Annotated in this window: 195 protein-coding genes, 3 tRNA genes, 2 pseudogenes and 1 other annotated feature (2 of these 201 cut by a window edge); of the genes and pseudogenes, 122 read left to right on the top strand and 78 right to left on the bottom strand. The window is 64.9% G+C overall.

The features are described from left to right. The 11 genes from bamA to ACNI3R_RS06425 all read right to left on the bottom strand — a co-directional run. Positions 1-835: the 5' portion of an outer membrane protein assembly factor BamA gene (gene bamA / locus ACNI3R_RS06475; protein ID WP_426180949.1), read on the bottom strand. 1877 nt of this gene lie to the left of the window's left edge; the window shows 835 of its 2712 coding nt (coding positions 1-835); it begins with the start codon at positions 833-835; its stop codon lies beyond the left edge, outside the window. A 70-nt stretch (positions 836-905) separates the two neighbouring features. Continuing rightward, complete coding sequence (gene rseP, locus ACNI3R_RS06470; RefSeq protein ID WP_426180947.1) at positions 906-2039, bottom strand: RIP metalloprotease RseP; 1134 nt, start codon at positions 2037-2039, stop codon at positions 906-908. Continuing rightward, a complete protein-coding gene (dxr, locus tag ACNI3R_RS06465; RefSeq protein WP_426180945.1) occupies positions 2036-3193 on the bottom strand; it encodes a 1-deoxy-D-xylulose-5-phosphate reductoisomerase in 1158 nt (385 codons plus the stop codon). The genes rseP and dxr overlap by 4 nt, the downstream gene beginning before the upstream one ends. A 2-nt stretch (positions 3194-3195) precedes the next feature. Continuing rightward, positions 3196-3996, bottom strand: a complete 801-nt coding sequence (locus ACNI3R_RS06460) for a phosphatidate cytidylyltransferase (protein WP_426180943.1) — start codon at positions 3994-3996, stop codon at positions 3196-3198. Between the two features lie 12 nt (positions 3997-4008). Next, positions 4009-4749 carry an isoprenyl transferase gene (locus ACNI3R_RS06455; RefSeq protein WP_426181475.1) on the bottom strand — a complete coding sequence of 247 codons (741 nt, stop codon included), beginning with the start codon at positions 4747-4749 and terminating at the stop codon, positions 4009-4011. Positions 4750-4754: 5 nt separating this feature from the next. Beyond that, entirely contained in the window at positions 4755-5312 is a 558-nt protein-coding gene (frr, locus tag ACNI3R_RS06450) for a ribosome recycling factor (RefSeq protein ID WP_426180942.1), read from the bottom strand. A gap of 12 nt (positions 5313-5324) precedes the next feature. Next, positions 5325-6038, bottom strand: a complete 714-nt coding sequence (gene pyrH, locus ACNI3R_RS06445) for a UMP kinase (protein WP_426180940.1) — start codon at positions 6036-6038, stop codon at positions 5325-5327. Positions 6039-6191: 153 nt separating this feature from the next. Next, positions 6192-7115 carry a translation elongation factor Ts gene (gene tsf / locus ACNI3R_RS06440; RefSeq protein WP_426180938.1) on the bottom strand — a complete coding sequence of 308 codons (924 nt, stop codon included), beginning with the start codon at positions 7113-7115 and terminating at the stop codon, positions 6192-6194. Between the two features lie 115 nt (positions 7116-7230). Further along, the gene (gene rpsB / locus ACNI3R_RS06435) at positions 7231-7983 is read right to left on the bottom strand and encodes a 30S ribosomal protein S2 (RefSeq protein ID WP_296624172.1); all 753 of its coding nucleotides are present in this window, start codon (positions 7981-7983) and stop codon (positions 7231-7233) included. 405 nt (positions 7984-8388) lie between these two features. Beyond that, complete coding sequence (locus ACNI3R_RS06430) at positions 8389-9186, bottom strand: CDP-alcohol phosphatidyltransferase family protein (protein ID WP_426180935.1); 798 nt, start codon at positions 9184-9186, stop codon at positions 8389-8391. 34 nt (positions 9187-9220) lie between these two features. Further along, a complete protein-coding gene (locus ACNI3R_RS06425; RefSeq protein WP_426181472.1) occupies positions 9221-9955 on the bottom strand; it encodes a phosphatidylserine decarboxylase in 735 nt (244 codons plus the stop codon). A gap of 166 nt (positions 9956-10121) precedes the next feature. Between ACNI3R_RS06425 and ACNI3R_RS06420 the strand changes: the two genes are divergently transcribed. From ACNI3R_RS06420 to ACNI3R_RS06390, 7 genes are all read left to right on the top strand, one after another. Continuing rightward, entirely contained in the window at positions 10122-11342 is a 1221-nt protein-coding gene (locus ACNI3R_RS06420; RefSeq protein WP_426180933.1) for an NADP-dependent isocitrate dehydrogenase, read from the top strand. Between the two features lie 274 nt (positions 11343-11616). Further along, complete coding sequence (locus ACNI3R_RS06415) at positions 11617-13398, top strand: cation:proton antiporter domain-containing protein (protein WP_426180931.1); 1782 nt, start codon at positions 11617-11619, stop codon at positions 13396-13398. A 55-nt stretch (positions 13399-13453) separates the two neighbouring features. Beyond that, positions 13454-15121 carry an MFS transporter gene (locus tag ACNI3R_RS06410; RefSeq protein WP_426180929.1) on the top strand — a complete coding sequence of 556 codons (1668 nt, stop codon included), beginning with the start codon at positions 13454-13456 and terminating at the stop codon, positions 15119-15121. Beyond that, on the top strand, positions 15114-16214 hold the full coding sequence (locus ACNI3R_RS06405; protein ID WP_426180927.1) for an HlyD family secretion protein: 1101 nt from the start codon (positions 15114-15116) through the stop codon (positions 16212-16214). Before ACNI3R_RS06410 ends, ACNI3R_RS06405 begins: the two co-directional genes overlap by 8 nt. Next, a complete protein-coding gene (locus ACNI3R_RS06400) occupies positions 16211-17596 on the top strand; it encodes an efflux transporter outer membrane subunit (protein ID WP_426180925.1) in 1386 nt (461 codons plus the stop codon). The genes ACNI3R_RS06405 and ACNI3R_RS06400 overlap by 4 nt, the downstream gene beginning before the upstream one ends. Before the next feature lie 57 nt (positions 17597-17653). Next, positions 17654-20440, top strand: coding sequence for a DNA polymerase I (gene polA, locus ACNI3R_RS06395; RefSeq protein WP_426180923.1), 2787 nt, complete (start codon positions 17654-17656; stop codon positions 20438-20440). Next, the gene (locus ACNI3R_RS06390; protein ID WP_426180922.1) at positions 20437-21945 is read left to right on the top strand and encodes a lipopolysaccharide biosynthesis protein; all 1509 of its coding nucleotides are present in this window, start codon (positions 20437-20439) and stop codon (positions 21943-21945) included. The genes polA and ACNI3R_RS06390 overlap by 4 nt, the downstream gene beginning before the upstream one ends. Positions 21946-21963: 18 nt before the next feature. Here ACNI3R_RS06390 and ACNI3R_RS06385 read toward each other — a convergent pair whose 3' ends face one another. From ACNI3R_RS06385 to eno, 4 genes are all read right to left on the bottom strand, one after another. Next, positions 21964-23616, bottom strand: coding sequence for an MFS transporter (locus ACNI3R_RS06385; RefSeq protein WP_426180920.1), 1653 nt, complete (start codon positions 23614-23616; stop codon positions 21964-21966). Positions 23617-23715: 99 nt separating this feature from the next. Further along, entirely contained in the window at positions 23716-25317 is a 1602-nt protein-coding gene (gene purH, locus ACNI3R_RS06380) for a bifunctional phosphoribosylaminoimidazolecarboxamide formyltransferase/IMP cyclohydrolase (RefSeq protein ID WP_426180918.1), read from the bottom strand. Positions 25318-25397: 80 nt separating this feature from the next. Next, on the bottom strand, positions 25398-26636 hold the full coding sequence (locus ACNI3R_RS06375; RefSeq protein WP_426180917.1) for a sensor histidine kinase: 1239 nt from the start codon (positions 26634-26636) through the stop codon (positions 25398-25400). 104 nt (positions 26637-26740) lie between these two features. Further along, positions 26741-28024, bottom strand: coding sequence for a phosphopyruvate hydratase (eno, locus tag ACNI3R_RS06370; protein WP_426180915.1), 1284 nt, complete (start codon positions 28022-28024; stop codon positions 26741-26743). Between the two features lie 154 nt (positions 28025-28178). Between eno and ACNI3R_RS06365 the strand changes: the two genes are divergently transcribed. The 5 genes from ACNI3R_RS06365 to ACNI3R_RS06345 all read left to right on the top strand — a co-directional run bounded on the left by ACNI3R_RS06365 (position 28179) and on the right by ACNI3R_RS06345 (position 31026). Beyond that, positions 28179-28829, top strand: coding sequence for a hypothetical protein (locus ACNI3R_RS06365; RefSeq protein ID WP_426180913.1), 651 nt, complete (start codon positions 28179-28181; stop codon positions 28827-28829). Positions 28830-28835: 6 nt separating this feature from the next. Then, positions 28836-29558, top strand: coding sequence for a phage holin family protein (locus tag ACNI3R_RS06360; RefSeq protein WP_426180911.1), 723 nt, complete (start codon positions 28836-28838; stop codon positions 29556-29558). Positions 29559-29563: 5 nt separating this feature from the next. Next, positions 29564-29995, top strand: coding sequence for a hypothetical protein (locus tag ACNI3R_RS06355; RefSeq protein ID WP_426180909.1), 432 nt, complete (start codon positions 29564-29566; stop codon positions 29993-29995). Positions 29996-30113: 118 nt separating this feature from the next. Further along, a complete protein-coding gene (locus ACNI3R_RS06350) occupies positions 30114-30710 on the top strand; it encodes an MlaC/ttg2D family ABC transporter substrate-binding protein (protein WP_426180907.1) in 597 nt (198 codons plus the stop codon). A gap of 100 nt (positions 30711-30810) precedes the next feature. Next, a complete protein-coding gene (locus ACNI3R_RS06345) occupies positions 30811-31026 on the top strand; it encodes a DUF4170 domain-containing protein (RefSeq protein ID WP_426180905.1) in 216 nt (71 codons plus the stop codon). A 60-nt stretch (positions 31027-31086) separates the two neighbouring features. Here the strand turns inward: ACNI3R_RS06345 and ACNI3R_RS06340 are convergent, their stop codons facing one another. The 4 genes from ACNI3R_RS06340 to carA all read right to left on the bottom strand — a co-directional run bounded on the left by ACNI3R_RS06340 (position 31087) and on the right by carA (position 36799). Next, positions 31087-31716 carry a rhomboid family intramembrane serine protease gene (locus tag ACNI3R_RS06340; RefSeq protein WP_426180903.1) on the bottom strand — a complete coding sequence of 210 codons (630 nt, stop codon included), beginning with the start codon at positions 31714-31716 and terminating at the stop codon, positions 31087-31089. Between the two features lie 13 nt (positions 31717-31729). Next, on the bottom strand, positions 31730-32206 hold the full coding sequence (greA, locus tag ACNI3R_RS06335; RefSeq protein WP_426180901.1) for a transcription elongation factor GreA: 477 nt from the start codon (positions 32204-32206) through the stop codon (positions 31730-31732). Positions 32207-32288: 82 nt separating this feature from the next. Next, a complete protein-coding gene (carB, locus tag ACNI3R_RS06330) occupies positions 32289-35621 on the bottom strand; it encodes a carbamoyl-phosphate synthase large subunit (protein ID WP_426180899.1) in 3333 nt (1110 codons plus the stop codon). Then, entirely contained in the window at positions 35621-36799 is a 1179-nt protein-coding gene (carA, locus tag ACNI3R_RS06325) for a glutamine-hydrolyzing carbamoyl-phosphate synthase small subunit (protein WP_426180897.1), read from the bottom strand. Before carA ends, carB begins: the two co-directional genes overlap by 1 nt. 137 nt (positions 36800-36936) lie before the next feature. On the opposite strand from carA, the gene ACNI3R_RS06320 reads away from it, so the two are divergent. The 12 genes from ACNI3R_RS06320 (at position 36937) to ACNI3R_RS06265 (ending at position 48732) form a co-directional block, all read left to right on the top strand. Then, positions 36937-37392 (top strand): GatB/YqeY domain-containing protein, encoded by a 456-nt coding sequence (locus tag ACNI3R_RS06320; protein WP_426180895.1) that lies wholly within the window; start codon positions 36937-36939, stop codon positions 37390-37392. Positions 37393-37448: 56 nt separating this feature from the next. Next, the gene (gene dnaG / locus ACNI3R_RS06315; RefSeq protein ID WP_426180893.1) at positions 37449-39308 is read left to right on the top strand and encodes a DNA primase; all 1860 of its coding nucleotides are present in this window, start codon (positions 37449-37451) and stop codon (positions 39306-39308) included. A gap of 50 nt (positions 39309-39358) precedes the next feature. Continuing rightward, complete coding sequence (gene rpoD, locus ACNI3R_RS06310; protein WP_426180891.1) at positions 39359-41383, top strand: RNA polymerase sigma factor RpoD; 2025 nt, start codon at positions 39359-39361, stop codon at positions 41381-41383. 269 nt (positions 41384-41652) lie between these two features. Continuing rightward, positions 41653-43881: a TonB-dependent receptor gene (locus ACNI3R_RS06305; protein ID WP_426180889.1), complete on the top strand. Its 2229-nt coding sequence runs from the start codon at positions 41653-41655 to the stop codon at positions 43879-43881. A gap of 138 nt (positions 43882-44019) precedes the next feature. Beyond that, a complete protein-coding gene (locus ACNI3R_RS06300) occupies positions 44020-44682 on the top strand; it encodes a PepSY-associated TM helix domain-containing protein (protein ID WP_426180887.1) in 663 nt (220 codons plus the stop codon). A gap of 9 nt (positions 44683-44691) precedes the next feature. Continuing rightward, a complete protein-coding gene (locus tag ACNI3R_RS06295; protein ID WP_426180885.1) occupies positions 44692-45174 on the top strand; it encodes a DUF2271 domain-containing protein in 483 nt (160 codons plus the stop codon). 11 nt (positions 45175-45185) lie between these two features. Continuing rightward, complete coding sequence (locus tag ACNI3R_RS06290; protein ID WP_426180883.1) at positions 45186-46061, top strand: DUF4198 domain-containing protein; 876 nt, start codon at positions 45186-45188, stop codon at positions 46059-46061. 92 nt (positions 46062-46153) lie between these two features. Next, positions 46154-47008, top strand: a complete 855-nt coding sequence (locus ACNI3R_RS06285; RefSeq protein ID WP_426180881.1) for an FAD:protein FMN transferase — start codon at positions 46154-46156, stop codon at positions 47006-47008. Between the two features lie 71 nt (positions 47009-47079). Beyond that, a complete protein-coding gene (gene purS / locus ACNI3R_RS06280) occupies positions 47080-47310 on the top strand; it encodes a phosphoribosylformylglycinamidine synthase subunit PurS (protein ID WP_296624764.1) in 231 nt (76 codons plus the stop codon). A gap of 17 nt (positions 47311-47327) precedes the next feature. After that, entirely contained in the window at positions 47328-47993 is a 666-nt protein-coding gene (gene purQ, locus ACNI3R_RS06275) for a phosphoribosylformylglycinamidine synthase subunit PurQ (RefSeq protein ID WP_426180879.1), read from the top strand. After that, positions 47990-48403, top strand: coding sequence for a GFA family protein (locus ACNI3R_RS06270; protein WP_426180877.1), 414 nt, complete (start codon positions 47990-47992; stop codon positions 48401-48403). The genes purQ and ACNI3R_RS06270 overlap by 4 nt, the downstream gene beginning before the upstream one ends. After that, a complete protein-coding gene (locus ACNI3R_RS06265) occupies positions 48400-48732 on the top strand; it encodes a YnfA family protein (RefSeq protein WP_426180875.1) in 333 nt (110 codons plus the stop codon). The genes ACNI3R_RS06270 and ACNI3R_RS06265 overlap by 4 nt, the downstream gene beginning before the upstream one ends. Here the strand turns inward: ACNI3R_RS06265 and ACNI3R_RS06260 are convergent, their stop codons facing one another. Beyond that, complete coding sequence (locus tag ACNI3R_RS06260; RefSeq protein ID WP_426180873.1) at positions 48733-49494, bottom strand: queuosine precursor transporter; 762 nt, start codon at positions 49492-49494, stop codon at positions 48733-48735. A 58-nt stretch (positions 49495-49552) separates the two neighbouring features. Between ACNI3R_RS06260 and ACNI3R_RS06255 the strand changes: the two genes are divergently transcribed. The 3 genes from ACNI3R_RS06255 (at position 49553) to ACNI3R_RS06245 (ending at position 52739) form a co-directional block, all read left to right on the top strand. After that, a tRNA-Arg gene (locus tag ACNI3R_RS06255) sits at positions 49553-49629 on the top strand. A gap of 273 nt (positions 49630-49902) precedes the next feature. After that, the gene (locus tag ACNI3R_RS06250) at positions 49903-51291 is read left to right on the top strand and encodes a DUF3526 domain-containing protein (RefSeq protein ID WP_426180871.1); all 1389 of its coding nucleotides are present in this window, start codon (positions 49903-49905) and stop codon (positions 51289-51291) included. Beyond that, complete coding sequence (locus ACNI3R_RS06245; RefSeq protein ID WP_426180870.1) at positions 51288-52739, top strand: DUF3526 domain-containing protein; 1452 nt, start codon at positions 51288-51290, stop codon at positions 52737-52739. Before ACNI3R_RS06250 ends, ACNI3R_RS06245 begins: the two co-directional genes overlap by 4 nt. Positions 52740-52743: 4 nt before the next feature. Here the strand turns inward: ACNI3R_RS06245 and ACNI3R_RS06240 are convergent, their stop codons facing one another. Next, positions 52744-53460, bottom strand: a complete 717-nt coding sequence (locus tag ACNI3R_RS06240; protein ID WP_426180868.1) for an ABC transporter ATP-binding protein — start codon at positions 53458-53460, stop codon at positions 52744-52746. Then, positions 53457-55571 (bottom strand): TonB-dependent siderophore receptor, encoded by a 2115-nt coding sequence (locus ACNI3R_RS06235; protein WP_426180866.1) that lies wholly within the window; start codon positions 55569-55571, stop codon positions 53457-53459. The genes ACNI3R_RS06240 and ACNI3R_RS06235 overlap by 4 nt, the downstream gene beginning before the upstream one ends. 70 nt (positions 55572-55641) lie before the next feature. Between ACNI3R_RS06235 and ACNI3R_RS06230 the strand changes: the two genes are divergently transcribed. Continuing rightward, complete coding sequence (locus tag ACNI3R_RS06230) at positions 55642-57612, top strand: TonB-dependent receptor (RefSeq protein ID WP_426180865.1); 1971 nt, start codon at positions 55642-55644, stop codon at positions 57610-57612. Positions 57613-57717: 105 nt separating this feature from the next. Here the strand turns inward: ACNI3R_RS06230 and ACNI3R_RS06225 are convergent, their stop codons facing one another. Then, positions 57718-58695, bottom strand: coding sequence for an NAD(P)/FAD-dependent oxidoreductase (locus tag ACNI3R_RS06225; protein ID WP_426180863.1), 978 nt, complete (start codon positions 58693-58695; stop codon positions 57718-57720). Then, the gene (gene folE / locus ACNI3R_RS06220) at positions 58695-59306 is read right to left on the bottom strand and encodes a GTP cyclohydrolase I FolE (protein ID WP_426180861.1); all 612 of its coding nucleotides are present in this window, start codon (positions 59304-59306) and stop codon (positions 58695-58697) included. The genes ACNI3R_RS06225 and folE overlap by 1 nt, the downstream gene beginning before the upstream one ends. Before the next feature lie 142 nt (positions 59307-59448). Between folE and ACNI3R_RS06215 the strand changes: the two genes are divergently transcribed. The 4 genes from ACNI3R_RS06215 to cofC all read left to right on the top strand — a co-directional run bounded on the left by ACNI3R_RS06215 (position 59449) and on the right by cofC (position 62378). Next, a complete protein-coding gene (locus tag ACNI3R_RS06215) occupies positions 59449-60036 on the top strand; it encodes a PAS domain-containing protein (RefSeq protein ID WP_426180860.1) in 588 nt (195 codons plus the stop codon). A gap of 67 nt (positions 60037-60103) precedes the next feature. After that, entirely contained in the window at positions 60104-60871 is a 768-nt protein-coding gene (gene cofE / locus ACNI3R_RS06210; protein ID WP_426180858.1) for a coenzyme F420-0:L-glutamate ligase, read from the top strand. Beyond that, positions 60868-61794: a 2-phospho-L-lactate transferase gene (gene cofD, locus ACNI3R_RS06205; RefSeq protein ID WP_426180856.1), complete on the top strand. Its 927-nt coding sequence runs from the start codon at positions 60868-60870 to the stop codon at positions 61792-61794. Before cofE ends, cofD begins: the two co-directional genes overlap by 4 nt. Then, a complete protein-coding gene (cofC, locus tag ACNI3R_RS06200) occupies positions 61791-62378 on the top strand; it encodes a 2-phospho-L-lactate guanylyltransferase (protein WP_426180855.1) in 588 nt (195 codons plus the stop codon). Before cofD ends, cofC begins: the two co-directional genes overlap by 4 nt. Here the strand turns inward: cofC and ACNI3R_RS06195 are convergent, their stop codons facing one another. Beyond that, a complete protein-coding gene (locus tag ACNI3R_RS06195) occupies positions 62379-63848 on the bottom strand; it encodes a leucyl aminopeptidase (RefSeq protein ID WP_426180853.1) in 1470 nt (489 codons plus the stop codon). Positions 63849-64072: 224 nt separating this feature from the next. Between ACNI3R_RS06195 and ACNI3R_RS06190 the strand changes: the two genes are divergently transcribed. The 4 genes from ACNI3R_RS06190 (at position 64073) to rsmA (ending at position 69527) form a co-directional block, all read left to right on the top strand. Further along, positions 64073-66271 (top strand): LPS-assembly protein LptD, encoded by a 2199-nt coding sequence (locus ACNI3R_RS06190; RefSeq protein ID WP_426181469.1) that lies wholly within the window; start codon positions 64073-64075, stop codon positions 66269-66271. A 61-nt stretch (positions 66272-66332) separates the two neighbouring features. Beyond that, on the top strand, positions 66333-67691 hold the full coding sequence (locus ACNI3R_RS06185; RefSeq protein ID WP_426180851.1) for a peptidylprolyl isomerase: 1359 nt from the start codon (positions 66333-66335) through the stop codon (positions 67689-67691). Between the two features lie 4 nt (positions 67692-67695). Then, positions 67696-68691, top strand: a complete 996-nt coding sequence (gene pdxA, locus ACNI3R_RS06180; RefSeq protein WP_426180849.1) for a 4-hydroxythreonine-4-phosphate dehydrogenase PdxA — start codon at positions 67696-67698, stop codon at positions 68689-68691. Then, positions 68688-69527, top strand: coding sequence for a 16S rRNA (adenine(1518)-N(6)/adenine(1519)-N(6))-dimethyltransferase RsmA (rsmA, locus tag ACNI3R_RS06175; RefSeq protein WP_426180847.1), 840 nt, complete (start codon positions 68688-68690; stop codon positions 69525-69527). The genes pdxA and rsmA overlap by 4 nt, the downstream gene beginning before the upstream one ends. Before the next feature lie 24 nt (positions 69528-69551). Here rsmA and ACNI3R_RS06170 read toward each other — a convergent pair whose 3' ends face one another. From ACNI3R_RS06170 to ACNI3R_RS06145, 6 genes are all read right to left on the bottom strand, one after another. Beyond that, positions 69552-70088, bottom strand: coding sequence for a hypothetical protein (locus tag ACNI3R_RS06170; protein ID WP_426180845.1), 537 nt, complete (start codon positions 70086-70088; stop codon positions 69552-69554). A gap of 32 nt (positions 70089-70120) precedes the next feature. Then, positions 70121-71290: an RsmB/NOP family class I SAM-dependent RNA methyltransferase gene (locus ACNI3R_RS06165; protein WP_426180843.1), complete on the bottom strand. Its 1170-nt coding sequence runs from the start codon at positions 71288-71290 to the stop codon at positions 70121-70123. A 6-nt stretch (positions 71291-71296) separates the two neighbouring features. Continuing rightward, positions 71297-72754 carry an IMP dehydrogenase gene (gene guaB / locus ACNI3R_RS06160; protein ID WP_426180841.1) on the bottom strand — a complete coding sequence of 486 codons (1458 nt, stop codon included), beginning with the start codon at positions 72752-72754 and terminating at the stop codon, positions 71297-71299. A gap of 129 nt (positions 72755-72883) precedes the next feature. Further along, positions 72884-74023 (bottom strand): GGDEF domain-containing protein, encoded by a 1140-nt coding sequence (locus ACNI3R_RS06155; protein WP_426180839.1) that lies wholly within the window; start codon positions 74021-74023, stop codon positions 72884-72886. A gap of 52 nt (positions 74024-74075) precedes the next feature. After that, the gene (locus tag ACNI3R_RS06150) at positions 74076-74528 is read right to left on the bottom strand and encodes a hypothetical protein (protein WP_426180837.1); all 453 of its coding nucleotides are present in this window, start codon (positions 74526-74528) and stop codon (positions 74076-74078) included. 67 nt (positions 74529-74595) lie between these two features. Then, on the bottom strand, positions 74596-76194 hold the full coding sequence (locus ACNI3R_RS06145) for a phosphoenolpyruvate carboxykinase (RefSeq protein WP_426180835.1): 1599 nt from the start codon (positions 76192-76194) through the stop codon (positions 74596-74598). Positions 76195-76449: 255 nt separating this feature from the next. On the opposite strand from ACNI3R_RS06145, the gene ACNI3R_RS06140 reads away from it, so the two are divergent. From ACNI3R_RS06140 to ACNI3R_RS06105, 8 genes are all read left to right on the top strand, one after another. Next, positions 76450-77157: a response regulator transcription factor gene (locus tag ACNI3R_RS06140; RefSeq protein WP_426180833.1), complete on the top strand. Its 708-nt coding sequence runs from the start codon at positions 76450-76452 to the stop codon at positions 77155-77157. Beyond that, positions 77144-78733 carry a sensor histidine kinase gene (locus tag ACNI3R_RS06135; RefSeq protein WP_426180831.1) on the top strand — a complete coding sequence of 530 codons (1590 nt, stop codon included), beginning with the start codon at positions 77144-77146 and terminating at the stop codon, positions 78731-78733. The genes ACNI3R_RS06140 and ACNI3R_RS06135 overlap by 14 nt, the downstream gene beginning before the upstream one ends. Continuing rightward, entirely contained in the window at positions 78733-79173 is a 441-nt protein-coding gene (locus ACNI3R_RS06130) for an HPr kinase/phosphorylase (RefSeq protein WP_426180829.1), read from the top strand. The genes ACNI3R_RS06135 and ACNI3R_RS06130 overlap by 1 nt, the downstream gene beginning before the upstream one ends. Beyond that, entirely contained in the window at positions 79170-80096 is a 927-nt protein-coding gene (rapZ, locus tag ACNI3R_RS06125) for an RNase adapter RapZ (RefSeq protein WP_426180827.1), read from the top strand. The genes ACNI3R_RS06130 and rapZ overlap by 4 nt, the downstream gene beginning before the upstream one ends. 19 nt (positions 80097-80115) lie before the next feature. Continuing rightward, positions 80116-80523, top strand: coding sequence for a PTS sugar transporter subunit IIA (locus ACNI3R_RS06120; protein WP_426180825.1), 408 nt, complete (start codon positions 80116-80118; stop codon positions 80521-80523). After that, entirely contained in the window at positions 80520-80792 is a 273-nt protein-coding gene (locus ACNI3R_RS06115) for an HPr family phosphocarrier protein (RefSeq protein WP_426180823.1), read from the top strand. The genes ACNI3R_RS06120 and ACNI3R_RS06115 overlap by 4 nt, the downstream gene beginning before the upstream one ends. Positions 80793-80880: 88 nt before the next feature. Then, entirely contained in the window at positions 80881-81684 is an 804-nt protein-coding gene (locus ACNI3R_RS06110; RefSeq protein WP_426181466.1) for a TrmH family RNA methyltransferase, read from the top strand. A 5-nt stretch (positions 81685-81689) separates the two neighbouring features. Next, the gene (locus ACNI3R_RS06105; RefSeq protein ID WP_426180822.1) at positions 81690-82178 is read left to right on the top strand and encodes a GreA/GreB family elongation factor; all 489 of its coding nucleotides are present in this window, start codon (positions 81690-81692) and stop codon (positions 82176-82178) included. 57 nt (positions 82179-82235) lie between these two features. Here ACNI3R_RS06105 and lon read toward each other — a convergent pair whose 3' ends face one another. Next, the gene (gene lon / locus ACNI3R_RS06100; RefSeq protein WP_426180820.1) at positions 82236-84638 is read right to left on the bottom strand and encodes an endopeptidase La; all 2403 of its coding nucleotides are present in this window, start codon (positions 84636-84638) and stop codon (positions 82236-82238) included. A gap of 134 nt (positions 84639-84772) precedes the next feature. Between lon and opgC the strand changes: the two genes are divergently transcribed. Beyond that, entirely contained in the window at positions 84773-85921 is a 1149-nt protein-coding gene (opgC, locus tag ACNI3R_RS06095; RefSeq protein ID WP_426180818.1) for an OpgC domain-containing protein, read from the top strand. Positions 85922-86001: 80 nt separating this feature from the next. Then, positions 86002-87378 carry a class II 3-deoxy-7-phosphoheptulonate synthase gene (locus ACNI3R_RS06090; RefSeq protein WP_426180816.1) on the top strand — a complete coding sequence of 459 codons (1377 nt, stop codon included), beginning with the start codon at positions 86002-86004 and terminating at the stop codon, positions 87376-87378. Between the two features lie 64 nt (positions 87379-87442). On the opposite strand, the gene ACNI3R_RS06085 is transcribed toward ACNI3R_RS06090, so the two are convergent. Beyond that, positions 87443-87628 (bottom strand): hypothetical protein, encoded by a 186-nt coding sequence (locus ACNI3R_RS06085; protein ID WP_426180814.1) that lies wholly within the window; start codon positions 87626-87628, stop codon positions 87443-87445. 136 nt (positions 87629-87764) lie between these two features. Between ACNI3R_RS06085 and ACNI3R_RS06080 the strand changes: the two genes are divergently transcribed. Together ACNI3R_RS06080 and ACNI3R_RS06075 are read left to right on the top strand one after the other, a co-directional pair. Further along, a tRNA-Glu gene (locus tag ACNI3R_RS06080) sits at positions 87765-87840 on the top strand. 663 nt (positions 87841-88503) lie between these two features. After that, a complete protein-coding gene (locus tag ACNI3R_RS06075; RefSeq protein WP_426180813.1) occupies positions 88504-89667 on the top strand; it encodes an acyl-CoA dehydrogenase family protein in 1164 nt (387 codons plus the stop codon). On the opposite strand, the gene ACNI3R_RS06070 is transcribed toward ACNI3R_RS06075, so the two are convergent. After that, positions 89661-90674, bottom strand: coding sequence for an NADPH:quinone oxidoreductase family protein (locus tag ACNI3R_RS06070; RefSeq protein ID WP_426180811.1), 1014 nt, complete (start codon positions 90672-90674; stop codon positions 89661-89663). The two genes, ACNI3R_RS06075 and ACNI3R_RS06070, sit on opposite strands and share 7 nt — an antisense overlap. A gap of 143 nt (positions 90675-90817) precedes the next feature. Between ACNI3R_RS06070 and ACNI3R_RS06065 the strand changes: the two genes are divergently transcribed. The 4 genes from ACNI3R_RS06065 to ACNI3R_RS06050 are packed head-to-tail and all read left to right on the top strand — an operon-like array spanning position 90818 to position 95833. Further along, the gene (locus ACNI3R_RS06065; RefSeq protein WP_426180809.1) at positions 90818-93610 is read left to right on the top strand and encodes a polyketide synthase; all 2793 of its coding nucleotides are present in this window, start codon (positions 90818-90820) and stop codon (positions 93608-93610) included. Continuing rightward, entirely contained in the window at positions 93607-94113 is a 507-nt protein-coding gene (locus ACNI3R_RS06060) for a YiiD C-terminal domain-containing protein (RefSeq protein ID WP_426180807.1), read from the top strand. The genes ACNI3R_RS06065 and ACNI3R_RS06060 overlap by 4 nt, the downstream gene beginning before the upstream one ends. Continuing rightward, positions 94113-95060, top strand: a complete 948-nt coding sequence (locus ACNI3R_RS06055) for an aldo/keto reductase (RefSeq protein ID WP_426180805.1) — start codon at positions 94113-94115, stop codon at positions 95058-95060. Before ACNI3R_RS06060 ends, ACNI3R_RS06055 begins: the two co-directional genes overlap by 1 nt. Continuing rightward, the gene (locus ACNI3R_RS06050) at positions 95057-95833 is read left to right on the top strand and encodes an enoyl-CoA hydratase/isomerase family protein (RefSeq protein ID WP_426180803.1); all 777 of its coding nucleotides are present in this window, start codon (positions 95057-95059) and stop codon (positions 95831-95833) included. The genes ACNI3R_RS06055 and ACNI3R_RS06050 overlap by 4 nt, the downstream gene beginning before the upstream one ends. A gap of 24 nt (positions 95834-95857) precedes the next feature. Here ACNI3R_RS06050 and ACNI3R_RS06045 read toward each other — a convergent pair whose 3' ends face one another. The 12 genes from ACNI3R_RS06045 to ACNI3R_RS05990 form a co-directional block, all read right to left on the bottom strand. After that, positions 95858-97936, bottom strand: coding sequence for a lantibiotic dehydratase (locus ACNI3R_RS06045; protein ID WP_426180801.1), 2079 nt, complete (start codon positions 97934-97936; stop codon positions 95858-95860). Continuing rightward, positions 97933-99303, bottom strand: a complete 1371-nt coding sequence (locus ACNI3R_RS06040; RefSeq protein WP_426180799.1) for a hypothetical protein — start codon at positions 99301-99303, stop codon at positions 97933-97935. Before ACNI3R_RS06040 ends, ACNI3R_RS06045 begins: the two co-directional genes overlap by 4 nt. A gap of 5 nt (positions 99304-99308) precedes the next feature. Beyond that, positions 99309-99665 (bottom strand): hypothetical protein, encoded by a 357-nt coding sequence (locus ACNI3R_RS06035; RefSeq protein WP_426180797.1) that lies wholly within the window; start codon positions 99663-99665, stop codon positions 99309-99311. Positions 99666-99676: 11 nt separating this feature from the next. Further along, positions 99677-100579: a 2-oxoglutarate and iron-dependent oxygenase domain-containing protein gene (locus tag ACNI3R_RS06030; protein ID WP_426180795.1), complete on the bottom strand. Its 903-nt coding sequence runs from the start codon at positions 100577-100579 to the stop codon at positions 99677-99679. Continuing rightward, a complete protein-coding gene (locus tag ACNI3R_RS06025) occupies positions 100576-101499 on the bottom strand; it encodes an alpha/beta hydrolase (protein ID WP_426180793.1) in 924 nt (307 codons plus the stop codon). Before ACNI3R_RS06025 ends, ACNI3R_RS06030 begins: the two co-directional genes overlap by 4 nt. Next, positions 101496-102830 carry a hypothetical protein gene (locus ACNI3R_RS06020; protein ID WP_426180789.1) on the bottom strand — a complete coding sequence of 445 codons (1335 nt, stop codon included), beginning with the start codon at positions 102828-102830 and terminating at the stop codon, positions 101496-101498. Before ACNI3R_RS06020 ends, ACNI3R_RS06025 begins: the two co-directional genes overlap by 4 nt. Before the next feature lie 2 nt (positions 102831-102832). Continuing rightward, positions 102833-103726: a hypothetical protein gene (locus ACNI3R_RS06015; RefSeq protein ID WP_426180787.1), complete on the bottom strand. Its 894-nt coding sequence runs from the start codon at positions 103724-103726 to the stop codon at positions 102833-102835. Between the two features lie 11 nt (positions 103727-103737). Beyond that, positions 103738-104772 (bottom strand): zinc-binding dehydrogenase, encoded by a 1035-nt coding sequence (locus ACNI3R_RS06010; RefSeq protein ID WP_426180785.1) that lies wholly within the window; start codon positions 104770-104772, stop codon positions 103738-103740. Next, entirely contained in the window at positions 104765-106000 is a 1236-nt protein-coding gene (locus ACNI3R_RS06005; protein WP_426180783.1) for an 8-amino-7-oxononanoate synthase family protein, read from the bottom strand. The genes ACNI3R_RS06010 and ACNI3R_RS06005 overlap by 8 nt, the downstream gene beginning before the upstream one ends. Before the next feature lie 70 nt (positions 106001-106070). Continuing rightward, positions 106071-106877 (bottom strand): avidin/streptavidin family protein, encoded by an 807-nt coding sequence (locus tag ACNI3R_RS06000; RefSeq protein ID WP_426180782.1) that lies wholly within the window; start codon positions 106875-106877, stop codon positions 106071-106073. 37 nt (positions 106878-106914) lie between these two features. Beyond that, positions 106915-108048 (bottom strand): pepsin-like aspartic protease, encoded by a 1134-nt coding sequence (locus tag ACNI3R_RS05995; protein ID WP_426180781.1) that lies wholly within the window; start codon positions 108046-108048, stop codon positions 106915-106917. 146 nt (positions 108049-108194) lie between these two features. After that, the gene (locus ACNI3R_RS05990; protein WP_426180779.1) at positions 108195-108983 is read right to left on the bottom strand and encodes an avidin/streptavidin family protein; all 789 of its coding nucleotides are present in this window, start codon (positions 108981-108983) and stop codon (positions 108195-108197) included. 334 nt (positions 108984-109317) lie between these two features. Here ACNI3R_RS05990 and ACNI3R_RS05985 point away from each other — a divergent pair, with 334 nt between their 5' ends. From ACNI3R_RS05985 to ACNI3R_RS05950, 8 genes are all read left to right on the top strand, one after another. Beyond that, entirely contained in the window at positions 109318-111996 is a 2679-nt protein-coding gene (locus tag ACNI3R_RS05985; RefSeq protein ID WP_426180777.1) for a helix-turn-helix transcriptional regulator, read from the top strand. A gap of 135 nt (positions 111997-112131) precedes the next feature. Then, positions 112132-114390, top strand: coding sequence for a TonB-dependent receptor (locus ACNI3R_RS05980; RefSeq protein ID WP_426180776.1), 2259 nt, complete (start codon positions 112132-112134; stop codon positions 114388-114390). Between the two features lie 189 nt (positions 114391-114579). Beyond that, positions 114580-116631, top strand: coding sequence for a hydantoinase/oxoprolinase family protein (locus ACNI3R_RS05975; protein WP_426180774.1), 2052 nt, complete (start codon positions 114580-114582; stop codon positions 116629-116631). A 17-nt stretch (positions 116632-116648) separates the two neighbouring features. Further along, the gene (locus tag ACNI3R_RS05970; RefSeq protein WP_426180772.1) at positions 116649-118337 is read left to right on the top strand and encodes a hydantoinase B/oxoprolinase family protein; all 1689 of its coding nucleotides are present in this window, start codon (positions 116649-116651) and stop codon (positions 118335-118337) included. Then, positions 118334-119527, top strand: coding sequence for a M24 family metallopeptidase (locus tag ACNI3R_RS05965; RefSeq protein WP_426180770.1), 1194 nt, complete (start codon positions 118334-118336; stop codon positions 119525-119527). The genes ACNI3R_RS05970 and ACNI3R_RS05965 overlap by 4 nt, the downstream gene beginning before the upstream one ends. 10 nt (positions 119528-119537) lie before the next feature. Then, positions 119538-120848 (top strand): purine-cytosine permease family protein, encoded by a 1311-nt coding sequence (locus ACNI3R_RS05960; protein WP_426180768.1) that lies wholly within the window; start codon positions 119538-119540, stop codon positions 120846-120848. A 49-nt stretch (positions 120849-120897) separates the two neighbouring features. Next, positions 120898-122274 carry a hypothetical protein gene (locus ACNI3R_RS05955; protein WP_426180767.1) on the top strand — a complete coding sequence of 459 codons (1377 nt, stop codon included), beginning with the start codon at positions 120898-120900 and terminating at the stop codon, positions 122272-122274. After that, positions 122271-123626, top strand: coding sequence for a Dyp-type peroxidase (locus ACNI3R_RS05950; protein WP_426180765.1), 1356 nt, complete (start codon positions 122271-122273; stop codon positions 123624-123626). Before ACNI3R_RS05955 ends, ACNI3R_RS05950 begins: the two co-directional genes overlap by 4 nt. A 290-nt stretch (positions 123627-123916) precedes the next feature. Here the strand turns inward: ACNI3R_RS05950 and ACNI3R_RS05945 are convergent, their stop codons facing one another. Together ACNI3R_RS05945 and ACNI3R_RS05940 are read right to left on the bottom strand one after the other, a co-directional pair. Further along, the gene (locus ACNI3R_RS05945) at positions 123917-124531 is read right to left on the bottom strand and encodes a response regulator transcription factor (RefSeq protein ID WP_426180763.1); all 615 of its coding nucleotides are present in this window, start codon (positions 124529-124531) and stop codon (positions 123917-123919) included. Further along, entirely contained in the window at positions 124524-126110 is a 1587-nt protein-coding gene (locus ACNI3R_RS05940; protein ID WP_426181463.1) for a PAS domain-containing sensor histidine kinase, read from the bottom strand. The genes ACNI3R_RS05945 and ACNI3R_RS05940 overlap by 8 nt, the downstream gene beginning before the upstream one ends. 505 nt (positions 126111-126615) lie before the next feature. On the opposite strand from ACNI3R_RS05940, the gene ACNI3R_RS05935 reads away from it, so the two are divergent. Further along, positions 126616-127881, top strand: a complete 1266-nt coding sequence (locus tag ACNI3R_RS05935; RefSeq protein WP_426180761.1) for an MgtC/SapB family protein — start codon at positions 126616-126618, stop codon at positions 127879-127881. On the opposite strand, the gene ACNI3R_RS05930 is transcribed toward ACNI3R_RS05935, so the two are convergent. Continuing rightward, the gene (locus ACNI3R_RS05930) at positions 127813-129447 is read right to left on the bottom strand and encodes an MBL fold metallo-hydrolase (RefSeq protein WP_426180759.1); all 1635 of its coding nucleotides are present in this window, start codon (positions 129445-129447) and stop codon (positions 127813-127815) included. The two genes, ACNI3R_RS05935 and ACNI3R_RS05930, sit on opposite strands and share 69 nt — an antisense overlap. Before the next feature lie 57 nt (positions 129448-129504). Next, entirely contained in the window at positions 129505-130311 is an 807-nt protein-coding gene (locus ACNI3R_RS05925) for a universal stress protein (RefSeq protein ID WP_426180757.1), read from the bottom strand. 256 nt (positions 130312-130567) lie between these two features. Between ACNI3R_RS05925 and gltB the strand changes: the two genes are divergently transcribed. Continuing rightward, the gene (gene gltB / locus ACNI3R_RS05920) at positions 130568-135220 is read left to right on the top strand and encodes a glutamate synthase large subunit (RefSeq protein WP_426180756.1); all 4653 of its coding nucleotides are present in this window, start codon (positions 130568-130570) and stop codon (positions 135218-135220) included. A gap of 13 nt (positions 135221-135233) precedes the next feature. Beyond that, positions 135234-136670 (top strand): glutamate synthase subunit beta, encoded by a 1437-nt coding sequence (locus tag ACNI3R_RS05915; RefSeq protein ID WP_426180754.1) that lies wholly within the window; start codon positions 135234-135236, stop codon positions 136668-136670. A gap of 101 nt (positions 136671-136771) precedes the next feature. Here the strand turns inward: ACNI3R_RS05915 and typA are convergent, their stop codons facing one another. Next, positions 136772-138592, bottom strand: a complete 1821-nt coding sequence (gene typA / locus ACNI3R_RS05910) for a translational GTPase TypA (protein ID WP_426180752.1) — start codon at positions 138590-138592, stop codon at positions 136772-136774. Positions 138593-138951: 359 nt separating this feature from the next. On the opposite strand from typA, the gene ACNI3R_RS05905 reads away from it, so the two are divergent. Continuing rightward, a complete protein-coding gene (locus ACNI3R_RS05905) occupies positions 138952-140139 on the top strand; it encodes a toxic anion resistance protein (RefSeq protein WP_426180751.1) in 1188 nt (395 codons plus the stop codon). Positions 140140-140150: 11 nt separating this feature from the next. Beyond that, positions 140151-140864 carry a hypothetical protein gene (locus ACNI3R_RS05900; RefSeq protein ID WP_426180750.1) on the top strand — a complete coding sequence of 238 codons (714 nt, stop codon included), beginning with the start codon at positions 140151-140153 and terminating at the stop codon, positions 140862-140864. On the opposite strand, the gene ACNI3R_RS05895 is transcribed toward ACNI3R_RS05900, so the two are convergent. Further along, the gene (locus tag ACNI3R_RS05895) at positions 140852-141721 is read right to left on the bottom strand and encodes an ABC transporter substrate-binding protein (protein WP_426180748.1); all 870 of its coding nucleotides are present in this window, start codon (positions 141719-141721) and stop codon (positions 140852-140854) included. The two genes, ACNI3R_RS05900 and ACNI3R_RS05895, sit on opposite strands and share 13 nt — an antisense overlap. Before the next feature lie 44 nt (positions 141722-141765). Between ACNI3R_RS05895 and ACNI3R_RS05890 the strand changes: the two genes are divergently transcribed. Beyond that, on the top strand, positions 141766-142770 hold the full coding sequence (locus tag ACNI3R_RS05890) for a FecCD family ABC transporter permease (protein WP_426180746.1): 1005 nt from the start codon (positions 141766-141768) through the stop codon (positions 142768-142770). A gap of 13 nt (positions 142771-142783) precedes the next feature. Here the strand turns inward: ACNI3R_RS05890 and ACNI3R_RS05885 are convergent, their stop codons facing one another. Together ACNI3R_RS05885 and ACNI3R_RS05880 are read right to left on the bottom strand one after the other, a co-directional pair. Beyond that, complete coding sequence (locus ACNI3R_RS05885) at positions 142784-143722, bottom strand: glycosyltransferase family 2 protein (RefSeq protein WP_426180744.1); 939 nt, start codon at positions 143720-143722, stop codon at positions 142784-142786. A gap of 32 nt (positions 143723-143754) precedes the next feature. Continuing rightward, positions 143755-145239, bottom strand: a complete 1485-nt coding sequence (locus ACNI3R_RS05880) for a hypothetical protein (protein ID WP_426180742.1) — start codon at positions 145237-145239, stop codon at positions 143755-143757. Positions 145240-145324: 85 nt separating this feature from the next. Between ACNI3R_RS05880 and ACNI3R_RS05875 the strand changes: the two genes are divergently transcribed. Both ACNI3R_RS05875 and mazG read left to right on the top strand, forming a co-directional pair. After that, entirely contained in the window at positions 145325-146215 is an 891-nt protein-coding gene (locus ACNI3R_RS05875) for a LysR family transcriptional regulator (RefSeq protein WP_426181460.1), read from the top strand. Between the two features lie 5 nt (positions 146216-146220). Then, complete coding sequence (mazG, locus tag ACNI3R_RS05870) at positions 146221-146961, top strand: nucleoside triphosphate pyrophosphohydrolase (RefSeq protein ID WP_426180740.1); 741 nt, start codon at positions 146221-146223, stop codon at positions 146959-146961. Positions 146962-146967: 6 nt separating this feature from the next. Here the strand turns inward: mazG and hflX are convergent, their stop codons facing one another. The 7 genes from hflX to dusB form a co-directional block, all read right to left on the bottom strand. Beyond that, positions 146968-148284, bottom strand: coding sequence for a GTPase HflX (gene hflX, locus ACNI3R_RS05865; RefSeq protein ID WP_426180738.1), 1317 nt, complete (start codon positions 148282-148284; stop codon positions 146968-146970). After that, the gene (hfq, locus tag ACNI3R_RS05860; RefSeq protein ID WP_426180737.1) at positions 148281-148763 is read right to left on the bottom strand and encodes an RNA chaperone Hfq; all 483 of its coding nucleotides are present in this window, start codon (positions 148761-148763) and stop codon (positions 148281-148283) included. Before hfq ends, hflX begins: the two co-directional genes overlap by 4 nt. 175 nt (positions 148764-148938) lie before the next feature. Beyond that, positions 148939-150327, bottom strand: a complete 1389-nt coding sequence (gene ntrX, locus ACNI3R_RS05855) for a nitrogen assimilation response regulator NtrX (protein ID WP_426180735.1) — start codon at positions 150325-150327, stop codon at positions 148939-148941. Between the two features lie 3 nt (positions 150328-150330). After that, positions 150331-152589 (bottom strand): sensor histidine kinase, encoded by a 2259-nt coding sequence (locus tag ACNI3R_RS05850; RefSeq protein WP_426180733.1) that lies wholly within the window; start codon positions 152587-152589, stop codon positions 150331-150333. Positions 152590-152674: 85 nt separating this feature from the next. After that, positions 152675-154135, bottom strand: a complete 1461-nt coding sequence (ntrC, locus tag ACNI3R_RS05845; RefSeq protein WP_426180732.1) for a nitrogen regulation protein NR(I) — start codon at positions 154133-154135, stop codon at positions 152675-152677. Further along, positions 154132-155253 (bottom strand): two-component system sensor histidine kinase NtrB, encoded by a 1122-nt coding sequence (locus ACNI3R_RS05840; protein ID WP_426180729.1) that lies wholly within the window; start codon positions 155251-155253, stop codon positions 154132-154134. Before ACNI3R_RS05840 ends, ntrC begins: the two co-directional genes overlap by 4 nt. After that, on the bottom strand, positions 155229-156230 hold the full coding sequence (gene dusB, locus ACNI3R_RS05835; protein WP_426180728.1) for a tRNA dihydrouridine synthase DusB: 1002 nt from the start codon (positions 156228-156230) through the stop codon (positions 155229-155231). The genes ACNI3R_RS05840 and dusB overlap by 25 nt, the downstream gene beginning before the upstream one ends. A gap of 125 nt (positions 156231-156355) precedes the next feature. Here dusB and ACNI3R_RS05830 point away from each other — a divergent pair, with 125 nt between their 5' ends. Continuing rightward, entirely contained in the window at positions 156356-157507 is a 1152-nt protein-coding gene (locus tag ACNI3R_RS05830) for a bifunctional 2-C-methyl-D-erythritol 4-phosphate cytidylyltransferase/2-C-methyl-D-erythritol 2,4-cyclodiphosphate synthase (protein ID WP_426180727.1), read from the top strand. Positions 157508-157520: 13 nt separating this feature from the next. Further along, on the top strand, positions 157521-158057 hold the full coding sequence (locus tag ACNI3R_RS05825) for a CinA family protein (RefSeq protein WP_426180726.1): 537 nt from the start codon (positions 157521-157523) through the stop codon (positions 158055-158057). Here ACNI3R_RS05825 and ACNI3R_RS05820 read toward each other — a convergent pair. Both ACNI3R_RS05820 and lipA read right to left on the bottom strand, forming a co-directional pair. Next, positions 157994-158479 (bottom strand): type II toxin-antitoxin system RatA family toxin, encoded by a 486-nt coding sequence (locus ACNI3R_RS05820; protein WP_426180725.1) that lies wholly within the window; start codon positions 158477-158479, stop codon positions 157994-157996. The genes ACNI3R_RS05825 and ACNI3R_RS05820 overlap by 64 nt on opposite strands. Before the next feature lies 1 nt (position 158480). Beyond that, entirely contained in the window at positions 158481-159428 is a 948-nt protein-coding gene (lipA, locus tag ACNI3R_RS05815) for a lipoyl synthase (RefSeq protein ID WP_426180723.1), read from the bottom strand. Between the two features lie 66 nt (positions 159429-159494). Between lipA and ACNI3R_RS05810 the strand changes: the two genes are divergently transcribed. Beyond that, positions 159495-160127 (top strand): carbonic anhydrase, encoded by a 633-nt coding sequence (locus tag ACNI3R_RS05810; RefSeq protein WP_426180721.1) that lies wholly within the window; start codon positions 159495-159497, stop codon positions 160125-160127. 72 nt (positions 160128-160199) lie between these two features. Further along, entirely contained in the window at positions 160200-160607 is a 408-nt protein-coding gene (locus ACNI3R_RS05805; RefSeq protein ID WP_426180719.1) for a hypothetical protein, read from the top strand. Between the two features lie 57 nt (positions 160608-160664). Here the strand turns inward: ACNI3R_RS05805 and ettA are convergent, their stop codons facing one another. Next, positions 160665-162344, bottom strand: coding sequence for an energy-dependent translational throttle protein EttA (gene ettA, locus ACNI3R_RS05800; protein WP_426180717.1), 1680 nt, complete (start codon positions 162342-162344; stop codon positions 160665-160667). Between the two features lie 105 nt (positions 162345-162449). Between ettA and ACNI3R_RS05795 the strand changes: the two genes are divergently transcribed. The 3 genes from ACNI3R_RS05795 to ACNI3R_RS05785 all read left to right on the top strand — a co-directional run bounded on the left by ACNI3R_RS05795 (position 162450) and on the right by ACNI3R_RS05785 (position 165139). Further along, positions 162450-163835, top strand: coding sequence for a M28 family peptidase (locus ACNI3R_RS05795; protein WP_426180716.1), 1386 nt, complete (start codon positions 162450-162452; stop codon positions 163833-163835). Positions 163836-163944: 109 nt separating this feature from the next. Continuing rightward, complete coding sequence (locus ACNI3R_RS05790; protein WP_426180714.1) at positions 163945-164391, top strand: hypothetical protein; 447 nt, start codon at positions 163945-163947, stop codon at positions 164389-164391. 1 nt (position 164392) lies between these two features. Then, positions 164393-165139, top strand: coding sequence for a TorF family putative porin (locus ACNI3R_RS05785; RefSeq protein WP_426180713.1), 747 nt, complete (start codon positions 164393-164395; stop codon positions 165137-165139). 10 nt (positions 165140-165149) lie between these two features. Here ACNI3R_RS05785 and ACNI3R_RS05780 read toward each other — a convergent pair whose 3' ends face one another. Beyond that, positions 165150-166466 (bottom strand): DNA recombination protein RmuC, encoded by a 1317-nt coding sequence (locus tag ACNI3R_RS05780; protein WP_426180712.1) that lies wholly within the window; start codon positions 166464-166466, stop codon positions 165150-165152. Between the two features lie 127 nt (positions 166467-166593). Between ACNI3R_RS05780 and ACNI3R_RS05775 the strand changes: the two genes are divergently transcribed. The 9 genes from ACNI3R_RS05775 (at position 166594) to ACNI3R_RS05735 (ending at position 183909) form a co-directional block, all read left to right on the top strand. After that, the gene (locus ACNI3R_RS05775) at positions 166594-168639 is read left to right on the top strand and encodes a CHASE2 domain-containing protein (RefSeq protein WP_426180710.1); all 2046 of its coding nucleotides are present in this window, start codon (positions 166594-166596) and stop codon (positions 168637-168639) included. A gap of 31 nt (positions 168640-168670) precedes the next feature. Next, a complete protein-coding gene (locus tag ACNI3R_RS05770) occupies positions 168671-169369 on the top strand; it encodes a hypothetical protein (RefSeq protein ID WP_426180708.1) in 699 nt (232 codons plus the stop codon). 146 nt (positions 169370-169515) lie between these two features. Next, a complete protein-coding gene (gene cysS / locus ACNI3R_RS05765) occupies positions 169516-171048 on the top strand; it encodes a cysteine--tRNA ligase (RefSeq protein ID WP_426180707.1) in 1533 nt (510 codons plus the stop codon). 124 nt (positions 171049-171172) lie between these two features. Continuing rightward, on the top strand, positions 171173-172825 hold the full coding sequence (locus ACNI3R_RS05760; protein ID WP_426180705.1) for an acetolactate synthase large subunit: 1653 nt from the start codon (positions 171173-171175) through the stop codon (positions 172823-172825). A 69-nt stretch (positions 172826-172894) separates the two neighbouring features. Then, positions 172895-174331, top strand: coding sequence for an aldehyde dehydrogenase family protein (locus ACNI3R_RS05755; protein ID WP_426180704.1), 1437 nt, complete (start codon positions 172895-172897; stop codon positions 174329-174331). 116 nt (positions 174332-174447) lie between these two features. Further along, positions 174448-175854, top strand: coding sequence for a multiheme c-type cytochrome (locus tag ACNI3R_RS05750; RefSeq protein ID WP_426180702.1), 1407 nt, complete (start codon positions 174448-174450; stop codon positions 175852-175854). Then, positions 175851-177866, top strand: coding sequence for a heme-binding protein (locus ACNI3R_RS05745; protein ID WP_426180700.1), 2016 nt, complete (start codon positions 175851-175853; stop codon positions 177864-177866). Before ACNI3R_RS05750 ends, ACNI3R_RS05745 begins: the two co-directional genes overlap by 4 nt. Before the next feature lie 74 nt (positions 177867-177940). Then, positions 177941-179797, top strand: coding sequence for a hypothetical protein (locus ACNI3R_RS05740; protein WP_426180698.1), 1857 nt, complete (start codon positions 177941-177943; stop codon positions 179795-179797). Between the two features lie 35 nt (positions 179798-179832). Beyond that, entirely contained in the window at positions 179833-183909 is a 4077-nt protein-coding gene (locus ACNI3R_RS05735; protein ID WP_426181457.1) for a multiheme c-type cytochrome, read from the top strand. A 33-nt stretch (positions 183910-183942) separates the two neighbouring features. Here the strand turns inward: ACNI3R_RS05735 and ACNI3R_RS05730 are convergent, their stop codons facing one another. The 4 genes from ACNI3R_RS05730 to fsa form a co-directional block, all read right to left on the bottom strand. After that, positions 183943-184866, bottom strand: coding sequence for a tyrosine recombinase XerC (locus ACNI3R_RS05730; protein ID WP_426180696.1), 924 nt, complete (start codon positions 184864-184866; stop codon positions 183943-183945). 28 nt (positions 184867-184894) lie between these two features. Then, on the bottom strand, positions 184895-185455 hold the full coding sequence (locus ACNI3R_RS05725) for a DUF484 family protein (RefSeq protein ID WP_426180694.1): 561 nt from the start codon (positions 185453-185455) through the stop codon (positions 184895-184897). Positions 185456-185543: 88 nt separating this feature from the next. Further along, the gene (locus ACNI3R_RS05720; protein ID WP_426180692.1) at positions 185544-185840 is read right to left on the bottom strand and encodes a hypothetical protein; all 297 of its coding nucleotides are present in this window, start codon (positions 185838-185840) and stop codon (positions 185544-185546) included. A 38-nt stretch (positions 185841-185878) separates the two neighbouring features. Then, positions 185879-186532, bottom strand: coding sequence for a fructose-6-phosphate aldolase (gene fsa / locus ACNI3R_RS05715; protein ID WP_426180690.1), 654 nt, complete (start codon positions 186530-186532; stop codon positions 185879-185881). 129 nt (positions 186533-186661) lie between these two features. On the opposite strand from fsa, the gene ACNI3R_RS05710 reads away from it, so the two are divergent. The 8 genes from ACNI3R_RS05710 to ACNI3R_RS05675 all read left to right on the top strand — a co-directional run bounded on the left by ACNI3R_RS05710 (position 186662) and on the right by ACNI3R_RS05675 (position 194427). After that, positions 186662-188830, top strand: a complete 2169-nt coding sequence (locus ACNI3R_RS05710) for a primosomal protein N' (RefSeq protein ID WP_426180689.1) — start codon at positions 186662-186664, stop codon at positions 188828-188830. A 55-nt stretch (positions 188831-188885) separates the two neighbouring features. Next, a complete protein-coding gene (gene fliP / locus ACNI3R_RS05705; RefSeq protein ID WP_426180687.1) occupies positions 188886-189677 on the top strand; it encodes a flagellar type III secretion system pore protein FliP in 792 nt (263 codons plus the stop codon). A gap of 30 nt (positions 189678-189707) precedes the next feature. Continuing rightward, positions 189708-189989 (top strand): flagellar biosynthesis protein FliQ, encoded by a 282-nt coding sequence (gene fliQ / locus ACNI3R_RS05700; protein WP_426180685.1) that lies wholly within the window; start codon positions 189708-189710, stop codon positions 189987-189989. Then, positions 189986-190768, top strand: a complete 783-nt coding sequence (gene fliR / locus ACNI3R_RS05695; protein WP_426180684.1) for a flagellar biosynthetic protein FliR — start codon at positions 189986-189988, stop codon at positions 190766-190768. The genes fliQ and fliR overlap by 4 nt, the downstream gene beginning before the upstream one ends. Before the next feature lie 3 nt (positions 190769-190771). Continuing rightward, positions 190772-191911, top strand: a complete 1140-nt coding sequence (gene flhB, locus ACNI3R_RS05690) for a flagellar type III secretion system protein FlhB (RefSeq protein WP_426180683.1) — start codon at positions 190772-190774, stop codon at positions 191909-191911. A gap of 119 nt (positions 191912-192030) precedes the next feature. Continuing rightward, positions 192031-193662: a flagellar filament capping protein FliD gene (gene fliD / locus ACNI3R_RS05685; protein WP_426180682.1), complete on the top strand. Its 1632-nt coding sequence runs from the start codon at positions 192031-192033 to the stop codon at positions 193660-193662. Positions 193663-193700: 38 nt separating this feature from the next. Beyond that, entirely contained in the window at positions 193701-194093 is a 393-nt protein-coding gene (locus ACNI3R_RS05680) for a flagellar export chaperone FliS (protein ID WP_426180681.1), read from the top strand. A gap of 55 nt (positions 194094-194148) precedes the next feature. Beyond that, positions 194149-194427, top strand: a complete 279-nt coding sequence (locus ACNI3R_RS05675) for a hypothetical protein (RefSeq protein ID WP_426180679.1) — start codon at positions 194149-194151, stop codon at positions 194425-194427. An 8-nt stretch (positions 194428-194435) separates the two neighbouring features. Here the strand turns inward: ACNI3R_RS05675 and ACNI3R_RS05670 are convergent, their stop codons facing one another. Continuing rightward, positions 194436-194615: a DUF4169 family protein gene (locus tag ACNI3R_RS05670; RefSeq protein ID WP_426180677.1), complete on the bottom strand. Its 180-nt coding sequence runs from the start codon at positions 194613-194615 to the stop codon at positions 194436-194438. Positions 194616-194736: 121 nt separating this feature from the next. Here ACNI3R_RS05670 and rnc point away from each other — a divergent pair, with 121 nt between their 5' ends. Continuing rightward, positions 194737-195405: a ribonuclease III gene (gene rnc, locus ACNI3R_RS05665; RefSeq protein WP_426180675.1), complete on the top strand. Its 669-nt coding sequence runs from the start codon at positions 194737-194739 to the stop codon at positions 195403-195405. Next, positions 195402-196295, top strand: coding sequence for a GTPase Era (gene era, locus ACNI3R_RS05660; RefSeq protein ID WP_426180674.1), 894 nt, complete (start codon positions 195402-195404; stop codon positions 196293-196295). Before rnc ends, era begins: the two co-directional genes overlap by 4 nt. Here the strand turns inward: era and ACNI3R_RS05655 are convergent. The 5 genes from ACNI3R_RS05655 to ACNI3R_RS05635 form a co-directional block, all read right to left on the bottom strand. Further along, a complete protein-coding gene (locus tag ACNI3R_RS05655) occupies positions 196262-196723 on the bottom strand; it encodes a hypothetical protein (RefSeq protein ID WP_426180673.1) in 462 nt (153 codons plus the stop codon). The two genes, era and ACNI3R_RS05655, sit on opposite strands and share 34 nt — an antisense overlap. 33 nt (positions 196724-196756) lie before the next feature. Beyond that, the gene (locus tag ACNI3R_RS05650) at positions 196757-197173 is read right to left on the bottom strand and encodes a hypothetical protein (protein ID WP_426180671.1); all 417 of its coding nucleotides are present in this window, start codon (positions 197171-197173) and stop codon (positions 196757-196759) included. A 79-nt stretch (positions 197174-197252) separates the two neighbouring features. After that, complete coding sequence (locus ACNI3R_RS05645) at positions 197253-197957, bottom strand: NAD-dependent deacylase (protein ID WP_426180670.1); 705 nt, start codon at positions 197955-197957, stop codon at positions 197253-197255. A gap of 114 nt (positions 197958-198071) precedes the next feature. Then, on the bottom strand, positions 198072-198638 hold the full coding sequence (locus ACNI3R_RS05640; protein WP_426180669.1) for a DUF922 domain-containing protein: 567 nt from the start codon (positions 198636-198638) through the stop codon (positions 198072-198074). Continuing rightward, positions 198635-198967: a cupin domain-containing protein gene (locus ACNI3R_RS05635; protein ID WP_426180667.1), complete on the bottom strand. Its 333-nt coding sequence runs from the start codon at positions 198965-198967 to the stop codon at positions 198635-198637. Before ACNI3R_RS05635 ends, ACNI3R_RS05640 begins: the two co-directional genes overlap by 4 nt. A gap of 149 nt (positions 198968-199116) precedes the next feature. Between ACNI3R_RS05635 and dapB the strand changes: the two genes are divergently transcribed. The 18 genes and pseudogenes from dapB (at position 199117) to ACNI3R_RS05545 (ending at position 217216) form a co-directional block, all read left to right on the top strand. Beyond that, positions 199117-199875, top strand: a complete 759-nt coding sequence (gene dapB, locus ACNI3R_RS05630) for a 4-hydroxy-tetrahydrodipicolinate reductase (protein ID WP_426180665.1) — start codon at positions 199117-199119, stop codon at positions 199873-199875. Beyond that, positions 199872-200525, top strand: a complete 654-nt coding sequence (gene nth / locus ACNI3R_RS05625; RefSeq protein ID WP_426180663.1) for an endonuclease III — start codon at positions 199872-199874, stop codon at positions 200523-200525. The genes dapB and nth overlap by 4 nt, the downstream gene beginning before the upstream one ends. A 96-nt stretch (positions 200526-200621) precedes the next feature. Beyond that, positions 200622-201017, top strand: a complete 396-nt coding sequence (locus ACNI3R_RS05620) for a hypothetical protein (protein ID WP_426180661.1) — start codon at positions 200622-200624, stop codon at positions 201015-201017. Positions 201018-201087: 70 nt separating this feature from the next. Beyond that, a tRNA-Arg gene (locus ACNI3R_RS05615) sits at positions 201088-201164 on the top strand. A gap of 382 nt (positions 201165-201546) precedes the next feature. Beyond that, positions 201547-201951, top strand: coding sequence for a hypothetical protein (locus ACNI3R_RS05610; protein ID WP_426180659.1), 405 nt, complete (start codon positions 201547-201549; stop codon positions 201949-201951). A 101-nt stretch (positions 201952-202052) separates the two neighbouring features. After that, the gene (locus ACNI3R_RS05605; RefSeq protein WP_426180658.1) at positions 202053-204134 is read left to right on the top strand and encodes a TonB-dependent siderophore receptor; all 2082 of its coding nucleotides are present in this window, start codon (positions 202053-202055) and stop codon (positions 204132-204134) included. Continuing rightward, positions 204134-204952, top strand: coding sequence for a DJ-1/PfpI family protein (locus tag ACNI3R_RS05600; RefSeq protein WP_426180657.1), 819 nt, complete (start codon positions 204134-204136; stop codon positions 204950-204952). Before ACNI3R_RS05605 ends, ACNI3R_RS05600 begins: the two co-directional genes overlap by 1 nt. After that, positions 204949-205113: a hypothetical protein gene (locus tag ACNI3R_RS05595; protein WP_426180655.1), complete on the top strand. Its 165-nt coding sequence runs from the start codon at positions 204949-204951 to the stop codon at positions 205111-205113. The genes ACNI3R_RS05600 and ACNI3R_RS05595 overlap by 4 nt, the downstream gene beginning before the upstream one ends. 83 nt (positions 205114-205196) lie before the next feature. Beyond that, positions 205197-205634 (top strand): DUF2244 domain-containing protein, encoded by a 438-nt coding sequence (locus ACNI3R_RS05590; protein WP_426180654.1) that lies wholly within the window; start codon positions 205197-205199, stop codon positions 205632-205634. Positions 205635-205681: 47 nt separating this feature from the next. Continuing rightward, complete coding sequence (locus ACNI3R_RS05585) at positions 205682-206392, top strand: superoxide dismutase (RefSeq protein ID WP_426180652.1); 711 nt, start codon at positions 205682-205684, stop codon at positions 206390-206392. Between the two features lie 45 nt (positions 206393-206437). After that, positions 206438-208483 carry a TonB-dependent receptor gene (locus ACNI3R_RS05580; RefSeq protein WP_426180650.1) on the top strand — a complete coding sequence of 682 codons (2046 nt, stop codon included), beginning with the start codon at positions 206438-206440 and terminating at the stop codon, positions 208481-208483. A 2-nt stretch (positions 208484-208485) separates the two neighbouring features. Continuing rightward, positions 208486-209745 carry a PepSY-associated TM helix domain-containing protein gene (locus tag ACNI3R_RS05575; protein WP_426180648.1) on the top strand — a complete coding sequence of 420 codons (1260 nt, stop codon included), beginning with the start codon at positions 208486-208488 and terminating at the stop codon, positions 209743-209745. Beyond that, the gene (locus ACNI3R_RS05570) at positions 209742-211796 is read left to right on the top strand and encodes a TonB-dependent receptor (protein WP_426180646.1); all 2055 of its coding nucleotides are present in this window, start codon (positions 209742-209744) and stop codon (positions 211794-211796) included. Before ACNI3R_RS05575 ends, ACNI3R_RS05570 begins: the two co-directional genes overlap by 4 nt. Before the next feature lie 55 nt (positions 211797-211851). Further along, positions 211852-212706 (top strand): MbnP family copper-binding protein, encoded by an 855-nt coding sequence (locus tag ACNI3R_RS05565; protein WP_426180644.1) that lies wholly within the window; start codon positions 211852-211854, stop codon positions 212704-212706. Between the two features lie 2 nt (positions 212707-212708). Then, positions 212709-213899 carry an MbnH family di-heme enzyme gene (locus ACNI3R_RS05560; protein WP_426180643.1) on the top strand — a complete coding sequence of 397 codons (1191 nt, stop codon included), beginning with the start codon at positions 212709-212711 and terminating at the stop codon, positions 213897-213899. Beyond that, positions 213896-214252, top strand: coding sequence for a copper resistance CopC family protein (locus ACNI3R_RS05555; protein ID WP_426180641.1), 357 nt, complete (start codon positions 213896-213898; stop codon positions 214250-214252). Before ACNI3R_RS05560 ends, ACNI3R_RS05555 begins: the two co-directional genes overlap by 4 nt. 1 nt (position 214253) lies before the next feature. Beyond that, positions 214254-215504: a copper chaperone PCu(A)C gene (locus ACNI3R_RS05550; RefSeq protein ID WP_426180639.1), complete on the top strand. Its 1251-nt coding sequence runs from the start codon at positions 214254-214256 to the stop codon at positions 215502-215504. A gap of 483 nt (positions 215505-215987) precedes the next feature. Then, positions 215988-217216: pseudogene (locus tag ACNI3R_RS05545) on the top strand (IS3 family transposase). Further along, positions 216269-216383 (top strand) — a sequence feature (AL1L pseudoknot). (Overlaps the previous pseudogene by 115 nt.) Before the next feature lie 224 nt (positions 217217-217440). On the opposite strand, the gene ACNI3R_RS05540 reads toward ACNI3R_RS05545, so the two are convergent. Further along, positions 217441-217935: a hypothetical protein gene (locus ACNI3R_RS05540; RefSeq protein ID WP_426180637.1), complete on the bottom strand. Its 495-nt coding sequence runs from the start codon at positions 217933-217935 to the stop codon at positions 217441-217443. A gap of 70 nt (positions 217936-218005) precedes the next feature. Here ACNI3R_RS05540 and ACNI3R_RS05535 point away from each other — a divergent pair, with 70 nt between their 5' ends. From ACNI3R_RS05535 to ACNI3R_RS05495, 9 genes and pseudogenes are all read left to right on the top strand, one after another. Continuing rightward, positions 218006-218398, top strand: coding sequence for a hypothetical protein (locus ACNI3R_RS05535; RefSeq protein ID WP_426180636.1), 393 nt, complete (start codon positions 218006-218008; stop codon positions 218396-218398). A 388-nt stretch (positions 218399-218786) separates the two neighbouring features. Next, positions 218787-218993 (top strand): annotated as a pseudogene (locus tag ACNI3R_RS05530) (type II toxin-antitoxin system HigB family toxin); the annotation flags it as partial. A 12-nt stretch (positions 218994-219005) separates the two neighbouring features. Beyond that, positions 219006-219395 carry a helix-turn-helix domain-containing protein gene (locus tag ACNI3R_RS05525; RefSeq protein WP_426180634.1) on the top strand — a complete coding sequence of 130 codons (390 nt, stop codon included), beginning with the start codon at positions 219006-219008 and terminating at the stop codon, positions 219393-219395. Between the two features lie 383 nt (positions 219396-219778). After that, positions 219779-221212 carry an oligosaccharide flippase family protein gene (locus tag ACNI3R_RS05520; protein ID WP_426180632.1) on the top strand — a complete coding sequence of 478 codons (1434 nt, stop codon included), beginning with the start codon at positions 219779-219781 and terminating at the stop codon, positions 221210-221212. Continuing rightward, positions 221209-222390 (top strand): glycosyltransferase family 4 protein, encoded by a 1182-nt coding sequence (locus ACNI3R_RS05515; protein WP_426180631.1) that lies wholly within the window; start codon positions 221209-221211, stop codon positions 222388-222390. The genes ACNI3R_RS05520 and ACNI3R_RS05515 overlap by 4 nt, the downstream gene beginning before the upstream one ends. Beyond that, positions 222387-223952: a hypothetical protein gene (locus tag ACNI3R_RS05510; protein WP_426180629.1), complete on the top strand. Its 1566-nt coding sequence runs from the start codon at positions 222387-222389 to the stop codon at positions 223950-223952. Before ACNI3R_RS05515 ends, ACNI3R_RS05510 begins: the two co-directional genes overlap by 4 nt. A 17-nt stretch (positions 223953-223969) precedes the next feature. Beyond that, positions 223970-225121, top strand: coding sequence for a glycosyltransferase (locus tag ACNI3R_RS05505; protein WP_426180628.1), 1152 nt, complete (start codon positions 223970-223972; stop codon positions 225119-225121). Between the two features lie 191 nt (positions 225122-225312). Next, positions 225313-226809: a phospholipase D-like domain-containing protein gene (locus tag ACNI3R_RS05500; RefSeq protein ID WP_426180626.1), complete on the top strand. Its 1497-nt coding sequence runs from the start codon at positions 225313-225315 to the stop codon at positions 226807-226809. 53 nt (positions 226810-226862) lie between these two features. Next, complete coding sequence (locus ACNI3R_RS05495; RefSeq protein WP_426180624.1) at positions 226863-228272, top strand: M20/M25/M40 family metallo-hydrolase; 1410 nt, start codon at positions 226863-226865, stop codon at positions 228270-228272. Positions 228273-228336: 64 nt separating this feature from the next. On the opposite strand, the gene ACNI3R_RS05490 is transcribed toward ACNI3R_RS05495, so the two are convergent. Together ACNI3R_RS05490 and ACNI3R_RS05485 are read right to left on the bottom strand one after the other, a co-directional pair. Further along, complete coding sequence (locus ACNI3R_RS05490) at positions 228337-229710, bottom strand: DEAD/DEAH box helicase (RefSeq protein ID WP_426180623.1); 1374 nt, start codon at positions 229708-229710, stop codon at positions 228337-228339. 98 nt (positions 229711-229808) lie between these two features. After that, positions 229809-230261 carry a hypothetical protein gene (locus ACNI3R_RS05485; RefSeq protein ID WP_426180622.1) on the bottom strand — a complete coding sequence of 151 codons (453 nt, stop codon included), beginning with the start codon at positions 230259-230261 and terminating at the stop codon, positions 229809-229811. Positions 230262-230414: 153 nt separating this feature from the next. Here ACNI3R_RS05485 and ACNI3R_RS05480 point away from each other — a divergent pair, with 153 nt between their 5' ends. Further along, a protein-coding gene (locus tag ACNI3R_RS05480; RefSeq protein WP_426180621.1) for an FAD-binding oxidoreductase crosses the window boundary here: on the top strand, positions 230415-230686 show its beginning. 1186 nt of this gene lie beyond the right edge of the window; only the first 272 of its 1458 coding nucleotides appear in the window; it begins with the start codon at positions 230415-230417; its stop codon lies off the right edge, out of view.

Genomic DNA, 230686 nt, shown 5'->3' with positions numbered 1-230686 from the left:
AGTCCTTCTTGTCCGGGGTCAGTTCGGCCACGGCCGACACCACGCGGAAGTCCGCATAGCCCTGCGTCAGATAATATTGGCGCAGCTTCTGCTGGTCATAGGACATGCGGTCGGGATCATAGCTGGTGCCCGACGAGAAAATCTTGGTGATGCCCGTCTGCTTGGTCGCCATCTCGCCGCGCAGGCGGCCATCGGAGAATTTCTCGTTCCCGATGATGTTGATCTTGCGGACCTTGGACTTGTCGCCCTCGCTGATCTCGAAGATGATGTCGACGCGGTTCTGGTCGAGCTGGACCATCTTCGGCTCGACCGTCGCAGCGAAACGGCCCTGGCGGCGGTAGAGTTCGATGATGCGCGCAACGTCTGCACGGACCTTCGACCGGGTGAAGATCTGACGCGGCGCCAGCTTGATCTCGGGGTTGATCTTGTCCGACTTCAGCCGCTTATTGCCTTCCAGCACGATGCGGTTGACGACCGGGTTCTCGCGGACCTGCAGGGTGATGTTGCCCTGTCCGTCGTCGCGGACCTGCACGTCGGCGAAGAGCTCGGTCTCGTAGAGGTCTTTCAGCGCCTGATCTTCGGACTCGCGCGTGTAGCTCTCGCCGGGGACCAGCTTGACGTAGGAGCGGACCGTATCCGGCTCCAGTCGCTCCGAGCCTACGACATTGACGGTCTTGATCGTGCCGATGGTTACCGGCGCACTCGGCGCGGGCGCCATCTGCGGCGGGGCCGCCTCCTGCGCGAACAATGGTTGCGAAACGCCACCCAGCATCGTGCCGACGAGCAGCGCCGAACAAAAGCGAGCCCTGCCGAAATTCTTCCTCGTCGCCGTCACGCGTTCCCCGCTTCCATAGAATCCACGCCCCCCCAAGCAAGGAAGGTGCGCATGCACTGCCCGATCACGGTCAGCCGATCAACCCGGCAAGCCTCTCCAGAGCGCCCAGAGAAAGAATATCGTTGAGCGTAACGAAGATCATGAAGGACAGCAGTACGGCCAAGCCGGATCGAAACGCCCATTCCATAGCCCTTTCAGGGACCGGCCGGCGCGCTATTCCCTCGAACAGGTAGAAGACCAGATGGCCGCCGTCGAGCATCGGGATTGGCAACAGGTTGATGAATCCCAGATTAATCGAGATGAGCGCCATCAGCATGACGAAGTTGAGCAGCCCCAGCGATGCCTGCTGTCCCGACACCTGCGCGATCTTGATCGGACCGCCCAATTCCTTGACCGAACGACGCCCCGTGACGATCTGACCGAGCGTGTCGATCATCGTCCGGACGATGCCGAAAGTCTGCCGCGTCGCCTCGGCCGGCAGTTCGAGCAGCGGAACCTGCTCGATCACCTGCTGGCCCGACATGACGCCGATCGTCCCCTTGCGGAATTCGTTGCCGAACCGATCACGCTCGACATTGGCGGCGGTCTTCACGCTGACCAAAAGCGGCTTCCCGCCACGGTCGACCGAAAGCGAAAGCTCTTCATCCGGGCGGAAGCGGATCATCTCCGCCATTTCGTCGAAGGTGTCGACCGGACGCCCGGCGACGGCGGTGATGCGGTCGCCCGGCTGCAACCCGGCGGCAGCGGCGGGAGATTTCTCGATGATGGCCGACAGCGTCGCGGGCGTGCGCGGCACGCCATAGGCCGCGAAAAAGGCCATGAAGATGGCGATCGCGACGAGGAAGTTCGTCGCCGGCCCCGCGAAGACGATCAGGAAGCGTTGCCAGACCGCCTTGGCCTGGAAGGTCCTGGCGCGCTCCTCCGGCGGCAAGGCGAGCCATTCGGGCGTCGGCTGGCTCGCAGGGTTCATGTCCCCGGCGAACTTCACATAGCCGCCCATGGGGATCCAGCCCAGTTTCCAGCGGGTACCGCGCGAGTCGGTATAGCCGGCAATCTCGCGACCGAAACCTATCGAGAAGGCGTCGGCCTTAACCCCGCACCAGCGTCCGACCAGATAATGGCCCAGTTCATGAACGAAGATCAGCGGCCCGATGACGAGCAGAAAGGCGAATATCGTGAAGAGGATACCGGGATGTTCTGTCACGCGCCGATAGTCTCCATCGCATCCCGAGCCACAGCCCGTGCCTCCGCATCGATAGCGAAGACATCTTCCAGGCGGGACGGTGCGGCGGGATCGTAGCGATCCAGAGCTTTGCGCACGATTAACGCAATGTCGAGAAAGCCGATCCGGCCTTCGAGAAAAGCCCCGACCGCCACCTCATTGGCCGCGTTGAGGATCACGGCGCGCCCTGCCCCTTCGGCCAATATGTCTTTGGCCAGCGCAAAGGCCGGGAAGCGTTCCGGATCGGGCGCATGAAAATCGAGCCGGCCGACAGCGGCGAGGTCGAGACGCTGGCAGGGCGTCGCCATGCGCTGCGGCCAGGCCAGACAATGGGCGATCGGCGTCCGCATGTCGGGCGAACCGAGATGCGCCAGGACCGAGCCATCGACATAATCGACCAGCGCATGGACCACCGACTGCGGATGGACGATGGCGTCGAACTGGCCGGCCTCCAGCGGAAACAGGTGGAAAGCCTCGATCAGTTCGAGGCCCTTGTTCATCAGCGTCGCGCTGTCGACCGAGATCTTTGCGCCCATCGACCAGTTCGGATGCTTGACCGCCTGCGCCGGGGTGACCGTGCGCATCGCCTCCAGCGTCCAGTCCCGGAACGGCCCGCCGCTCGCGGTCAACGTCACCTTGCGGATGCTGCCGGGGGCGCCATGATCGAAACATTGGAAGACGGCATTATGCTCGGAATCGACGGGCAGCAGCGTCGCGCCGTGGCGTTTCGCGGCGTCGGTCATCAGCGCACCCGCCGACACCAGCGACTCCTTGTTCGCCAGAGCCACGGTCCGTCCCCCGCGCAGCGCCGCCATCGTCGACAGGAGCCCGGCGGTGCCGACGATCGCCGCCATGGTCCAGTCCGCGCCGCGTGACGCAGCGTCGACGACGGCCTCCTCGCCTGCGGCGACCTCGATCCCACTCCCCGACAAGGCGTCTTTCAGCGATCCATAGAGTGCGGGATCGCCGATGACGGCCAGTTCGGCCCCGGTACGCCGCGCTGCATCGGCGAGGCCGGCCACGTCGCGCTGCGCGGTCAACGCGACGACGCGGAACGCCGCGCGATCACGCTCGATCAGGTCGAGCGTCGACGTGCCGATCGATCCGGTCGCGCCAAGGATGGATACGCTCTTCACGGTCACAAAATCCCCCCCGCAACGCCCGCCGCGACCAGGAGCGCGACTGGAACGACGCCGTCGAGCCGGTCCAGGACACCACCATGACCGGGAAGCAGCGTTCCGCTATCTTTAACCCCGGAGCGGCGCTTGAGCCAGCTTTCGAAAAAGTCGCCGCCCTGCGCTGCCACCGCCAGCGGCGCACCGGCGATCAGGAAGGCCGTTCCAAGCCCATATGCGGATGCGACGGCGGCTCCACAGACCAGCGCGCCGACCATGCCGCCCGCCAGACCGGCCCAGGTCTTGCTGGGGCTGATCGATGGGGCAATCTTCGGTCCGCCAATGGCCCTGCCGGCGAAATAAGCGCCGATATCGGTCGCCCAGACGACGACCAGCGTCCACAGTGCCAAAGCGAAGCCCTGCCCCGGCTGCTCGCGCAGATAGATAAGCGCAACCGCCGGGAACACCGTATAGAGCACGCCCGCGCCGAGCCGGGCCCGGAAACTGACGACCGCAACCAGGATGGCGGCGAGACCGGTCAGATCGACGGTCTGCGCAATCAGACGATTGGCGATCGTTGCCAGCTTGATCGGATCGGCAAAGGACAGGGCCGACAGCATCAGCGCGGCGACGGCAAGCGCCCCCAATATAAGCTGCCAGCGCGACGCCTGTGCCATCGTTGCCCATTCGACCATCATGAGCACCGCCAGCAGCGATGCCAGCGCCCAGAAAGCGACGCCACCGAACCACAAGGCCGCGAGGGCCACCGCCATCATTACGACACCAGAGACGATCCGGAGTCGGAGTTCGCGTGTCAGAGCCATCAGAATAGCGGCTCAGCGCCCGCCGAAGCGCCGCTCGCGGGTGCCGAAATCGGCGATCGCGGCCGCCAGGGCGTTGCCGTCGAAATCGGGCCACAGCGTGTCGACGAACAGCAGTTCGGCATAGGCAGCCTGCCACAGCAGGAAGTTGGACAAGCGTCGCTCGCCGGACGTCCTGATGAGCAGATCGAGCGGAGGCAAGTCGCACGTGTCGAGCCGGGCCTCGATCATCGCCTGATCGATAGCGTCGGGATCCAACGTCCCCGCCTGGACCTGCGCGGCGATACCCCGCACGGCGCGGAGCATCTCGTCCTGCGCGCCATAATTCAGCGCCAGCACGAAATCGAGGCGGCGGTTGTTCTTGGTCAGTTCGACCCCGTCCCGCACCAGCCCGATCAGATCGCCTTCGAGCGCGCCGATATCGCCTATGGTGCGCAGGCGGATGCCGTTGCGATGGAGTTCGGCCACTTCCTTGCGGAGATAGTGGCGCAGCAGGCCCATGAGGTCGGTGACCTCCTCGGCCGAGCGGCGCCAGTTCTCCGAAGAAAAGGCATAGAGGGTAAGCGCGCGAAGCCCCATGTCCGCCGCCGCCTTGACCGTGACGCGCACGGCTTCGGCGCCGGCGCGGTGGCCGGCCACTCGCGGGAGGAAGCGTCGCTTTGCCCAGCGTCCATTGCCGTCCATGATGATCGCAACATGGCGTGGCATGCCGCTGCCCCCCGCAGCTTCGGCACTGGTCGCAGGACTGGCGGACAAGCCGCTCACTTCCCGAGGATTTCCTTTTCCTTTGCAGCTGCCGCAGCATCCACCTCGGCGATCGTCGCGTCGGTCATTTTCTGCACTTCGGTCTCACGACGCTTGCGATCGTCCTCGCTGATCTCGCCCTTCTTCTCGTCGAGCTTGAGGCTGTCCATACCGTCGCGACGGACGTTGCGAACGGCGACACGCGCCTTCTCGGCATATTGGCTCGCGAGCTTGGCGAGCTCCTTGCGGCGCTCTTCGGTCAGGTCCGGGATCGGAATGCGCAGCGTCTGGCCGTCCATGATCGGGTTGAGGCCGAGGCCCGCAGAGCGGATCGCCTTGTCGACCGGGCCGACATTGGAACGGTCCCACACCTGCACCGACAACATGCGCGGCTCGGGCGCGGTGACGGTCGCTGCCTGGTTCAGCGGCATCTGCGCGCCATAGATCTCGACCGTGACCGGATCGAGCAGGTTGATCGAGGCGCGGCCCGTGCGCAGGCCCGTCAGATCGCTCTTCAGCGATTCGACGGCGCCGTGCATACGGCGTTCGAGATCGGCCTTGTTATAGGCGGGCATGGCTTAGTCTCCCTAGTTCTGAACGACCGTGGCCGTACCCGTTCCCCCGAGCACGCGGGCCAGATTGCCCTGCTCGCGGATGTTGAATACCACGATCGGAATATCGTTGTCGCGGCACAGCGCCACCGCGCTGGCATCCATGACCTTGAGGTCGTCGGCCAGCACCCGGTTGAAGGTCACCGTTTCGTAGCGGGTTGCCGTCGGGTCCTTCTTGGGGTCGGCATTGTAGACACCGTCCACCGATGTTCCCTTGAGCAGGGCATCGCATCCCATCTCCGCCGCACGCAGCGCAGCGGCACTGTCGGTGGTGAAATAGGGGTTGCCGGTGCCGGCCGCAAAAATGACGATACGTCCCTTTTCCAGGTGGCGTTCGGCGCGGCGGCGGATGAAAGGTTCGCAGACGGTCGACATCGGAATGGCGGACTGGACCCGCGTGTCGACGCCGATCTGTTCCAGCGCATTCTGCACCGCCAGCGCGTTCATGACCGTCGCGAGCATGCCCATATAGTCGGCGCTCGTGCGGTCGAAGCCCTTGGCGGCGGCAGCCAGGCCGCGGAAGATGTTGCCGCCACCGACCACCAGGCAGAGTTCATACTGCGTGGCGACATCGGCAATCTCGCGGGCGACGCGGGCGACGGTTTCGGGATCGATGCCGAACTGGCCCTGCCCCATCAGAACCTCACCCGATAGCTTCAGCAGGATACGTTTGAAGCGCGGTTGGTCCATAGGTTCTCGTTACTCATTATCTTAAAGCTGTTGCCGCACCTTAGGGGCAGCATCACCCGCTGCCAAGCGCCACGGCGGCGGCGCGCTATGGCGGGCATGAAAAAGGCCCGCTCCTCCGGTCGAAACCGAAAGAGCGGGCCTTTTCATGACGGATCAGCCGTTGGCGGCAGCCGCGACTTCCGCCGCGAAGTCGCTGACTTCCTTCTCGATACCTTCACCGAGCTGGAAGCGGACATAGTCCTTCAGCACGATCGAACCGCCGGCCGCCTTGGCGGCATTGGCGACGACCTGTGCGATCGGGGTCTTGTTGTCCATGACGAAGATCTGGCTGAGCAGCGCGTTTTCCTTGCGGAACTTCGCGACGGCGCCCTGGACCATCTTCTCGATGATCTCGGCCGGCTTGCCCGATTCGGCGGCCTTTTCGGCCGCGATCGCGCGCTCGCGCTCGATCACGGTCGGGTCGAGCCCGTCTTCGGTCAGCGCCTGCGGGAAAGCGGCCGCGATGTGCATCGCGATCTGCTTGCCGACAGCTTCGATCTCGGCGACGGGGGCATCGCCTTCAAGCGCGACGAGCACGCCGATCTTGCCGAGGCCGGGGGCCGCAGCATTATGGACGTAAGGAACGATCGCGCCCTGCGACACTTCGACGATCTTTGCGCGACGCAGCGTCTGGTTCTCGCCGATCGTCGCGATGTTCGCGGTCAGCTTCTCCGAGACGGTGCCGCCGCCCGGATAGGCGGCCGCGGCGAGCGCGGCGACGTCGTCACCGGCCTCGAGGGCCAGCTTGGTCACGGTGCGGACGAAGTCCTGAAACTGCTCGTTCTTGGCGACGAAGTCGGTCTCGGAATTGACCTCGACAGCCGCGCCCTTGGTGCCTTCGACGGCCACGCCGACGAGACCCTCGGCCGCAGTGCGGCTCGACTTCTTGGCGGCAGTGGCGAGACCCTTGGTGCGCAGCCAGTCGACGGCGGCTTCCATGTCGCCATTCGTCTCGGTGAGCGCCTTCTTGCAGTCCATCATGCCGGCGCCGGTCTTCTCGCGAAGCTCCTTGACGGCCGAAGCGGTGATATCCGCCATATGCTTTCCTTTCGTCAGAAACACGTCGCCCCGGACGAGCCGGGGTCTCAAGCCGGACCCGTGCCGAGGCACGGGCCGGGAGATCCCGGACTAGGCCGGGACGACGATAGATTTGTTACGCGATGGCTTCTTCGATCGGAGCCTCGACCGAAGCGCCGAGATCCTCGCCACGCGCCTGACGGCCGCCCTGCTGGCCACGCGTCGCGGCTTCGGCGACGGCTTCGCAGTAGAGACGGATCGCGCGGGCCGCGTCGTCGTTCGCCGGAACCGGGAAGGCGATACCGTCCGGGCTCACGTTCGAATCGAGGATGGCGACGACGGGGATGCCGAGGGTGTTGGCTTCCTTGATCGCCAGCTCTTCCTTGTTGGCGTCGATCACGAACATCACGTCCGGAATGCCGCCCATGTCGCGGATGCCGCCGAGCGAGAGCTCGAACTTGTCGCGCTCACGGGTGAGCTGCAGGACTTCCTTCTTGGTCAGACCGTGGGTGTCGCCCGACAGCTGCTCTTCGAGCGCCTTGAAGCGCTTGATCGAGTTGGAAATCGTCTTCCAGTTGGTGAGCATGCCGCCCAGCCAGCGATGGTTGACATAATGCTGGCCCGAACGGCGCGCGGCTTCAGCGATCGGCTCCTGCGCCTGGCGCTTGGTGCCGACGAACAGAACCTTGCCGCCGTGCTGGACGCTCTGGCTGATGAAGTCGAGCGCGCGTGCGAACAGGGGCACGGTCTGCGACAGATCGATGATGTGGATGCCGTTGCGATCGCCGAACAGATACGGCTTCATCTTCGGATTCCAGCGGTGAGTCTGGTGACCGAAATGCGCGCCGGCGTCGAGCAACGCCTGCATGGAGACGGTGGGAGCCGCCATAGGATTTTCTCCTTACCCGGTTTGAACCTCTGTGGGGCGGTCACCGGGAAACCCGGCACCGGTATGTGTGCCCCACATGCGGAATGCGCGGCGACTTAATCCACCGTCGCCCGAAAGGCAAGCCTTCAACAGCGCTTGACAGATGGAACATTATAAGAACATAACATGTTCATCGAGAGAATATGGCACCGCGAGCCGACAAGAGCGTTACCCGGCTCGCCTGCAACGGAGTAGATTCGATGCTTCAGCTGCTGTTCTTCACCTTTTTCGCGTCGATGATCCTGCTGTCGATCGCCGTCGTGATCGAGACGGCCAGACAGGAAATGCCCTATATCCGACGCGCCTTGCGTCTATCGGAGTGCACTCGGCCGGAGCAGCAGATGCCAGCCCACCGCCGGGTACGGGTCACGCGTCAGGTTCAGTTCCGGACGACGCCTGTTCAGCAACCGCTTCGGGTCGCCGCTTGACCCGACTATAGCCTGCGACGCTGAAGGGGACGGTCGCGAGATAGCCGAGCATGATCAGGCTGAGCGTATGCCAGGGCGCGGTAAACAGGGCTGCTCCCAGCATGGCGATCGCGAGCAAGGCGGGCAGACGCCAGGCGCGCGAAATCAGAAGCGACGACCAGCTGTAGGTCGCTACATCCGAGATCATGAGGAAGCCGACCAGGGCCGCCCATGCGCAAATGAAATAGGGATCGCGAAACCAGACGACGTCGCTCCACAGCCACATCGCAACGGGAACGAGCATGATGCCGGCTCCGAGCGGCGCGGGCACGCCGGTCAAAAAGCCGGCCGCTTTGCGCGGATGCTCGGCCTTGTCGATCGATGCGTTGAAACGCGCGAGGCGGAGGGCTGCACAGACCGCATAGCCGAGGGCGAACACCCAGCCAAATCGAGGAATTGCGTTCAGCGACCAGAGAAACATGATGATCGCCGGGGACACCCCGAAGGCGATCACGTCGGACAGCGAGTCCAGTTCCGCTCCGAAACGGCTCTCACCCTTCAGGAGCCGGGCAATGCGTCCGTCGAGCCCGTCGAGGATCCCGGCGACGAGAATGGCGATCAGCGCCTTTTCCCATTCGCCCGCAATCGCGAACCGGACGCCGGTGAGGCCGGAGCACAGTGCCAGCGCCGTCACCGCATTGGGCGCAACGGCGCGCGCAGGAATCCCGCGCCGGATGTTTTCGCGTCTGCCGAGCATCGCCATTCTCAGTTCCCCCAGACGCCCTGCCCGCTCACTGAGCGGCGCCGATCGTCCGATCGCTTTCGCCGAGCCGCGCGATCACGGTCTCTCCGGCGATAGTGCGCTGCCCCAAGGCCACGCGATGCCCCGTTCCGGCCGGAAGATAGACATCGACGCGGCTGCCGAAGCGGATCAGGCCAATTCTCTGCCCCAGCCCCACGGTTTCGCCGACCTTGGTCAACGGCACGATGCGACGCGCAACCAGCCCGGCGATCTGGGTGAAACCGATCCGGGTACCGTCCGGCCCCTCGACCAGGAAATGCTGGCGTTCATTTTCCTCGCTCGCCTTGTCGAGATCGGCATTGAGGAAGCTGCCCGCGATATAGACGATTCGCTTGATCGTCCCGGCGATCGGCGTGCGGTTGATGTGCACGTCGAACACCGACATGAAGATCGAGACGCGCGTCATCGGCGCATCGCCGAGTCCATCCTCTCCGGCCAGCTCACGCGGCGGCGGGACGGTGGTGATCATCGTCACCAGCCCGTCGGCCGGTGCAATCACCAGACCTTCGCCCACCGGCGTTCTGCGGACGGGGTCACGAAAGAAGGCGGCAACCCAGACGGTTATTCCGGCCATCGGCCAGGCGAGGGTTTCCCACGCCATGAGCGCGAAGATCAGGCAGATAACCGCCGAGATGAGGACGAACTTGCGTCCCTCGGGGTGGATGCTGGGCCAGCGCCACTTGACGGAGGTGGTGCCGATTTCGGGTTTTTCGAGCGAGGTCATCGCGACCTTGTAGGGACAGCGATACCGGCTGACAATCATTGCCGCTGGCGATCATCCGCGGAAATCTTTGTCGCCAATGCCGAGAAAAGGCCGCGCGAGCGGTTGATCCTGCCGATTTCTCGGCATAGGGACACGCGGCAATATCCTTCCCCGGAGATGAAGAAGCATGGCGAAGATCAAGGTGAAAACCCCGGTCGTCGAACTCGACGGCGACGAGATGACGCGGATTATCTGGCAGTGGATTCGCGAACGCCTGATCCTCCCCTATCTCGACATCGACCTCAAATATTTCGATCTCTCGGTCGAGAAGCGTGACGAGACCAACGACCAGATCACGATCGACAGCGCCAAGGCGATCCAGCAATATGGCGTCGGCGTTAAGTGCGCCACGATCACGCCGGACGAGGCCCGCGTCGAAGAGTTCAAGCTCAAGAAAATGTGGAAGTCGCCCAACGGCACGATCCGCAACATTCTCGGCGGCGTCGTCTTCCGCGAGCCGATCGTGATCAAGAACGTGCCCCGGCTCGTTCCCGGCTGGACCGACCCGATCGTCGTCGGCCGCCACGCCTTCGGCGACCAGTATCGTGCAACCGATTTTCTTGTCCCTGGCCCCGGCAAGCTCCGCATGGTCTGGGAAGGCGAGAATGGCGAGACCATCGAACATGAGGTCTTCAACTATCCGTCGGCCGGCGTTGCGATGGGTATGTACAATCTGGACGACTCGATCCGCGATTTCGCCCGCGCGAGCATGAACTATGCGCTCGACCGCAAGTGGCCGCTCTATCTGTCGACCAAGAACACCATCCTGAAGGCCTATGACGGCCGCTTCAAGGATCTGTTCCAGGACGTGTTCGACGCGGAATTCGCCGCCGCCTTCAAGGAAGCGGGCATCGTCTACGAGCACCGCCTGATCGACGACATGGTCGCCTCGGCGCTCAAGTGGAGCGGCAAGTTCGTCTGGGCCTGCAAGAATTATGACGGCGACGTCCAGTCGGACACCGTTGCGCAGGGCTTCGGCTCGCTCGGCCTGATGACCTCGGTGCTGATGTCGCCCGACGGCAAGACGATCGAGGCCGAAGCGGCGCACGGCACCGTCACCCGCCACTATCGCATGCACCAGCAGGGCAAGCAGACCTCGACCAACCCGATCGCCTCGATCTTCGCCTGGACGCAGGGCCTGCAGTTCCGCGGCAAGTTCGACGAGACGCCGGACGTCGTCAAGTTCGCCGAGACACTCGAGCGGGTCTGCATCGAAACCGTCGAGAAGGGCGGCATGACCAAGGATCTCGCTATCCTGATCGGCCCGGACCAGCCCTGGATGACCACGGAGCAGTTCTTCGAACAGATCCGCGTCAATCTGGAAGCGGAGATGGCCAACTGGGCCTGATCCCTGCCTGACGTTACAAGATGATCGGGGCGTCGTTCCATCGGGACGGCGCCCCTTTTCTGTCAGCGCTTCACTCTCCGGCGCCTCATTGCCATCGCCATCTCGCATTCCGCGACGAAGGCTTGGTGGGCACCGAGCTTCGCATGATGCACCCGCGCGCCTGGCCTTTTGCTCCTGTTGCGACGTCTCAACTGGTTGGGATCAACAGTCGGGATGCAAAAGCATTTTATGCCCTAGGGTGGTCAATCCGGGGGTGATCCGTAATGATCGGGGCATGGCGCTACCGATCCATTCCGAAGCCTTCAGTGATTCGCTGGTCATCCTCGGAACCGCCGGGATCGTCATCCCCTTGTTCGCCCGTTTCCGGATCACGCCGGTCATCGGTTTCATCCTGGTCGGCATGCTGGCCGGTCCGCATGGCTTGGGAACGCTGACCGACCGCTTCCCCTGGCTCTACCATGTGACGATCACCAACCCCCGGTCGATCGAGCCCTTTGCCGAGTTCGGGATCGTCCTGCTGCTCTTCTCGATCGGCCTGGAGCTCAGCTTCCGCAGACTGTGGGGCTTACGTCGGACCGTCTTCGGCCTGGGCACGTCCAAACTGGTCCTCGCTGCAGTGATTCTGGGATTCTCGCTTTGGATCGCCGGGCAGAGCGCCGCCGGGTCGCTGGGGCTTGGCCTGGCGCTTGCCTTGTCGTCCACGGCACTCGTCCTGCCCATGGTGGGAACGACCGGCGCGATCGGCCAGCGCGCGTTCGGGATTCTCCTGCTCGAGGATCTCGCACTGGTTCCGATCGTATTCGCCCTCGGCGTCATGGCGCCCTATGGCGACGCAGACGGATGGAACGGGCTGATCAGGACGGTGATGCTCGGCATTGCCGTGGTCGCCGCGATGCTGATCGGCGGGCGGCTCCTGCTGCCGCGGCTGTTCGCTCAGGCCGCGCGCGCCAAGAATCCGGAGCTGTTCCTGTCCGCCAGCCTGCTGGTCGTCATCCTGTCGAGCATCGCGACCACCGCCGTCGGCCTGTCGCCGATCGTCGGCGCGCTGATCGCCGGCCTGCTGATCGCGGAAACCGACTATCATGCCGAAGTCGAACTGGTCACCGCACCATTCAAGGGTCTGGCGCTAGGCGTGTTCCTGATCACCGTCGGCATGTCGCTCGACCCCGTAATGATCCTCGAAAACTGGGACAAGCTCGCCGTCGCAGTGATTGCGGTGGTGCTTGTCAAGGCTTTGATCACCGCGGGCCTGCTTCGCTTCTGGGGCGCCAAGCGGGCGGTGGCGGCGGAGACGGGGCTGCTGATGTCCTCGCCCTCCGAAACCACGCTGATCGTGCTGGCGACCGCCGCACAGGCCCGGCTGATCGCAGCCGACACCGCCGCCTTCTGGCAGATGGTGACGGCGATCGGCCTGACGATCACGCCCATTCTCGCACGCGTCGGCCACGACCTGGCCCGCCGGGTCGACGAGCGCGACCAGGATGTAGAGGTCCCGTCGGAGGAACATTCCGGCCGCGCCATCATCGCGGGCTTCGGTCGCGTCGGGCGGCTTGTCGCCCAGATGCTCAGCACCCATTCAAAGCCCTATTTGGCGATCGACGCCGACATCGACACCGTCCATCACGCGCGCAAGCGCGGCTATTCGGTCATGTTCGGCGATATCGCCCGCCCCGGCATGGTCGAGCATCTGGACCTGTCCAACGCCACGGCGCTGATCCTGACGATGGACGATCCCGTCCAGGTCGTCCGGCTCACGCGGCAGGTTCGGCGGCTGCACCCCGATCTGACGATCGTCGCCCGCGCCCGCGATCCGAACCACGCGGCCGAACTCTACCGCGCGGGCGCCACCGATGCGGTCCCCGAGACTCTCGAATCCTCGCTCCAACTGTCCGAGGCCGTGCTGGTCGACCTCGGCATCGCGATGGGCCCGGTCATCGCTTCGATCCACGAGAAGCGTGCCGAACTGCGGGCGAAGATCATGGAGATGGGGCAACTCAGCCACGAACCGCGGATTTCGACCAGGCGACTGCGCGACGTGAAGACCGACGAGATCTGAAACGGAACCGAAACCAGTTTCGCCGGTTCTGAAGGCGCTCAAACTGGAACATCGGATGGCGGACACACCAGCCTATATCTTCAAGCCGCACGAACGTCCGACCTTGCCGGGCTCGCCCGCCAATCCGGATCACCCGACCGCGCGCCGGCGGCTCTATTTCCTGATCGGTTGCCTCGTCGGCATCACGGGCGGCCTGGGCAATGCCCTCGTCACCGTCAATCTCAATTTCGCGCAGGGCACGCTGGGGCTGAACAGCGACGAGGCTGCCTGGCTGACCGCCGCCTATTTCATGACCAACGTCACCGGCAATCTGCTGCTCGTCAAATATCGCCAGCAATTCGGCATCCAGCCCTTCATCCGCTACATGCTCGCGGCCTATGCGCTGACCACCTTCGCGCATCTGTTCGTCCACGACTTCTGGACCTCGGTCGCGGTGCGTGCGGCGAGCGGGATCGCGGCCAGCGGCCTGTCGACGCTTACCGTCCTCTATCTGAGCCAGGCGATGCCCGCGCCGAAGCGGCTCGCCGGGATCATGCTGGGAATAAGCATTCCCCAGCTGGCGACGCCTTTGGCCCGTATGCTCTCGCCCGGTCTGCTCACGGCCGGCGACTGGCATATGCTCTACTGGTTCGAGCTTGGGCTTGCGCTGGCAACCCTTGCCGCCGTGCTGGCGCTTCCCCTGCCCCCCAGCGAACGGGTCAAGGCGTTCGAGAAGCTCGACTTCCTGACCTTCTTTCTGCTCGCGCCGGGTCTGTGGCTGCTGATCGCGGTGCTCAGCCAGGGGCGGGTCCAGTGGTGGCTGGAACGGCCCTGGATCGGAGGCGCACTGGCCGCCAGCATGGCCCTGATCGCGGCCGCGCTGATCGTCGAGCATCGCCGCGCCAATCCGCTGATCAACACACGCTGGCTTGGGACGCGGGAAATCATGCGCCTGATGGCCGTTGCCGCCTCGGTACGCATATTGCTGTCCGAACAGGCCTTCGGGTCGGTAGGGCTGCTCAACGCCCTCGGCATGATCAACGACCAGATGGTGACCCTCAACCTGATCATCGTCATAGCCTCGATCGCCGGAATGGTCACCGCCGTGCTGACGATCCGGCCCGACAATATCTCGCGACCGATCACCATCGCGGTCATCCTAATCATGGTCGGTGCGCTGATGGACAGCGACGCGACCAACCTCACGCGCCCGTCGAGCTTCTACCTCAGCCAGGCGCTGATCGGCTTCGCTTCGCTGCTGTTCATGGCGCAGGCGATGGTGATCGGCATCGCGCGCACGTTGCTGGCGGGGACCCGCAACTTCATCAGCTTCATCGTGTTGTTCAGCATCAGCCAGAGCATGGGCGGGCTGGTCGGATCCGCGCTTCTCGGCACCTTCCAGGTTGTCCGCGAAAAATATCATTCGCACGAGCTGGTCCAGGCGCTGGTGGCGAGCGATCCGCAGGTCGTCGCCCGCATCAAGGCGGGCGGCGCTGCCGTATCGGGCGTCGTCGTGGATCCGGCTCTGCGCTCGGCCGAGGGCGCCGCCTTGCTCGCCCGGGCGGTCAGCCGCGAAGCCAATATCCTCGCCTTCAACGACGTCTTCCTCCTCGTCGGCATATTGGCCGCCGGAGCAGTCGTCTGGAGCTATCTGATCCGCCTCGGGATCAAGCGCCGTGGGGAACCTTCCCCTCTCATCGAACTGCAACGCCGCGCTGCGGCCGGGAACGCCCCCAATGAATGACCAGACATCCCCAGCCCCTGCCGCGACGGGCGCGACGCCATCGGGCTGGCTTCCCCCGGAGCGCGGGCGCCCGGTCATCCTCGCTATCGCGGCCATCGCCATCGTCGCCGTGCTCGCCATTCTCTATGCATGGCAATTGCCGCCTTTCGCGGGCCGCTTCGAACGGACGGACAACGCCTATGTGCGCGGCCAGGTGACGATCATCAGCCCGCAGGTCAGCGGCTACGTCACCAGCGTCGCAGTTCAGGACTTCGCGCAGGTCAAGGCTGGCCAGATCCTCGTCACGATCGACGACCGGATCTACCGCGCCAAGGTCGCGCAGGCCGAGGCGAACCTCGCCGCGCAGCTGGCGTCGCTCGCCAATTCCGCCCAGACAGAGCGGGCGAAGGAAGCTGCCACACAGAGCCAGGACGCCGGCATCGCCAATGCCCAGGCGCAGCTGGCGCGTGCGCAGGCCGACATGCACCGCGCCGACGCGCTGGTGGCGGACGGTTCAATTTCGGAGCGGGAGCGGGATCAGGCGCGTGCGGTCCTCCGCGCAGCGGAGGCGAATGTCCGCCAGGCACAGGCCGCCCGCGCCATCGGCACGCAGGACGTGCGCACGGTGCAGGTGGGCCGCTCGGGCCTGCGTGCAGCCGTCGAGGGCGCCGAGGCGCAGTTGCGGCTCGCCCGGATCGACCTGGAGAACACCGTCATTCGTGCGCCCGTCGACGGGCAACTGTCCGAAATCGGCGTTCGCAATGGCGCCTTCGTGACGGCGGGCACGCAATTGCTGTTCCTCGTCCCGCGCGACGTGTGGGTCGTGGCGAACTACAAGGAAACGCAGACCCGCCGCATGCGGGTCGGTCAGCCAGCGACGTTCAAGGTCGATGCCCTGGGCGGCGCGGAATTGCGCGGTCGGGTCGAGAATCTGGCACCCGCCGCCGGATCGGAATTCGCCGTCCTCAAGCCCGACAATGCGACCGGCAATTTCGTCAAGGTGGCGCAGCGCATCGCCGTGCGCATCAGGGTCGATCCCGGCCAGGCGCTCGCGGTCCGGCTGCGGCCGGGCATGTCTGTGGAGGCCAAGGTCGATACGCGGGGCGTACAATGAAGCGTCTTGCCGCTCTCCTGTTGCCGGCCCTGCTCACTGCCTGTGCTGGCCGTGATGCCCAGCCCGTAGCGATCGCGCCGCTCGCTCTGCCGTCCGACTGGCGCACCGCAAGCGAAGCGGGTGCGCCCGGCGATCCTGCCTGGTGGGGGCGCTTCGGCGACCCGGAACTGAGCCGGCTGGTCGAGGCGGCGCGTGCTGCCAATCCCGACATCGGCATCGCCGCCGGCAGGGTGCGCGAGGCGCGCGCCGCGCTGCGCGGCATCAATGCCACATTGCTGCCGACGATCGATGCGTCCGTGACCGGCGGACGATCGCGCAGCGTCAGCGCCTTCGGCACACCCGAAGTGCAGAATGCGGCGCAGCCGCAGGTCCAGATCGGCTATGAACTCGATCTCTTCGGGCGCCTCGCGGATCAGCGCGGGGCGGCGCGCGATAACTATCTCGCGAGCGCTGCCGCGAGGGACGCGGTACGGCTGACGGTCGCCGCGACGACGGCATCCACTTATGTGACCTTGCTGGGGCTCGACGCCCGCCTGAAGATCGCCGAACGCACGCTGGCGGCCCGCGCGGAATCGCTGCACATCGCGCGCTCGCGGGTCGGCAATGGCTATTCGCCGCGCCTCGAACTGCAGCAGGCGCAGGCCGAATATGATGCCACCGCCGCGATCATCCCGCAGGTCAAGCTCGCCATCACGCGCGCCGAAAACGCCCTCAGCCTGCTGACCGGACGTCTTCCGCAGGCCATCAGCCGCGGTGCTGGGCTCGAAGCCCTTGCGGAACCGACGATCGGCGCGGGTCTTCCCTCCGAACTGCTGCGAAGGCGCCCCGACATCGCGCAGGCCGAATATCAGCTGGCCGCGAGCGACCGCTCGCTGTCGGCAGCGCGCAAGCAGTTCCTCCCCCAGGTCCGGCTGGCCGCCAGCGGCGGGGCGGCGATTTCCAGCCTGTTGTCCGATCCGATCGCCATCTGGAGCATCGGCGGCAGCATCCTTGCGCCGATCTTTCAGGGCGGACGGCTGGCGGCGCAGAGCGAGGCCGCCGCCGCTCGACGCGATCAGGCCGCCTTCGGCTATCGCAAGACGGTGCTGACGGCCTTTCGCGAGGTCGAGGATGCCTTGGCGGCGGTCCAGCGTCTCGATGAACAGCAGGCGCTGGCGACCGGCCAGCGCGATGCGCTCGCCGGCGGCGTGAAGCTCGCCACGAACCGCTATCGCGAGGGCTATTCGCCCTATCTCGAACAGCTCGACGCCCAACGGCAGTTGCTCGCCGCCGAACTCAACCTGACCCAGGTCCACGCCGATGCGATTGCGGCGCGCATCCAGCTCTATCAGGCTCTGGGCGGCGGGTGGACCGGATCGCCCGAAGCGCTCGGCGAACGCTAACCCCGGGAAGCGGATCGCGGTTTCGCGGCAGCCAAAGCCCTGCTATCCCCCCGCTCCATGTCATCCAACCATCTCTATCTGGTCGACGGCTCGGGCTATATCTTCCGCGCCTATCATCGCCTGCCCCCGCTGACCAACCGCCACGGGGTGCCCGCCGGCGCGGTCTATGGCTTCACCACCATGTTGTGGAAGCTGATCAACGAGTTGCACCACGCCGATGGCCCGACTCATCTCGCGGTCATTCTCGACGCCTCGTCGAAGACATTCCGCAACGAGATGTATGACCGGTACAAGGCCCACAGGCCGCCGCCGCCCGAGGATCTGGTTCCGCAATTTCCGCTGATCCGCGACGCCGTCCGCGCCTTCTCGGTTCCCTGCATCGAGGAACTCGGCCTCGAAGCCGACGACATCATCGCCTGCTATGCCGAAGCAGCCCTTGCCCAGGGCTGGCAGGTGACGATCGTTTCGTCCGACAAGGACCTGATGCAATTGATCCGGCCGGGCCTCGACCTGCTCGACACGATGAACAACCGGCGCCTGGGCCGCGAGCATGTACTCGAGAAATTCGGCGTCGAACCCGAAGCGCTTGGTGACGTGCTCGCCCTGATGGGCGACAGCGTCGACAATGTGCCTGGCGTCCCGGGCATCGGCCCGAAGACGGCGAGTCAACTGATCCAGCAGTTCGGTAGTTTGGAAGCGGTGCTCGCCGCGACCGACCAGATCACCAAGCCCAAGCTGAAACAATCGCTGATCGACCATGCCGACAATGCGCGATTGTCACGCGAGCTTGTCCGGCTGAAATACGACGCGCCGCTACCCGAGCCGCTCGACGGTCTGGCGCTCAAGGGCCTTCCGCCCGAGCCTCTGCGCGCCTTCCTCGAGGACATGGGCTTCAAGTCGCTGCTCGCCAAGGTGCAGGGCGATGGCCCCGCGACGCTGCCCAGCGGCGGCCCGACCATGCTGGCGCTTGCACCCGGCGCACAGGAAAAGCCCGCTCAGACCGTCGAGCAGGTGCCTTTCAATCACAAGGATTATGAGACGGTCGTCACGGTGGAGGCGCTCGATCGCTGGATCGCCGAGGCGCATGCCGCAGGGCGCGTCGCGGTCGATACCGAAACCGATTCGATCGATCCGGTCCGGGCGCTGCTCGTCGGCGTCAGCCTCGCCACCGCGGCGGGCCGCGCCTGCTATATCCCGCTCGCCCATGTCGGCGATGGCCTGCTGTCCGAACGGCCGGTGCAGATCCCGATGGATGTCGCCATCGAACGCCTGCGGCCGCTGCTGGCGGCGCCGGACGTGCTGAAGATCGGCCAGAACATCAAATATGACATGGTGGTCCTCGCCCGCCACGGAATCGAGGTCGCGCCTTATGACGACACGATGCTGCTATCCTATGATCTGGACGCCGGTCTGGGCGGTCACGGCATGGACGAACTCGCCCGTCGCCATTTAGATCATGGCTGCATCGAGTTCAAAAGCGTCTGCGGCACCGGCAAGAGCCAGATGAGCTTCGACAAGGTGACGCTCGACCGCGCGACCGAATATGCGGCCGAGGATGCCGACGTGACCTTGCGCCTCTGGCAACGGCTCAAGCCGAGGCTCGCCCCGGAAAGCGCGACGCGGGTCTATGAGCTCGTCGACCGGCCACTCGTTCCCGTGCTGACCGGCATGGAGCGCGCGGGCATCCGCGTCGATCGCGAGGAACTGGCCCGGTTGTCGGCGGAGTTTGCCGGGCAGAGCGCCGCGCTGGAAATGCAGATACACGCCGAGGCCGGCGGCCCCTTCACGGTCGGTAGCCCGAAACAGCTTGGCGAAGTCCTGTTCGATCGTCTGGGCTTCAAGGGCGGGCGCAAGGGCAAGACCGGAGTCTATTCGACCGACGCGTCCGAACTGGAACGGCTGGCAGGCGAAGGCGCGAAGATCGCACGGCTCGTCCTCGAATGGCGTCAGCTGACCAAGCTCAAGTCGACCTATACCGACGCGCTGCAGGAGCAGATCAATCCCGAGACCGGGCGGGTGCACACCTGTTTCTCGATGGCTGTGGCGCAGACCGGACGGCTGTCGTCGACCGACCCCAATCTCCAGAATATCCCGATCCGGACCGAAATCGGCCGCCGCATTCGCGATGCTTTCGTCGCCGAACCCGGCAAGGTCATCCTGTCGGCCGACTATTCGCAGATCGAATTGCGCCTCGCCGCGCATATGGCGGACGTGCCGGCCTTGAAGGACGCCTTCGCGCGCGGCGACGACATCCACTCGCTGACCGCGCAGGAGGTGTTCGGCGAGGTCAACCGCGACACCCGCGCGCGCGCCAAGACGATCAATTTCTCGATCCTCTACGGCATCTCTTCCTGGGGGCTGGCCGGTCGCCTCGAAGTGTCGCGCGACGAGGCGCAGGGGATGATCGACCGCTATTTCGCGCGCTTCCCCGGCATCAACCACTATATCGCCTCGACCCTGTCGCAGGTCCGCGAGCAGGGCTTCGTCAGCACGCTGTTCGGTCGCAAGACCCATCTCCCGGGTATCCGCAGCGCCAAGCAGGGCGAACGCCAGTCGGCAGAACGCCAGGCGATCAACGCACCGATCCAGGGCACCTCCGCCGACATCATCAAGCGGGCGATGGTCCGGATGAACCCGGCGCTGGCCGCTGCAGGGCTGTCCGACGTCCGCATGCTGCTGCAGGTGCATGACGAACTGGTGTTCGAATTGTCCCCTGACCAGGTCGAGCCGGCGAGCGCGGTCATCCGCGAGGTCATGGCCAAGGCGGCCGAACCGCTGGTCGAGCTTTCGGTTCCCCTCGGCGTCGAGATCGGCACGGGAACCAGCTGGGGCGCCGCACATTGAGCCTGCCCCCCGAGTCCGCCGCAGCGGGACCTGACGCCCTCAAGGAAGGCGAAGACATCAAGGCGCTCGCCAAGGGCGGCCGGACCAATTTCTTCGGCTTCCTGCTGCGTCTCGCGGCGCGCCTGCCCTTCCTGTTCATCGCCGGGCGCTGGTATGGGGCCGAGGCGCTGGGCCGCTTCGCCTATGCGATCATCATCGTCGAGTTCGTCGCGACCCTCGCGACGCTGGGCCTGAAGCGCGGGCTGGCGGCCCAGCTCTCCGCCACCGAGCGGCCGCATGTCCATGTCGTCTGGGACGCGCTTCTGCTGGCAGCCATCGCTTCCGCCGTCGCCGCGACGGTGCTGGGTACCCTGCCCCAGCTGATGTTCCCGAACAGCGACATCAACGGCCTCGAATGGCTGCTGCCGCTGACCATCTTCGCGCTGGCCTGGTCTGACATCTCGCTGGCGGCGCTCGCCTACCGGCTCGATATCGCCGCGACGGTCCGCGCGCGGTCGGTCATCGAACCCTGGACGATCAGCATCGCCGCCTTTGGCCTCGCCTTCTACTCGCTGCGCGACGGGCTGATCATCGCCTATGTCGTGTCGATGGTGGCAGCGCTCGTCGCCTCGATCTGGCCGCTGCTCAAGAGCTTCGGCTGGCCCCATGGCTGGCGCCCCCGCCCAAGCTCGCTCTTCCTTCTGGCGAAGCGCAACGTGCCACTGGCAGCAGCCGACGCGATCGAATGGGGATCGCGCCGTCTCGACATCGCCATCCTGGGCCTGTTCTTCTCCCCCGCCATCGTCGGCATCTATTATGTCGCGCAGCAAGTTGCCTCGCTGCCACAGAAGCTGAAGACCAGCTTCGACCCGATCCTGGGACCGGTGATCACGCGCAATCTCGAAGCCGGCAACCGAGAAGCGGTCGCGAAGCAGGTCGCCCAGGTCGGCTTCTGGATCATCGCTGCGCAGGCCGCCGTCGGTCTCGCGCTGGGCATTCCCGGCGAGGGCGTGATGGGCCTCGTCGGCCCGCATTTCGTCGCGGGGACGATCGCCCTCGCCTTCCTGCTGCTCGCCGAGGTCGTCGCCGCGACTGCCGCCGTGTCCGAGGCCGCGTTGATCTATGTGGCCCGCCACCTGAATCTGTGGATATCGATGGGCATGATCCTCATGCAGATCTTGCTCAGCTTCGCGCTGGTGCTGCTGCTGCGGGACGAACTGGGCCTGCCGGTCATCTGGCAGTCGGCGGCCCCCGCGATTGCACTCGCGCTCGCGCTCGGAATCGCCTCGATCGCCAAGGCCAAGCTGCTGGCAAGGCTGCTCGATGCACCCGTGTCCGGCTGGCGCTGGCCACTGGTCTGGGCCTCGCTGGTCGCAGGTGCGGTCGGCTATCTCTTCACGCGGCTGCCCGAATGGGCCGAGCTGGCCTTTGGCATCCCCGCGATCCTGCTGGCCTTCGGGCTGATCATCTGGCGGTTCGGCTTCACCAGCGAAGACCGCATGCTGTTCCGTTTCCGCGAGGCCTGACAGACCTGCGCGGCGCGATCAGTTCGGCTGGGGAATGGCGACCCGCAGGCCGTGGTCCGGCACGTCGTCGCTCCAGCGCACCGATCCAAACGGCCGCTCGATACGCCGTCTCACCTGGGGCGTCTCGCCGATATGGAAGAACAGCGCGCGCTCCCAGGCGGCCATGTCGGCGGCGGTCAGCCGCTCGCGCTGGCGCAGATAATCGTTCCAGGTCGGCGTGTGATAGCGTTCGATCCACAGTTCCGGATCACCGATGTCGCGCGCCAGCGACCAGGCATAGCCGCCGGTACGATGCCGGATCGGCTCCATCGCCAGCATGGCATTGTGGAAGTCGCGAGCATTGTCGACAGCGACCCGATATTCGATCGTCAGACTGATCGGTCCGCTTCGACCGGTGATGTCGAGCGCCACGTCCGGATCGCCCAGCTGCAGGCCATGTTCGCCCTGCACTTCCACTTCCGGCATCCGCAGGATCAGCCCCAGCGGAATGACGCAGAACAAGCCGATGCCCGACGCGGCCATGGCGACCGCAGTTCCATGATTTTCCGCGACATGGCCCCAACCGATGCTGCCGAAGGCGACACCGGCGCAGGCCGCCGTCGTGAAACCGGCCAGCGCACGACCGGTGACCCAGCGCGGCGAGGACAGCTGGATGCCGATCGTTCCCAGCGCCATGACGATCATCCAGGACGCACCGACAATGACGAGGAGCGCACAGGTCAATATGGCCGATGCGCTCAGCGCGATGCCGACCATCGAGGACCCGATGACCGCCATCGCGACCGCCATCATTCCCTCATTGCTCACCTTCTCGCGGATCGGGCCGATCAAGGTGGCGCCGAGGATCGCGCCCATGCCGTAGAAGCCGAGCAATATGCCGAACAGCGCAGCCCCGCCGCCAAGCAGATCGCGTGCGAGCAGCGGCATCAGCGCCATGGGGGCCGAACCGACCATGCCCGAGACGAGGATCCGCAGCCAGATCGTGCGGATCGGCGGCGAATGGACGATGAACCTGATCCCAGAGATGATCGCGCGGCCGAGCGCTTCGGGTGGTAGCCGGTGCTTCTCCTGCTTGCGACGCCAGAAATACATCGTCGCCAGCATCGGCAGATAGGCGATGGCGTTGAGCAGAAATGCGGAAGCGACGCCAGCCACCGCGACGAGCAGCCCGCCCACGGCCGGGCCGAAGCTGCGTGCGACATTGTAGCTGATCGAATTGAGCGCGATCGCCTGGGGCAAAATCTCCCGGGGCACCTGCTCGCCGACCGACGCCTGCCAGGCGGGTGTGAACAGCGCCATGCCAGTGCCGACCATCGTGCAGAACAGCAGCAGCAAGGCTGGCGTCAGCATGTCGAACAGGGTCACGAGGGTGAGGCCCGAAGCGCCGCCGAGCATGATGCCGAGCGCGATCAGGGCGATCTTGCGCCGGTCATAGCTGTCGGCGATCGCGCCGGCCGGGAGCGACAAAAGGACGACCGGTGCGAAGGTGGCGGTCTGGACCAGCGCGACCATATCGGCGCGCCCGGTGAGCCTGGTCATCGCCCAGGCCGCGCCGACATTCTGGATGAGCTGGCCGAAATTGGACAGGACGCTGGACGTCCAGACGCGGCGAAACAGGACGTGGCGGAGCGGCTCGAAGCTTCCCTTACGCTGCCCTGCCGAGCCCGACATCCTGCTTCACCCTCCCCTTGTCGCGGTGCCCCTTAAAGGCATGGGGCAGCGTGGGGTCAACCGCTTCGCACGCTGCCACCGATGCCAAGGGCAGAGCCGTCAATGACGGAAATGCCGCATTCCGGTGAAGACCATGGCCAGCCCCGCCTCGTCGGCCGCCGCAATCACCTCGGCATCGCGGATCGACCCGCCGGGCTGGATGACAGCCGTCGCACCAGCCTCCACCGCGGCCAGCAACCCGTCGGCGAAGGGGAAGAAGGCGTCCGAGGCGACCGCCGAGCCGATCGTGCGCGGCGTCGACCAGCCCGCCTTCTCGGCGGCGTCCTTCGCCTTCCACGCCGCGATGCGCGCGGACTCGAGGCGGTTCATCTGGCCCGCGCCGACGCCTGCCGTCGACCCGCCCTTGGCATAGACGATCGCGTTCGATTTGACGTGCTTGGCGACCGTCCAGGCGAACAGGCAATCTTCCAGCTCCTGCGCCGTCGGCTCCCGCTTCGTGACGACCTTGAGTTGATCGCGCGTGATCCGGCCATTGTCGCGCGACTGGAGCAGCATGCCGCCGGCGATGCTCTTGACGGTCATGCCGCCACGCGCCGGATCGGGAAGCTCGCCAGTCAGCAACAGGCGGAGATTCTTCTTCTTTGCGAAGACCGCCTTGGCATCGTCGTCCGCATCGGGCGCGGCGACGACTTCGGTGAAGATGCCGCTGATCGCCTCCGCGGTCTTGCCATCCAGCGGACGGTTGACCGCGATGATCCCGCCGAACGCCGAAACGCTGTCGCAGGCGAGCGCGGCCTCATAGGCCTCGATCAGCGTATCCGCGCTGGCGACGCCGCAAGGGTTGGCGTGCTTGACGATCACCACCGTCGGCGGTCCGTCGCGGAACTCGCTGACCAGCTCCAGCGCCGCATCGGCGTCGTTGTAATTGTTATAGCTGAGCTCCTTGCCCTGCACCTGGGTCGCCTGGGCGATCCCCCGAGCCCCGCTGCCGAACGGCAGATAAAGGGCGGCCTGCTGGTGGGGATTCTCGCCATAGCGCAGCGTCTCGGCCAGGCGGACCGGGATCGACAGCGTCGCCGGCAGCGTCTCGCCCTGATCGACCTCGGCAAACCAGGAGGAGATCATGCCGTCATAGGCCGCGGTCGCCGCGAAAGCCTTGGCGGCGAAACGCTTGCGCATCGCGAAGCTCGTGGTGCCGCCCGTCGCGATGATCTCGGCATAATCGGCCGGATCGGTCGCGATCGTGACATAGGCGTGGTTCTTTGCGGCCGAGCGGACCATCGACGGGCCACCGATATCGATATTCTCGATGATTTCGTCACGCTCCGCGCCCTTGGCGACGGTCTGGGCGAAGGGATAGAGATTGACGACGACGAGGTCGATGCCGCCGATGCCGTGGTCGGTCATGGCCCGGGCGTGCTCGGGATCGTCGCGAACGCTCAGAAGGCCGCCATGGACCATCGGATGCAGCGTCTTGACGCGGCCGTCCATCATCTCCGGGAAACCGGTGATGTCGGAAACGTCCTTCACGTCGAGGCCAGCCTCGCGCAGCGCCCTGGCGGTCCCACCAGTCGAAACCAGCTCGACGCCCCAGGACGCCAGCGCCTGTCCCAGCTCCACCAGACCGCTCTTGTCGGACACCGAAAGCAGCGCGCGGCTGATCTTCACCTGGTCGGGGGCCGGCGTCGTGGGAGTCTTCATGAGGAGTCTGTCCTGCTGCGGTGATCGGGAATCGCGGCTCCGTTAAGCGATCCCCCGGACAAATGCCACCCCGGCGGCGCTTAGTCCTCCGCTGGGGCGGTTCCCGCGGACGCTACGAGGGGGAGCTGTATCTCGAAGCAAGCTCCCTTGGTTTGCGCTTCATCGAGCCGTAGCGTCCCGCCCAGTTGCGTCACGATGGTCCGAGCGATCGCGAGTCCCAGCCCAGTTCCGGGCTGCCGGCTGAGCCCGCGCGTATGGGCGGACTGCGCGAAGCGATCGAACAGGCGGGTGCGAAACTCCTCCGGAATGCCCGGACCGTTGTCGCTGACCCGTATTACGAGCGTGCGGCTATCGGCGCGCAGTGACACGCGCACAACCTCCCCGGCCGGTGAAAATTTCGCCGCGTTAGACACCAGATTGGTGATCGCCTGAAACAGTCGGTCGGGGTCGGTACGCGTGCGGACGGTGTCGGATGGAACATCCAGGCCCAGTTTCACCTCTGCCTGCGATGCATAGGGCAGATTTTGCGCAACGACATCGCGCAACAGCAGGCCGATGTCGGCATCGACGAAATAATATTCGAACTGCCCCGAATCCATGCGATCAAGATCGAGCAGATCGTCGACCAGACGACGCAGCCGTCCCGTATTGCGGGCCGCCACGTCGATCAGCGATGCCGCCGTGTCAGGCAACTCACCGGCCGTACCATTGGCGAGCAGCCCCAGCGCGCCCGAGATCGAGGTCAGCGGTGTCCGCAATTCGTGGCTGACGGTGGAAACGAACTGCTGCTTCAGGCGGACGATGTCCTGCAATTCCTTCCGCGCGCGGTTCGCATCATCCTCCGCGATCCGGCTGAAGCCCACGGCAATCGGACCGACAAGGAGATGTGCTACCAGCATATCCTCCTCTGAAAAGGCAGAAACCGTCGGCGCATGATATTTCAGCGTTCCGACAAAGCGCCCATGATGCGGGATCGGCACGACGATCATCGAGCGCAGGCCGACGCGGCGGCAGGCCTCGCGATTGACCCGCATATCGCGCTCCGAATCCTCGCAACGCTGGGGTTGGCCGCTGAGCAGGCTGAGCCCAGACAGGCTGGTATCGAGGCCTAATCGCAGCCCGACCAGGTCCGCGGAGGCACCGCTCGCTGCGGCGTAGACCAGCTGGTCGCCATCGAGCAGTTCGATCACCGCCCCATCGGCGGCCGGCATGACCGACAATTCGCGGACGATGGCATCGAGCACGGCGGAGAGCCCCCCGCCCTCGCGCGCGATCGCCTCCTGTATCGCGATCAGACCCTGAAAGCGTCCGATGTCCATAAAGCCACGCCCCGCCCATTCATTCTGTCGGAATGGTAGGGCGAGGCTAGACCGGAAAGAAGTCTCAACAACTACGTGATCGCCCGTAGTGGGCGATCGGGAAATCAGCCGAGCGACTTGATCGCCGAGCGGCCGGCATAGACCGCGACCGGGCCCAGCTCTTCCTCGATGCGGATCAGCTGGTTGTACTTCGCCAACCGGTCCGAGCGCGCGAGGCTGCCGGTCTTGATCTGGCCACAGTTGGTGGCGACCGCGAGATCGGCGATGGTCGAATCCTCGGTCTCGCCTGAGCGGTGCGACATGACGGCCGTGTAACCGGCACGCTGGGCGAGGCTCACCGCCTCGAGTGTTTCGGACAGGGTACCGATCTGGTTGACCTTCACCAGCAGCGAGTTGGCGAGGCCGTCCTTGATGCCCTGCGCAAGGCGCTTCGGATTGGTCACGAACAGATCGTCGCCGACCAGCTGGCAACGATTGCCGATCTTGTCGGTCAGGATCTTCCATCCGGCGAAATCGTCTTCGCCCATGCCGTCCTCGATCGACACGATCGGATAACGGGCGACAAGATCGGCGAGATAGTCGGCCATTTCCTCTGGGGAACGCTTCACGCCCTCGCCATGAAAATCATAGACGCCGTCCTTGAAGAACTCGGTCGCGGCGCAGTCGAGCGCGAGCACGACGTCCTCGCCCGGCTTGTAACCGGCCTTTTCGATCGACTGCATGATGAAGTCGAGCGCATCAGGAGCGGAGGCCAGGTTCGGCGCGAAGCCGCCCTCATCGCCAACAGCCGTGGCCAGGCCCTTGTCGTGCAGCGCTTTCTTGAGCGTATGGAAGATCTCCGATCCGCAGCGCACGGCGTCGAGCAGACTGTCCGCGCCGACCGGCATGATCATGAATTCCTGGAAGTCGATTGGGTTGTCGGCATGTGCGCCGCCGTTGATGATGTTCATCATCGGAACCGGCAGAACCTGTGCCGAAACACCGCCGACATAGCGGTAGAGCGGCAGCGAGCGCGCGTCCGCCGCCGCACGGGCCACCGCGAGGCTCGCGCCCAGGATCGCGTTGGCACCAAGGCGGCCCTTATTGGCAGTGCCATCCAGTTCGATCATCCGCGCGTCGATCTCGCTCTGGTCCTCGGCTTCCATCCCCAGGATCGCATCGGCAATCTCGCCGTTGACCGCTTCGACCGCAGTCTCGACGCCCTTGCCCAACCAGCGCGATTTGTCGCCATCGCGCTTCTCGACCGCTTCATATGCCCCCGTCGAGGCACCGGAAGGCACGGCTGCACGACCGAAGCTGCCATCTTCGAGAGTGATGTCGACTTCGACCGTGGGATTGCCCCGGCTGTCGATGATCTGGCGGGCGTGGACGTCGACGATGGCGGTCATGCTGGCGCGTACCTCTGCTGATGGACGTTAGGATGCCCGCGCTCTATCCGCGCCGCCCACGTTAGGCAAATATGAAGTCGTTTCGGGACTGGTAAAGGAACGCAATCCGTCCCATCTGGTTCTTAGGCCATATGTTTTGATGGAGGCGATCGACATGGCGACCGACGAAACCGGAAACGGCACTGCGTTCGAAAGCGCCCGCAAGGCGTTTGCGGACACCGCCGCGAGCTTCTCCGAACAGGCGGGCTCGAAGGTCAAGGATTATACGCTTCAGGGCAAGGACCGCGCCGTGGAAGCACTGGACAATGTCGCAAGCCTCGTTGGCGACGCGGCCGAGCAGGTCAGCGAACGGCTGGGCGAGCAATATGGCGGCTATATCCGCCAGGCCGCCGATGCCGTCGAAGGCCTGGCGTCCAATCTGCGCGAGAAGGATGCCGACGAACTGATCGACGATGCCCGCAACATGGTGCGGTCTTCGCCTGCGATCGCCATCGCAGCGGCAGCCGCCGTGGGTTTCGTGCTGGCGCGCGTCGTGAAGTCGGGCCTGACGCCCAAGGCCGGCAATGACGGCGCATCGGGAGAGAGCCCGGCTTCCGCTGCAGGGCCGGTTTCCGACGCTCCGGCCAAGCCTGCGCGCAAGGCGACGGCCCGCAAGGCTTCGCCCCCGAAGCCCAAGGCAGCGACTGCAGTTCCCAAGGCGGAAGCCGCTCCATCGGCAGGCGCGGCTCCGGCTGCACCCAGCGAAGAGGCAACCTCGCAGACGAACGTCACCGGTACGTCCGACGACACTCCGCCGGCACCCTGATCCCTGGTGGAGGACAACCGACAGGACAAGGAGCCGATCGGCGCCGTGCTCGCGCGCGTCGTCGAAGACGGTCGCGCGGTGGTCAAGGCCGAGATCGCTCTCGCACGAACCGATTTCTACCGCCGGCTGGGGCGTGCACGAACCGGGGCGGCGCTGCTGCTCGTCGGAGCCATCATGGGCCAGGCGGCGGCGGTCACCTTTCTGGTCACTTTGTCCTTCGTCCTGACCCCCTGGGTCGGACGGCTGGGCGGTGCAGCGATCTCGGTCGCGCTGGGCGTGGGCGTGGCACTGCTTGCGATCCGTGCGGGCGTGCGAAAGCTCGTGCTGGTTGCAGAAGACCCCGAGGATGAAGACCTCGCCGAAGCAGCCAGGCTCACCAGCCCGATCGACGAACTGTTCGAAAAGGTGCGTCAGAAGGCCCATGCCGCCCGCAATCAGCTCGTCGACACGGTCGGTGAGGCGCAGGCCCGGTTGCATCCGCAGGCGCTGATTGCCGACATCGCCGACATCGTCGTCGATCATGCGCAGCGGGCGACAAACAGCGCGATCGAAACGGTAAGGCGCCGGCCGGTGCGGTCGGCGGCCGCGGCCATCGCGCTGACCTTCGTCCTGCTGCGGCTGCCGCTTCATCGACTGCTTCTTCGTCTGGCTGGTGCAACCGCACGCGCCTCGGCGAGTTTCCAATCATCCGACAGTTCAGCTTCCGGTGAGAGCCGGTCCAAGGAGTAGAAGCCATGACGAACAGCAAGAAAGCCCCTGCGTCGCCTTCCGCCAAACGGGACCGCGCAGCAGAAGCCCGCGCTTTTGCCGAAGAGCGGCTGCGCAAGACGGCCGATGTCGCGCGCGAGGCCGGGCACAAGGCCGCCGAAAAGGTTGAGGCCTTTCCCGTTGCCGCCCTGGTCGGCGGCCTGGCGGTCGGCGCGGTGCTCGGAGCGGTGCTGCCGCGCACCCGGCAGGAGGAGCAGTTGCTCGGTACGATCGGCGAGACGATCGCCGACCGCGCCAAGGAGGCGGTGACCGCTGCACGCGATGCCGGTCAGGCAAAGCTTGGCGAGCTCGGCATCAATTCCGATGCTGCCGGCAAGCAGGTCGGCCGGTTGATCGGATCGATCGCAGAGGTCGCCGAGAGCGCAGGATCAGCCGCGATCGAGAAAGTGCGCAGCTGACGGTGCTTGCCACAGTTCCGCATAACCTTGCGGAGCCGTCACAGTTCAAACCGCGTTCAGGCTCGACCCGCTATCTCCGGGTCAGGACAGGCGCTATGATGCCCATGGAGTTCCAATAATGAAGACGTTTCTTTTGCCCGCCGCTGTCGCCCTGGCAGGCGTACTCAGCGTCGCGGCTCCGATCGCACCCGCGACGGCGGCCGTCGTCGCCAATCAGGATGCAGCCACTTTCATTTCCTCGCTCGGCACCGAGGCTTTCGCGGTTCTGAAGACCGGCAATAAGACGGCGGTGCGCTCCAAATTCCGCGAGCTTCTGTCGCAGCACTTCGCGATCGACGCGATCGGCGAGCGCCTGATCCGCCGTTGGAACAATCAAATCACGCCCGAGCAGAAGGCTGCTTACAAGGCGGCGATACCGACCTTCATCATCGGCACCTATTCGGACAATCTCTACGATTATGCCAATGCGTCGATGAAGGTGATCCGCACCGCTCCCGCCGGCAGCGGCTTCAATGTCGTGACCCAGGTCCAGAAGCCCGGCGCCGCACCGATCAGCGCAGTCTGGTCGGTCGCCAAGGTCGGACCGACATTCAAGGTCACCAATCTGACGGTCGCCAACATCAACCTGGCCGTGACCCAGGGCCAGGATTTCGATGCGATCATCCAGCGCAAGGGCATCGACGGGCTGATTGCGATGATGAAGTCGCGTAGCTAATATCAATGCAACGCGCGAGGATCATGCTTCAAAACATCGCCATTATTCGACAGGAGCAGGAGCCGGGCTTCGTCTTTTGGACGATCAACGGAGATAGGAAATGAGCAAGATCCATCTGGTGTTCGGCGGCCGGGTCAAGGACCCCCAGAAGCTCGATTTCGAGGATCTCGGCAAGATCGACGTGGTCGGCTTTTTCGAGGACTATAAGTCCGCGGAAAAGGCCTGGCGCAGCGCTGCGCAGCGGACGGTCGATGATGCCGAGATGAAATATGTGGTGGTGCATCTGCACAAGCTGCTCGAGCCCGATCTGCCCTGATGCCACATCGGCAGGCATTCGGAAAAGGGGTGGGTTCGCGAGAGCCTGCCCCTTTTTCGTTCAGCCAACCTGTCCTCTGCGATAGATCATGAACAACGGAGCGGTTGCGAGACCGGCGACGAACCCACCGACATGCGCACCCACTGCGATCGCCATGCCCATGCCGGAGAAAGCCAAGCCCATCAGGAACTGCACACCGACCCAGGCAAGGGCAAGCCAGACTATATTGACCAGAAGCGCCGCGCGCGGATGGCCGAGCAGCAGCCTGGGCTTCCCGAACAGGAGCGCATAAGCGCCGAACACAGCCGAGATCGCGCCGCTCGCCCCGATCATCGGGCTGAGGCTTGCCGGATCGATCAGATATTGCCCGAAGGCGGCGGCGTAAGCGCCGGTGAGATAGAGGAGCAGGAAGCCGGGCATGCCGAGCACGGCCTCGACCATGCGGCCGCAGAAGAGCAGCATGAGCATGTTGAAGGCCAGATGCAACCATCCACCATGAAGCAGCGTCGCCGTCAGCGGCGTGATCCACGCCGGCAGCGCTTCGGGGATCTGAACACCGAGAAAACGCGCCGGGACGAACCCCGCCATCAAATCGAGCGCTTCACCATTCCCCGCCAGCAGGGAAAGCAGGAAAACCGCACAGGTCAGCAGCGCTATGGCATTGGTCGCCCGCGCCGCCGGAACCGTCACGACCGGCGCCCGATCAGATGAACTCGATTTTCGAGACGAGATAGAAGCGGTCACCCGACGGGACGGTCACTTCGACTTCGTCGTCGACCCTCTTGCCGATCAGGGCGCGGCCGAGCGGCGAGTTGTAGGAGATCTTGCCCGTCTTGGCATCCGCCTCGGTCTGTCCGACGATCTGATAGCGCACGGGCTTCTCGTCGTCGTCGAGCAGGGTCACGGTAGCACCGAACACGATCTTGTCGCCCGACAGCGTCGTCGGATCGATCACCTGCGCACGGCTGAGACGGTCCTCGATGTCGGCAATCGATGCCTCGATCTGGCCCTGGCGCTCCTTGGCGGCGTGATATTCGGCGTTTTCGGAGAGGTCTCCATGCGCGCGCGCCTCCTCGATCGCATCGATGATGAGCGGCCGCTCGGCTTTGAGGCGCATGAGCTCTTGCTCGAGCATCTTCTGCCCCTCTGCCAGCATCGGCAACTTATCAACGCCCGCCATCGTACTCAAAATCCTTCATCAAAATATCGCCGCCGGACGACCCCGGTCGGGCCGCCCGCACTGAACTCCACCGCTGCAGGGATCAGGCGTGCGAAGCGGAATAATAGGATTGAAGTGATCGCACTTCAAGCTTGCGCTCCCGCAATGCGCCAATTGCCTCTGCCGCCGCGACGCTGGCCGCCGCCGTGGTGAAGTAGGGCACGCGCCCGTAGAGCGCCGAAGTCCTGATCGCCTTCGAGTCCAGCAGCGACTGCCAGCCCTCGGTGGTGTTGAAGATCAGGTCGACGTCGCGATCGACGATCCGGTCGACGATGTTCGGCCGTCCCTCGCGCATCTTGAGGACGGTCTCGATCGAAAGGCCCTCGTCGCTGAGGAACTTGGCAGTTCCCCCCGTGGCGAGGATGGTGAAGCCCATCTCGATCAGCTTCCGCACCGCCGGCAGGATATGCTTCTTGTCGCTGTCCTTGACCGATACGAAAGCCGTTCCGGCGAGCGGCAATTTGGTGCCAGCGCCAAGCTGAGCCTTGGCAAAAGCTGTCCCGAAATCGCTATCGATTCCCATGACTTCGCCAGTCGACTTCATTTCCGGACTGAGCACCGGATCGACACCGGGGAAGCGGGCGAAGGGGAAGACGGCTTCCTTCACGGCAATATGGCCGACATCGAGATTGATCGTCGGCAGCGTAGCGAGCTTTTCGCCCGCCATGACGCGCGCGGCGATCTTGGCGATGGGCTGGCCGATCGCCTTGGCGACGAACGGCACCGTGCGGCTGGCGCGCGGGTTGACCTCGATCAGATAGACCGCACCGTCCTTGACTGCGAACTGGACGTTCATCAGTCCACGCACGTGCAGCGCCCGTGCGAGCGCATCGGTCTGGCGGCGGATTTCGTCGATGATGTCCTGCGCCAGATTATAGGGCGGCAGGGTGCAGGCGCTGTCGCCCGAATGGACCCCGGCTTCCTCAATATGCTGAAGCACGCCCGCAACGACGACATCGTCCCCGTCGCAGATCGCGTCGACGTCGACCTCGACCGCATCGCGCAGATATTGATCGATCAAAACCGGTGAATCACCAGACACTTGTACCGCAGTCGTGATATACTGTTCGAGCTGCGCGGGATCCTCGACGATCTCCATCGCGCGCCCGCCGAGCACATAGGACGGACGCATCAGGACCGGGTAGCCAACCCGCTCGGCGACCACGAGGGCCTCCTCGCGGCTGCGCGCGATGCCGTTGCGCGGCTGCCGCAGGCCGAGATCGGAGACCAGCGCCGCGAAACGCTCGCGATCCTCGGCAAGGTCGATCGCATCGGGGCTGGTGCCGAGGATCGGGATGCCCGCATCCTCCAGTTCCTGCGCCAGCTTGAGCGGGGTCTGCCCGCCGAACTGGACGATTACGCCCTTGAGCGTGCCACGCGACTGCTCGACATGGAGGATTTCGAGCACGTCCTCGGCCGTCAGCGGCTCGAAATAGAGGCGGTCCGACGTGTCATAGTCGGTCGAGACCGTCTCGGGATTGCAGTTGACCATGATCGTCTCATAGCCCGCCTCTTCCAGCGCGAAGCAGGCGTGGCAGCAGCAATAGTCGAACTCGATCCCCTGCCCGATCCGGTTCGGACCGCCGCCCAGAATCACGATCTTCTCACGATCGGTCGGCTGGCTCTCGCACTCGGGCTCGCCGAAGCTCGGCGCCTCATAAGTCGAGTACATATAGGGCGTCTTGGCTTCGAATTCGGCCGCGCAGGTGTCGATCCGCTTGTAGACCGGACGCACGCCCAGCTTGTGGCGATGCGCGCGCACTTCCTTCTCGGTGATGCCGCCGGTCAGTGCCTTTGCGACATCATGGACGATGCCCGATCCACGCGCCTGCTCGCGCGCCATGCCCGCCAGATTGGCCGACTGCAGCGCCAGCCAGGCGAGCCGCTTGTCGGAGAAGCCCATCGACTTGAGGCGGCGCATGCCGGCCGCGTCCTGCGGCAGGCCGTTGCGGCACACTTCCTGTTCGGCGGCGACGATCTCGGCCAGACGCTCGATGAACCAGGGTTCGAACTTGGCGATGCGGTGGATCTCGTCGACGGTAAAACCTTCACGCAGCGCCTGGGCAGCAACCAGAAGGCGGTCCGGAGTCGGCCGCGCCAGTTCCTCGGCAATCACCGACTTGGGCGCGCCCTTGAGCTGATCGACGATGTTGAAGCCCGACAGACCGGTTTCGAGGCCGCGCAAGGCCTTCTGCATCGACTCATGGATATTGCGGCCGATCGCCATCGTCTCGCCGACCGATTTCATCGCGGTCGAGAGCAGCGGCTCGGCGCCCTTGAACTTCTCGAAGGCGAAGCGCGGGATCTTGGTGACGACATAGTCGATCGTCGGTTCGAACGAAGCCGGGGTCGCCCCGGTGATGTCGTTCATGATCTCGTCGAGCGTGTAGCCGACCGCCAGCTTGGCGGCGACTTTGGCGATCGGGAAACCCGTCGCCTTCGACGCGAGCGCCGAGGAGCGCGACACGCGGGGGTTCATCTCGATCACGACGAGGCGACCGTCGGCGGGGTTGACCGCGAACTGGACGTTGGAACCGCCCGTCTCGACACCGATCTCACGCAGCACCGCCAGCGAGGCGTTGCGCATGATCTGATATTCCTTGTCGGTGAGCGTCAGCGCCGGAGCGACCGTGATCGAGTCGCCGGTATGGACCCCCATCGGATCGACATTCTCGATCGAGCAGACGATGATGGCGTTGTCGTTGCGATCCCGCACGACCTCCATCTCATACTCCTTCCAGCCCAGGACCGATTCCTCGATCAGGACTTCGGTGGTCGGCGAGGCGTCGAGGCCGCCGGTGACGATCTTGACGAATTCGTCCTTGTTATAGGCGATGCCGCCGCCGGTGCCGCCCATGGTGAAGCTCGGGCGGATGATCGTCGGCAGGCCGACATAATCGAGAATGCGGAGCGCCTCCTCGAGCGTATGCGCGACGTCCGAGCGCGGGCTCTCGAGCCCGATCTTGTCCATCGCCTGGCGGAACTTCATGCGGTCCTCGGCCTTGTCGATGGCCTCGGCGTCTGCCCCGATCATCTGGCAGCCATATTTTTCGAGCGTGCCGTCATTGAACAGCGCGAGAGCCGTGTTGAGCGCGGTCTGTCCGCCCATCGTCGGCAGGACCGCGTCGGGCCGCTCCTTCTCGATGATCTTGGCGACGATCTCGGGCGTGATGGGCTCGACATAGGTCGCATCCGCCATGTCCGGATCGGTCATGATCGTGGCCGGATTGGAGTTGACCAATATGATGCGATAGCCTTCCTCGCGGAGCGCCTTGCATGCCTGGGTGCCCGAATAGTCGAACTCGCAGGCCTGGCCGATGACGATCGGCCCGGCGCCGATGATCAGGATCGATTTGATGTCGGTACGCTTGGGCATCAGGCGCTCTTCTTCAACTGACCGACGAACTGCTGGAACAGATAATGGCTGTCCTGCGGGCCGGGGCTTGCTTCGGGATGGTACTGGACGCTGAACGCCGGCTTGTCGGTCAGGCGAAGACCGGCAAGGCTGCCGTCGAACAGAGAGACATGGGTCGGCTCGACATTGACCGGGAGGCTTTCGGTGTCGACCGCGAAGCCATGGTTCATCGAGGTGATCTCGACGCGGCCGTCGTCGTTGCGCTTGACCGGATGATTGGCGCCGCGATGCCCCTGATGCATCTTGTAGGTGCGCGCGCCCACGGCGAGGCCAAGCATCTGATGCCCCAGGCAGATACCGAACAGCGGCTTGCCGGTTTCGAGCAGCTGACGGATCACGGGCACCGCATATTCGCCGGTGGCGGCGGGATCGCCGGGACCGTTGGAAAGGAACACCCCGTCCGGCTCGTGCGACATCACCTCTTCGAAACTGGCGGTCGCCGGAACCACTGTCACCCGCGCGCCGGCCGCGACCAGGTTGCGCAGGATGTTGCGCTTCAGGCCGAAGTCGATCGCGACGACGTGCGGCGCGTCGGCGGCGGCCGCATCGACCGCATAGCCCTCCCTGATCGCCCACAGGCCGTCATTCCACGTGTAGGTCTGGGTGGTCGCGACCTGCTTCGCGAGGTCCATGCCTTCCAGCCCCGGCCAGGCGCGTGCCTTGGCGATCAGCGCATCGATGTCGAAGCGACCCTCGGCATTGTGGGCAATCACACCATTGGGGGCGCCCTGGATGCGGATCAGCCGGGTCAGGGCGCGGGTATCGACGCCGGAGATGCCGATCCGCCCGTTCTGGCGCAGCCAGCTGTCGAGGTGCTGCGTGGCTCGGAAATTGGCCTGCCCGGTGACATCCTCCCGAACGATCATGCCCAGGGCGTGGGGGTTGGTCGCTTCGACATCCTCGGCATTGGTGCCGACATTGCCGATATGCGGGAAGGTGAAGGTGATGATCTGCCCGGCATAGGAGGGATCGGTCATCACCTCCTGATAGCCGGTCATCGCGGTGTTGAAGCAGACTTCACCGACGGCATCGCCCTCGGCGCCGAAGCCCCTGCCCCATATGACGGTGCCATCGCCCAATACTAGGACGCCCGTGGCTCCCTCGGGGGGTATCGGACGCGCGTGATCGGGCTGGGCCACTAGGGCTCTCCTTTGGGCTTGGGTCGGCGGGCAAACGGCGGCGTAACTAGGGGCCCCACACCACAGGGTCAATTCTATTAAAATAACTTTCTCTGTGCTAGGCGACCTCCTTTCCGGAACCAGCTTTGGTGCACCCCATGATTCGAGACGATATCAAGGCGGCTCTCGTCGTCGCCATGAAGGCGCGCGACACGACCACGACGGCGGCAATCCGCCTGATCCAGTCGACCATCAAGAACCGCGACATCGAGCTGCGGACCGCTGCCACCCTTCCCGATGACGATCTGCTGATCACCGAAGTGCTGCAGAAGATGATCAAGCAGCGCCGCGAATCCATCGAGATGTACGAGAAGGGCAACCGTCCGGAACTCGCCGCCGCCGAAGCGGCCGAGGTCGAGGTGATCGAGCGCTTCCTGCCGCGCCAGATGAGCGAGGACGAGGCCCGCGCCGCGATCGACGCGCTAGCGGCCGAACTCGACGCATCCTCGGTCAAGGACATGGGCCGCGTGATGGCCGCGCTGAAGGAGCGCTTCGCCGGCCAGATGGACATGGGCAAGGCAAGCGGCCTCGTGAAGGCCCGGTTGGCGGGGTGATAGCGCCGGCAGAGGGCGCTCGCCGCCCTGCCCTGTCGAAGCCGGTCTGACCGACCATGTCGCTTTCGCCGCAATTTCTCGACGAACTGCGCGGTCGGGTCACGCTGTCGACGCTGATCGGGCGCTCGGTAAAGCTCGTCAAGGCGGGGCGCGAGTATAAGGCCTGCTGCCCATTTCATGACGAGAAGAGCCCGAGCTTCTACGTCAACGACGACAAGGGCTTCTACCACTGTTTCGGCTGCGGCGCGCATGGCGACGCGATCCGATTCCTGACCGAGGCCAAGGGCCTCAGCTTCATCGATGCGGTCAAGGAACTCGCCGGGAGTGCGGGCATGGAGGTGCCCGCGCCCGATCCGCGCGCCGCCCAGCGCAACGAGCGGCAGGCGGGTCTCCACGACGTCATGCAGGCCGCCGCCAACTGGTTCGAGGAGCAGTTGGGCGGCATCGACGGGACCGCCGCACGCACCTATCTTGAGCGCCGCGGGATCAGTGCATCGCTCGCCAAGGCGTTTGGCATGGGCTTCGCGCCCGACACTCGCGGACGCCTGAGGGCCGCTCTCAAGAGCTTCGGCGACGAGCAACTTATCGAATGCGGCATGCTGATCTCGGTCGAGGGCAAGGAGCCCTATGACCGCTTTCGCGGCCGGCTTATGATTCCGATCCGCGACGCGCGCGGCCGGGTCATCGCCTTTGGCGGGCGCATATTGGACCAGGGCGAGCCCAAATATCTGAACTCTCCGGACACCCCCCTGTTCGACAAGGGCCGGACGCTGTTCAATATCGACCGGGCCGGCGGCGCGGCGCGCAAGGCCGGGCGCGTGATCGCCGTCGAGGGCTATATGGATGTCATCGCCCTGGCCAAGGCCGGGATCGACGAAGCGGTCGCGCCGCTCGGGACCGCGCTGACCGAAATGCAGCTCGAACGGCTGTGGCGGATGGCCGAAACACCGATTCTCTGTTTCGACGGAGACAAGGCCGGACAGAAGGCCGCCGTACGTGCGGCGCACCGCGCGCTGCCGATGGTCGTGCCGGGGCGCACTCTGCGCTTCGCGCTGCTGCCCGGCGGACAGGACCCCGACGACCTCGTCAAGGCGGGCGGCGCGCGCGCGGTCGAACAGCTGCTCGGCGAGACGATCAGCCTCGACGAACTGGTCTGGCGCGCCGAACTCGATGCCCAACCGCTCGACACCCCCGAGGCGAAGGCCGGCCTGAGGAAGCGCCTCGGCGATCTGGCGGCCACGATCCAGGACCGCGATGTCCGCGAGCAATATCAGGCCGAGTTTCGCCGCCGCTTCGACGAACGCTTCGCGCCCGCCCGGCGCCAGTTCGGTCGCCCCTTCCAGCCCCGGCAGCAGCGCCGGTCGGGACAGCCCTGGAAACCGGAAGTCCTGCCGCCATCGGATGCCGCCCGAGCCATCGCTCGCGCCGGCCTCAATCGCGGCGTGATCCGGGCCGCGATGGCCGGTCTGCTGCGATATCCGGAGGTGATGGCGGAAAAGATCGAGACGGTAGCCGCCTTGCCCCTCGACGATCCCAAGCTCGACGCTCTGCGCGCAGCGGCCTTCGATGCCAGCTTTTCGGAGGGCGTTCTTGAAAAGGATCGACTCGAAACCATATTGGTCGAAGCGGGTCTTGGGGCGGTGATCGAGGAGCTCAAGGCTACGAACACTCTTGCCTTTTCCTTTTTACGCGGCAATGCCGAGTATAATCGTGCCGTGCAAAACCTGTCGGCCATGATCGACGCCCTTGCGGCCATCCCGATGCTGGATACCGCGCTGCGCGAGGCGACCGACAGGTTTAGCATAGAGACGAGCGAGGCGCAGTGGTCGGAGCAGCAGAGGCTGCGCGAGGCACTCGCCGAAGCCCGACGCGTTCTAACCGATCTCGCCCAAGGCGAGGACGGCGAGGACGCTTAACCTATTTATGGCCGGGTATCCGGTCTGTATCGAACGAGGGCTGGTCTTAGATGGCGAAGACGAACGGGAGCGATGGTGGCGATCGGATCGACGGCGACGCCCCGCTCATCGACCTCAACGAGGGCTCGATCAAGAAGCTGATCGCGCGCGCCAAGCGCAAGGGCTACATCACCTATGAGCAGCTCAACGAGGCGCTGCCGCAGGATCAGATGACCTCCGACCAGCTCGAGGACGTGATGTCGGCCCTCAACGAGATGGGCGTCAACATCGTCGAGAATGAGGATGCCGGCGAAGACGAGCAGCCGGAAGAGGATAATATCGACGAGGCTGCCGCGTCCGAGGAAGGCGATACCGGCCCGGCCCTCACCTCGACCGCCAAGAAGGAAACGGTCGACCGTACCGATGACCCGGTGCGCATGTATCTGCGCGAAATGGGGGCAGTCGAGCTGCTGAGCCGCGAGGGTGAAATCGCCATCGCGAAGCGGATCGAGGCCGGCCGCGACACGATGATCCTCGGCCTGTGCGAAAGCCCGATCACCTTCAACGCGATCATCGACTGGTCGAACGCGCTCAACGAAGGCACGATGCAGCTGCGCGAGATCCTCGATCTCGACGCCATGCTGTCGAAGGGCCCGACCGCCGAGCAGGTCGAGAACGAAGAAGCCGACGGTGAGATTTCCGCCGAGACGACCGGACCGACCTTCAAGGAAGAGGACGAGCCCGAGGAAGAGCAGGCGAGCGACGAAGACGAGGAGTCGATGACCGAGCGTCGCACTCCTCGGCCGGCGGAAGAAGAGGACGAGGACAACACCCTCAGCCTCGCGCAGATGGAAGAGCAGCTCAAGCCAATGGCGCTCGAGCGGTTCGCGGCCATCACCGATCTCTACAAGACCTTCTCGCAGGTGCAGGAAGCCCGCGTCGCCGCGCTCAGCGTCGGCGACGATTTCCCGGCGGCGGAGGAAGAGCGCTACCAGTCGCTGCGCGAGCAGCTGACCGCCGAGGTCGAGAGCGTCCAGTTCCACGGCGCCAAGATCGAATATCTGGTCGACCAGCTTTACTCATTCAACCGTCGCCTGACGACGCTGGGCGGGCAGATGCTGCGCCTGGCCGAGCGCCACAAGGTGCCCCGCCGCGACTTCCTCGAATCCTACATCAACCATGAGCTCGAGGATGGCTGGCTCGAGCGCGTCGCCAGGATCGACAAGAAGTGGGCGGCCTTCGCGGGCCAGGAAGCCGGTGCGGTAGAGCGTATCCGCAATGAGATTTCCGAGATCGCGCAGTCGACCGGCATGGCGCTGAGCGAGTTCCGCCGCATCGTCAACATGGTCCAGAAGGGCGAGCGCGAGGCGCGCATCGCCAAGAAGGAAATGGTCGAGGCGAACCTGCGGCTCGTGATCTCGATCGCCAAGAAATATACCAACCGCGGCCTGCAGTTTCTGGATCTCATCCAGGAGGGCAATATCGGCCTGATGAAGGCCGTCGATAAGTTCGAATATCGCCGTGGCTACAAATTCTCGACCTATGCGACCTGGTGGATCCGGCAGGCGATCACCCGCTCGATCGCCGATCAGGCGCGGACCATCCGCATCCCGGTCCATATGATCGAAACGATCAACAAGCTGGTCCGCACGAGCCGTCAGATCCTCCACGAGATCGGCCGCGAGCCGACCCCGGAGGAGCTGGCCGAGCGTCTGTCGATGCCGCTCGAGAAGGTCCGCAAGGTGATGAAGATCGCCAAGGAGCCGATCAGCCTCGAAACCCCGATCGGCGACGAGGAAGACAGCCATCTCGGCGACTTCATCGAGGACAAGAATGCGATCATCCCGGTGGACGCCGCGATCCAGGCGAACCTCAAGGAAACGGTGACCCGCGTTCTCGCCAGCCTGACCCCGCGCGAAGAACGCGTGCTGCGCATGCGCTTCGGCATCGGCATGAACACCGATCACACGCTCGAAGAGGTCGGCCAGCAATTCTCGGTCACCCGCGAACGTATCCGCCAGATCGAGGCGAAGGCGCTGCGCAAGCTCAAGCATCCGAGCCGCAGCCGCAAGATGCGCAGCTTCCTCGACCAGTAAGCGAAGCCGCCAGCAACCAAACCGGACAGCCCCGGCTCCGACAGGAGACCGGGGCTTTTCTTTGCCATGGCCCACCTGACGAGCCTGGTAGCGCCTTCCCCCTGTGCTTTCGCGGCAACGCCCCGCCCAATAATCGCGTCGCTGACGCCGATGTCAGCGCCATCCGTTGACGGCGGCCACCCGGCTGATAGCGCTGCCTCAAACATAAAGTCCGCAGAGAGGGCGTGGGCCAGCAAAAGGGGTTTGCCACCATGTCTACCGATCGTTCGATGTCCATTCGGCTCGCACTGCTCGCCAGCGCGATGCTTCTCCCCTCGCTCTCCTCGCAGGCCTCTGCACAAGCGGCCGCCGATGAAGGCGCGGACAGCGCCGAGATCGTCGTCACGGCCACCCGCCGCGCAGAGAATATCAAGGACGTGCCCGTCGCGGTGACCGCGATCGGCGGCGAAAAGCTCGCGGTGATCAACTCCAGCGGCCTCGACATCCGCTTCCTGTCGGCCCGCACGCCGAGCCTGCAGATCGAAAGTTCGTTCGGACGCACCTTCCCGCGCTTCTACATCCGCGGTCTCGGCAACACCGATTTCGACCCCAACGCCGCCCAGCCGGTCTCGGTGGTCTATGACGACGTCGCGCTCGAAAACCCGATGCTCAAGAGCTTCCCGGTGTTCGACCTGGCCAGCGTCGAAGTGTTGCGCGGCCCGCAGGGCACATTGTTCGGCCGCAACACCCCGGCCGGCGTGGTCAAGCTCAATTCGGCCAAGCCGAGCGACACGTTCGGCGGTTACGGCAGCATCAGCTGGGGCACGTACAACACCGTCAATGCCGAGGCCGCGATCACCGGCCCCATCGGCGAAGGCCTCAACTTCCGCGCTTCGGGGCTGCTGCAGCGCCGCGACGACTGGGTCACCAACACCGCCTCCCCGACCCTCGCCGACCGTAAGCTCGAAGGCTATCGCGACCTCGCCGGCCGTTTCCAGCTGGGCTATGAATCGGGCGGGTTCAGCGCCCTCTTCAACGTCCATGGGCGCGATCTGGACGGCACGCCGCGCGTCTTCCGCGCCGGCCTTTTCCAGCAGGGCAGCAATCGCTTCTCGGCAGGCTTCAAGAAGGACCGGGTTTCGCTGGACGGCCTGACCAGCCAGGATCTCAAGCAATTCGGCGCCAATGCCCGGTTGGAATGGGCGATCGACGGCGTCGGCACGCTGTTCTCGACCACCGCCTATGAGAAGGCCAATGTCGAGAGCACCGGCGATATCGATGGCGCCGCGACCTATGGCTTCCCGGCGCTCGGCCTGGGCGTGGCGCTGTTCCCGGTGAACACCGGGGGGCGCACCAAGCCCAAGGAATTCAGCCAGGAACTGCGCTTCGCCAGCGAGGATCTGGGCGGTTTCCGCTATCAGGTCGGCGCTTATTATTTCGACCAGAATCTCGACTATAGCGAATATGCCTATGACGGCACCGGCACGCGCGTCAGCAATATCCTGCACGACAACAAGAACCGGAATATCGGCCTGTTCGCCTCGGGCGAATATAAGGCGAGCGACGCCCTCACCCTGCGCGCCGGCATCCGCTACTCGCACGACAAGAAGCGCGACACGATCGCGCTCGATCCAGCGCTCGCGGCGTCCAGCGTCGCGTCGCAGTTGATCGCGGTTTCCCTGCCGCTGACCAACCGGGTAAAGGCGAGCAATGTCAGTTGGGACGCCAGCGCGACCTATGCGATCACCCCCGACATCAACGCCTATGCCCGTTTCGCCACGGGCTATCTCGGCCCGGCTATCCAGGATCGCGTAACCTTCTTCAGCACGCCCTCGATCGCGCGCAAGCAGACGACGATCTCGGGCGAAGCCGGTTTCAAGGGCGCGCTGGCCGGCGGGCTCTTCACCTTCGACATCGACGGCTATTGGTACCGTACCAAGGACCTGCAGCTGACGGCGGTCGGTGGTGCGGTCAATTCGGCGCGGTTGCTGAACGCCGACAAGGCGGTCGGCTACGGCCTGGAGACGACGCTGGAATTGCGGCCGAGCAGCCAGTTTGTGCTGACTGCCGGCGGCAGCTGGAACTTCACCGAGATTCGCGACAAGTCCATCGCCGTCGCGCCCTGCGGATCGCTGTGCACCGTCACCGATCCGCTCAACGCCGGGGGGCTTGCCATCATCGACGGCAATGATCTGCCACAAGCGCCGCGCTACGTCGCCAACGTGACCGCACGCTATTCGATCCCGGTCAGCGGTGGCGAAATCTATGCCTATACCGACTGGGCCTATCGCAGCCGGGTTAACTACTTCCTCTACGAAGCGCTCGAATTCCGAGGGCGGTCGCTGCTCGAGGGCGGCCTGCGCGTGGGGTACAAGGCGGATGCGCAGTGGGAAGTCGCGGCCTTCGCGCGAAACATCACCAACCAGATCCGCAGCGTCAGCGCGATCGACTTCAACAATCTGACCGGCATGATCAACGAACCGCGCATCATTGGCGTCGAGTTGCGCAAGAGCTTCTGAATCTCATGGCGCCGCCGCCGAACTGGTCGCGGCGCCATATTTCAGAATTGAAATTAATGCGACTGGTTCGCATTAGCTATTGCACTGCCGAATCGATCGGGCTAGCCGGATTCGGTGAACAGTCCAGTCGACATTCCCATGAACGCTCCCAAAGCGCGTCCTGAACCGAAGCCACGCCCGGCATCCAAGCCTTGGTATCGCTCGCGTGGCTGGTGGCTGAAGCAGTTCCACAACTGGCACTGGATGAGTGCGGCGGTGTCGCTGATCGGCATGCTGTTGTTCGCAGCGACCGGTTTCACCTTGAACCACGCCGCCACGATCAGCGCTTCGCCGACCACCAGCACGCTCTCGGGCCAGTTGCCCGCGCCCCTGCTGTCGAGCCTCGCCCGACCGGCGCGCGCCGACGCTCCCCTCCCCGCCCGCGTCGCATCCTTCATCGACGATCGGCTGAATCTCGACCCGAGCGGGAAACCCGCCGAATGGTCGGACGGCGAGGTCTATGTCGCTCTTCCCCGTCCGGGCGGCGACGCCTGGGTCAGCATCGACACGACGACCGGCGCGATCAGCGGAGAGCTGACCGACCGCGGCTGGATCAGCTGGGCGAACGACCTGCACAAGGGCCGCAACGCCGGCGGCGTGTGGAGCTGGTTCATCGACATCTTCGCCATCGCCTGCGTCCTGTTCACGCTGACCGGCCTGATGCTCCTCTACATGCACGCCAAGCCGCGCCGTTCGACCTGGCCCCTCGTCGGCCTGGGCCTGATCGCGCCGCTCCTGATCATCCTGTTCTTCGTTCATTGAGGATACGCCATGCGCGCCACGCCCCTGCTTCTGCTCGGCTCCACCATCGCAGCCCCGGCCTTTGCCGCCGGAACGGTCACCGTCTCGGTGCCGCAGCTCAAGGTCGCCGAATATCACAGGCCCTATGTCGCCATCTGGCTCGAACCGGTCGGTGGCGGCCCCATCCGCACTTTGTCGCTCTGGTATCAGGTCAAGAAGAACAGCGGCGAGCCCGGCACCAAATGGCTGTCGGACCTGCGCGCCTGGTGGCGCAAGGGCGGCAAAAGCATGACCATGCCCGCCGACGGCGTCAGCGGCGCCACCCGCGCACCCGGCAATTACACGGTCGCGATACCCGATGACGTCCGCCCCGGCAGCTACACGCTCAACGTCGAGGCAGCCCGCGAAACGGGCGGGCGCGAACTGGTGACGCTGCCGATCACCCTGCCCGCCAAGCCCGCCCGCGCATCCGGCAAGACCGAGCTCGGCGCCGTCACCCTCGCCGCCCGCTGAAAGGACCGACCATGCGTAACACGACCCGCTTCCTGACCGCAGCCCTTCTGGTCGCGCTGCCGTCACTCGCTTCGGCGCACCGGCAATGGATGGTCCCGAACGCGACCGTCTTTTCGGGGACGAACAATTGGGTAACGGTAGATGCTGCTGCATCGAACGACCTGTTCTTCGCCGATCATCAGCCCATGCGCCTTGAGGGCGTCAAGGCCTGGGCGCCCGATGGCTCCGAGGCAAAGATCGAGAACGCGGCGACGGGCCGCTATCGCTCGGTGTTCGACGTCAAGCTCGATAAGCCGGGCACGTGGAAGATCGGCACCTATACCAACAGCGTGACCGGCAGCTTCAAGATCGATGGCGAGGAAGTCCGCGTCGGAGGACGGCCTCGGGGTCCCGGTGCCGGTGGCCCAGGAATGCCCGCAGCACCGGGCGCAGCACCGCAACGGCCTCCGGTCCAGTCGGTCGATGACATCCCGGCCAATGCGACGGACGTCAAGCTGACGCAGATGATCGCCCGCAACGAGATCTACGTTACCGCCAATCAGCCGAGCGACGCCATCTTCAAGCCCAGCGGGGCTGGCATCGAGTTTCAGCCGATCACCCATCCCGACGAACTGGTCGTCGGCGAGCCGGCGAGCTTCCGCTTCCTGATCGACGGAAAGCCGGCCGCCGGCCTCAAGCTCAGCGTGGTTCCGGGCGGCAAGCGTTATCGCAACGACGATGGCGCGCGCGAGATCGTCACCGGCGCAGACGGGGTCGCGAAGGTCGACTGGCCCGAGCCGGGCATGTACTGGATCAACGCAACGGCGACCGACGACAAGCCCACCGCCCCCCGCGCGACGAGCCGCCGCTTGTCCTACACCACCACCGTCGAGGTGCTGCTGCCCTGAGCCTGCGCATCGCCCTGCCCGCCCGGATCGACAGCGACGCCCTGCGAAACGTCGATCCGGGGCAGCCCGTCGTCCTGTTGTCGGGTGAGACGATGGGAACGATGTGGTCGGTCCGATACGCCGCGCCGGTCGGACTCGCGCCGACAGAGGTCGGCGCAGCGGTCAAGGAGACGCTCGACCGGATCATCGTCGAGATGAGTCAATGGCGTGACGACTCCCTGATCAGCGCGTTCAATCGTGCCCCCCAGGGCACCGAGCTTCGGCTGCCTGCCGACTTTCGCACCGTGCTGGACGTGGCCCTCGACGTCGCCCGGCGCAGCGATGGGGCGTTCGATCCCACCATGGGCCGGCTGGTCGACCTCGCCGGCTTCGGACCCGCGGAACCCGCAGACGAGCCGACGAGCGTTACCGACGCCCTCCGCTGCGCTGGTTGGAAACGCCTGCCCTATGCCGGCGGACGGATCGTGCAACCGGGCGGACTGGCGCTCGACTTTTCTGGCGTCGCCAAGGGCCATGCGGTCGATGCCGTCGCCGACCGGCTGGCGCAGGAGGGTGTGACGCATATGCTGGTCGAGATCGGCGGCGAACTGGTCGGCTGCGGAGTCCGCCCGGACGGACAGCCCTGGTGGGTCGATCTCGAAGCGCCCCCCGGCCTGCCGGTGCCGCCGCTGCGGATCGCGCTGCACGGCATGGCGGTAGCAACGTCGGGCAATTATCGCCGGGGCAACCACATGCTCGATCCCGCGACCGGATCGCCGATCGTCAACGGCGTGCGCTCGGTTTCGGTCCTGCACGACAAAGCCGCCTATGCCGATGCCTGGGCCACCGCGCTGACCGTGCTGGGTCCCGACGCCGGCCTGCGCCTGGCCGAGCGCGAGGCGCTGGCCGCGCGGATCGTCGCAGACACGGAGTTGCTGAGCCCTGCACTGCGCGAAATGCTCGAATAACGTCCGGGGCCCCTTGCCCCTCGCCCTCATCGGGGCCATAGGGCCGGAAAATCTCCAACCAAGAGGCCGCGATGAAGACCCGCGTCTATGTCACCCTTAAGGGTGGCGTTCTCGATCCCCAGGGCAAGGCGATCCACAATGCGCTCGGCTCGCTCGGCTTTTCCGGCGTCAACGACGTGCGCGCGGGCAAGCTGATCGAACTCGACCATGACGAGGGCGTCAGCGATGCCGATCTCGAGGCGATGTGCCGCAAGCTGCTCGCCAATACGGTGATCGAGAATTTCCGCATCGAGCGGGCCTGAGCGCGGGAGCCGACATCATGAAAAGCGCGGTCATCGTCTTCCCCGGGTCCAATTGCGATCGTGACCTCGCCGTCGCCATTCGCGACGTGACCGGCCGCGCGCCGGAAATGCTCTGGCATCGCGAGACCGAGTTGCCCGACGGCATCGGCCTGATCGCGGTCCCCGGCGGCTTTTCCTATGGCGACTATCTGCGATCGGGCGCGATGGCGGCCCGTTCGCCGATCATGCGCGCGATCGTCGAGGCGGCCGGACGCGGGGTGCCGGTGATCGGCATCTGCAACGGCTTCCAGATCCTGACCGAAGCCGGCCTGCTGCCGGGTGCGCTGATGCGCAACCAGGGACTCGACTTCGTCTGTCGCGACGTGGCGCTGACCGTCGAGAACAGCCAGTCCGCCTTCACCGCGCGCTATGCGCAGGGTGAAACGGTCCGCTTCCCGGTCGCGCATCATGATGGCAATTTCAACGCCGACGCCGAGACGCTCGATCGCCTCGAGGGCGAAGGCCGCGTCGCCTTCCGCTATGCCGAGCCGGTCAACGGCTCGGCGCGCAACATCGCGGGGATACTCAACGATGGCGGCAACGTGCTGGGCATGATGCCGCATCCGGAACGCGTGATCGAAGCCGCGCACGGCAATGACGATGGCCGCCGCCTGTTCGAGGGGCTGCTGGAGACGGTTGCGTGACGCATGGAGCGGGCTGCCTCTGCGGAGCGGTCCGGTTCACGATCGCAGCCGATCCGCTCGGCGCGCGCACCTGCTGGTGCCGCCTGTGCCAGTATCTCGGCGCCGGCACCGCCACCGCCAATGTCGTCTTCCCCCGCGACAAGGTCAGCTGGACCGGCGAAATCCGCTATCATGAGACAGTCGCGGACAGCGGCAATCATATGCGGCGGGGTTTCTGCCCGGAATGCGGGACACCGCTTACCAGCGAGGCTCTCGAACGCCCGCACCTTATCTTCCTGCGGATCGGCGCGCTCGACGACCCCGATCTGATCGGTCCCGAGATGACGCTGTGGACCTCGCAGGCCCCCGACTGGGCCTGCATCTCCGACAGCCTCCCCCGCTTCGACGAACAAGCGCCACCGGTCGCATGACGGCCGCTACGCTGCCCGCCTATCTGGCGGCTGCGATCTGCGAAATCGCCGGCTGCTTCGGCTTCTGGGCGTGGCTCCGCCTCGGCAAGCCCGTCCATTGGGCGCTGGGCGGCACGGCACTCCTCGTCCTGTTCGCGCTGTTCCTCACCCGCATCGAAAGCGAAACCGCCGGGCGGGCCTTCGCCGCTTATGGTGGCGTCTATATCTGCGCCTCGCTCGGCTGGATGTGGGCGGTCGAGGGGGCCCGGCCCGACCGGTGGGATATGCTCGGCGCTCTGCTCTGTATCGCCGGGGCGGCGGTCATCCTGCTGGGGCCGCGAACCGCCTGATCAGACCTGCGTCCGGAACGGCGTGAAATCGGTATGCGCGTCGAACAGGTCGACGCCCTCGCGCGTCTTGAGGAAGTTGACGACGACATAGGTCAGCGGGGTCAGCAGCACCTCCCAGCTGACCTTCAGCACCCATTGCGTCACCAGCACCTTCAGCACCAGCGACGGGGTCCAGCCCATCGCACCCCAGAAGGCGAGCGGATAGAAGATCAGGCTGTCGACGCCCTGCCCCGCGATGGTCGAGCCGATCGTCCGCATCCACAGATGCTTGCCCCCGGTCGCGAGCTTCATCTTGGCGAGGACATAGCTGTTGACGAACTCCCCCGCCCAGAAGGCGGTTATCGACGCGAAGACGATCCGGGGCACCTGCCCGAAGACCTGCTCATAAGCCGCCTGCCCGGTCCAGTCGGCGGCCGGCGGAAGTGCCACCACAACCCAGCTCATGAAGGCCATGAACAGCAGCGCCACCGTGCCCGCCCAGATGCAGCGACGTGCGCGGGCATAGCCATAGACCTCGGTCAGCACGTCACCCAGGACATAGCCGATCGGAAAGAAGAGAATGCCTGCGCCGAACGGCCAGGCACCGAGCCCCGGCAGATCGACCGTCGCCACCTTGCCCGCGCCGAGTACGTTGGACAGCAGAAGGATGGTGACGAACGCCGCCATCACGAAATCGAAATAGCGGAAGTGCCGCCCCTTATAGGCTTCGGCATCCTGGACGGCGGGCTGGACGGCGGGCGCGGCGGCGAGGCTTTCGTTCATGACCCCACACTAACCACGTTCCATCTGCGCGCAATCCACGCTATCGGCATCGCTGCGCGCGCCCGTAGCTCAGTTGGATAGAGCACGAGCCTTCTAAGCTTGGGGTCACAGGTTCGAATCCTGTCGGGCGCGCCAGATGCCGCCATTTTATGCCGCTAGATGCCCTAGAGCCGCACTCACTTCGACGATCGAAGAGGCGGCAAATATCTGGCTGCAGATGCGACGGCGGACTGCGGAGCATCCTTTGGCTCCCAAGCGGCGACGCTACGCACTTTGATCATCATCGACAAATCCGCGCTATGGCGACCGTTGCCGGCGTTTGGGCGGAGCGATTCAAATTGCATAGCGCCGATATCGGGTTAATTATGTAACGATGTATCATTTCTCGGCGGACTTATGTGGGCTTCTTTGCGACTGGAAACACGGCTGATCTCTCGTGACCGTGGCGCGATCGTCACGACCCTGACCCTCGCCGTCCTTCTGGTGACAGCCTTTCTAGCCGGACTTCGCGCGGACCAGTCGGAGACTTCCGCGCTCAAGTCCGCAGCGCAGCAGGTGCAAGCCGAATGGAACGCCCAGCCACCCGTCAATCCGCACATGGCCGCGCATTACGGCATTCTCGTCTATCGTCCCCGCGCGCCGCTCCAGGCGATTGACGCAGGGGCGCTACCCTATCAGGGCTCTGTGACCTTCCTCGAAGCCCACAAGCGCAACGCGCCTATGCTTTCACCGGCATCGGTACGCAACGCCGACAGTCGCTATGGCGGCACGCGCTTTTCGCCGCTGCTCCAGATCGCGGGCGGGTTCCTGGTGCTGGTGCTCGGGTTCCTGATCGGCTCCCGCGAGGCTCGCCACGGCATGACGCCGCTGCTGCGCGGGGCCGGTGTACGTGGCACCGCATTTGTTGGGGCCAAGGCACTGGCGACGCTGGGTCTTGTGGTGCTGGCAGCGGCACCGTCAATCGTCTTTGCCGCGCTGACCATCGGTGGCGGTGATCCAGGCGCGCGGTTCGCAGCGCTTGCCAGCGCGTCACTCATCCACCTGATGATCTTGGCCAGCGCCGGCGTTGCCGCAGGATTATGGTTGGGTGCCGCCCGCTTCGGGCTGGCGGCGATCACCTTTGTCTGGGCGATGAGCGTGATGATCCTCCCCCGCATCGCCGACACCGTTGCCGAACGCGTCGCGCCGCTCACCGAGCGGGCGCTGACCGCGCAGATCCAGGCAGACTTCGCGCTAGGCCCCGACGGCCATGGCGAAAATGATGCCAATGCTCTGTTCGAGAAACGCGTCCTCGTCCAATATGGCGTGACCCGGAAGGAGGACTTGCCGGTCAATCTGGACGCGCTGCTGATGCAGGCAGACGAGGATTATCGCGGATCGGTCTACGACCGCCGGCTGGCCGAGGCGGACGCGGTGCGCCAGCGGCAGGACGCGATCCGCAGCTTGGCATGGGCGTTCGGCCCTACACCCGCCATGCTCGATCTGTCGGAGCGGATCGCGGGCGCCGATGCCAGCACGCAGCGCCGGTTCGATGTGACCGCGGAGGCATTCCGGCGCGATCTGATCGGTCGGCTCAATCGCCACATGGCGGAGAATTCAAGGACAGGCGATTGGGAGTGGACGCCCGCAGACCGCTATTTTGCAAGCTTCACTGCTTTCAACCCCACCACGCCACGTCTGCGTAACGATCTGCCCGGACTGATGCCAGCTGCTGCAACACTGAGCCTATGGGCTGCAGTGGCCGGACTGGCGCTGCTGTTCGCGGCGCGTCGTTTCGACCGGAGCGCGCAGTCATGATCGGAGCGCTGGTTAGGCTCGACGCGCGGTTGATGTGTCGATCGACGGCGGCATGCATATTGACGCTGCTGTTGGCGGTGACCGCTGGCCTGGCACTGGCAAGCGGTCTGGAATGGCGTGACCGCTATGTCAGTGCAGCCGATGCCGCGCGTGAACAGGTAGCAAAGGACGCAACCCTATTGCGCGACGTCTATACCGGCATCGAACGGGGCACCGTCATACCCACGGACGACAGCACTTATGACGGCGTCGGCAAATATGTTCCCGATCCCCGCGATCCCTATGTCGCGGGCTATTATCATACGTTGCTGGCCGAGTTGGAAGCCGGGCCGCTTCTGGGGCTGGCCACGGGAAGCTCCGAACTGCGCGCGACCCACCACAAGCTGAAGACAGTGCCGCTCTACGCCTTGTTGAGGATCGGGGAGCCGGCCGAGCGCGTCAATCCGGGCGCACTTGCCGCCGGCCGGTTCGATCTGTTGGCCTTCATCATGTTCCTTTGTCCGCTGGCGCTCGCCGTGCTGCTGTTCGATGCGACAGCGCGCGAGCGCGAGGGCGGGATAAGCCCTTTACTCGCAGGGCTCGGTGCGAGCCAGCGCGAGTTGCTGCTGGCACGCGCGGTCACACGCGGCGGCCTCGTGATCGGTATCGCCGTGATCGGGTCGCTGATCGGCATTGCGCTGGCTGGCGCATTTGGCAGCGCCGCCGGCTTCTGGTGGATCTTGGGCACGATTGCCTATCTCCTGTTCTGGACAGCATTGTTGCTGCTGGTCGCGTCGACGGGACTGAGCGTTGTGGGCTCGGCTGCAGTGGCGGTCGCACTCTGGGTCGCGCTGCTGCTGGTGTTGCCCGGCCTGACCGAACGGGCACTGCGTCCCGATGGCCTGCTGGAACCCCGGGCACTCGCCGATGCCGATGTGCGCCGCGTTCTGCGGGTAGAAGGCGGCCCCGATGCGATCGCGGCGACGATAGCCCGGGTTGCGCGCGAATATTGGGGTGTCGACTTTGCGACAGCGCCCATATGCGCCAAGCGCGATGGCGTGATCGATGAATATGTCCGCCGCCGACTGGCCGACGAACGCTATGCTGCCGCGATGCGGCAAGGCGCAGCGCGCGAAGCGTTGTTCGACCAGCGGCTCGACCGCTGGGGCTGGCTCGCTCCGGGGCTCGCCTTTCGCCGGGCGATGGAACAGGTCGCGGGCAGCGACCCCGCCCGGCAGCGGACGTTCGAACTGGCGGTGATCGACTATCACGCGGCCCGGCGCAATCAGGTCACATCCGCCATCTTGGAATGCAAGCGGTTAGACCGCGCGGCATTCGAGGCTGTTCGCTCTTTCCATTTCGATGAACCGACGGAACAGATCGCGCTGTTCACCGGGATCATCGCCCTAATCGGCTTTGCGGCGCTGTTTGCAGCCGCAGCGCTGCGGCCGCGTTCACTGCTGCGCTAAGGGTTCAGCCGGCGGCTTCCAGAAAAAAGCGCCGCTCGATCTCCTCCGCCGACAGGTTGGCGGGATCGAGCGTCAGCGCGATCTTTCCCCGGCTCATCACCAGCACTTCGCTGGCTACTTCGCGGGCGCGCCAGATATCGTGTGTGGCCATCAGCACGCCTACGCCCGCCGCCGCCGTCCGCCTGAGCGCCTCGTTGAATTCGGCCGCCGCGTGCGGATCAAGGCCGCTGGTTGGCTCGTCGAGCAGCAGCAGCGACGACTGGCGGCTGAGCGCAAGCGCCAGGCCGACCTTTTGCCGCATCCCCTTCGAATAGGTCACCGCGCGCCGGCCGAACGCTTCGGAGGGAAGGCCCGCAGCGGCCAGAGCGGCATCGAGATTATCGGCGGAAAGTCGCATTCCGGAGCCGATTTCCAGCAGATGCGCGAGATTTTCCCTCCCACTCAACTCCTCATAAAGGGCGACGTTTTCAGGCAGATAGGTCGTCACACACCGAGCCTGATCGGGCGCGGATACAAGGTCCGTCCCGCCAACCCGGATCGTCCCGCTGTCAGGGGTGATGAACCCCGCGCACAGCTTCATCGTCGTGCTCTTCCCCGCGCCGTTCGGACCGAGCAGCGCGACGATCGACCCGGCCGGTACGCTGAAGGACAGGCCATCTACCACCGTCCGGTTCCCATAATTCTTGGTGACGGCGTCGAGGGTCAGGGCTGACTGTGTCATGACGAGGCTCCGAACCGACGGCTGAGCGTGAACAGGAACTGGCGGGGCGCCAGCGGATAGAGTGCGAACAAGTTGGTGACATAGCTGTTGCTATTGGTCACGTTGTTGACGTTCAGCCCCAGCCGCCAGCAGTCGGCAAGTTCATAGGCGACGCCAAGGTCAAGCCTCGCATTGGGTGGAATGAAGATGGTGGAAGGCAGGCTAGCCTGTATGCGGCTAGCATAGGTCAGGCCGGCGTTCGCGCTCAGCCCTTTCAATACGCCATCGTCGACGCTGTAGCGGACGAAGGCGGATGCACTGTGTTCCGGCGCGGCAGGCAATTGTTGGCCGAAGTTGGCGTCGGTCTTCTCCGCGACCCGTGTCCGGTTCCAGGCGTAGGTCAGAATCATATCGAGGTGGGGCAGCACCCGCCCGGTCAGGTCGAACTCTGCTCCGCGGCTGGTCTGCTCGCCCACCGCGATCGACTGGGCGAAGTTACCGACATCAGGGATGACGACATTCGATCGCCGTATATCGAAATAGGCGAGTGTCGCCAAAGCCCGGCCACCGAACAGTTTCTGGCGAACGCCGGCTTCATATTGGCGAACCTGGTCGGGCGGAAACACTTCGCCATCACTGTCGAGCGCGAAGCTGGGCGAGAAGCTCTTGGCCCAGTTGGCGAACAGGATGCTATCGTCAGCGATCGACCAGGTCACGCCCAAGCGGGGCGACGGCTGGCTGTCGCTGATCCGGTCGCCGGAACCGTTGAAGATGCTTTCGTTTGTCTGCCAGTCATAGCGCAGCCCCGCCAGCACCGCGAGACGCGGTGTGATCTGGCTGAACACTTGGCCATAGACGGCATCACCCTGATAGGTGAAAAATCCCGAAAATTGCGGCTCCAGCGGCACAATTCCGGCGGGTGGGTTCACGGGATCTAGGACGTCCAGCGGTGGCAGCGCCCGACCCGATATGGCGTAGTCGTATCGGTTCTGGAACCGCTCATAACCGGCTAGAAAGACGGTCTCCACGCCAAGGCCCTTGACCGTGTAGATAAGGTCGCTCTGGATCGTATGCCGCTCAATCTGTTGCGGCCCCTGAAAGGTGAACCTGTCGAAGGTCCGCCCGTCAGGCTGAACCGCCAGCCCGAGCCGCGACGAGCCGATCCGGATATCGTAGTTCGAATAATTGCCCGCCACACGAAGCGTTAGAGCGTCGGTCAGCCGGAAATTGCCTTCGCCGGCCAGCGTGTAGTTGGTTTCTCGCGTCTGGCTTCGATCCGGCGCGTGAAAGGTCTGGCTAAGGTCCAGATCGAAGGTCGTCAGCCCAGCAGGCAGGGAGCCGTCGAGCAGTGGCAGCCCCTCGAAGAACGTGTAGCGGCGATTGATATAGCTGCCGTCAAGCCGGATCGACACGCGGTCGTTCGGCTCAAACGCGACCGATGGGGACACGACGAACTTCCGGGAATCGACATTTTCTTGAAAGCTACCGCTGCTTTCCGCCGCGCCGGTCAGCCGGTATTTGAGCGTGCCGCCTGGCGCCAGCGGGCCAGCGACATCGCCTTCTATCCGGTAGAAGCTGTCAGAGCCACCATAGGCTCTGACCTCTGCCGCGAACCGGTCGCGAGGACGCTTGGTAATGATGTTGACATTACCCGCGAACGCGCCGGTGCCGCCATAGAGGCTACCGATCGGGCCCTTGAGGATCTCGATGCGTTCAATGTTACTCAAATCACCGGGATTGTCGCTCACGCGCACGCCGTTCTGCAGGGTCTCGTAATTGGCGAAGAAGCCGCGAATGACATAGCCGACGCTGGTACCGAACCCCGGGAGCGTCTGCACGCCTGAGACATATTTGGTGACATCCTGCGGCAGGGTCGCGGCCGTTGCGTCGATCAACTCCTGCGGCAGGATCCGGATAGTGTTGGGCAGCTTTTCGACATCGACCGGAAAGCGACTCCCGGTCGAGGATTGCTTGGCGAGCAGCCCCTCGGTTTCAGTGAACGCATCGCCGACGACGATGATTTCCTGGTCTTGGGTGGCGCCTGGCGCAGAATCGACAAATTGAGCGACCACAGTCGTCGCGCCAGAAGTTGCAACAATGCCCACAGTGGCGAGCAAAATGGCGCTTGTCATCGTTATCCCCCTATGCAGTATAAACGTGAATGGTATGTGACAACATATCACTGTGGCAAGGGGAAGAGCGTTGCGGCTTAGCTATTTGATCGCAGCTATCGCCTCGCCCGTTCCCGTGATGGCCCAATCGCTGCCACGCAATGAGCAGCCTGCGCCATCCGGTCAACAGACGCCGCTCCCTGTGCTGCGCGCCAATGAGAACGCCGTGACGCAAGCCGAGGACGCTTTCGGAGTCAGCATTGGACGAGAAGAACTCGGTCTTTACAGTAGCAGCGACATTAGAGGTTTCTCGCCGATAGACGCTGGCAACGCCCGGATCGACGGCATCTACTTCGACCAGTTTCTCCGGCCGATTACCCGCATCCGGCAATCTACGACGATCAGAGTCGGCTTGGCGTCACAGGGGTTCGTCTTTCCCGCGCCGACTGGCGTGGTCGATTATGCGCTCCGCAAGCCAGGCAATGAAGCGGGCGCGTCGGTGCTCGTCGATGCAGATCATTGGGGCAGCGTTTCCGCCGAAGTCGATGCCGTGGTGCCGCTTACACGCGACAAACTCAGTCTGGGATTCGGGGCGTTCATCGCACAGACCGAGTTCTACAATGCGACCAATGCCTATTCCGACAACCAGGGAATCGTGTTGCGCTGGACGCCAACCCCGGACATAGCGCTAACACCGTTCTGGTCGCGGTCATATGTGCGCGACGACGATGCTGGGCAGATCTATGTGCCCGGCGGTGACTATCTGCCACCGCGCATTCCACGCCGCCGCTTCAACGGGCCGGACTGGGCGGCCTACACCGGGACTGGCGGACTCTATGGAGGAACAGCGAATTTTCGTGTCGGCCCGCAGACTACCATCGTAGCCGGGCTCTTCCATTCCTATTTTTCCGACGATCGCAGCGCCGTCAATCTGGCGCTCGACCTTCAGCCCGACGGACGGTTCAATCATCTTGTACTCATCGATCCGCCCTCTCGCTTCGCCTCGGACAGCGGCGAGGTGCGGATAGCGCAAGGCATCGTTGATGGCGACCGACTACATGGGATCTACGCCACGATCCGCTACCGCAATCGCTTCCAGCGCTACGACGGGTCGGCCAGCGTCGATCTCGGTCCGCGCGACTTGCGAGAGCGCGTCTTCATTCCCGAACCGCCCCTGACATTCCGCCGGCAATCGCGCGACCGGATCGAACAATGGACCGGCGGCCTTGCGTATGACCTGCGCTGGCGAGGCCTCGGTGAGCTTTCGATCGGCGTGCAGAAGACGGATTACCGCAAGCAGGTCGATCGATCGGACACCGGCAGCCGCTTGACGCAGTCCAACCCCTGGCTGTTCTATGCGACCGCCGCGGGGCAAATCAGCGAGACGCTGGTCATCTATGGCAGCTTTTCACAGGGGCTGGAGGAAAGCGGGCTCGCGCCCTCCAACGCCGTGAACCGGGGTGAACCCGTGCCCGCGATCCGGACACGACAGTTCGACGGGGGCGTCCGCTGGATGCTTACTCCGGGCCTGAAGCTGATTGCAGGCGGGTTCGATCTTGAGAAGCCCTATTTCAACATCGACGCGAACAATCGCTTCACTGCACTGGGTACCATCCGCAACCAAGGCGTTGAGCTGTCGTTGAACGGCGCGTTGACGCCCCGGCTCGATCTGGTTGCGGGAGGCGTGTTCCTACGCCCGCGCGTCACTGGCGCGGCGGTCGATCAAGGGATCGTGGGCGATCGCCCGGTCGGCTTTGCCGCCCGCAACCTGACCATCAATCTGGACTGGCGGCCAACCGCGAATCCCGGTGTATCGTTCGATATCCGCGTAACCCACCGGAGCCGCGTGACTGCGACGACGAACAATGCGGTCTCTATTCCTTCACAGACACTGGTCGATCTGGGAGGGCGCATCCCAGTAAACCTCGGTTCTGCTAAGGGATCCCTGCGTCTATCGGTCTCGAATATCTTCGACGTTGAGGGATTCGATCTGCGCGGTGCTGGCGCCTATGACATGATTGCCGGACGTCTCGCACAATTGCGGTTCACGATCGACATTTAGAAGAAGCAGCCGGCTATGTGCTTTCCGAAGCGCGCACGGTGGAACATATTTTACTATGTTTGCCCTAAGCGGCGCGATCATTGATCAGATGACAACATCGCAAAGTCAGGCGTGCGGGCGCGATGCCACCATCGGTCGGGCGGCGGCGCCCTGGGTCATCATGTCGGCGAGCGAGCGGCCCGAGAGCCAGGCGAATTCGACGCGGGGGCCGAGCAGCCAGTCGCCGCAGGCACCGAGCTGAAGCCGGGCATTCCAGAGCGAACCTTGATCGGCGCCACGCGTCATCGCAAAGCGCCAGCGGTGGGCGGCGATGCTCAATATCTCCGGCGCGGCGGTCTTGGCTTCGGCGACCAGCGCGTCGAGCAGCACACCGGCCACGATCGGGGCTTCCATCTCCACATTGCGCGCGGACCAGTTGCCGCCTGCCTGCACCACCCAGCTTTCCGGGCCATCACGGCCGGGCTTGGCGCTGTTGCGGGCGGCCCAGGAGATCAGGCCGCGGTTGCGCAGATGGTCCCCGTCGATCGACAGCCGGTCCCCGAAGGCGATCATGGCGGTCCAGCAGGGCTGCGACCGCGCCATCATCGCGTGGGTCGCCATGGCGATGTCGTGCAGGCCCACCAGCGCCGCCGCCTGTTCGGCCGGCACCGCAATGATGGCGGCATCGAAGGGCCCGAACTTCTCCGGGCCGACCTTGACCCACCAGCCGTCCCGACCGTGCATCAGGCCGTCGACATGGTGGAGGTGACGGACATCGAGATGCTCGGCCAGATGCTTGAGCGGGGCGTTCATCGTCGGAACGCCGACCCAGGCGTCCGCGCCGGCCTCGGCCCAGGGCTCGGCCAGTCCGGCCTTCTGCCAATGCCGGACCTCATCCAGGAAAGCGGCTTCCCGGACGGTGAAATATTGCGCCCCATGGTCGAAGCTCGCGGCGCCCTGCGACGTGTTGACGCGTCGGCTGGACATGCGTCCGCCCGTCCCCCTGCCCTTGTCGAACAGGACGACCTCGCTTCCGCGTTCCTGCAGTTTTTTGGCACAAGCAAGGCCGGCGATGCCGGCTCCGACGATAGCAACCCGTTTCATCAATATCCCATGAGCGACAGCAATTCCTTGCGGCTGCTCTTGTCTTCCAGAAAACAGCCGAGCAGACGGCTCGTGACCATACCGACGCCCGGTGTCCGGACGCCGCGTCCGGTCATGCAGCCATGCTGCGCTTCGATGACGACTGCGACGCCATGCGGGTTGAGGTTCTCCCATATGCACTGGGCGACTTCCGCCGTCAGTCGCTCCTGGATCTGGAGGCGCCGCGCGAAGCCATGCAGCACACGGGCGAGCTTCGATATGCCGACGACCCGATTACGGGGCAGATAGGCGATAGAAGCCTTGCCGGTGATCGGAGCCATGTGATGCTCGCAATGGGACTGGAACGGTATGTCCTTGAGCAGGACGATCTCGTCATAGCCGGCCACCTCCTCGAAGGTGCGCGTCAAATGGAGCGCAGGATCCTCACGATAGCCTTCGCAATATTCCCGCCAGGCGCGCCCGACGCGGGCGGGCGTATCGCGCAGGCCTTCGCGGTCGGCGTCCTCGCCGGCCCATTCGATCAAGGTGCGGATTGCGTCCTGAACATGGGTCGGGACGATCACCTTGCCATCTTCATCCTTTTCCCCAAGCCCGGGCGAGAAGTAGTTCATCGGACAGCCCTTTCGTGAGCATCGGGAGAAAAACGGTAATGCCGGTGCAGCTTTGTCTTGCCGACAGGGGGGCCGATGCAGCAACATGTCCAAAGGGCCATGGGGATTATCCGGCGGCGAAATCACTGCTACGGAAGGCGCGATGTCTGTTTCTGATATGATAGCTGGGAGCGCGGTCGCCGCGGTCATTAGCAACCCCCGCCTGCCCGACAATCCCATTGTCGAATGCAACGACGCCTTCGTGGCTCTCACCGGCTATTCCCGTGACGAGATCATCGGGCGCAACTGCCGCTTCCTGCGCGGGGCGAACACCGAACCCTGGCTGACGCAGGCGCTGCGCAGCGGCGTCCATAATCAGCGGCCGGTGATGGTCGAGATATTGAACTACAAGAAGGACGGTACGCCGTTCCGCAATGCGGTTCTGGTCGCGCCGATCTTCGGAGCCGATGGCGAGATCGAGTATTTTCTAGGCTCGCAGGTCGAGATCGAGGATCCCGCGCTGGGCAGTTCGCCGCGCCGCGAAAATGCGCATGACAAGATCGCCGGCCTCTCGGACCGGCAGCGCGAAGTGCTGGTCGCCATGGCCGCGGGCAAGCTCAACAAGCAGATCGCCTATGATCTCGGCCTGACCGAACGCACGATCAAGATGCACCGTGCAGCGATGCTGCGCGCGCTTGGCGTGCGGACCGGCGCGGAGGCGATCCGGATCGCGATCGAGGCGGGCTACTGAAGCGAACCGAGCGAGCGGCGCGGTCCGTGTTGGGCGTTCGGTCCGGTCCACCGGCTGTCACATCCCGATGACCCGCCAAGCCACCGTCACACTTTGCGCGCTCGACAGGGTACCGATGATCTCGCCGGGCTGCGATCTGGCAACAGTTACCGTCGACGCGCTGCACGCGACCGGTGAACGGCTCTGCGATGGCGATATCATCGTGCTCGCACAGAAGATCGTCTCGAAGGCCGAGGATCGGCTCGTTGCGCTCGACAGCATTGCCCCCTCCCCTGAAGCGATCGAGCTTGCGGCCGAATGCGACAAGGATCCGCGCCTCGTCGAGCTGATCCTGTCGGAAAGCCAGGAGGTCATGCGGGTGCGCAAAGGCGCGCTGATCGTCCGGCACCGTCTCGGCATCGTGCTGGCCAATGCCGGCATCGACCAGTCCAACATCGACCAGCAAAGAGAGGCCGCCCTGCTGCTGCCGGTCGATCCCGATGCGAGCGCGGCAAGAATCCGGGAGGGGTTGAAGGCGGCGACGGGCGTCGCCCCGGCGGTCCTGATCGTCGACAGCCTCGGCCGCGCCTGGCGCACCGGCACGACCGGGACGGCGATCGGCCTCGCGGGCATGCCCGGTCTGCTCGACCTGCGCGGCCAGCCCGATCTTCACGGCCGGCCGCTCGCGAGCAGCGAACTGGGGCTGGCGGACGAAGTTGCGGCAGCAGCGTCGCTGGTCATGGGCCAGGCGGACGAGGGTCGCCCGATCGTTCTTGTCCGGGGCGTCGAACTGGCACAGCGCGACGGCAGTGCCGCCGAGTTGATCCGTCCCCGCCATCTGGACCTGTTTCCATGATCGTCGCGCTCGCTGGCGGCGTCGGCGGGGCACGGATGGCCCATGGTCTCGCCGCCTGTCTGCCGCCGGACGACCTGCTGGTGGTCGTCAATGTCGGCGATGACTTCGAGCATCTGGGTCTGCCGATCTGCCCCGATCTCGACACCGTCTGCTACACGCTCGCAGGACGGAACGACCGTGAACGCGGCTGGGGCTTCGCCGGTGAGAGCTGGAGCTTCATGGCCGCGATCCGCGATCTCGGCGGCGAAGACTGGTTCAATCTCGGTGACCGCGATCTCGCGACGCACATCATACGCCGAACGCTTCTTGAGACGCAGAGCCTGTCGGACGTCACCCGCCATATCGCCGACCGGCTGGGCATCGCTCACCCCATCGTGCCGGCAACCGACGACCGCCTGCGGTCGATCGTCCACAGCGAAGAAGGCGTGCTCGCCTTTCAGGACTATTTCGTGCGCCGTCGCGCCGAGCCGGTGTTCACGTCGATCCGCTTCGAAGGCGCGGAAGCGGCACGGCCCTCACCCGCTTTTGATGCGGCGCTCGACGATCCCGCTCTCGAGGCGGTCATCCTCTGCCCGTCCAACCCGATCCTCAGCATCGCTCCCATATTGGCGATCGGCGACGTCCGGGACCGGCTGCGACGTTCGCCCGCGCCGGTGGTTGCCGTGTCGCCCTTCATCGACGGCGACGCGATCAAAGGGCCGGCCGCCAAGATATTCAAGGAGCTGCATATTCCTTGTAATCCACAGGGTCTGATCTCCTGCCTCGGCGACGTGGTCGACGCACTCGTCATCGACGGCGCGGACGCGGCAGCTTCCTGCCCGGACCTTCCTGTCCTCGTGACCGATACGCTGATGCGCGATGATGCAGGCCAGCAGCGACTTGCTCGCGAGGTGCTGGCATTTGCCCGTTCGCTGAAACGATGAGGACGATGTGCGTCCTCGCGGCGCGACCGCCCGAGGAGGGCAAGAGCAGACTTGCCGATTCCCTGACAGCCCCCAAGAGATACCGATTGAATATCAATATGTTCAGTCATGTTCTCAATGTGGCGTGCAAGACCTTCGAGACAAGGAACTTGTTGCTGGTGACACGCTCGCCCGATCTGGCTTCGGCAGCGCGCGCCGCGGGTGTCGATGCGATCGAGGAGGGCGGGACCGATCTGAACACGGCCTTCGCGCAAGCCCGCGCTGTCGCTACGCAACGCGGCGCAGAGCGTCTGGTCACGCTGAGCTGTGATCTGCCCCATCTCGACGTCGCCGACCTGGAGGCGCTTCTGGCTGCCCCAGGCGAAGTCGTGATCGCGCCCGACCGCCATGGCACCGGCACCAATGCGCTGGCACTATGCCCGCCCGACGCGATCGAATTCGCTTATGGACCGGATAGTTATCGTCGCCATTTCGAGGCGGCGATGAGACAGAGCCGGACAGTGAACGTGATCGACCGTCCGGGGCTCGCGAAGGATGTCGACCTGCCCGCCGAGCTTAGGGAACTGCTCGACGGGCAAGGGTGATCAATTCTCGAAATTATCGGCGATGAAGCGATCGAGCAGACGAACACCATAGCCGGTCGCGCCCTTATCCCAGGTCGTGCCCGGCTTCGACGCCCAGACCATCCCGGCGATGTCGAGATGGGCCCAGCGTACGCCGTCATCGACGAAACGCTTGAGGAATTGCGCAGCGGTGATCGAGCCGGCCTCGCGTGGTCCCACATTCTTCATGTCGGCGATCGGCGAGTCGATCAGCTTGTCATAGGCGTCACCGAGCGGCATCCGCCACAGCCGGTCGCCCGACGCCGTCGCGGCCGCCAGCAACTGATCGGCGAGCAGGTCGTCATTGGCGAACAGACCGCCATATTCATGGCCGAGCGCCACGATCATCGCACCCGTCAGGGTGGCGAGATCGACGATCGTCTTCGGACCATGGGTCTTCTGGACCCAGGTCAGCGCGTCGCACAGGACGAGGCGCCCCTCGGCGTCGGTGTTGATCACCTCCACCGTCTGGCCCGACATCGACGTCACCACGTCACCCGGCCGCTGGGCGAGCCCATCGGGCATATTCTCGACCAGTCCGCAAACGCCGATGACATTGGCCCTGGCCTTGCGCAGTGCCAGCGTCTTCATGACGCCCGCGACCGCACCGGCGCCGCCCATGTCCCACTTCATGTCTTCCATGCCGGCACCCGGCTTGAGCGAGATGCCACCGGAATCGAAGGTGACGCCCTTGCCGACGAAGGCGACCGGCGCCTTGCCGGCATCGCCGCCGTCCCAGCGCATGATCAGCATCTGCGGAGCGCGGGCCGAGCCTTGGGCCACGCCGAGCAGCGCACCCATGCCCAGCGCCGCCATGGCATCCCGATCGAGCACCTCGATCTTCACGCCCAGCGCTTCGAGCGGGCGGCAGCGTTCGACGAAGCTCTCGGGATAGATGATGTTGCCCGGCTCGGTCACCAGTTCGCGGGTGAAGGCGACGCCCTCGACCACCGCCGAATGTGCCGTCCAGCGACCCTCGGCTTCGGCACCACCACCGACGATCACAATCTCTTCGAGCGAGGGGCGCTGTTTGGCGTCGAGCTTCGTCCGGTAGGTGTCGTACCGCCAGGCGCGCAGCGTGGCGCCCGTCGCCACGGCGGCGGCAGCCTCACCCGACTTCGCGCCGGCCGCTGCGGCCAGGTCGACGACCAGCGTCTTTTCGCCCGATGTGAGCAGCTTGGCGACGAGTGCGGCGCCCGCCTTCTCATAGTCATTCTTCGACCCGAGGCCCACGAGCAGCAGCCGGCGCGCGGCCCCTTCGACCTCCGCGAAATATTCGACGACCGCTCCGGCTTCACCATCGAAGCGCAAGGCTGCGGCCGCGGCCCGGCCCAGCGTCTGGGCTGCCTCAGGCAGAGAAGCGAGCGCCGATCCCTGCAAGGTGCCGGGCGCCACCACGATAGCCAGCGTGTGGGCAGCATTCGGCCGGACGTCGGCGAAACTAATGCGCATCGAAGCGGTTTCCTTCTGTCAATGTCACCTTCCATCTAGGGAACCGGCGGGCAGGCCGCAACGGCACCGGAGGATCGGACCGCCGCGCAGGCCATTGCAGGCGGCGCGCTGGTGCGATAGGCGGCAGGGGCATCGTGCAGACTGCCGGGGAAACTTGCCGCCGGCCCGTCATGTGGGGATTCGTGAAAAAGCCATATCTGTTCCTCCTGGCGACCACTCTGCCCATGCTTGCCGCCGGCGGCGCCATCGCCGCGCAGCCCAATCTGGTGGAGCCAGCCCCCGCGCCGCTGCAGGGCGATGCGCCGACTCCCACCGATGAGGAGGAGGTCACCTTCGCCGCCGACACGCTGGCTTATGACAGCAATGGCGAGGTCGTGACCGCTGCCGGAAATGTCCGCATGATGCGCCAGGGCGCCCGTCTGCGCGCCGACAGCGTCCAGTGGAACCAGAAGACCGGCGTGGTCCGTGCCGAAGGCAATGTCGCGATCGTCAACGCTTCGAACGACACTGTTTATGGGGATTCGGTCGAACTGACCGATACGCTCAAGGATGGCGTGGTCGAGAATCTGCTGCTCGTGCTCAACGACGGCGGTCGTCTCGCCGCCGTGCATGGGGCTCGTCGCAACGAGGTCAGCACGCTCGACAAGGCGGTCTACACCCCCTGCGCGGTGGTCGACAGCAAGGGCTGTCCGAAGGAGCCGATCTGGAAGATCAGCGCAGTGCGCGTGGTCCATGATCCGAACAAGCACCGGATCACCTATGATGGCGCACGGATCAGCTTTCTCGGTGCGCCGATCCTGTGGCTGCCCGGTCTTTCGCATCCCGACGGCAGCGGTGGCGGCGGATCGGGCCTGCTCCTGCCCGACATTCAATATGGCCGGGTCAACGGGTTCGAGCTGGCCCTGCCCTATTATTTCCAGCTCGCTCCCAACCGCGACCTGACGATCACGCCGCGCGTCTATTCGAAGGTGCTGCCGGCAATCGAAGCACAATATCGCGCCCTGACGAGCAACGGCGCCTGGCAAGCGGCCGGCATGCTGACCTACAGTTCGCGTTCGTCGGCGACGACAGGCGTTCCGCTCGACAGCAATCGCGATGTCCGCGGCTATATCGATGCGAACGGCCGTTTCCAGTTCGGCGACTACTGGACGGTGTCCGGATCGATCCGGGGAACGACAGACCGCACCTTCATGCGGCGCTACGACATCTCGCGCGACGATCGGCTGCGCAGCCAGATCCAGGCCGAGCGGATCGACGCCGACAGCTATTTGTCGATCAAGGGCTGGGCCGTCCAGACGCTGCGGATCAACGACCCGCAGGGGCAGCAGCCGATCGCGCTGCCGGCGATCGACTATCGCTTGCGGATGACCGACCCGCTCATAGGCGGCGTGCTGCAGTTGCAGCTCAACAGCCTCGCCCTGATCCGGACCAGCGGACAGGACACCCAGCGCGCCTTCGCCGCAGCCGAATGGAATCTGCGCCGCTATACGCCGCTGGGCCAGGAAATCACCCTGACCGGCTATCTGCGCGGGGACATCTATCACACTGATCAGGTCGGCCAGACTGCGACCATCAGCTATCGTGGCGATCCGGGCTGGACGCCGCGCGGCATCGGTGCGCTGGCGGTCGACGTCAAATGGCCGCTCATCGGCGAGTTCTTCGCGGGCACCCAGCGGATCACCCCGCGCGTGCAGATCGTCGCCAGTCCCAAGACCAAGAATATGAGCATTCCCAACGAGGATGCGCGCGCGATCGATCTGGAAGACTCCAACCTCTTCGCGCTCAACCGCTTCTCGGGCTATGATCGGTGGGAAGATGGCAGCCGCGTCACCTATGGCGCGGAATGGTCGGTCGACCTGCCCGGCATCTCGTTCAATACGGTGGTGGGGCAGAGCTACCGCCTGACCAACAAACCCAGCCTGCTGCCGGTCGGAACCGGCCTGTCCGATCGGCTGTCCGACATCGTCGGGCGTACGACGCTCAAATATGGGCGTTTCCTCGAGCTGACCCACCGTTTCCGGCTGGACAAGGACAATTTCGCCGTCCGTCGCAACGAGATCGATGCGACGATCGGCACGCGCAAGACCTACGCCCTGATCGGCTATCTCAAGCTGAATCGCGACATCGCCTCGACGATCGAGGATTTGCGCGACCGCGAGGAGGTCCGCCTCGGCGGACGCGTCCAGATTGCGCGCTACTGGTCGGTGTTCGGATCGACGGTTATCGACCTCACCGGGCCGAAGGAAGATCCGACGACATTGTCCGACGGTTATCAGCCGATCCGGCACCGTCTCGGCATCCTCTACGACGATGACTGCATCGAAGTCGGGGTCACCTGGCGCCGCGAATATGCCGCGATCGGCGACGCCCGGCGGGGGAACACTTATCTGTTGCGACTGGCGCTCAAGAATTTGGGCCGCTAAGCGTGCATTCAGCGGATCGGTGAAATAAGCACCGCATTCGACACTCATCGAGGATTAGGTCTTGGTACGCGGAAAGAAGCTGGGTCGGAGTGGGAAGCTATTCTATGCGGTGACAGCCCTGGCGCTGTTGGCCCCGCCAGCGTCCGGCCAGATGGCAAGCGAACCCAATGAGGATATCTCGGGCGCACTCAACATTCCGAAGGACATCACCGTCTTCGGCAACCGCGATCCCAATGTCCGTACGGCCACGGCAATCGTCAACGGCACGATCGTCACGCAGACCGATGTCGAACAGCGCCTTGCGCTCGTCGTTGCTGCCAATGGCGGGCGCATTCCGCAGGAGGAACTCGAGCGCCTGCGGCTTCAGGTGCTGCGCAACCTGATCGACGAAACCCTCCAGATCCAGGAAGCGAAGGCGCAGAAGATCGAGGTCGCACCCGAAGAGGTGCAGCAGACCTACGACCGCGTCGCGTCCAATTTCCGCAAGACACCCAAGGACTTCGCAGCCTTCCTGCGTGAAAAGGGATCGTCGGAACTGTCGATCAAGCGGCAGATCGAGGGCGAGGCCGCCTGGCGCCGCGTGCTCAGCCGCCGGATCGAGCCGTTCGTCGCGGTCAGCGAGGAAGAGGTCAATGCGATCATCAATCGCCTGAAGGCCTCCAAGGGCGAAAACGAATATCATGTCGGCGAGATCTTCCTCTCCGCCACGCCCGAGACGATGGGCGAAGCTGGCGCCAATGCGCAGCGCATCATCGAGCAGATCCAGCGCGGCGCGTCCTTCGCCGCCTATGCGCGCCAATTTTCCGAAGCCTCGACCGCAGCGGTCGGTGGCGATCTCGGCTGGGTTCGTGCCGAACAGCTCCCTGAGCAGCTGTCCGGCGTCGTGACGCAGTTGCAGAACGGCCAGATCAGCCAGCCCATCGCCGTGCCCGGCGGCTATTCGATCCTGCTACTGATCGACAAGCGCCAGGTGCTGGGTGTCGACCCGCGCGATGCGCAGCTGCTGCTCAAGCAGCTGACGGTCACCTTCCCGCCGAACATCACCCAGGCACAGGCCACGCCGAAGCTGGAAGCCTTCGCCAAGGCCGTGAAGGACATCCAGGGCTGCGGCAAGGCCAATGAGGTCGCCCAGTCGGTGGGCGCCGACGTGGTCAACAACGACCAGATGACCATCCGCGACCTGCCGCCCCAGTTGCAGGATCTGATGCTCAATCTGCAGGTCGGACAGGCAACCCCACCCTTCGGCTCGCTCAAGGACGGCGTCCGGGCACTGATCCTCTGTGGCCGCGACGACCCCGCGCCGACCTCGGGTCCGTCCTTCGAGCAGATTCAGTCGCAGATCGAGCAGGACCGGGTCAACCGGCGGGCCCAGCGCTATCTTCGCGACCTGCGGCGCGATGCGGTGATCGAGTATCGCTGACGCGATGGACATAGCGCCCCTCGCCGTCGCCCTCGGAGATCCGGCGGGCATTGGTCCCGAGATCGTGGCCAAAGCCTGGGACGCGCGGCATGAGCATGATCTGGCGCCCTTTTTTGCCGTCGGCGACCAGCGCTCGATCGAGGCCGTATGGTCCGGCCCTATCCGCCTGATCTCCAGCCCGGACGAGGCCATGGGCTGTTTTTCGTCGGCGCTGCCGCTGATCCAGATTCATGACACGGCCGATATCGTGCCCGGCCAGCCCGACCTGGCCGGAGCGCGTTGTGCTTTGGACTCGCTCGAGCTCGCCGCTGGCCTGGCCCGCTCGCCGATCGTGGGCGGGCTGGTGACGGCACCGGTCGCCAAGGCGCAGCTCTATGCGATCGGCTTCACCCATCCCGGCCAGACCGAGTTCGTCGCCGAACGCTGCGGTGTGTCCGCCGCCAACACGGTGATGCTGCTCGCCGGTCCGACGCTGCGGGCCGTACCCATCACCACCCATGTCCCGCTGCGCGAGGTGGTCAATCTGGTCACGGTCGACCTGATCGTCGCCAAGGCCCGCGCGACCGAACGCGGGCTCATCCGCAATTTCGGGATCGAACGGCCCCGCCTCGCCATTGCCGGCTTCAATCCCCATGCAGGCGAAAGCGGTTCGATCGGTCGCGAAGAGATCGAGCTGATCCTGCCGGCGATCGAAATATTGCGCGCTGAAGGTGTCGACGTGACCGGGCCGCTGGCTGCCGACACGATGTTCCACGCACGCGCCCGGGCGCAATATGACTGCGCGCTATGTCTCTATCATGACCAGGCACTGATTCCGCTCAAGACGCTGCACTTCGACGAGGGGGTGAACATGACCCTCGGCCTGCCGATCGTCCGCACCGCCCCCGACCATGGTACGGCGTTCGGCATTGCCGGCACAAATCAGGCGCACCCCGGCGCGATGATCGCCGCGCTGAAGCTGGCGGCGGAAGCGGCCCGGAACCGCCTGCTCCACGCATGAGCGGTAGATTGCAGAGCCTGCCGCCGCTGCGCGAGGTGATCGCGCGGCATGGGCTCAGCGCTAACAAGGCGCTCGGCCAGAATTTCCTGCTCGATGGCCAGCTGCTCGACCGGATCGCCCGCATACCCGGCGATCTCGACGGACAGATGGTCTATGAGGTGGGCCCAGGTCCCGGCGGCCTGACGCGCGCCCTGCTCGGTGCAGGCGCATCGGTGGTGGCGGTGGAACGCGATGATCGCTGCCTGCCCGCGCTGGAGGAACTCAACGTCGCCTCGAGCGGACGGCTGCGGGTCATTTCCGCCGATGCGATGAAGATCGATGAGCGGGCCGAGGCGGGAGACGGCGCGCATATCGCCTCGAACCTGCCCTATAATGTGGGCACGGCACTGTTCGTGCGCTGGCTGTCGCTCGATGCCTGGCCGCCCTGGTGGCGGTCGCTAACCTTGATGTTCCAGAAGGAAGTGGCGGAACGCATCGTCGCTCGTCCCGGCAGCACAGCCTATGGACGGCTCGCGGTGCTGGCGCAGTGGCGCTCGACCCCGTCGATCGCGCTCAACGTCCACCGTTCGGCCTTCGTGCCCCCGCCCAAGGTGATGTCCGCCGTGATTCACGTCGTGCCGGCAGAACAGCCTGGCGGCGCGAGCATGAAGACGATCGAAGGGCTGACCGCCGCAGCCTTCGGTCAGCGGCGCAAGATGCTGCGCCAGAGCCTCAAATCCGTCAGAGGCGCGGTCGAGCTGCTGCCGGCGGTTGGCATCGATCCCGAGCGGCGCGCAGAGACGCTGCTCGTGGACGAGTTCGTCGAACTCGCCCGCGCGCTCGACAGCGACAGGTAGATTGCCGGGGCGGATGGCCCGGCCTTACTTGTCTGCGACGGTGCTCGTCTCGGCCCCCTTGGGCGGAACCTTGTCGCTGGCAGGCGCAGTCGCCACGACAGCCGCAGGGGGCGGCCCCTTCGCGATCACGGCCGCGAGCTGAACCGCAGGCGCGCACTCCGTCTTGCACAGCGCACGCACGCGGGTGAGATTGGCGCGGGCCCGTTCGACGGCCCCCTTCTGCACCATTGCCTCGCCCTGCGCGGCCAGTGCGTTGACGTCATTGGGCTCCAGCGCCAGCGCCTCGAAATACATGCGGATCGCCTTGCCCGGCAGCTGCTGTGCCTGGGCGACCTTGCCGAGGGTGATGAAGGCATTGCGATTGCGAGGATCGACCGCCAGCGCGCTTTCCAGCGCATCATTGGCCGCCTCATATTTGCCGGCGGCAAGCGCCGACTGCCCTTCGGAGAGAAGCGCCAGCGAACGCGGGTTGATCTGGTCGTCGGCCTTCTGTCCATTGACCCCGCTGGACACCGCCAGAAGCGTCAGCGACAGAACCAGGGCGACGGGCGAAACTCGCATCAACATCTCCAATAGCGCGGTTTTCCGAGCTTCTAACATGCGCGCCGCAACCGTGCGACGAAAAAGCCGTCGGTCCGGTCATGGGCCGGGCTGAGCAGCCTGCCCGCCCCTTCTTCACGACCAGCGATGAACATCAGCTTATCGGCAGCGAAATCGGGGTGACGCGCGAGAAAGGCATCGACCTGGTCACGCCCCTCCTCGGGCAAAAGCGAGCATACCGCATAGACGAGCGCGCCCCCCGGACGGACCAGGACAGCCGCCAGAGCGAATAGCCGCGCCTGCAACTCGACCAGTTGCGAGAGCCGCGCCGGCGTAAGCCGCCAGCGAGCCTCCGGATTGCGACGCCAGGTGCCGGTCCCCGAACAGGGCGCGTCGACCAGAGCGACGTCACAGCCGCTTTCGAGGTCAGCGAGCGCCGGAAGCTCCCGGCCGGGATCGAGCAGGCGCGTCTCGATCGCAAGCGCCCCCATCCGCTCGGCACGCGGTGCGAGGCGGGACAGACGCGCACGGTTGCTGTCGCTGGCGATCAGGCGCCCCTGCCCACGCATGTCATCGGCCAGGGCAAGCGTCTTTCCTCCCGCACCCGCGCAGAGGTCGATCACCGTCATGCCCGGCTTTGCCTGAGCCGCCAGCGCGATCAGCTGGCTGCCCTCGTCCTGGATCTCGACCAGACCCTGCGCCCAGGCTTCGGTCGTTTCGATCGGGCTGCCTTCGGGGAGGCGCAGGCCTGCCGGCGAGTGGGGCGTCGGTACGGCTTCGAGCAGCTCCGCCATCGTCGCGCGATCGGTTCGCGACAGATTTACGCGCAGGTCGAGCTGCGCCCGCTCCAGCAGCGCCGCGTGCTCCTCAACCGCGATGCGTTCGGTGAGCCAGTCCGGTAGTGCCGTGGCGGGGCTGGCCTGCTCGGCGGGCTCGATCGGCGCCGGTGCGTGGGTCCCGCCGTCGAACAGCGCTGCAACCGCGTCGTCCTCGCGCGCCAGGCCGACAAGTGCGGCGCGCCCGCTGGCGGGGACGTTTCCCGCCCGACGGATGGCCCGATAGACGAGGTCGCGGATTGCACGCCGATCCTTGGACCCGGCATAGCGCCGCGTCTTGAAGTAGCGCGCGATCAGCGTGTCGGCGGCAGCGCCTCCGGCCCTCGCCGCTCCGATGATCTCGTCGAGCAGGTCGATCGCCGCCTGCGCGCGTGCGCCGGGCGTCATCGGGCCTCAGCGCGTCGGATAGTTCGGCGCCTCGCGGGTGATCGTCACGTCGTGAACGTGGCTCTCCTTGAGGCCCGCATTGGTGATCCGGATGAAGCGTGCCCGCTGCTGCAGCTCGGCTATGGTGCGCGCACCGGTATAGCCCATCGCAGCCTTCACGCCGCCGACCAGCTGGTGGATCACGTCGCGCGCGGGGCCCTTATACGGCACCTGCCCTTCGATCCCCTCGGGCACCAGTTTCATCTGGTCCTTGATGTCCTGCTGGAAATAGCGATCGGCCGAGCCGCGCGCCATCGCACCGACCGAGCCCATGCCGCGATAGGATTTATAGGCGCGCCCCTGATAGAGGAAGGTCTCGCCCGGCGCTTCTTCGGTACCCGCGAGAAGCGATCCGACCATCACCGTGCTCGCGCCCGCAGCCAGCGCCTTGGCGATGTCGCCCGAAGTGCGCAGACCGCCATCGGCGATCACCGGCACGCCCGACTTGGCTGCCTCGGCAGCGGACTCCATCACCGCCGTCAGCTGCGGCACGCCGACCCCTGCCACCACACGGGTGGTGCAGATCGAGCCCGGACCGATGCCGACCTTGACGCCATCCGCGCCCGCATCGATCAGCGCCCGGGTCGCTTCGGCGGTGGCGACGTTGCCAGCGATCACCTGGACCGAATTGGACAGCTTCTTCACCCGCTCGACCGCGCGCGCCACGTCGCGGTTGTGGCCATGGGCGGTGTCGATCACGATCAGGTCGCACTCGGCATCGATCAGTGCCTCGGTGCGCTCATAGCCCTTGTCGCCGACCGTCGTCGCGGCGGCGACGCGCAGGCGCCCGCTCGCATCCTTGGTCGCCGAGGGGTAGGTCACCGCCTTCTCGATGTCCTTGACCGTGATCAGGCCGACGCAGCGGAAGGCATCGTCGACCACCAGCAGCTTCTCGATCCGGCGCTGGTGCAGCGTCCGGCGCGCTTCTTCCTGGCTGACGCCGGTTCTGACCACAGCGAGATTGTCGCGGGTCATCAGCTCGGATACCGGCTGCAGCGGGTTTTCGGCGAAGCGGACGTCGCGGTTGGTGAGGATGCCGGCGAGCTTGCCATCGGCCTCCACCACCGGAATGCCCGAGATGCGGTTGCGCGACATCAGTTCCAGCGCATCGGCCAGCGTCTGTTCGGGCCGCATGGTGATCGGATTGACCACCATGCCCGATTCGAACCGCTTGACCGCACGAACGGCGGCGGCCTGCTCCTCGACCGAAAGATTGCGATGGAGGACGCCGATCCCGCCCAGCTGGGCCATCACGATCGCCATGTCGGCCTCGGTCACCGTGTCCATCGCCGATGACAGGACGGGGATGTTGAGCGAGATTGCCTTGGTGACCTGGGTCGCGGTGTTCGCCTGGCTGGGCAATACGTCCGACTCGCCGGGCCGCAGGAGCACGTCGTCGAAAGTAAGGCCGAGGCTGATGTCCATGAAGTCGAATCCCCGCGAGGTGTTTAAGGATTCGAGGCCATATATGATGGTGGGCCCCTCCCGGCTAGCCCTGCCGTCCGCTTTTCGACGCGCATCGATCCAGAGGCGCCGCCGCCCGCAGCGCGCGCGTCAGTCCTCGCCGGAAATCAGCACGCGGTTGCGGCCACCATTTTTGGCTGCGTAGAGCGCCTCGTCGGCGCGCCTGAGCATGTCGCCCTCGCCCTCGCCCGCCTGAAGCTGCGCGATGCCGGCCGAGAAGGTGACGGTGCCGAGCGGTTCGCCCGTCGTCTTCGATACGAGATGCCGGCCGGACAGCTCGTCGCGAATCTCGTCGATCCGCATCGCCGCACGACGCGCCATAATGCCATCGAACAAGACGAGGAACTCCTCGCCCCCGAAGCGACCGACAAACGCATCCTCTCCGGCCCCCTCGACAAGCGCATCTGCCACCATCTTCAGGATCCGGTCGCCGGTGTCGTGGCCGAAATTGTCGTTGATCTTCTTGAAATAGTCGATGTCGCAGAAGGCGACCGACAACGGAGTCCCCTCCTCGGCCGCCTGTGCCATCGCGCGAGCGAGGCGCGACTGGAAGGCCCGGCGGTTGGCGAGACCGGTCAGCGGATCGCTTTCGGCCACCGCCTGCGCCTCGGCGAGATCATCCTGCAGCGACGCCATCTGCGACCCCATTTCGGCGAGCCGACGCTCTGCATCCTGGGTCTTGCCGATCATCGTGCGGGTGAGATCGAGCATCAACTCCAACGCGCGGGTGGCGGGTTCGCCCCCGGCGTCGAGCGCGGCTGCGCCGCGATCCAGGGCATTGCCATAGGCATTGGCATCGGATCGCGACTGGCCGACCAGGCTGGCGGCAAGCAACATGCTCTGATGCGCCTGGTCGATCAGCTTTTCGAGCAACTCGGACGAAACCTTGCTGCTGACACTTTCGACGATCTGCTGCGCGACATCATGACGCAGGAAGCCATCCTGCGCGATCGCAGCGTCGACCGCAGCGACCACGGCCGGATCGTTGCCGCCGATATACTGATAGCCGAGATCATAATTGGTCGGCGTCGGATCGAGCCGGTGCGCCTTCAGGAAGATGCCGACGCGGGAGAAGAGATCATTGGCAGCGGCTTCGGCCAGCGGAGCCGGAACCGGCGCGGCGGCGGAAGTCGTCCGCCCCTGCGGCTCGGCATCGGTCGCTCGTCCAAAGATCGAATCCAGGCTCCAGCCCTTGCGGGCGGGCGATGACGGGAGCTTTCCTTCGTACATGACACCTGCTCGGAAAATGACGCGTTAGGGATATTCGCCCCGCGCTTAATTTTCAGTGCTCCGAACATGGTAAATATTCTCTATCCGGCTCGATCCAGCCGCGGCGCGCCTCGACTGAAAAGAGGCGTTCGCTGGTAAAGAAGCGCAGCGGCCAGTCGCGCGAACCTTCCGCGGCTTCAAGCAGGCCGTTGACCCGATCGAGCAGTGCGGGCCGGTCGCAGCGCGACAGCCAATGACGCACCCCGGCGACATAGCAGCGGGTTATCGTTTCATGATAACCCGCCATGTCCGAGTTCACCCCGCCCTTGGCCTCATTGAAACCACCGATAATCCCGCGCAGGTCGCGATCCAGGTCGACATCCGGACGTTCGACGATCAGCCACAGACAGGCCGCCAGATGCGCCTCATGCGTCCAGGCCTCGATCGGCAGCGACCGGTCGAGCAGCCCCTCGCCGATCCCGCGTATCTCCGACTCGTCCTGAAAAAAATGCACGGATTTGGACACGCCGCCCCCCAATGAAAAAGGGCGCCCCGACATGGTCGGGACGCCCTCGATCCGATCTTCGAGCCGATCAGGCTGCTTTCGGCGCAGCCTGGCGGACGCCCTCGTCGACATGATCCGCGAATTGCGCGAAGTTGTCGATGAACTGGCCGACAAGCTTCTTCGCCGTCGCGTCATAGGCCTCGGCGTCGGGCCAGGTTTCGCGCGGATTGAGAATCTTGCTCTCGACGCCCGGGACCGCAACCGGAACCTTGAACCCGAAATTGGGATCGGTACGGAACTCGGCGGCGTTCAGGCTGCCGTCGAGCGCGGCATTGAGCAGCGCGCGGGTCACCTTGATCGGCATACGGTGGCCGACGCCATATTGGCCGCCGGTCCAGCCGGTGTTGACCAGCCAGCAATCGACCCCGCCCTTGGCGATCCGCTCCTTGAGAAGATTGCCATAGACCGACGGGTGGCGCGGCATGAACGGCGCGCCGAAGCAGGTCGAGAAGGTCGCCGACGGCTCGGTGACGCCGATCTCGGTTCCGGCGACACGCGCGGTGTAGCCCGACAGGAAATGATACATCGCCTGGTCCGGGCTCAGCTTCGCGATCGGCGGAAGGACGCCATAGGCATCGGCGGTGAGGAAGATGATGTTCTTCGGAACCGGGCCGAGATTTTCTTTCGACGCATTCGGAATGAAGTCGATCGGATAGGAACCGCGGCTGTTCTCGGCGAGGCTGTCGTCGTCGAGGTCGATCACGCGCGTATCGGGGTCGATCACGACATTTTCGAGCACCGTGCCGAAGCGCTTGGTCGTGGCGTAGATCTCGGGCTCCGCATCGGCCGACAGGCGGATCATCTTGGCATAGCAGCCGCCTTCGAAATTGAAGACCGCCTCGTCCGACCAGCCATGCTCGTCGTCGCCGATCAGCGTGCGGCTCGCATCGGCGGACAGCGTCGTCTTGCCGGTGCCCGACAGCCCGAAGAAGATCGCGGTGTCGCCGTTCGGGCCGATATTGGCCGAGCAGTGCATCGGCATGACGCCGGCGGCCGGCAGCTTGTAGTTGAGGATGCCGAAGACCGACTTCTTCATCTCACCGGCATAGCGGGTGCCGCCGATCAGGATCAGCTTCTCGCTGAGGTTGACCGCGATCACCGTCTCGCTGCGGCAGCCATGGCGCGCCGGATCGGCAACGAAGCTCGGCAGGTCGATGATCGTGAACTCAGGCGAGAAGGCCGCGAGTTCGGCCGCCTCGGGACGCACGAGCAGCGTGCGGATGAACAGGCTGTGCCAGGCGAACTCGGTGATGACGCGCACATTGACGCGATGCGTCGGCTGCGACCCGCCGAACAGGTCCTGGACGAACAGCGTGTCCTTGGTCTTCAGATGCGCCAGAAAGTCCGCCTTGAGCGCGGCGAACTGGTCAGGCGTCATGTCCTTGTTGGTCTTGCCCCACCACACCGTCTCTTCGGTCTCGGCGTCACGCACGATGAACTTGTCGTTGGCCGAGCGACCGGTATGCGAACCGGTCTTGACGACCAGAGGGCCGTCCTTCGACAGCAGGCCTTCGCCACGCTGAACGGCAAGCTCGACCAGCGGAGCGGTTCCGAGATTCCAGTGAAGCTGGGCGTCGACGTCGATACCCTGTTTGTCGAGCCCGAAGGCGGGCGTGAGCTGAGGCACATTTATCTCCTATACGGGTGTGGCCACCGTTTTTCCGGGTGCCGCTCCTAACGTGTAGGTACGTGAAGACTGGGGCGAATCCAGCCGGGCATCCTCCGTACCTTTCTATCTTTCGTCCCGCGCATAGTTTCAAAGGCAGGGATCGTAAAGGGTGCGCTGCACGGTTGAACCTGCTCGGGCACTGGGCTAGGCAGACTGCCTCATTAAGGCCGTCCGTGCTGGCCGTCATCATCTCTCGGGAGGCCCCACGGTCCCATGTCGGCCACGATCGCGCTAGTCGATGACGATCGCAACATCCTCACATCGGTTTCTATTGCCCTCCAGTCGGAAGGCTTCACCGTCAGGGTCTACTCCGACGGGGAGACGGCGCTCAAGTCGCTGCTGGACAATCCACCCGATCTTGCCGTGCTCGACATCAAGATGCCGCGGATGGATGGCATGGAACTGCTCCGCAGGCTGCGCGAGAAGAGCAGCATCCCGACGATCTTCCTGACGTCCAAGGACGATGAGCTCGACGAAGCGCTGGGCCTCGCGATGGGCGCGGACGACTATATCACCAAGCCCTTCTCGCAGCGCCTGCTGATCGCCCGAATCCGCGCGATCCTGCGCCGGACCGAGGCGCGCAGCGAACAGGACGACGAGACGGAGACGCCAGCGGCCGAGAAGATCTTGCGCGGCCGGCTTGAGATGGATCCGGCGCGGCACCGCGTGACGTGGCAGGGCAAGGACGTCACACTGACCGTAACCGAATTTCTGATCCTCGAGGCGCTCGCCCAGCGCCCCGGCTTCGTCAAATCGCGCGACCAGCTGATGGACACCGCCTATCAGGACGACGTCTATGTCGACGACCGCACGATCGACAGCCACATCAAGAGGCTGCGGCGGAAGTTCCGGCAGGTCGATTCCGAGTTCAAGGCGATCGAGACGCTCTACGGCGTAGGCTACCGCTTTGCCGAGGAATAGCCGCGCGCTGGGCACACCCGAGGCCGCCGCCCGCACATCCCTCACCTCGCGTATCCTGGCGGTCAACATCTTCGCGCTCGCCATGCTGGCGGGGGGCTTCTTCTATCTCGACAGCTACCGGTCCCAGCTGATCGATGCCCGGTTGGAAGAGACCGAAACCCAGGTCCGCCTGATCGCGGAGGCTTTCGTCGTGACTCCGCCCGATGATCGCGGAAAGCTACTGGCGAAATTCGGCCATGTCACCGAAACGCGGCTGAGGGTCTATCCCTATAGTTCGGGCGACGTTACCCCGCCGACCACGGCGCCGTCTTTCGACAGCTGGAGCTATTCGCGCCCGACCTATGAGTTGCGCGATCCCGCGCAGGAGGATTGGCAGAAACGCGCCGCGCGCTTCCTCGACCGGACGATCGACGTCATCGTCGGCGCGGATCATCCCAAAAGGTTCAGTGAACCCGCAAACGACACACTCGAGGCGTGGCCGCTGGCCTGGCAGGCCGCGCAGGTGCACGGACTTGCGACCGATGTGCAGCGCGCTCCCGACCGGACCCCGATGATCCTGGCCGCGATCGATATCCGCGATGGTCGCGGCGGCGGCAATGTTCTCCTTTCAACCGAGAATCAGCGCGACATCACACGCATCGTCCGCGCCGAGCGGCTGCGGCTCGGCGTCGTCCTGCTGATCGTGGTGCTGGTATCGGTCAGCCTGTCGCTGTTTCTCGCCCGCACCATCGTCCGCCCTTTGCGCCGGCTTGCCCTCGCTGCGCATCGCGTGCGCCTCGGCCGGGCGCGCGAAGTGCAGGTTCCGCGCCTTCCCGAACGGCGCGACGAGATCGGCACGCTGGCCCGAGCCCTGTCCGACATGAGCCTGGCGATCCGGCAGCGGATCGACGCGACCGAAGCCTTCGCGGCGGATGTTGCACATGAGCTGAAAAATCCGTTGGCCTCCCTGCGGTCAGCGGTCGACAGCCTCGACCTCGTCAAAAATCCCGATCTTCAGCAGCAGCTTATAACCGTTATCCGAGACGATGTCGCAAGACTCGACCGCCTGATCACCGATATTTCGGAAGCGTCGCGGGTGGACGCCGAACTTGCCCGCGCGCGGTTCGAATCGATCGACCTGGGGGTGATGATCGAGGGATTGCTGGCGACCCGCGAGAGTCGCGGGCGCAATGGCAGCGTCCGCGTGGCCTTCGCCCGTCCTCATCGCGGTACGGCGGTGGTGTTCGGCGACGGGTCGCGCCTGACGAGGGTGGTCGAGAATCTCGTCGAAAATGCCGTCTCTTTCTCGCCCGAAGGCGGGCTCGTCCAGGTGTCCGCGACCCGCGACGGCGATGATGTCGTGATCAAGGTGGAAGACGAGGGACCGGGCGTGCCGGCAGACGCGCGGGAGGCGATCTTCAATCGCTTTCACAGTGAGCGTCCTGATAGCGAGGCCTTTGGCCGACATAGCGGCCTGGGCCTCGCAATCGCCAAGGCGATCGTCGAAGGCCATAATGGCAGCATCCTCGCGATGGACCGGGACAATGCGCCGAAGGGTGCCAAGTTCGTCATAAGACTGCCTGCGCGGAGCCTGTGATGGTGGCGGCCGGTAATCCGCTTCATGCCTCCTGTGTGGTGATCGGCGGGCGCGCCCTGTTGATCGCGGGTCGATCCGGGAGCGGAAAATCGGACCTCGCGATGCGCCTGATAGATCGCGGCGCTGCACTGCTCTCGGACGACTATACCGAGCTAGTTGCGAGAGCCGGGCGGCTGATAGCGCGTCCGCCCTCCACCATCGCGGGCAAGATCGAACTGCGCGGGGTCGGTATCCTCGATATGCCCCATGTCGGCGAGGCCCCCGTTGCCTTGCTGCTCGACCTCGACCGATCGCCCGAGCGGCTTCCCGAGGAGCCCCTCGCATCCATCTCCCTCCAAGGCATATCGATTCCGGCGTTAGGCTTTGCTCCATTCGAGGCGTCTGCCCCGATCAAGGCGGAGCAGGCGTTGCTGCTTCATGGAGTGGGAGGATCGCAATGAGCCGGACATCGCTGCCCCGCCGGATATTGTTCGTCACCGGCATGTCAGGTGCCGGCAAGAAGACCGCGCTCAAGGCGCTCGAGGACATGGGCTGGGAGACCGTCGACAATCTCCCCTTGTCGCTGCTCGACCGCTTGATTGCCGTTTCGCCCGCCGAGGGGAGCATCGACGAACGACGCCCGCTCGCGATCGGGATCGACAGCCGGACCCGCGATTTCGACAGCAACCGGCTCGTCCGCCGCGTGGTCGCGCTCAAGACCGAGGGACGCGACGCCGGCATCCTCTTTCTCGACTGCTCGGGGGCGGAAATCGCCCGGCGCTATTCGGCGACGCGAAGCCGCCATCCGCTCGCCCAGGACCGGCCGATCGAGGACGGCATCGTCCATGAGCGGGAATTGCTAGCCCCTCTGCGCGCGGCCGCCGACGAACTGGTCGACACTTCGGAAGTCTCTACCAACGATCTCCAGGCCTCGTTGCGCCGCAGCCTGGGCGACGCGACCGGCGCCGGCACGACGCTGACGGTCATGTCCTTCGGCTTTTCGCGCGGGGTGCCGCGCGACGCCGATCTGCTGTTCGACATGCGTTTTCTGCGCAATCCGCACTGGGACCCGCAGCTGCGACCGAAGACCGGGCTCGATCCGGATGTGGGCGCCTATATCGTGCAGGATCCGACCTATGCCGAGGCCAAGCAGCGAATCGAGGATCTGCTGCTGCTGCTCCTTCCGCGCTACGAGGCCGAGGGCAAAAGCTATGTGACGATCGCCATCGGATGTACCGGTGGAAAGCACAGATCGGTGCATTTTGCGGAAACACTCGCAAGCCGGTTGCGCGAGGCAGGTTTTTCGCCCACGGTCCGCCATCGCGATCTGACTCACCAGAAGTCCGACGTGCAGGAGAACGGGGTGCCAGGCTTAGGATCATGACCAGCGGGTTTAATGTCAGATGATCGGATTGGTGCTCGTTACCCATGGCCGCCTCGCGGCCGAGTTCGTGACGGCTATGGAGCATGTCGTTGGGCCGCAGACCGCTATCGAGGCGATCTGCATCGGACCGGATGACGACATGGAGGGTCGCCGGGCCGATATCGCCAAGGCGGTTAAGGCCGTCGACGACGGCTCCGGCGTGATATTGCTGACCGATCTTTTCGGTGGGACCCCGTCGAACCTGGCCATCTCGCTGATGGAGCCCGGTAGGGTCGAGGTGATCGCCGGCATCAACCTGCCGATGCTGATCCGCCTCGAAGGCGCCCGCAAGATGATGAAGATCAAGGCAGCCGTCGGCGCCGCCCGCGACGCCGGGCGTAAATATATCTCGGTCGCATCCGAGGTTCTCGGGGAAGCCGCCGCATGACGACCGTCAGCCGCGAGGTCCGGATCACCAATATCCGTGGGCTTCATGCCCGGGCCAGCGCGAAGTTCGTGACCCTCGCCAGCTCGCACAGCGCCGAGGTCGAAGTCGAGAAGGATGGCTCGAAGGTCGCCGGAACATCGATCATGGGCCTGATGATGCTCGGTGCCGCCAAGGGCGACAGCATCATCATCTCGGCAAAGGGCGATGGCGCCGAAAAGGCGCTGGCTGCGCTCACCGAGCTGGTCGAGAATAAATTCGGCGAGGAATGACCCGGCGCCTGCCCGCCCCGTCGATGCCGCTGCCACTATCCATCGTTCGCCTGCGCGACCCGCGCGGGCCCCATCGGAGCATGGTCCCCTGCCCCGTCAGATAACCGCCTTCTCCAACACGCTGGTCAAGCGGGTCCGGTCGCTCCGCGAGAAGCGCCATCGGCGCGAGGAGGGCCTGTTTCTGGCCGAGGGCCTGCGCATCCTCACCGAAGCATCCGATGCCGGCCATCTCCCCGAATATATCTTCTTCGCGAAGGACGGGGCCGATCACCCGCTGACGCAGAGGCTGATCGCTGGGGTCGAGGCCGTCGGCGGCGAAGCGATCGAGACGAGCCGCGATATTCTGTCGAAGCTGTCGGGCAAGGACAATCCGCAGACCGTGCTCGGCGTCTTCCGTGAATGGGACACGTCGCTCACCGCGATCGACCGCGCACAGGCTAACATCTGGATCGTCGCCCAGTCGCTGCGCGATCCGGGCAATCTCGGGACGATCCTGCGCACCGGCGACGCCGTCGGGGCTGGCGGGCTGATCCTCGTCGACGACTGTGTCGACCCCTTTTCGGTGGAAGCCGTGCGCGCCACCATGGGGGCCTTGTTCACGCAGCGGATCGTTACCGCGCGCTGGCCCGAATTCATCGCCTGGCTGCGCAGCGGCCCCGGCGAGCTGATCGGAACGAGCCTGCGCGCCGTGCACGATTATCAGGAGCCGCGTTACACTGCGCCGACCTTCATTCTCGTCGGCAACGAAGCGCAGGGGCTTCCGGCCGACTATGAGGACCAATGCGATCGGCTGGTGAAGATCCCGATGCTGGGCAAGGCCGACAGCCTCAATGCCGCCGTGGCGACGGCCGTGATGGCCTATGAGGTGCTCAACCAGCGCCGGAAGCGGTGAATCGGTTGGGACAGGATCGCCCCAATTATATCACCCCGGCCGGTTTTGCCGCGATGCGCGCCCGCTATGAACAGCTTTTCGGCGTCGATCGCCCGGCGCTCGTGGAGGTCATCAGCTGGGCGGCGGGCAATGGCGATCGATCGGAAAATGGCGACTATATCTATGGTCGCAAGAAACTGCGCGAGATCGACCGCGAACTCGGCCATCTGTCGCGCCGCATGAAATCGGCCAAGGTGGTCGATCCGGCGCGCCAGGAGGATCGCAGCCGGGTCTTCTTCGGCGCGACCGTGACGATCGTCGATGAGGATGACGAGGAGCGGATGCTGACCCTGGTGGGAACCGACGAGGCCGATGCCTCGCAGGGTCGGATCAACTGGTATTCGCCGCTCGCGATGGCGCTCAAAGGCGCTGCGGTGGGGGATGTGCGCCGCGTCAGCCTGCCCGGCGGGACGCGCGATTATGAGATAGTGGCGATCGCCTACCCGGACGCCTGAGTTTCATCCGAATGGAGGAAGCGGGGCCACCAAATGCCGGCAGCCCCGCCCCGTTCATCAATGCCGGACCTGGACCTCGCTGCCGTCGGGGCTCGTCGCGCCTTTCAGAGTGAGAGCAAGTTCGTCGGCCTCGGTCCAATCGATCGCGGTCAGGCGACCGGCCAGCGCCAGTTCGAGCACCTCGTCGACATGGCTGACCGGGATGATCTTCAGCCCCTCGCGGATCGTCGAGGGGATCTCGACCAGATCCTTCTCATTCTCCTTGGGGATCAGCACGGTGGTGATGCCCCCGCGCAGCGCTGCGAGCAGCTTCTCCTTGAGACCGCCAATCGGCAGGACGCGGCCGCGCAGGGTCACCTCACCCGTCATCGCGATCTCCTTGCGCACCGGAATGCCGGTGAGTGTGGAGACGATCGCGGTGGTCAGGCCGATACCCGCCGACGGTCCATCCTTCGGCACCGCTCCCTCGGGAAGGTGGATGTGGATGTCCTTGCGCGCGATCAGGCTGGGCTTGATGCCATAGGCCGGAGCCCGCGCCTTTACGAAGCTGTACGCCGCCTGGACGCTCTCCTTCATCACGTCGCCGAGCTTTCCGGTCGTGTTGATCGCTCCCTTGCCGGGCACGGTCACGGCCTCGATCGTCAGCAGCTCGCCGCCGACCTCGGTCCAGGCCAGACCCGTCACCGCGCCGACCTGATCCTCTTCCTCGCCCACACCGAAGCGATATTTCCGGACGCCGGCGAAATCGGACAGGTTGTCGGGGGTTATGACCACCCGGCTTTCCTTGCCCTCCAGGATACGCCGCAGGCTCTTACGCGCCAGCTTCGCGATCTCGCGCTCCAGCGTACGCACGCCGGCCTCGCGGGTATAATAGCGGATCAGGTCGCGCAGGCCGCCCTCGGTCAGCTCGAATTCCTCCGCCTTCAGCCCATGGGCGTCGATCTGCTTGTCCAGCAGATGCTCGCGCGCGATCTCGACCTTCTCGTCCTCGGTGTATCCCTCGAGACGGATGATCTCCATGCGATCGAGCAGCGGCTGCGGCAGGTTCAGGCTGTTCGCGGTGCACACGAACATGACATCCGAAAGATCGACGTCGATCTCCAGATAATGGTCCTGGAACTTGTTGTTCTGCTCCGGATCGAGCACCTCGAGCAACGCCGAAGCAGGATCGCCGCGGAAATCCTGGCCGAGCTTGTCGATTTCGTCGAGCAGGAACAGCGGGTTCGACGTGCCGGCCTTCTTCAGGTTGGTCACGATCTTGCCCGGCAGCGAACCGATATAGGTCCGGCGGTGGCCGCGAATTTCGGCTTCGTCCCGCACGCCACCGAGCGACTGGCGGACGAACTCGCGGCCGGTCGCCTTGGCGATCGAACGGCCGAGCGAGGTCTTGCCGACACCGGGCGGGCCGACGAGGCACAGGATCGGTCCCTTAAGCTTGTTGGTGCGCGCCTGGACCGCCAGATATTCGACGATCCGGTCCTTGACCTTCTCGAGCCCGTGATGGTCCGCATCGAGCACGGCCTGAGCGGCAGCGATATCCTTCTTGAGCTTCGACTTCTTGCCCCAGGGCAGGCCAAGCAGCACGTCGAGATAATTACGCACCACGGTCGCTTCTGCCGACATCGGCGCCATGGCGCGAAGCTTCTTCAGCTCCGCATTGGCCTTGCTGCGCGCTTCCTTCGACAGCTTGAGCTTGGCGATCTTCGAAGCGAGTTCGGCCAGCTCGTCGCCGCCATCCTCGCCATCGGAGTTCCCCAACTCGCGCTGGATCGCTTTCAGCTGCTCGTTCAGATAATATTCGCGCTGCGTCTTCTCCATCTGCCGCTTGACGCGGCTGCGGATCTTCTTCTCGACCTGCAGCACGCCCAGTTCGCCCTCCATGAGGGCGAACGCCATTTCGAGGCGCTTGGCAGGGTCGAGTTCGATCAGCAGCGCCTGCTTGTCGGCAACCTTGATCGAGATGTTGGCGGCGACCGCATCCGCCAGCTTGGAGGCATCGTCGATCTGCCCCAGCTGGACCGAGGTCTCGGCCGGCAGCTTCTTGTTGAGGCGCGCATAATTTTCGAACTGGTCGACGACCGACCGCATCAGCGCCGAGATCTCGGTGCCTTCGGCGGCGATATCCTCGATCAGGTCGACCGAGGCGGTCAGATGCGCCGAATCCTCGCTCAATTCGGCCAGACGCGCGCGCTGCTTACCTTCGACGAGCACGCGAACAGTGCCGTCGGGTAGCTTCAGCAGCTGCAACACGGTCGCGACGACGCCAACGTCATAGAGGGCATCGCGGTCCGGATCGTCCTCGGCGGGATCGAGCTGCGCGACGAGAAAAATCGACTTGTCGGCGGCCATGGCGCTTTCGAGCGCGGCAACCGATTTTTCCCGGCCAACGAACAGCGGCACGATCATGTGGGGAAACACAACGATATCGCGCAGCGGCAGTACAGGCAGATTCTCAGTCATCTATTCTCCGATCGGCGCGCTGCGGGAGCACGCCACAGAGGCTATATGGGCGCCGACCTGTTCAGGATCAATGAATGGAGCGCTTTAGTGGTACGAAGTTGTAATTTTCCCTGCCCCTGCTGTAAGGCGCGGCCGTGACAGCTGCCTCAATAAGCCCCGCCGCTCGGCCCGCACCCCGAACCCGGGACGCCAGCATCGACATATTGCGCGGGCTGGCGCTGCTGACGATCACGATCAACCACATCACCGGCTTCACCGACCGGATGCACATGGTCGGTATGCAGTTTCCGACGCTAACCCTGTGGGGCTTCTCCAGCGCAGCCGAGGTCTTCTTCCTGTTGTCGGGTTATCTGGTAGGCGCGGTCTATTTCAGCGCCGACAAGAATCCGAAACCGCTCGATTTCGCCGGCACGGTCTGGCGCCGGGCGGGTAAGCTCTATGTGTATAATCTGGCGCTGTTCCTCGTCCTGGTGCCGCTCTGCATCTTTTCGAAGGACCTCGCCCGGCTCAGCTTCTACGACTATTTCATCGCACGTGGGCCGGGCTCGGTCGTCGATTTCCTGCTGCTGTACATCCAACCTTACTGCCTCGAAATCCTGGTCACCTATATGGTATTGCTGGCGAGCGCTCCGCTGTTTGCGGTGCTGCTTCGGTGGAACACCCTTGTCGCCGTCGCTGTCTCTGCAGGGCTCTACTGGTTCGCCCACCAGCATCCCTGGTTCAACATTCATGGCGGCTCGCCGATCGGCGACTGGCTGTGGAACTTCAACCCCGCTTCCTGGCAGCTGGTCTTCTTCGGCGCGCTCGCCGCCGGACGCTTCCGCCTGCTGGCCCGCATCGAACGGCGCGCCGAGGGCAATTGGCTCTGGCTGATCGCGCCGGTGCTGATCTTTACCGGGCTGACCCTGCTGTTCCTGTCGCAGCAATGGTTCTCCTATCAGGTGCTCTACCAGAGCAAGATCCGCATCGGGCCGGTGCGGGTCGCCCATGCCCTGTCGGTCTGCTGGCTGATCATGAGCATCCTTTGGATGTGGCCGCGGCTGCAGCGGACCTGGCCGATGCGCCAATGCGCGATCATCGGCTCCAACTCGCTGCAGACCTTCGTCGTCAGCGTCGCGCTCAGCTATGCTGCCGGCTTCATCTGGATCCAGTTCGCACCCAACCACGACGCCTATATCGCGCTCTGCATCAGCAGCGCAGGGCTGCTGGCCGGCTTTGCCAATGCCTATGCGGCGCGCAAGGCACGCGGCACCGCGCGTCCGATCGAGCAAACCGCAGGTTGACGACCCGATAGCTGCCCTGCGCTTGCCTTTCCCGCCCCCGGCGCGCATGGGGAGCCGCCGATTAACGAGTGGAACGGGATATGGCTAAGAATTGGACGCCCGCGAGCTGGCGTGAGCATAAGGCAGTGCAGATGCCGGATTATCCGGATCAGCAGCTTCTGGCAGCAGCCGAGAAGGAACTTTCGAGCTACCCGCCGCTGGTTTTTGCCGGCGAGGCGCGCGGTCTTCGCGGCGCCCTGGCGCAGGTTGCGGCCGGCAAAGCCTTTCTCCTGCAGGGCGGCGACTGCGCCGAGAGCTTTGCGGAGTTCCACCCGAACAACATCCGCGATACCTTCCGCGTGCTGCTGCAGATGGCAGTTGTCCTGACCTATGCATCCAAGCTGCCGATCGTGAAGGTCGGCCGCATGGCAGGCCAGTTCGCCAAGCCGCGCTCGGCCGCGACCGAGGAGATCGATGGCGTATCGCTGCCGAGCTATCGTGGCGACATCGTCAACGACATCGGCTTCGAAGAGGCCTCGCGCCAGCCCGATCCGCAGCGGATGATCCGCGCCTACAGCCAGTCGGCAGCAACGCTCAACCTGCTGCGCGCCTTCGCCCAGGGCGGCTATGCCAATCTGCATCAGGTCCACGCCTGGACGCTCGACTTCATGGGCCGCAGCCCCTGGGCGGCGCAATATGGCGAAGTCGCCAAGCGGATCGGCGACGCGCTCGACTTCATGGCCGCCTGCGGGATCAACCCGGAGACGGTGCCCCAGCTGAAGGGCACCGATTTCTTCACCAGCCATGAGGCGCTGCTCCTCCCCTATGAGCAGGCGATGACCCGCGAGGACAGCCTCAATGCGGGCGAATATTACGACACCTCGGCGCATTTCCTGTGGATCGGCGACCGTACCCGCTTCGAAGGCTCGGCACATGTCGAGTTCCTGCGCGGGATTCACAATCCGATCGGCCTGAAATGCGGACCGAGTCTTGAGCCCGACGCGTTGCTGCGGATGCTCGACACGCTCGATCCGAACCGCCAGCCGGGCCGCATCACGCTGATCACCCGCTATGGCCACGACAAAATCGAGAAGCACCTGCCCGCGCTCGTCCGCGCCGTGAAGCGCGAGGGACGCCAGGTCGTCTGGTCATGCGATCCGATGCACGGCAATGTCGTCAAGGCGCCGAACGGCTACAAGACCCGGCCGTTCGACCGCATTCTCGACGAGGTGCGCGGCTTCTTCGCCGTCCACCGCGCCGAGGGGACCCATGGCGGCGGCATCCATGCCGAAATGACCGGCCAGAACGTGACCGAGTGCACCGGCGGTGCGATGGCGCTCACCAACGAGAATCTCGCCGACCGCTACCACACCCATTGCGACCCGCGCCTCAACGCGGGCCAGAGCATCGAACTGGCCTTCCTGCTCGCCGAGATGCTCAACCAGGAAATGAAGGAGCGCGAGCGGGCAGCGGCCTGATCGCGTCAGGGAGGAGCCGGATGTCCGATGGCGGGCGCCGGCTCCGCTCCGCTCGCCCCGGAAATCAGTGTTTCGGCTGTTCCAGAGTGCGCTCTATGCACTGGAGAATCCGGTCGAGCATCGCCACCAGATCATCGTCGGACCGGCGCACGGCCTGGGCAATCCGCTCCAGCAGCGCCGGCACGGCCTGCTCGCCATGAAGGGCAATGAGGCCCATCGCTTCGTCGGTTACATCAGTGTCCGTTCGCATGGCCGCAAGCTAGCAGCATCGGCCTGCCCGAGGCTATTTCGTATTTCTCCCTGCGATTGTCCGAGGATCGCTGCCGGCCATCAGCTTTCGCTTGACTCCCCCCCGCCCCCTTCATAATGACGCCGCTCCGCAGCACGGCCCCTTCGTCTAGCGGTCCAGGACGTCGCCCTCTCACGGCGAAAACACGGGTTCGAGTCCCGTAGGGGTCACCATCGTCAAGCGGAAAATGGCGGATTTAATCCGTTTGCGACGATATTGGCGAATAGCCTCCCACAATCGGTCCAACATAATTTCTAAGCTCTCGAGGCATTATTCGGCACGTCGTGAGCCGCTGAGGCGCCGTCGGCCCTCAGCCATCTCCCATGGCGGCACTTGGGCCGGTTCTGGCCAGTCAGCTTTCAGGAAATTGAAGCACCAAAGCTGCCGTCTTGAGGTGCCAGTGTAGCGCGACCGCTTCACGATCTGCAAAACTACCGCTTTGAGATTTCGGCGGCGACTCCCACTAAGTCTCGGCTCGGCTTTCGGTTTCGACAGAGCTCGCCGCCGCTGTAGAATGGAGTGCGCAATCACAAATCTTTCAACCGATTGCGGATGGCAAATCCCACAAAATTGCTGTTGCCATTGACTTTCTGAGCTTCGCGGGCGCGAGGGTATCTTGTTTGCAGGTGCAATTGCGCCCGGGCCAAAGCGAACCTCGACAGAGAAGGTTTGGCGCGCTCGGCTTGGTGCCCGCTTCGCTACGCGACCACGTTGCCCACATCTTCCCATTGATCTCGCGTACCACGCTCAGCACTATGCTCCGTCTGAAGCACTTGGGTACTGAGCGCCTAGGCGACCCGTCGTAACGGTGCGGACACGGAAGGGAGCGCCCGTTGATGCAGACGACAGCAGGCACCGGCTACGACGCGATCCGCGATGGGGTCCGCGCGCTTTGCGCAGAATTTCCCGACCCATATTTCCGCAAGGTCGATGCGGATCGTGCCTATCCCGAGGCGTTCGTCAATGCACTGACCAAAGCGGGATGGATGGCCGCGCTGATCCCGGAGGAATTCGGCGGATCCGGTCTCGGACTTACCGCCGCATCCGTGATCATGGAGGAAATCAACCGGTCCGGCGGCAATGCAGGTGCCTGTCACGGGCAGATGTACAATATGACCACGCTGATCCGACACGGTTCGGCCGAACAGAAGCGAACCTACCTACCCCGGATCGCGACGGGGGAGCTGCGCCTGCAATCGATGGGCGTCACCGAACCGACGACCGGCACCGACACCACCAAGATCAAGACGACGGCCGTGCGCCAAGGGGACCGCTATGTCGTCAACGGGCAAAAGGTGTGGATCAGCCGCGTCCGCCATTCGGACCTGATGATCCTGCTGGCCCGCACCACGCCTTTGGCTGAGGTATCCCGAAAATCCGAGGGTCTTTCGATTTTCCTCGTCGACATCAAGCAGGCGCTCGGATCGGGCCTGGAGGTTCGTCCCATCGCCAATATGGTCAATCACGAAACCAACGCTCTGTTTTTCGACAATCTCGAAATTCCGGCGGAAAATCTGATCGGAGAGGAAGGGCAGGGTTTCAAATATATCATGACAGGCCTGAACGCCGAACGCGCGTTGATCGCTGCAGAATGCATCGGCGACGGCTATTGGTTTATCGATCGCGTGACGACGTACGCCAAGGAGCGCGTCGTGTTCGGCCGACCGATCGGCCAGAATCAGGGGGTCCAATTCCCGATTGCGAAAGCGTTCATGGCGGTCGAGGCGGCGAATCTGATGCGGTTCGAGGCCTGTCGCCGCTATGATGCCGGGGAGCCGTGCGGCGCGCAGGCGAATATGGCGAAATATCTTGGTGCCGAAGCATCGTGGGAAGCGGCGAACGCCTGCATTCAGTTCCACGGCGGTTTCGGCTTTGCGACCGAATATGATGTCGAGCGCAAATTTCGCGAGACCCGGCTTTATCAGGTCGCGCCGATTTCGACCAACATGATCTACAGCTATGTCGCCGAGCATATCCTCGACCTGCCGCGATCCTATTGATCGGGCGCGCCGATCGTGATCACGAGTTTTCCCGCGGCACGCCCGGCGGCAAGATCACTCAAGGCCTCTGCCGCGCGCTCCAGCGAATAGCGGCGCGTAACGACCGGCGCGATCAGCCCGGCCCACCACCAGTCGAACAGTTGCGCCATCATCGCGTGCAGCCGATCGGCGCGGTAGCGGCGAAAATAGCGCAGCGAGACACCGAGCATCGCGCGATTCTTGACCAGCAACCGATTGGCCGGGACGACGGGCACCTCCCCTGCCGCAAAGCCGAACACGATGTGACGACCGCCCCACCCGAGCATGGACAGCGCTTCGCTGCTGCGGGCTCCCCCGACCGGGTCGAAACAGACGTCGGCTCCGCGATCGCCAACGAACGCACCGACCTGATCGCGCCAATCCGCTGCGGTCGACGGCACGACCAAGTCGGCCCCGGCCTGCGCGGCGAGCGCCCGTTTTTCGGGAGTCCCGGCGAGCGCCACCACGCGTGCGCCCAAAGCTTTCGCGATCTGTACTGCAGCGACCCCGGCACCCCCGCCCGCGCCCAGCACGAGCATGGTCTCCCCTGCTTGCAGCCGCGCCACGTCGACCAGCGCCAGCCCCGCGCTCACATATGAGCTGGCCAGGACGGCAGCAGTGTCGAACGGCATCGCGTCGGGAATGGGAAAGGTCTCGGCATCGGCCGCGCACGTCTGCTCCGCAAACCCGCCATGCCAGAGGATCGCCACGACCCGATCGCCAGTCCGCAGACTGCTCCCCGGTGGTGCTGTCCGAACCACGCCCGCGGCGTCCAGACCCGGGGTGAAGGGAAGGTCGGGCCGCGTCTGGTATCGGCCCGCGATCATCAAGATATCGGCAAAATTTACGGTAGCGGCGCGCACGTCGATCTGCACATTCGGACCGTCGGCAATGGGTGGCGGGATTTCGCGGACGCATAAATCTTCGGGTAAACCCCAGCTCTCGCAAATCAACGCCCGCATCAAACGTCCATCCGTACGATACGGCATGCGAATTTCCGGCGTGAAGGACCTATAGATCGTCTTTGTCCAAGATTCACTTGTAGCTGTCGACCTACCAATGGGAGTAGGTTGACACTAAGCCCGCTGACAGCCCTCTATCGTCATAAATGCCTTCAGGGGGCGCACCAGAAATGGATGCAGCGAGCATTGTCATCACCGGGTACGGTTTCGCCTTGCCCGGCGCATGCACGTCGCACGAACTGGCTACAGTCCTACGCGAAGGCCGGATGTGTTACGGCGATTTTCCGGCCGGGCGGATCGACCCGGATATTTACTTCGATCCGCAGGCACGACAGGGTGATGCGCGCCTGTCCAGTTTGCGCGGTGGCGCTCTTGCAGATAGCGGGCCACACGACGCGACTGTCGCGCGCACCTGGCTCTTGGAAGCACTCGATCGCGCGCTTCGATCGGCGCAACTGTCGAAGGAGGCCACCGCCGGACAGGCCGTTCCGATCTTCCTCGGCCATTCGCGCGGCGGTGGTCCAGCGATTTACGACGCGGGACTGCTGGCTGCGGCCGGTGATTTGCTACCCGCACTTGTCGCCGGGGCGCACCCGGACGAATTCTCCTTCGCCGAGAATGCCGCCATCGCTGCCGAGGTTCGCGCCAGCCTGGCGACAACGCTGCATCCCGCGCGAGCAGGCGAGCGAGCGCTGCATCATCTTCCCGCGGCGCTCGCCGGTGCCATGGGCACGACCGGCAAAGCAATTGTCGTGGATGGCAATTGCACCGGGGGGTTGGCAGCGCTGGACATGGCGGCGTTCGAAGTTGCGCAGGGCGCGCCGTTCGCGCTGGCGGGAGCGCTGTCCTATGTCGATACCGTCAATCAGGTCCTCTACTCCAACGCCGGGCTGCTCGCGCGCGAAGGGTGTTTTCCGTTCACCGACGACAATGGCGGCACCGTGATTTCGGACGGCGTCGTGCTGCTTGTCGTAACCACACTGGGCTACGCGGTGCGCAAAGGCCTCCCGGTACGGGCTATCGTTCGCGGTATCGGCGGGGCGAATGACGGCGCGCGCGAACGCTACATGCTGTCGCCTAATCCACGCGGCCACGGCCTCGCGATCGCGCGCGCGCACGAGTCGGCGGGGATAGTCCCAAGAACGGTCGACCTGTACCTGACGCATGGCAGCGGCACGCGCGTCGGCGACGCGATCGAGGCCGAAGTCTTCGATTCTTACATTCGCGCGCATGGCGGGGCATCGCAACCGATCCCAATCCGGTCGATCAAAGGGCATATTGGCCACGCCAAGGAAGCAGCAGGGCTTGCCAATCTGGTGGCTGCGCTCGCGCTGTTCGAAGCGGAGGCGCTATTTCAGCCCGTCCGCCCGAACAGCGCGCGGGCCGCGTTCGATCGTTTCAATGCCGTCAACGTCGGCCCCACAGATCCGCACCACGCCAGCGCCGATCGCGTATCGCCGCGGCGCGCAGGGATCAGCGCGATCGCCAGTGGCGGGCAGAATTATCATGTACTGGTCGAAGCACCGCCAACCGCCCTCCCCGCCGCCCCGAGTGCCGCCGCGGTCGCCGGTGCGCCGGAGTCCATCGCTATCGTCGGCATGGCGGCCCGTTTCGCCGATGCGCCGGACCTGGAAACGCTGCACCGCAACCTTCGGCACGGTCACGCGCCTTTCCGACCGCAGCCGCTGTCGGCGGGATGGAGAAGTTTGGCTGAAGAAGCGGATGCGCAAAAGGCGTGGCGGCGCGAGCATCCGGGCATCTACACAAACTTCGGTGCCAGGCTGGCGCTCGATCCCTTAGTATGGGCCCGTCGGGCCGCCGCCTTCGGGGAGCGTCCAGCCGACATCGCGCGGTACGATCCCCTGCACTACCTGATGATCGATCTCGCGCAGGAGGCGGCGCGCAGTTCTTCCATACCGCCGGGCAGCAATGTCGCGGTGGTACTGGCCGCCGACCATTGCAGCGACTTTGGCCTGAAACAGGTCGCCTCCGCGCGCCTGCCCGAGATCGAGCATCACCTGCGCGGCGCGATGGCCGGGCGCGGTCGGTGCCCGCGCGAACGGGAGCGGACGCTCAAGACCGCGATGCGGTGTCTCGCAGCCGATCTGCCGCCGCTGTCGGCGTCGAGCCTCTTCAACCTCTCGCCCAGTTTCACCGCGGCCCGGATCGCGCGCGCCTTCGACCTGACGGGGCCGATCTGCGCAGTAGAGGCTGGCGGCGGCGCGTCGTTCATTGCTGCGCTGGAGGTTGCAGGCAGGCGCCTCGCCGACCCGGCGGTGGATGCCGTGCTGTGCGCCAGCGCCGAAATGCGATCCGGCGTCTCTCGGCTGGCGGAGGAATGTGCGCTGGGTCAGCTGTCCCACTCCGGCCGGCCAATCGCCTTCGCCGGGACATCGGACGGCTATCTGCCGGGCGAAGGGGCAAGCGTGTTTGTATTGCGCCGGCTTGCCGATGCGAAACGGCGAGGCGACCCGATTCTCGGCGTCATCCACGGGATCGGGAGCGCGGTCGCCACCGATATGCCGTCGCAGCTCGTTTCCACCGCCGCGCTCGAACAGGCAATTCGCGCCGCGCACGCAAGGGCGGGGGTAACACCCGACGAGGTTGCCTTCGTCGAAGGGTTCGGATGCGGCGTACCGTCTGCCGACCGCGCCGAGATCGCTGCGACGGCGGCCGCCTATCGTGGGCGACGCGAGGCGCTGCCGCTCGGATCGGTCATGCCCGACATCGGCCATTGCGGCGCGTCTGCAGCGGCGGGGAGCCTGATCAAAGCGCTGTTCGCGCTGAACCAGGGCGAATTACCCCCGACGCGCGGCGCCGACCCGGCCTACGCCGAAAGAGATGGCATCGCCATCCCGACCCGTCCTCTCAGCATCGCCGAGGCGCGTTTCGCCACGATCAGCGCGGCCAGCCCGGGGGGGACGCATTATCACGTCATCATTGCGGGCGCGCCGCGCGGATGAACGCGGATGCAGAAACGCTGGCGCGGCTGAGCGACGCGCTGCACGAGCGGATCCCCATGACGCGATACCTTGACGTCCGCCTCATCACCTTCGAGCCCGAGCGGATCGCGCTGGCGGCGCCGATCGCGCCGACGCGGAACCACCGCGGCACCGCGTTCGGGCCCGGCGTCTTTACGACGGCCGCGCTCGCGCCGTGGCTGTTGCTCGTACGCTGGATGTGGGCGCGGCGGGTCAGCGCGCGCATCGTCCTGCGGCATAGCGAGTTTCGCCTGCACCAGCCGATCGAGCGTGATTTCCGGGCAAGTTGCGAGGCGCTGCCGACGATCGATCTCGACCCGCTGTATGACATCGGCAAGGTCCGCCTCTCGGCGAGCGCGCAGGTGCGGGCAGCAACGGGCGACCCGGCGGCGACCTACACCGGGCATTTCACCATCTTGCACGCACCGTCCGATGCTTGCGAGGGCGATCTTGACCTGCCCTTTCCCGAAGCGTGGCGGCTGTGATGATGCGCGCACTGGCGGGGCAGAGCGTCTCGGCACTGGCACTTGGCGCGGCAAATTTCGGCGGCATCGGCAGCGCGCGCCGGTTGATCGGCCAGGGCGAGAGCGAAGCCGAGGCGCATGCCCTGCTCGATTGTGCGCTGTCGCTCGGCATCACACTGATCGACACTGCGGGGTCTTATGCCGATGGGGCCAGCGAGGCGATGATCGGCAGGTGGCTCCGTACCCGCAGCGAAGACGAACGCGCGCAGGTCAAAATTTCCTCAAAGGTCGGCCTTCGCGGGGGCCTGAAGCCCGCAACGATCGAACGCGAACTGCAGCTGTCGCGCGCCCGACTGGGGGTCGAGGCGCTCGATTTCTACCTCGCGCATATTCCCGACCCCAATGTCGCGTGGTCCCAGGTGATGGACACGATGGGCCAGCTGCAAGCGGAAGGGCTGATCGGGGCATTCGGCGTTTCGAACGTCGGCGCTGACGATGTCGCGGCATGTGCGTCCGCAGGGCATCGCCCCGCCCTGGTCCAGAACAGGTTCAATCTGCTGGATCGGGTGGACGCGGAGAACGGCATGATGGCGACGTGCCGAGACAACGGACTCGCTTACACCTGCTATTCGCCACTGGCTGGAGGATTGCTTGGAGGTGCCTATGCCTATGCCGAGAAAATACCCGAAGGGCGCCGCCTTGCGCTGCGCGCCGATCTCTACGCCCACCTCTGGAAGCCCGGGCTCGACGAGCGGATCGCCGGATTGCAGGCGCTCGCCGCAGCGCACGGAACCTCCCTCCCCGCGCTGGCGGTCTGGTGGTTGCTTAACCACCCGTCGGTCACGATTGTGATGCTTGGCGCGCGCACGCCGCGCCAACTCGAACAGCTCGTGCGCGGCGCGCTGGATCTCCCTTTCGATGCGGGATTGTTCGCTGCCGTCGGAGCCGCCGCCCGGAGCGCGGAGTGAAACCCCGCACCCAGTTGCGCGTCGAAACTTTCGGCGCGGTCACCGTTGCGACATTCCACCGCGACGAGGGCCTCAATACGCTCAACGACGCACTGCTCGACGCGCTGATCGCTTTCGCGACGGGCCTCGATGGCCATTGTCGCGCGGCGGTACTAGCTGCAGAAGGTCCGGCCTTCCTCGCGGGGACCGATCTTGCCGAGTCGATCGCAATGTCGCCAGAGGCATTGTTTGCGTATAGCGAACGGGCGCAATCCGCCGCGCGTGCGATCGTCGCGGCCCCAGTTCCGATCATCGCTGCGGTTAACGGTGCCGCGATTGGTGGCGGTCTGGAGGTGGCGCTGGCCTGCGACTTCATCCTCGCCGACCGATCCGCACGCTTCGGCATGCCGGAGGTGAAGCTCGGCACCATGCCCGGCCTCGGCGCGACCTATTTCCTGCAACGCACAGTTGGCCCCCGTCTCGCGCGCGAGCTGCTCTACACCGGCCGCATCATCGACGCGGAAACCGCGCAGCGGGTGGGGCTGGTCAATCGGCTCTGCGATGATGATCGATTGCGCGCCGATGCCCTCGAGACCGCGCACGGTATCGCGGCACAGGGCCCGCTCGCCGTACAAGCGATCAAGGCGACCCAGCGCCATATCGAAGCGGCCGGACTCGACGCTGCATTGGAGTGCGAACGGACGCGCCGTCGAGCCTTGCTGGGGACGGAGGACAGGAAGGAGGGCTTAAGCGCTTTCCTCGAACGCCGACCGCCGCGTTTCGAAGGGCGATGACGCCGCAAGGTCGCATGCGGTCCGCTACGATGCGGGCGGTCGCCAGACGCGAGCGCCGTCGTACGGCAGCGGATCGCACAGGGTGAGACGAAGTTCGGACGTATAGCGTTCCCCTGCAGCATCCGCGAGCCAGAGCCCGTCTCCATCGGGGACCATCTCGCTCAGCACCACCGCGTCGCCATCAAGCATGGCGGCAAGCATGTCCAAAGACAGGTCGGACCGGATGTCGACCAACACCGGCTTCACTTCGCGCGGCAGCCGGACGAAAACCCGCTCGGGCGCGCCCATCCCCCTGATCCAGCTACGCAATATCTCGCGGAATGCCGGTCGAAACCGATCGCGCGGCAGCGGTGGCGGCACTGCGCGCCAGCACGCGCGGCGGACGATCACGCCATCGATGGTCAGCCGCGGTCCGGGCCCGGCCGGTCCCACCGGGAAAGCAACCGCGGCGCGCAATTTGATGCGGCGCTCGAACACAGCCATCAGATCGAAGCGGTGCCGGCCGTCCAGGCTGACGGCCCACAGTCGCCCGTCGGCTTCGACCACGCCGAGATCGGCCGCACGGATCGTTTCGGATCGATCGCCGGCCGCAACATAGCCATGCCCGGTATCGATGTGCACGTGCGACGCCGCAAGCCGCGCATCCTGGGTAGAGCGGGCAAAGATTTCATGCGGGATCGGGCTGATCAGCGGCTCCGGGAAGTCCTCGGCCCATAGTGCCTCCAAAGCCGCGCGATCGGGTGCCAGCCCCAGCACGCTGAGCGTCGTGAAAGTCGATACGCCCGGATGGAATTCGGCGAGGATCGGGATGCCGCCACCGGTCAGCAGGTGCTCGGCACTTTCGGCCTGCCACATCAGATCGGGCGAATGGTGCCGCGCGCCCGGCCAGCCCGGCGAAGGCGCGTGCAAGTGCGGCGCGAGCATCGCCTCCGCGTCTTGCAAGGAGATGGCTTCCCGCGCCGAGAAGGCAGCCGCCCAATCCTGTGCGAGGCGATTTGCGGCATCCGCCACCGCGCGGGGACGCTCCACCTCGAACACCGGATCGGTCAGCCGCCAGAAGCGAGGCAACGGAACACAAGCGCGCTGCTGCTCACGGAAAATCCGCAGCATTTCCGCACATACGGATTGGCCAACGGAGAAGCTGTAACCACGCGCAACTTGTCCCATCAGCGCCAGCACGCCCAATACCCGGTCGAGCGCCGCCTTGCCCAGAGTCAGGTCGCCACCGCGCCGACAATCTTCATAGACGAGCGTTCGGCCGGCATAGGTCTGGCCCGGCGCGCGTGTCGCCCCTCTCCCGGTGTGCCGTTCAAATTCGGTTTCGATCCGTTCGATTGCCGCCGCGACCTTTTCGGCATCGCCCGCGCTTCCGGCCAGATCGCCGATCAATGTTTGGAAATGCGCGAAGAGCGGTGACGGCGGCGCCTTTTCTGCGGGATCATGCGCCACCGCGACCGGCACGTCGGCGACCAGCACGCCCTCGTCGATCAATTGGTCGCACAGTGCCCGATCTCCCTCATGGGTGTCCGCGATCGCGCTGCGGGGCTTGCCGACCGCCTCGCGGAGCACACGCAGTTCGTCGGCCGTCAGCGCGCGCTCCTGTTCCGGCCCGATCAGCCGATCACCGTCCTGCCGAAGATGCGCCGCCAACCTGACCGGCGTGGCAACGCGGGCCTGCGGACAGGCGTTGACGATGGCCTTTACCGCCCAGGGTTCGAAACTCACCCGTCGGGCCGCAACCAACGCATCGGCGGGCACGAACGCACCCGGCGCTTCCGGGACGAGCCGCGCCCATCCAAGCGGGCCAAAGAAGCCGATCGTGTCGTTCTTGGCGGTGTAGCGCTGCACATAGCGGGCGACGACCCGCAGCGATTGCCGCGCCTTTTTATCGAGCGGGACATCGACCGCCAGTCGGTCGAGCGCGGTAGCCAATATCCGCCGGTTCTGCCACGCGACGGCTTCCCGGAAGAGCGGCATGCGCGCCGCGCGGACGGCATTTTCGGAACTGCCAAGCGCCGTTTCAAATACCGAAAATGGCAGCCCGGCGCCGCGCAAGAGTCCGATCGGCCAGAGCGTCCATCCCTCCGACAGCGCAATCCTCATAGAGCCAGCGCCGTGGTGTACCCATAGCCATCGGGGAAATCCGTCATCACATGTCCCTCTGCATCGGGCGCATGCCGAATGCCGGTCCCCACGTTGCGTCCACCGATCATGAAGCTCGACGTCTCGACTCGACTCTCGACCCATTCGATATGCTGGCCATCGACGAGCACGGGAATGCGCGCCTTGGGCAGCGAGACGTAGCGTTGCGCGACATAGCCGGGGCCGCGCGTCGCGCGCGATACGCGCCGCAGCCATTCTGTCGGCGAACGGGCGATACCGGGGTGCGTATCCTTGCCATCAAAGGCGCGCTTGATCACCCACCCCGCTTGATCGTCTTCATACCAACCCGGCAGGTTTCGGCTGGGATGCTCGGTGTGCGTGACGTCGAAGGCAAAACCATCCGGCATCGTCCGGCGTGCACCCAATTCCCCAAGCCGTGGCAGCGCGCCCTTGTCCATCAACAGTCCCGCCAGCGGCTTGACGATCGCAACGTTGCCGATCCGCGCCCCGCGAAAGTCATGGAACGGACCGCCCGGGGCGAAATGTTCGGGGTGATCCAGAAAGCTCGTGTTGACGGTGATCAGCATGACGGCGTCGATGGCGGCGCCATCGCTGGCGAAGACCGGATCCCCTGACGAATCGAGCGCGATGCCCGTTTCATCGACGATCCGCACCGAAAGACCCGCCGCCTTGAACTGCTGAACGCCGAAGTCGATCTGACGGAACACGCGTTCGGGAAAACTGCGCAGCTCCGCCAATTCCGCCGAATGCGCGAGGAAGGCTATGGTCGGTCGCTCGACCGGCCGCGCGGCGCGACGGACCGCAGCGATGTAGCGCTGAAACGGTCGCGGATGATAGCGTGCATGGTGCAACCCCATGCGGCGCAGGACCGGATGCCCCGCCCAATATTGCGCGGTCCATTCGGTATAGGCGATGCTGACGAGAATGCCGTTGCCGAAATTGATTTCCGACAGTTGATAGCGGTCCTCGAACAGGAATCCGTCGGGCCGGTAATGGCTGTGGAAGAACGGACTTTCACAACCCGCGCCGACATCAAGCGCGCTGCCGAGCGCCGGGCCAAACGGATAGCATTCGTTCAGCCGCCCCGGATCCGCCGACAGCGCACGTATATCGCGGCGCAGCAATTCCATCGCGCGATGGAACGCCGTGCCGACGAAGCGGAGCCGGCCGGCGGGCAGCAGCATGGGCCGGACCGCCCAGCCTGTCCCGTCGATCGTCACGATCCCGGCCTCCTGCGCCCGCGCGTGGAAGGCCTGGGTATAATCGCGCACCTCCGAAAGGTGAGCCATCAGCAGCCGGTCCGCTTCGTCGGTCAGCTCCCGGAGTTCGGGCATCCGGGTCGACATCGGGATCAAACCGGGCGATCCGTCCCGGGGTCGGCGGTAATATCAGCGACGGTCGCGTCGATGGGAAACAGACCGACATACCCCTTCACGGTCGCCGCCGACGCCAGGGTCGGCTGATTTCCCGCCCCCTTGATCACCGGGGTCAGCGCGGCCGTTCCGGCCTCGATGTAATTTCCTACCGTCGCCCAACCGATGATCGGCAGGAACCCGGCCAAGCCGCGATCATCATAGCGCACCCCGATCTTCAACCCCATGTTGCGATCGGACAGCCCAGTGATCATCGGATGCGCGCGAGTACGCCCGCCGGTCGGCGGCGCTTTCGACGCCGGTTCAGTCTCGCGAGCCGTGCTTTTCTTGACCATTGTCATTCTCCTCACGTTGCGCGCCCCACCAGCGCTTCCATTTGGCGGTCGCCCGCCTCGGTCAGTTCATCCTCGTCGGTGAGCTTGAAAAAGGCGATCGACAGCCGCTGGCTTTCGGTCAGCACCGCGCGATGCGGCGTCGAGACATAGGCACCGTCGGTCCAGTGCGAGAGCAGGTCGCCGATATTGACCAGATAGTCGCCGAGCCGCCCCGCCGGAGGACGCAGCCAGCTGCCGTCGCGCATCCGCACCTCAATCCCCGGCCGGGTGTGCGTCAGCAAGGTAACGAGCGTACCGTCCTGATGCGCGCCCATACCCTGGCTGTTGACGAAGTCGGGACGCAGTGCCGGATAGGCATGGCAACGCATCGAATCCGCCGATTGGGAGATACGATCGGTGAAGAAGCCCTTGGGCTTGCCCAGGCCGGTCTCGAACAAGCCGGTCACGACATTGGCAAGCGTCCAGGTCTCGCGGAAATAGGCCACCAGCGCCTGCCGCATCCGTGCGCCGACCGCCCCCGCCGGAAAAGGTAAACTCCGATCGTCATCGAGCGCCAGCCGTCCAAGGCTGAACTTCTCGACATAGTCGGACGGTTTGCCCATCTCGCCCATATAGGCGAAGGCATTCTCCTCCAGCATCCCGCTATAGCCATATGGCGTGAAGCGATCGTCGGGCGGCGACGCGTCCGCACCCAGCCGACACGCGTCCTTCGCCTCGGTTGGCAAGGCGAAGAAATGCGTCAACGTGCCGAACGCGTCGTCGATCACCGCATCGGGAATTCCGGTGCCGGTGACGACGAAGAAGCCGATATCGCGCGCTGCCTGGTCAAGCTCGCGCGCGACCGCCGCATGGCCGCGCGGATCGTCGCCGCGTGCAGGCGTCAGGTCGATGATCGGAATGCCGGCGACACTCAACGCGGGGTTCCCTCTTCCGGATCGATGTCGCGCAGATAGGCGGCGATCCGTGCGATCGCACGATGGCCCGCCGCAAGCTGCGCATAATATTGGTGCCAGACGTGGATCATGCCCGGCCATTCCTCGATCGTTACGGGGCTGCCTGCCGCCTGCGCGCGCGCGGCGAAGTCGGCCGCGTCGGAATACAGCGTTTCGCGTTCGCCGACCTGAATCAGGATCGGCGGCAGGCCGGACAGATCGCCATTCAGGGGTGACAGGCGCGGGTCACGACGATCCGCGTCGCCCGCGTACAGCCCGGCGAGCTTGGTTGCGAGCGCATGGTCGATCATCGGGTCCATCGCCGCGCGGCTGCGATAACTGTCCCCCGAACAGCTGAGATCGGTCCAGGGCGAGAGGACCACCGCCGCGCGCGGCATCGCCCTATCGGCGGCGCGCAAGGCAAGAAGCGTCGCCAGCGCCAGCCCGCCACCCGCGCTATCGCCCATCAGGACGAGATCCTGCGGCCCAACGCCGGAGTCATAAAGCGCGCATATGGCCGCAACGGCATCCTCGATCGCAGCGGGAAAGGGATGTTCCGGGGCCAACCGGTAATCGAGCTGGATCATACGGAGATCGGTGGCCCGGGCCAGTTCACCGACGAGCCCGCGATGGCTGAGCAGCGATCCGTACACATAGCCTCCGCCGTGCAGATAGAGACAGGTGCCCGCGCCCCCGCCCCCGGCACCGACCAGCAGCTCCGCCGGTCTGCCCGCCAGATGCATTGAAATCGCCGCAATATCCGGCGCGAGTGGCGTGGCCTCGGCCTCCATCGCCGCGCGCTCCGCCGCCAGACCGTCCGGCCAGCCAGCAGCGGTCAGCGCGTCGACCAACGCGGCGATCTCGGCGCGTTCCTGCGCTTGGTCGATCGGAGGCGCGGTCATGTCGCTTTCTCCGTCAACTGATTCAAAAACACCGCGCGATCAAGCTCCTCCAGCGCCATCGCCCATCCTATCCGCCCGCGCCCGCTCGACACGTTGACGATCCGCGACGTCGTCGAACCACGCAGCAGAAAACCGTTTTCGGCATCGCCGTAGAGGTAAAGGCCGTAGACGATCTCATGCACCTGCGGTGCCTCCCCGGGGGCATGCGGCATCGCGAGCGTCTCGGGGGCGACCATGACCTGGGCAACCCAATGCTCCGGTGCCGCCAACAGCGCGTCGCGAAGCGTATCAACCGGGGTCTCGGCGCCTACCAGAATGCCCGCCCCGCCAAACGCCTGCCGCGTCTTGAAGATGAGCTCCCGACGCCGCGCCATCAGCGACGTGGCATTGTCGGCGGTCACCTGCCATGTCTCCGGCACGAATGCGTCGAGCAGCGCCGCTTCTGCCGACGTGCAGCGACCGGCGCGACGGGCATCCCACATCAGCGCGAGCCAGCCCTTGTCCATGCGGATATCGGCCTCCAGCAGCGAGAAGACGTGGCCACCGGCACCGATCAACCGGCGCAGGAAGGCGCCGCCGTCATCAATCTCCTCCATCATGAAGCCACGGTGCACCAGGGTACGCGCCGCCGCGGCGGGTTCCAGCCAGGCGGGATCGAAGCTGGTCTCGTCCGCGATATGCACTGGAAGGCTGCTCGCAAGCAGCACGGCGGCGCGCATCCGGTCGTAACTGATGTAGCCCTTCCCTGCCGAGCCACCGCCGATGCTCCAGTCGAGAATGACGATCCGCTCCGCGTCGATCCGCCGGGCGGTATCGGCGATCAACGCCGCAAGCTGATCGAGCGGGCGAGCGGGCAGACAGTCCTCATCCAGGCCAAGCGCCAGCAGGGTATCGCGTCCAGCATCGAAAATCTCCGCCCCGGCGACACAGGAATCCACGTTCATTTCGCAACAGCGGAAGCTGCCGTCGGCGAGCCGGAGCAGATCAAGCCGACCGACCAGATAGCGTGGCGCGACCAACTCGTCCCAATGCACGAGGTCGCGGAAGTCGGGCGCCACGCCGAAGCGATCGAGGAAGCCCTTTCGTCCCTCTGTCGCGATCATGTCCGCGATCAGGCGAGATTGCAGCGCGATCAGGCGACGGCCGCGCGCTCCCAATGCGCGAACCTGATCCGGCGCACAAAAGATCGGGCGCGGCAGCAATTCGAGGAGATGCCCGCCCTCCGCAACCAGTTCCTCCCGCAGTCGCCGCGCCGTCGCATCCGCCAGCGCGCCGACCTCGCCTGCGTCCAATGCCGCGATCAACATGTGGTTGTCAGCGGCGACATCCATCGTCAGGCACCGATCCGGACGAACCGGTCGAAGGGTGCCGGCTCGTAATAATCGAGCGAAAGGTTTTCGCCCGCATAGTCCTTCGCCTCGACCATCGGTACGTCGTAATGGCCGTACCAGGTCACATAATCGTCCTCGGCCTCGAACTGATATTCGAAATGCCTCAGCGGTCGCCGCGCCGGGCGGCTCTCGTCTATTCGATAGGGGGCGGTGGCACCGTGCGCGACGCCGAACGCCACTTCGTTCAGCAACAGGATGGCGATCATGTCCGTGTCGATGTCGATATCCAGCCCTACGGTGTACCGATCGCGGATCGCGGCATAATGCGCGGGCGCGATCACGACATTGTAATTGTTGGGAATCGCGTCGACGACCTCGCCGGGATTCACGCCGTGATCGCGACAATAAGCGCGCACGTCACTCAGTAGCGGATGGCCGCCGCCGATATTCTCGTTAAGGCCATAGATGTTGGCGACGAACGGCGTCGCGGCATCGAAATGCAGACATTTCGAGGTCATGAACGCCCGGCTTTCGATCTTGTTGTCGTGTGAAAAGCCGCCGTTGAGATTGAACCCGTCGACGTCCATCGACGCCAGCGCCATCGGGCGGTCGACGACGGTGAAGCGGCGAAAATCGATCCGCGCCATCGCACCCCGAAAAATGGATTCAAGCAAGGCATAGGCGGCGTCGCGATGCTCGGCGATGTCGAGCCCCTGTGCCGCCAGGACTTGCCTGGTCGCATAGAGGATCGCAAAGCCCGGGGTCCCGGTCAGGTGGGCCGCGATCCGTTCGGTCAGCACATCCGGCTGGCGCGCATCGGCGCCGTCGAGGGACACGGCATAGGCCGAAAGGTCAACCGCCGCGTCCCGAATATTCTGTTCGAATGAGGTCGCCATCGATCGCCCTCCTAAGCGAATTCTCGCAGTGCGTTTCGGTTGGTTGATTCGGGATCGATAGCGAGCACGATCTTGCCGAAATGTCCGCCTTGTTCGAGACGGTCGTGCGCCGCGCGGACCGCTTCGAAGGGATGGATGCTGTCGATCACCGGCCGGATCGCACCGGCGGCGACCCGTCCGATCCAGCGCGCGAAAGCCCGCGCCGCGAGCGCACGCTTCTCGGCGGTCGGCAGCGATCGCAGGATGGTGCCGCGCACGGTGAGGCGCTTGAGGATGATCGGATCGACATCGACCGTGCCGATCATGCCCCCCATGATCCCCATCAGGATCAGCGTGCCGCGATGGTTGAGCCGCTCAAGATTGGCCGACAGTGTCGAGGCTCCGGCCATATCGACGATCAGATCGAAACCCGTGATTGGTGCCGCGCCGCCGGCTTCGCCCTGGAATGCAGCACCGTTGCGATCCACGACGTGGCACGCCCCTAGCGCCTTGAGCCGGTCGATCTTCGCCGGGTCGCTGGTGGTGGCCACAACCTCCGCGCCCAAATCCCGCGCGATCTGGATCATGACGGATCCCATCCCGCTGGCACCGCCATGGATCAGCACCCGCATGCCCGCCTCGACAGCGCCGATATCGACGAGATTGCCATGCGCGACGATCAGCGCCTCAGGCAGAGCGGCGGCTTCCTGAAAGGTCACATGCGGCGGTATCTCCACCGCGAGCGCGGGATCGACCGCCGCGATCTCGGCATACCCCCCACCGTCGACCAGCGCCATGACGCGCGCACCCTCGGCGAAGCGCCCGGTTGGATCGGCAGAGATCACCGTGCCCGCGACTTCGACGCCGAGCGTGTCCGACGCGCCCTCAGGGGCAGGCCATTCACCGTCACGCTGGTACAGATCGGCGTGATTGAGGCCGCTCGCGCGCACCGCCACCAGCATCTCCCCTGCGCGAGGAGACGGCACCGGCCACGGCTGCACGCGCAGCGCAGCGGATCCCGGGCCGCCTAGCACCCGCACGGCGCGCATCTCTGCCGGCTCAAGCATCGGCCTTCACGCGCGCGGGCGCAGGGGCCAGGTCCCGCTGCAGAATTTCGGTGAGCGCTTGCGCGAACCCGCGAATATCCGCTTCCGTATTGTCGGCACGCAGCATGATCCGCAGCCCGGCGGCCCCGCGCTTGACGATCGGAAAGAACACGGCCGAACTGTAATATCCAGCTTCGAACAAGCGCGCCGAAGCGGCCACCGCGCGGTCCTCGTCCCCGATTGCAATCACCTTCAAGGGGAAGCCGTTGTCGGCCTGCTCGGTTGCAATCAGGGAATCGAACAGCGCCATGTTACGCCGAAGCTGTGCCTGTCGGCGCGACAGCTCGGGAGAATCGTGAAGCTTCGACGATGCGATACCTGCGCCGATGCCGGGCACGTTCAACCCCTGCGACCAGGCCAATGGGCCACCGAAGCGCGTCAGAATATCCTCATGCTCGGTCGGCCCGAGCATGATGACACCGCCCGAACCGCCGAACGCCTTGCCGAGCGAGGCGACGATGATTGTGCGCTCATTGACCTCGCGCATGATCGAGCGCGCATAGCCCTCGCCATGTGCGCCATGAAGCGAAAGCGAATGGCTGTCGTCGATAAACAGAAACAGGCCGTAGCGATCCTGCAACGACAGCAGCTCCGCGATGGGCGCGACGCCTCCCATCGAATAAACGCCGTCGCAGACATAGGCGACAGACTTGTGCTTGCGACAGGCATCTTCGATTTGTTCCAGGTCATTGTGCCGACAGGCGATGACCTCGGTTTCGTCGGCGCAAATCGGCCTGATGTAATCCATCGAGAAGTGCGCGTGGCGGTCGAACAGCATGACCGGGGGCGTTCCATCCGGACTCATGTGGCCAGAGGCGATGAGCGGGAGCACGCCGGCCGTCGCCGCCGAACTCGTCACCGCGGAGAGACAGCGCGCGCCGAACAACGCCGTCAGTCGGTCTTCGAATTCCTCCAGCAGGTTGAGACGAAGGCGGATGCGCGAGATCGGCAGATCCAGCGCACCGGTATTGAGGATCGCGGTGATGGCCCCTTCCAAGATTTCCGGATGACTGTGCAGGCCCAGGTAAGAGCAGGAACACAGGTTGACGAATTCATGCCCGTCGGCGCGGCGCATGATGTTCGGGGTCACATAATCTGTCCTGATATCGATGACTTTGTTCTGTTTCGAAACCTCCCAAGCGGGGGCTCCGAAGCTCACAGCCGAGACACCATTGCGATGAGTATGCATGGCCCGTTTCCCCCTAGATGCGCAGGCTCCCCCGCTTGGTCAGCTGTTGTCGGTGAGGATCAGCGCTGTCTCATTTGCCGCTGGTATCGGCTGCGATGCGCTGCAAAGTCAGTTGGTCGACCGTCGTCTGAACGTACGTGGCGTCCGGTGCTGTCGACAGGCTGGAGAGTTTGAGCACCGTCAATAGTCCGGTACGCAAGTCGAGGCAGCCGGCGAAGGCGATCGCCGGGCCGCTTTGGGAATTCTGGATCGCCGTCAGGGCGGTCGACTGCAGCGTGAGGCCGCTCGACGTCGCATTGATGTCAGTGACACCTTCGATCTGGCAGACCGTGCCGCCCGTGCTGAGCGACCCCATCACCCAGCCGAAGAGATTGTTCGTATAGGGATAGACGCGCAGCGTGAGGACGGTGGAGCCGTCCGCCGTCGACCAGGTCCCCGCCATCGGATCGGCCACCGCCGCCGCCTGGGCAGGTCGCTCGTGCGACGATTGCGACGCGTCGGAAACGCGGGAATAGGTCAGCTTGTCGATATAGGTCCCGGCTGCGCACAGGCCAGGGAATGCGCTGCTTGCGACCATGGCATGCGCCAGGACAAGCGACTCCTTGCCGTTTTCCAGGCTCAACTGCCCGCTCAATCCTGAGGACCAATTCCAGCTCGGGTCCCCCGCGCCGCCGGCAATCGAGTGCCATTCGATGGCAAGCGCGACAGCCTGACCCGCGGCAGTGGTCGGCTCGGCATTTTGCTGAAACCCGATCACGCAATATTTGCCGGTCGACCCGGTCGAAGAACTGTACGTTCCGAAGACGAGCCCGCCGCTCAAGACCGACAGGTCCATGATCGAGCCATATTCGTTTTGCCAAACACCACTAAGCGTCATGAGCTATACCCTCCCTGATCGGACCGATCCTGCGGACTCATTCCATGGTTTTGCCGCGTACGACGTCGCGCGGGCCAAGCTCGCGCTCCACCGCGGTCGATGGGGTGATGATCGCGGGGTAGCCGGGCTTGTTGAAGACATACATGCCGCTCGGCGCGAGCGAGTAGCGGTTACCACCGCACTGCACGACGCGATATTCGTGGATAGTGTAGCAATATTCCATGATCACCGACCCCACGAGAACGAGGTTGGTCAGCCCTAACGGCTGGAACTGGGGCAGCGTCTTGCCCTGATCGGGTCCGGCCTGAATGGTGACGTTGTAGATGTTCTGCGGGATCGTGATGGCGCCGCCATTCGGGAAGACCATCCGTACCGGCGGATTTCCCTGTGCTTTGATCTGCGCAAGGGTCTGGTTCATGATCGCGTCATCGCCCTTGAACTGGGACGAGCCGGAATCGAGCGCAAACTGCACGTTCTGGGCAACCAATTGGTTGCCGACCCAATATTGCGACATATCCGCCGACCAGATGTATTCGACCCCCGCAAAGGCAGTGTACGGGGTCCAGGGCAAGAAAATGCCGCTGGTGACTTTATCCGGATCAAACCCGCCAATCAGGCAGGAGCCGGCCGACGTGTTCCCGTTCCAGTCGAACGACACGTACGGATAGTTGGGGGAAATCATGCCCTGGTTCATCATCTCCTGAACGATGAAGGTCGTGTCGCCCTGCTTGTACGGGCTGCCCGAGGGAATGCCGATGCCGCCATCCCAGTCGAGCTGGGCGAATTGCGAGCCCGAATAATCGGCCGACAGATAGAGCACGAGCGGCAAGGATTTTCCATTGGGGAGCGCCAGGACATCTTGCCCGGTCTCGACCTGCATCGTGCCCCACGGCCCGAAGCTGAAGGGAACCTGGATACAGTCAACCCAGGAGTAAGTGGTTGATTTCTGATAGTCGAACCGGCCGCCACTATAATGCTGACAACTGGTCGGGGCGCAAAGCGTCGAAGTCGTCCAGACCATGTTGGTGCCGGTATCGATCGCGAATTTGAGCGCCTGCCCAGGGGTGCCCAGTGTCGTCTGGGTGTACCACGGGCTGGCACCATTGTTCTGGTACGGGCCACGCTGCATGGGGAACAGGACACCCGATGTCGGGGCGGCAGATTGCGACATTGCACTTCTCCTTCTTGACGCGCCCTTGCGGTCGCTAAGGCAGATGGGTCAGATTGCGGGGCGACATACGCCCCTTTCGAAACGCCTTCCGCGCGCGGCAGCATGCGGTGACACTTGGGCGGGCGAACAAGCACATCGTCATCCCGCTATTGCCGAGTGAACGTTTTGCTGGAGATCGTCGTCTCGACATAGGTCGCGTCAGGCGCGGTCGAGCTGGAATTCTGGTCCAGCAGGGTCAGAACGCCGCTCGACAGGTCGAGCGTGCCCGCCAAGGATATCGCCGGTCCGCCGGCGTCGCTGGGCAATCCGACGATCGACACCGACTGCAAATCCAGCCCGGCCGACCCGGCATTGATGTCGGTCACGCCGTAGAGCAGCGAAGGGCCACCGTTCCAGATCAGCTTTCCAAAGACGTAGCCGAACGCGTTGCCGGCATAGGGAACGACCGATTGAATGAGCAGCGCGGTACCGTCCTGCGCGAACCAGCTTCCCACGAGCGGATTGTCGGCCAGCACCTCCTCACCGGGAAGCGGCTCTGCAGGAATGTCATGCTGCTCCCCCACGCGCGTGTAGATAAGCTTGTCGATATAGGTGCCCGCCTGCGCCAGGCCGGGAAAGGCCACCGAGGCAACCATCGCATGCGACAGGACAAGCTGCTCCCCCGACGATTGAAGGCTCAGTTGTCCGCTCAGGCCGGAGACCCAGTGCCAGCTATTGTCCGGCGGCCCCGCGACGACTGAATGCCAGTCGATCGCAAGCGCACAGGCCTGCCCGGCCGATGAAGTCGGGTCGGCGCTCGCCTGATATCCGATCACGCGATACTCACCCGTGGAGCCGGTGGTCGATTCATACTTGCCGACGATCAAGTTGGGATCGGCAAGAGACAGCGTCATGCGCGAGCCATACTCGTTTTCCCATATCCCGGCTAAAGACATTTGAGCTCTCCCGTCGCGCAAAATCTTACCGTTCGTGCAGCGGATGCATGGCATTTATTTGCGGATGCATGGCCTTTCTTTGCGTACAGGGTGTCGAATCCGCTCGCCGTTATCAAGCTACACGATCGGGTAGTATTCCAGTCGTGCCCGGGCCAAATCCTACTCGCATGGGAAAGGCTACGGGAGTTGCAACGCGTGCCATTTCAGTTCAGTCTGCCCAATATGGCTCCGATCGGCGTTTCACAGACTTGCGTCGGCACAATCAGCGCAATCGCATCATCGTGAAGGCGGGCTGACCATGCACCCAGCAGGGCCTGGAACCGAAATCGACACTATGCTTCAATTGAAGCTGGAGGCGCCGCGGCAGCCGCCGTCGATCGTCGAGCGCCCCCGGTTGCTCTCGGCGCTGTCTGCGGTTTCCGGTGCGCGCGTCATCCTGCTGTCCGCCCCGGCCGGATTCGGCAAGACGACCACCCTGGTACAATGGCGCGACCATCTGCTTGCCGCCGGGGAACAGGTGGGGTGGCTGACGCTCGACGAAAGCGATGCCGAACCGCGGCAATTGATCGCCGACCTCATCCGATCCGCTTTGGCGGCAGGGGTAGACACCGGGGAACTGGCTACTAAGGCCGCGATGGGGCTGGTCGAATTCACGCTGGACAGCGTGCTTCGCCAATTCAGCGACCTGCTGCGGCGACAACCGAGCCGCGTCAGCTTCATCATCGACGACTATCACCGCATCTCCACCAAGGAGATGGCCCAGGCGATGGAGCGCTTTATCGCGGTCCTGCCGGGGAATGTCCGGCTCCTGATCAGTTCTCGCGCGCGACCGAATTTCGACGTGCCCCGCCTGTTGGTAACCGGCGCAGCGGCGGAGATCACGAGCGACACCTTGCGCTTTACCGACCAGGAATCGCGCGATCTTCTAGACGACGTGTTCGACGGCACCGACCTGACGCGGCTGATCGGCGAACTGGAAGGCTGGCCGGTCGCGCTGCAGCTCATGAAGCTGGTGTCGCTGCAACGGCCGAACACGCCCAATCCGCTAACGCAGCTGACCGCGCGCGGCGGGCATTTGTCGTCCTATCTCAGCGACACGATCCTGAAGGGGCTGCCCGACCACGTCGTCGATTTCCTGCTGCAAACCTCGATACTCGAAAAGTTCAACGTCGACCTGGCCGATCAAGTTCGCGCCAAGACCGATAGCTGGCACATCCTCGAAGAGTTGACGCCGCTGCAATCGCTACTCACCTCTGTCGATGCGGACAGCGCTTGGTTCCGCTATCATCACCTGTTCGCCGAATATCTTCAGGGCCAGCTCCGGCTGCGCCGCCCGGGCGAGGCCGCGATCCTGCATCATCGCGCCTCCATCGCGTTCGAGCGGCTCAATCTGCTCCCCGAGGCGGTATGGCATGCGCAGATGGCCGGCGATCTCGGCCGTTGCGCCGAACTGATCGAACGGGCCGGCGGCTGGCGGCTGGTGCTGTTCGGTGGGATGAGCCAGCTCGCCCGGCTGCTATCCTGCGTTCCCGCCACGGAACGTCTGTCGCATCCGCGCCTCGTGCTCGCCGAGGCCTATCTGGCGCTCAAGGAAGGCGATTTGCGTCGGGCGCGCGCGAATTTCGATCTGGTCGGTGCGGACGTATTCAACCCATCGCACGATTGGGGCAGTCTCGACGATTATGCGCGCGACACATTGAATGTCGGTACGTTGATCCGAACCTATGACGACAACACCATCGACCCAGCCTTTCTGCGCTCGTTCGAGGAAATCCGCGCCGCCTATCCCGATGCCGACGGGCTGACGCGCGGGGTGCTCGATTGCGCGGGCGCGGTGGCGGCGCTTTGCCTCGGCCAGCTCGACTATGCCGAAGTCCTTGCGCGCGACGCTATGACGGCGATGCGCTCAGTCAATTCGGTGCTCGGGCTGAATTATAGTTTTCTCCACGCCGGTCTCGCCTGCCTGTTTCGTGGCGAGGTCCGCGCCGCCTCCGCGTACCTGACCCAGGCACGCAACATGGCCGAGGAAAATTTTGGCGTGGACAGCGGCCTGAAGGCCGTTTCGGACGTGTTCCTGTACACGCTGCGCGCGTGGCGTGGCGAACTTGCCTCCGGCGATGCGGCCGCGCTCGAAAGCGCGTTTCGCCATGTGTGCGACTATGACGGATGGTTCGATGTCTATGCCTCCGGCCTCGATACCCTGTTCTGGCTCGCCTGGACGGAAAACGACACGGCCGCGATGGAGCGGATAATCGCCACCGGCGCGAGCATTACCGAGGCGCGCCAGTTGGAGCGGCTTCGCGCGCTCGTCGATGCACAGCGTGTCCTGTTGCTGTGCGTATCCGCGCGGCGCGAACGATCGCCGCGTCTGATCGGCGATCTCCACGCCCGCTTCCCGACGGGCCGGTGGCGTAACGAACCGGCCTGCTGGCGCCCCTATCAGAACGTCGCCCACGCCCTGGCGCTGTGGTATCTGCGCGACCAGAGCGAGAAAGCGAGCACGCTGGCGGCCGATTTGCTCGATTGTGCGCGCGCTTGTGGCAGTCGGCTGTTCGAGGTCAGGGCATTGCTGCTTTCCGCGTTGATCGCCCATCATTGCGGCGACGATGCGGAGGCGATCAAGCGGATGGCGGCGGCGACCGCAATCGCGGCGCCGGAGGGCATCGTCCTGCCCTTTATCGAACAACCCGCGCTCAAGCCGCTGCTCCTCAAAATCCGCAGCGATTGCTGGCAGGAGGGCGGTCGGCCGATCGAAGCGGCGTTCCTGGCGCAGGTCGCGGAACTCCTCGCCCGCCGCAAGAGCGCCACACCGTCACGCGCGATGCTGACAGTGCGCGAGCATGACGTCATGCGCGAATTGGCCCGGGGGTCGACCAACAAGGAAATCGCCCGTGCGCTCGATATGACCGAGCACACCGTCAAATTTCACCTGAAACGCGTTTTTGCGAAGCTGGGGGTCGACCGGCGGGCGCACGCTCTGGACCTGTTCCGGGCAAACGGCGCCGCGCTCTGACTCGGACCGCCCCGCCTGCCCATTCGGGCAGGTCGAAGGAGGCATCGCCAAAATGGAGCTACTCCACCGCGCGGATTGCCACGCCGCTGCGGATCGCGGATTTCAAGCGCATCATTTACAAGGGGGGCAGAGGCGATGGAAAAAGTACGAGTCTCAGGGTTGCTCGCGTGCGCATCGGCGTTCGCCCTGACCATGTTGGGTTCAGCAGCCTATGGACAGACAACATCCGCCACGCTGCCCCCGAGCACTCCCGGTGCCTCGGACAATGACGACATCGTCGTAACCGCGCGCGGCCGTGGCGAGGCGCTTCTTGCTGCCCCTATCTCGGTCACCGCCTTTTCCAGCCAGATGATCGCGGACGCCCGCATTCAGGCAGTCTCCGACTTTATCGGCATCACGCCGAACATTTCGATTGCGCAGTCGCAAAGTGCAGGCACGTCCTTCGTGACGATCCGCGGCATTTCACAGGTGCGTAACGGCGAAAGCCCGATCGCGGTCGTCACCGACGGCGTTCAGCAGGTGAGCGCGCGCCAGTTCACCAGCGACCTGTTCGATGTGCAGCAAATCGAGGTTCTGCGCGGGCCGCAGGGCGCGCTTTACGGTCGCAACGCAATCGGCGGCGCGATTGTCATCACGACCAAGCAGCCGACTAATGACCTGCGCTTCAACGGGCAAGTCTCCGTCGGAAACGGCGAGGATTTTCGAGGCGAGGCATCGATTTCCGGGCCGATCATACGCGACAAGCTGCTCTTCCGGCTTGCCGGCAGCGCTCGGAGCTTCGGTGGCCTGCTTAACAACGTCTTTCTCAATCAGACGGCCGATAAGGTGCGCGACTATAATGTCCGCGGCCAGGTGAAGGCATTTTTGTCCAGCGACCTTACGGCGGACATGAAGGTCGGATATAGCAACACACGCGGGATCGGCCTGCCCTTTCAGTATCAGCCCGCCAAGTTCCTGCCCAACAGTTGCCAGCTCGATCTGACAAACCCGTTCGGCGGCCCGGCCCCAGACGCCAATCGCGTCAATCGCAATTTCTGCGCCAACAACCGAGGCTTCAACCTTCGCACCCTGTTCGACGCTTCCTTGCGTTTGGTTTGGAAGGCGGATTGGGGCTCGATCACCAACACTTTCGCAGTCGTCAACACCGCCGAAAACACGACGGGCGATCAGTTCCCTTACTCGGCCAGCCGGAACGTGTTCGGCGTGACGGACGGTACGCAGACACAGTATGAAAAGGTGCGTTCCTGGCAGAACGATTTCCGAATCGCATCGAACGACACGGCTGCCTTGCGGTGGATGGTCGGCGCTTATTATCTGAAAACAAAGCGTTTTATCTCGACGTCGACAGGCGTCGACAACGGGCTGGGGATCATCAACATCTATCGGACACCGCAGTATACCAGTACGATCAATCCGACGCTGTCGTTCCTTGCAGACGACAATCGCAACCATGCCTATGCGTTCTTCGGCAATCTCGCCTACGACGTCACCGACACGCTGACGGCGGAATTCGCGTATCGCTACGATATCGACCGCCGTCGGCAGTTCATCAGCCCGCTGAGCAGCGCTGGGGTTCCCGCCGGATGCACCGCAGCGGCCGCCGCCGCGTGCAAGCGCGGCACCACCTTCCGCAAGGGTCAGCCCAAGATCACGCTGACGTACAAACCCTCGGCGGAATTCACGCTGTTCGCGGACTATGGCATCGGCTTCCGCTCGGGCCAATACAATCAGAGCGGCGCAGCTGCAGCCGCGCAATTGCCCGGCGTGTTCGATCTGGTGCGGCAGGAAAGTGCTGCGACATCCGAACTCGGGGTCAAGAGCAAGCTGTTGGGCGGCAAATTGCGCATCAATGCGACCGGCTTCTACACGCGCGACAAGGACCCGTTCTACTTCGTCTTCGTCGGCGCAGTGGGCGCACAAATCCTGGTCAATATCGACAAGGTCGACCTGTATGGTGGCGAAATCGAGGCGACGCTGACCCCGGTCGAGGGTTTGGATCTTTTCGCAAGTTATGGCTACACCCATTCCGAGATCAAACGGTTCGCGTTCAATCCCGCGGCCGTCGGCAATTGGGCGCCCTATGTTCCGCGCGATAGCGGCGCGATCGGCGCACAGTATCGCTTCCCCATTTCGTCTCGCTTCAACGCGTTCGGCCGCGGCGAGCTTGAGCATCACGGCAAGCAATATTGGGAGCCGGAGAACTCCACCGCTCGGTCGGCCTTCCAACTGATCAACCTGAACGGCGGCGTCGAAACCTCGAACGGCCGCTGGAAATTGACCGGATTCGTCCGCAACCTAACCGATAAGAAATACAATGCGGAGTTCGTCAGCGGCGGCTTCGTCCAGCCGGCCGAGCCCCGGACCTACGGCGTCGAAATTCGAGGCAGTTTCTAGAAAGCCGAGCGTATGCGCGCGCGTCTGAAAAACCCGTGAGGCTGATCGGCGACGCGATCGGCATTCGGGTCACTTGCGGCCCGATCGATCGGACAGGGCACCGCCCTGCCGCGCGCCCGGTCACCGCCTTTATGGTCGCTACATAACGAACCTGCGCCCGCGCCGGTTCGACGATTGGGGAGTAAATCTGTGCGTGCTGCCAGCGACGTCGGGGGAACCTTCACGGATCTCGTCTTCTATTCCGTGGACGCGCAAACCGGCGACCCTGGCCCGATCCAAATTGCCAAAGCGGACACCACCCCGCCGGTGTTCGAGGAGGGCGTGATCAACGCGATCGCAAAGGCGGGGCTGACGCCCGCGGCGCTGGATTTCTTTGCACATGGTTCGACCGTCGTCATCAACGCCCTGACGGAGCGCAAGGGGGTGAAGACGGCGCTCATCACGACCAAGGGGTTTCGCGACGTTCTTGAGATTGCACGCGGCAATCGACCAGATCTGTTCAACTTCGTGTTCAAAAAGCCAGCCCCGTTCGTCGAGCGCTACCTGCGCGTGGAATTGACCGAACGCACTACCTTCAAGGGCGACGTGACCACGCCGGTCGATCTCGCGCCGCTTGGTCCGATGATCGATCGCTTCCGCGCCGACGGAGTGGGCGCGATCGCGGTGTGCTTCCTCCACGCCTATGCAAACCCGGATAATGAGCGGCGTACGGTCGAGGCGATCCGAGCCGCCTGGCCAGAGGTACCGGTGCTCGCCTCGCACGAGATCAGCCGGGAATGGCGCGAGTATGAGCGCACCAACACGACCGTCCTGTCTGCCTACGTATCACCGATCGCCCGGTCGTATATCGACTCGCTGCAGCGCAAGCTGGCCGAGGGCGGCTTTAGCGGCTCGCCGTTCATGATGCAGTCAAACGGGGGCATCGCCACCGTCGAAGCGGTCAAGCGCAATCCGATCACCATGGTGGAGTCGGGGCCGGCCAGCGGGATCTATGCGGCAGCCTATCTCGGTCAGCGCATTGGCGAACCCAACCTTATCGTGCTCGACATCGGCGGCACGACGGCGAAATGCACGCTGATCGAGGGTGGCCAGATCAAGGTTTCGACAGACTACTACATTGAGCGCGACGGAAAGAACCCCGGATATCCGGTGCAGACACCGGTCTCTGAAATCGTCGAGATCGGCAACGGCGGCGGTTCGATCGCGTGGATCGATGCAGGCGACAAGCTACACGTCGGTCCGCACTCGGCGGGCGCGCGGCCTGGCCCCGCCGCCTATGGCCGGGGCGGCGCAAAGCCGACCACGACCGATGCCAATCTCGTGCTCGGACGGATCGACCCAGCCAGCTTTGCCGGGGGCGAAATCGAACCCGATTGGCAGGCGGTCGATGCCGCGTTCGCGCCGCTGTGCGAACGGCTGAACCTGTCGAAGCAGGAACTGGCGCGCGGCGTCGTGCGGATCGCCAATGCCAACATGACCACGGCCCTGCGCCTGGTATCGACAAACAAAGGGTATGACCCACGCGATTTCGCCTTGATGGCGTTCGGCGGAGGGGGCGCGATGCATGCTGTCGCCCTGGCGCGCGAGCTCCGCGTGCCGAAGGTGATCATTCCGGTCAATTCCGCGGTATTTTCGGCATGGGGAATGCTGCTGACCGATTTGCGACGCGACTATATCCGCACGCGGCTGACCCCGATGGTCGCCGACGCGCTGGGACAGGTCCGCCAAGTCTTCGCAGACATGGTCAGCGCCGCTCGCGCGGATGTCGCGGATCAGGCGAATGCTGCGACGCTTGAGATCGAATATCGCGCCGACCTGCGCTACGTCGGACAGGAACATACCGTTGGCGTGGCATTCCCGCTCGACGCGGCCGATCCGATCGGCACCGCAATCGAGACGTTCCACGCCGCGCATGAAAAGCGCTACACCTACCGGCTCGATACAGCCGTCCAGCTCGTCAACTTCCATATCGTCGCGACCTTGCCGGTCAAGAAACCGGAGCTTGCCGATCGTGCCATCACCGGCGTTGCGCTCGAAGCATCCATCATCGGGCGTCGCACCGTCGATTTCGACGAGGATGGTGAACATGAAGCGACCATCTATGACGGGCTCAAAATGGAACCAGGCATGACGCTCAGCGGCCCTGCCGTGATCCAGGAACCCGCAGTGACCCTGCCGATCCCGCCGGGCGTCCGCGTCGAGGTCGATCGCTTCGGCAGTTATCATGTGCACCTTCAATAGGCCGGTGGAGTAGGCGAATGGCGAACGATTCCTTCACGCAGGACATCATCAAGGATGCGCTGGTCGCCTTGGGCGCCGAGATGTTCAACGCGATGCTCCGCACGTCGATGAGCCCGATCATTTACGAAACGACCGACTTTGCGGTCGGCGCGACCGACGCGCAGGGCAATTTGTTGGCACAGGGCAATGGCGTTACCGGTTTTCTCGCCACTCTGGATACGGCGGTGCAGAGCACACTCAAGCGCTGGCCGCTCGACCGCATCCGCCCCGGGGACATTTTCATCACCAACTCCCCCTATGAGGGCGGCGGCACCCATCTGTCGGATGTCGTCATCATCTGTCCCGTCTTTGCGGGCGAGCGACTGATCGCCTGGACCGTCAACAAGGCGCATTGGACAGAGGTCGGTGGGACCTTTCCTGGCAGCGCCACGACGGCCTCTACCGACATCTTTCAGGAGGGACTTCACCTGCGCTTCGTCAAGCTGTTCGACGAAGGGAAAATCAACGAAGCCTTGGTCGAGGTCATTCGAACCAATGTCCGCCTTCCCGACGGTACGATCGGCGATCTGCACGCGGGCGTCGCCGCCTGTCGCGTCGGCGCGCGGCGGATCGTTGAACTCGCGGAGAAATATGGGGTGGATGAACTGGTCGGCGCGATGGACGCCCTGCTCGAATATGGCGAGCGGATGACTCGCGAGGAGCTGCGCAAATTGCCCAAGGGCGTGTTCACCGCGGAGGATGTGATCGAGGAGGACGGGCATGGCAATGGCCCCTTCGCGGTCAAGGTCCGGGTCACGATCACCGACGACAAGATGATCGCCGATTTCACCGGGTCCAGCCCACAGGCGATCGGTCCGATCAACATGAGCTATGCGGGACTCATCACCGCGGCGCGGTGCACCTTCAAAGCCGTCACCAACACCGACATTCCGGCAAACGGCGGTTGCTTCCGCGCGCTGGAGGTGATCTGCCCGCCGGGAACGATCCTATCGGCGAGCAGCCCTGCCCCGGTCTCGATCTACTATGAATCCATGCTCGCGGCGATCGAGGCGATGTGGAAGGCGCTTGCCCCGTTGATGCCGCACAAGCTGCCGGTCGGGCACCAACGCACCGTTGGCGCGACCTTCATTTCCGGCGCTCATCCCGATACTGGTGAGTTGTTCGTGATGGGCGAACCGATGGTCGGCGGATGGGGTGCGACGATCGACCATGACGGCAGCAACGGCCAGTTCTGCGCCGCGAACGGGGAAACGTACAACATCCCGATCGAGCTGGCCGAAAGCCGCTATGGTTTCGAGATCGATCAATATGCGTTGCACGACGAAGATGGCGGCGCTGGCGAGTATCGCGGCGGCAAGGGCGTGATACTCGATTATCGCGTGACGTCCGAGGAGGCTTTCCTCACCTATTCGGCAACGCGCACCACCTCGCGTCCATGGGGCATGAACGGCGGTAAGGACGGATCGCACAATCGTGCCGAAATCTTGCGGCGCGACGGAAGCGTCGAGCGCCATTCGATGATCACCGGTGCGAAGGCCGCACGCGGCGAGACGTTCCGCCTGATCAGCGCGAGCGGCGGTGGCTATGGCGATCCGCGCCTGCGGAGCGCCGCGATGCTCGATGCCGACGTCCGGGACGGCTATGTCACGCCGGAACAGGCGTATCGGGACTATGGTGCCGAACGTTATGCAGGAGCGGTGAAATGACCATCGGAGGTTCGACCGCCGCAGCCGAACTGGCGGCTATGACCCGGTGGCCGGACCAGGCCGCGGCGATCGACGCGGCGGAACGCGACGCGCGACTGGAACGCGCGCGCGCGGCGATGGTCGATCGAAAAGTCGACGCCTTGCTCGTCAGCGCAGGGGCCAGCCTCAACTATTTCACCGGCGTCGGCTGGGGCATGATCGAGCGCCTTGTCGCGCTGGTCATTACGCCCAACGGTAGGCCGGCGCTCGTCTGCCCCGCGTTCGAGGCGGGTTCGCTGATGCCGATCCTGAAGATCGATGCCGACCTGTTTTTTTGGGAAGAAGATGAGTCCCCCTCCGAGGTTGTCGCGCAAATCCTGCGCGCGCGCGGTTGTAGCACCCTTGCGATCGACCCCACTCTGCCCTTCTTTATGGCAGAGCGGTTGCGCACCGCAGCGCCATCCGCATCGCTGGTCGATGCCAGCGCGATCATCGACGCGTGCCGCGCGATCAAGTCTCCGGCAGAGCTCGCGCTGCTGCGTCAAGCGAAGCAGATGACGCTGGAGGTGCAACGCCGAGCCGCGCGCATCCTCGCGCCCGGCATCCGTGCCAGCGCGGTGCGTGCTTTCATCGAGCGTGGCCATCAGGCATTGGGGGCAAGCGGTTCGACCTTCTGCATCGTCCAGTTCGGCGCATCGACCAGCTTTCCGCATGGCCTGCCTGCCGACGACGTGCTGCACGAAGGCGACATGGTGCTGATCGATACCGGCTGCGAAGTGCAGGGATATAATTCCGATATCACGCGCAGTTACGTGTTCGGCACCCCCGACGAGGAGCAGCGCCGCATCTGGGCGATCGAGCAGGAAGCGCAACAGGCCGCATTCGACGCTGTCGCCCCCGGCAGGCCTTGCGAGACGGTCGACGCGGCGGCGCGCGCGGTGCTGGAACGGCATGGCCTGGGGCCGGACTATCGACTGCCTGGCCTGCCGCATCGCACCGGCCACGGTGTCGGACTCAGCATCCATGAGGCCCCCTATCTCGTGCGCGGCGACCGCAGCCTGCTCGAACCCGGCATGTGTTTTTCCAACGAACCGATGATCGTCGTGCCGGATCGCTTCGGCATCCGGCTCGAAGATCATTTCCACGTCACCGAGACGGGTGCCGAATGGTTCACGACGCCGTCCCCCGCGATCGATCGGCCCTTCGCATGATGCGGTTGCCGTGAGCGAAGCCTCGCGACCGTCCGAGGAGCTGAATCAGCAGGGCTTTGCCGTGAAGCAAGTCCCGGAGAGCGCACAAGGTAGCGGCTGGCGCATTTTCTTCATCGTGGCCGGCAGCCTGTGCGGCCTGCCTGTTTTTGTCCTTTCGACGCAGGTCTTCGGCAGCCTCGGTTTCGTGCGCGGCGTGGAGGCCGCGCTGGTCGGCGCGACCATATCAGCCACGCTCGCCTTCTGCACTGCCTATACCGGCTCGCAAACCCGGATGGGGCTGGCGCTGCTCGCCGACCGGACCTTCGGTTTCGTCGGGGGACGGATCGTCAAGCTGGTCATCGCGATGTCGCTGATCGGCTGGTTCGCGGTCACGATCGGTGTGCTCGGCGCAACCGCGGCAAGTGCCCTGTCCCGGATGGCCAATATTGCCGTGGCACCAATCGCCATCGCATTGCCGGCGGCGGCGCTGATCGCAGCGATCACGTTGCGCGGTGCCACCGGTCTTGAGCGGCTTGGCGCGGTCCTCATTCCCGTCACGCTGATGCTGCTCATCATCTCGGCCGCGCTGGTGATGCCCAGGCTCGCCCGCGTCGCGTCGGCAACCGGCTCCGGAACGCTCACCTTTGGTGCGGCTGTCTCCGCGATCGTTGGAAGTTACATCGTGGGGATCGTCATCCAGCCCGATTATGGCCGATTCGTCCGACGGCCCGGTCACGCCGGGCTGGGTGCCGCGGTCGCACTGGGCGTCGCCTACCCGCTCGTGCTCGTCTTCGCCTCGCTTGCAAGCGTAGCGCTCGGCGCACCGGAACTGATCACCGCCATGATCATCCTCGGCCTTGGTGCCCCCGCGCTCGCCATTCTGCTGATCGGTGCGTGGATTGACAGTTCAGCCTGCCTCTATTCGGCGAGTCTGTCGATCGTCAGCCAGTTCCCGCGCTGGCGCTTGAGCTGGGTCGTGTGCGCAATCAGTCTTCTGGGAGCCGGCCTGATCATATTTGGCGCGGAACAGCTGTTCATTCCGTTTCTGATCGCGCTCGGCGTCAGCCTGCCCCCGTTGGCGGCGATCTTCGTGCTGGCGCCGCGCTTGTCCGATCCGATTTCCAGCGGCGAGTCCGCGGTGGTGCGCGCACTCGCGATCGGACCGGCGTTGAGCTGGCTCGCCGGAACGATGGTCGGCGCGCTGTCGCTGCACGACATCGTCGGGGTCACCCACCTTCCGGCACTGGATTCGATCCTCGCGGCGGCAGCGACCTTGCTGATCGCCGCTGCAATCGCCCGACGACACCATCGTATCATGGCCAAGGCCCCGGCGGCGACTTAGGCCGCACGGGACCGGCACGATCCAGCTTTGCATGCGGAGGCAGGAAGCAATGGTTTGGACGTTCGATCCACCCGGCAATGTGCCAGACTTCGTCGATCCCGCGCGCTGGCACGCCGTGATGGCGGCGCATGCCGACGACATGCTCTGGCAGCTCGCAGCCCACGCGCTGGACAACAAAATATCAAGCCTGACCGCCGCGGACCTCGATCATTTCGGCCCGGCACTGGCGTATGCCCATCCACTCTACCAACCCGTGCCCCCGAATGCGGAAACCGTCGCGCTGAAGCCCTGGTCGGGCTTCCCGCGCTTCGTCGATCGCCACGCTCCCTGGCCGCTACCGCCGATCCCGCACGATCTGGACGGCAGCCTGCGCACCGTCGAAGATCTGGGCGATCACGATTATGCGCCGGGGCGCTTCGTCGACGGCGACGGCGATCCGGTCGACCTTCCGGTCCGTCACCGCCAGAACGAATATCTCGAATGGGCCGCGCGGCGCGGCGCGGATGGGCGGCTGTCCAGCATCACCTTCGTCGCCGAGGGTCATGATTATTTCTCCGCGCTATTCGACGCGGACGAACGAGCGGTGGTCGAGCTGTACCAGCGCTTCACCGGTGTCCCCGGCATTACCGCGGACGCGCTACGCGCGCGAACCGGAATCTGGCGTGTCGCCCCGACGGGCGAGCGCGCATTGGTCGCGCGGCCGGGCGGCTACAACTACCGCAACCCGCTCAATATCGATCCGGGGATCGTCCACCTCTCGCATCATGCTAATTCGCTCATCGCGCAGATCAGCGTCGCGGGCGTATCCGGCCTGATCCGCTTGAAGGCCGATGGCACGCTCGTCTCGGGCATCGATGCGGAGGAACTGCTGTGCTGCAATCGCGGCGGCGATCCGAACCGCAACAGCGATCCCAAAATTTCGCAGCAGGCCTACACCCTGACGCGAAACGGATATCGTTATACGCTCGCCAATCCGGTCGGCGTCTACATATCCGGCGTCGACGAACAGAGCATCACGCTTCCCGATGGCAAGCCATTGCCGCGTGAATGGTGGACGGCCGTACGCGGCCGCGATCTGTGGAGCGACGGCGGATCGCGCGTGCTGCGCCTGGAAATCGCACCGCCGCCCGGCGAGACGATCGGCCTTGAAGACCTGAAAGTGAACGGAAGCGCGCTGCGTTTTCCGGGGCAAGTCGCGCGTCTCATCGGTGTCCACCTGTTCGTGACGCGCTGGAAACGGGAGACGCCGGGAACAGGTCCAAGCGCCCGCTGTCTTGGCACCTGCTGCTGCGCGGAGGGTAAGCGCGTGCTGTTGCGCGACGATCATGGACGCTGCCGGCCAGGTACCAAGATCGCGTTTCCGGGCCTCATCTCCCCGGTCATTGAGGATCTGGGTCCGCACGCGCCAGCGCCGACCGTAGGATGAGCGATCGTCCGCTCGCCTTCGACGATATCCAGGGCGACATTCTCGGCGGCTTCAACACCGACGTGCAAATCTTGCTCGGCTTCGGCGCGACCGAAGATGCCGCGCGGGCCGCCGCTATCGCCTGGCTCGCGAGGCTTGCGCCGGACATCACCTCTGTCGCGGACGTGCGCCGAACCCGCACGGCGATGAAAGCGCACGACACGTGTTCCGACGCCGCGCCAGTCTGGCTTGCGGTCGCGCTTAGCAAGGCGCTGCTCGGCTTCGCGGCGCCGGACGTGTTGATCCTGGATCAGGCGTTTCATGACGGGATGATCGATGGCGCCGCCAGCTCGCTTGGCGACCGCTCCAACCCCGACGATTGGGTAGCGGGCGCACCGTCGCGACCGATCGATATTCTCCTGAAGGTCGCTGGCAACGATCCGCGCTCCGTCACGGCACGCGCCGAGGCGATTTTCCACGATGCGCGTAGCCGCGGCCTCACCCTGACCTATTGCGAACGCGGTGATCGCTTGCCGGGCGAGATCGAGCATTTTGGATTTCGCGATCATATCTCGCAACCAGAGGTGCTCGGCGACGGGACCGCGGGCGGTCATGCCCCGGGGCGCTTCCTATTCGGCTATCCGCGCGATCCGGGCGGGCAGCCGCCAGCGCTGACCGTCGACCCGCACAGCGTCACCGATAACGGGTCCCTGCTCGTGTTTCGGCGATTGGTGCAGGATGTGCGAGCTTTCCGTAGCTTTGTGGCAGAGCGCGCCGCATCGCTCCAAGCGTCCTGGCCCGGACTGACTGCCGATCATCTCGCGGCGCTGATCGTCGGTCGCTGGCCCTCCGGCGCCCCCTTGCAGGCAGGGCGGCACGCGGACCCACGTCCCGCGGACCCCGACAACAGTTTCGACTTTTTTGGGGATGATGATGGCATGGTCTGTCCCTTCGGCGCGCATATTCGCAAGGTGAACCCGCGCAAGGGATCATCAGACGTCGTCGAGGTGCCGCGGATGCTGCGTCGTGGCACCCCCTTCGGGCCGCTGTTCGAAGAGAATCCGACGGCCGAGCGCGGTCTCCTCTTTTTGGCGTATCAAGCCTCGATCACAGCGACGTTTCTGTTCGTTTCCAGTCGCTGGATGAACAGTGGGAAATCGCCCGGCAGAGGCGACGACCTTCTCGTCGGGCGCCCGTTCGATGATCGCGCCATGGTCATTCAAGGTCCCGATGGCCCGGTCGAACTCCGCACCGGTGGCCTCCAGTGGATCAGGCCAACCGGCGGGGTCTATCTTTTCGCGCCCGGTATCGCTGGGCTGAAGAAACTTTGCGCGATAGCGGGCAGCAAGTCGCCAGGCGGAGCGGCCCCGTAGGGGCCACCATGCGGCTTCTCCTTTAGATATTAATGGCTTAGCGGCAGTTTCGAGAACTGTCTCCCGCAGTTTCTTCGACAGCGAAATCACAGAGCTTTGATCCACTTTGGATCAATTTGTCCTCCTGCCTCATCCTCATTGCGCACCCTGAACAATTGGCAACGGGAAGGCCTTAAACGTCGTTTAGCTGCCATCATCCGAACTCCCCGCCAAGACAGCTACCGCACGAGATAGTTCAACCGTAAGAGAGCGTTCTATGCGGTTTCGTCGCCTCGCGCCAACGGCAGCGCCTACTCCCCCATCCCCGCGGCAAAGGCGATGCGCAGCGCTTCCGACAGGCTCCGTACGCCCAGCTTGGTCATCAGATTGGCGCGGTGCACCTCGACCGTGCGGGGGGAGATGTCGAGGTCATAGGCGATCGTCTTGTTGGGCAGGCCCTTGGCGAGCCCATCGAGCACCTCGCGCTCGCGGCCGGTGAGTTTGCCCAGCATCACATGGGCTTCCTCGTTCCGCTCCAGATCGGCGACGTTCTTCCCCAGCCGGGCATGCGCCGCCTCGATCGCGGACATCAGCACCGCCTTCTCGAACGGCTTCTCGATGAAGTCGACCGCGCCGGCCTTCATCGCCCGGACCGCGATGCCGACGTCGCCATGGCCGGTCAGGATGATCACCGGCATGGTGATGCCGCGCTCGTTGAGCGCCTGCTGCACCTCCAGCCCGTCCATCTCTGGCATGCGGACGTCGAGCAGGATGCAGCCGGGCTCGGCCGTCTTGGCTTCCTTGAGGAAGGCGACGCCGCTTTCCCATGTCTCGACAGCATAGCCCGAGGTCGACAGCATGAACTTTGCCGACCGCCGGATCGAATCCTCGTCGTCCACGATATGTACCAGCCGCTTGTCAGCCATCTTGGTCCTCCGTTTCTATTCTTGCGATGGTGAACAGGAAGTTCGAGCCGCCGGTCGCATCGGGCTCGTACCAGATCCGTCCGCCATTGGCCTCGACGATGGTCCGGCAGATCGACAGGCCGAGCCCCATGCCGTCGGTCTTGGTGCTGTTGAAGGCGCGGAACAGGTCGGCGGCGATCTCTGGCGCGACGCCCGGTCCGGTGTCGCGGACGGTGACCCGCACGAAGCCGTCGTCTTCGGCCTGGGTCGACAGATGGAGTTCGCGCGGCGTGCCGGCCGGCTGGGTCGACATCGCTTCGAGCGCGTTGCGCATCAGGTTGATCAGCACCTGCTGGATCTGGACCCGGTCGACCAGCACCGGGCCCGCCTGCCGATCGATGTCGAACTCGACATGGACGCCCCTCTCGCGCGCACCGATCAGAGCCAGTTTCGCCGCCTCGTCGATCAGTGCCGGCAGATCCTCGACGGTCTTTTCGACCTCGCCCCTGGCGACGAACTCGCGCAGGCGGCGAACGATCTGGCCGGCGCGCATGGCCTCGCTCGCCGTTTCCGACAGCGCATCGCGGATGATCGGAAAATCGTGCGCCTGCGGGTACTCGAGCATGTCGCGGATCGTCTCGACATAGTTCATGACCGCCGTGATCGGCTGGTTCAGTTCATGCGCGAGGGTCGACGCCATCGTGCCCATCGCGCTCACCCGCGCGACATGGATCAGATTGGATCGAAGATCCTCGATCCGCTGCTCGGCCTGCATCTGTTCGGTCAAATCGCTGATGAAGCCGGTAAAGACCGGCTCTCCTTCGACCGCCGCCTCGCCCACCGCGAGTTGCATGGGGAAGGTCGACCCGTCGCGCTTGAGCCCGGACACTGTCCGGCCGATGCCGATGATCCTGCGTTCCCCGGTCGCCAGATAGCGGTGGATGTAAGCGTCGTGACGCTCACGGTCGGGGGACGGCATCAGCCGGCTGATATTCGCCCCGAACACCTCCTTCTCGGAATAGCCGAACAGCCGCTCCGCCGCCGCACTGAACGAGATGATCCGCCCGCGCGAGTCGATCACGATCATCGCATCGGGCACGGTCGACAGGATCGACCGCATCTGCGCCGCGCTCGACTGAAGCTGGCGTTCGGCCGCGCGTTGCTCGGTCACGTCGCGAATCACTCGGCCGAAGCCGCGCAGCTTTCCCTTGTCGTCGTACAGGGCTGTCAGCGAGATGTTGGCTAGGAACTGCGTGCCATCCTTGCGGCATCCCATTTCCTCTTCCTGAAACCGACCCTCACGCTTCGCTCGCTCGAGATCGGCCTGCGGCTTCCCGGCATAGACGGCTTCGGCGGAGTAAAACTCCGAGAAATGGCGCCCGACCGCTTCGGACTCGCACCACCCCTTGAGCCTTTCCGCCCCCTTGTTCCAGATCGTGACCCGGCCCTCGGGGTCGAGCATGTAGATCGCATATTCGGCAGCACCGTCGATCAGCAGGTTGAGTTCGTCGGCGGTCTGCCCAGCCGCCTGGCGAGAACGCCCCGCTGCCCGGTCGGCGAGATAGCCCAGGAGGATGAGGGTCGCCGCTCCGGCCGCCATGCTCAGCAAAGCGGGGGGACCATAGGCGATCGGCCCGAAGAACGCCTCGACCCGTTCAGCGAGCAGCGCCACGAAGACGGTGGTGATCAGCGCAGGGACCGCGCCCCCGACCAGCGCCGCAGCGAGTATCGGAAGCAGCAGCAGGATGTTCCCGCCATCGACGAGCGACGGCAAGCGGCCCATCGCGGCGGCAAGCGCCAATATTGCTACCCCCGCCAATCCAGCGAGGACGCCCTGCGCCAATCTTCGATACGCCCCTGTCAAACGCGCAAGCCCCTATGTCCGGCTGTCACCCCCGCCCCGGATGATCCACCGACATTCCACCGCTCTCCCCCGTGCGGCCAACTCCCCATCGCTCTGTCGTTACAACAGCATACCGAGCCAGGGCCCGTCCAATATTTGAGAATATATCCGTATTTATACATATCGCCCGATGCGCGCGCAGCGGCAAAGCTGATCCTCGCCCGCTGTCTGTGCACGGGCAGGATCGCGGCATCGGAGTATCATGGCCCCTCTCCTCCCATCGACGCTGATCGCCCTCGGTCAGGCGCTCGCGGCCGGGCTGCTGATCGGCCTCCAGCGCGGCTGGACGACCCGGTCTGCTCCGGCAGGTACGCGTGTAGCCGGACTGCGCACTCATGGCCTGATCGGCCTCGTCGGCGGTGTCGCAGGGCTGATGCCCGTCGCGCTGGCCATAGCCATGGCCGTAGGGACCGCAGCCCTGCTCGCGATCGGCTATTGGCGGCGCAGCGCCGGCGCAAGCGGCCTGAGCGCCACAGGCGCGATCGTTGCGCAATTGACCTTCGCGCTCGGCTTCCTCGCCACGACCGGCCATGCCACCGAGGCGGTTGCGGCCGCCGCTGTCGTGACCGCGCTGCTGTCCGCGCGGCAGCCGCTCCATGGACTGCTCAACGGCATGACGGGCGCCGAGATGCGCGCCGCCGCCCGCTTCGCGATCATCGCGCTCGTTATCCTGCCGCTGCTGCCCGACCGCCCCATGGGCCCGCTCGACGCCTGGAACCCTCATCAACTGTGGCTGGTGGTGGTGCTCGTCTCCGGCCTGTCCTTCGCAGGCTATGTTGCCAGCCGAAGGAGCAGCCCCGGACAGGGGATAGTGATGACGGCGCTGCTGGGGGCACTCGTGTCCTCGACCGCCGTCACGACCGCCTGCGCCCGGCGCATGGCCACCGAGCCCGAGGCACATGGCGCGCTGTCCTCGGCCATCCTGCTGGCAGGCGGCATCATGTATGCCCGCGTGATCGTTCTGACCGCGTTGCTCGTCACACCTGTGGCCCCCTGGATTGCCGCGGTGCTCATTCCCGCTTTGATCCTGCTCCTGTCACCGACGCTGCGGACGATGCGGGCCGCCCGCGCACAAGGGAGCGCGGTCGAAACGAAGGCGGGCAACCCGCTCGACATCCACATCGCCCTGGGGCTTGCCGCGCTGGTCGCGGTCATGATCCTCGTCAGCAAATGGGCATTGGCCAGCTTCGGCAATCTCGGCTTTTCCGCCGTCCTGCTGCTGACCGGGTTCGCAGATGTCGATGCTGCGATCATGACCCTGTCCGGCGTTCCCCGCGAGACGATTGCCCCACCGCTGGCGGCCGCGATATTGGCGGGACCAGTCATCGCCAACACGCTGCTGAAGGCGGGCATCACACTCAGCCTCGCCGGTCGATCCGGCCGGTCTACCGCCGCCTGGCTAGCGGGCAGTGGCCTTGTGGCGGGCGTGGTCGCCGCCCTTCTTGCTATCGGGACTGGCGTGCCCTGAACCGGGATGCTGCCCGGCAAAATGGTCGAGGATGCGCCGCATCTGCCGAAGCGCCTCGCGCCTCGCTGCCTCGCCTTCGATACGCTGGATATCCCGCTTCAGGTTGACGGCAAGGTCGGCATAGTCGTTCTGCCAGTCCCCGCCGAGAATCGCGGCCACGGCCGGATCCCCGGTCTTCAGCCGGTGAGCCCCCGTGGCGGGGTCGAGCAGGTAGCTCTCGCCGATCGCCGGTATCAGGACCTCATGACGCGCCTCGGTCGCCTTACGCAGGGCCTCCAGTGCCTCGCTCTCGCCGTGCCAGAGGAACAGCGCTCCGGTCACCGGCTCCCGCCGAGCGATCCAGTGCAGCAGGTCGCTGCGATCGGCATGCGCGGAATAGGCCTCGATCCGCGCGACTTTGGCCCGGACGGCGACGTCACGGCCCGAGATGCGGACACGCGATGCCCCGTCGACGATCGTCCGGCCGAGCGTCCCTCGCGCCTGGTAGCCGACGAACAGGACGGTGGAATCCGAGCGGCCGAGATTGTGGAGCAGGTGGTGGCGGACCCGCCCGCCTTCGCACATCCCCGATCCGGCCAGGATGACCGCGCCGCTGACATGGTTGAGCCGCATCGATTCCGCCGTTTCCTCGACATAGTGGAAGGCGGAATGGCGGAACAATGCGCCGTCATGCGTGCCTGGCAGATGCTGACGACCGAACAGGTCGGTGGCGCGGATCGCCAGCGGGGAGTCGAGAAAGGTCGGCCGCGGCGGAACGCTGCCTGATTCATACAACAAAGCGAGATCGGCAAGGATCTCCTGCGCACGTTCGATCGCGAAGACGGGGATGACGAGGTTGCCGCCCCGGCGCCCTGCCTCTACGACTTCGGCGCCCAGACGCTCGCGGCGAGCCTCCGCGCTCAGCCCTTCTTTTTCGCGGTCGCCATAGGTCGACTCGCAGAAGAGAAAGTCGACACCGGACGGGCCTGCCGACGGCGGCTCGAGATTTGTCACGGCGGGGCCGATATCGCCCGAAAAGAGCAGCCTCGCGCCACCCAACTCGACCTCGATCGACGCCGAACCGAGGATATGACCCGCATTCCAGAAGCGGGCGCGGACATCCGGCACAGGCTCGAACCATTGGCCGACATCGCTGGTCCGCGTGGCCGCCGCCGCCCGCTCGGCGTCGCGAAGCGTGTAGAGCGGCTCGACCGGTGCCTCATCGGCCCGGTCTCGGCGGCGATTGCGGCGCATCGCCTCACCTTCCTGCAGGCGGGCTGAATCGGCCAGCATGAACGAAAGCAGTTCGGCCGTGGGCGGAGTGCAGCAGATCGGGCCTGCAAATCCATCGCCGACAAGCCGAGGAAGCAAACCGCTGTGATCGATATGCGCGTGGGTCAGCAGCACCGCGTCGACCGCCGAGGGGTTGAAAGCGAAAGGCTCGGCATTCATCCTTTCAAGGCTGCGCGATCCCTGGAACAGCCCGCAGTCGACCAGCAGACGACGGCCCGCCCAGCGCAGTTCCGCGCAGGAGCCCGTCACCGTCCCGGCCGCGCCATGAAAGACGATTTCGACACTGCCGGTCATAGCTTCGCCCTCCCGCCATTTGCGCCTGCGGCAGGCCGTTCGCCTGATGTCATCGGCTCAGTGCACCAGGAACAGCGGGACAGGGCTTTCATTGAGCAAGCGTCTTGTTACCCCGCCGAAGAGCGCCTCTGCCAAACGCGAATGCCCATAGGCGCCCATCACGACATAGTCGCTCCGATCGGCCGTGATAGCCGCGAGCAGAGTCTCCGCCACATTCCGACCCGCCGGCTTTTCGGCGCGAACCACCACATGGATGCCGTGGCGCGACAAATAGGTCGCGGCATCGCTCGCCGACCCGACTGTCGAACCATCCTCGATCTCCAGCACCTGCACATGCCCGGCCTTCGCGAGCAGAGGGACTGCGGCGCACAAAGCGCGCTCGGCTTCGATCGAACCGTCCCAGGCGACAAGCGCCCGCCCCGTGACGGCAAGCCCCCGCATCTTCTCGGGGACCGCGAGGACGGGCTTGCCGCTCTTCAGGAGCAGTTCCGCCGTTGCGGCGTGCATATCGGGAATGGGCAACCCATCGAGCCGACGGTTGAGAATGATCAAATCGTTGAGCCCTGCCGCCTTCGCCAGGCAGGGCGCGATCTCCCCGGTCGCTTCGAACCAGGTCCAGGGAACCCCCTCCTGCGTAAGGCGTCGCTCGATCGTGGTGCGGTTGGCCGCTTCGCGCGCCTTTTCCTCGGTCAGCAGTATCGCGGTCCCTGCGCCACCCGACCAGGCGTCGGCCTCGATCACCGGCAGAATAGCGATATCGACACAGTTGAGATGGCCATCGAAGGCCCGGACAAGATCCAGCGCGACCTGAAGCCGGGCTTCTTGCCCGTCGTCGTCATGCACCAGCAACAGCAGATTCTTCATCGGAGCCTCCATTATGCGATGCCGGGAAAACTGCGCCCCGCTAGCGATGGGCGACATCCGGTTAAGTACGGACCTGGGCTCGGCGACCGCCTTTGGGTGCATTTGCAACTAAAATGCGCGATGAACCGCCCCATTGATAGATCAGGTTGCACGCCCCCGTCTTTTTGAAGGGTTCCTTCACGGGCGCATCGCTGTATAGGCACCGCTTTCGAAGGACCGGTCAGTACCGGGCCACATGGGGGAGCTAGATCGCCGGATGAGCTATCCGCAGAACCAGGGTTTGTACGATTCCCGCAACGAGCACGACGCGTGCGGCGTCGGCTTCATCGCGAATATTCGTGGCATCAAATCCAACGAAGTGGTGCAGCGCGGCCTGGAGATTCTGCTCAAGATCGATCACCGTGGCGCGGTCGGCGCAGATCCGCTGCTCGGTGACGGTGCCGGCATCCTCATCCAGATTCCCGACGCGCTGCTGCGCGCCTGGGCGGGCGGCACTGGCGTCACCCTGCCCCAGCCTGGCGACTATGCGGTCGCCATGTGCTTCCTGCCGCGCGACGCGGCGGCCCGCGCCTTCGCCGTCTCCAATTTCGAGAAGTTCATCGCCAAGGAAGGCCAGACGCTGGTCGGCTGGCGCGACGTACCTGTCGACACCAATGGCCTCGGCCAGGCCGTCCTCGACGAGATGCCGGTCATCCGTCAGGCGATCGTGGCACGCGGCGCCAATTGCCCGGATCAGGACGCGTTCGAACGCAAGCTGCTCGTCATCCGCAAGCAGACGCAGAACCCGCTGGAGAAGCTGGCCGAAAAGCACGGACTGCCGGAGCTCACCGACCTCTATATGCCGTCCTTCTCGAGCCGGACGGTCGTCTACAAGGGCCTGCTGCTCGCCGGCCAGGTCGGCAGTTTCTACAAGGATCTGTCCGATCCGCTGACCACCTCGGCGATCGCGCTGGTGCACCAGCGCTTCTCGACCAACACCTTCCCGAGCTGGAAGCTGGCCCACCCCTATCGCTTCATCGCGCATAATGGCGAGATCAACACGGTTCGCGGCAATGTGAACTGGATGAACGCGCGCCGCCGCACGATGGAATCCGATCTGATCGGTGCCGACCTCGACAAGATCTGGCCGATCATCCCGCACGGCCAGTCGGACACGGCCTGCCTCGACAATGCGCTCGAACTGCTGGTCGCCGGCGGCTATTCGCTCGCCCATGCGGTGATGATGCTGATACCGGAAGCCTGGGCCGGCAACCCGCTGATGGATCCCGACCGCAAGGCCTTCTACGAATATCATGCCGCGCTGATGGAGCCATGGGACGGCCCCGCCGCCGTGGCCTTCACCGACGGCCGCCAGATCGGCGCGACCCTCGACCGCAACGGTCTGCGCCCGGCGCGCTTCCTGGTCACCGACGACGATCATGTCATCATGGCCTCGGAATCGGGCGTGCTCCCGATCCCCGAGGAAAAGATCGTCCGCAAGTGGCGCCTCCAGCCCGGCAAGATGCTCCTGATCGACATGGAGCAGGGCCGGATCATCGAGGATGAGGAGATCAAGGCGAGCCTGGCCACCGCCGCGCCCTATGCGCAGTGGCTGGAAGAGACCCAGTATAAGCTGAAGGACCTGCACGTCCTCGACGCGGACGAGATCGGCGAGACGCCCGCCCTGCGCAACGATCCCCGGTCGCTGCTCGATAGCCAGCAGGCGTTCGGCTACACGCAGGAGGACATCACCAAGTTCCTCGAGCCGATGGCGCGCAACGGCGAGGATCCGATCGGGTCGATGGGAACCGACACGCCGATCGCCGTTCTGTCGAACCGCTCGCGACTGCTGTACGACTATTTCAAGCAGAACTTCGCCCAGGTCACCAACCCGCCGATCGATCCGATCCGGGAGGAACTGGTGATGTCGCTGGTTTCGATGATCGGCCCCCGCCCGAACCTGCTCGGCCGCCAGGCCGGCACGCATCTCCGCCTGGAGGTCGATCAGCCGATCCTGACCAATGAGGATGTCGCCCGTATCCGGTCGGCCGAGGCGCAGCTCGACGGCGCCTTCCGCACCGAGACGATCGACATGACCTGGGAAGCGTCCTCGGGCGCCGAGGGCCTCGCAGCCGCGCTCAAGGAAATGTGCTGGGCGGCGACCGAAGCCGTGCTCGCCGACAAGAACATCCTGATCCTGTCCGATCGCGCCCAGGGCCCCGACCGGATCGCCATGCCCTCGCTGCTGGCAACCGCGGCGGTCCACCATCACCTGGTCAAGCAGGGCCTGCGCATGCAGACCGGCCTCGTGGTCGAGAGCGGCGAAGCGCGCGAAGTCCATCATTTCTGCGTGTTGGCCGGCTATGGTGCCGAGGCGATCAATCCTTATCTCGCCTTCGACACGCTGGAGGAAATCCGCGTCCGCCAGGGGCTGGAACTGAGCAGCTACGACGTCCAGAAGAACTATATCAAGGCGGTCGGCAAGGGCATTCTCAAGGTCATGTCCAAAATGGGCATCTCGACCTATCAGAGCTATTGCGGGGCGCAGATCTTCGACGCCGTCGGCCTGTCCACGGGCTTCGTCGAGAAATATTTCACCGGCACCGCGACCACGATCGAAGGCATCGGCCTTAAGGAAGTTGCCGAGGAGACCGTGCGCCGCCACGCGGCCGCCTATGGCGACAATCCGATCTATCGCAACATGCTCGATGTCGGCGGCGTCTATGGCTATCGCATCCGCGGCGAGGAACATGCCTGGACCCCGGAAAGCGTCGCCTCGCTCCAGCATGCGGTGCGCGGCAACAGCCAGGATCGCTATGCCGAATTCGCCCGCTCGATCAACGAGCAGAACGAGCGCGTGCTCACGATCCGCGGGCTGATGGAGCTCAAGAAGGCGGATAAGCCGATCAGCCTCGACGAGGTCGAACCGGCCTCCGACATCGTCAAGCGTTTCGCCACCGGCGCGATGAGCTTCGGCTCGATCTCGCGCGAGGCGCATACGACATTGGCGCTCGCGATGAACCGTATCGGCGGCCGATCGAACACCGGCGAAGGCGGCGAGGAAGCCGACCGCTTCAAGCCGCTGCCGAACGGCGATTCGATGCGCTCGGCGATCAAGCAGGTCGCCTCGGGCCGCTTCGGCGTGACGACCGAATATCTGGTCAATGCCGACGACATCCAGATCAAGATGGCCCAGGGTGCCAAGCCCGGCGAAGGCGGGCAGCTGCCGGGCGACAAGGTCGACAAGAACATCGCCCGCGTGCGCCATTCGACGCCGGGCGTCGGCCTGATCTCGCCGCCGCCGCACCACGACATCTATTCGATCGAGGATCTGGCGCAGCTGATCCACGATCTGAAGAACGTCAATCCCGGCGCGCGCATCTCTGTGAAGCTCGTATCCGAGGTCGGCGTGGGCACGGTGGCTGCAGGAGTCTCCAAGGCGCGCGCGGACCATGTGACGATCTCCGGCTATGAAGGCGGTACGGGTGCGTCCCCCCTCACCTCGCTGACCCATGCCGGCAGCCCGTGGGAGATCGGCCTGGCCGAGACCCAGCAGACGCTGTTGCTCAACGGTTTGCGCAGCCGCATCGTCGTCCAGGTCGACGGCGGCCTGCGCACCGGCCGCGACGTCGCCATCGGCGCGCTGCTCGGAGCCGACGAGTTCGGCTTCGCAACCGCCCCGCTGATCGCGGCCGGCTGCATCATGATGCGCAAATGCCATCTGAACACCTGCCCGGTCGGCGTCGCTACCCAGGATCCGGTGCTGCGCGCCCGATTCAGCGGCCAGCCCGAGCATGTGATCAACTATTTCTTCTTCGTCGCCGAAGAACTCCGCCAGATCATGGCCGAGATGGGCTTCCGCACGCTGAAGGAGATGGTCGGCCGGGTCGACCGGATCGACATGCGCAAGGCGGTCAACCATTGGAAGGCGCATGGCGTCGAACTGGGCCGGCTGCTTCACCGCGCGGAACCGGCGATGGGCAATACGCTCCACCATTCGCAATTCCAGGATCACGGGCTGGACGCCGCGCTAGACAACGACCTGATCGCCGCCGCCGCAGCGGCGCTGGAGAGCGGGGAGCCGGTGGTCATCGAACGCCCGGTGTTCAACGTGAACCGCACGGTCGGCGCGATGCTGTCGGGCGAAGTCGCCCGCCGTTACGGTCATGCCGGCCTGCTCGAGAACACGATCACGATCCGCCTGACCGGCGTCGCCGGGCAGAGCTTCGGCGCCTTCCTGGCGCATGGCGTGACCCTCGAACTGACCGGTGACGGCAATGACTATGTCGGCAAGGGCCTGTCCGGCGGCCGGGTGATCGTGCGCCAACCGGCGCATGTGAACCGCAACCCGCTGGAGAACATCATCGTCGGCAACACCGTGCTCTACGGCGCGATCGCGGGCGAGGCCTATTTCGAGGGCGTGGCGGGTGAACGCTTCGCCGTGCGCAACTCGGGCGCGATCGCGGTCGTCGAAGGCACCGGCGACCATGGCTGTGAATATATGACGGGCGGCGTAGTCGTCGTGCTCGGCCAGACCGGACGCAACTTCGCGGCGGGCATGTCGGGTGGCATCGCCTATGTCTATGACGCCGACGGGCTGTTCCGTCAGCGCTGCAACCCGGCGATGGTCGATGTCGAGCCGATCGATCCGGCGGCCGACGCCGATGTCGAGGAAGGCCGTCCGCAGCAGCGCGCTGCCAGCGTCCATGACTATGGCATGGGCGACATGCTTCGCCATGACGCGGCACGCCTGCGCATCCTGCTCGAACGCCATCACCTCCACACCGGCAGCGCCCAGGCGGCTGCCCTGCTGGAGGACTGGGACACCACGCTGTCGCGCTTCGTCAAGGTGATGCCGCGCGACTACCGGCGGGCGTTGCAGCAGCTGGAGGCCGAGCGCCTCGCTGCCGCCAACGTCGCTGCCGAATGACCGGAGAATAAAGATGGGCAAGGCAACCGGATTTATCGAGATCGAGCGCAAGGACCGCGGCTATGTGAAGCCGGATGAGCGGCTGAAGCACTGGAACGAGTTCGTCGTCCCGCTGCCGGACAAGGACCTGCGCGACCAGGCAGCGCGCTGCATGAACTGCGGCATTCCCTTCTGTCACAATGGCTGTCCGGTGAACAACATCATCCCGGACTGGAATCATCTGGTTTTCGAGCAGGACTGGAAGAACGCGCTCGAAGTCCTTCATTCGACGAATAATTTTCCGGAGTTCACAGGCCGCGTCTGCCCCGCTCCCTGCGAGGCCGCCTGCACCCTGAACATCCAGGACACGCCGGTCACGATCAAGTCGATCGAATGCGCGATCGTCGATCGCGGGTGGGAGGAAGGCTGGATCAAGCCGCAACTGCCGACCCGCAAGACGGGCAAGTCGGTCGCGGTGGTCGGCTCGGGCCCGGCGGGCATGGCCTGCGCCCAGCAGCTGGCGCGCGCCGGGCACAGCGTGACGCTGTTCGAGAAGAACGACCGGATGGGCGGGCTGCTGCGCTACGGCATTCCAGACTTCAAGATGGAGAAGCATCTGATCAACCGCCGGCTGGTCCAGATGGAGGCGGAAGGCGTCACTTTCCGCACCTCCACCGAAGTCGGCGTGCAGGTGTCGCTCGACTCGCTGCGGGAGAATTACGACGCGATCGTGCTGTCTGGCGGCGCCGAAAAGCCCCGCCCGCTGGAGATACCCGGCTTCGAGCTGCAGGGCGTCCGCTATGCGATGGAGTTCCTGACCCAGCAGAACAAGCGCGTGGCGGGCGACGACGAGCTGCGCGCCGCACCGCGCGGGACGCTGACCGCGACCGGCAAGCATGTCATAGTTATCGGCGGCGGCGACACCGGCTCCGACTGCGTCGGCACCTCGAACCGCCAGGGCGCCGCATCAGTGACCCAGCTCGAGATCATGCCCAAGCCTCCGGAGAAGGAGGCGAAGGCGATGACCTGGCCGAACTGGCCGCTCAAGCTCCGCACCTCGTCCAGCCATGAAGAAGGCTGCGAGCGCGACTGGGCCGTTCTGACCAAGCGTGCGGTTGGCACCAATGGCCAGCTCACCGGGCTCGAATGCGTCCGCGTCGAATGGGTCGATGGGCGGATGCAGGAAGTTCCGGGCAGCGAATTCACGCTGAAGACCGACCTCGTCCTGCTCGCCATGGGCTTCGTCGGCCCCAATGCATCCGGCATGATCGAACAGGCCGGAGTCGAACTGGACGGCCGTGGCAATGTGAAGGCGGACACCAACGCCTATGCCACGAACCAGGACGGTATCTTCGCCTGCGGCGACATGCGTCGCGGCCAGAGCCTGATCGTCTGGGCGATCCGCGAGGGTCGCCAGTGCGCCCGCGCGGTCGACCTGCACCTGATGGGCACGACCGAACTGCCGCGCTAATCTCCGGCCCGCCGGTTCGGCGGGCCGACCACATGAAAGCGACCAGACAAAAAAGGGGCGCCGGTTCGACCGACGCCCCTTTTGTTCTGGGTTTGGAGCCCTCAGGCCGCCTTGGCCCGGCTTGCGCGCTTGCGCTCATGCGGGTCGAGATGGCGCTTGCGCAGGCGGATCGACTTCGGGGTCACTTCGACCAGCTCGTCGTCGTCAATATAGGCGATCGCCTGTTCCAGCGTCATCTTCTTCGGCGGCGTCAGGCGGATCGCGTCGTCCTTGCCGCCCGAAGCGCGGAAGTTGGTGAGCTGCTTCGCCTTCATCGGGTTGACTTCGAGATCGTCGGTCTTGGCGTTCTCGCCGACGATCATGCCCTCATAGAGGGCCTCGCCATGACCGACGAACAGGATGCCGCGCTCTTCGAGCGGACCGAGAGCGTAGCTGTTCGCCTCGCCCGCACCGTTCGAGATCAGCACGCCATTCTTGCGGCCCTCGATATTGCCCTTGTGGGGGCCGTATTTCTCGAACAGGCGGTTCATGATGCCGGTCCCGCGGGTGTCCGACAGGAACTCGCCATGATAGCCGATCAGGCCGCGCGACGGCGCCGAGAAGGTGATGCGGGTCTTGCCGCCACCCGACGGACGCATGTCGGTCATCTCGGCCTTGCGGAGGTTCATCTTCTCCACGACCGTGCCCGAATATTCCTCGTCGACGTCGATGACGACGGTCTCATAGGGCTCTTCCTTGCCGCCCTCTTCATTCTCGCGGAACAGCACGCGCGGACGGCTGATGCCGAGCTCGAAGCCCTCGCGGCGCATCGTCTCGATCAGCACGCCGAGCTGAAGCTCGCCACGGCCGGCAACGTCGAAACTGTCCTTACCGGCGCTCTCCGTCACCTTGATCGCGACGTTGGACTCGGCTTCGCGGAACAGACGGTCGCGGATCATGCGGCTCGTCACCTTGGTGCCCTCACGGCCTGCCATCGGGCTGTCGTTCACCGCGAAGGTCATCGACAGCGTCGGCGGATCGATCGGCTGCGCCTTGATCGGCACAGTGATCGCCGGATCGGCGATGGTGTGCGCCACGGTGGCGACCGTCAGACCGGCCATGCAGATGATGTCGCCGGCCTTGGCCTCCTCGACGGGCACGCGCTCAAGGCCCTGGAAGGACATCAGCTTGGTCGCGCGGCCGGTCTCGACGATCTTGCCATCGACATCGAGAGCGTGGATCGGCTGGTTGAGCTTCACCGTGCCGCTGTTGACGCGACCGGTCAGGATACGGCCGAGGAAATTGTCGCGGTCGAGCAGCGTCACGAGGAAGCTGAACGGCGCGTCGAGGTCGAGCTGCGGTGCCGGGACATGGTCGACGATCCGCTCGAACAAAGGACGAAGCGTGCCCTCGCGCGCCTGAGCATCTTCGCTCGCATAGCCGTTGCGGCCTGAGGCGTAGAGAACCGGGAAATCGAGCTGCTCGTCGGTCGCGTCGAGGCTGACGAACAGGTCGAACACCTCGTTCAGCACCTCTTCGACGCGCGAGTCCGGGCGATCGATCTTGTTCACGACGACGATCGGACGCAGGCCGAGCGCCAGCGCCTTGCCGGTCACGAACTTGGTCTGCGGCATCGCGCCTTCGGACGAGTCCACCAGCAGGATGACACCGTCGACCATCGACAGGATGCGCTCCACTTCGCCGCCGAAGTCGGCGTGGCCGGGCGTGTCGACGATGTTGATCCGCGTGCCTTCCCAGTCGACCGACGTGCACTTGGCCAGGATCGTGATGCCACGTTCCTTTTCGAGGTCGTTCGAGTCCATCGCACGTTCTTCGACGCGCTGGTTGTCACGGAAGGTGCCGGACTGGCGGAACAGCTGGTCGACCAGCGTGGTCTTGCCGTGATCGACGTGCGCAATGATCGCCACGTTGCGGAGGCTCATGGTCGTGAAAATCCTGACTTGAGGGATGTGGCGCGCGCATAGCGGAAATGTCGCGATGCAACAAGGGCAGCGTCGCGCGGCCGATCCGCAGTGGAGCCAATTGCGCCCCACGCTGGACAAAAAAAGGGCCGGTCCGAATGAACCAGCCCGAAGTCATTAGGAGAGGATGCCTGAAAGGCCCGCCCTATCTGGGCGTCGAGCAGCGATTCGACAAATGCGAATGCGTCAATAACAATTGCATTTAATGCAATCGCTTTTCCTGCAACCATCGGCGCGGCTGCCACATAAGCGTATCGCTTGAATAATGCACCTCATGCGGCCATCTTTGCGCACAGCAAAGCACGAGGGAGACGCCGGCGATGGCCAGCACGACGACGACAGAGCAACCGGATCTGGTGCTGCAACCGCCCGCACCGGTGAAGGCGCTCGCGCCGGAGAAGGCTGCCGGGCTCGTTCCCTTGCGTGACGAGCAGCGCTCGCAACTCGAAGAAAAGGTCGAAGCCTTCGTCGAGGAACTGGTCGCTCAGGACGTCAACAGCCCCGAATTCGGCAAGCGCGTCGATTCGATTAGCAATATGGGCCGACGCGAAATCGCCGAAGCCGCCGGCCAGTCGAACCGTTTCCTGGATCGCCCGGTCAAGGCGATCGATGCCGATAATGGCGTCGGCGCGAACCTCGCGGAACTGCGCCGCACGGTCGAGGACCTCGATCCGGGCAAGCGCGACAATCTCTTTACGCGCAAGAAGCTGTTCGGGATCATCCCCTGGGGCGATCGGATGCGCGATTATTTCGACAGCTATCGCTCCGCGCAGAGCCATATCTCGTCGATCCTCAACAGCCTCGCTTCCGGCAAGGATGAACTGATCAAGGACAATGCCGCGATCGACGTCGAACGCCAGAATCTCTGGGCGGCGATGGGCCGGCTCGAGCAGATGATTCATCTGTCGAAGACGCTCGACGAGCGGCTGGAGCAGAAGGCGCTCGAACTCGACAGCAGCGATCCCGAAAAAGCCAAGGCGATCAGGGAAACGGCGCTTTTCTATGTCCGCCAGCGCAGCCAGGATCTGCTGACCCAGATGGCGGTCACGGTGCAGGGCTATCTCGCACTCGATCTGGTCAAGAAGAACAATGTCGAACTGGTGAAGGGCGTCGACCGTGCCTCCACGACGACGGTCTCCGCCCTGCGCACCGCCGTGACCGTGGCGCAGGCGCTGACCAACCAGAAATTGGTGCTGGAGCAGATCACGGCGCTCAACACGACGACGGCGAACATGATCGAATCGACCGGCACGATGCTGAAGAGCCAGACGGCCGAGATCCACAAGCAGGCTGCCTCGTCGACGATCCCGATCGAGACGCTGCAGCGCGCCTTCCAGAATATCTACGACACGATGGACACGATCGACCGCTTCAAGGTCGAGGCGCTGTCCTCGATGAAGCAGACGGTCAATGTGCTGACCTCCGAGGTGGAGAAGTCGAAGGGCTATATCGCCCGCGCCGAAGGCGCTGCCCAGGGGCAGACCGAGCCGTTCAGGGCGCTGGAATAGGATAGAGCGCGATGGTCGACAGCCGCGCTGCGATGGATCGCGCCGAAGAGGTGCTGGAGCGGATTCGCTCGCGCACCACGCCGCGCGCGATCAAGGCGCATAGGCGCCGCGTCGTCGGCTTCTTCCGGCGGCTCCGCCTCGCTTTCTTCGCCGTCCTTGGCGTCGCTCTCGCCGGCGGGATGATCGGCGCCTTCGTGACCCCGTTGGGCATCTGGGGCTTCTTCCTGATGCTGATCGCCATGGCGATCGTCTTCTTCGGCATCCTCGCCTGGCCGCAGGCGCCCGAGCCAACGCCCCAGCAGATGGCGAAGAGCGACCTGCCTCTGCTCCCCTCCCAGACCGAACGCTGGCTGGAGGCTCAACGCCTTGCCCTTCCCGCCCCGGCGCAGCGGCTCGCGGACGATATCGGCATCAAGCTGGAGGCGCTGGGCCCGCAGCTGGCGAAACTCGATCCGCGCGAACCCGCCGCTTATGAGTTCCGCAAGCTGATGGCCGAGGAACTGCCCGAACTGGTCGAAGGCTATAAGCAGGTGCCAGAGGCGATGCGTCGGGTAGAGCGCAATGGCAGTTCGCCCGACCGCCAGTTGGTCGAAGGGCTCAAGGTGGTCGACGACGAGTTGCGCAGGATGGGCGAGCAGCTGGTGAGCGGCGATCTCGACAAGCTGGCCACGCAGGGCCGCTATCTCGAACTCAAATATCGCGGCGCCGAGGATCAGCGCGACTGAGCCGATCGCCCGGCGAGCCGATCGGCCTGCCTTATCCCCCGGTACAGCGCCGCCATGGCGTCGGGGTAGCTCGGGCCGGCGCAGGTGGTCAGCGCCTCGGGCAACAGGATGCGACGGCTGTCCGGAACGACCCGCCGCAACAGCGGGTGTTCGAGCATCTCGGTCCCCCGGTCACGGACGACGCCCTTCTGCTCGACCAGCAGAAAGTCCGGCCGCGCTCGCGCCATCTGCTCGATCGACAGATAGGACAGCATCGGCCGGCCAAGGCGCCCGGCGAGATTGACGAGTCCGGCGCGCCGCATCATCTCGTCGACCAGGGTGCCCTGCCCGGTCAGATAGCCGCGCCGCTGATAATAGGCCGCGACCCGCGCTCGGCCAGGGGGCGGGCCGAGAGCCGCCAGCTGCGCGCGCATGGCCTTTATCAAGGCCTCGCCCCGCTCGGGATGACCGACCGCTGCCGCGACCTGACGCACAGAGCGTTCGATTGCGGGATAATCCTCGGCACGCCCGAGTTCGACAGTCCGGATTTGGCGTCGACGCAGCACCTCCAGCGCGGTCGGCGTCCCGAAGCCCGACGTGAAGACCAGGTCGGGCCGGAGCGTCATCAAATCTTCGGCTCCACCCCGCGTCACGCGGAAGCCTTTTGCCCGCTCATAGGCCCAGGACATGCCTCGATTCTGCGAGAAGCGGTTGAGCGCCGCGATCTGGCCCGGATCGGCCAGAAGAACGAGATATTGATCCGCGCACAGGCTTAGCGACACGATCCGCCTTGGCGGCGAAGCGGAGTTCGCGGATGGAGCCACGACCGAGAGCGTTGCTGCCAGCGCGAAAATCAGGCTCTTCACGGGGCGGCGCATGATCCCTCTTGAAAGCAAGGCGCGTCTGCGGTCAAGCCGACCCCATGGTCCCGTCTCCCCCGCCCCGCGCGTTGCTGATCGCATCGCTGGCGATCCTCGCCCTGCTGCTGGCCGCGGGATCGCTGCTGACCGGTCCGACCAGCTATGGGCCGCGCGAACTGGTGGGGATCGTCGCCGGTACGGGCGACCCTCTGCTGCGCGACATATTGGTCGATCTGCGCCTGCCACGCGCGCTGCTGGGCTTGCTCGTCGGTGCGATGCTGGGCCTCGCTGGCGCAGTGCTGCAGGGCTATCTGCGCAATCCTCTGGCGGAGCCGTCGATCCTCGGCACCTCCAATTCCGCAGCATTGGGCGCGGTCATCGCGCTCTATTTCGGCCTGTCGCAGCTGCAGCCGGCGATGCTGCCGCTGCTTGCCATCGCGGGCGCCCTGATCGGTCTTGCCCCGTTGCTGCTCCTGGCGCGCAAGGCGGAAAGCCCGCTGTCGCTGATCCTCGCGGGGATCGCGGTGGGGACCGCCGCTGGGGCCGGCATCAGCCTCGCACTCAACCTGGCGCCCAATCCCTTCGCCGGCATGGAGATCATGAGCTGGCTGATGGGTTCGCTCGAGGATCGCTCCTTCACCCACGTCTGGATCGCCCTGCCGTGCATCCTCCCCGCAATGCTGCTGCTGTTCCGCGACGCCAGCGCGCTCGATGCGCTGACGCTCGGCGAGGATGCGGCGCAGACACTCGGCATCGACCTCGCCGCCGTTCGGCTGAGATTATTGCTGGGAATCGCGGTCGGCGTCGGAGCGGCGGTGGCCGTCTCCGGCGCGATCGGCTTTGTCGGGTTGATCGTACCGCACCTGCTGCGGCCCTTCACCGACCGTGCGCCGTCATCGCTGCTGCTGCCCTCGGCGCTGGGTGGAGGCGTGCTCCTCTGCGCCGCCGACATTGCCGTCCGGCTGATCCCCACGTCCGATATCGAGCTTCGATTGGGCGTGCTGACCGCGCTGCTTGGCGTGCCGATCTTCGTCTATCATCTCGCCCGCGAACGCCGCCTCTGGTGACGGCCGGGCAAGATCAGCCGGCGCGGTCCTGATCGCCGGGTGCCGGGTGGGCAAGATAAGCAAGCCGCCGAACCTCGCGTCGCCCTCGCACCACCGTGGCCAGGATCAATCCCGTATAGAGGTTGAAGAAGGCGAGGATCATCAACCCCGTGACCAGCAACGCGGTAGGCAGCCGGGGAACAAGCCCGGTCTCGAGATAGGTGAGCCCCAGCGGGACCGCGAGGAGGATGGCAAGCAGCGCGAACAGCCCCCCGATCGCGCCGAAGAACAGCACCGGCTTTTCGATCCGGAAAAGCGTCATGATCGTCCAGAGGATGCGGAAGCCGTCGCGATAGGTGGACAGTTTCGACATCGACCCTTCGGGCCGCGCGCCATAATGGGTCACGACCTCGCCCACCGGCATCTGCAGTTCAAGCGCGTGGATGCTGATCTCGGTCTCGATCTCGAAGCCCGCCGACAGCACCGGAAAGCTCTTCACGAAGCGCCGGGAAAAGACGCGGTAGCCCGACAATATGTCAGAAAAGCTCCGTCCGAAAAGCCGCGCCAATATGCCCGTGAGCATCTTGTTGCCGAAGCGATGGCCGCGACGATAAGCCTCCTCGACCTCGGACTTGCGCGCGCCGACCACCATGTCGAGGCGCTCGGCCAGCATCATGCGGATCAGTTCGGGGGCGGCCGCCGCGTCATAGGTCGCGTCGCCGTCGGCCATGACATAGATGTCGGCCTCGACGTCCGAGAACATCCGCCGGACGACATGGCCCTTGCCCTGCATCCGCTCGGTCCGGACGATCGCCCCGGCGGCGCGGGCAACCTCTACCGTGCGGTCGCGGCTGTTATTGTCGAAGACATAGATGCGCGCGTCGGGCAGCGCCTTGCGGAAGTCGGCGATCGTCGCGCCGATCGCCGCTTCCTCATTGTAGCAGGGCAGGATGACGGCGATATCTGGCTTCATGCCGGCGTTGATAAAGGTCGGCCGGTCGCTTGTCATCCGTGCTTCTCGCCGGATTGCCCACTGCGTCGCCAGAGCAGCGCGGCAAGGGAGGCCATCAGCGGGATCAGCCAGATGATCCGTGCCTGATAACGCGGCTGGGGCTCCGAGACGCCGCCGCCGAGCAGCGCGTTGACCATGGCGCCGATCATGAAAAGGCCGATCCACAGCAGCAGGTCCCGATCGGCCTGGGTCGACGATCTGCCCCGTATCGACCAGGCGAGGAGGAGCAGCACCGATATAACGACGACGGCCTGCTGGAGCCTCGCGACAAGCATCTGAGGCCAGAGGTTCCGGCCACCCAGCGAGGACAGAAGCGCGGCACGCTGGCGGGGCGGCAGCGAGCGCCAGCACCGGTCGCCGGGCGCGCAATGATAGTTGAGGATATCGACCTCGAACCGCAGCATCTGCCGCGTCGCATTATAGGCGATGCGTCCGCCCTGCGCGATCGGATGCTCGGCCAGGACCGCGAGCGCGAAGGCGCTGTCCTGATCGGACATGGCGCGCCGCGTCTGCGCATCGGCGAACATATAGCCGCCCCGCGCCGGATCGAGCGACCAGAGAAACTCACCGGCAGCGACCGACGAGCGGTCCTTCCACGCGCAGGCGGCGAAGGACGGTCGATCGCAATGGTCGCGCAGATAGGCAAGCCCCGGTCCGTCGGCCATGAAGCGCGCGGTCAGCAGCGGCACCAGCAAGGGCCTACGCCCGAACACCCGCTCCACGACCGCGCCGGTTAGCACCACCGATGCGAGCCCGATCGCGAGCAGCGTCAGGGTCGTCAGGAAAGCACCGCGCCATTCCGGCCACGGCCGACCGCCCAACCGCATGCCGACCGGCAGCAGGACGAGCATCGCCCCGATCGCAACAATGTGCGTCAGGTGTGAGAGCAGCGACAGCAGCAGAAGCGCGCCAACGCCCGTCCGCTCCCACCGTCTCATCCGGCCCCTGTCGATCACCATCAGGAGAAAGGCGAGCATGCCGAAGCCCGCCAGAAGATCGGGCATCAAGAGCCCGACGAAGAAGGGCAGCGACGTGCCCAGCGCGAGCAGCGAAACCGTCGCGAGGAGCGCTTGCCGGGTCAACACATCGAACATGCGCAGCGTCAGATGGACCAGCCAATAGGCCGCAACGGCTTGCGCAATCACGAACAGCCAGAAACTGCCGAACAGGAAGGTCATCCACAGCAGGGCCCCGAAATAGGGCGAGCGGCCTGCCATGATGCTCTGGCTGGCGATGTCGTTGCCATGGGCGGCGACATGGCCGCGCGCTTCAGGGCGTTTGGCGGCCGGATCAAGCGCGCGACGATAATGCTCGGTCCACTCGGTCGAGATGCGGTGGCCCGAGAAGATATAGGCGGCGCTGTCCGCTGCCCGCACATAGGAGGTCGTGTCGGGAAAGAAGAAGGGCTGGCCATTGAGAAAGGCAGGCCACGCAAGCGCGCAGATGCAGGCGACGTGCAACAGCCAGCGCTGAATCATCCCTGCCCCCGAAGCCCCGCTACTACCCCGCCGTCATCCGCGATCGGCCATGGCTTTGCAACCGATGTTGGGGCAGCATGCGGCGATGCATGAGGATTATGACCTGTTCGTCGAGATCGTCGACGCCGGAAGCCTCGCGGCTGCCGGCCGGCGGCTGCGCATATCCCCGGCGATGGTGTCGAAACGGCTGGCGCGGCTCGAATCCCGGCTCGGCGCACAACTTGTCCACCGGACCACGCGCCGCCTGCTGGTCACAGAGGTCGGCCAGACCTTCTACGAAGATGTCCGCCATATCGTCGAAGCGACGCGCGCGGCCGAGGCCCGTGTGGCCGGTCGGATCGGGCAGCCGGCCGGGGTGTTGCGCGTGTCAGCCCCTACGTCCTTCGGGCGGCTGCACGTGGTTCCCTATCTGAAGAGCTTTCTCGATCTCCACCCCCGGATCGACCTGACGATCGATCTCGACGACGGCTTCGTCGACCTGCTTGACGAGCGGATCGACGTCGCGATCCGCATCTCGCCGCCGCCGGCCAAATCGCTCGATTCCAGCCTGCTCGCCGAAAATCACCGGATCCTTTGCGCTTCGCCCGCCTATCTCGCCGCACATGGCGCACCGGCCAGCCTCGACGACCTGAGCGCGCATCGCCTGCTCGCCGCCGATCATCAACTGCCCTGGCGCCTCGAAGGACCGGACGGTCCCGCCACGGTCGACGGGCAAAGCGCAGTGCGGACCAATTCGAGCGAGGTCGCGCGCGATCTGGCACTGGCCGGGCTGGGTATCGCCCTGCGGTCGACCTGGGATGTCGGCCCGGCATTGCGCGACGGGCGGCTGATACGGGTGCTCGATGCCTATCGAGGGGCGACCGACGTCGCTATCTATGCGGTTCAGCCGCGCGGCGCGCGCGATACGCCCAATGCGAGCGCATTCATCCGCCACGTGCGCGCCATCTTCTCGCCACAGCCACCCTGGGATAGGTGATCGCGATGATCGAACATCTTCACGCCATCATGGCCCGCCTCCGCGACCCCGAAACCGGCTGCCCCTGGGACGTTCAGCAGGATTTCGCGACGATCGCACCCTACACGATCGAGGAAGCCTATGAGGTCGCCGACGCGATCGAACGCGGCGACATGGATGCGCTGCGCGACGAGCTTGGCGATCTGCAACTGCAAGTCGTGTTCCACGCGCGCATGGCCGAGGAACGAGGCCATTTCGACCTTCGCGACGTGCTGGAGTCGATCTGCGCCAAGATGATCCGCCGGCACCCGCACGTCTTCGGCGACGGGGAAAGTCCCGGCTGGGAGGAGATCAAGGCGAGCGAGCGCGCCGGAAAGTCGGAGGACCGCAGCGCCCTGGCCGGCGTCACCGTCGCCCTCCCCGCCCTGCTCCGCGCGGAAAAGCTGCAAAAACGCGCGGCGCGGACAGGCTTCGACTGGCCCGAGGCCGAAAGCGCGCGCCAGAAGATCGACGAGGAGATGGCCGAAGTCCTATCGGCCGACGGCGATGCCCATCGTTTCGAAGAGATGGGCGACCTGCTGTTCGCGGTGGTCAACTGGTCGCGCAAGCTCGGCATCGACCCAGAAGCCGCGCTGCGCGCCGCCAATGGCAAGTTTGAACGGCGCTTCCGGGCCATGGAAGCGATCGCGGGCGACACGTTCCCAAACCTAGATCTGGACGCACAGGAAGCGCTTTGGGTACAGGCCAAGCAGGCCGAACGCGGCTAAAAAGCCTCAGCGCGCGTCGAAGCGCGCCAGGTCGGCATCGGACAGCCGCACTTCCAGGACCATCCGGTCGCCATCGACTTCCTGACCCAGCACTTCGCCATGCGCGTGGAGCCAGGCGATCGCGGCACCATCGCCGATCGGAACGGCAATAGTGCGGACACGATTGCCCACCGACAGCCGGTCTGACACGATCCGACGCAACTGCTCGACCCCGTCGCCCTGCAGCGCCGACAGGGTAATCACGTCCTCGCGCCGGATCGCTTCGGCCTCCATCGCCGATCGGGCTTCCGCGTCGAGCATATCGATCTTGTTCCAGACTTCCAGGATCGGCGCGCCCTCGCCCGCCTCCGCATCGGGTGCGCGCGGACCGACACCGATTTCGCCGAGCACCTTCAGCACATCGGCGGCCTGGGCGTCGCTGTCGGGATGGGCGATGTCGCGGACATGCAGGATGATGTCGGCGCCGGTGACCTCTTCGAGCGTGGCGCGAAAGGCAGCGACGAGCTGGGTCGGCAGATCGGAGACGAAGCCGACCGTATCCGACAGGATCGCCTTGTCGAGGCCCGGTAGCGAAATCTGCCGCATCGTCGGGTCGAGCGTCGCGAACAGCAGATCCTCGGCCATCACCTTGGCGCCGGTCATGCGGTTGAACAGCGTCGACTTGCCGGCATTGGTGTAGCCGACGAGCGCGATCACCGGCCAGGGTGCGCGCTGACGCCGGGCGCGGTGCAGCCCGCGCGTACGGCGAACCTGCTCGAGCTCACGCCGCAGCTTCGCCATCCGGTCGCGGATCAGCCGCCGGTCGGCTTCGATCTGGGTTTCGCCGGGACCGCCAAGAAAGCCGAAGCCGCCGCGTTGCCGTTCGAGGTGGGTCCAGCTGCGCACGAGGCGGCCGGCCTGATAGTCGAGATGGGCGAGTTCGACCTGCAGCCGCCCCTCGGCAGTCGCCGCGCGTTCGCCGAAGATTTCGAGGATCAGGCCGGTGCGGTCGATGACCTTGGCCTCGATCGCCTTTTCCAGATTGCGCTGTTGGATCGGGGTCAACGCCGCATCGACGACGAGAAGCTCGGCCTCGTCCTGCCGGATCGCCAGCGCGATCTGCTCGACCTGGCCCGAGCCGAACAACGTCGCAGGCTTCGGGTCGCGCAGCCGGAAGGCAAGCCTTCCGACCACGTCGATCCCGATTGCGGCGGCAAGTCCGGCGGCTTCACCGAGGCGCGCCTCGGCGGAGCGCGGATTGTCACCGGCACGCTCGGGCAGAGCCACGAGCGCTCGCGCGCCCCTGCTCAGCCCGTCGTCTTCGTCACGGTTGAAAACGCTCAATCGTCGTCCGAACCGTCGATCTCGGCCAGATTGATCGGATGGGCCGGCTGGACCGTCGAGATCGCATGCTTGTAGACGAGCTGGCTCAGCCCGTCGCGACGCAGCAGCATGCAGAACAGGTCATAGGCAGCGATTTCGCCCTGGAGCATAACACCGTTGACCAGGAACATCGTCACCGGCTCGCGGGTCTTGCGGACCGCGGACAGGAAGACTTCCTGGAGCAGGTGGGACTTCTTCTCTTCGAAGCCCTTGTCGATCTCGGTCATGTCGAGCGGATGCGCCGGCATGACGGTCGAGATCGCATGCTTGTAGATGAGCTGGGACTGGCCGTCGCGGCGGAGCAGGACGGAGAAATTGTCGAACCAGGTGATGATGCCCTGGAGCTTCACGCCCTTCACGAGAAACATCGTGACGGGGGTCTTGGTCTTACGGACCGAGTTGAGGAAGATATCCTGAAGATTATTGACCTTGTCGGCCATTGCCGGTCTCCGGTCTTGGCGGGTCATGGCCCGCTTCGTGCGCCGTTGCATGGCGTCGTGCCGCCCCCGCCCTATGCGGGGACGGTCGATGAATAGACGAGCGAAAGCCTGCCGTCTATCTCGCACATGCAACAAAAATCGATCCTTGCGACGGACCGATGCGGCCAACGGGCGATCAGGGCTCCTGTTCGTCGCGCGAGTCCACCAGCCCCAATGTCTTCAGCTTGCGGTGGAGGGCCGAGCGTTCCATCCCGATGAAGGCGGCGGTCTTCGAGATATTACCGGAAAAGCGTCGAATCTGGACGCGCAGATATTCGCGCTCGAACGTCTCCCGCGCCTCGCGCAGCGGCGTTCCCATGATCGAGCGCGCCGCCTCGCCGGGTGCCAGGCGCGCCTGATCGTTGAGCACTTCGGGGGGCAGCATGTCGAGTTCGATCTCGCCGATCCGGTCGCCGGGCGCCAATATCATCGTCCGCTCAACGATGTTGCGTAGCTGACGGACATTGCCCGGCCAGTCGTAGGTCTGCAGCGCGCCGACCGCGTCGGGGGTCACCGTCGGCGTCGGCAAGCGCCGCTCGGACGCGAAACGGGCAAGGAAATGCTCGACCAGCGCCGGGATGTCCTCGCGCCGCTCCGCCAGCGAGGGGATGTTCACCGGAACGACGTTCAGCCGATAGTAGAGGTCCTCTCGGAAGCGCCCCCCCTCGATCTCGTCGGCGAGGTTCCGAGCCGTCGCCGAGACGACGCGAACATCGACCTTGACGATCCGCTGGCCGCCGATCCGGCTGAACGCCTGCTCGGTCAGAACGCGCAAGATCTTCGCCTGAGTCGTCAGAGGCATGTCCGCGATCTCGTCGAGGAACAAGGTACCGCCATGCGCCTGTTCGAGCAGGCCGGGCCGCATAAGCTCGCCATTCTCCTCGACGCCGAACAGTTCTTCCTCGACGCGTTCGGGCTCCATTCGCGCCGCGCTAACGACGATGAAGGGCGCATTGGCGCGGTTGCTCCAGAGGTGAAGAAGGCGCGCCGCGACCTCCTTGCCGACGCCGGCTGGGCCGCTGATCAGCACCCGGCTGCCGGTCGCCGCCACGCGCTTCAGCGTCGCGCGGATGCCGTTGATCGCGCTCGAATTGCCGGTCAGTTCCTCTTCCTGGCCGATCTGCGCCTTGAGCGTCGCATTCTCGCGGCGCAGGCGGTCGGTCTCGGTCGCCCGACCGACCAGCAGCAGCAATTGCTCGGCTTCGAATGGCTTTTCGATGAAGTCGGCGGCACCCCGGCGGATCGCCGCGACGGCGGTGTCGAGATTGCCGTGACCGGAGATCATCAGCACCGGCAAGGTCGGATCGCGCCGCTTGATCTCGTCGAGCAGATCCAGCCCGTCGAGCCGCGAACCCTGCAACCAGACGTCGAGCAGGACCAGCGAGGGACGCCGCTCGTCCAGTGCGGCCAGCGCCGCGTCGCTGTCTGCCGCCGTTCGCGCGGCATAGCCTTCGTCCTCGAGCACACCCGCAACCAGATCGCGGATATCGGCCTCATCGTCGACGATCAGGATTTCCAGAGCCATGCGTCAAGCGGTTCCACTTCTCTTGAGGGACGGGAATTTGTCGTCTTCGCCATCATGACCTAGCCGGTCTTCGGACGCGGTGGCGATGGTTGCCAGCGCGTCCTGATCGAAATCGAGATCGACGATGGTACCGCCGCCGGGCCGGTCCCGCAGCGACAAGGTGCCGAGATGGTCCTCGACGATCTTGCGGACGATGGCGAGGCCGAGACCGGTGCCACGCTTGCGCGTCGTCATATAGGGTTCGGTCAGGCGATCACGCTCGACCGGGAGGCCGGGCCCGTTATCGGCGAGCACGATCCTGAGCCGCCCTTCCCCGACGCGGATCGTCATCGCGATGACGCCCGGTGCATGCTGCTCGGGATTCTCCTCGATCGCCTCGACCGCGTTCTTCACGAGATTGGTCAGCGCCTGGCCCAGCTGGCGGCGGTCGCAGACCATCGTCGGCGCAAGATCTTCGCTGTCGAGACTGAAGCTGATCGCCGGATGCGCGACCTCGTGCAGGAACATCGCCTGACGCGCGATGTCGACGATCGCCTCTTCGCGGAAGGCCGGCTTGGGCATTCGGGCAAAGGACGAAAATTCGTCGACGATGCGTCGCATGTCGCCGACCTGGCGGACGATCGTCGCGGTAAGCTGGGCGAACACGCCCGGATCGGAACTGATCTCCTTGCCATAACGTCGCTGCAGACGTTCGGCGGCGAGCTGGATGGGGGTCAGCGGATTCTTGATTTCATGCGCGATCCTGCGCGCGACGTCGGCCCAGGCGGCGCGGCGCTGGTCGGCAAGGCGCTGGGTGATGTCGTCGAAGGTGAGCACGCGCGCGCCCTCGGCCGCGACCGATCGCACGGCCAGCGTCCTCGGTTCGCCTGCGATCACGGTCTGTACCACCACCTCGCGATTGCCACTGTCGAGAACGCGATCGAGTTCGGCGCTGATCTCGACCAGCGGTCGGCCTTCGACCGGTTCCTGCAGGTCGAGCATGGTACGGCCTGACGGGTTGACGAGGGTAACAAGGCGCTGGCTGTCGACCGAGACGATCCCCGCGGTGACGCCCGAGAGCACCGCTTCGATGAAGGCGCTGCGATCCTCGAGCTGGCTGTTCGCGGCGACAAGAGCGCCCGTCTGCTCGCCCAGTTTGCGGGTCATGCGGTTGAACGCGCTGCCAAGCGTACCGACCTCGTCCGAACTGGGAGAAATATGGACCCGCGCCGACAGATCGCCAGCCGCAACGCGACGCGCCGCCGACACCAGCTCGTTGACTGGCCGCACCAGCCGGTCGGCCACACGCATCGCGACCCAGATGGCCACGCCGAGAATGGCGAGCGCCATGATCATCAGCAGGATGTTGAAGCGCAGCTGCAAGGCCCGCGCGCGATCGATCGTGGCCACATAATCGCCGAGCGCCGAACGCGCGCGGACCGCCTGCGCCAGTACGTCGGGTGCCGCCTGCCGCGAGATGTAGAGATAGGTCCGGCTTGCCCCGTCGAGCAGGATAGTGCCCTCGATGCGGTCGCCCGCTTCGGCGGTGATGCGCGGCTGACCGCCCTGCAGAAAGGGGATCGTCGCGGGTGGAAGCCGCTTGTCGAGAGCGCGCTTGTCGAGATTGGCCAGCGCGATCAGCTGGGGCGTCCCAGCGCTGTCGATGTTGATGATCGCGGCCTCGGACAGGCCGCGATAGGCGATCTGCCGGGCAAATTCTGTCGCGAAGCGGGGGTCGTCGATGGTCGTCGCGGACAGGAAATAGCGAAGGTCGCCCGACATCGCGGTGATGTCGCCCAGCAGCCGCTCCTTGCTCTCGGTGACATAGGCCTGCGCGACCCGCTCGGAGCTTCGCAGCACGACCCGCGCCTTGTCGGAGAACCAGAATTGCGTGCCGAGCTGGAACAACAGCGACGCGAACACGACGACGAGCAAGGTCGGGACGGTCGCGATCAGCGAGAAGAAGGCGACCAGCCGGACGTGGAGCCGCCCTCTGCTCCCAAGCTCCGACTGCGAAGCGCGATAGATGGCGACGCGCCGCGCGATCAGCACCATCAGGCTCATGAACGCCAGCAGATTGGCGCCGAGCAGGAGGGTCGCGAAGGTCGGAGAGATCGGCACCTGCGGCCGACCGCTGGCCGCGATGATACGATAGCTGGCGATGAGGATCAGCAGCGTCGCGATCGGAGTCGCGATCTCGATCAAAGGCATCAGGCGGTGCAGCCGCCAGGCCATGACCAGCCGTCGCCGCACGCGTGTCAATGTCGGGCCGGGAAACGCCATCGTGGCCGGGTTACCACAACAGCGTGGCTTCGGGAACACAGTGACGTCGCACGCGCGCAACGCCATGTCGCGCCGCGACCGCAGGTCAGTCGGAGCGTTTTGCCGCCAGCGCGTCGATCCCCAAATCGGTCAGCTTCTTGCGCAACGTATTGCGGTTGATCCCCAAAAGCCGCGCCGCGCGCAGCTGATTGCCTTTGACCGCCGCCAGGGTAAGCCGCAGCAACGGGCGTTCCATCTCGGCCAGCACCCGATCGTAGAGACCATCCGGTGGCAGATCGCGGCCGAAGCCGGAAAAATAGCTCGCCAGATGCTGGCCCACCGCATCCGCCAGCCCAGCGGCGCTCACCATGGCAGTGGAGGCGGCGAAGTCCGTCGGCTGCTGTTGGTGCAACTGTTGCTCGACGAGGCTCGCGGTGATCACATCCTCGCGGCTGAGCACGGCGAGGCGCCGCATCAGATTTTCAAGCTCGCGGACATTGCCCGGCCAGCCATGCTGCATGAGTCGCGTCACCGCTCCCGGATCGAGCGCCTTGCGCGGCAGCCCGTCAGCCGCCGCCCGATCGAGAAAGAAGCGCGCCAGTTCGCCGATATCCTCGCCGCGCTGGCGCAGCGACGGGAGCCTGATCGGGACAACGTTGAGACGGTAATAGAGATCTTCGCGAAAGCCTCCGTCGGCGATCAGCCGGGGAAGGTCCTTGTGGGTCGCCGCGATGATGCGGACGTCGGCCTTGATCGATCGGGTGCCACCGACGGTCGTGAACTCGCCGGCCTGGAGCACGCGCAGAAGCCGGGTCTGCGCCTCCATCGGCATGTCACCGATCTCGTCGAGGAAGAGCGTTCCGCCCTGCGCCTGTTCGAAGCGGCCCGCCGACCGCGCCTGCGCGCCGGTGAAGGCCCCGCGCTCATGCCCGAACAGCTCGGATTCGATCAGCTCGCGCGGGATCGCGGCCATGTTAATGGCGACGAATGGCGCCGCAGAGCGCGGGCCGAAGTCATGGATGGCGCGGGCGACCAGTTCCTTGCCGGTGCCGGACTCGCCCAGAACCAGCACCGTAAGGTCGTTGGCCACGACGCGGGCAATGGTTCTGTACACCTCCTGCATTGGCGGGGAGCGGCCGATCAGCGGCAAGTCCTCGGTCGCCTCGCTCGCCGCCGCCGCGGCACTGCTCGCAGCCCGCGCCGCCAGCGCATCGGAAACGGCCCGGGCCAGTTCGCCGAGATCGAACGGCTTGGGCAGATAATCGAACGCGCCTTGCTCGGTCGCGCGCAAGGCGGTCGTGAAGGTGTTCTGCGCCGACAGCACGATGACCGGAAGCCCCGGATCCTTGGCGAGCATCTCCGGGATGACATCGAGCCCGTTGCCATCGGGCAGCATCACGTCGGTGACGAGCACCTGCGGGTCGAAGCTGGCGAACAGGCGCCGCTGGTCGGCCACCGAGGCGGCCGTCTCGACCACATGCCCCGCCCGCCGCAACGCCTCACGGACCACGGTGCGGATCGCCGCATCGTCATCCACCACCAATATACGCCCGCCAACGCCACTCATGCCATGACCCTCGCCCTGGGGAGGAGAAGGCGGAAGACCGTCTTCGGGGGAAGCCCCTCCCGCGCATATTCGATGATGCCGCCCTGATCGGCGACGAGCTTCTCGACCAGTGCCAGGCCCAGCCCGCTCCCGCTGCGTTTGGTTGTGACAAACGGATCGAACAAATGCCCCTCGATCTCCGGCGGCGCGCCAGGCCCCTCGTCGATCACGCACAGTTCGATCGGCAGCGGCTGGCGGGCGTTCCCGTCGGCACGGCGCATCGAGACGCCATGCCGATAGGCCGTGGTCAGGGTGATAGCACCTGGCATCGCTTCCATCGCCTCGGCAGCGTTCTTCAACAGGTTGATCAAAATCTGGATGAGCGAATCCCGGTGGCCGAGCACAGCCGGCAGAGAGGGATCATAGATTTCACGGATCACACGTCCCTTGGCGAACCCCTGCAGTGCGACTTCGCGGGCATGGCCCAGGATCGCATGGATGTTCTGCGGCGTCATCTCCATCGGCCGCGTGTCGGTGAAGCCCTGCATGCGGTCGATCAGCGCAGCCACGCGATCGACCTCTTCGCGGATCAGCCGGGTAAGCGCGCGCGACTCTTCGTCGCAGGTCGACTCAAGCAATTGGGCCGCGCCTCGCACCGCCGAAAGCGGGTTCTTGATCTCATGCGCGAGCATCGCGGCGGCGGCGACGGCGGTGCGGGTACCACCCTCGCGATCAACGGAACGTGCGCCGATGGCGCTGCGCGCATGAGCGTGGATCGAAACGGTCCGCCACCCCGCCCGCTCGGGCAGCGGCGCCACCATCAGGTCGACACGCATGCGCCGGCCGAGCGGAACGACGATTTCAAGGTCATAGGCCGCGAAGGGTGCGTCGCTGGGCATCGACGTCAGCGGATGACCGATAGCGTCGAACACCGGCCTGGCGACGATCTGGTTCCGACTGAGGTTGAACAGCGATTCGCAGGCCGCATTGAGATCGACGACGATCCCGTCGGGATCGATTACCAGAACGGCCGTCGCCATCGCCGCCAGCGTCTCGGCCGGCGATGGCGCGTCGGCGGCTACCCGGGGGACCGCCCCGCGTTTCGCCATACGCATCAGGCCGCCGCGCGGGAGAGCCACGGTGCGTAGAACTCACCGAGCATCGCGATGACGCGCGCCGGATCGGCCTCCTGATTGACCTTGTTGCGGAACTCGGCGGATCCGGTGAGACCCTTGGTGTACCAGCCGATATGCTTGCGGGCCATATTGACCCCGACGTCCTTGCCGTAGAGTTCGAGCATCTCGTGATAATGCGCGAGAATGACGTGATATTGCTCTTCAATCGTGGGGTCTGCCCTGCGCTCTCCCGTCGCGAAGAAATGCATCACCTGCGACAATAGCCAGGGGCGGCCATAGGCGCCGCGACCAATCATCAGACCATCGGCGCCCGACAGTTCGATGGCGGTGATCGCGTCGTCGATCGAGCAGATATCGCCGTTGACGATGACCGGGATCGAGACCGCCTCTTTGACCCGGCGCACGAAGGCCCAGTCGGCGCTGCCCTTGTACATCTGGTTGCGCGTACGGCCATGGACCGTGATCATCTTCACGCCGACATCCTCGGCGATGCGGGCGATCTCGGGCGCGTTCAGGCTGTCATGATCCCAGCCCATCCGCATCTTGAGCGTCACCGGCACGTCGACTGCGGCCACCGTCGCCTTGACGATCTCGACCGCAAGATCGGGGGTCCGCATCAGCGCCGATCCCGCATCGCCATTGACGACCTTGCGCACGGGGCAGCCCATGTTGATGTCGATGATGGCAGCACCACGATCCTGGCTCAGCTTCGCCGCCTCCCCCATTTCCTTGGGGGTGCAGCCGACCAGCTGCATCGAGACGGGCTCCTCCGACGGATCCCACAGCGCCTTCTGCAGCGACTGGCGGGTTTCGCGGATCGCGGCCTGGCTGGCGATCATCTCGGTGACGTTCAGCCCCGAACCATAGCCGCGCACGACCCGCCGGAAGGGCAGATCGCTGACGCCCGTCATGGGCGCGAGGATGACCGGGCTGTCGATCCGAACGGGACCGATCTGAATGGGACGCAATGTGGGTGTCATGGCTGCCATGTTGCCTAAAAAAGCAGCACTCCCCTAGCCGCATATCGCCTGCGGAGCAAGCTGGCCGCATGAGCGACGTCACGGGCGCTTTACCTGCGAGGCCGGGCATCCTAAAGCGCCGACCGATGAACGGCGCGCCCCGCATAGCAGCCTTGATCGTCGCAGCCGGGCGCGGCGTGCGCAGCGGCAGCGAGATACCCAAGCAATATCGCGAACTGGCAGGGAAGCCGGTGCTGCGCCACGCGATCGATTCCCTGCTGAATCATCCCCGCATCGACGTCGTCCAGGTGGTGATCGGTGAAGGCCAGGAGTCGCTCTATGCGTCTGCGATAGCCGGTGCGCGCCTGCCCCCGCCGGTGATCGGCGGCGCGACCCGGCGCGACTCTGTCCTTGCCGGCCTCGCCGCCTGCGACGCCGACATCGTCCTTATCCACGACGCCGCGCGCCCCTTCGTTCCCGCTGCGGTGATCGAGCGGCTGCTCGCTGCGTTCGACGATCACGACGGAGCGATTGCCGCGCTCCCCGTGGTGGATACGCTGGCCAGAGGCGACGGGCTGCTGGGTGACACGGTCTCGCGTGACGCGCTGTGGCGCATCCAGACGCCGCAGGCCTTCCGGCGCGCCGATATCATCGCCGCGCACCAGGCCTGGCCGGCGGACCGCGAAGCGACCGACGATGCCCAGGTGGCACGCGCCGCCGGTTTCCGCATTGCCGTGGTGGAGGGGGATCGCACCCTGGAAAAACTGACCTATGCCGCCGATTTCGACGCGGCTGCCGAGAGGTTTCCGATGATCAGCCGGTCCGCCTCGGGCTTCGATGTCCACGCCTTTGCCGCGGGCGATCGCGTCCATCTGGGCGGCGTCGCCATCCCGCACAGCCATGGCCTTGCCGGGCATAGCGATGCGGATGTCGCCCTCCACGCTCTGACTGACGCCCTTCTAGGCACGATCGCGGCGGGCGACATCGGCAGCCATTTCCCGCCGAGCGATCCGCAATGGAAGGGCGCGGACTCGGAGTTGTTCCTGAACCATGCCCGGTCGCTGGTCGCCGAGGCCGGCGGGATCATCGACTTCGTCGACCTCACCATCATCTGCGAGGCCCCCAAAGTCGGGCCGCACCGCGCCGCGATCCGGACGAATATCGCCCGCATCCTCGGCCTTTCCGAAGCGCAGGTGAGCGTGAAGGCCACCACGACCGAGCGGCTGGGCTTCACCGGTCGCAAGGAAGGCATAGCCGCGCAGGCCATCGCGACGATAAGGGTGCCTCAGCCGATATGAACGGAACCGCCGCATGACCGACAAGATCGACAGCCTTCTCCCGCCGGAACTGCTCGAAGCCGCCCGTCGCGTGGTGGATGCGAACCGTGCCGCCGGACGCCGGATCGCGCTTGCCGAGAGCTGCACCGGGGGCCTCGTCGCCGCAGCGATCACGGAGATTGCGGGGTCGTCTGACGTTCTCGGTTCAAGCTTTGTCACCTACTCGAACGAGGCGAAGGTCGCGATGCTTGGCGTCCCGTTCGAGATGATCGAGACCTTCGGCGCCGTCTCGATCGCGGTCGCCTGGGCGATGGCGCGCGGCGCGCAGGAGCGCAGCGACGCCGACATCGCCGTAGCGATCACCGGAGTTGCGGGTCCCGGTGGCGGCAGCGACAGGAAGCCGGTCGGCACGGTTGTGTTCGGCCGCGCGATCAAGGGTGCCGATCCGGAGGACATCGCCGCCGACAAGCGGCATTTCGGTGATCTGGGACGCGGCGGCGTCCGTCTTCAGGCGGCGCTGTGCGCGCTGGAACTGCTGATGCCGGGAGCGTCGCTCGAAGGGACCCCATAGAGCTTGGCGGCGCGCTCCTCGAACGCGCCGATCATCATGCGCAGCGCCCGGTCGAACACCTGCCCCGCGACCATCTCGAAAAGACGCGACTTGAACTCGAACTCGATCGAGAAGTCGACCAGCGTCCCGCCCTTCCCGTCCGGCGCGAAGGTCCAGTCGTTACGCAGATATTTGAGCGGTCCGTCGAGATAGTCGACATGGATGCTCTCGGGGCGCTGCTTGGTGACCTTCGATGTGAATTTCTCCCGCAACGCCTTGAAGCCCACCATCAGGTCAGCGATCATCTCGGTCTCGCTGTCCGATCGCACGCGTACCGCCGACACCCAGGGCAGAAACTGTCCATAGGATGCGACGTCGGCCACCAGATCGAATATCTGCTCCGGGCGGTAAGGGAGCGTCCGGACCTCGTGATGCCTCGGCATATCAGGCCGCCGGAACCGCCTTGCGCGCCAGTTCCGCGTTGCGGGCATCGCGCATCTTCGCGAAATCCTCACCGGCGTGGTAGCTGGAGCGGGTCAGCGGCGTCGCCGCCACCAGCAGAAAGCCCTTGGCGCGCGCGATCGCCGCATAGGCCTCGAACGTCTTTGGCGTCACGAACTCCGCCACCTTGGCATGCTTCGGCGTCGGCTGCAGATATTGGCCCATCGTGATAAAGTCGATGTCGGCCGAGCGCATGTCGTCCATTACCTGGTGGACCTCCAGCCGCTCCTCGCCGAGGCCGACCATGATGCCCGACTTGGTGAAGATCGTCGGGTCAAGCCGCTTGACCGACTCCAGCAGGCGCAGCGAGGCGTAATAGCGCGCACCGGGGCGGATCGTCGGGTAGAGCCTCGGGACCGTTTCCAGATTGTGATTATAAACGTCGGGCCGCGCGGCCACGATCATTTCGATCGCCGCGTCGGCCTTGTTGCGGAAATCCGGGGTCAGGATTTCGATAGTCGTGGCGGGTGTCGTGCGGCGCAGCGCCTCGATCACCTTGACGAAGTGGCGTGCGCCGCCATCGGGCAGATCGTCGCGGTCGACCGACGTCACGACGATATGCTCGAGGCCCAGTTCGGCAGCGGCATCGGCGACATGCTGCGGCTCGAGCGGGTCGACCGCGCGCGGCATGCCGGTCTTCACGTTGCAGAAGGCGCACGCCCGGGTGCAGGTGTCGCCCAGGATCATCACCGTCGCGTGTTTCTTCGTCCAGCACTCGCCGATGTTCGGGCAAGCCGCTTCCTCGCACACCGTCGCCAGGTTGAGGCGGCGCATGAGAGATTTGGTGTCGGCAAAGGCCTTCCCCATCGGCGCTTTCACCCGGATCCAGTCCGGCTTGCGCTGCTTGACGACGGCGGATGGGGTGGCGGGCGTGGGCAGAGGTTCGCTCATGGCCGTTCAGATAGGCGATGAGTCGACCACTTGCCAGCCCCCATCACCGCGACTAGTCCAATGGCCATGACCGACTTTACCGGATTGATCGCAGGCTATCGCCGCTTCAAGAGCAATGGCTGGACCCAGCAGCGCGAGCGCTGGAGCCAGCTTGCCGATGGCCAGAGTCCCAAGTTGATGGTCATCGCCTGTTCGGACAGCCGGGTCGATCCCACGATCATCTTCGACACCTCTCCCGGCGAAATCTTCGTCGTGCGCAATGTCGCCAACATGGTCCCGCCATTCGAAACGTCGCCGGGCCATCATGGCGTGTCGGCCGCGCTGGAGTTCGCGGTGACGCAGCTCGAAGTGCCCGAAATCGTCGTGCTCGGCCACCAGAGCTGCGGCGGCTGCGCCGCCGCCCTGAGCCACCGCTTCATCGATGCGGAGCCCGGCAAGGGCGGTTTCATCTCCGACTGGGTCTCGTTGCTCGATGAGGCGCGCGAGCGGGTGCTGGCGGAACATGGCGACGGCGATGGCGCCCAGCGCGCCATGGAGTTCGAAGCCGTAAAGGTGTCGATCGCCAATCTACGGACCTTCCCCTTCATCCCCGCCCGCGAAAATGCGGGAACGCTCAAGATCCACGGCGCCTATTTCGCCGTGGCGGACGGTATCCTCCATCTGCTCGACGAGAGCAGCGGCGAGTTCGCTCCGGCCTGATCGGCCGCAGGAACAGCGACGACATCGATTGGTTTAACTCTTCAGCATCCAGTGATGTTGAGGAGATCTACCATGACCATGCGTATACTGCTTGCCACTGCGGCGATGGCCGTGCTTGTGCCCGCTGCCGGTCAGGCTCAGCAGACCAGCGCCGCGATTGCCGCGACGGCAGAAATGCCGGAAACCAGGGCACTGAATAACGGCGTCAATCAGGCGATCGTCGAGACCAAGACCGCCAATGCGGTGGCGATGGCGCAGGCCGATATCAACCAGCAGGACTATGAAGCCGACAAGGCAGCCTATGCCAAGGCGATGCGGCAATATCGTCGCGACGTGATGGCTACCGATGCCAGCTTTGCCCGCCAGCAGGATGCCTATGCCATGGCGATGCGCGATTGGCGGGCGCAGGTCGTGATGTGCAAGAAGGGCCATCAGAGCGCGTGCAACCTGCCGACGCCCGATCCGCGCAATTACATGTAATCCGGCAAGGACAGGATGAAGAAAGGGCCGGCCCCGGCGGGTCGGCCCTTTCTCTGTTCAGCGGGTGAGCTTCTTGTAGGCGCCCGAGCCCGGCCGGTCGGCGGCGTCGCCGAGACGGCGGCGCTTGTCTTCCTCATAGCTCTCGAAATTGCCTTCGAACCACTCGACATGCCCATTGCCCTCGAAGGCGAGGATATGGGTCGCGAGACGATCGAGGAAGAAGCGATCGTGGCTGATGACCACGGCGCAGCCGGCGAAATTCTCCAGCGCATCCTCAAGTGCGCGCAGGGTCTCGACGTCAAGGTCGTTGGTCGGCTCGTCGAGCAGGAGCACATTGCCGCCCTTGCGCAGCATCTTGGCCATGTGCACGCGGTTACGCTCACCGCCTGACAGCTGGCCGACCTTCTTCTGCTGGTCGGGTCCCTTGAAGTTGAACGCGCCGACATAGGCACGGGTCGACATCTCGAACTTGCCCACGGTCATGATGTCATGACCCTCCGATACTTCCTCCCAGACATTCTTGTTGGGGTCGAGGGCGTCGCGGCTCTGGTCGACGAAGCCGAGCTTGACGGTCGGGCCGATGTCGATCGAGCCGGCGTCGGGGGTTTCCTGCCCGGTGATCAGGCGGAACAGCGTCGTCTTGCCGGCGCCGTTGGGACCGATCACGCCGACGATTCCGCCCGGCGGCAGCGTGAAATCGAGCCCTTCGAACAGCTTCTTGTCGCCATAGGACTTGGTCAGCCCCTTGGCCTCGATCACCTTGCCACCAAGACGCTCGGGGGTCTGGATGACGATCTGCGCCTTGCCGGGCGCGCGGTTGTTCTGCTTCTCGACCAGTTCGTCGAACGCGCGGATACGCGCCTTGGACTTGGTCTGGCGCGCCTTGGGGCTCTGCCGGATCCACTCGAGCTCTTCCTTGATCGCTTTCTGGCGACCGGCGTCCTCGCGCTCTTCCTGCTCCATCCGCTTCGCCTTGGCGTCGAGCCAGGAGGAGTAGTTGCCCTCATAGGGGATGCCACGGCCGCGATCGAGTTCGAGCACCCAGCCGACGACATTGTCGAGGAAGTAGCGATCGTGGGTGACGAGGATGACGTTGCCCGGATAGTCGACCAGATGCTGTTCGAGCCAGGCGACGCTCTCCGCGTCGAGGTGGTTGGTCGGTTCGTCGAGCAGCAGGATATCGGGCTTCTCGAGCAGCAGCCGGCACAGCGCGACGCGGCGCTTCTCACCGCCCGAGAGGCCGGTCACCGAAAGGTCGCCCGGCGGGCAGCGCAGCGCTTCCATCGCGATTTCGAGCTGGTTGTCGAGCGTCCAGCCGTCGACGGCGTCGATCTTCTCCTGGAGAACACCCATCTCCTCCAACAGGGCGTCGAAGTCGGTATCGTCCTTCGGATCGCCCATCTCGGCCGAGATCGCATTGAAGCGGTCGATCATGTCCGCGACATCGCGAACGCCATCCATGACGTTCTGCTTGACCGTCTTGTCCGGATCGAGCTGCGGCTCCTGCGGCAGATAGCCGACGCTGACGCCCTCGGCGGCCCAGGCTTCGCCCGAATAGTCGGTATCGATGCCCGCCATGACCTTCATCAAGGTCGACTTGCCGGCGCCGTTGACGCCGATGATCGCGATCTTCGTCCCCGGCAGGAACTGCAGGTGGATATTGTTGAACAGCGGCTTGTTGGCGCCGGGGAAGGTCTTGGTCAGACCCTTCATGACGAAACTATATTGCACGGCCATCGGTCGCGAACCTCGTTGGGCTGATCAGGCTGGAAAATGTCGGTCGCCACTAACCGACGCGGGCCCGATTGGCAAATGCGGACCGGCTCGCTAGCTTCGGCTCCCATGAAGATTCTCCACGGCATCGCGCTGCTCTCCGCCATCCTTGCGTCCCTTCCCGCCTTCGCCCAGGCGTCCGCCGGGGTCGAGGACGCTGCTGCGCTGCGCGATGCGGCGCTGTCCGATTCGCTCGCCTGGGACATCACCGAACAGCTGACCACCGAGATCGGTCCGAGGCAGGCGGGCAGCGATGCCGAAGCACGAGCGCGCGATTGGGCGGTGGCCCGGCTGAAGGCGCTCGGCTTTGCCAATGTCCGGGTCGAGACATTCGAGATACCCTGGTGGGAACGCGGCACGGCCAAGGCGGCGGTCGTAGCCCCCTTCCCCCAACCACTGACGCTCACCGCACTCGGCAACAGCGCGGCGACTCCGGCCAAGGGCCTGACCGCAGAAGTGGTTGCCTTCGACAATCTCGACGCGCTGCGCGCCGCCACACCGGCCTCGGTCAAGGGCAAGATCGTGTTCGTAACGCACCGCATGGCCGCGACGCAGGACGGCTCGCATTATGGCGTGGTCGGCGCGATCCGACGGAGCGGACCCTCGGTCGCTTCCAGACTGGGCGCGGCCGCGATCCTGATCCGGTCGATCGGTACCGACAATCACCGCGTGCCCCACACCGGATCGCAAAGCTGGGCCGACGGGGCGATGCCGATCCCGGCACTGGCGCTCGCCAATCCCGACGCCGACCAGCTAGAGCGCATCCTGAAGCGGGGGAAGCCGGTGACCATCTCTCTGGACGTCACCGCCAGGGCCGCCGGCAAGCGCATGTCGGGCAACGTCATCGCCGAGATTCCCGGCCGCGATCCGGCCGCAGGCATGGTGCTGATCGGTGGGCATCTCGACAGCTGGGACGAGGGCACCGGCGCGATCGACGATGCCTCGGGCGTCGCCATAACCACCGCCGCAGCCAAGCGGATCATGGATGCGGGCCAGCCCTTGCGCACCATTCGTCTCGTCTGGTTCGGATCGGAAGAGATCGGCCTGTTCGGTGGAGCCGCCTATCGCGAGGCCCATCGGGGCGAAAAGCACCATGTACTGGCCGAATCCGATTTCGGCGCGGATCGCGTCTGGCGCTACCAGACCTCCGTGTCGCCGGAAGCGCTGCCTTCCATGAAGCGGCTCGGCGCGGCGCTCGCTCCGCTCGGCATCGTGGCCGGGGGCAAGAATGGCGACGCATCTGGCTCGGACATTTCCGAAATTCAGAAGCTCGGCATTCCGGTGATCGAACTTGCGCAGGACGGCACCCGCTATTTCGATCTCCACCACACGGCGGACGATACGCTCGACAAGATCGATCCGGCCCAGCTGCGCCAGAATGTGGCCGCGTGGACCGCGATGCTCTCGGTGGTCGCCAATGATCCGGCCGATTACGGACCCGTTCCTGCCCGGTGATGACTGATCGCGCTGGTTAATTGTTGCGCCAGCGCAAAGGGCTAGAAACAATTGCTTCATAGCTCAGGCCTGCGATCGCGAAAAAAGCGACGCACGCAGGAGAAAAACCATGTCCATGATCATTGCACTGGGGATGATGGCCTTGTCCCCTCCCGCCGCCGACGCCGCGCACCATCACGCCACCACGATCGAGCATCGCGGCGTCCCGATGAATGTCAGCTACCGGGCCTCGGTCGATCTTGCGACCAAGCCGATGGGCGTATCGCCGCCGACGCGGGGCGGCACCGACCGCTGCGCCTGGGTCGCGACGATCGCGGTAGAGCGCCAGATGGCGCCCGCTGGCGGGGCGGGCCTGACCCGGATCGTCTCGAGCGACTATAAGATCAAAGGCAGCCGGGCCGGCAGCTGCATGACCAGCCGCAAGGCAATCGAGCAGGAAGTGGCGGCACGCGACGCCGAGATCCGCTCGCACGTCATGGCCGTCGCCGACCGTGACAAGAGCACACTCATGGCCGAGCTCGAAGCCGCTGCGCGCGTCAGCGTCGGCGCCAGCTGATATGGGCCGGGGTCGGGTCCTGTTCCTCAGCGGCCTGCTCGCCGGCAGTCTCGCTGCCGGCTGCTCCGCTGCAGGACTCGATCCGACCCTCTCGCTAACGGCGTCGACCGACGAACGGCGACGTGGCCTCAGCTGGAGCGATGGTCATCCCAGCGTCACGGCGCGCGGGATGATCAGCCCTTATGACGGCTTCAGCCTGAGCGCCGCCGGAACCAGCCTCCGCCGCAGTCCCCGCCATGGCGCCGCCGGCTGGCTGATCGACGGAAATCTCGGCTATCGACGAAGCTTCGGCGCGGTCGATCTCGACGCGCAGCTGAGCTATCACGGCTTCACCGGCACTTCCGGGCTCGATTATGTCGAGGTCGGCGGAGGAGCCTCTACCCTCGTCGGCCCGATCCAGCTGGAGGGCTTCATCCTCTATGCGCCGAACCAGGACGCGATCGGCGGCGACAATCTATACATTGCAGGCGCAGCAACGCTCTCCATCGTGGGAACGCCGTTCAATATGCGCACGCAGCTCGGCCGATCGAGCGGCAGCATCGACGATCCTCTACGTTCACAACGCCTCCGACCGCGCGGACGCTATTGGGATGCGTCGCTGCGTCTGGACCATGTGCGCGGGCCGCTGCGCCTGTCGATCGGCTACAGTGACAGCTTCGGCTTCGCGCGTTCCGCCCTGCCCGGCCCGCTGGGCCGCGACATGGGCTCGCGGATTGTGGCGTCGGTGGGCTTCGATCTGGGGCGCTGAGCCCGCCGGATCATTGCGGCCCGGCGAGCAGGTCGAGCGATCCCTCGCTGGCGCGCGTCTCGACCGCCGGCAATTCCTCGATATCCTTGTCGCCGGTCTCGATGTTGAGGTCGCGGAACTTGCGCCCGGTGACGAGCACCCGTCCCTCGAAGCTGGCCACGAACTTGTTGTAATTTTCGACCGCGCTGTTGAGCCCGCCGCCGACGCGGCGCAGATGCTGGGCAGCCGTATACAGACGCTCGTGCATCTCCTTGCCGAGCCGGCCGATCGCGCGGGCTTCTTCCGCCATCTTCTCCTGCCGCCAGACGCTGGCGATCGTGCGCGCCAGCGCGACGAGGTTGATCGGCGTGGCGATCAGGACGCGGCGCTGGTGCGCCCAGTCCCACAGCTCCGGGTCCTGCTCCATCGCGGCGGACAGGAAATGCTCGCCGGGGATATACATCACGACATAATCGGCGGCCTCGCCGAAGCGATCCCAATAGCTTTTCTGGCCCAATTGGCTGGCATGGGTTCGCAGTGCCGCGGCATGGGCCTTGAGGGACGCCGTGCGCGCAACCTCGTCGACCTGCTCGGCCGCGTCCATATAGGCGTTGAACGAGCATTTGGCGTCGATGATGAGCTTGCGCCCGCCCGGCAGCCGCACGACGACGTCGGGGCGCAAGCGGCCATCCTCGGTATCGACCGAAACCTCGGTCGCGAAATCGGCATAGGGTGACAGGCCCGACTGTTCGAGCACGTTGCGCAGCGACTGCTCGCCCCAGCGGCCCCGCGCCTTGGGGCTGGCGCGGAGCGCATTGACCAGCTTGGCCGCCTCGTCGCGCACTTGCCCCTGGCCGACACGCACCTGCTCGACCGCTTCACGCAAGCCCGCATAGCTGTCGACGCGTTCCTTCTCGACCCGTTGCAGCCCTTCCTCATAGCGCTTCAGCGTCGTCTCGACCGGGTTGAGCAGTGCCTTGAGCTGAGCCTCGCTCTTCTCGCCCGCCTGATGGAAACGCTGATCGGCGCGCTCGAGGAACTGCCGCTGCGCCTGATCGAGCAGGCGCCCGCCGACCTCGGCGAACTGTGCAGACAGCTGTTCGCGAGCCTCTTTCAGCTGGGCGATCTGCGCCTCGAACGCCTCGGTCCTGGCTGCCTTGTCGGCAGCGAGCGCGGCGCACTCCCGCTCCGACCGCGCCAGCGCTTCGCGCGAAGCATCGAGCTCACGCCGCAGGGTCGCCATATCCCCCGCCTGACCGGCTGCCATCCGCCCGCGCACCACCCAGCCCAAGGCCAGGCCAAGCAACAGGAAGAAAGGAACGGCGATCAAAATGGCAGTCGACGACATGGACACATCCCTGGAACAGAAGGCGAACCCTGCCGCCGGCCTCTGAATAATGCAAGTGCAACTGCGCTCTTCCCATTGGCGCGGCAGGGGCTAATATCGCGGCGGGGTACATTACGGGGGTCATTGCATGGCTGAACAAGGCCGGAAGGCGTCGCTTGGCGCGCGTGTCGGGGCATTCTGGCCGACGGCGCGCAAGACGCTGCGGCAGATCGGGACGACGCGGCTGATCGTCACGGCCATCTTCCTCGTGCTCGGCCTGATGTTCGCGCGCTACAGCTGGAACATCATGCTGGCCCGCGACGCCGAGCGCGCGCTGTATGATGTCCGCGCCTTGCTCGCCGCGCCGCATGTCGAGACCGACCAGCGCATCGTGATGGTGACCTTCAACGAGGAGACCCTCCGATTGACGGGCCGGCGATCGCCGCTCGATCGGGCCATGCTCGCCAATGCCCTCGTCCAGCTCGACAAGATGAAGCCCAAGGCGATCGGCATCGATATTCTGATCGACCAGCCGACGCCCGAGGATCAGATCCTGATCGACGGCTTCCGCACGATGAAGACGCCGACCTATCTCGGGCTCGCGACGAACAAGAGCAATCCGGCGTTCATGACCTATGACCAGGAGATCTTCCTTCGCGATTTCCAGAAGAAGACGGCCCCCGGCAACGTCCATTTCACGAGCATCCGGCTCGAGGCCGACCAGGACGGGGTGATGCGCAGCTGGCCCGGCCAGCCGGCCGACCTTCCGCCGCTGATGGCGAATTCGCTGACCAAGGGCTATCCCGAATACCGGAGCCATCAGGGCTCGATCCGCTACCGGCTGCCGGTCAACTACGAACGCCCGGTGTTCGACAAGTTACCGGTCGAATTGATCGCCAACCCCGACTTGCTCGAGGCCTTCCGCCCGCAGATCGAGGGCCGCTACGTCCTGATCGGCGGCAACATTCCCGACGTCGACCAGTTCACCACGCCCGCCTCGCGCATGAAAGACCCGCAGACGGGCCGCGTCGGCGAGACCACGATCGGCCTCGAAATCCACGCCACGCTGCTCGGCCAGATGCTCGACGGTTTCATGTTCAAGCCGATCCCGCAATGGGGCCTATGGCTGATCGCGATCGGCGTGGTGCTGCTCGGCGCACTGACGGCAATGGGCAATCTGCGGCTCTGGAAGCTCGCCTTGCTCCTGATCGTCCAGGCCGGTGCCGTCGTCGCCCTGCCCTTCTTCTGGCAGTTCCACGGCATCGATACGCAGGGGCTGCCCGTCTTCGGCTGGCTGCTCGGCTGGATCTTCTCCTTCTCGGCCGTCGGCACGGCAGCGCGCGGCATCGGTTCGGAGCAGCGCAACTTCGCCCAGTCGGCGCTCGGCAAATATCTTCCGGGCGATATCGCCAAGGACATCATGAAGAACCCCGAGCGGCTCCAGCTGCATGGCGAGAAGCGTGAAATCTATGCGCTGTTCAGCGATCTGGAGGGCTTCACCAAGCTTAGCCACCAGATAGAGCCGGAAATGGTCGCCTTCCTGCTCAACAAATATCTCGACGTGCTTTCGGAAACCGTTCTTCAGCATGGCGGCACGATCGACAAGTTCGTCGGCGACGCGATCGTGGCCTTCTGGGGTGCGCCGATCAGCCGACCCGACGATTGCGAGCGCGCGGTGCGCTGCGCCGTCGCCATGTACGAAGCCGGCGAGAAATTCCGGCGCGAGGCGCCCGAGGGTGTTCCGCCGATCGGCGTCACCCGTGTCGGGGTTCATTTCGGCGAGGCGATCGTTGGCAATTTCGGCGGCGAGGGGCGCATCCAGTACACCGCGCTCGGCGACTCGATGAACACCGCGTCGCGCCTCGAAGGCGCCAACAAATATCTGAAGACCAAGACGCTGGTCAGCGATACCGTCATCGAACGCTCGACGCTGAAGAATTTCCGCCCGGTGGGCCGGATCACCGTCTCCGGCCGCTCGACGCCGATGGAAGTTTTCGAGCCGGTGCTCGATTATTCCGAAACGGCTGTGCAACAGTTCACAGACATCTTCCGTAGATTCGATACAGGGGATGAAAGTGCGCTGGAAGATTTCGAGGCGCTGGCCGAACAGAATCCCGAGGATAAGGCGCTCAGAAATCTGATAGAGCGTCTTCGTGAAGTAGGACCAGGAGGGTATAGTGCTCTGGACAAATAATCGCCGGTCGCAGGCTGCTGTTGCGACACTCATGGCCGTGCTGCTGGCGGGTACCGCCGCAGCCGCGCCGCTCGTCGTGCGTTCCTCGGGCCCGTCGGCCAAGGCCTATCCGGCCGGCAAGGCGCTCGCCGACAATGCGAAGCTCACCCTGAAGGCCGGCGACACGATCGTCCTGCTCGACGGCAAGGGCACGCGCACCCTCAGCGGCCCCGGCACGTTCAGCGCCAGCGCCTCGACGGTCGCCGCGGCGAGCACCAGCTCCACCCTCAACGCGCTCGTCTCGGGTGGCGGCGAGAAGCGGGCCCGGATCGGGGCCGTGCGCAGCGCCAGCGGCATCGACAAGGGCGGCAAGGTGCCCAACCCCTGGTATGTCGACGTGACGCGCAGCTCGAACATGTGCATCGCCGACCCGGCCAATGTGACCGTCTGGCGCCCGGACGCGACCAAGGCGACCACGCTCACCATCGCCGGTCCGAACGGCAGCACCACGCTCGACCTCGCCGCCGGGCAGGCCATGGCCAGCTGGCCGGCGGCCGCAGCGATCAGCAGCGGCAGCCAGTATAAGCTCAGCTGGGATGGCGCCAAGGCACCGACCAACGTCAAGTTCGTCGTCGTCCGCCCCGCCACGGCAGACATGACGGGCATCGCCCAGTCGCTGATCGAGGGCGGCTGCAAAGAGCAGCTCGACCTCGTGATCGAAGCCGCGTCGGGCAACGCCTCGCACGGCTGATCGCGATCGACCGCGTTCGAATGGGCCGGGGCGTTTCGCTCCGGCCTTTTTCGTGTCCGGCTTCCCGAAGGCGCCGCTAAGCCTGTGGATTGCGCTGCGGGGGATGCTTGATCTAGAGCCGCGCCAGACCTCCTGCTGGATTTGACATGACGCACCCCGCTCCGCTCGGCGCCCCCCTCTCCCTGTTCGACAGCCTCAGCCGCTCTCTGCGGGTCTTCGAGCCGATCGATCCGACGATGGTGCGGCTCTACAGCTGCGGGCCGACGGTCTATAATTTTGCGCATCTCGGCAATTTGCGCGCCTATGTCTTCACCGACACGCTGCGCCGGACGCTCAACTGGAAGGGCTGGCCGGTCAACCACGTCATCAACATCACCGATGTGGGCCATCTGACGTCGGATGCCGACGAAGGCGACGACAAGATGGAGGCGGCAGCGCGCAAGGCCGCCAAGACGATCTGGGAGGTCGCGGCCTTCTACACCGAAGCGTTCAAGGCCGATCTCGCAGCGCTCAACATTACGTCACCGACGATCTGGAGCGTCGCGACCGACCACATCCAGGACATGATCGACTTTGCCCGCGTCATCGAGCGCGGCGGCGCGACCTATGAACTGCCGAGCGGCCTCTATTTCGACACATCGAAGGTCGCCGACTATGGCCGCCTCGCCGGCAGCCGTGGGCCTGAGGCGGTTGGCCGGATCGCCGAGGTCGAGGGCAAGCGCAACGCCGCCGACTTCGCACTGTGGCGGCGGTCGGCCGATGGCGAGCGGCGTCAGATGGAATGGATGTCGCCCTGGGGCCCCGGCGCGCCCGGATGGCACCTCGAATGCTCGGTGATGAGCATGAAATATCTCGGCCGCCAGTTCGATATCCACACCGGCGGGATCGACCATCGCGAGATCCACCACTGCAACGAGATCGCCCAGAATCAGGCCTTCACCTGCAGCGACGCCTCGGGCGCCAATTTCTGGATGCACAATAATTTCCTGGTCGATCGCGGCGGCAAGATGTCGAAGTCGAAGGGTGGCTTCGCGACACTCGCCAGCGTCACGACCAAAGGCGTGCATCCCCTCGCCTACCGGTTGCTCTGCCTGTCGGCGCATTATCGGTCCGAACTGGAATTTTCTCCGGAGGCATTGTCTGCCGCACTGACCCGGCTCGGCCGGCTGATCCTCGCGGCCGAAGCGCTCAGGGAGAAAGCGGGTACGCCCGACTGGCTGCGTGTTGTCGAAGAGACGGGCGCGACCAAAGGCGCGCCCTTCGCCTATCAGCGCGCGACGGTGGAGCAGGGCCTCGGCGCCAAGGCGCTGGATCTGCTCGTGAAGTTCGACGAGGCGCTGTCCGCCGATCTGATGGTCCCGCAAGCCCTGCCGCTGCTCGAAACCGCCCTGACCGACAAGGCCATTCCGGCAGAGGAACGGCTGCGCGTCGTCGCCAGCATGGACCTCGCGCTCGGCCTCGATCTTCTGCGCATGCGCCGTATCGACCTGCGCATGAAGCCGGAAGGCGCGACGATCGCAGAGGAAGAGATCGAACAGCTGCTCGAACAGCGCCAGAGTGCCCGCGCCGCCAAGGATTATGCGGAGTCCGACCGCCTGCGCGATGTGCTGGCCGAGCGCGGCGTGGTGGCGATGGACGGCGCCGGCGCGATGCGCTGGGATTGGCGGATCGAGCTGTAAAATTCCGTTGCGGAATCAAAAGCCCGGCCGACATAAAAAGAGCCTGTTCGACGTCGTGGAAATGCAATAGCAATCCTTCATTCTTCGGTCGCAGCAGGGGCGCGACGCGCAAGAGGGGGCATATATGGCGACAAAGGCATCCGATCTCTTCATCCAATGCCTGGAGGAAGAGGGCTGTGAATATATCTTCGGCGTTCCCGGCGAAGAAAACCTCGACATGCTCGACAGCCTGTCTCGCTCGACGAAGATCAAGCTGATCCTGACCCGGCACGAACAGGGTGCCGGCTTCATGGCAGCGACCTATGGCCGCCACACCGGCAAGACCGGCGTCTGCATGGCGACGCTCGGGCCGGGTGCCACCAATTTCGTCACGGCGGCGGCTTATGCCCAGCTCGGGGGCATGCCGATCCTGATGGTCACCGGCCAGAAGCCGATCAAGAAATCCAAGCAGGGTCGCTTCCAGATTCTCGAGGTGGTCGAGATGATGAAGCCGATCACCAAGTTCACCCACCAGCTCGCCTCGGCCGACAATATCCCGAGCCGCATCCGCGAGGCCTATCGCCTGGCGGAAGAGGAAAAGCCCGGCGCGACCCATATCGAATTTCCCGAGGACATCGCCGACGAGCATACCGACTCCCTTCCGATCAAGGCCTCGCTCGCGCGGCGCCCGGAGGCCGAGGACAAGGCGGTCCGTGCTGCCGTGAAGATGATCGAGGACGCCCGGTCGCCGATCCTGGTGATCGGCGCGGGCGGCAACCGCAAGCAGACCAGCCGGATGCTGCTGCAGTTCATCGAGAAGACCGGCATCCCCTTCGTCACCACCCAGCTCGGCAAAGGCGTGATCGACGAATGCCACCCCAAATTCCTCGGCTGCGCTGCGCTGTCGGCCGGCGACTTCGTCCATCGTTCGATCGAACATGCCGATCTGATCATCAATGTCGGACATGACGTTATCGAAAAGCCGCCCTTCTTCATGCAGAATGGCGGCACCCCGGTCATCCACGTCAGCTCGAAGACGGCCGAGGTCGACCCGGTCTATTTCCCGCAGGTCGAGGTGATCGGCGACATCGCCAACGCCATCTGGAAGATGCAGAAGGACATCGTGCCCTCGGGCCGCTGGAATTTCGATTTCATGCACAAGGCTCGTCAGGCCGAGGTCGCGCATACCGAGTCGCTCGAAGACGACACCCGCTTCCCGATCTTCCCGCCACATCTGGTGCGCGAAATTCGCAAGGCGATGCCCGCCGACGGGATCATCTGCCTCGACAACGGCGTCTACAAGATCTGGTTCGCCCGCAACTATCCGGCGCGCCAGCAGAACACGGTTCTGCTCGACAATGCGCTCGCGACGATGGGCGCCGGCCTGCCGTCGGCCATGGCATCGGCGATGGTCTATCCCGACCGCAAGATCATGGCGATCTGCGGCGACGGCGGCTTCATGATGAACAGCCAGGAAATGGAGACTGCGGTCCGCCTCGGCCTGAACCTCACCGTGCTGATCCTGAACGACAACAGCTATGGCATGATCCGCTGGAAGCAGGCGAACATGGGCTTCAAGGATTGGGGCCTGACCTACAACAACCCGGATTTCGTCAAATATGCCGAGAGCTATGGCGCCAAGGGGCATCGCGTCGAGAGCGCCGAGCATCTGACGCAGTTGCTCAAGGAATGCCTCGACACGCCGGGTGTCCACCTGATCGATTGCCCGGTCGATTATTCGGAGAACGATCAGATCCTGAACAAGGACATCAAGACGCTGAGCAAGCAGGTTTCCTGACGGCAAGCCTCGTTCTCGCCGCTGTCGACGGGCGGGGCGCCCCATGAAGTATAGAGACGGACAACTGCGATGAAGCTCAAAGACACCTACCCCCTATACCTCGCCAACGAGGCGCAGCAGCCGAACACCGACCTGAAGGTGACCGACAAGTTCACCGGCGAGGTCGCGACACGGGTTGCGCTTGCCGATGCCAAGACGATCGACGCGGCGATCGCCTGGACAGTCAAGGCCGCCGAACCGATGGCGAAGATGGCCAGCTATGAACGGCAGGCGGTGCTGCAGCACTGTGTCGATCGCTTCACCGAGCGCAAGGATGAACTGGCCTATGCGCTGTGCATCGAGGCCGGCAAGCCGATCAACGATTCGCGCGGCGAGGTCGGGCGGCTGATCGACACCTTCCGGATCGCTGCCGAGGAATCGGTCCGCATGACCGGCGAGGTCCAACCGCTCGACATCAGCCCGCGCGCCAAAGGCTATCAGGGAATCTGGAAGCGGGTACCGATCGGCCCCTGCTCGTTCATCTCGCCGTTCAACTTCCCGCTGAACCTGGCCGCACACAAGGTCGCGCCCGCCATCGCTGTGGGCTGCCCCTTCGTCATGAAGCCGGCAAGCCGCACGCCGCTCGGCGCGATCATCATGGGCGAGGTACTGGCCGAGACCGACCTGCCCAAGGGCGCCTTCTCGATCCTGCCCGCCTCGCGCGACGGTGCCGACCTGTTCACCACCGACGAGCGCCTCAAGCTGCTCTCCTTCACCGGCTCGCCCGATGTGGGCTGGGACCTGAAGGCGCGCGCCGGCAAGAAGAAGGTCGTGCTGGAACTGGGCGGCAATGCCGCCGTCGTGATCGATGCCGATGCGGATCTGGAAGACGCGGTCGCGCGGGTGGTGTTCGGGGCCTTCTATCAGTCGGGTCAGTCGTGCATCGGCGTGCAGCGCATCCTCGTTCATGACGCAGTCTATGACGCGTTCAAGGATAAGCTGGTCGCCAAGACGAAGACCCTGATCGCCGGCAACCCGCATGACGAAAAGACCTTTGTCGGACCGATGATCGACGTGAAGGAGGCCGAGCGCCTCGACAACTGGGTCCAGGAGGCGACCGCCAAGGGCGCTACGCTGCTCTGTGGCGGCGGTCGCGTCGGCGCGATGCTCGAGGCGACGCTGCTCGAGGGGGTTTCGCCCGACACCAAGCTCAACCGCGAGGAAGCTTTCGGTCCCGTCGCCTTCCTGATCCGCTTCAGCCAGTGGAAGGAAGCGCTCGACATCGTCAACGACTCGAAGTTCGGGCTTCAGGCCGGCATCTTCACCCGCGACATATTCAAGATCCTCGATGCGTGGGACGATCTCGACGTGGGCGGTGTGGTCGTCAACGACGTGCCCAGCTACCGGGTCGACAACATGCCCTATGGCGGGGTCAAGGACTCGGGCCTCGGCCGCGAGGGCATACGCTTCGCGATGGAGGACATGACCGAGATCCGGAACCTCGTCATCCGGCGGCGTCCGCACTGACAAGCGTTTGAATGATTGCACTTTGAGCGCGAAAGAGAGATACGTCACGGCATCGTGATCGCCCAGGGGCAAGTGGTGGCGTAACGAAGGGGCATCGGCAGTTAGGGAGCGCCGAATTGGGGGGTAAAGTCGCGAGCAGACTGTCCGTCGTCTGCGGACTGGTCGTGGCGGGAATACTCGCCGTAACGGCGCTTGCCTTCGGCATCAGCGGCGCGGCCGAACGCGCCGTTGCCGCCTCGGCGTCGCCCGCCTCCACCGCCACGCACATGGGCGTTGCATCCTGTTCCGGGTCGACCTGCCATGGGCGCAGCGAACCCACCGGCAAGGTCGTCCGGCAGGACGAAATTCTGATCTGGCAGGCAAGTTCGAGCAGCACGGGCGCGCACAGCCGCGCCTTCGCCGTCCTCGCCTCTCCGCGTGGTCAGGCGATCGCCGCGAAGATGGGCATCGGGCCCGCCACCTCTGCCGCCGAATGCCTCGGATGCCATGCCGATCCGGCCCCCGCCGGCGCGCGCGGACCCCGCTGGCAGGTCAGCGACGGCGTCGGCTGCGAAGGATGCCACGGCGCCTCGCAGAATTGGCTGTCGAGCCATTATGCGGTCGGCCAGACCCACGCCTCCAACGTGGCCAAGGGGCTATACCCCCTCGACCAGCCCCGCGCCCGCGCCGAGAAATGCCTCGACTGCCATCTCGGCAGCGACCGTCCGGGTCAGTTCGTCTCGCACCGGATCATGGCCGCCGGCCATCCCCGCGTGTCCTTCGAGGTCGACCTCTTCTCGGCGCTGCAGCAGCATCATGACGAGGATGCCGACTATCTCCGTCGCAAGCCCCGCATGGACAATGTCCAGCTCTGGGCGGTCGGACAGGCCTCGGCGGTAAGCCGCATCACCAGCCTCTTCGCCAATCCGCGGCTGGGCAGCGACGGCGTCTTCCCGGAAATCTATTTCTTCGATTGCCATAGCTGCCACCGGCAGATCGTCGACGGGCCAAGCGGCAAGGCCAATTGGGTCGCCAATCCCGGCCGTCCTATCCCGTCGGGCATGCCGCCGTTCAACGACGAGAACATGATCATGCTGTCGGCCGCGTCGAAGGTGCTGTCGCCGGGCGCTGCAGGCAAGTTCGATGCGGCTTCGCGCGGCTTCCATGCCGCACTGGCCAAGGACCGCGCGAGCGCTGTGTCGGCGGCCCGCACGCTAGGCGCTGCAGCCTCCACGCTCGCCGACAGCCTGTCACGCAGCCCGGTGACCTCGGCGCAGACCTTCGCGATCGTCGAGGCGATCGCGGGCGACGCCGTTGCGCCGCGCTTCACCGATTATGAGGGTTCGGCCCAGGCGGTCATGGCGCTCGACACGCTTCTCAACGGCCTCGTGCGCCAAGGCCATGTCAGTGAAGCCCGCGCCAAGTCGGCTCGCGGCGCGATCGACCGGGCCTATAAGGCGGTGGGCAACAGCAATAGCTACAAGCCGGCCGAATTCCGCTCGGCCCTCGGCCAGGCGGCTGCGGCGATCAGGGCGCTCAAATGATGTTTCGTTCGCGTTCGGTCGCCGCTCTCACCAGTCTCGCCTTCGTTCTCGCTTCCTGCGGTGGTGGCGGCAGCGGTAGCAGCACTCCGACCCCCACGCCGACCCCGACACCTACGGACAACCGGCTCTACGCGGCGCCCGTCCAGGAGTCGCTGACGGAAGCCGATGTCCAGAAAGTGCTGGCACAGGCGATCGAGGAAGCCATCGCCCGCAACAAGCCCTCGGTGATCGCCATCACCGACCGCGTCGGCAATGTCCTCGCCGTCTATCAGATGACCGGCGCGCCGACCGTGTTCATGGCCAAGACGACGCACCGGGTCGTGACGCCGACCGATGTCGAAGGCCTCGTCATCAACGGCTCGCCCGCCGCCAATCCGCTGGCGGCAGGCGCAATCGCCAAGGCGATCACCGGGGCCTATCTGTCCTCGTCGGGCAACGCCTTCTCGACGCGCACGGCAAGCTTCATCGTCCAGGAACATTATCCCCCGGGCAATAACCAGCTGGCCGCCGGACCGCTGTTCGGCGTGCAGTTCAGCCAGTTGCCCTGCTCCGACTTTGCCAGCCGTTACGCGGCTGCCGGCGGCGCTGCGGCCCTGATCGGTCCCAAGCGTTCGCCGCTGGGGCTGGCCGCCGATCCGGGCGGCTTTCCGCTGTACAAAAATGGCGTCGTCGTGGGCGGGATCGGCGTGATGTCCGACGGGCTCTATGGCTATGACCCCAATGTCGACGACATCGACACCGACGACGATGAATATATTGCGACGGCGGGCACGATCGGCTTCGAGGCGCCAGAGGCGATCCGCGCCAACAATATCCAGGCGGTGGTCCAGTTGCGCTACAGCGACGCGTCCACGCCGAACCTGAAATCGAACCCGAGCGCAGCGCGTGCCTTCTCGGCCTTTGCGGGGACCACGACAGGCTCGCTCGTCTCCATCCCGGGCTATTATGCGCAGGGCGTCACCCCGACGGTTCTGGCCGGCGTGGCCTATGGGTCGGAAGCATCGGGCTATCGGCCTGTCACCGCCTCCGAGCGCAGCGCCGGCAGCACGCTGGACAATGTCGACGCCTATATACTCACCGACGGTTCGGGCAGCAATCGCTACCCCATAAGAGGCGGCACCGATGGCGCCGAGGTATCGAGCCCGCTGACGGCGGCCGAAGTGAAGGCGGTCCTCGAAGAAGCCTTTAAGGTGATGAGCCGCGCCCGCGCGCAGATCCGCAAGCCGCTCGACAGCCGCGCGCAGGTCACGATCTCCCTCGTTGACACGCGCGGTACGATATTGGCGATGGCGCGTTCGCCCGACGCCCCCGTCTTCGGCACCGATGTTTCGCTGCAGAAGGCGCGCACGGCGGCCTTTTTCTCGGGATCGCACGCGGCACCCGACCTGCTCGGCAATCCCAGCACCGACGTCCAGTCCTTCGTCCAGAAGGTACGGACCTTCCTGAACGATCCGCAGGCGCTGACCGGCAAGACCGCCTTTGCGGACCGGTCGGGCGGCAATCTGTCACGCCCCTTCTTCCCCGACGGTGAAGTCGATCGGCCCAATGGTCCGCTGTCGCGTCCGCTGAACCAGTGGAGTCCCTTTTCGACAGGGCTTCAGAGCGCGCTGATCTTCACCAATCTGGCGCAGCATCTCGGCTTCGTTCTCGGTGCCTCGTCGGAAGACACGCGGCGCCGGTGCACCTTCACGCCCGATGTCTCCGGAGCCGCGCAGAACCGGCTCCAGAACGGCATCCAGATTTTCCCCGGTTCGGTGCCCATCTATCGCGGCAACACGCTGGTCGGCGCGATCGGCGTGTCGGGCGACGGTATCGACCAGGACGACATGATCTCCTTCCTGGGTCTGCACAATGGCGGCGCCCGCATCGGCACCATAGGCAATGCGCCCAAGGATATCCGGGCGGACCAGATCGTCGTGGCGATCGGGGCTGGCGTGCGGCTGCGCTATGTGAACTGTCCGTTCGCGCCCTTCCTCGACACGTCCGATCAGGACGTCTGCGGCGGCAAATGATGGCAGCAGCGCTCTCCACCCTTCTATTGCAAGCGGCTGCGCTGGCATCCGCCGCGCCTGAGACTGGCGGCACGATGGTGGCTGCTCCAGCCAGCGCGGACATGGCCGAAGGCGCGGCTGGAGATAGCCTTCTTGCCACGCCCTCCGCCGTTGCACCGGGAACGCCAGGCGCCAACGCCGCCGAGCCGATGATCGATGGTCGCCGCCGGCCGGGCTATGTCGAAACGCTGCCCCCGGCGGTGAAGCAGGAGAATATCGGCGCGGTCGCGGCTCCGCCGCCCGAGGCTTTTCCGATCGACCAGTTTCCGATTCCGGACCGCTGGCGTCTGGTAAAAGCTCTGTGCCCCGACAAGAATTTCGTCGGCCTGCAGGCGACCTGCCATTCGCCCTTCGACCCCTATCACCAGAACGGCCTGAAGGGTGATCGTCCGATCCAGTTGGACAAGAAGCCTTTCTTCCTGCCGATCACCGGCGACGACTGGTTCTTCGGCTTGAACGGCGTGTCCGATACGGTCGTCGAACCCCGCTCCTTCCCGACGCCGGTGGCCGACCAGACCAGCTCCTATCCGGGAGCGATCGATACCTTCGGCCGCCAGAAGAGCCTGGTGCTCGCGCAGACCTTCATCCTGGGTGCCGGCCTGACCAAGGGGTCGACTGCCTATAAGCCGCCGGATGTCGAATACCGCATCGCGCTCGCCTATCAGGTCAATTACGTCAACGTCGAGGAACGCCGCGTCCTCCACGTCGAATCCTCGCGCCCGTCGCACCGGACCGACAGCTTTCTCGGCCTGCAGGAATTGTTCGTCGACAAGCATCTGGGCAACCGTTCGGACCGCTTCGACTTCGACTCGCTGCGCATCGGCATCCAGCCGTTCAATTTCGACTTCCGGGGTTTTCTGTTTCAGGACAACCAGTTGGGCGTCCGCCTGTTCGGCAATCGCGACAATAACCGCTATCAGTATAATGTCGCGTTGCTGTGGCGGCTCGAAAAGGACACCAACAGCGGCCTGAACGATATCACCCGGCGCCCGCGCAAGGATTATGTCTTCCACGGCAACCTGTTCGTACAGGATTTCCCGATCCCCGGCCTGACGTCGCTCGCGTCGTTCACGGCCAACTGGAACCGCGATCGTCGCCGCGTGACCGATCATAATGGTTTTCCGACCCGACCCGCCCTGCTCGGCGATCAACGTCCGCGCGACTATGACGTTTATTATGTCGGCTACAGCCTCGACGGCCGTGTAAAGCGCTTCAACCTGTCGAGCAGCATTTATGGCGCTTTCGGTAAGGACCGGAACAGCTTCTTCACTTCGCGTCCGGCCAAGATCCGCTCGCTCTTCGCCGCAGCCGAGCTGAGCTACGATCTCGACTGGATCCGAATCCGCGGGTCCGGTCTCTACACCTCGGGCGACGGCGATCCGAAGGACAATACGGAGAACGGCTTCTCGGCGATTTTCGAGAACCCGATCTTTGCCGGCGCCGACACCAGCTACTGGATCCGCCAGGCGATTCCCTTCGCAGGCGGCGGTGTCAATGTGTCGATCTCGCCGCGCAACGGCATCATCAACGACCTGCGCACCACCAAGGAAGAAGGCCAGTCCAACTTCAACAATCCGGGCACGATGCTGCTCGGCGTCGGTGCGGACTTCGATCTGGCGCCGCAACTGCGCCTGTCGGCCAACCTCAACCGGCTGTGGTTCGAGAATACGGCGACGCTGCGCGAGCTCCGCAATGAAGGCAGCATTCCGAAATCGATCGGCTGGGACCTGTCGGGCGCGCTGATCTGGCGCCCGTCGATGATCCAGAACGTGGTGTTTCGCCTGTCCGGCGCGGTGCTCGACCCGTCGAAGGGCTTTGCCGACCTGTTCACCAATTCACGCGGGGACAACCGATATTATTCGGTGCTGTTCAACGCGATCCTGACCTACTGAGGACGTACATGGGGGCTTTGGGATCGATGACGACGATGCGATGGGCGGCTCGCGGCGCATTGGCGCTGGCGGCAGCGGTCGCCGCGCTGGTCTCGCTCCCCTCGGTGGCTCCAGCATCCGAAGGCGAAAAGCCGGTCGCGCGCATCTATCCCAAGTTCGGCGATGCCCCGCGCACGCAGGACTGGACACAGGCCGATGCCAAGAGCGACGGCTGTATCTCCTGCCACACCGCCTCCGATCGCAAAACCATGCACCAGAGCGAGGCAGTCGTCCTCGGCTGCGTCGACTGCCATGGCGGCGACGCCTCGGTACGCGTTCAGCCGGGCCTGCAGATGGCCGATGCCGCCTATGTCCAGGCGCGCGACAAGGCGCATGTCCTGCCCAAATATCCAAAGGGCTGGCACTGGCCATCCTCGGCCAATCCGAAGCGCAGCTACACCCTGCTCAACAAGGAAGCCCCGGAATATATCCGCTTCGTCAATCCGTCGGACTATCGCGTCGCGCGCCAGGCCTGCGGCGCCTGTCACGTCGAGATCATCCAGGCGGCCGAACGCTCGCTGATGTCGACCGGCGCGATGCTGTGGGGCGGCGGCGCCTATAATAACGGCATAGTCCCCTACAAGAATTACATCTTCGGCGAGGCCTACACCTCGGACGGTCAGCCGGCGCAGATCAAGTCGCCGGGCACCCCGGCTGGCACCGTGACACCCGAGCAAAAGGCGCGCGGCGCCCTGCCGGTGATGTACCCGCTGCCGACCTGGCATGTGATCCCGCCGGGCGACATCTTCCGCGTGTTCGAGCGCGGCGGCCGGACGATCAACAGCACTTTTGCCGAGATCGGCCTGCCCAACCTCAGCGGCAGCATCCAGCGGCTCGAAGAACCGGGCCGACCCGACCTCAAGCAATCGAACCGTGGCCCCGGCACCGGTCTGCGCGTCGCGATCCCGGTTCTCAACATCCACAAGACGCGCCTCAACGACCCGTTCATGTGGTTCATGGGAACCAACGACCAGCCCGGCGACTATCGCAATTCGGGCTGCGCGGGTTGTCACGTCGTCTATGCGAACGACCGCGAACCCAAGCATAGCCTGATCTATGCCAAATATGGCCGTGACGGTCAGACCGCGACGGTCGACCCGACGATCAAGGACAAGCTGGAACCGGCGGACGACGGCCATGGCGAAGGCCATGGCGGCGGCGGCCATCACGGCGCACCGGCGCCCGATCATGACCGCGACGACCATGGCGACGGCGCTTCGCACGACGGCAAGGGCATCGCCGGCCATCCGGTCGGGCCGATGAAGGAAAAGGGTCACCCGATCCAGCACGCCTTCACCAAGGCGATCCCGACCGCCCAGTGCATGAACTGCCACATGCACCAGCCCAACATCTTCCTGAACAGCTACCTCGGCTACACGATGTGGGATTATGAGTCCGACGCGCCGCTGATGTGGCCCGAGAAGCAGAAGAACCCGACGATCGCCGAGCGCCATGCCGTGCAGGAACGCAACCCTGAGGCCGCCGCTGCGATCGGCAAATGGGGTGATCTGGATTTCCTGCGTAACGTCTATGACGATGTGAACCCGAAGGCGAAGGACACCCAGTTCGCCGACTATCACGGCCATGGCTGGAACTTCCGCGCGATCTACAAGCGCGATCGCGAAGGCAATCTGCTCGATGCCGACGGCAAGATCGTGTCGCCCGACGACCCCGAAAAGTTCCGCAAGAATGGCACCGGCATGTTCGCCGAGATCGGCGAGCAGAAGGGCAAGGCGGTCCACATGATGGACATCCACGCCGAGAAGGGCATGCAGTGCGCCGACTGCCACTTCGCACAGGACAGCCATGGCAATGGCCTGATCTATGGCGAGGTCGCCAATGCGGTCGAGATCGGCTGCAAGGACTGCCACGGCACGCCGGATGCTTTCCCGACGCTGCGCACTTCGGGTCCGGCGGCGCCTCCGGGAGGCACCGACCTGTCACTTCTGCGCAACCAGGATGGCAAACGCCGCTTCGAATGGACCGTCGACGCCAAGGGCGAGCGGGTCCTGATCCAGCGGTCGATCGTCGATCCCAAACTCGAGTGGAAAGTGTCGCTCGTCCGTGAGTCCGTCGACCGGTCGAGCGCCTATTTCAATCCCCTCGCTGCCCGGTCGAAGCTGATGGGCAAGGCGGGCGTCGAGACCGGCAAGTTCAGCTGGGGCCCCGGCATCGCGCCCGAGGACCGCGCGCACAATGCCGACAACATGGCCTGCTTCACCTGCCACCTGTCGTGGACGACGTCATGCGGCGGCTGCCACTTGCCGATCGAAGCCAACTGGAAGACGACGACGCACAAATATGACGGCGTCGAGACGCGAAACTTCGCGACCTACAACCCGCAGGTCGCGCGCGACGAGATGTTCCAGCTCGGCATCCACCAGACCACCAAGGGCAATATCATCGCCCCGATCCGGTCCACCTCGGCGCTGGTGCTGTCCTCGACCAACCTCAACCGCGAGCGGATCTACATCCAGCAGCCGCCAATCTCCTCGGCCGGCTATTCGAGCCAGGCCTTCGCGCCGCACTTCCCGCACACGGTCCGCAAGACCGAGACGAAGCGCTGCACCGACTGCCACCTGTCGCAGGAAGACGACAACAACGCGATCATGGCGCAGCTCAATCTGCTGGGGACGAACTTCGTCAACTTCGTCGGCATGAACGCCTGGACCGGCCTGGAAAAGGGCATCGAGGCGATCCGCGTGACCGAGTGGAGCGAGCCGCAGGCGGTGATCGGCTCCTATCTGCACAAATATGCCTATCCCGATTGGTACAAGCAGCATCTGTCGCACGATCGCGAGCTGATCGAATGGGTGCGCGGCACGCGCTTCGGCAAGAAGCTGTCGGGTGAGCCCGACGCCGTCGAGGAGTTCGCCAACACCCATCACCCGACCAATGGCGCGGCCCGCTGCGTCCAGCTGCGCGGCGAATATTTCTTCGTCGCCGAGGGCAAGGGCGGCTTCCGCGTCTATGACGTCGCCTCGATCGCCAACAAGGGCACCTCGCAGCGCATCCTGACGGCGCCCTTCTCGCCGCTCGGCCACGACACGCACGTCGCGAGCAACAACGCGACCTGCATGGCGCTGCCGACCGGCCAGCCGATCTCGACCGAGCGCAACGATCACATCGTCAAATATTATCCCGAGAACCAGGAACAGAAGATGGGCGAAATTTATCGCTACGCCTTCGTCACGGACTCGGTGGAAGGGCTGATCGTCGTCAATGTCGAGACGCTGGCCGATGGCGAGCCGCGCAACAACTTCCTCAAGCGGACCGTCACCTGGAACGCCAACAATGTGCTGGCGGGCGCCCGCCACATCACCCTTGGCGGCAACTATGCCTATATCACGGCCAATGTCGGTCTGGTCGTCGTCGACCTGAACGATCCGAAGGCGCCGAAGCTGGCCGCAACGATCCCGCTGCGCGACGCCCGCGCCTCGGCGCTGCAGTTCCGCTATCTGTGGGTGACCACCGCCGACGGCCTGCAGCTGATCGACGTAACCCATCTCGACCGCCCGGTGCTGGTGCCCGAGGCGACCGTGCCGCTGGCGAACGCGCAGCGCGTCTATCTCGCGCGGACCTATGCCTATGTCGCCGCGAAGCAGGACGGTCTGGTGATCGTCGACATCACCCGGCCGCTGAAGCCGAAGCTCTATCAGAAGGTGACCTTCGACGGCCGGCTGAACGATGCGGAGGACGTGATCGTCGGTACCACCAATGCCTCGCTGTTCGCCTATGTCGCGGACGGCCGGAACGGGTTGAAGGTGATCCAGTTGACCTCGCCCGACAGCCAGCCCAATTTCTACGGCTTCTCGCCCGCGCCGAAGCCCGAGCTGATTGCCTGGGCGAAGACGCCTACGCCGGCGCTGTCGCTGTCCAAGGGCCTCGACCGCGACCGTGGCGTCGACGAGAGCGGCAACCAGATCGCGATCTTCGGCCGTGTCGGTTCGCGTCCGTTCAAGCGCAACGAGATGGAGAAGCTCTATCTCAACTCGCGGGGCATGCCGTGGAAGGTCAGCGACGTGGCCGACCTCAACGATTATGTCCCGAACCGGACGCTGGCGAAGCGCTGATCGAACGACAGCCTTCCCCGCTGCCTGCCGGGGTCAGGCGCGGGGATGGGCGTTGCGATAGACGTCCATCAGATGCGCGGTATCGACGCCGGTGTAGACCTGCGTCGACGACAGGCTGGCATGGCCGAGCAGTTCCTGAAGCGAGCGGAGATCGGCACCGCGCCCGAGGAGATGGGTCGCAAAGCTGTGCCGCAACGCATGGGGCGTCGTGCGGTCATCGAGACCCAGCCGCACCCGCGCCGCGCGCACGGCCTTCCGGATCAGTTCGGGCGCGAGCGCCCCGCCCCGCGCGCCTCTGAACAGCGGCTCGTCGCGTGATGTGCCGTAGGGGCAGAGCCTAACATAAAGCTCCACCGCCTCCCGAACCGGCGGCAGCATCGGCACTACGCGCGTCTTGCCGCGCTTGCCGGTGACCTGCATCGTCTCGCCGAGCGGCAGGATCGCACCGGTCAAACCCACTGCCTCGCCGATGCGCAGGCCCGCGCCGTAGAGAAGCAGCAGCACGGCCTGATCACGCGCAGAGATCCACGGCGCGCTGGCGGACTCGGCGGCATCGTCGACGATATCCTGCACATCGCCCGGCGCGACCGGCCGGGGCAGCCCCTTCTTCGTCCTCGGGCCGCGGATGTTCACCCGCTTCGGCACACCCGATGCCTCGCCCGCATATGTCAGGAACGCGCGGACGGCCGAAAGCTCGCGCGCGGCCGAGATATTGGCGAGCCCACCGGATCGGCGTTCGGCCAGAAAGGCGCGCAGGTCGCCCCGCTCGATCGCGGTGAGCGCGGCGGTATCGACCGGTCGCCCCAGATGCTGCCCAAGGAAGCCGACCAGACGATGCGCGGTCGCGACATAGGCGCGCACCGTATGCGCCGAGCGCCGCCGGTCGCGCAGCAGATGCTCGCCCCATTGCGCAGCCAGAAGCCGCGCGGGATGATCGTCCAGGTGAAGCGTCTGCATGGCGCCGAGCATAGGCCCGGCTCCGGCGTCAGGGAAGCAGCCAGCGCAGGACGAGACGGGACAGCATCGCCCCGAGGAAACTCAGCAGTTCGGAACCGGCCCGGTTATCGAACCCCATAGGCCGTCGCTGTCCGAGCATGAGAATGCCGCCCGGCGAAGGCCCGTCGCCAGGCAGCCTGATCAACGCTTCGGCACGAATGAGTTCGGAAGCCGGTCCGAACAGCGGATGGCCTCGATCGACCCCGCGCATCACGACCGCATCGACGCCTTCAATCGAGCGTTCGACCAGCCGCCGTTCTACGAACTGGACGCCCGAGGCATCCGCCCGAAGACCGCCCTCGTCGACGAACAGAGCCATCGAAACGGCATCGAGGCCCAATATATCGGGCCACATCTGCGTCACGATGTGGATCAGGTGATCGAGGCTCTCCGCCTCGGTCGCCGCCAGCACGGCTGCGTGGATCGAGGAGACCGCGCCCGAATGGCCGCGAGCGAAGGCGATGAGGTCCTGATTGGCCTCTTCGACCTCGGCAACCCGCCTCTTTAGCGACGCCATAGCGCCGACTTCGAAGTCGATCACGCTTCCCATGCCGGCAGTCTAACCGACAATGGTTAACGCACAATGGCGATGGCGCTGATTCCCATGTCCGTAAGGGAAACTTGACTGAAACAGCCGATCAATGGCCGGCCTTCTGCTGCTCCCACTGCCGGAATTTCTGAGCCAGGCAGCCACTCGCTCCTCCTGCGCCCGAGGCCGAACAGGAGCCTATGCCGCTCGCCCCCGAGTCCAGCAGGCGATGCCGTTCGCGCGACACCCCTTCGACCCCCATGTCGGAAAAATCGAAGCCAGGATCGCGCAAGCTCTCGGGAATGCGGTAGCGTTCGCTCCCCTGCCCGCGCCGACAGACCACTATCTCTCCACTCTTGCCGCGCTGGCAGTCGGTCGCGGCGGCGATGGCCTTGTCGAGCGGCATCGCCGCCGGCGCGTCCGCCAGCAGGAGGAGCAGAGGGATCAGAGGATGCTCTGTCCGGTTTTGGCCCAGTCGGCCATGAAGCCCTGAATGCCCTTTTCGGTCAGCGGGTGGTTGAACAGCGCGCGGATGACCGAGGCCGGCGCGGTCATCACATCGGCGCCGATCTTGGCAGCCTCGAGCACATGCACCGGATGGCGGACGCTGGCGACGAGGATCTCGGTCCCGAAGTCGTAATTGTCATAGATCTGGCGGATGTCTGCGATCAGCTGCATGCCGTCGAAACCGATATCGTCATGGCGTCCGACGAAAGGCGAGATGAACGCCGCGCCGGCTTTGCCCGCCAGCAGCGCCTGATTAGCCGAGAAGCAGAGCGTGACGTTGACCATCGTGCCGTCGTCGGAGAGCGCCTTGCAGGTCTTCAGGCCGTCCATCGTCAGCGGCACCTTGATGCAGACATTGTCGGCGATCTTCCGCAGGACCTCGGCTTCCTTCATCATCGTCGCATGGTCGAGCGCGACGACCTCGGCCGACACCGGACCGTCGACGATCTTGCAGATCTCGGCGATGACGTCGACGAACTGCTTGCCCGACTTGGCGATCAGCGAGGGGTTGGTGGTGACGCCATCGAGCAGTCCGGTGGCGGCCATTTCGGCGATGTCGGCGGTGTCGGCGGTATCGATGAAGAACTTCATGAAACGGGATCCCTTTGGATAGGCGGATGTTGCCGACGCCTATAGCGATGCGCCCCGCCGCCGCCTAGCTCTTCCCACCGTTCCGGCTTCCCATTGCAGGGCCCGCAACACCTCCCTATCCACGCGGACATGGCCCGTGCCCATGTCCTCCTGCTCAACCCCGCCCTCGGCCCGCTCGATTATCGCGCGGACCGCGAACATGTGGTCGAACCGGGCAGCATCGTGCTGGCGCCGCTCGGCCCGCGCCAGCTGGTCGGGGTCGTGTGGGAAGAGGAAAGCCTGCCCTCGCACGACCAGGTCGGCGACAATCGCCTGCGACCGCTGCTCGGCGTCTATGACGTACCGCCGATCGCAGCACCGCTGCGCCGGCTGATCGAGTGGACGTCGGACTATTATCTGGCGCCGCCCGGCGCGGTGCTGCGCATGGCGCTGCCGTCGTCCAGCGCGCTCGACGGGGCTCGGACGATCACCGAATATCGCGCGACCGGCGAGCGGCCCGACCGGATGACGCCGCAGCGCGAACAGGCGCTCGACCGCATCGGTCAGCGGCAGGGGCTGATCCGCGAACTGGCCACCATCGCCGATGTGTCTGATGCGGTGATACGCGGCCTCGTCAAGACCGGCGCGATCGAGGCGGTCGAGGTATCGATCGATACGCCCTGGCCCGTACCCGACCCGGACCACGCTCCGCCGAATCTGTCCGACGAACAGCAGCTGGCGGCGGGTACGCTGTCCGACGCCGTGATCACGGAGGACTTCCACCCCTTCCTGCTCGACGGCATTACCGGCTCGGGCAAGACCGAGGTCTATTTCGAAGCAATCGCCGCCGCGCTGCGCCAGGACCGGCAGACGCTGGTCCTGCTGCCCGAGATCGCGCTGACCGAGCCCTTCCTCAAGCGGTTCGAGGCGCGTTTCGGCCATCTGCCGGTCGCCTGGCATAGCGAACTCCGCCAGTCGCAGCGGCGCCGTGCGTGGCGCGCCATATCGCGCGGCGAGGCGCGCGTCGTCGTCGGCGCCCGCTCGGCCTTGTTTCTGCCCTATCGCAATCTCGGTCTGATCGTCGTCGACGAAGCGCATGAAACCAGCTTCAAGCAGGAAGACGGCGTCCTCTACCATGCGCGCGACGTCGCGGTGATGCGCGCCAAGCTGGAGGCGATCCCGATCGTGCTGGCCTCGGCGACACCGGCGATCGAGACGCGGCAGCAGGCCGCGATCGGGCGCTACACCGAGCTCAAGCTGACCTCGCGCCACGGCGTGGCAGAGCTGCCGACAATCGAGGCGATCGACCTGCTCAGCGATCCGCCGCCGCGCGGCCGCTGGATCGCGCCGTCGCTGGTGCGCGCCCTGTCGGATCGGCTCGAACGCAAGGAGCAGAGCCTGCTCTTCCTTAACCGGCGGGGCTATGCGCCGCTGACGCTGTGCCGCACCTGCGGCCACCGCTTCCAATGCCCCAATTGCACCGCCTGGATGGTCGAGCATCGCCTGCTCGGTCGATTGCAATGCCACCATTGCGGCCATGTCATGGCGCCTCCAGCGGCATGTCCCGAGTGCAAGGACGAGGACAGCCTGGTCGCCTGCGGTCCCGGCGTCGAGCGCATCGCCGACGAGGTGAAGATGCTCTTCCCCGAAGCGCGCATCGCCATCGCCACCTCGGACACGCTCTCGACCCCCGCCAAGGCGGCCGAGTTCGTCGAGCGGATGGAGGCCGGCGAGATCGACGTCGTCGTCGGCACCCAGTTGGTCACCAAAGGCTATCATTTCCCCGAGCTGACCCTCGTCGGCGTGATCGATGCCGATCTGGGCCTGTCGGGTGGCGACCTGCGCGCGGCCGAGCGCAGCTTCCAGCAGATCGCGCAGGTCTCCGGGCGCGCGGGGCGCGGCGAGAAGCCGGGCCATGTGTATATCCAGACCCACTCGCCCAAGGCGCCCGTCATCCAGGCGCTGCTGTCGGGCGACCCCCAGAGCTTCTACGACGCAGAGACGGAGGCGCGCCGGATGGCCAATGCTCCGCCCTTCGGCCGCTATGCCGCGATCATCATCTCATCGGAGAAGCTCGACGAGGCCGTCACCACCGCGCGGCTGATCGGCCGCACCTCGCCGGCCGTGGAGGGCATGCAGGTCTATGGCCCCGCCCCCGCCCCGCTGGCGATGCTGCGCGGGCGCCACAGGCAGCGCCTGCTCGTCCATGCGCGCCGGACGCTGGACGTGCAGCAGGTCATCCGCGACTGGCTGGGTAGCCTCGAATGGCCGCGTGGCGTCCGCGTGGCGGTCGACGTCGACCCCTATAGCTTCCTGTGACCGCCGACATGGGAGGCCCCTTGATGTTACCGCCGCCAAGTGCTGAAACCCGTCCATGAAAGCCGGGGGCCTTTTTACCATCAGAACGATTCTGCTCGTCGCCGCGACCGTCGGCGCAGGCATCCTGCTGGGCGATCCGGCCTGGGCATCGACCGCTGGCCCGGCGCAGAGCGGGGCGCTCGACCGGGCGATGACGACGATCGCAAGCGACGGCCGGCCATTGTCGCTGTCGCTTCAGATCCTGGTCCTGATGAGCCTGCTGACGGTGCTGCCGTCGCTGGTGCTGATGATGACCAGCTTCACCCGCATCATCATCGTGCTCTCGCTGCTGCGCCAGGCGCTGGGTCTGCAACAGACTCCGCCAAATCAGGTGCTGGTCGGGCTGGCGCTGTTTCTGTCGCTGTTCATCATGAAGCCGTCGATCGACCAGATGAACGCCACCGCCTTCAAGCCCTATGGCGCCGGACAGATTACGATCGAGGATGCCATCACGCGCAGCGGATCGGTCCTCCATCGCTTCATGGTCCTGCAGACCCGCCAGACCGACCTCAAGCTCTTCGCCGATCTCGCCAAGGCCCCGCGCTTCGCCCGCCCCGCCGACATTCCCTTCTCGATCCTGCTGCCGGCCTTCGTCACGAGCGAGCTGAAGACGGCCTTCCAGATCGGCTTCCTGATCTTCCTGCCTTTCCTGATCATCGATCTGGTGGTCGCGTCGACGCTGATGTCGCTCGGTATGATGATGCTATCGCCGGCCATTATTTCCATGCCTTTCAAGCTATTACTGTTCGTTCTTGTTGATGGATGGGCACTGACCATGGGCTCGCTCGCGGCGAGTTTCGCAACATGACGACGGCAACCTTCCAAATGGCGCAGCGCGATGGATAGCGCCGCCTCACCCGAATATTTCATCGGCGTCGCGCAGCAGGCGATGTGGGTGCTCGCGCTGATCTCGACCCCCGTCCTGATCCCCGCGCTGATCGTTGGCATCATCCTCGGCATGATCCAGGCCGCGACCTCGATCAACGAGCAGACGCTCAGCTTCGTCCCCAAGCTGATCGTCGTCGGGGCGGCCCTCGCCATCTTCGGCGGAGCCATGCTGATGCTGCTCGCCGATTTCACCCGCGAGCTGTTCGCCCGCATACCGGACATGCTGCGGTGATACCCCAGGGCCTGGCCGGGGTCGAAACCCAGCTGTGGCTGTGGATGATCGCGATGATAAGGCCGGGCGCAGCCTTCATCGCCGCCCCGGTCTTCGGCGCGCCGCAGGTGCCGGTACAGGTCCGCGCGGTCGTCGCGCTTGCGCTCGGCATACCCGCCTTCGCGAACACGCCCTTCGTCATGCCCCTCGGCGGGATCGTGAGCATCGACGGCGTGTTCCTCGTTGCGGGCGAGGCGCTGATCGGACTCGCTCTTGGTTTTGCTGTGCAGATCGGCTTCTCGACCGCGCTGCTGGCGGGTGAAGTCGTCAGCAACGCCATGGGCCTCGGCTTCGCGGCAATGATGGATCCGGCGACGGGCGCCACCTCGCCGGCCGTGTCGCAATTTCTCTCGCTGCTGGCGATGTTCCTGTTCCTCGCGACCGGCGGCCACCTTCAGCTCGCGGCGATCATCGTCGAGAGCTACCAGGCGCTGCCGCCTGGCCAGGGCGGCCTTAGCGGCAGCAGCATACAGGGCCTCGTGCTGTTCGGCGGAGAGCTGTTTTCGGCGGGGCTTGCGATCGCCCTGCCCGTCGGTTTCGCGATCATTCTCGTCCAGCTGGTCATGGCGATGCTCGCGCGCTCGGCACCGCAGATGAACATCTTTGCGGTAGGTCTCCCCGCGACGCTGATGGCCGGGATAGTCCTGATCGCCATCGCCTCGCCGGTCATGGCCGACGGTATCGCCTCCTCGCTCCAGCGTGGTCTGGCCGAGGCGCGCATGCTCGCGGCAGGGAAATAGGCGATGGCCGACGGTCCCGAGGACGACGAAAAGACAGAAGCCCCGACAGCCAAGCGGCAGAAGGACGCGGAAGAAAAGGGCGACGTCCTCCAATCCCGCGAACTGGGTACTGCGCTGGTGATGATCGTCGGGGCGGCATGGATCGCCATGGCGGGTCCCTGGACGATCGGGTCGCTGAGGCAAATGCTCGCCAATGGCCTGTCCTTCGACGCCGGCTCGCTCGAACGCTTCGACCCGCTCTCGGCCTTCTTGTCGCTCGTCGTGACGGTGGCGCTGCCGCTGGTGGTCCTGCTCGGCCTCACCCTCGCCGCTGCTATCGCCGCACCTGCGCTCCTGGGATCGCTCGGCTTTCGCTGGTCGGCGCTCGGGTTCAAGGCGAACAAGCTCAACCCCGCCGCCGGCCTGAAGCGGATGTTCGGCACGCAGGGCCTCATCGAGCTGGGCAAGGCCCTGCTCAAGATCCTTGTCCTCGGCGCGGTCGGCTATTGGCTGCTGATGGACCAGATCGCGAGCATCGTGACGCTCGGTCGGCAGGATCTGCGAACCGCGCTCGACGAACTTGGCTCATCTTTCACCTTCGCGGTGCTGGTGATGACGATGGCCCTGGCAATCGTCGCCGGCGCAGACATTCCTGCGCAGATCTTCCAGCGCGCCAAGCGGCTGCGCATGTCGAAGCAGGAGATCAAGGAGGAGGGCAAGCAGGCCGAAGGCTCGCCCGAGATGAAAGCCGCGATCCGGTCGAAGCAGATGCAGGCTGCCAAGGGATCGGCGCGCAAGGCGGTCATCGATTCCACCGTCGTCCTGACCAATCCGACCCATTTCGCGGTTGCGCTGCGTTATCGGCCCGGTTTCGATGCAGCCCCCGTCGTTCTCGCGCGGGGACGCGGCGCGACCGCACAGGCAATCAGGGAGCTCGCGACCGAGAATGCCGTGCCGCTGCTGTCCTATCCGCAACTGGCGCGTGCCATCTATTATACGAGCCGATCGGGTCAGATGATCCGGGAAGACTTGTTCATCGCGGTTGCCGCCATTCTCGCCTTCGTCTTCAACCTCGACCGGGCGATGGCAGAAGGCATCGTCCAGCCCGATGTCGACGTGCCCGCGGGCGCCCGGTTCGACGAGGAAGGCCGCAAGATCGGCTGACCCCGCATAAGCTCAACGCCGGGACATGGTTAGCGCCCGTTAGGAAAATTAAAGGGATTGAGCCGCTAAAACCTCCACCCGACAGGTCGTTACAGCCCATAGCGAGGTGGTGAAGAGAAATGGTTAGCTCGGTCGGTTCAACGATCCTTACCTCGCTGGGCGCGTCCAGCATCGACACCGCGTCGCTGGTGGATCAGCTGGCCACGGCGGCGATCTCGGACAAGCAGAAGATTTTGACCGCGCGGGAAACCGCCAACACCGCCAAGATCTCCGACCTCGCCAGCGCGATCAGCTCGATCAACGCCTTTTCCACTTCGCTTTCGACGCTGATATCCGGCGGTACGCTCTACACCCAGCCGACCAGCTCGAACACATCGGTACTTCAGGCGTCGGCGCAGGCTGGCGCACGGCTCAACGGTCTGTCGGCTTCGGTGCGGGTCGAAAAACTCGCCATGGCGCAGACCATGACGGCAGCCCCGCTGACCGGGGCATCGAGCGCGGTCGGCACCGGCACGCTCGAGCTCAAGGTCGGCAGCCAGACCAAGACGATCACGATCGATTCGACCAACAACACGCTCGCCGGGCTTGCCAAGGCGATCAAGGACAGTGGGCTGGGTGTTTCGGCCAGCATCGTCACCGATGCAAGCGGCGCGCGCCTCGTCGTCAAGGGTGCGACCGGTTCGGCCAATGCCTTCTCGCTCAAGATGACGAGCGGAACGGCGGGTGAACTCGATCGCTTCGCTTATGATCCAGCCACCTATGATCCCGATGCCATCACCGGGCTGACTCTGCAGCAGGCTGCACAAAATGCCGAACTGATCGTCGACGGCGTCGCGGTCAGCAAGGCGACGAACTCGATCACCGACGTGATCGAGGGCGTGAAGCTCGACCTTATGTCGGCGTCGCCCGGAACCACCATCACGATCGGATCGACCCAACCGGTCGATGCGATCAAGCAGGCCGTCACAGACTTTGTCGATGCGTTCAACGAGATGCGCACCACCTTGCGCACGATGACCGGGACCGACGGATCGCTGCGTAGCGACACCGGCATCCGGTCGCTCGTCCAGCGGCTGAGCTCGCTCACCTCGACCCGACTGACCTACGCCACCGACGGCAGCCCGACGACCCTCGCCGAAATCGGCGTGTCGACCAATCGCGACGGCAGCCTCACCCTCGACACCGGCCGGCTGGCTTCGATCATGTCGAGCAATCCGTCCGCAGTCGAAGCAATGTTCAACCCCAGCCAGCGCAGCGACAATCCGCTGATCCAGATCACCAGCGCCGTCGGCAAGACCAAGGGCGGCGTGTACACCGTGACGAACGCAAGCCCGGGCACGAGTTCCTCGGCGGCCTCGGCCACGCTCAACGGGGGCTTCACCCTGCCGCTCGGTGCCACCGGGGTCCAGGCCTCCTTCACCTCGGCAGCCTATGGTCTGTCTTTCGACATTCTCGGATCGGTCAGCACCGCGACGATCACGATCGACAGCGGGCTGCAGGGCGCGCTCGACGCGATCAAGACCGAGCTTACTGCCTCGTCGGGACAGCTGACGGCGTCACAGAGCCGGCTTGAAAGCGAGAAAGCAGCGATCGCCGACGACAAGGAGAAGTTGACCACCAAGGACACTGCCTATCGGGCGCAGCTGACCGCGCAATATACGCGCATGCAGTCGTCGCTGTTCGCCCTCACCTCGACCCAGAACTATCTGACGCAGCAGATCAAGCTGTGGACGAACGACAGCAGCAGTTAAGCTGGAAACCCCGCGATCAAGAGGGCTGAAGCATGTATATGAGTAACGGTTACGGCGCCACGGGCGGCGCAAAGATGGCCTATCAGAACGTCGACATCGAAGCACGCGTACTCGCGGCGACGCCCCATCAATTGATCGGCATTCTCTTCGAGGAGCTGACCAAGGCGCTCGAGATCATGGTCGCGGCGCAGCGCGTCGGCAACCGCGCGAAGATCATCGACAAGCAGGCCCGCGCGTCGAATATCCTGCTCGCTCTCGAAACCAGCCTCGACTTCCGCAACGGCGGTGAGATCGCGCTCAACCTGGCGCGCATCTATCGCGAAGCGCGTCGGCTGGTCCAGCTCGGCGGCCGCAGCCACGATCCCGAGGCGGTCGAGCGCGCCGGCCTGCTGCTCAAGGACATCGTCGAGGCGTGGGAACAGATCGGCTGATCTTTACCCGGCGTTAACCCCGACCGGGGCAGATTACCCTGGTCAGGAGACCGAGATGGCCTATTTCAACCGCAAGACCGTGCAGGATCCCGCTCCCTTCAAGGAGCGGCGCGTGAAGGGCAAGGTCGTGCGCTTCTCGGCCGACGCCACCGCAGAACATGTCCCCTCTCCCGCCCATGCGCTGCAGCAGATGCTTGCCGAGCGGACGGCTGACGGGTTCATCACCGATCCGGTCGCCCGCCATCGTGCGCTGGCGAAGTTCATCGGGACGGCCGTCCTGCTGTGGGGCGGGATGGCCGCGGCCCTGATCTCGATGATGGCGATGACGCGCTGAGCCAAGGCTCAGTCGTCGTCCAGCTTCGCCCCCTCGACCTTCCTCATCAGGATCGCGCGCTCTTTCTCGTCACGCTTGCGCTCAGCCTTCGTCCGGCCGAATTTCGCACGGTTCGCCTCCGCCTGAACCTTTGCCTCGACCCGCGCTTTCGCTTTGCGAAGCTTGTTGAGATTGACGACATCACCCATAACCCGATTGTGCCCCGGCGGCACATGCGAGGCAATACCGAGGCGATCCCGACGCGCTGGGGCTGTGCCTCTTCACCTAAAGCGCTTCCACCAAATGCGATCAGGGCTTAAGGCGCGCCTGATGCACGATGACGAACTTCGCCGCTGGGTGGAAAGCGCTCTCGGCCACGTCCCCCGCGACCTGGCGATGTTCCGGCGCGCGCTGACCCATGGCAGCTATGGGCCTGTCCATTATGAGCGGCTCGAATTCCTGGGCGACCGCGTGCTGGGCCTGATCACCGCGACCTGGCTGTACGAGCTCTACGGCGACGAGCCGGAAGGCAAGCTCTCGCGGCGCTTCAACACGCTGGTCAGCCGCGAGGTCTGCGCCGAGGTAGGGCGCGAGATCGGCGTCAACACGCATATGCTGCTCGGCAAACAGGCACGCGACGACGGCGCGGCGCAGAGCGACAATGTCGTCGGCGACGTCGTCGAGGCGCTGATCGGCGCGCTCTATCTCGAAGCCGGACTCGACACGGCCCAGCGCTTTGTCCGATCGGCCTGGTCCGGCCATGTCACCGGCCAGGCGCAGGCCCCCAAACATCCCAAGTCCGCGCTGCAGGAATGGGCCGCGTCCCATCGCTGCAAGCCGCCCGTCTATACCATGGGCAACCGGAGCGGGCCGCATCATGCGCCCCGCTTCACCGTCACCGTTTCGATCGCCGGCAAGGCCGAGGCCAGCGCCGAAGGCAGTTCGAAACAGGAAGCTGAAACCGCCGCCGCCAAGGCGCTGCTGGAGAAATTGTCATGACCGAACGCTGCGGCTTCGTTGCCGTCGTCGGCGCCCCCAATGCGGGCAAGTCCACCCTCGTCAATGCACTTGTCGGCCAGAAGGTCGCGATCGTCAGCCCCAAGGCGCAGACGACGCGCACCCGTCTGATCGGCGTCGCCATCGCCGGCGAGAGCCAGATGCTGCTGGTCGACACGCCCGGCATCTTCGCGCCGCGCCGCCGTCTCGACCGGGCGATGGTCGCAGCCGCCTGGAGCGGTGCGCAGGACGCCGACCTGATCGCCTTCGTGATCGACGCCAAGACCGGCATTTCCCGCCGCATCACCGAGTTGCTCGACACACTCGCGCAGCGCCGCGAGCCCAAGCTGGTGATCCTCAACAAGGTCGACATCTGCACCAAGGAAAGCCTGCTCGAGCTCGCCGTTCGACTGCAGGACAAGCTGGCGCCCGAGGCGATCTACATGGTGTCCGCGGCGACCGGAGACGGCATCGAGGATCTCCGCGCGGCGCTCGCCGCCCGCGTGCCCGAGGGCCCCTGGCACTTCCCCGAGGAGCAGGTGTCCGACGCGACCGATCGCATGCTGGCGGCCGAAGTGACCCGTGAGCAGCTCTACCTCCAGCTGCACGCCGAGCTTCCCTATGACTCGGCGGTCGAGACCGAGAAATATGAGGAGCGCAAGGACGGATCGATCGCGATCCACCAGCAGATCCTGATCGCGCGCGACAGCCAGAAGGCGATCATCCTCGGCAAGCGCGGCACCCGGCTCAAGGAGATCGGCTCACGCTCGCGCGAGGAGCTGGAAAAGCTGCTCGAGCGCAAGGTCCACCTGTTCCTGCACGTCAAGGTCGCCGAGAAATGGGGCGACGATCGCGGCCTCTATCGCGAGATCGGGCTCGACTGGGTCGACTGAGCGGGCGGCCCATTTGGCGATTTTCCCGCGCCATCGCCCCAGGCGATGATGCACTCCATCGGCGGCCGGCGACGCAATAGCCGTTCGAGCCGGGTAGTCGGCCGTATCGGCACGGATAGCCCGTCCGACCGCGCATGGTCGGCGAGACTGGCGCTCCACACCGGCTCGAACCCCGCAGCGCGCGCCTGTTCGCCGTGCCAGGCGTCCCCTCGGACGAAGTGCATGACGATCACCGCCCTGCGCCCCAGCGCCCGTGCTCGCTCAACGACGTCGCGCGCGGACTTCTTGGTCACGGCGCGCCGCTTATGGCCATCGCACCGTACGAACAGGCGGGTGTCACCCCGCGTCACCAGCAGATCTACGACCGAAGGATCCTCGCTCTCGCCCCGCTCGACTTCACAACCGCGATCCGCGAAGAAACGCGCCACCTCCTCGCCCAGCGCACGGTCCCGCTTGCGCTCCTAATAGTCCACGCCGGTTTCTAGGTAGCGATACTCCCAATGGCCCCAGTCGCGCTCATAGGCCTGCTCGCGCCGCCGCCCGCGCTGGCCGGTCAGACGGCCTATGATGCCGCCGATGAAGTCAGCACAAACGAAGGCAATGATCATCAGAGCGAAGAAGCTGACCACGACCAGTACGCCGACCCCTACGCCGGACGCGCTGCCAAATCCGGGGAAGAAGGCCGCCGTGAGACCTGCCGCGATCAGCAACAGAAGCAGCCAGACACCGATCATCAAGATCCAGCCGAGCGTGTCTGCAATCTTCCCCATGATCGCCACGAAGCGCTGGCGCTCGGGCGTCAGCCTGTAATCGGCAGGAAGGCCATAATCTGCGGGCAACGGCTCGCGGACGTCGTCCTCGTCATCGAAATCGTCCAAGGCCCCTCTCCCGAACATAGGAAGAACAACCTGACATAGGCGACCAGCCGTCGCAAGCCACCCGCTGTCGTGGTGAGTTTCAGCCGCCCAGCAGCTGCTCGACCCATTCGGGAACGAGCAGGCTCGCCTTGCCAAGTCGGGTCTCGTCGAACCAGCCGCTGCCCGCCGACCGCTCCAGGTTGAGCTCCAGCGTCTCGATCCCCGCATGGCGCGCCATCTGGACGAAGCCCGCCGCCGGATAGACCGCGCCCGAGGTGCCGATCGACACGAACAGATCGGCCTCCGCCAGCGCCGCCTCGATCCGCTCCATGTCGTAGGGCATCTCCCCGAAGAAGACGATGTCGGGCCGCAACTGGTCCTGCGCGCCGCACTGCCCGCACAATGTGCCGTCGAGCATCGCCCCGCCGAAGCGCGCCCGCCCGCCGCACGCCTCGCACAGCGCCGACATCAGTTCGCCATGCATGTGGAGCAGCCGGGTCGCCCCGGCCCGCTCGTGCAGATCATCGACATTCTGCGTGACGATCAGCAACTCCCCCCGCCACGCCCGATCGAGCCGCGCCAGCGCAAGATGCGCCGCATTCGGCTCCACCGCCCGCAACGCCGCCCGCCGCTGATCATAGAAATCGAGCACGAGGGGCCGATTGGCGGCGAGCGCCTCCGGCGTGCATATGTCCTCGACGCGGTGGTTCTCCCACAGGCCGTCCGAGGCCCGGAAGGTGTTGAGACCGCTCTCGGCGGAGATGCCAGCGCCCGTCAATAGGACGATATTTGCAATTTTCCCCATCCGAAGCACATTCCTTGGTCAAAGCCGATCAGCATAACCTGCGTACGATTGCTAATTTTTCACCTGAAAATCTATATACAATATACTGATTTATAATGAAATTAGCTCAACCTCTCACTCCCCAACCGGAATCTGGTCGAGCCCATGCCGCGTGCGGCGGTCATAGGCCTGTTGCAGGGCTTCGATCCGCTTCTGGGTCCGGTTGGCGACGTCCTTGATGCTGCCACAGCTCGCCTTGGCGGCGGCCTGGACGAAGTCGTTGCGATGGTCGAAGGCGATGCGGGCGTGGCCGGCTTCGTGGACTTCGAGGCCCTTGATCGTGCGGTACCAGAAGGAGGCAGCCTCGACCGTCACGCCCTCGGTCGTCACGAGGCGCGGCAGGACGACCTTTATCGACAGCCGCGTGACCGGATCGGCGACGATGCAGTCGTTGCCGCGCCGGGTCTGGCGCCAGCCGACGCGGATGTGCCAGACGGTGTTTGCCACCGCGTCGCCGGTCTGCGGCGCCCGGCGGCGCATCGAGCGGTAGATTTCCTCGGGCGTCCGCCCTTCGATGTCATAATATTCGTAGCTGATATTGGGGATGCCCGCGAAAGCCGAGGTCACCGGCGCACCGCCCAGCGGGGAATAAGCCGCCGTCCCCAACAAAAGCGCGGCACTCGCCGCATATACAGCTCTCATTCGCCGCCCTTGGGTCCCCAGAAGATCACCCAGGTGACGAAATCCTCGCTGAAATCCTCGAAGCGGTGGAAGGCGTGCGCCTCGACGAAGATCGCGTCCTGCGCCTTCACCGGCCGCCGCTCGCCATTCTTCACGAACCAGCCCGAGCCCGAAGCGACGATGTAGAGCTCGTCCTGCTCATGCGGCGCCTGATCATCCTCGAATTTGGGGGCATAGACACCGATGCGCATGCTGCCGTTGCGGATCGGATAGGTAAAACGCCGCCCCTGCTCATCGGGCAGCGTCGCCAGCGCGGAATCGAGAGAGAATTGCCAGTCCTGCGCGGTCATGATCGGGTCCTCGCTAGCGCCCCCGCTGCGCAGTTGAGCATGTCCTGCGCAGCGAAGCCAGATGCTATCGCCTGCACACCCCTCGTTCCGGCGCTTGCGTCGCGCGCGGGCGGACGCCATGAAGCGCGCGGATCGAAAAGGGACAGGGCATGGCCGCAATCGGAATCTTGGGCGCACAGGGACGGATGGGCCAGGCGATCGCCGCTGCCGCCCCGACCATGGGCGCCACGCTCGCGGGCGGGGTCGACCTGGGCGGCGCGGTGTTCGGGGACCATGGCGACGTGGCGGCGCTCGCCGCGCAGTGCGACGTGCTGGTCGACTTCTCCGCCCCTGTCGCGCTGGCCGGCCATCTCGCCGCCGCCCGTGCGGCCCGCGTTCCTATCGTCATCGGCACCACCGGCCTCCAGCCCGAGCATCATGCGCTGATCGACGAGGCGGCTGCCGGCGGCCTTGCCGTGCTGCAATCGGCCAACACCTCGCTCGGCGTGAACCTGCTCGCGCATCTGGTGCGCGAGGCGACGGCGCGGCTCGGCGCCGACTGGGACATCGAGATCGTCGAAATGCACCACCGCCACAAGGTCGACGCCCCCTCGGGCACGGCGCTTCTGCTCGGCGAGTCGGCGGCGGCGGGGCGAGGGTCCGATGGCGCGACGCTCAACCGCTTCGACCGGATCGGCCATGGCAATCATCGCCCGCGCGAGGAAGGCACGATCGGCTATGCCTCGCTGCGCGGCGGCTCGGTCGCGGGGGACCATATGGTCGTCCTCGCCAGCGACAATGAGCGGATCGAACTGGGCCATCGGGCTGAAAACCGTGCCATCTTCGCGCGCGGGGCAGTAAAGGCCTGCCTGTGGATGGTCGGCCAGGCACCGGGCCGCTACTCGATGAACGATGTGCTGGGCCTGTGAAGAAGGCCGACGTCTTCGAATTCTATCGGCGGCTGGCGGAGAATGACCCCGCGCCGGTGACCGAGCTCAACTATGTCAATCCCTACACGCTGCTGGTCGCGGTCGCGCTGTCGGCTCAGGCGACCGATATCGGGGTGAACAAGGCGACCGGCCCGCTCTTCGCCAGGGTCACCACGCCCGAGCAGATGCTCGAACTCGGTGAAGAGGGGCTGAAGCAGCACATCAAGACGATCGGCCTGTTCAACACCAAGGCGAAAAACGTCATCGCCGCCGCCCGCATCCTCGTCGACCAGCATGGCGGCGAGGTGCCGCAGGACCGCGACGCGCTGGAGGCCTTGCCCGGCGTTGGCCGCAAGACCGCGAATGTCGTGATGAACACCGCTTTCGGCGCGGAGACGATCGCTGTCGACACGCATATCTTCCGCGTCTCCAACCGCACCGGCCTCGCGCCCGGCAAGAATGTCCTGCAGGTCGAACTCAAGCTGGAGAAGGTCACGCCCAAGCCCTTCCTCCAGGGCGCCCATCACTGGCTGATCCTGCACGGCCGCTATATCTGCAAGGCGCGCAAGCCCGAATGCTGGCGCTGCCCGGTCGAAGATCTGTGCCGCTTCAAGCCGAAGACTCCGGCCCCTCCACCGCCCAAGGCGTGAACCAAGGGGCGGTCCCGCATTTTCAAGGCGCGTCGCGGGCGATAACGTCTTATGATCATGGTCCGAAAGATCGATGATCTGGGAAAGGATGTTCCGATGCGTGATCGAACGAAGCGTGCACTGGCCCTTGCCGTCGTCCTTCTCTGCGCCGCCGGCTCTGCGGGGCAGAGCCGGCCGCTGAAGCCCGAGCAGGAAGCGAAGATCAAACCCGACGGCAAGGTCGAGGACTGCATCCCGCTCCGCTCCATCCGCAACACGCGGGTCCGCGACGACCGGACGATCGACTTCTACATGAACAACGGCAAGGTCTACCGCAACACGCTGCCCTATGCCTGTTCGGGCCTCGGCTATGAGGAGCGTTTCGGCTATGCGACCTCGCTGCCGCAGCTCTGCTCGGTCGACATCATCACCGTGCTGCGCACCCCGCCAATCCCGATCGGCGCCTCCTGCGGCCTGGGCAAGTTCCAGCCGATCAGCGGCGCGCCGAAATAGGGCCGACCCGACGGGTCCCCGCCAATTAGCTCTGGCGGTGCCCCGATCGCTTTGCTAAGCGGCCCCCAACGCACCCGTAGCTCAGCTGGATAGAGCGCTGCCCTCCGAAGGCAGAGGCCAGGGGTTCGAATCCCTTCGGGTGCGCCAATCAACTGTCTGATTTAATTAGATTCACTCGTCACCGCCGGGACGGCGGTCATATCCCGTTCGTCGATGTGGAAGCATTGTGGAAGCTGTCGACATATCCGGCAAAGCTTTAGCAAACTAAACTCAACCGATTCCCCACTCTTCTCTCCCTCCCCCCCAGGTTCGGGTCCTTCCATTCACTGAAGAGTAGCAAAGCGGTTACGTACCGCTCCTTGGGAGAGGCTTAGACGCAACGATCTATCCAAAACGACAACGATCGGCACGAATGTGGTTAAGCTATCGCTTGGAAAACGCCCCCCATGCCCGGACGTGCTGCCAGCCGACGGATGAGGCCAAGCCCTTTCGGATGACATTTGCCGCAGAGCAGTCTATCGGAGCGCGCATGTTTCGCGCCCTGCGTACAGATCGGCATTTTCGCGGTATCTTCGCCGCCCTGCTTTTCTGTGTCCTCGCGCTGCGCGTGGCGGTGCCGACCGGTTTCATGCCGACACAGGCGGATCATGGCCTCGTCATAACCGTCTGCAATGGCATGGGTGTCAATCAGACCGTTGTGATCGACCTACCGCAGTCCGGCGATGCAGATCACTCCGGCCACAAGACATCCGAACATAAGCCCTGCATCTTTGCGTCGGCATCCTTGCCCCTGCTGTCGGGCGATGCCCCGGAATTTTCTCTCGGGCCTGCATTGCTGCTACGCGAATTCGCTCTGCCGCCGCCGGTCGGCTATCATGTTGTCCGCACCGATTTCGCCACACCTCCCTTGCGCGGACCGCCGGCGCTCACCTGAGCGCCGGAGACTGCTGATTCGACTGCGCTGATCGGCGCAGTTCCTCATCCCGCTCCGGCTCGTCGCGCGTCCCGCGCGTCTGCTTTCATGCCGGAGATACCATGTTCAAGACCCGCCTGCTGGCGACCCTCGCCGCTACCACCGCTCCCATCGCCGTCCATGCTCAGGACCAGTCGCCGCAAGGCTGGACTGCGGACACAATCGTCGTCACCGGCTCAAAGCCGGGGTACGCCGTTCCCGAGACCACCACCGGCACCCGCACCGCGACGCCGATCGAGAAGGTGCCCCAGTCGATCCAGACGATCACCCGCGCCCTGATCGTCGAACAGGATCTCCAGACGCTCTCCGACGCACTCGTCAACGTATCCGGCGTCGTGCCGAATGGCGTCGAGCAATCCGTGCTGCAGCCGACACTCGTCCGCGGCTTTGCGGTCAATTATTATATCGACGGCGTCCCAACCTATCAGCTTCCGGCAAGCGTCGGCGACCCCGGCACGCTGGTCAATGTCGAGCGGATCGACGTCGCCAAAGGCCCCACCGCTACGCTCTATGGCGGAGGTGCCGGTGCGCCGCTGTCCGGGATCGTCAATCTCGTATCGCGTGATCCTTACGAGAGCCTCGGCATCAAGCTGACCGGCCGCGGCGGCTCTTTCGGCACCGTCGGTGGCGAGGCCGATGTAAACCTGCCGCTTGCTGCGGGCATCGCGGTGCGCGTCACCGGCATGGTCGACAGTGCGGACAGTTACATCGATTTCGTCAGCCGCGATCGCAAAGCGATTTTCCCCACGCTCGCGGTCGGCCTGGGCTCGGACACCACACTGATGGTGCGTGGTCGCTACAGCCGCATCGCGCAGACGGAATATGCTGGCCTTCCTGTTTCCCTGCTCGAACCGGTCGCCCTGATCGATCGCGACGTCTACGCGGGCTCCCGCGACATGCCACGCACCTGGATCGAGAATAAGGGCGTGACCGGATCGCTCACGCATCGCTTCTCCGACCGCGTGGAGGCGAACCTAACGGTGGCGCGGGTCATCACCGGATTCGAGGAGCGTGGGAGTTTTCCGTTCGGTCAGATCGCCGGGACCGTCTACAACTTCGGAACGGCCTTCCTGCCCTCCGAAAGCAAGAAGACCTTCGCGACCGCCAGCCTGACCGCCCGCGTGGGCGAAGGGCCGATCCGCCAGACGATCCTGGTCGGCGTGGACTATGACGCCACCAACTATTTCGGCGCGATGTACTTCAATCCCGCCTGGGCGCTGATCGACTTTGCCAACCCTCTGCCCGCGCCCAGCTTTGGCGGCGATCCGGGATTCTTCTTCGATCAAAATGACCGGCTGAGAAGTTTCGCAGCTTTCGCGCAAGACCAGATCGCGATCGGCGACCGGCTGGATGTGACGCTCGGCCTGCGCTGGACGCGGATCAAGGTGCGCAGCAATGTCGGCGTCACGACCGAGGACAAGGCCGGGAAGGTCACACCCCGCATCGGCGCGACCTACCGTCTCGTCGACGGACTTTCGCTGTTCGCCGGCTATGCCGAAGGGTTTCAGGGCGTCGTCGGCGGCGGCTTCTATACGATCGTGCCCAAGCCCGAGACGTCGCAGGCCTGGGAGGGCGGTTTCAAGTTCGCCGCGCCGATCAAGGGGCTGACCGGCACCGCCTCGCTCTACCGCATCACCCGGCAGAACGTCGTGACCGCCGATCCGGTAATTCCCTTCGCCAGCATCCAGACCGGCGAGCAGCGCGCGCAGGGTGCCGAGCTTGATCTGATCTACGAACCGACCCCGTCCTTCTCGCTGCTGTTCAACTATGCCTATACCGACGCAAAGGTAACGCGGGACAACAGCCTGCCCGTCGGCGACCGGCTGCGGGCCGTGCCGGCGCACAGCGGCAGGCTTGCCGCACGCTATCGTTTCAGGGACGGCGCGCTTCAGGGTTTCGCGCTAGGCGCTGGCGTCACCGCCGTTTCGCGGCGGGAACTGACCCTGCCCAACAGCGCGTCGATCAAGGGGCTGGCGCTGGTCGACGCGCAGGCATCCTACGACCTCGGACCGGTGTCGCTGGCTATCTCGGTCACCAATCTGCTGGGCAACAAGGGCTTGGAGCCATATCAATATTTCGGCGGTCCTTATGTCATCCCGACCCAGCCGCGCTCGGCCTTCCTCACGCTGAAGGGAGGCTTCTGATGCAGACGCTCGATCGGCGGACGGCCCTGCTCATGGCAATCCTGTCGCCCTTGGCGACGGGATCGGCATCAGCACAAACCGGGGCTTCGGCGCAGCCCGACCATGACATGAGCGGGATGCCGCCGGGCTGGGTGAAGGCCGATCAGATCGCCATGCTCTGCTATCCGGGCATGACGATCCTCGACCTGATCGGTCCGCAATATATGTTCGCGGCGCTGATGGGCGCGACCGTGCATCTCGTCGGCAAGACGCGCGATCCGATGACCAGCGACACCGGGGTCACGATCATCCCGACCGCGACCTTCGATCAGTGCCCGAAAGACCTGACCGTCCTGTTCGTGCCGGGCGGCACCGTTGGAACGCTGGCGGCGATCAAGGATGATGCAACGCGCAACTTCATCGCGGATCGCGGCGCGCGGGCACAATATGTGACATCGGTCTGCACCGGAGCCCTGGTGCTCGGCGCGGCCGGGCTGCTCAAGGGCTATCGCGCGACGACCCACTGGGCCGCGCTGGAAACGCTGGCCGATTGCGGGGCGACGCCCGTGTCGGAGCGCGTGGTGCGCGACCGCAACCGGATCACCGGTGCGGGCGTCACTGCCGGACTCGATTTCGGCCTCAGCATGGTCGCCGAACTGCGCGACGCCACCTATGCGCAAGGGGTGCAGCTCGGCTGCGAATATGATCCGCAACCGCCGTTCAACGCGGGCTCGACCAAGACGGCCCCGGCCGAGGTCCAGGCGATCATGACCTCGATGTACGCCAGCTTCCCCGACCGGGTGCGCGACGCGTTCAAGGTGGCAGGAGCGAGCCGATGAAGCCCACGAATTCGGGCTCCATCGCGTGGCTACGTGAGATCCGCCGCTCGGCCTGGCTGCTGATCGGCCTTTGCGTGATCTACCGGATCGGCGGCTTCATGATCGACGACATAAGCGCGTCACTCCAGAGCCGCATCATGATCGCGCAGGTGCAGCCATGAACACGCACGTACCTTCAACCCAATGGCCGGGGTCCAAGGAGGGTCCCTGGAGTCCGGCGCGGCTGCCTGACTGCGAAATCAGGATGGTCGCGCCGCGATCCACGCTGCCGGTATCTGGCAAATATGTCCTGATCGGCGCGGCGGTCGCCGCCGTTCTGGTTTCCCTCCGCTTCGTCATGATCGGGGCTTGGCCGGTCCTTGTCTTCGCCTTGCTCGATATCGGCGCACTGGCCGTCGCGCTCTACATCTTCGGCCGCCGCCCCGTGCCGGAAGAGCGCATTTCGCTGGTCGATGGGCGTATCGAACTCGTCCGGATCGACGGAAGCGGACGACGCGATCGGCTGGAACTGCCAGCTTTCTGGACGCGGCTCGAGGCTTCGGGCCGGACAGAGCTCGATTGCGATCTCCACCTCGTTTTCCGTCAACACCGATACCCCGTCGGGCGATGCGTTTCTGCCGCAGCGCGGCGGTCGCTGATCCCGCAGATCGAGGCGCTGCTCGCCTGCGCCCGCCAGCCATGACGAGTGCCACACCCCTCCCGTCCCACCCGATGCATGGGAGAAACATCATGCGCCTTCTGCCTCTCCTGCTCGCCGCCGCATCGATCTCGAGCCCCGTCTCTGCACAGAACCCCAGCGCCGCTGCGCCTGCAAAGCCGGCATTTGCGCTGGCGCCGCTGCCCTATGCCGCCAATGCGCTCGAACCGGCGATCGATGCGCAGACCATGATCATTCATCACGACAAGCACCACCAGGCCTATGTCGACAATCTGAACAAGGTGGTCGCGGCCGACCCGGCCCTGTCCGGCCAGACGCTGGAGCAGCTGGTGGCAAGGGCAGGCACCCTGCCCGCCGCCGTGCGCAACAATGCCGGCGGGCATTGGAACCACAATTTCTTCTGGACGACGATGGCGCCGCCTGCCGAAGCTGGCCAGCCGTCTGCCGAATTGACCAGGGCGATCACAGCCCAGTTCGGCTCGCTCGACGCCTTCAAGGCGCAGTTCAAGGCGGCGGGCACGGCGCGCTTCGGCTCCGGCTGGGTGTGGCTGATCGTCGGCAAAGACGGCAAGCTCGCCATCACCTCGACCCCCAACCAGGACAATCCGCTGATGGACGTTGCCGAGGTCAAGGGCACGCCGATCCTCGGCAATGACGTGTGGGAGCACGCCTACTACCTCAAATATCAGAACCGCCGCGCCGACTATCTCGATGGCTGGTGGCAGGTCGTGAACTGGGCCGAGGTATCGAAGCGCTACGCAAACGCGATCAACAATCGCTGATCCGTCAGCATCAAACCCCTTTTGTTTCTGAAGAGCTCTTAATTCATGAAAATATTGTCCGCCTTTCTCATTTTGACGACCGCCATGACGTCGCCAACACTGGCGCAGTCGGCTTCTAGTGGTTCGCCGGGGTCCGATCGCAACGACACAAAGCAGCGTGCCGACACGCAGGTCGCGATCGGCGGGGACGAGATTGTCGTCACCGCGAGGTCGATGGTGCGCTCGACAGCCAATGTCCTGACCTCGATCGACGTGCTGGGCGGCGATATCGCGCAGCGGCAGAATGTCGACAATGCCTGGGAACTGTTCGCGCGGCTGCCCGGCGTGGTGCTGACCGATTTTAACCAGGGCACGACCTCGGGCCGCTTCTCGATCCGCGGCTTCAACGGCGAGGGGGAGATCAATGCGGTCAAGCTGCTGATCGATGGCGTGCCGTCGAACGACAATGCCGGACGGATGGATTTCATCGACCTCGTCTCGCCGCTCGATATCGCGTCGGTCGAGCTGGTGCGCGGCACGTCCGACCCGCGCTGGGGGCTTCACGCGATAGCCGGCAGCGCCAATATCAAGACCCGGATCGGGGGCACCTATCTCGATGCGCGGGGCATCGTCGGCGCGTTCGGCACCTATGACGCGCAGGCCTCCGCCGGTCTGGAAAGGGGCAAGTTCAGCCAGAACTATCTGGTCTCCTATCGCCAGACCGATGGCTATCGCGACCATGCCGATCTCGAGCGGCTGAATCTCGCGGGCAAGTGGTTCTATGATTTCGGGCCGGCAAGGCTGGGGCTGATCGTTCGCCACAGCCGCAGCGAGGCCGACGAACCGGGCTATTTGACCGATGCCGACGCGTACACCAACCGGCGGCTTTCCTATGCGGTTTCAGAAACTGACGGAGGCAAGCGGCGGCTTGGCGAATACAGCCTGCACCTTGATGCCGATCTGGCTTCTAATCTGTCGCTGACGGCGGTTGGCTATGCGACGACGAACCGGGATGATCGCTATGTGCGCTTCTCGGCCAGCGTCGCGCAGCAGCGGCGGCTCACCAAAGAAACGCATTACGGCTTTGTCACCGGGCTACACTGGCACGCTGCCGGCTGGCTGATGGCCGAGGCGGGCGGCGATGTGCAGTGGCAGGACAACAAGAGCCTGCGCTGGACCACCAATCGCCGCGCCCTCGTCACGGCCACCCGCGATCAGGATTTCGATCTGACCGTGGGCGGCGCCTATGCGCAGGCGATCATCACGCCGCTCGCCTGGCTGACGATCACGCCTGCATGGCGGATCGACCGGGTGAGCGGCAATTTCACCAACCGGCTGAACGGACTGAGCTACCCGGTCAACGACTATGGCACGATCAACCAGCCCAAGCTGTCGGTGGCCATCACTCCCGTCGAAGGCGTCACAGCCTATGGCAATTTCGGCCGGACCTTCCAGATCGGAGCCGGGTCGGGTGCCTTTGTCGTGCCGCCGCGCGTGCGCGATCTCGACCCGTCGATCAATGAAGGCTTCGAGGCAGGCGTAAAACTGTCGCGCGGTCGCTGGCTGACGGCGCGTGCCGCTGTGTGGCAGCAAACGGCAAGCGGCGAGTTGCGGCGTCGGCTTAACGATCCATCGGGAGAGTTCGACAATCTCGGGGCTACAAGGCGTCGCGGCTTTGACCTTGAGGCCAGCGTTCAACCTTTGCCCGGCCTTTCGGCCTGGGCCAGTTGGTCGCATCAGAAGGCCGTGATCCGGGTGCCCGATCCGGCAGCGCCGTTGACCGCAGGAAACGAGATCGACCATGTCCCCCGCAACGTATTCACGGCGGGGATCGAATGGGCACCGGCCACTCTGCCCTGGCGCGCCTCGCTATGGGGCAACGGCCAGTCCTCCTACGAACTCAACACCGCGAACAATCAGGGCCGCTATGGCGACTATTTCCAGGTCACGGCGGAGCTTGCCTACCGCATCACCCAGGCGATCGAGGTGTCGGCGCAGGTTCGCAACCTGACCAACGACCGTTACGAATATGTCTGGTTCGACGGGACTCAGCGCCTCCATGCACCCGCCGATCCACGTAGCCTGTTCGGCGCGGTCCGGGCACGGTTCTGACGATGGCTGGCCGGGCGGCAGAGATCGGGCGGACTTGGCGGATCGCGATCCGACGCATCCACCTGTGGCTCGGCCTGTCGCTCGGCCTGCTGTTCGCGCTGATCGGCCTGACCGGATCAGCGCTGGTATTCTATGTCGGGATCGACCAGGCGCTGCATCCCGAAGCACGTAGCGAAACCGCCGCACCCGGCCCCGGCTGGGCATCCCCGGTCTGGGATCGGGCGCTGGCAACCGGGCGCGCGGCGGGCTTCGATCCTGCGGGCAAATGGTCGTTCGAAGTCACGGGCGAGGGCGGCGCGATCCCGGCCCGCTTCTATCCGCCGGCCGCAGAGGGTGTGCAGCATCCGCCCCGCCAGATGGTCTGGTTCTCGCCCGATGGCCTCAGGATCGTGCGCGTGGCGCCCTGGGGCGGCTACCTGATGAGTTGGCTGTACCAACTGCACATGGAATTGCTGGCGGGCGACATCGGGATGCAGATCGTCGGCTGGTCAGGCGTCGTCACCCTGGTCCTGCTACTGACCGGGATCATCGCCTGGTGGCCAAGGGGAAGCTGGCGCAAGGCGCTGTCATTCAAGCGGCGTGCCGCGCCGATCCGGCGGTTGCACGATCTGCACAAGCTTTCCGGCGTGACCAGCAGCATCTTCCTTGTCATTCTAGTTGCCACAGGCGTCATCCTTGCCCTGCCAAGCGTCAAGGCGGCCTTGCTGTCACCCGCGCCCGTACCGGACCCGCGATCGCCCGAAAGCACGGGCCCCGTGCTGCCGATTTCCACCGCGCTGAAGGCAGCCCGGCAGGTCTTTCCGGCTGGGGAACTGGCCTTCATCGACGTACCTGGCGACGCGGATGTGCCCTATCGCATTCGCGTGCAGGTGCCGGGCGACCCGCATCGGCGGTTTCCGGGAAGCTATGCCTTCGTCGATCAGCGGTCGGGCCAGATCATCGCCTCTCAGACTATCGGCACTGATGGTCCGGGGAGCGCGATCAACGCCTGGGTTCGTCCCTTGCACGACGGATCTGTCGGCGGGCTTCCTGTGCGCATCCTTGCCGTACTGGTCGGTGTTGCGCCGACTTTCCTGCTTGTGACCGGCCTACTGCATTGGCGGCGTCGCCGACGGACGCAGGCTCACCGCGCTGCCAAGCCGACGGATCGCATGAATTTCGTGGATGCCCGGGTCGATACCGCCACCACAGCGGCAGCAAAGCGAGCCGGCACTCAATCCAGGATCAGCCCAACAATCACTTCCCAAAGGGGGAAATCATGACCGCTTCTCGAATCACGATCGCAGCATTGCTTGCTGCCATGCCCATGCAGCTTGCCCACGCCCAGCAAGCCGCAGAGAGCATCGCCGATCCCGGCGAAATCGTCGTTACCGCGCAGCAGCGCGAAGAGCGGCTGATCGACGTGCCGATCACCATCAACACGATCGACGGCGCGGAACTGAAGCAACGCCGGATCACCACGCTACAGGAACTGTCCTTCGCGGTTCCCGAGTTGATCAACGTCGTCACCGGCATGGCGCAAAACCGCGCGATGTTGCGTGGCGTCGGTGATGGCGGCGGCAACTTTCCGCAGGTCGGCATCTATCTGGACAACATCGCCGCCGACGGTCCACTGGGGCGTCCGCTCGACTTGCGCGTGCTTGACGTGGAACGGATCGAGGTACTGAACGGGCCTCAGGGCACGCTCTATGGGCAGGGCTCGCTGGGCGGTACGGTTCGCTTCCTGACCCGGGCGCCGATCATCGGCGAGACGAGTCTGAGTGCTGACGCGGAACTCTGGAGTACGAAAGGCGGTGCCGCGTCGCAGCGGGTCACGGGCGTTGCCAATATTGCCGTCAGCGATCAAATCGCTCTTCGCGTCTCCGGCATCTACGAGAACCTGGGCGGCTGGATCGACGCCCCGACCGCGCGTCGCCGCACCATCAACGACGGCGAGCTGTTCGAAATCCGCGTAAAAGCCCTCGTCCAGCTTACCGACAGCCTCACGCTGACGCCAATGGTGCAGATTCATCGCAATGACGTCGGTTCGCTTAGCAATGGGGAGAATGCCGATGGCAATCTGATCTTGCCAGCCTTTGCTCCGGGAGCCGTACAGCCTGCCTCCAACGATCATGAACTCTATAGTCTGACCGCCGACTGGGATCTTGGCGGCGTGAACCTGCTTGCGGTCGGTTCTGCCTTCCGCAACGTGTCGAGGGGCGCATTCTACAGCCCGTTCGCAGGCAATGGCCGGTTCCTCCGCTTCGACAATGATGACAAGGCGCAAAGCGTGGAACTGCGGCTAAGCTCGGACAGCGATCGTCGCTGGCGTTGGGCTGTGGGCGGTCTGTACCGGCATGGCGATTACTATTCGAACAACACCCTCTACCTTCTCGGACCCGCGAACGGCACTATCGGCACCCCGGTCAATTTCCCCAACATCGCGCGCATCAGAAGCGACAGCCTATCGGTCTATGCCAACACCGGCTTCGACCTGACAGACCGGCTCGAGATCGGCGGCGGGCTGCGCTATTTTTCCGATAAGGAGCAGTCACCCTCGGCGAACCAGGCCGACCAGACATTCGATTCCGTCGATCCGCGGGTTTACGTCTCCTATCGTCTCGACGAGCGCTGGAACATTTTTGCAAGCGTTGCGAAAGGCTTCCGCAGCGGTGGGTTCAACGTCGTCAATCCGGCGATCCCATCTGCGTTCGGGCCGGAAAAGCTGTGGAGCTACGAGGTCGGCACGAAGTTCGCGACGGCGGACGGTTTGCTCACTGGTGAGGTCGCTGGTTTCATCAGCCGCTACAGCGACATGCAGGTATCAACGATCGCCAATTCGATCGGAGTTGGTTTCACCGGAAATGTCGGCCGCGCACAGATCAAGGGGATCGACTGGTCACTCGAACTTCGCCCCCTGCCGTGGCTTGCGCTAGGCAGCGCCGGCGCGCTGCTCGATACGGAGGTCGTATCGGTCGCTCCTCGAAGCGCCTATGCGCGGGGCGATCGGCTCAACTACATTCCAAAGTCCAACCTCACCTTCTTCGTCGAAGCGCATGCCGATCTTTCCGCCAGCGTCGAAGGTCGCCTGCGCGTGGACTATAATCGGCGGGGCGCCGGCAATTTTGCACAGCGCACTGCCAATCTAACGGCGCAAGGCGACAGGCTGGACCTTATGAACGGCAGCATCACGTTCGACTTCGGACGATACACCTTGGGCGTGTTCAGCGACAATCTGCTGAATGAGCGAGACCAGATCTTCCCGAACCCCGTGGCCTTCGCAACTCGCGTGCCGCCGAGGACGATCGGTATTCGGGGATCGGCATCCTTCTGAATGTCCAGTCGCCGCGCACGTCGATGCACATGATAGGTATGGAATGGAGAATGATATGCGATCGATGACCACTGGTGGACTAGCCCTGATTGCGGCCACCCTCAGCGTGCCTGCACTCGCCCAGACACAGCCCGTCGAAATCCGCTTCGACGCACGGGTCGGCGCGGAGGCGGCGCGTTGTGGAAAGGCTTATGCGGGCGTCGGCACGGCAAAGGCGGCGTTGCGCTTTCAGGACATCCGCTTCTATGTTTCGGCCGTACGCCTGATCGACGCAAAGGGACGCGAGGTGCCGGTGACACTGTCCCCGAACGAACAGTGGCAGAACGATCAGGTCACGCTGCTCGACTTCGAGGATGGCACGGGCAATTGCAACGGCAATGCGGGGACCAACCGGGTCGTGCGCGGCACCGTGCCGAAAGGCGAGTATCGCGGTCTCGTGTTCGATATCGGCGTGCCCCAGGCGATCAACCATCAGGACCCGACGCTGGCCGCCGCACCGCTCAACGTGACGGGCATGACATGGCCATGGCGGATCGGCTACAAGTTCACCGGGGTCGATATGGAAACCAGCGGCGGCGCGAACGGCCCGAATGCGGCGACCGGCTTCTCCATCCACCTTGGCAGCACGGCGTGCGGTGATGGACCACCCATGGCCGCGCCGAAGGTCGCCTGCGCCAATCCCAATCGCCCGACCTATCGGCTCGCCGGATTCGATCCAGCCAAGTCGACGGTAATTCTGGATATTGGCGCGCTTCTGGCCAGCACCGATATCACCGTCAACGCGCCGAAGTCCGCTTCGGGCTGCATGTCCTTTCCGGGGGACGGTGACTGCGCGGCAATCTTTGACCGGCTGGGTCTGGCCTGGGAGGGCAAGCCGTCGGCTGGGCAGCAGTGGGTGCGGGCCGACTGACCATGCAGCGCGCATCGAACATTGCGCTGGCCTTGTCCGCCGTGGTGATGCTGTTCAGCATCGCCCATGCCCAACATCGACAGTCGCCCTTGCAGCCGATCGACGCGATGGTGCCCAGCCGGTACGACTTTGGTCTGCCGGCTTGGGCGCCAAGGCCGATGGAACCCGCGGCCAATCCGACGACAGCGGCGAAGGTCGAACTGGGACGGCACCTTTTCTACGACAAGCGCCTGTCCGCAGACGGCACGATGTCATGCGAAAGCTGCCATCAGCAATCCCGCGCCTTTGCCGATGGGCGCGCGGTCGCCACGGGCGTGACTGGTCAGTCGACGCCTCGCAACTCGATGTCGCTGGTGAACGTCGCCTATTTCCCGGTCCTGACCTGGGCCAACCCGATGCTCAGACATCTCGAGCAGCAGGCGCTGGTCCCATTGATCGGCCAGGAACCGATCGAACTGGGTCTGGCGGGGAAAGAGCAGGAGATGGTGAGGCGGCTTGCGGCCGAGCCGATCTATCGGCGATTGTTCGCCGAAGCCTTTCCCGAGGTAGATGGAGCGATCTCGCTTGCGACCATCGTGCGGGCATTGTCCGCGTTCGAGCGTTCGATCGTGTCGATGCGGTCGCCTTATGACCGCTATCGCTACGAGGGCGATGTCGATGCCGTGTCCGATGCCGCGATCCGCGGCGAAGCCCTGTTCTTCTCCGAGCGGCTCGAATGTCACCATTGCCACAACGGCATAAACCTCGCCGACACGGTGTTGCACGAGCGCAACAAGGGCGGGGAGATCGCCTTCCATAATACCGGCCTCTACAATCTCGACGGCAAGGGCGCCTATCCAGCAACCAGCCCCGGCATAATGGAGATTACCGGCAAGCCCGAGGATATGGGCCGCTTCCGCGCGCCCAGCCTGCGCAATATCGCCGTGACCGGGCCTTATATGCATGACGGCTCGATCGCCACATTGGACGGCGTGCTCGATCACTATGCCGCCGGCGGGCGGACGATCGCGTCGGGGCCGCACGCCGGTATCGGGCGCACAAATCCGTTCAAAAGCTCATTCGTGCCCGGTTTCACTCTCAACCGCGAGGAGCGGGCCGACGTCATCGCCTTCCTCAACGCCCTGACCGACGAGGCGTTGCTGCACGATCCGCGCTTCGCCGACCCTTGGCTCCGAAAGGACGAAAGCAAATGACGAGAGTATTTCGCACGGCGCTGGCCCTGATCTCTATAGCGGTGCCCGCCGCCGTCCAGGCCCATACGGCGTTGCGCAGCTCCAGTCCGGCAAGTGGCAGCGTACTTACCCAATCGCCGCCTGTGCTGACACTGGTTTTTCTAGAGCCCGCTTCACTGACATCGCTGACGCTCGTCACGGCAGCGGGCGAGCGGCAGTTGTCCTTTACGCCGACCGGACGCGCGCTGACCTTCACCGCAGCCAGACCGGGGTTTGCGCGTGGCCGCAACGAGATACGCTGGCGGGCGCTGTCGCGCGACGGTCATGTCGTCGAAGGCAGCATCATCGTCGTTCTGCGCGCGCCCAAGCCCTGAGATGCTCGAGGCAATCGCTGCCATCGTCAAGGCGCTGGGCTACGCTGGGGCGCTGACCGGGGCCGGGACGGTGATCGTTTGTGTGTCGCTCGCGTGGGGCCTCAAGACGCCGCCGCAGCTCCCGTCCAGTCTGGTCCGGTTTGCCGGCAGTCTGCTCGTCCTCACCTCCTGCGCGACGGCGCTGATCTTCTTCCTGCGGCTCGGCGGCGATGCGGATACCGCGACGCTCGATGCGATCTTCCTGTCACCGCTTGGCGTTGCCCTCGGCCTGCAGCTGATCGGTGGCCTATGGCTGGCGCTCAACACAGAACGCCGCACCGGACCCATTGGCGCGCTTTTGATCCTCGTCGCGTTCGGCGTCGTCGGCCATTCCGCCTCCCGAGGGATGCTGACGTCAATCACCATCGTCCTGCACGTTACTGCCGCCGCCTGGTGGTGCGGCGGCCTCTGGATCCTGCTGTTCGCCGGCCGCACCGCCTCGCCGGACTTCCACGAACTGGTCGGCCGGTTCAGCCGGCAAGCGGTCTGGGTCGTTGCAGCCCTGCTTGTCGCGGCACTGACGACCGCCGCGCAACTGCTCGAATTCCGGTTGGACCTTGCGCTGGCGTATGAGAAGGGTCTGCTCACCAAGCTGGGGCTGACAGTACTGCTGCTCTCGGTCGCCGGCATCAACAAGCTCGTGCTCACACCACATCTCACCAGCCAGGACTCGTCGCGTGTCTGGCTGAGGCGGGCGATAATGGCCGAATTGCTGATCTTCACAGCCTTGCTATCCGCGACGGCTTATCTGACGACATATCTGTCACCGCATGGTTCGACCAACGGTACGCATGCCGACCAGAGCGAAGTACAGGCCAGCGGCCCGATCGTTATCGTCGATCCATGGGCGCCGGCCATGCCAGGCGGTGCGTCGACCGGTGCAGCCTATCTGACGATCGTCAACAACCAGCCTGTCGAAGATCGGCTGATCGCGGCAAGCAGCCCCTGGGCTGAGCGGGTGACGCTTCACGCATCCAAAGTCGACAACGGCATCGCTCGTATGCGGGATCTCGACGCTTTGCCGATCCCTGGGCGCGGGCAGGCAACGCTGCAGCCCGGCGTCTACCACCTCATGTTCGAAGGTCTCTATGCGCCACTCGTCGCCGGTGACACGCTACCAATGACGTTAACCTTCGAGCGGGCCGGAAAGGTGGAAGTCCACCTGACTGTCTTGCCGCTGGGAGAGCGCCCCGCTGAGAGACATCGGCACTGACCTTTCTTGTCGCAGACCAGAAAATGTCCGAAATCGGCCGGTATACTGCCTCACGCTTATACGCCTGATGCCGCTGCCCCCCCTCAAAAGGTTCAGCGCACCAGCCGCTCGCCGACCTCGCCACCTTACGCTCAAACCCGACAATCTGCTGATGCATCCCAACGATGCAACACGCGCTCGTCGCACTTTCCCCGTGCCAGCGCCGTCCAGGCCTGCATTAGCCGGCTCAACCTGCCAAAAGCGTCCCGAAGCTATTGCTAAACAACGCGGCGGAACGCATCCTACCAATTCGACAAGATCGTCCACTTGCCCGACATATCCCGAGCCAGTTTTAACCCGCTCTCGTAACCAGATTCCGGCCGACAGCCACGAGAATAAACGCTCGCCCGAGGGCTTCATCAAACCAGTTGAGCGCTTCTACCCAAAGGACTGAACCGCCCCGGCTTTCCCGGAGGCTCCTATTTGTGAGAAGGAGCTTTCGTTATGAGCAAGACCCGGAACAAGTTTTCGCCTGAAGTCCGTGAACGAGCGGTGCGGATGGTTGGCGAGCATCGCGCTGATTACGGCTCGGAGTGGGAGGCAATGACCTCGATCGCCGGCAAGATTGGCTGTACGGCTGAGACGCTGCGCCGCTGGTGCCGTGAGGAGGCGAGCCGACGAACGGCACCAGCGGCGCAGGCCGCCGACGACAAGGCCCGGCTCAAGCTGTTGGAGCGCGAGGTCAAGGAACTGCGGCGGGCTAACGAGATTCTGCGCAAGGCATCGGCGTATTTTGCGCAGGCGGAGCTCGACCGCCAAGGCAAATGGTGATGTCGTTCATCGACGCGCACCGCGAGGATTTGGGTATCGAGCCGATTTGCCGGGAACTGGCAGTCGCCCCGTCCTCCTATCATGAGCATGCCCGTCGCCAGGTCGATCCCGGCAGGCGCCCCGCACGTGCCCGCCGCGATGACGAGATCAAGGCACAGATCAAGCGTGTGTACGAGGCCAGTTCCGGCCTCTACGGCGCGCGCAAGGTCTGGCATCAGTTGCTGCGCGATGGCGTTGCAGTCGCCAGGTGCACCGTGGAAAGGCTGATGGCGGCCATGGGGCTTGCAGGTGTCCGGCGTGGCAAGACTACGGTCACCACGGTCAGCAACCCGAAAGCCCCGTGCCCGCTGGACAAGGTCAATCGTGAGTTCCGGGTTGAACGGCCGAACGCACTGTGGGTGGTCGATTTTACCTACGTGCACACCTGGGCCGGGTTCGTCTACGTGGCGTTCGTGATCGACGCCTATGCCCGCCGGATCGTGGGCTGGAAGGTCAGCACTTCAGCCACCGCCAGCTTTGTTCTGGATGCTCTGGAGCAGGCGATCCATGCTCGCAGGCCGGGGCCGGAAGATGGCCTGATCCACCACAGCGACAGGGGCGTTCAATACCTTGCCATGAACTACACCCAGCGTCTGGCCGAGGCCAACCTCGTGCCCTCGGTCGGCAGCGTCGGCGACAGTTACGACAACGCATTGGCCGAGACCATCAACGGCCTTTACAAGACCGAGATCATCTGGCGGCAGCGATCCTGGCCGAGCGTATCAGCCGTGGAAATGGCGACCCTGCGTTGGGTCGATTGGTACAACAACCAGCGCCTCTAAGGCCCCATCGGCTACATCCCACCCGCCGAGGCCGAGGCAAATTACTATGCAGCCAAAGAGACCCTCGATATGGTTGCATGACTCAATTGAAAATGCCTCCGGGAAAGCCGGGGCGGTTCACTCCGAAGGCAGAGGCCAGGGGTTCGAATCCCTTCGGGTGCGCCATCCTCCCAACCTTTCCGGCCATATGGCCATTCCGCTCACGCGAATGTGCGGATGGCTGCGTCAGGCTCTGCATATCTGTGGTTCGACGCTTCCGCTGACGGCATCATGACGACCAGGGCGGCGATACTCGGCACCGCTCTTCAACTTGTGAGCCAGTCGACAGCCTCACCCTTATCCGTAAAAAACGCCACCCCCTCTCGCGACGTCAGCCGTTTCGCCTGCAGCCTCGCGAGGCTTCTCGCGGTCACGAAAGCCAGACGGCGAGAACGGACATCATCGCTGCCGACAAGTTTTGCGAACTCGCCGACGCGCTCCTGACTCTGGATATCCATCTCGCATATGTCGCACAGAGTGAGATGATCATTGGCCGCGCATGCCAGCGTCGCGATGGCTTCGACCATGCGCGCGCGCATCTCGACGATGGTCGCGCTTTCGAAGAAGCCTCCCATGGTCAGGCGGATCAGTTTGAGATCCTTCTCAACCTCGATGGCGAACCAGCCTTGCACGATCGCACTCTTCCTCTGCAGCCTGCCGATCCGGACCGGGCCCGAAAGGATGCCCGCCGATTCGCGACATTGTGCCTGCCAAATCCTGACAAACAGGAAGCATGCCGGGGCGCTGGTCGCCACCACCAAGCGATAGTTGTCATTAGATCTCTTTCTGCTATTTTAGCTATCGCTTCTTTAGCAGTTATAGGAGTCTGAAATGGCGACGATAGAGATCGATTTCGAGGTATATAAGGAACTGACCGTCCGACGAGCGACCGAGGCGATGACCTACAACGACGTGATACGCGGCCTCCTCGGCCTTGATGCCGGGGAGGAAGTGGTCGACGCTCAGGTGCTTCCCGTCGGCGGTCTCACGGTAAAGGGGGTATTTCTTCCCAACGGAGCGCAGCTTCGCGTGACCTACAAAGGCCAGACCTACACGGCCGAGATCAAGGACGGCGCCTGGATCGGCGGCGACGGGGAACGGCGGAACACGCCCTCGGATGCTGCCTGTGCCATCACAGGAACCAACGTCAACGGCTGGCGCTTCTGGCACGTAAAGCGGCCGGGCGACAATGGCTGGAGGGTACTCGATTCACTCCGCCGGTGAGTGTCGTTTTTTTCGCGGAGGCCCAGGCTAGAGCGAAATCCGTTCCGATTGCATCGCACGGATCGCTCTAGACTATTGTTTTACCGCGCTTTCCGAGTCACCAGATGATTCCATCTGGTTCGAAAACGCTCTAGCGCGAACACAGCTGGCAGGCCGTTCAGAATGGCCATAGGAGCTATATACCCGGCGACGCTCGATCATCCCCGAGACGTGCTGAAGAGGCCCACCACGACCATTTCCCATTACGGGAAAGATGACTTGTTCCCATTATGGGAAATACTATCGTGACGGTGTGAGGATAATCGCGCGCTCAACGATCGTGGACTTTGCCGCCCGAAATCCGGCAGCAAAAGCCTCTCTTGCACATTGAGCAAGCCTTACCAAGGCAGCCGACTGGCAATCGACAACCGACGTCGTCGGGGCATTTTCGAAAGCCAAGGTGCTCAATGGCGAGCGCGTTCGCTTCGAGGTAGCCAGCGGTGCCTATCGTCTGATCGTCGCATTCAAGTTCGACGCTCAGATTGCCTTCGTGAAGTTCATAGGCACCCATGCGGACTATGACAGGATCGATGCCCTGATCGTGAGCGACTACTGAGGATTTCTACACATGGAATTGAAAGAGCCCTTCCGCTTCGATGTCCGTCCAATCCGCGATGACGAGGATCATCGGGCTGCACTCAAGACAATCGAAGCGCTGTGGGATGCCAAACCCGGTAGTCACGAATTCGATCTCATCGATGTGTTGACGACACTGGTGGAAGTCTATGAAGCGAAACGCTGGCCAGTCGATGATCTCGACCCTGTCGAAGCGATCGAAGCGGTGATGGAAGCCGAAGGTCATAGCCGTGCCGAGCTTGCTGCGCTTATCGGCCAGTCGCGCGCGACAGAAATCCTTTCGAGTAAGCGCCCGCTGACCCTCGCGATGATCCGATCGATCAGCGAAGCGTGGAGGGTGCCGGCCGCAACACTCGTGAAGGCATACCGGCTGGAGCGGTGAACGACCGGACAGCGAGCCGAGATCGAGCCCCCTTGAGTCAGCCGTCAACTCTCGCATCACCTCTGCACCGCCGCTCCGCAACGCTACTGCGCATCGACTAGGCTTCTCCGCGGTCCGGCTATGGGCCTCGCATAAAGGCGACACCGGATCATCAGGTCCCCACATGAACAAGAACGCTCGCTGCTCCTGGGTTTCGCGCTGCGTACGACCTCGCAGAGTTGCGCCCCTCTCCCGTCACCTACATGAATCGCTGGCGAATTCCGGCGCCTTCCATAAGGTGGCGGGGTGGCCGGCTTGGGGGATGGCGTGCGTTCGGATCATGAGGGGGGAGTGACGGGCGATTGCCGATGCCGCGCGCCCGGCCGTGATGGAGCCGGGCCGCGATGAGCATGAGCGGCAGCGCGATGGCGCGGATCGTCGGCATCCAGACGATCGTCCAGTTCGTGATCGATTTCTCGGCCAGCCTGATCGTCGCGCGGCTGTTGTCGCCGCACGAAATCGGCGCCTTTTCGATTGCGCTGGCGGCCGTCGTGATCGCCGCCACGCTGCGCAGCGCGGGCGTCAACATGTTCCTGATCGCCGCGCCCCAACTCGACCGGCCGATGGTGCGCACCGCGCTGGGCATGGCGATGCTGACCAGCTTCGCCTTCGCGCTGCTCATCTTCCTCGCGGCCCCCGCGATCGCCGGTTTCTACCGCGAGCCGGTGATCGCCGACGTACTGCGCATCGTCACCCTCTCCTATCTGATGGCGCCCTATCAGGTGCTGAGCCACGGCCTGCTCACCCGAGCGTTGCGTTTCAAGACGATCCTCGTCGCGACGCTGGCGGGCGCTGCGGCGGGCGCGGGGACATCGGTCGGGCTGGCCTATGCCGGCTGGGGCAGCATCGCCATGGCCTATGGCTCGGTCGTCAATGGCGCGGTGGCGCTGGGCCTGTCGGTGCTCGCCCGGCCGCCCGATTTCGTCTGGCGCCCGGCGCTGACGCACTGGCGTTCGATCTCGTCCTTCACCGGCTGGGTGCTGGGCGGGGTGCTGCTCGGGCAGGTCGGGCCACGCCTGAACGAGCTGTTCGTCGGGCGCTCGCTCGGCATCGCCCCCGCCGCCTTTCTCGACCGGGCCGAGATGCTGCCGCGCATGTTGTGGAATTATGCCGCGCCGCCGGTGCTCAGCATATTGTCGCCGCTGGTCGCGCATGAGTTGCGCAGCGGGATCGACGCCCATGCAACGCTGCTGGTGCGGATGCGACTGTTCGGCTGCATCTTCTCGCCGATCCTGATCGGCATCGCGACCCAGTCCGCGCCCATCCTCATCGGCCTTTATGGCTGGCAATGGCAGGCATCGATCGCGCCGGCGCCCTGGCTGTGCATCGCGGCGGCGATTACCGGGCAGTTCGTGGTGCTCAACGCGTCGCTTTCGGGTCTCGGCAAGGCGCGCGAGCTGTTTCTGCTCGGCCTCGCCGAACAGGCCGCGCGCGTCGTCATGCTGGCGATGCTCAGCTGGACCAACATTATCTTCGTCGCGATCGGCACGATCGGGGTGTCGCTGGTCTATGCGGCCGCCGCGATCCGCCTCGGCATCTCGCTCGGCCTCTTCTCGCTGCGCGACATGCTCGCCAGCCTCATCCCCTCGGTCGCGATCTGCGCGGTCGTCGGGCTCGCGGGCGCGGCGATCGACCTGGCACGGGGCGGCGGCATTCCTGCTCAGCCGATCATCGCGGTGCTGGAAGCGGCCGGGCTGCTCGCGCTCGTATGGCTCGGCGCCGTGGCGCTGTTCCAACGGTCGGTGCTCACCGCATTGCTGAAGGTTGCCCGGCATTGAGCGGCGCCCGCCCCATCCTGCTGGTCGCCAACGCCCTGCCCCCGCTCGTGGGCGGCACGCCGATGGTCTATGATCGGCTCGCCCGCGCCTGCGCGTCGCAGCTCCATGTCCTCACCGCCTGGCGCGACGCCGACGAAGGCAAGCCCATCCCCGGCTGGCGCGAGAGCGACGCCGGCAAGACATATCCGGTCCACCGCATCGCCTGGCTCCGTCCGCCTCGCATAGAGGCGTTTCGCCGCCGCATCGGGCTGCTCGACCTGCTGGTCGTCGACCTGCCGGTGATGCTCTATGTGCTGCTGCGCGTGCTGATCCTCGCAACGCGGATGCGCACGCGGACGATCGTCATAGGCGAGCTGCAAGGGCTCGGCTGGCTCGCCATCCTGCTCGCGCTGCTCGGCCCCTGGCGGATCGTCCTCTACACCCATGGCGAGGAAGTGGTGCAGAAGACCTACAACCGCCTCGCCCGCCTGCGCGGCACTGCGCTGCGCACGGCCGACCATGTGATCACCGTGTCGAGCTTCACGCGCGACAGGCTTATCGCCGATTTTCAGGTGCCGGCCGAGCGGATCAGCCTGGTCACGCCGGGGGTCGATCTCGCCCGCTTCCAGCCGGGTCAGGACGCGCCCGCTGAGCGACCCTTCGTCCTCGCGGTCGGACGCCTGATCGAGCGCAAGGGCTTCGACCGGCTGATCGAAGGCTTCGGACTGATCGCGGCCGACTTTCCCGATGTCGAACTGGTGATCGCGGGCAAGGGGCCGGAAGAGGATCGGCTGCGGTCGATGGCAGAATCCTCGCCCGCCGCGCCGCGCATCATCTTTCGGGGCGGGATCGACGATCGGACGCTCGACGCCCTCTACCGGGATTGCACGCTGTTCGCGATGCCGAACCGCACCCTGGCCGATGGCGACACCGAGGGCTTCGGCCTGATCTTCCTCGAGGCCAATGCCTGCGGCAAGGCGGTGATCGGCGGGCGGGCGGGCGGGGCTACCGATGCGGTGATCGATGGTGTGACCGGCCTGCTGGTCGATGGCGACGATCCCGTGTCGATCGCGGCGGCACTACGGCAGCTGCTGGGCGATCCGGCCGCGCGCCGAACGATGGAACAGTCCGGGCTCGCGCGGGCCCGGACACTGGGGTGGGACGCAACCGCGCGCAGCTTTCTCGAGGCAGTCCGATGACGAACAGACGCGGCAAGCAGGCGAATTGGTGGCAGTCGAAAGCCTATGTGGCACTGCTTCTGCTGCTCATGGTCCTGCCTTTGCTGTGGCCGCCCTTCCCGCCGCTCGACGACGTCCCCACCCATATGGGGCGCTTCTACATCCAGGCGGGCATGGCGGGCGCGCCCACCCTGTCGTCGATCTTCTCGATCGACTGGATGCCGGTCGGCAATCTCGGCGTCGATGCGCTGGTCTATGCGCTGCATCCGCTGATGGGGGTGGAGCCGGCGACCAAGTTGGTCATCATTCTGATCCCGCTGCTGTCGACCGCCGGCCTGCTGCTGATCGCGCGCGAGGCGCATGGCGAGCTGCCCGCGACGGCGGCCTTCGCGTTGCCGCTGATCTACAATTATGCCTTCCATTACGGCTTCATCAATTTCTCGCTGGGCGCCGCGCTCGCCTTTCTGCTGTTCGGCCTCGTCCTGCGCTACCAGCGCCTCAAGATGCCGGCAGTCTGGCGCCCGCTGATCCTGCTCGGCAGCCTGCTGGTCTATTTCGCGCATATCTTCGGCTGGGTCGTGTTCGGCCTGCTCGTGGTCGGCAATGCGCTCTACCGCCATGTCACCAGCTGGAAGATCAGCCTGGCGATGGTTCGCGCTGTCGTCCTCGAATGCCTGCTGCTTGCGCTGCCGCTCATCCCGATCGTCGCCTGGCGCAGCGGCGACAATCAGGGCGAGACCAGCGCCTTCTTCGCGATCTTCGACAAATGGGGCTGGATCGAAAGCGCGATGCGCGACCGCTGGGTCAAGTGGGAGGGCCTGTCGGCGCTGCTCTGCGTCGGGCTGATCGGTCTCGGCATCGTCGGCGTGATGCGGATGAGCCGCCGCCTGCTGCTCGTCTTCCTGGTGATGACGGCCTTCTACATCTTCATTCCCTATGCCTTTTTTGGGCTGATCTATGCCGACATGCGGATCGCACCGCTGCTGCTGGCGATCGGTCTGCTGGCGATCGCACCGCGACCCGCCTGGGGTCGCACGGCCGCCTCCGTCCTCGCGCTGCTCGCGCTCGCCTTCGTCACCGCGCGCAGCGTCGCGACGACGATCAGCTATGCCAGCTATGCCGAGGATCATGCGCGCTGGCTGAAAGTCCTGCCCAGCATACCGCGCGGCGCGCGCGTCATCGCCTTCGTGGCCCCGCCCTGCCCGCGCGGCTGGAACGTCCCCCGCATCATCCATCTGCCGAGCATGGCGATCGTCCGTCGGGACGCCTTCGTGAACGACCAGTTCGACATGCCCGGGGCGCAGCTGGTCGCGGTGGGGCCGTCCATCCCGCGCCAATTCGCCTATCACAGCAGCGCGCAGGTGCGCCTGCCCGGCTGCAACCGGCCAGAACCGCTGCTCGCCGACCGCATCGCGCAGATCCCGCATGGAGCGTTCGACCATCTGTGGCTGCTGGGGGTCGATCCGGCCAACCGACCCAAGGCCGACTGGCTACGGCCGGTCTGGTCCGACGAGCGTTCGGCGCTCTACGCGATCGTTCGACAAAAAACATCTTCCGCTGCTAAGGCGGGCCCGAGGGGATAGTCAGTGGGGGCTGCACGATGAGCATGATCGAAACCAAGAAGGCGCCGCGCCGCAAATTGTCGGCGCCCGACGTCTCGCTGATCATCCCGACCTATAACGAGAAAGCGAATATTGCGCCGCTGGTGGAAGCGGTGCGGTCGGCGCTTGGGGATATTCCCTGGGAAATCATCATCGTCGACGACGACAGCCCGGACCAGACCTTTGCCGAGGTGTCGCGCCTTGCGCGCGAGGAACCGCGCCTGCGCTGCCTGCGCCGCGTCGGCCGGCGCGGCCTGTCCTCGGCGGTGATCGAGGGCGCGCTGGTCGCGAACGGCAGCGCCATCGCCGTGATGGACGCCGACTTCCAGCATGACGAACGCATCCTGAAGCAGATGTACGAGAAGCTGACCTCGACCGGGGCCGACATCGTCGTCGCAACCCGCTATGCCGATGGCGGCGGCATCGGCGAATGGGACGCGACCCGCGCCAAGATGAGCGATTTCGCGACGCGGATGGCGGGCATGCTCGTCGGCAACCAGACCAGCGACCCGATGAGCGGCTTCTTCATGGTCCGCCGCGAGATATTCGCCAGCGTGATCTACGACCTGTCGCAGCAGGGCTACAAGATCCTGCTCGACATCATCAGCTCCTCGCACACCCCGCTCAAGATCGAGGAAGTCCCTTATGTCTTCCGCACGCGACAGGAGGGCGAGAGCAAGATCAGCATCATGGTGCTGGCGCAGTTCCTGTTCCTGATCATCGAGAAGCTGACCCACGGCCTCATCCCGCCCCGCTTCGCGCTGTTCAGCATCGTCGGCGGCTTCGGTCTGCTGGTCCACCTCGCTATCCTCAACGGCCTGAAACTCGCCGGCTTCACCTTCATCGCCGCGCAGCTCACCGCGACCTTCATCGCGATGATGTCCAACTTCGTCATGAACAACGAATTCACCTATCGCGACAGGCGGCTGACCGGCCTGTCCTTCCTCGCCGGCCTGATTCTGTTCTGCGTTGTCTGCAGCTTCGGCGCGCTCGCCAATGTCGGCGTGGCGGAGATCGCGATCAACCAGTTCGGCAACTGGTCGTTCGCCGGCCTGGCCGGCGCGATCATGGGCGCGGTGTTCAACTTCTCGGCGGCGACAAGCCTGGTGTGGCGGCGCCCCCGCAAGAGGGTCGTTTCGGTCGCTGCCTGAACCCGGCCAGCCGGAATTTCGATGCGACGGATCGAAAGACGGGATGGCACCAGCCGGTCGTTTCGGCGTTGACCCGATCGGGGATGACTGCCGCCCGCCTCACGGCGACCGTAAACAGGGTCAGAATGTCGGACGAGCTATTTCGAACGGATAGGAATTGCTGGCGCGTCGAGCACGCCGAACGGTTCGGCGTGATCATTGATGCCGCCGATTATTTCCGGGTGGCGCGCGACGCGATGATGGCGGCACGCGAACAGATCATTCTGGTTGGCTGGGACGTCGATCCGCGTATCCTGCTCGATCCCGATGCCGGCGATCGCGAGGAGCCGAACTGCCTCGCAGACTTCATCCCCTGGCTGGCGAAGCGCAGGCCCGAGCTGCGGATCAACCTGCTGATCTGGAACATGGGCTTTCTCAAGATGCTCGGGCGAGGTTTCTCGGCCATGACCCTCGCCCGATGGCGCCTGAGCCGCCATATCGACATATGTTTCGACAGCAGCCACCCGATCGGCGGCACCCACCATCAGAAGCTTCTGGTCGTCGACGACAGCCTGGCGATGTGCGGCGGCATCGACATGACCTGCGACCGCTGGGACACGCCCGACCATGTCGACGACGACCCGCGCCGGGTTCGACCGAACGGCGCTCCCTACCGCCCGTGGCACGACACTGCCGGCATCGTCGATGGCCGGGTAGCACAGGCGCTCGGCGAACTGGCGCGCATCCGCTGGCGCAGGGCGACGGGCAAGCAGCTCCCTCCCCCGACCGTCCATGACACCGCCTGGCCTTCAATCGTCGAGCCCCTCCACCGCGATGTAGCGGTTGCGATCGCGCGGACGGAGCCGAAGGCCGAGGATCATGAAGAGGTTCGCGAGATCGAACAGCTCTATGTCGACATGATTGGGCGCGCACGCCGCTTCATCTATGCCGACAACCAATATTTCGCTTCACGACGCGTCGCCGAGGCGATCGCCAAGCGGCTCGAGGAGGCCGACGGTCCGGAGATCGTGATCGTCAACCCGGTCAGTGCCGATGGCTGGCTGCAGGAAGCGGTCATGGGCAGTGCACGCGCCGAGCTTTTCTATGCGCTGGCGGAGATCGACCGGCAGGACCGCTTTCAGATCTACACCCCCGTCACCGCCGGCGGGCACCATATCTATGTCCACTCCAAGCTGATGATCGTCGACGACCTGCTGCTGCGGGTCGGATCGTCGAACATGAACAACCGGTCGATGGGCCTCGACAGCGAATGCGATATCGTGATCGACCGCAGCGGGCAGGATGCGCCCGACCCGACCATAGCCATGCTGCGCGAGCGGCTGCTCGCCGAACATCTCGGCACGACCGAACAGGAGGTCCGCAATGCCTTCGAACGGACCGGATCGCTGATCGGGGCGATCGAATGCCTGAGGGGGACCGGTAAGACGCTGGAGCCGTTCGAGCCGGAAAAACCGAGCGATACCACCTATGCCATCGGCGCGAGTGGCCTGCTCGATCCGGAGTCGGTCGACGAGCGGTTCGAGCCTCTGTCCAATCGCGGACTGTTTCGTGGGTTTCTGCGGCGGGGAACGCACCAACTGATCGACAATCTGCGCGAGAGGCGTCGGCGCAGGCGCGAGCGCAACCGTGGCCGGTGGCGGCGCAAGTTCCGGCAGATCGTCGACGCGGCGCGCGGGGAGCGCGATTGACGGCGGTGGGTGGGTCGACCACTCTCGCACATCATCTTGCGAGGCCTGCCCTTATGCTCTCATTTCGAAAAATCGCTCTCCTTGTCGCCGCATCCGCGCCGCTTGCCTTGACCGCAAGCCCTGTCGCGGCGGCCAGCGCCAGGACATCGCCCGCACAGCATGCAGAGGCACTGAAAATCTGGAAGGCGATGATCGCAATTCCGACCGTCCAGGGACGCGGCGAGATGCGCCGCATGGCCGATTATGTCGCCTCGCAGCTGCGCGAGGCCGGCTTCGCTGCAGAGGACATCGTGATCGAAGGCCAGGGCGACGCCATCTCGCTGGCCGCGCGCTATCGCGGGACATCCGGCGGCAGGGACAAGGCAATCCTGCTGTCAGGCCATATGGATGTGGTCGAGGCCCGCCCCTCGGACTGGACGCGCGATCCCTTCACTCCCGTCGAGGAAAGCGGCTTCGTCTTTGGCCGTGGATCGCTCGACATGAAATTCGGCGACGCGGTCCTCGTCTCGACGCTGATGCAGTTGAAGCGCGAGGGTTTCAAGCCGCGGCGCGATATCCTTCTGCTGCTGTCGGGCGACGAGGAGACCGACATGGCGACCACCGCCCGGCTGGCCGAGCGCTATGCCGGAGAGGCTGAGCTTCTGCTCAACGCCGACGGCGGCGGCGGGCAGCTGGACGAGGCTGGCAAGCCGGTCGCCTTCTACGTGCAGGGTGCCGAGAAGACCTATGCCGATTTCGAGTTCACGGTCACCGATGCCGGCGGCCATTCGAGCCGGCCCGGCCCGACCAACGCCATTGCCGAGGTCGCCGCCATCGCACAGCGCATCGCCGCCTTCCGCTTTCCCGCTCGGACGAGCGAACTGACCGCCTCCTATCTGCGGCAGGCCGGCGCCAAACTGGGTGGCGACACGGGCGCCGCCCTGCAGCGTTTTGCGGATAATCCGGGGGACAGCGAAGCGCTGGCGAAGCTGCGCGCCGATCCCGAATGGGTTGGGCAGACCGGAACGACCTGCGTCCCCACGATGATCTCCGGCGGCCATGCGCTCAACGCACTGCCGCAGAAAGCCAGCCTGTCGGTCAATTGCCGGATATTTCCTGGGGAGTCGGTCGAAGATATCCGGGCAACACTCTGGAAAGTCGCCGCAAATGATAAAGCCAGGATGACGACGCTGGGCGCTCCACTGGCGAGCGACGCCTCACCGCTGCGCCCCGATCTGATGCGCGCGGTCCGGAAGGGGATCGACCTCAGCTATCCCGGCTTGCCGATCTCGGGCGTGATGGCGGCTGGCGCCACCGACAGCCTCTATTTCCGCGCCAAGGGCGTTCCGAGCTACGGCGTGCTCGGCATGTTCCTGAAGCCGGAAGACGACTTCGCGCATGGCCTGAACGAGCGCGCGCCTATTGCGAGCCTCGACCCGGCTCTCACCCTGATGCGCACCATGGTGGTCGATCTGTCGAAATGAAGACAAGGCCGGGTCACCGCCTTTGCGGGTGATCCGGCCTTTCGCGTCCCGCCCGGGACGGGGATCAGTTGGTCAGACCGACCGTCAGGAAGCTCGGCACCGGACCGTTCCAGCCATCGTCCGGCCCATCATCGTTGCGATCGCGTCGATCGTCGCGGCGGGGCCGGCGCTCTTCGCGACGCGGCTCGCGCTTGGGCACGGTCTCCGCCTTGCGCTCGGTCTGCTCGGGACGCGCCCGCTCCTCGCGGGGCGCCCTCTCGCGACGGGGCTGCCGCTTCTCGCGCGGTGCCGCTTCAACTTGTTCAGCAGGCGCTTCCACGCCGTCGCCACGCGGACGGCGGGGCAGGGCCGCACCCGTGAGCTTCTCGATCGCAGCGACGGCCTCGGCATCTTCCGGGGTCACCAAAGTGATCGCGGTACCGGTCGCACCGCCACGGCCCGTGCGGCCGACGCGATGGACATAATCGTCCGGGTGCCAGGGCACGTCGAAATTGAAGACGTGGCTCACGCCCTTGATGTCGAGCCCGCGCGCGGCGACGTCGGATGCGACGAGGATATTGATCTCGCCGCCCTTGAAACGCTCGAGTTCCCGCAGACGCTCTGGCTGCTCCATGTCGCCATGGATCTGCCCCGCCTTGAAACCGTGGCGCGCCAGGCTGGATGCCAGATCGCGCACCGTGGTCTTGCGGTTCGAAAAGATGATCGCGGTGGTGACCGTCTCGCTGCGCAGGAGGTTGCGCAGGGTTTCGCGCTTGCCACGGCTCGACGTCTCGACGAGCGACTGGTCGATCGACAAATTGGTGCTCGCCGGACGCGAAACCTCGATCTGCTTCGGGTTGGACAGGAACTTGTCCGCCAGCTTCTTGATCGGCGCCGGCATGGTGGCCGAGAAGAGCAGCGTCTGCCGCTGCGCCGGGAGCTTGGTGCAGATTTCCTCGATGTCGGGGATGAAGCCCATGTCGAGCATGCGGTCGGCTTCGTCGATCACCAGCAGGCTGCAGCCGGTCAGCAATATCTTGCCGCGCTGGAACAGATCCATCAGGCGGCCGGGGGTGGCGATCAGTACGTCCACGCCCTTTTCGAGCGCGGCGACCTGCTCACCCATGTTCACGCCACCAATGAGGAGTGCCATGTTAAGCTTATGATATTTGCCATATTTCTCGAAGTTCTCAGCAACCTGCGCGGCAAGCTCGCGCGTCGGCTCGAGAATGAGAGAGCGCGGCATGCGCGCACGGCTGCGTCCCTGCGCCAGGATGTCGATCATCGGCAGGACGAAGCTGGCTGTCTTTCCCGTGCCGGTCTGGGCGATACCGATCAGATCCTTCATCATGAGGACCGGCGGAATCGCCTGCGCCTGGATCGGCGTGGGCTCGGTGTAGCCGGACTCCACGATAGCGCGGAGAAGTTCGTCGGAAAGGCCGAGATCGGCAAAGGACATGAAGCTATCCGGAAAAGCGTGCGAAACCCAATTCCACACTGAGCGGCCGATTGGGCGTCCATGCACGATTTGTCAAGGATTATGCGGCCCGCCGCCGCTCAGTCGTCGAGCACGAGCTTGCGAAAACGCCGGATTTCGCACTGCCCGCCCGAACGGGTGCGGATGACGTCGCGGCCCGCGCAGATGCGACCATCGTCGGTCGGGAGGATGTAGAAGCCCGAATAATAGTCGAGCGCCGGACAGCGCGACGAGAATTCGGCGCGCAGTCGCTGCCCGCCGCGCATGGCCAGGTCGATGGCGTCATCGGCGACGACGGCAGCCCCGGCGATATTTGCCATGACGACGCATTTCGGCCCCTTCTTCTCTTTCCACTTCAGAGGCTTCTGCGGGGCGCGGGCGGGAACGCGAACGACGAGCGTTTGCTGGATGCTCATCTGGGCCAGCACCGTCCGCGCAGGCTCGGCCAGGCCCGGAAGCAAAGGGCACAGGGATGCGATCGAGGCAAGCGGCACCCCGATGGTCAGGACTCGCGGCAAGCGGCCGAAATTCACGTCCGACGTTCCACCCTTTTTACCCGCACCAGTTGGTGTCTGGCCCACCCATAAGGCCGATCCTCATGGGTGCAACCGGTTGAACGACCGATGAACTGTCGCACATGTCGGTTATGCTGGCTAATCGCGCCAGCGCTGCATTATGTTCCGCCGATGCCGCAGCTCAACCGCCCCGATGCCGCTCTCGTCGCCCGTCTGCACGACCTGCTGGGTCCACAGGGCTGCGTCACCGACGACGACCTGATCACACCCTGGCTGACCGACTGGCGCGGCCGATATAGCGGCACGAGCATCGCCCTGCTCGCTCCGGCAACCACCGAGGAGGTGTCGGCGATCGTCCGCCTCGCCGCGGAGGCGCGCGTCGCGCTGGTTCCGCAAGGCGGCAACACCGGCACGGTGGCCGGCGCCACGCCCCCCGCCGATGG

The sequence above is a fragment of the Rhizorhabdus antheiae genome (assembly GCF_049889055.1).
Classification (GTDB): Bacteria; Pseudomonadota; Alphaproteobacteria; order Sphingomonadales; family Sphingomonadaceae; genus Rhizorhabdus.
This window is presented reverse-complemented; position numbering and strand designations above follow the sequence as displayed.

What these genes read in the sequence shown, in the direction of transcription:
- ACNI3R_RS06295 (WP_426180885.1), top strand. Translation starts at nt 44,692, where the DNA reads ATGCGCGCCACGCCCCTGCTTCTGCTCGGCTCCACCATCGCAGCCCCG.
- ACNI3R_RS06010 (WP_426180785.1), bottom strand. Translation starts at nt 104,772, where the DNA reads ATGCTTGAGCCGGCAGAGATGCGCGCCGTGCGGGTGCTAGGCGGCCCG.
- ACNI3R_RS06015 (WP_426180787.1), bottom strand. Translation starts at nt 103,726, where the DNA reads ATGGCGACCTCATTCGAACAGAATATTCGGGACGCGGCGGTTGACCTT.
- ACNI3R_RS05710 (WP_426180689.1), top strand. Translation starts at nt 186,662, where the DNA reads ATGGCCCGTGCCCATGTCCTCCTGCTCAACCCCGCCCTCGGCCCGCTC.
- ACNI3R_RS06345 (WP_426180905.1), top strand. Translation starts at nt 30,811, where the DNA reads ATGAGCAAGATCCATCTGGTGTTCGGCGGCCGGGTCAAGGACCCCCAG.
- ACNI3R_RS06045 (WP_426180801.1), bottom strand. Translation starts at nt 97,936, where the DNA reads ATGAGGATTGCGCTGTCGGAGGGATGGACGCTCTGGCCGATCGGACTC.
- ACNI3R_RS05610 (WP_426180659.1), top strand. Translation starts at nt 201,547, where the DNA reads ATGTTTCGCGCCCTGCGTACAGATCGGCATTTTCGCGGTATCTTCGCC.
- ACNI3R_RS06320 (WP_426180895.1), top strand. Translation starts at nt 36,937, where the DNA reads ATGATTCGAGACGATATCAAGGCGGCTCTCGTCGTCGCCATGAAGGCG.
- era (WP_426180674.1), top strand. Translation starts at nt 195,402, where the DNA reads ATGACCGAACGCTGCGGCTTCGTTGCCGTCGTCGGCGCCCCCAATGCG.
- ACNI3R_RS06140 (WP_426180833.1), top strand. Translation starts at nt 76,450, where the DNA reads ATGTCGGCCACGATCGCGCTAGTCGATGACGATCGCAACATCCTCACA.
- ACNI3R_RS06195 (WP_426180853.1), bottom strand. Translation starts at nt 63,848, where the DNA reads ATGCGCATTAGTTTCGCCGACGTCCGGCCGAATGCTGCCCACACGCTG.
- ACNI3R_RS05635 (WP_426180667.1), bottom strand. Translation starts at nt 198,967, where the DNA reads ATGACCGCGCAGGACTGGCAATTCTCTCTCGATTCCGCGCTGGCGACG.
- carB (WP_426180899.1), bottom strand. Translation starts at nt 35,621, where the DNA reads ATGCCCAAGCGTACCGACATCAAATCGATCCTGATCATCGGCGCCGGG.
- ACNI3R_RS06245 (WP_426180870.1), top strand. Translation starts at nt 51,288, where the DNA reads ATGATCGGAGCGCTGGTTAGGCTCGACGCGCGGTTGATGTGTCGATCG.
- purS (WP_296624764.1), top strand. Translation starts at nt 47,080, where the DNA reads ATGAAGACCCGCGTCTATGTCACCCTTAAGGGTGGCGTTCTCGATCCC.
- ACNI3R_RS05940 (WP_426181463.1), bottom strand. Translation starts at nt 126,110, where the DNA reads ATGGCGGCCGGAGCGGCGACCCTCATCCTCCTGGGCTATCTCGCCGAC.
- ettA (WP_426180717.1), bottom strand. Translation starts at nt 162,344, where the DNA reads ATGGCCGTGCAATATAGTTTCGTCATGAAGGGTCTGACCAAGACCTTC.
- ACNI3R_RS06355 (WP_426180909.1), top strand. Translation starts at nt 29,564, where the DNA reads ATGACGAACAGCAAGAAAGCCCCTGCGTCGCCTTCCGCCAAACGGGAC.
- ACNI3R_RS05830 (WP_426180727.1), top strand. Translation starts at nt 156,356, where the DNA reads ATGAACGGCGCGCCCCGCATAGCAGCCTTGATCGTCGCAGCCGGGCGC.
- ACNI3R_RS06415 (WP_426180931.1), top strand. Translation starts at nt 11,617, where the DNA reads ATGGCGCTACCGATCCATTCCGAAGCCTTCAGTGATTCGCTGGTCATC.
- guaB (WP_426180841.1), bottom strand. Translation starts at nt 72,754, where the DNA reads ATGGACATCAGCCTCGGCCTTACTTTCGACGACGTGCTCCTGCGGCCC.
- ACNI3R_RS06385 (WP_426180920.1), bottom strand. Translation starts at nt 23,616, where the DNA reads ATGTCGGGCTCGGCAGGGCAGCGTAAGGGAAGCTTCGAGCCGCTCCGC.
- ACNI3R_RS06225 (WP_426180863.1), bottom strand. Translation starts at nt 58,695, where the DNA reads ATGAAACGGGTTGCTATCGTCGGAGCCGGCATCGCCGGCCTTGCTTGT.
- pdxA (WP_426180849.1), top strand. Translation starts at nt 67,696, where the DNA reads ATGGACATAGCGCCCCTCGCCGTCGCCCTCGGAGATCCGGCGGGCATT.
- folE (WP_426180861.1), bottom strand. Translation starts at nt 59,306, where the DNA reads ATGAACTACTTCTCGCCCGGGCTTGGGGAAAAGGATGAAGATGGCAAG.
- fliQ (WP_426180685.1), top strand. Translation starts at nt 189,708, where the DNA reads ATGGATAGCGCCGCCTCACCCGAATATTTCATCGGCGTCGCGCAGCAG.
- ACNI3R_RS06165 (WP_426180843.1), bottom strand. Translation starts at nt 71,290, where the DNA reads ATGACGCCCGGCGCACGCGCGCAGGCGGCGATCGACCTGCTCGACGAG.
- ACNI3R_RS05970 (WP_426180772.1), top strand. Translation starts at nt 116,649, where the DNA reads ATGGCGAACGATTCCTTCACGCAGGACATCATCAAGGATGCGCTGGTC.
- ACNI3R_RS05925 (WP_426180757.1), bottom strand. Translation starts at nt 130,311, where the DNA reads ATGAAGAATCTGCTGTTGCTGGTGCATGACGACGACGGGCAAGAAGCC.
- hfq (WP_426180737.1), bottom strand. Translation starts at nt 148,763, where the DNA reads ATGGCCGACAAGGTCAATAATCTTCAGGATATCTTCCTCAACTCGGTC.
- ACNI3R_RS05550 (WP_426180639.1), top strand. Translation starts at nt 214,254, where the DNA reads ATGCTCGAGGCAATCGCTGCCATCGTCAAGGCGCTGGGCTACGCTGGG.
- ACNI3R_RS05740 (WP_426180698.1), top strand. Translation starts at nt 177,941, where the DNA reads ATGGTGGCTGCTCCAGCCAGCGCGGACATGGCCGAAGGCGCGGCTGGA.
- ACNI3R_RS05930 (WP_426180759.1), bottom strand. Translation starts at nt 129,447, where the DNA reads ATGACCGGCAGTGTCGAAATCGTCTTTCATGGCGCGGCCGGGACGGTG.
- ACNI3R_RS06035 (WP_426180797.1), bottom strand. Translation starts at nt 99,665, where the DNA reads ATGGTCAAGAAAAGCACGGCTCGCGAGACTGAACCGGCGTCGAAAGCG.
- cofD (WP_426180856.1), top strand. Translation starts at nt 60,868, where the DNA reads ATGATCGTCGCGCTCGCTGGCGGCGTCGGCGGGGCACGGATGGCCCAT.
- ACNI3R_RS05505 (WP_426180628.1), top strand. Translation starts at nt 223,970, where the DNA reads ATGAGCATGATCGAAACCAAGAAGGCGCCGCGCCGCAAATTGTCGGCG.
- ACNI3R_RS05565 (WP_426180644.1), top strand. Translation starts at nt 211,852, where the DNA reads ATGCGATCGATGACCACTGGTGGACTAGCCCTGATTGCGGCCACCCTC.
- cofC (WP_426180855.1), top strand. Translation starts at nt 61,791, where the DNA reads ATGAGGACGATGTGCGTCCTCGCGGCGCGACCGCCCGAGGAGGGCAAG.
- ACNI3R_RS05585 (WP_426180652.1), top strand. Translation starts at nt 205,682, where the DNA reads ATGCGCCTTCTGCCTCTCCTGCTCGCCGCCGCATCGATCTCGAGCCCC.
- ACNI3R_RS06285 (WP_426180881.1), top strand. Translation starts at nt 46,154, where the DNA reads ATGGGAACGATGTGGTCGGTCCGATACGCCGCGCCGGTCGGACTCGCG.
- ACNI3R_RS06240 (WP_426180868.1), bottom strand. Translation starts at nt 53,460, where the DNA reads ATGACACAGTCAGCCCTGACCCTCGACGCCGTCACCAAGAATTATGGG.
- ACNI3R_RS06425 (WP_426181472.1), bottom strand. Translation starts at nt 9,955, where the DNA reads ATGACCTCGCTCGAAAAACCCGAAATCGGCACCACCTCCGTCAAGTGG.
- ACNI3R_RS06020 (WP_426180789.1), bottom strand. Translation starts at nt 102,830, where the DNA reads ATGGATGTCGCCGCTGACAACCACATGTTGATCGCGGCATTGGACGCA.
- ACNI3R_RS06055 (WP_426180805.1), top strand. Translation starts at nt 94,113, where the DNA reads ATGATGCGCGCACTGGCGGGGCAGAGCGTCTCGGCACTGGCACTTGGC.
- fliD (WP_426180682.1), top strand. Translation starts at nt 192,031, where the DNA reads ATGGTTAGCTCGGTCGGTTCAACGATCCTTACCTCGCTGGGCGCGTCC.
- ACNI3R_RS05755 (WP_426180704.1), top strand. Translation starts at nt 172,895, where the DNA reads ATGAAGCTCAAAGACACCTACCCCCTATACCTCGCCAACGAGGCGCAG.
- ACNI3R_RS06120 (WP_426180825.1), top strand. Translation starts at nt 80,116, where the DNA reads ATGATCGGATTGGTGCTCGTTACCCATGGCCGCCTCGCGGCCGAGTTC.
- ACNI3R_RS06170 (WP_426180845.1), bottom strand. Translation starts at nt 70,088, where the DNA reads ATGCGAGTTTCGCCCGTCGCCCTGGTTCTGTCGCTGACGCTTCTGGCG.
- ACNI3R_RS05850 (WP_426180733.1), bottom strand. Translation starts at nt 152,589, where the DNA reads ATGGCGTTTCCCGGCCCGACATTGACACGCGTGCGGCGACGGCTGGTC.
- ACNI3R_RS06090 (WP_426180816.1), top strand. Translation starts at nt 86,002, where the DNA reads ATGGCTAAGAATTGGACGCCCGCGAGCTGGCGTGAGCATAAGGCAGTG.
- ACNI3R_RS05790 (WP_426180714.1), top strand. Translation starts at nt 163,945, where the DNA reads ATGTCCATGATCATTGCACTGGGGATGATGGCCTTGTCCCCTCCCGCC.
- ACNI3R_RS06410 (WP_426180929.1), top strand. Translation starts at nt 13,454, where the DNA reads ATGGCGGACACACCAGCCTATATCTTCAAGCCGCACGAACGTCCGACC.
- rsmA (WP_426180847.1), top strand. Translation starts at nt 68,688, where the DNA reads ATGAGCGGTAGATTGCAGAGCCTGCCGCCGCTGCGCGAGGTGATCGCG.
- ACNI3R_RS05600 (WP_426180657.1), top strand. Translation starts at nt 204,134, where the DNA reads ATGCAGACGCTCGATCGGCGGACGGCCCTGCTCATGGCAATCCTGTCG.
- ACNI3R_RS05965 (WP_426180770.1), top strand. Translation starts at nt 118,334, where the DNA reads ATGACCATCGGAGGTTCGACCGCCGCAGCCGAACTGGCGGCTATGACC.
- rapZ (WP_426180827.1), top strand. Translation starts at nt 79,170, where the DNA reads ATGAGCCGGACATCGCTGCCCCGCCGGATATTGTTCGTCACCGGCATG.
- fsa (WP_426180690.1), bottom strand. Translation starts at nt 186,532, where the DNA reads ATGAAGTTCTTCATCGATACCGCCGACACCGCCGACATCGCCGAAATG.
- ACNI3R_RS06000 (WP_426180782.1), bottom strand. Translation starts at nt 106,877, where the DNA reads ATGACGCTTAGTGGTGTTTGGCAAAACGAATATGGCTCGATCATGGAC.
- ACNI3R_RS05990 (WP_426180779.1), bottom strand. Translation starts at nt 108,983, where the DNA reads ATGTCTTTAGCCGGGATATGGGAAAACGAGTATGGCTCGCGCATGACG.
- ACNI3R_RS05580 (WP_426180650.1), top strand. Translation starts at nt 206,438, where the DNA reads ATGAAAATATTGTCCGCCTTTCTCATTTTGACGACCGCCATGACGTCG.
- ACNI3R_RS05985 (WP_426180777.1), top strand. Translation starts at nt 109,318, where the DNA reads ATGCTTCAATTGAAGCTGGAGGCGCCGCGGCAGCCGCCGTCGATCGTC.
- flhB (WP_426180683.1), top strand. Translation starts at nt 190,772, where the DNA reads ATGGCCGACGGTCCCGAGGACGACGAAAAGACAGAAGCCCCGACAGCC.
- ACNI3R_RS05670 (WP_426180677.1), bottom strand. Translation starts at nt 194,615, where the DNA reads ATGGGTGATGTCGTCAATCTCAACAAGCTTCGCAAAGCGAAAGCGCGG.
- ACNI3R_RS06430 (WP_426180935.1), bottom strand. Translation starts at nt 9,186, where the DNA reads ATGCTCGGCAGACGCGAAAACATCCGGCGCGGGATTCCTGCGCGCGCC.
- polA (WP_426180923.1), top strand. Translation starts at nt 17,654, where the DNA reads ATGTCATCCAACCATCTCTATCTGGTCGACGGCTCGGGCTATATCTTC.
- ACNI3R_RS05770 (WP_426180708.1), top strand. Translation starts at nt 168,671, where the DNA reads ATGGCCGTGCTGCTGGCGGGTACCGCCGCAGCCGCGCCGCTCGTCGTG.
- ACNI3R_RS06155 (WP_426180839.1), bottom strand. Translation starts at nt 74,023, where the DNA reads ATGTACGAAGGAAAGCTCCCGTCATCGCCCGCCCGCAAGGGCTGGAGC.
- ACNI3R_RS06260 (WP_426180873.1), bottom strand. Translation starts at nt 49,494, where the DNA reads ATGAACGAAAGCCTCGCCGCCGCGCCCGCCGTCCAGCCCGCCGTCCAG.
- ACNI3R_RS06460 (WP_426180943.1), bottom strand. Translation starts at nt 3,996, where the DNA reads ATGGCTCTGACACGCGAACTCCGACTCCGGATCGTCTCTGGTGTCGTA.
- ACNI3R_RS05890 (WP_426180746.1), top strand. Translation starts at nt 141,766, where the DNA reads ATGGTCCCGTCTCCCCCGCCCCGCGCGTTGCTGATCGCATCGCTGGCG.
- ACNI3R_RS05570 (WP_426180646.1), top strand. Translation starts at nt 209,742, where the DNA reads ATGACCGCTTCTCGAATCACGATCGCAGCATTGCTTGCTGCCATGCCC.
- ACNI3R_RS06070 (WP_426180811.1), bottom strand. Translation starts at nt 90,674, where the DNA reads ATGCCGTATCGTACGGATGGACGTTTGATGCGGGCGTTGATTTGCGAG.
- ACNI3R_RS05520 (WP_426180632.1), top strand. Translation starts at nt 219,779, where the DNA reads ATGAGCATGAGCGGCAGCGCGATGGCGCGGATCGTCGGCATCCAGACG.
- eno (WP_426180915.1), bottom strand. Translation starts at nt 28,024, where the DNA reads ATGACCGCCATCGTCGACGTCCACGCCCGCCAGATCATCGACAGCCGG.
- ACNI3R_RS05640 (WP_426180669.1), bottom strand. Translation starts at nt 198,638, where the DNA reads ATGAGAGCTGTATATGCGGCGAGTGCCGCGCTTTTGTTGGGGACGGCG.
- ACNI3R_RS06235 (WP_426180866.1), bottom strand. Translation starts at nt 55,571, where the DNA reads ATGACAAGCGCCATTTTGCTCGCCACTGTGGGCATTGTTGCAACTTCT.
- ACNI3R_RS05885 (WP_426180744.1), bottom strand. Translation starts at nt 143,722, where the DNA reads ATGAAGCCAGATATCGCCGTCATCCTGCCCTGCTACAATGAGGAAGCG.
- ACNI3R_RS06405 (WP_426180927.1), top strand. Translation starts at nt 15,114, where the DNA reads ATGAATGACCAGACATCCCCAGCCCCTGCCGCGACGGGCGCGACGCCA.
- ACNI3R_RS06265 (WP_426180875.1), top strand. Translation starts at nt 48,400, where the DNA reads ATGACGGCCGCTACGCTGCCCGCCTATCTGGCGGCTGCGATCTGCGAA.
- ACNI3R_RS06290 (WP_426180883.1), top strand. Translation starts at nt 45,186, where the DNA reads ATGCGTAACACGACCCGCTTCCTGACCGCAGCCCTTCTGGTCGCGCTG.
- ACNI3R_RS06025 (WP_426180793.1), bottom strand. Translation starts at nt 101,499, where the DNA reads ATGACCGCGCCTCCGATCGACCAAGCGCAGGAACGCGCCGAGATCGCC.
- ACNI3R_RS05935 (WP_426180761.1), top strand. Translation starts at nt 126,616, where the DNA reads ATGGCCCCTCTCCTCCCATCGACGCTGATCGCCCTCGGTCAGGCGCTC.
- ACNI3R_RS05980 (WP_426180776.1), top strand. Translation starts at nt 112,132, where the DNA reads ATGGAAAAAGTACGAGTCTCAGGGTTGCTCGCGTGCGCATCGGCGTTC.
- cysS (WP_426180707.1), top strand. Translation starts at nt 169,516, where the DNA reads ATGACGCACCCCGCTCCGCTCGGCGCCCCCCTCTCCCTGTTCGACAGC.
- ACNI3R_RS05825 (WP_426180726.1), top strand. Translation starts at nt 157,521, where the DNA reads ATGACCGACAAGATCGACAGCCTTCTCCCGCCGGAACTGCTCGAAGCC.
- ACNI3R_RS05875 (WP_426181460.1), top strand. Translation starts at nt 145,325, where the DNA reads ATGCATGAGGATTATGACCTGTTCGTCGAGATCGTCGACGCCGGAAGC.
- purH (WP_426180918.1), bottom strand. Translation starts at nt 25,317, where the DNA reads ATGAAGACTCCCACGACGCCGGCCCCCGACCAGGTGAAGATCAGCCGC.
- ACNI3R_RS05775 (WP_426180710.1), top strand. Translation starts at nt 166,594, where the DNA reads ATGGCTGAACAAGGCCGGAAGGCGTCGCTTGGCGCGCGTGTCGGGGCA.
- lon (WP_426180820.1), bottom strand. Translation starts at nt 84,638, where the DNA reads ATGACTGAGAATCTGCCTGTACTGCCGCTGCGCGATATCGTTGTGTTT.
- ACNI3R_RS06400 (WP_426180925.1), top strand. Translation starts at nt 16,211, where the DNA reads ATGAAGCGTCTTGCCGCTCTCCTGTTGCCGGCCCTGCTCACTGCCTGT.
- ACNI3R_RS05955 (WP_426180767.1), top strand. Translation starts at nt 120,898, where the DNA reads ATGGTTTGGACGTTCGATCCACCCGGCAATGTGCCAGACTTCGTCGAT.
- rpoD (WP_426180891.1), top strand. Translation starts at nt 39,359, where the DNA reads ATGGCGAAGACGAACGGGAGCGATGGTGGCGATCGGATCGACGGCGAC.
- ACNI3R_RS06130 (WP_426180829.1), top strand. Translation starts at nt 78,733, where the DNA reads ATGGTGGCGGCCGGTAATCCGCTTCATGCCTCCTGTGTGGTGATCGGC.
- ACNI3R_RS05950 (WP_426180765.1), top strand. Translation starts at nt 122,271, where the DNA reads ATGAGCGATCGTCCGCTCGCCTTCGACGATATCCAGGGCGACATTCTC.
- typA (WP_426180752.1), bottom strand. Translation starts at nt 138,592, where the DNA reads ATGAGCCTCCGCAACGTGGCGATCATTGCGCACGTCGATCACGGCAAG.
- tsf (WP_426180938.1), bottom strand. Translation starts at nt 7,115, where the DNA reads ATGGCGGATATCACCGCTTCGGCCGTCAAGGAGCTTCGCGAGAAGACC.
- ACNI3R_RS05810 (WP_426180721.1), top strand. Translation starts at nt 159,495, where the DNA reads ATGACCGACTTTACCGGATTGATCGCAGGCTATCGCCGCTTCAAGAGC.
- ACNI3R_RS05730 (WP_426180696.1), bottom strand. Translation starts at nt 184,866, where the DNA reads ATGCAGACGCTTCACCTGGACGATCATCCCGCGCGGCTTCTGGCTGCG.
- ntrX (WP_426180735.1), bottom strand. Translation starts at nt 150,327, where the DNA reads ATGGCTCTGGAAATCCTGATCGTCGACGATGAGGCCGATATCCGCGAT.
- ACNI3R_RS05780 (WP_426180712.1), bottom strand. Translation starts at nt 166,466, where the DNA reads ATGTCGTCGACTGCCATTTTGATCGCCGTTCCTTTCTTCCTGTTGCTT.
- ACNI3R_RS05945 (WP_426180763.1), bottom strand. Translation starts at nt 124,531, where the DNA reads ATGGCTGACAAGCGGCTGGTACATATCGTGGACGACGAGGATTCGATC.
- ACNI3R_RS05720 (WP_426180692.1), bottom strand. Translation starts at nt 185,840, where the DNA reads ATGCCGCTCGACAAGGCCATCGCCGCCGCGACCGACTGCCAGCGCGGC.
- ACNI3R_RS05680 (WP_426180681.1), top strand. Translation starts at nt 193,701, where the DNA reads ATGAGTAACGGTTACGGCGCCACGGGCGGCGCAAAGATGGCCTATCAG.
- ACNI3R_RS06115 (WP_426180823.1), top strand. Translation starts at nt 80,520, where the DNA reads ATGACGACCGTCAGCCGCGAGGTCCGGATCACCAATATCCGTGGGCTT.
- ACNI3R_RS05575 (WP_426180648.1), top strand. Translation starts at nt 208,486, where the DNA reads ATGGCTGGCCGGGCGGCAGAGATCGGGCGGACTTGGCGGATCGCGATC.
- pyrH (WP_426180940.1), bottom strand. Translation starts at nt 6,038, where the DNA reads ATGGACCAACCGCGCTTCAAACGTATCCTGCTGAAGCTATCGGGTGAG.
- gltB (WP_426180756.1), top strand. Translation starts at nt 130,568, where the DNA reads ATGAGCTATCCGCAGAACCAGGGTTTGTACGATTCCCGCAACGAGCAC.
- frr (WP_426180942.1), bottom strand. Translation starts at nt 5,312, where the DNA reads ATGCCCGCCTATAACAAGGCCGATCTCGAACGCCGTATGCACGGCGCC.
- ACNI3R_RS06305 (WP_426180889.1), top strand. Translation starts at nt 41,653, where the DNA reads ATGTCCATTCGGCTCGCACTGCTCGCCAGCGCGATGCTTCTCCCCTCG.
- ACNI3R_RS05745 (WP_426180700.1), top strand. Translation starts at nt 175,851, where the DNA reads ATGATGTTTCGTTCGCGTTCGGTCGCCGCTCTCACCAGTCTCGCCTTC.
- rnc (WP_426180675.1), top strand. Translation starts at nt 194,737, where the DNA reads ATGCACGATGACGAACTTCGCCGCTGGGTGGAAAGCGCTCTCGGCCAC.
- ACNI3R_RS05605 (WP_426180658.1), top strand. Translation starts at nt 202,053, where the DNA reads ATGTTCAAGACCCGCCTGCTGGCGACCCTCGCCGCTACCACCGCTCCC.
- ACNI3R_RS05510 (WP_426180629.1), top strand. Translation starts at nt 222,387, where the DNA reads ATGACGAACAGACGCGGCAAGCAGGCGAATTGGTGGCAGTCGAAAGCC.
- mazG (WP_426180740.1), top strand. Translation starts at nt 146,221, where the DNA reads ATGATCGAACATCTTCACGCCATCATGGCCCGCCTCCGCGACCCCGAA.
- dapB (WP_426180665.1), top strand. Translation starts at nt 199,117, where the DNA reads ATGGCCGCAATCGGAATCTTGGGCGCACAGGGACGGATGGGCCAGGCG.
- ACNI3R_RS05880 (WP_426180742.1), bottom strand. Translation starts at nt 145,239, where the DNA reads ATGATTCAGCGCTGGCTGTTGCACGTCGCCTGCATCTGCGCGCTTGCG.
- dusB (WP_426180728.1), bottom strand. Translation starts at nt 156,230, where the DNA reads ATGACACCCACATTGCGTCCCATTCAGATCGGTCCCGTTCGGATCGAC.
- ACNI3R_RS05725 (WP_426180694.1), bottom strand. Translation starts at nt 185,455, where the DNA reads ATGGGAAGCGTGATCGACTTCGAAGTCGGCGCTATGGCGTCGCTAAAG.
- ACNI3R_RS05595 (WP_426180655.1), top strand. Translation starts at nt 204,949, where the DNA reads ATGAAGCCCACGAATTCGGGCTCCATCGCGTGGCTACGTGAGATCCGC.
- ACNI3R_RS05620 (WP_426180661.1), top strand. Translation starts at nt 200,622, where the DNA reads ATGCGTGATCGAACGAAGCGTGCACTGGCCCTTGCCGTCGTCCTTCTC.
- ACNI3R_RS06350 (WP_426180907.1), top strand. Translation starts at nt 30,114, where the DNA reads ATGAAGACGTTTCTTTTGCCCGCCGCTGTCGCCCTGGCAGGCGTACTC.
- ACNI3R_RS06300 (WP_426180887.1), top strand. Translation starts at nt 44,020, where the DNA reads ATGAACGCTCCCAAAGCGCGTCCTGAACCGAAGCCACGCCCGGCATCC.
- ACNI3R_RS06075 (WP_426180813.1), top strand. Translation starts at nt 88,504, where the DNA reads ATGCAGACGACAGCAGGCACCGGCTACGACGCGATCCGCGATGGGGTC.
- ACNI3R_RS05490 (WP_426180623.1), bottom strand. Translation starts at nt 229,710, where the DNA reads ATGTCCTTTGCCGATCTCGGCCTTTCCGACGAACTTCTCCGCGCTATC.
- ACNI3R_RS05495 (WP_426180624.1), top strand. Translation starts at nt 226,863, where the DNA reads ATGCTCTCATTTCGAAAAATCGCTCTCCTTGTCGCCGCATCCGCGCCG.
- dnaG (WP_426180893.1), top strand. Translation starts at nt 37,449, where the DNA reads ATGTCGCTTTCGCCGCAATTTCTCGACGAACTGCGCGGTCGGGTCACG.
- ACNI3R_RS05995 (WP_426180781.1), bottom strand. Translation starts at nt 108,048, where the DNA reads ATGTCGCAATCTGCCGCCCCGACATCGGGTGTCCTGTTCCCCATGCAG.
- ACNI3R_RS06365 (WP_426180913.1), top strand. Translation starts at nt 28,179, where the DNA reads ATGGCGACCGACGAAACCGGAAACGGCACTGCGTTCGAAAGCGCCCGC.
- ACNI3R_RS05785 (WP_426180713.1), top strand. Translation starts at nt 164,393, where the DNA reads ATGGGCCGGGGTCGGGTCCTGTTCCTCAGCGGCCTGCTCGCCGGCAGT.
- ACNI3R_RS06215 (WP_426180860.1), top strand. Translation starts at nt 59,449, where the DNA reads ATGTCTGTTTCTGATATGATAGCTGGGAGCGCGGTCGCCGCGGTCATT.
- rpsB (WP_296624172.1), bottom strand. Translation starts at nt 7,983, where the DNA reads ATGGCGGCTCCCACCGTCTCCATGCAGGCGTTGCTCGACGCCGGCGCG.
- ACNI3R_RS05590 (WP_426180654.1), top strand. Translation starts at nt 205,197, where the DNA reads ATGGTCGCGCCGCGATCCACGCTGCCGGTATCTGGCAAATATGTCCTG.
- ACNI3R_RS05645 (WP_426180670.1), bottom strand. Translation starts at nt 197,957, where the DNA reads ATGGGGAAAATTGCAAATATCGTCCTATTGACGGGCGCTGGCATCTCC.
- lipA (WP_426180723.1), bottom strand. Translation starts at nt 159,428, where the DNA reads ATGAGCGAACCTCTGCCCACGCCCGCCACCCCATCCGCCGTCGTCAAG.
- ACNI3R_RS05535 (WP_426180636.1), top strand. Translation starts at nt 218,006, where the DNA reads ATGGCGACGATAGAGATCGATTTCGAGGTATATAAGGAACTGACCGTC.
- ACNI3R_RS05795 (WP_426180716.1), top strand. Translation starts at nt 162,450, where the DNA reads ATGAAGATTCTCCACGGCATCGCGCTGCTCTCCGCCATCCTTGCGTCC.
- ACNI3R_RS06060 (WP_426180807.1), top strand. Translation starts at nt 93,607, where the DNA reads ATGAACGCGGATGCAGAAACGCTGGCGCGGCTGAGCGACGCGCTGCAC.
- ACNI3R_RS05900 (WP_426180750.1), top strand. Translation starts at nt 140,151, where the DNA reads ATGGTCGACAGCCGCGCTGCGATGGATCGCGCCGAAGAGGTGCTGGAG.
- ACNI3R_RS05905 (WP_426180751.1), top strand. Translation starts at nt 138,952, where the DNA reads ATGGCCAGCACGACGACGACAGAGCAACCGGATCTGGTGCTGCAACCG.
- ACNI3R_RS05895 (WP_426180748.1), bottom strand. Translation starts at nt 141,721, where the DNA reads ATGCGCCGCCCCGTGAAGAGCCTGATTTTCGCGCTGGCAGCAACGCTC.
- ACNI3R_RS06420 (WP_426180933.1), top strand. Translation starts at nt 10,122, where the DNA reads ATGGCGAAGATCAAGGTGAAAACCCCGGTCGTCGAACTCGACGGCGAC.
- ACNI3R_RS05735 (WP_426181457.1), top strand. Translation starts at nt 179,833, where the DNA reads ATGCGATGGGCGGCTCGCGGCGCATTGGCGCTGGCGGCAGCGGTCGCC.
- ACNI3R_RS05560 (WP_426180643.1), top strand. Translation starts at nt 212,709, where the DNA reads ATGCAGCGCGCATCGAACATTGCGCTGGCCTTGTCCGCCGTGGTGATG.
- ACNI3R_RS05525 (WP_426180634.1), top strand. Translation starts at nt 219,006, where the DNA reads ATGGAATTGAAAGAGCCCTTCCGCTTCGATGTCCGTCCAATCCGCGAT.
- fliP (WP_426180687.1), top strand. Translation starts at nt 188,886, where the DNA reads ATGAAAGCCGGGGGCCTTTTTACCATCAGAACGATTCTGCTCGTCGCC.
- ntrC (WP_426180732.1), bottom strand. Translation starts at nt 154,135, where the DNA reads ATGAGTGGCGTTGGCGGGCGTATATTGGTGGTGGATGACGATGCGGCG.
- ACNI3R_RS06085 (WP_426180814.1), bottom strand. Translation starts at nt 87,628, where the DNA reads ATGCGAACGGACACTGATGTAACCGACGAAGCGATGGGCCTCATTGCC.
- ACNI3R_RS06065 (WP_426180809.1), top strand. Translation starts at nt 90,818, where the DNA reads ATGGATGCAGCGAGCATTGTCATCACCGGGTACGGTTTCGCCTTGCCC.
- ACNI3R_RS06375 (WP_426180917.1), bottom strand. Translation starts at nt 26,636, where the DNA reads ATGGACATCGGACGCTTTCAGGGTCTGATCGCGATACAGGAGGCGATC.
- ACNI3R_RS05555 (WP_426180641.1), top strand. Translation starts at nt 213,896, where the DNA reads ATGACGAGAGTATTTCGCACGGCGCTGGCCCTGATCTCTATAGCGGTG.
- ACNI3R_RS05915 (WP_426180754.1), top strand. Translation starts at nt 135,234, where the DNA reads ATGGGCAAGGCAACCGGATTTATCGAGATCGAGCGCAAGGACCGCGGC.
- greA (WP_426180901.1), bottom strand. Translation starts at nt 32,206, where the DNA reads ATGGCGGGCGTTGATAAGTTGCCGATGCTGGCAGAGGGGCAGAAGATG.
- ACNI3R_RS06040 (WP_426180799.1), bottom strand. Translation starts at nt 99,303, where the DNA reads ATGTCGACCCGGATGCCCGAACTCCGGGAGCTGACCGACGAAGCGGAC.
- cofE (WP_426180858.1), top strand. Translation starts at nt 60,104, where the DNA reads ATGACCCGCCAAGCCACCGTCACACTTTGCGCGCTCGACAGGGTACCG.
- ACNI3R_RS05805 (WP_426180719.1), top strand. Translation starts at nt 160,200, where the DNA reads ATGACCATGCGTATACTGCTTGCCACTGCGGCGATGGCCGTGCTTGTG.
- ACNI3R_RS05820 (WP_426180725.1), bottom strand. Translation starts at nt 158,479, where the DNA reads ATGCCGAGGCATCACGAGGTCCGGACGCTCCCTTACCGCCCGGAGCAG.
- ACNI3R_RS05675 (WP_426180679.1), top strand. Translation starts at nt 194,149, where the DNA reads ATGGCCTATTTCAACCGCAAGACCGTGCAGGATCCCGCTCCCTTCAAG.
- purQ (WP_426180879.1), top strand. Translation starts at nt 47,328, where the DNA reads ATGAAAAGCGCGGTCATCGTCTTCCCCGGGTCCAATTGCGATCGTGAC.
- ACNI3R_RS05760 (WP_426180705.1), top strand. Translation starts at nt 171,173, where the DNA reads ATGGCGACAAAGGCATCCGATCTCTTCATCCAATGCCTGGAGGAAGAG.
- ACNI3R_RS06190 (WP_426181469.1), top strand. Translation starts at nt 64,073, where the DNA reads ATGCTTGCCGCCGGCGGCGCCATCGCCGCGCAGCCCAATCTGGTGGAG.
- ACNI3R_RS06005 (WP_426180783.1), bottom strand. Translation starts at nt 106,000, where the DNA reads ATGCATACTCATCGCAATGGTGTCTCGGCTGTGAGCTTCGGAGCCCCC.